This window comes from Enterococcus sp. DIV0167 (genome assembly GCF_050541555.1).
Taxonomy (GTDB): domain Bacteria; phylum Bacillota; class Bacilli; order Lactobacillales; family Enterococcaceae; genus Enterococcus; species Enterococcus faecalis.
In genome coordinates, this window is record NZ_CP172933.1 from 115,343 (window position 1) to 346,028 (window position 230,686).

Annotated in this window: 225 protein-coding genes, 26 tRNA genes, 3 rRNA genes, 1 riboswitch and 2 other annotated features (2 of these 257 cut by a window edge); of the genes, 200 read left to right on the top strand and 54 right to left on the bottom strand. The window is 39.2% G+C overall.

Annotation, left to right across the window (positions count from 1 at the left end; all coding sequences use genetic code 11):
- The 3 genes from IGM09_RS00495 to IGM09_RS00505 all read left to right on the top strand — a co-directional run.
- Positions 1–642, top strand: partial view of an NADP-dependent oxidoreductase gene (locus IGM09_RS00495; RefSeq protein ID WP_033625242.1) — the 3' portion only. 375 nt of this gene lie to the left of the window's left edge; the window shows 642 of its 1,017 coding nt (coding positions 376–1,017); its start codon lies off the left edge, out of view; the stop codon is at positions 640–642.
- A 210-nt stretch (positions 643–852) separates the two neighbouring features.
- Positions 853–3,360, top strand: coding sequence for an EndoS/ChiA family endoglycosidase (locus IGM09_RS00500; protein WP_033625244.1), 2,508 nt, complete (start codon positions 853–855; stop codon positions 3,358–3,360).
- A 428-nt stretch (positions 3,361–3,788) separates the two neighbouring features.
- The gene (locus IGM09_RS00505) at positions 3,789–5,057 is read left to right on the top strand and encodes a RidA family protein (RefSeq protein WP_033625245.1); all 1,269 of its coding nucleotides are present in this window, start codon (positions 3,789–3,791) and stop codon (positions 5,055–5,057) included.
- A gap of 49 nt (positions 5,058–5,106) precedes the next feature.
- On the opposite strand, the gene IGM09_RS00510 is transcribed toward IGM09_RS00505, so the two are convergent.
- Both IGM09_RS00510 and IGM09_RS00515 read right to left on the bottom strand, forming a co-directional pair.
- Entirely contained in the window at positions 5,107–5,550 is a 444-nt protein-coding gene (locus IGM09_RS00510; RefSeq protein WP_033625247.1) for a MepB family protein, read from the bottom strand.
- On the bottom strand, positions 5,547–6,959 hold the full coding sequence (locus IGM09_RS00515) for a PLP-dependent aminotransferase family protein (RefSeq protein WP_033625249.1): 1,413 nt from the start codon (positions 6,957–6,959) through the stop codon (positions 5,547–5,549). Before IGM09_RS00515 ends, IGM09_RS00510 begins: the two co-directional genes overlap by 4 nt.
- A gap of 97 nt (positions 6,960–7,056) precedes the next feature.
- On the opposite strand from IGM09_RS00515, the gene IGM09_RS00520 reads away from it, so the two are divergent.
- On the top strand, positions 7,057–8,022 hold the full coding sequence (locus tag IGM09_RS00520) for an ornithine cyclodeaminase family protein (protein WP_033625251.1): 966 nt from the start codon (positions 7,057–7,059) through the stop codon (positions 8,020–8,022).
- A gap of 1 nt (position 8,023) precedes the next feature.
- Complete coding sequence (locus IGM09_RS00525) at positions 8,024–8,812, top strand: PhzF family phenazine biosynthesis protein (RefSeq protein ID WP_033625252.1); 789 nt, start codon at positions 8,024–8,026, stop codon at positions 8,810–8,812.
- A 47-nt stretch (positions 8,813–8,859) separates the two neighbouring features.
- Here IGM09_RS00525 and IGM09_RS00530 read toward each other — a convergent pair whose 3' ends face one another.
- The 6 genes from IGM09_RS00530 to coaA form a co-directional block, all read right to left on the bottom strand.
- A complete protein-coding gene (locus IGM09_RS00530) occupies positions 8,860–9,405 on the bottom strand; it encodes an ATP:cob(I)alamin adenosyltransferase (protein ID WP_002383833.1) in 546 nt (181 codons plus the stop codon).
- Positions 9,406–9,571: 166 nt separating this feature from the next.
- Entirely contained in the window at positions 9,572–9,949 is a 378-nt protein-coding gene (locus IGM09_RS00535) for a hypothetical protein (RefSeq protein ID WP_002379241.1), read from the bottom strand.
- Between the two features lie 9 nt (positions 9,950–9,958).
- A complete protein-coding gene (locus tag IGM09_RS00540; RefSeq protein WP_033625255.1) occupies positions 9,959–11,827 on the bottom strand; it encodes a C39 family peptidase in 1,869 nt (622 codons plus the stop codon).
- A 102-nt stretch (positions 11,828–11,929) separates the two neighbouring features.
- Complete coding sequence (locus IGM09_RS00545) at positions 11,930–12,259, bottom strand: hypothetical protein (protein ID WP_025192637.1); 330 nt, start codon at positions 12,257–12,259, stop codon at positions 11,930–11,932.
- Positions 12,260–12,397: 138 nt separating this feature from the next.
- Positions 12,398–13,960, bottom strand: a complete 1,563-nt coding sequence (guaA, locus tag IGM09_RS00550; protein ID WP_002356158.1) for a glutamine-hydrolyzing GMP synthase — start codon at positions 13,958–13,960, stop codon at positions 12,398–12,400.
- Between the two features lie 311 nt (positions 13,961–14,271).
- The gene (gene coaA / locus IGM09_RS00555) at positions 14,272–15,195 is read right to left on the bottom strand and encodes a type I pantothenate kinase (RefSeq protein ID WP_002356160.1); all 924 of its coding nucleotides are present in this window, start codon (positions 15,193–15,195) and stop codon (positions 14,272–14,274) included.
- Positions 15,196–15,349: 154 nt separating this feature from the next.
- Between coaA and IGM09_RS00560 the strand changes: the two genes are divergently transcribed.
- Positions 15,350–15,937 carry an SGNH/GDSL hydrolase family protein gene (locus IGM09_RS00560; RefSeq protein WP_002356161.1) on the top strand — a complete coding sequence of 196 codons (588 nt, stop codon included), beginning with the start codon at positions 15,350–15,352 and terminating at the stop codon, positions 15,935–15,937.
- Positions 15,938–15,951: 14 nt separating this feature from the next.
- A complete protein-coding gene (locus IGM09_RS00565; RefSeq protein ID WP_002356162.1) occupies positions 15,952–16,560 on the top strand; it encodes a class I SAM-dependent methyltransferase in 609 nt (202 codons plus the stop codon).
- 32 nt (positions 16,561–16,592) lie between these two features.
- Here the strand turns inward: IGM09_RS00565 and add are convergent, their stop codons facing one another.
- Entirely contained in the window at positions 16,593–17,624 is a 1,032-nt protein-coding gene (add, locus tag IGM09_RS00570; protein ID WP_002361528.1) for an adenosine deaminase, read from the bottom strand.
- Positions 17,625–17,765: 141 nt separating this feature from the next.
- On the opposite strand from add, the gene IGM09_RS00575 reads away from it, so the two are divergent.
- From IGM09_RS00575 to deoD, 13 genes are all read left to right on the top strand, one after another.
- Positions 17,766–18,773 (top strand): substrate-binding domain-containing protein, encoded by a 1,008-nt coding sequence (locus IGM09_RS00575; protein WP_002356164.1) that lies wholly within the window; start codon positions 17,766–17,768, stop codon positions 18,771–18,773.
- 140 nt (positions 18,774–18,913) lie between these two features.
- A complete protein-coding gene (locus IGM09_RS00580; protein WP_002356165.1) occupies positions 18,914–20,215 on the top strand; it encodes a pyrimidine-nucleoside phosphorylase in 1,302 nt (433 codons plus the stop codon).
- Positions 20,216–20,242: 27 nt separating this feature from the next.
- Positions 20,243–20,905, top strand: coding sequence for a deoxyribose-phosphate aldolase (deoC, locus tag IGM09_RS00585; protein ID WP_002356166.1), 663 nt, complete (start codon positions 20,243–20,245; stop codon positions 20,903–20,905).
- Complete coding sequence (locus IGM09_RS00590) at positions 20,874–21,338, top strand: cytidine deaminase (RefSeq protein WP_002387503.1); 465 nt, start codon at positions 20,874–20,876, stop codon at positions 21,336–21,338. Before deoC ends, IGM09_RS00590 begins: the two co-directional genes overlap by 32 nt.
- 95 nt (positions 21,339–21,433) lie before the next feature.
- Positions 21,434–22,507, top strand: a complete 1,074-nt coding sequence (locus tag IGM09_RS00595) for a BMP family lipoprotein (RefSeq protein WP_033625258.1) — start codon at positions 21,434–21,436, stop codon at positions 22,505–22,507.
- Positions 22,508–22,560: 53 nt separating this feature from the next.
- A complete protein-coding gene (locus tag IGM09_RS00600; RefSeq protein ID WP_002356169.1) occupies positions 22,561–23,646 on the top strand; it encodes a BMP family lipoprotein in 1,086 nt (361 codons plus the stop codon).
- A gap of 205 nt (positions 23,647–23,851) precedes the next feature.
- Positions 23,852–25,420, top strand: coding sequence for an ABC transporter ATP-binding protein (locus IGM09_RS00605; protein WP_002381361.1), 1,569 nt, complete (start codon positions 23,852–23,854; stop codon positions 25,418–25,420).
- Positions 25,413–26,546 carry an ABC transporter permease gene (locus tag IGM09_RS00610; protein ID WP_002356171.1) on the top strand — a complete coding sequence of 378 codons (1,134 nt, stop codon included), beginning with the start codon at positions 25,413–25,415 and terminating at the stop codon, positions 26,544–26,546. Before IGM09_RS00605 ends, IGM09_RS00610 begins: the two co-directional genes overlap by 8 nt.
- A complete protein-coding gene (locus IGM09_RS00615) occupies positions 26,546–27,499 on the top strand; it encodes an ABC transporter permease (protein ID WP_002356172.1) in 954 nt (317 codons plus the stop codon). Before IGM09_RS00610 ends, IGM09_RS00615 begins: the two co-directional genes overlap by 1 nt.
- A 275-nt stretch (positions 27,500–27,774) precedes the next feature.
- Complete coding sequence (locus IGM09_RS00620) at positions 27,775–28,368, top strand: TMEM175 family protein (protein ID WP_002367631.1); 594 nt, start codon at positions 27,775–27,777, stop codon at positions 28,366–28,368.
- A gap of 301 nt (positions 28,369–28,669) precedes the next feature.
- Positions 28,670–29,836 carry a phosphopentomutase gene (gene deoB / locus IGM09_RS00625; RefSeq protein ID WP_002373817.1) on the top strand — a complete coding sequence of 389 codons (1,167 nt, stop codon included), beginning with the start codon at positions 28,670–28,672 and terminating at the stop codon, positions 29,834–29,836.
- 16 nt (positions 29,837–29,852) lie between these two features.
- Positions 29,853–30,671 (top strand): purine-nucleoside phosphorylase, encoded by an 819-nt coding sequence (locus IGM09_RS00630; protein WP_002356180.1) that lies wholly within the window; start codon positions 29,853–29,855, stop codon positions 30,669–30,671.
- Positions 30,672–30,688: 17 nt separating this feature from the next.
- Positions 30,689–31,396 carry a purine-nucleoside phosphorylase gene (gene deoD / locus IGM09_RS00635; RefSeq protein ID WP_002359338.1) on the top strand — a complete coding sequence of 236 codons (708 nt, stop codon included), beginning with the start codon at positions 30,689–30,691 and terminating at the stop codon, positions 31,394–31,396.
- 37 nt (positions 31,397–31,433) lie between these two features.
- On the opposite strand, the gene IGM09_RS00640 is transcribed toward deoD, so the two are convergent.
- Positions 31,434–32,372 (bottom strand): iron-hydroxamate ABC transporter substrate-binding protein, encoded by a 939-nt coding sequence (locus tag IGM09_RS00640; RefSeq protein WP_002361532.1) that lies wholly within the window; start codon positions 32,370–32,372, stop codon positions 31,434–31,436.
- A gap of 230 nt (positions 32,373–32,602) precedes the next feature.
- On the opposite strand from IGM09_RS00640, the gene IGM09_RS00645 reads away from it, so the two are divergent.
- From IGM09_RS00645 to IGM09_RS00660, 4 genes are all read left to right on the top strand, one after another.
- Positions 32,603–33,409 (top strand): ABC transporter ATP-binding protein, encoded by an 807-nt coding sequence (locus IGM09_RS00645; protein ID WP_002356183.1) that lies wholly within the window; start codon positions 32,603–32,605, stop codon positions 33,407–33,409.
- Positions 33,406–34,416, top strand: coding sequence for a FecCD family ABC transporter permease (locus IGM09_RS00650; RefSeq protein ID WP_016618567.1), 1,011 nt, complete (start codon positions 33,406–33,408; stop codon positions 34,414–34,416). The genes IGM09_RS00645 and IGM09_RS00650 overlap by 4 nt, the downstream gene beginning before the upstream one ends.
- Positions 34,413–35,417, top strand: a complete 1,005-nt coding sequence (locus tag IGM09_RS00655; RefSeq protein WP_016618568.1) for a FecCD family ABC transporter permease — start codon at positions 34,413–34,415, stop codon at positions 35,415–35,417. The genes IGM09_RS00650 and IGM09_RS00655 overlap by 4 nt, the downstream gene beginning before the upstream one ends.
- Positions 35,418–35,530: 113 nt before the next feature.
- Entirely contained in the window at positions 35,531–36,733 is a 1,203-nt protein-coding gene (locus tag IGM09_RS00660) for an iron-containing alcohol dehydrogenase (RefSeq protein WP_002408242.1), read from the top strand.
- Between the two features lie 56 nt (positions 36,734–36,789).
- Here IGM09_RS00660 and gpmA read toward each other — a convergent pair whose 3' ends face one another.
- The 3 genes from gpmA to rpiA form a co-directional block, all read right to left on the bottom strand.
- A complete protein-coding gene (gpmA, locus tag IGM09_RS00665) occupies positions 36,790–37,476 on the bottom strand; it encodes a 2,3-diphosphoglycerate-dependent phosphoglycerate mutase (protein WP_002359343.1) in 687 nt (228 codons plus the stop codon).
- Between the two features lie 174 nt (positions 37,477–37,650).
- Positions 37,651–38,226, bottom strand: a complete 576-nt coding sequence (locus tag IGM09_RS00670) for a recombinase family protein (RefSeq protein ID WP_002356188.1) — start codon at positions 38,224–38,226, stop codon at positions 37,651–37,653.
- A 41-nt stretch (positions 38,227–38,267) separates the two neighbouring features.
- A complete protein-coding gene (gene rpiA / locus IGM09_RS00675) occupies positions 38,268–38,948 on the bottom strand; it encodes a ribose-5-phosphate isomerase RpiA (protein ID WP_002363468.1) in 681 nt (226 codons plus the stop codon).
- Positions 38,949–39,292: 344 nt separating this feature from the next.
- Between rpiA and rpsL the strand changes: the two genes are divergently transcribed.
- The 42 genes from rpsL (at position 39,293) to truA (ending at position 66,882) form a co-directional block, all read left to right on the top strand.
- Positions 39,293–39,706, top strand: a complete 414-nt coding sequence (gene rpsL / locus IGM09_RS00680) for a 30S ribosomal protein S12 (RefSeq protein ID WP_002356190.1) — start codon at positions 39,293–39,295, stop codon at positions 39,704–39,706.
- Positions 39,707–39,761: 55 nt separating this feature from the next.
- On the top strand, positions 39,762–40,232 hold the full coding sequence (rpsG, locus tag IGM09_RS00685; protein ID WP_002356191.1) for a 30S ribosomal protein S7: 471 nt from the start codon (positions 39,762–39,764) through the stop codon (positions 40,230–40,232).
- Between the two features lie 83 nt (positions 40,233–40,315).
- A complete protein-coding gene (fusA, locus tag IGM09_RS00690) occupies positions 40,316–42,397 on the top strand; it encodes an elongation factor G (RefSeq protein ID WP_002356192.1) in 2,082 nt (693 codons plus the stop codon).
- A 150-nt stretch (positions 42,398–42,547) separates the two neighbouring features.
- Positions 42,548–43,735: an elongation factor Tu gene (gene tuf / locus IGM09_RS00695; protein ID WP_002356194.1), complete on the top strand. Its 1,188-nt coding sequence runs from the start codon at positions 42,548–42,550 to the stop codon at positions 43,733–43,735.
- Between the two features lie 180 nt (positions 43,736–43,915).
- A complete protein-coding gene (gene thiD, locus IGM09_RS00700) occupies positions 43,916–44,740 on the top strand; it encodes a bifunctional hydroxymethylpyrimidine kinase/phosphomethylpyrimidine kinase (RefSeq protein ID WP_033625264.1) in 825 nt (274 codons plus the stop codon).
- Between the two features lie 271 nt (positions 44,741–45,011).
- Positions 45,012–46,178 carry an SAM-dependent methyltransferase gene (locus IGM09_RS00705; RefSeq protein WP_033625265.1) on the top strand — a complete coding sequence of 389 codons (1,167 nt, stop codon included), beginning with the start codon at positions 45,012–45,014 and terminating at the stop codon, positions 46,176–46,178.
- Between the two features lie 348 nt (positions 46,179–46,526).
- Entirely contained in the window at positions 46,527–46,835 is a 309-nt protein-coding gene (gene rpsJ / locus IGM09_RS00710; protein ID WP_002389727.1) for a 30S ribosomal protein S10, read from the top strand.
- A 21-nt stretch (positions 46,836–46,856) separates the two neighbouring features.
- Positions 46,857–47,486 (top strand): 50S ribosomal protein L3, encoded by a 630-nt coding sequence (gene rplC, locus IGM09_RS00715; RefSeq protein WP_002356199.1) that lies wholly within the window; start codon positions 46,857–46,859, stop codon positions 47,484–47,486.
- Positions 47,487–47,511: 25 nt separating this feature from the next.
- A complete protein-coding gene (rplD, locus tag IGM09_RS00720; RefSeq protein ID WP_002356200.1) occupies positions 47,512–48,135 on the top strand; it encodes a 50S ribosomal protein L4 in 624 nt (207 codons plus the stop codon).
- Positions 48,135–48,425 carry a 50S ribosomal protein L23 gene (locus IGM09_RS00725; protein ID WP_002356203.1) on the top strand — a complete coding sequence of 97 codons (291 nt, stop codon included), beginning with the start codon at positions 48,135–48,137 and terminating at the stop codon, positions 48,423–48,425. The genes rplD and IGM09_RS00725 overlap by 1 nt, the downstream gene beginning before the upstream one ends.
- A gap of 39 nt (positions 48,426–48,464) precedes the next feature.
- A complete protein-coding gene (gene rplB, locus IGM09_RS00730) occupies positions 48,465–49,295 on the top strand; it encodes a 50S ribosomal protein L2 (RefSeq protein ID WP_002356204.1) in 831 nt (276 codons plus the stop codon).
- 42 nt (positions 49,296–49,337) lie between these two features.
- Complete coding sequence (gene rpsS, locus IGM09_RS00735; RefSeq protein WP_002356205.1) at positions 49,338–49,616, top strand: 30S ribosomal protein S19; 279 nt, start codon at positions 49,338–49,340, stop codon at positions 49,614–49,616.
- 21 nt (positions 49,617–49,637) lie between these two features.
- Positions 49,638–49,985: a 50S ribosomal protein L22 gene (rplV, locus tag IGM09_RS00740; RefSeq protein WP_002356206.1), complete on the top strand. Its 348-nt coding sequence runs from the start codon at positions 49,638–49,640 to the stop codon at positions 49,983–49,985.
- Between the two features lie 66 nt (positions 49,986–50,051).
- Positions 50,052–50,708, top strand: coding sequence for a 30S ribosomal protein S3 (gene rpsC, locus IGM09_RS00745; RefSeq protein WP_002356207.1), 657 nt, complete (start codon positions 50,052–50,054; stop codon positions 50,706–50,708).
- Positions 50,709–50,710: 2 nt separating this feature from the next.
- Positions 50,711–51,145: a 50S ribosomal protein L16 gene (rplP, locus tag IGM09_RS00750; RefSeq protein ID WP_002356208.1), complete on the top strand. Its 435-nt coding sequence runs from the start codon at positions 50,711–50,713 to the stop codon at positions 51,143–51,145.
- Positions 51,135–51,323 (top strand): 50S ribosomal protein L29, encoded by a 189-nt coding sequence (rpmC, locus tag IGM09_RS00755; protein WP_002383858.1) that lies wholly within the window; start codon positions 51,135–51,137, stop codon positions 51,321–51,323. The genes rplP and rpmC overlap by 11 nt, the downstream gene beginning before the upstream one ends.
- Before the next feature lie 23 nt (positions 51,324–51,346).
- The gene (gene rpsQ / locus IGM09_RS00760; protein WP_002359348.1) at positions 51,347–51,613 is read left to right on the top strand and encodes a 30S ribosomal protein S17; all 267 of its coding nucleotides are present in this window, start codon (positions 51,347–51,349) and stop codon (positions 51,611–51,613) included.
- A 57-nt stretch (positions 51,614–51,670) separates the two neighbouring features.
- Positions 51,671–52,039 carry a 50S ribosomal protein L14 gene (rplN, locus tag IGM09_RS00765; protein ID WP_002356211.1) on the top strand — a complete coding sequence of 123 codons (369 nt, stop codon included), beginning with the start codon at positions 51,671–51,673 and terminating at the stop codon, positions 52,037–52,039.
- 35 nt (positions 52,040–52,074) lie between these two features.
- Positions 52,075–52,386 (top strand): 50S ribosomal protein L24, encoded by a 312-nt coding sequence (rplX, locus tag IGM09_RS00770; RefSeq protein ID WP_002356212.1) that lies wholly within the window; start codon positions 52,075–52,077, stop codon positions 52,384–52,386.
- A gap of 25 nt (positions 52,387–52,411) precedes the next feature.
- Positions 52,412–52,951 carry a 50S ribosomal protein L5 gene (rplE, locus tag IGM09_RS00775; RefSeq protein WP_002356213.1) on the top strand — a complete coding sequence of 180 codons (540 nt, stop codon included), beginning with the start codon at positions 52,412–52,414 and terminating at the stop codon, positions 52,949–52,951.
- An 18-nt stretch (positions 52,952–52,969) separates the two neighbouring features.
- Positions 52,970–53,155 carry a type Z 30S ribosomal protein S14 gene (locus IGM09_RS00780; protein WP_002356214.1) on the top strand — a complete coding sequence of 62 codons (186 nt, stop codon included), beginning with the start codon at positions 52,970–52,972 and terminating at the stop codon, positions 53,153–53,155.
- A gap of 35 nt (positions 53,156–53,190) precedes the next feature.
- Positions 53,191–53,589, top strand: coding sequence for a 30S ribosomal protein S8 (gene rpsH / locus IGM09_RS00785; protein ID WP_002356215.1), 399 nt, complete (start codon positions 53,191–53,193; stop codon positions 53,587–53,589).
- A gap of 31 nt (positions 53,590–53,620) precedes the next feature.
- Entirely contained in the window at positions 53,621–54,157 is a 537-nt protein-coding gene (gene rplF / locus IGM09_RS00790; RefSeq protein WP_002356217.1) for a 50S ribosomal protein L6, read from the top strand.
- 160 nt (positions 54,158–54,317) lie between these two features.
- Entirely contained in the window at positions 54,318–54,674 is a 357-nt protein-coding gene (gene rplR / locus IGM09_RS00795; RefSeq protein WP_002356218.1) for a 50S ribosomal protein L18, read from the top strand.
- A 20-nt stretch (positions 54,675–54,694) separates the two neighbouring features.
- Entirely contained in the window at positions 54,695–55,195 is a 501-nt protein-coding gene (rpsE, locus tag IGM09_RS00800; RefSeq protein ID WP_002356219.1) for a 30S ribosomal protein S5, read from the top strand.
- A 14-nt stretch (positions 55,196–55,209) separates the two neighbouring features.
- A complete protein-coding gene (gene rpmD / locus IGM09_RS00805; RefSeq protein ID WP_002356220.1) occupies positions 55,210–55,389 on the top strand; it encodes a 50S ribosomal protein L30 in 180 nt (59 codons plus the stop codon).
- Between the two features lie 47 nt (positions 55,390–55,436).
- The gene (gene rplO, locus IGM09_RS00810) at positions 55,437–55,877 is read left to right on the top strand and encodes a 50S ribosomal protein L15 (protein WP_002356221.1); all 441 of its coding nucleotides are present in this window, start codon (positions 55,437–55,439) and stop codon (positions 55,875–55,877) included.
- Positions 55,878–57,176, top strand: coding sequence for a preprotein translocase subunit SecY (secY, locus tag IGM09_RS00815; RefSeq protein ID WP_002359350.1), 1,299 nt, complete (start codon positions 55,878–55,880; stop codon positions 57,174–57,176).
- Positions 57,177–57,262: 86 nt separating this feature from the next.
- Complete coding sequence (locus tag IGM09_RS00820) at positions 57,263–57,913, top strand: adenylate kinase (protein ID WP_002356223.1); 651 nt, start codon at positions 57,263–57,265, stop codon at positions 57,911–57,913.
- Between the two features lie 210 nt (positions 57,914–58,123).
- Entirely contained in the window at positions 58,124–58,342 is a 219-nt protein-coding gene (gene infA / locus IGM09_RS00825) for a translation initiation factor IF-1 (RefSeq protein ID WP_002356224.1), read from the top strand.
- A 32-nt stretch (positions 58,343–58,374) separates the two neighbouring features.
- Entirely contained in the window at positions 58,375–58,491 is a 117-nt protein-coding gene (rpmJ, locus tag IGM09_RS00830; protein WP_002288710.1) for a 50S ribosomal protein L36, read from the top strand.
- A gap of 19 nt (positions 58,492–58,510) precedes the next feature.
- Positions 58,511–58,876: a 30S ribosomal protein S13 gene (gene rpsM, locus IGM09_RS00835; RefSeq protein WP_002356225.1), complete on the top strand. Its 366-nt coding sequence runs from the start codon at positions 58,511–58,513 to the stop codon at positions 58,874–58,876.
- Between the two features lie 27 nt (positions 58,877–58,903).
- Positions 58,904–59,293: a 30S ribosomal protein S11 gene (gene rpsK, locus IGM09_RS00840; protein WP_002356226.1), complete on the top strand. Its 390-nt coding sequence runs from the start codon at positions 58,904–58,906 to the stop codon at positions 59,291–59,293.
- Between the two features lie 80 nt (positions 59,294–59,373).
- Positions 59,374–60,312, top strand: coding sequence for a DNA-directed RNA polymerase subunit alpha (locus tag IGM09_RS00845; RefSeq protein WP_002356227.1), 939 nt, complete (start codon positions 59,374–59,376; stop codon positions 60,310–60,312).
- 73 nt (positions 60,313–60,385) lie between these two features.
- Positions 60,386–60,769: a 50S ribosomal protein L17 gene (rplQ, locus tag IGM09_RS00850; protein WP_002356228.1), complete on the top strand. Its 384-nt coding sequence runs from the start codon at positions 60,386–60,388 to the stop codon at positions 60,767–60,769.
- A gap of 45 nt (positions 60,770–60,814) precedes the next feature.
- Positions 60,815–61,027: a hypothetical protein gene (locus IGM09_RS00855; RefSeq protein WP_002411018.1), complete on the top strand. Its 213-nt coding sequence runs from the start codon at positions 60,815–60,817 to the stop codon at positions 61,025–61,027.
- 16 nt (positions 61,028–61,043) lie between these two features.
- A complete protein-coding gene (locus tag IGM09_RS00860; protein ID WP_002363456.1) occupies positions 61,044–62,243 on the top strand; it encodes a membrane protein in 1,200 nt (399 codons plus the stop codon).
- Between the two features lie 15 nt (positions 62,244–62,258).
- Entirely contained in the window at positions 62,259–63,434 is a 1,176-nt protein-coding gene (locus IGM09_RS00865; RefSeq protein ID WP_016616710.1) for a M20 family metallopeptidase, read from the top strand.
- A gap of 201 nt (positions 63,435–63,635) precedes the next feature.
- Entirely contained in the window at positions 63,636–64,475 is an 840-nt protein-coding gene (locus IGM09_RS00870) for an energy-coupling factor ABC transporter ATP-binding protein (protein WP_002359354.1), read from the top strand.
- Positions 64,451–65,320 (top strand): energy-coupling factor ABC transporter ATP-binding protein, encoded by an 870-nt coding sequence (locus tag IGM09_RS00875; protein WP_002381364.1) that lies wholly within the window; start codon positions 64,451–64,453, stop codon positions 65,318–65,320. Before IGM09_RS00870 ends, IGM09_RS00875 begins: the two co-directional genes overlap by 25 nt.
- On the top strand, positions 65,317–66,114 hold the full coding sequence (locus tag IGM09_RS00880; RefSeq protein WP_002373841.1) for an energy-coupling factor transporter transmembrane component T family protein: 798 nt from the start codon (positions 65,317–65,319) through the stop codon (positions 66,112–66,114). Before IGM09_RS00875 ends, IGM09_RS00880 begins: the two co-directional genes overlap by 4 nt.
- Positions 66,115–66,132: 18 nt before the next feature.
- Positions 66,133–66,882: a tRNA pseudouridine(38-40) synthase TruA gene (gene truA / locus IGM09_RS00885; RefSeq protein ID WP_002376397.1), complete on the top strand. Its 750-nt coding sequence runs from the start codon at positions 66,133–66,135 to the stop codon at positions 66,880–66,882.
- 50 nt (positions 66,883–66,932) lie between these two features.
- Here the strand turns inward: truA and IGM09_RS00890 are convergent, their stop codons facing one another.
- The 3 genes from IGM09_RS00890 to IGM09_RS00900 form a co-directional block, all read right to left on the bottom strand.
- Entirely contained in the window at positions 66,933–67,244 is a 312-nt protein-coding gene (locus IGM09_RS00890) for a heavy metal-binding domain-containing protein (RefSeq protein WP_002381365.1), read from the bottom strand.
- A 132-nt stretch (positions 67,245–67,376) separates the two neighbouring features.
- Complete coding sequence (gene brnQ, locus IGM09_RS00895; RefSeq protein ID WP_002373848.1) at positions 67,377–68,732, bottom strand: branched-chain amino acid transport system II carrier protein; 1,356 nt, start codon at positions 68,730–68,732, stop codon at positions 67,377–67,379.
- A gap of 90 nt (positions 68,733–68,822) precedes the next feature.
- Positions 68,823–69,314: a GNAT family N-acetyltransferase gene (locus IGM09_RS00900; protein ID WP_010713617.1), complete on the bottom strand. Its 492-nt coding sequence runs from the start codon at positions 69,312–69,314 to the stop codon at positions 68,823–68,825.
- Positions 69,315–69,486: 172 nt separating this feature from the next.
- Between IGM09_RS00900 and IGM09_RS00905 the strand changes: the two genes are divergently transcribed.
- Positions 69,487–70,071, top strand: coding sequence for a TIGR00730 family Rossman fold protein (locus tag IGM09_RS00905; protein WP_002383869.1), 585 nt, complete (start codon positions 69,487–69,489; stop codon positions 70,069–70,071).
- A 44-nt stretch (positions 70,072–70,115) separates the two neighbouring features.
- Here the strand turns inward: IGM09_RS00905 and IGM09_RS00910 are convergent, their stop codons facing one another.
- The 3 genes from IGM09_RS00910 to IGM09_RS00920 all read right to left on the bottom strand — a co-directional run bounded on the left by IGM09_RS00910 (position 70,116) and on the right by IGM09_RS00920 (position 73,306).
- Positions 70,116–70,856 (bottom strand): amino acid ABC transporter ATP-binding protein, encoded by a 741-nt coding sequence (locus tag IGM09_RS00910; RefSeq protein ID WP_002356242.1) that lies wholly within the window; start codon positions 70,854–70,856, stop codon positions 70,116–70,118.
- Positions 70,857–70,867: 11 nt separating this feature from the next.
- Entirely contained in the window at positions 70,868–72,451 is a 1,584-nt protein-coding gene (locus tag IGM09_RS00915; protein ID WP_002381368.1) for an ABC transporter substrate-binding protein/permease, read from the bottom strand.
- Positions 72,452–72,645: 194 nt separating this feature from the next.
- A riboswitch (Lysine riboswitch) is annotated at positions 72,646–72,820 on the bottom strand.
- Between the two features lie 189 nt (positions 72,821–73,009).
- On the bottom strand, positions 73,010–73,306 hold the full coding sequence (locus IGM09_RS00920; protein ID WP_002356244.1) for a hypothetical protein: 297 nt from the start codon (positions 73,304–73,306) through the stop codon (positions 73,010–73,012).
- Positions 73,307–73,478: 172 nt separating this feature from the next.
- Between IGM09_RS00920 and IGM09_RS00925 the strand changes: the two genes are divergently transcribed.
- The 5 genes from IGM09_RS00925 to IGM09_RS00945 all read left to right on the top strand — a co-directional run bounded on the left by IGM09_RS00925 (position 73,479) and on the right by IGM09_RS00945 (position 79,072).
- Positions 73,479–74,192: an NAD-dependent protein deacylase gene (locus IGM09_RS00925; protein ID WP_002408256.1), complete on the top strand. Its 714-nt coding sequence runs from the start codon at positions 73,479–73,481 to the stop codon at positions 74,190–74,192.
- Between the two features lie 4 nt (positions 74,193–74,196).
- Positions 74,197–75,042, top strand: coding sequence for a chorismate mutase (locus IGM09_RS00930; protein ID WP_002363448.1), 846 nt, complete (start codon positions 74,197–74,199; stop codon positions 75,040–75,042).
- A gap of 10 nt (positions 75,043–75,052) precedes the next feature.
- Positions 75,053–75,565 carry a transcription repressor NadR gene (locus IGM09_RS00935; protein WP_002356248.1) on the top strand — a complete coding sequence of 171 codons (513 nt, stop codon included), beginning with the start codon at positions 75,053–75,055 and terminating at the stop codon, positions 75,563–75,565.
- Between the two features lie 228 nt (positions 75,566–75,793).
- On the top strand, positions 75,794–77,305 hold the full coding sequence (locus IGM09_RS00940) for a glucosaminidase domain-containing protein (RefSeq protein ID WP_016616712.1): 1,512 nt from the start codon (positions 75,794–75,796) through the stop codon (positions 77,303–77,305).
- A gap of 276 nt (positions 77,306–77,581) precedes the next feature.
- Positions 77,582–79,072, top strand: coding sequence for an aldehyde dehydrogenase family protein (locus IGM09_RS00945; protein WP_002361555.1), 1,491 nt, complete (start codon positions 77,582–77,584; stop codon positions 79,070–79,072).
- Between the two features lie 226 nt (positions 79,073–79,298).
- On the opposite strand, the gene IGM09_RS00950 is transcribed toward IGM09_RS00945, so the two are convergent.
- Entirely contained in the window at positions 79,299–80,282 is a 984-nt protein-coding gene (locus tag IGM09_RS00950; protein WP_002356251.1) for an L-lactate dehydrogenase, read from the bottom strand.
- A 335-nt stretch (positions 80,283–80,617) separates the two neighbouring features.
- Between IGM09_RS00950 and pth the strand changes: the two genes are divergently transcribed.
- The 47 genes from pth to IGM09_RS01185 all read left to right on the top strand — a co-directional run bounded on the left by pth (position 80,618) and on the right by IGM09_RS01185 (position 112,576).
- Positions 80,618–81,184, top strand: coding sequence for an aminoacyl-tRNA hydrolase (pth, locus tag IGM09_RS00955; protein ID WP_002361556.1), 567 nt, complete (start codon positions 80,618–80,620; stop codon positions 81,182–81,184).
- A gap of 19 nt (positions 81,185–81,203) precedes the next feature.
- Positions 81,204–84,743 carry a transcription-repair coupling factor gene (gene mfd / locus IGM09_RS00960; protein ID WP_033625268.1) on the top strand — a complete coding sequence of 1,180 codons (3,540 nt, stop codon included), beginning with the start codon at positions 81,204–81,206 and terminating at the stop codon, positions 84,741–84,743.
- A gap of 15 nt (positions 84,744–84,758) precedes the next feature.
- On the top strand, positions 84,759–86,348 hold the full coding sequence (locus IGM09_RS00965; RefSeq protein WP_033625270.1) for a putative polysaccharide biosynthesis protein: 1,590 nt from the start codon (positions 84,759–84,761) through the stop codon (positions 86,346–86,348).
- Between the two features lie 14 nt (positions 86,349–86,362).
- Positions 86,363–86,626: an RNA-binding S4 domain-containing protein gene (locus IGM09_RS00970; RefSeq protein WP_002356255.1), complete on the top strand. Its 264-nt coding sequence runs from the start codon at positions 86,363–86,365 to the stop codon at positions 86,624–86,626.
- A gap of 254 nt (positions 86,627–86,880) precedes the next feature.
- Positions 86,881–87,360 carry an FtsB family cell division protein gene (locus IGM09_RS00975; protein WP_002356257.1) on the top strand — a complete coding sequence of 160 codons (480 nt, stop codon included), beginning with the start codon at positions 86,881–86,883 and terminating at the stop codon, positions 87,358–87,360.
- 44 nt (positions 87,361–87,404) lie between these two features.
- The gene (locus tag IGM09_RS00980) at positions 87,405–87,884 is read left to right on the top strand and encodes a S1 domain-containing RNA-binding protein (protein ID WP_002356258.1); all 480 of its coding nucleotides are present in this window, start codon (positions 87,405–87,407) and stop codon (positions 87,882–87,884) included.
- An 85-nt stretch (positions 87,885–87,969) separates the two neighbouring features.
- Entirely contained in the window at positions 87,970–89,358 is a 1,389-nt protein-coding gene (gene tilS, locus IGM09_RS00985; protein WP_010775512.1) for a tRNA lysidine(34) synthetase TilS, read from the top strand.
- An 18-nt stretch (positions 89,359–89,376) separates the two neighbouring features.
- On the top strand, positions 89,377–89,922 hold the full coding sequence (gene hpt, locus IGM09_RS00990) for a hypoxanthine phosphoribosyltransferase (RefSeq protein ID WP_002356260.1): 546 nt from the start codon (positions 89,377–89,379) through the stop codon (positions 89,920–89,922).
- Positions 89,923–90,015: 93 nt separating this feature from the next.
- Positions 90,016–92,172, top strand: a complete 2,157-nt coding sequence (gene ftsH, locus IGM09_RS00995) for an ATP-dependent zinc metalloprotease FtsH (RefSeq protein ID WP_002363441.1) — start codon at positions 90,016–90,018, stop codon at positions 92,170–92,172.
- Between the two features lie 161 nt (positions 92,173–92,333).
- Positions 92,334–93,230 carry an Hsp33 family molecular chaperone HslO gene (hslO, locus tag IGM09_RS01000; protein ID WP_002359370.1) on the top strand — a complete coding sequence of 299 codons (897 nt, stop codon included), beginning with the start codon at positions 92,334–92,336 and terminating at the stop codon, positions 93,228–93,230.
- Between the two features lie 11 nt (positions 93,231–93,241).
- On the top strand, positions 93,242–94,240 hold the full coding sequence (dusB, locus tag IGM09_RS01005; RefSeq protein ID WP_010707989.1) for a tRNA dihydrouridine synthase DusB: 999 nt from the start codon (positions 93,242–93,244) through the stop codon (positions 94,238–94,240).
- A 93-nt stretch (positions 94,241–94,333) separates the two neighbouring features.
- The gene (gene lysS, locus IGM09_RS01010; RefSeq protein ID WP_002359372.1) at positions 94,334–95,830 is read left to right on the top strand and encodes a lysine--tRNA ligase; all 1,497 of its coding nucleotides are present in this window, start codon (positions 94,334–94,336) and stop codon (positions 95,828–95,830) included.
- A gap of 642 nt (positions 95,831–96,472) precedes the next feature.
- Positions 96,473–98,033: ribosomal RNA gene (locus tag IGM09_RS01015) — 16S ribosomal RNA — on the top strand.
- Between the two features lie 79 nt (positions 98,034–98,112).
- A tRNA-Ala gene (locus IGM09_RS01020) sits at positions 98,113–98,185 on the top strand.
- A gap of 176 nt (positions 98,186–98,361) precedes the next feature.
- Positions 98,362–101,274, top strand: a 23S ribosomal RNA gene (locus IGM09_RS01025).
- Positions 101,275–101,370: 96 nt separating this feature from the next.
- Positions 101,371–101,486, top strand: a 5S ribosomal RNA gene (rrf, locus tag IGM09_RS01030).
- The 16S, 23S and 5S rRNA genes sit together here with 26 tRNA genes alongside, the layout of an rRNA operon.
- Before the next feature lie 14 nt (positions 101,487–101,500).
- Positions 101,501–101,573, top strand: a tRNA-Val gene (locus IGM09_RS01035).
- 6 nt (positions 101,574–101,579) lie between these two features.
- Positions 101,580–101,652, top strand: a tRNA-Lys gene (locus tag IGM09_RS01040).
- A 16-nt stretch (positions 101,653–101,668) separates the two neighbouring features.
- A tRNA-Leu gene (locus IGM09_RS01045) sits at positions 101,669–101,750 on the top strand.
- A gap of 6 nt (positions 101,751–101,756) precedes the next feature.
- Positions 101,757–101,832: transfer RNA gene (locus IGM09_RS01050), tRNA-Thr, on the top strand.
- A 4-nt stretch (positions 101,833–101,836) separates the two neighbouring features.
- Positions 101,837–101,908, top strand: a tRNA-Gly gene (locus IGM09_RS01055).
- 15 nt (positions 101,909–101,923) lie between these two features.
- Positions 101,924–102,009, top strand: a tRNA-Leu gene (locus IGM09_RS01060).
- A gap of 14 nt (positions 102,010–102,023) precedes the next feature.
- Positions 102,024–102,097 (top strand) — tRNA-Arg (locus IGM09_RS01065).
- Positions 102,098–102,108: 11 nt separating this feature from the next.
- Positions 102,109–102,182: transfer RNA gene (locus IGM09_RS01070), tRNA-Pro, on the top strand.
- A gap of 13 nt (positions 102,183–102,195) precedes the next feature.
- Positions 102,196–102,268, top strand: a tRNA-Ala gene (locus tag IGM09_RS01075).
- A 22-nt stretch (positions 102,269–102,290) separates the two neighbouring features.
- Positions 102,291–102,364 (top strand) — tRNA-Met (locus IGM09_RS01080).
- 20 nt (positions 102,365–102,384) lie between these two features.
- Positions 102,385–102,458 (top strand) — tRNA-Ile (locus tag IGM09_RS01085).
- Positions 102,459–102,491: 33 nt separating this feature from the next.
- Positions 102,492–102,581 (top strand) — tRNA-Ser (locus tag IGM09_RS01090).
- Positions 102,582–102,614: 33 nt separating this feature from the next.
- Positions 102,615–102,688: transfer RNA gene (locus IGM09_RS01095), tRNA-Met, on the top strand.
- 38 nt (positions 102,689–102,726) lie between these two features.
- A tRNA-Asp gene (locus tag IGM09_RS01100) sits at positions 102,727–102,803 on the top strand.
- A 1-nt stretch (position 102,804) separates the two neighbouring features.
- Positions 102,805–102,875, top strand: a tRNA-Gly gene (locus tag IGM09_RS01105).
- A 9-nt stretch (positions 102,876–102,884) separates the two neighbouring features.
- Positions 102,885–102,958 (top strand) — tRNA-Ile (locus IGM09_RS01110).
- A gap of 14 nt (positions 102,959–102,972) precedes the next feature.
- A tRNA-Glu gene (locus IGM09_RS01115) sits at positions 102,973–103,044 on the top strand.
- A gap of 12 nt (positions 103,045–103,056) precedes the next feature.
- A tRNA-Ser gene (locus IGM09_RS01120) sits at positions 103,057–103,146 on the top strand.
- Positions 103,147–103,179: 33 nt separating this feature from the next.
- Positions 103,180–103,253: transfer RNA gene (locus IGM09_RS01125), tRNA-Met, on the top strand.
- Positions 103,254–103,301: 48 nt separating this feature from the next.
- Positions 103,302–103,375 (top strand) — tRNA-Asp (locus IGM09_RS01130).
- A 5-nt stretch (positions 103,376–103,380) separates the two neighbouring features.
- Positions 103,381–103,453: transfer RNA gene (locus tag IGM09_RS01135), tRNA-Phe, on the top strand.
- A gap of 14 nt (positions 103,454–103,467) precedes the next feature.
- Positions 103,468–103,538: transfer RNA gene (locus IGM09_RS01140), tRNA-Gly, on the top strand.
- 13 nt (positions 103,539–103,551) lie between these two features.
- Positions 103,552–103,625, top strand: a tRNA-Ile gene (locus IGM09_RS01145).
- A 10-nt stretch (positions 103,626–103,635) separates the two neighbouring features.
- A tRNA-Ser gene (locus IGM09_RS01150) sits at positions 103,636–103,723 on the top strand.
- Between the two features lie 15 nt (positions 103,724–103,738).
- Positions 103,739–103,810: transfer RNA gene (locus IGM09_RS01155), tRNA-Glu, on the top strand.
- A gap of 242 nt (positions 103,811–104,052) precedes the next feature.
- Positions 104,053–104,895, top strand: coding sequence for a BglG family transcription antiterminator LicT (gene licT, locus IGM09_RS01160; protein ID WP_002355181.1), 843 nt, complete (start codon positions 104,053–104,055; stop codon positions 104,893–104,895).
- Positions 104,896–104,968: 73 nt separating this feature from the next.
- A complete protein-coding gene (locus IGM09_RS01165; protein ID WP_002358327.1) occupies positions 104,969–106,867 on the top strand; it encodes a beta-glucoside-specific PTS transporter subunit IIABC in 1,899 nt (632 codons plus the stop codon).
- 23 nt (positions 106,868–106,890) lie between these two features.
- The gene (locus IGM09_RS01170) at positions 106,891–108,321 is read left to right on the top strand and encodes a 6-phospho-beta-glucosidase (RefSeq protein WP_033624791.1); all 1,431 of its coding nucleotides are present in this window, start codon (positions 106,891–106,893) and stop codon (positions 108,319–108,321) included.
- Between the two features lie 122 nt (positions 108,322–108,443).
- The gene (locus IGM09_RS01175; protein WP_033624792.1) at positions 108,444–109,910 is read left to right on the top strand and encodes a glycoside hydrolase family 1 protein; all 1,467 of its coding nucleotides are present in this window, start codon (positions 108,444–108,446) and stop codon (positions 109,908–109,910) included.
- A 20-nt stretch (positions 109,911–109,930) separates the two neighbouring features.
- Positions 109,931–110,749, top strand: coding sequence for a histidine phosphatase family protein (locus IGM09_RS01180; RefSeq protein ID WP_002355185.1), 819 nt, complete (start codon positions 109,931–109,933; stop codon positions 110,747–110,749).
- Positions 110,750–111,832: 1,083 nt separating this feature from the next.
- Positions 111,833–112,576, top strand: a complete 744-nt coding sequence (locus IGM09_RS01185) for an alpha/beta hydrolase (protein WP_010707896.1) — start codon at positions 111,833–111,835, stop codon at positions 112,574–112,576.
- A gap of 17 nt (positions 112,577–112,593) precedes the next feature.
- Here the strand turns inward: IGM09_RS01185 and IGM09_RS01190 are convergent, their stop codons facing one another.
- Positions 112,594–113,160 (bottom strand): bifunctional transcriptional activator/DNA repair enzyme AdaA, encoded by a 567-nt coding sequence (locus IGM09_RS01190; RefSeq protein ID WP_010707895.1) that lies wholly within the window; start codon positions 113,158–113,160, stop codon positions 112,594–112,596.
- A gap of 141 nt (positions 113,161–113,301) precedes the next feature.
- Here IGM09_RS01190 and IGM09_RS01195 point away from each other — a divergent pair, with 141 nt between their 5' ends.
- The 5 genes from IGM09_RS01195 to IGM09_RS01215 all read left to right on the top strand — a co-directional run bounded on the left by IGM09_RS01195 (position 113,302) and on the right by IGM09_RS01215 (position 116,526).
- Positions 113,302–113,793 (top strand): methylated-DNA--[protein]-cysteine S-methyltransferase, encoded by a 492-nt coding sequence (locus tag IGM09_RS01195; RefSeq protein WP_002366052.1) that lies wholly within the window; start codon positions 113,302–113,304, stop codon positions 113,791–113,793.
- Between the two features lie 12 nt (positions 113,794–113,805).
- A complete protein-coding gene (locus IGM09_RS01200; RefSeq protein WP_002408650.1) occupies positions 113,806–114,318 on the top strand; it encodes a DNA-3-methyladenine glycosylase I in 513 nt (170 codons plus the stop codon).
- Positions 114,319–114,330: 12 nt separating this feature from the next.
- Positions 114,331–115,005 (top strand): HD domain-containing protein, encoded by a 675-nt coding sequence (locus IGM09_RS01205; protein ID WP_010713610.1) that lies wholly within the window; start codon positions 114,331–114,333, stop codon positions 115,003–115,005.
- Between the two features lie 142 nt (positions 115,006–115,147).
- Positions 115,148–116,083, top strand: a complete 936-nt coding sequence (locus IGM09_RS01210; protein WP_002355191.1) for a cation diffusion facilitator family transporter — start codon at positions 115,148–115,150, stop codon at positions 116,081–116,083.
- Positions 116,084–116,112: 29 nt separating this feature from the next.
- Entirely contained in the window at positions 116,113–116,526 is a 414-nt protein-coding gene (locus IGM09_RS01215) for a DUF4809 family protein (protein ID WP_002377895.1), read from the top strand.
- A 98-nt stretch (positions 116,527–116,624) separates the two neighbouring features.
- Here the strand turns inward: IGM09_RS01215 and fabI are convergent, their stop codons facing one another.
- Entirely contained in the window at positions 116,625–117,377 is a 753-nt protein-coding gene (gene fabI, locus IGM09_RS01220) for an enoyl-ACP reductase FabI (RefSeq protein ID WP_002358338.1), read from the bottom strand.
- 297 nt (positions 117,378–117,674) lie between these two features.
- Here fabI and fabF point away from each other — a divergent pair, with 297 nt between their 5' ends.
- The 4 genes from fabF (at position 117,675) to IGM09_RS01240 (ending at position 121,042) form a co-directional block, all read left to right on the top strand.
- A complete protein-coding gene (gene fabF, locus IGM09_RS01225) occupies positions 117,675–118,913 on the top strand; it encodes a beta-ketoacyl-ACP synthase II (protein WP_002358339.1) in 1,239 nt (412 codons plus the stop codon).
- Between the two features lies 1 nt (position 118,914).
- Entirely contained in the window at positions 118,915–119,349 is a 435-nt protein-coding gene (gene fabZ / locus IGM09_RS01230; RefSeq protein ID WP_002355197.1) for a 3-hydroxyacyl-ACP dehydratase FabZ, read from the top strand.
- 102 nt (positions 119,350–119,451) lie between these two features.
- On the top strand, positions 119,452–119,985 hold the full coding sequence (locus IGM09_RS01235; protein WP_050588838.1) for a DUF6287 domain-containing protein: 534 nt from the start codon (positions 119,452–119,454) through the stop codon (positions 119,983–119,985).
- 88 nt (positions 119,986–120,073) lie between these two features.
- Positions 120,074–121,042 carry a dihydroorotate oxidase gene (locus IGM09_RS01240; protein ID WP_002386045.1) on the top strand — a complete coding sequence of 323 codons (969 nt, stop codon included), beginning with the start codon at positions 120,074–120,076 and terminating at the stop codon, positions 121,040–121,042.
- Positions 121,043–121,080: 38 nt separating this feature from the next.
- Here the strand turns inward: IGM09_RS01240 and IGM09_RS01245 are convergent, their stop codons facing one another.
- Positions 121,081–121,728 carry a FusB/FusC family EF-G-binding protein gene (locus IGM09_RS01245; RefSeq protein ID WP_113826096.1) on the bottom strand — a complete coding sequence of 216 codons (648 nt, stop codon included), beginning with the start codon at positions 121,726–121,728 and terminating at the stop codon, positions 121,081–121,083.
- A 354-nt stretch (positions 121,729–122,082) separates the two neighbouring features.
- Here IGM09_RS01245 and efp point away from each other — a divergent pair, with 354 nt between their 5' ends.
- The 4 genes from efp (at position 122,083) to IGM09_RS01265 (ending at position 125,106) form a co-directional block, all read left to right on the top strand.
- Complete coding sequence (gene efp, locus IGM09_RS01250) at positions 122,083–122,643, top strand: elongation factor P (protein WP_002355202.1); 561 nt, start codon at positions 122,083–122,085, stop codon at positions 122,641–122,643.
- 168 nt (positions 122,644–122,811) lie between these two features.
- Positions 122,812–122,949, top strand: a complete 138-nt coding sequence (locus IGM09_RS01255; RefSeq protein ID WP_002355203.1) for a hypothetical protein — start codon at positions 122,812–122,814, stop codon at positions 122,947–122,949.
- Positions 122,950–123,038: 89 nt separating this feature from the next.
- Positions 123,039–123,956 carry a PLP-dependent cysteine synthase family protein gene (locus IGM09_RS01260; protein WP_002361143.1) on the top strand — a complete coding sequence of 306 codons (918 nt, stop codon included), beginning with the start codon at positions 123,039–123,041 and terminating at the stop codon, positions 123,954–123,956.
- A gap of 13 nt (positions 123,957–123,969) precedes the next feature.
- Complete coding sequence (locus IGM09_RS01265; protein ID WP_010823393.1) at positions 123,970–125,106, top strand: cystathionine gamma-synthase; 1,137 nt, start codon at positions 123,970–123,972, stop codon at positions 125,104–125,106.
- Between the two features lie 36 nt (positions 125,107–125,142).
- Here IGM09_RS01265 and genA read toward each other — a convergent pair whose 3' ends face one another.
- From genA to genR, 3 genes are all read right to left on the bottom strand, one after another.
- On the bottom strand, positions 125,143–126,573 hold the full coding sequence (gene genA / locus IGM09_RS01270) for a 6-phospho-beta-glucosidase GenA (RefSeq protein ID WP_002355206.1): 1,431 nt from the start codon (positions 126,571–126,573) through the stop codon (positions 125,143–125,145).
- A 26-nt stretch (positions 126,574–126,599) separates the two neighbouring features.
- Positions 126,600–127,934: a PTS sugar transporter subunit IIC gene (gene genB / locus IGM09_RS01275; RefSeq protein ID WP_002355207.1), complete on the bottom strand. Its 1,335-nt coding sequence runs from the start codon at positions 127,932–127,934 to the stop codon at positions 126,600–126,602.
- A gap of 173 nt (positions 127,935–128,107) precedes the next feature.
- Entirely contained in the window at positions 128,108–128,869 is a 762-nt protein-coding gene (genR, locus tag IGM09_RS01280) for a transcriptional regulator GenR (protein WP_002362941.1), read from the bottom strand.
- A gap of 198 nt (positions 128,870–129,067) precedes the next feature.
- Between genR and IGM09_RS01285 the strand changes: the two genes are divergently transcribed.
- The 6 genes from IGM09_RS01285 (at position 129,068) to IGM09_RS01310 (ending at position 135,640) form a co-directional block, all read left to right on the top strand.
- Positions 129,068–129,658, top strand: coding sequence for a dihydrofolate reductase family protein (locus IGM09_RS01285; protein ID WP_016615451.1), 591 nt, complete (start codon positions 129,068–129,070; stop codon positions 129,656–129,658).
- 131 nt (positions 129,659–129,789) lie between these two features.
- Positions 129,790–131,157, top strand: coding sequence for a TrkH family potassium uptake protein (locus tag IGM09_RS01290; protein ID WP_010713602.1), 1,368 nt, complete (start codon positions 129,790–129,792; stop codon positions 131,155–131,157).
- 20 nt (positions 131,158–131,177) lie between these two features.
- A complete protein-coding gene (locus IGM09_RS01295; protein WP_002355211.1) occupies positions 131,178–132,341 on the top strand; it encodes a cation:proton antiporter in 1,164 nt (387 codons plus the stop codon).
- A 128-nt stretch (positions 132,342–132,469) separates the two neighbouring features.
- Entirely contained in the window at positions 132,470–132,910 is a 441-nt protein-coding gene (locus tag IGM09_RS01300) for a CopY/TcrY family copper transport repressor (RefSeq protein WP_002358353.1), read from the top strand.
- 15 nt (positions 132,911–132,925) lie between these two features.
- Positions 132,926–135,412, top strand: a complete 2,487-nt coding sequence (locus IGM09_RS01305; protein WP_016617025.1) for a heavy metal translocating P-type ATPase — start codon at positions 132,926–132,928, stop codon at positions 135,410–135,412.
- A 21-nt stretch (positions 135,413–135,433) separates the two neighbouring features.
- Complete coding sequence (locus tag IGM09_RS01310) at positions 135,434–135,640, top strand: heavy-metal-associated domain-containing protein (RefSeq protein ID WP_010775519.1); 207 nt, start codon at positions 135,434–135,436, stop codon at positions 135,638–135,640.
- A gap of 44 nt (positions 135,641–135,684) precedes the next feature.
- On the opposite strand, the gene IGM09_RS01315 is transcribed toward IGM09_RS01310, so the two are convergent.
- Together IGM09_RS01315 and IGM09_RS01320 are read right to left on the bottom strand one after the other, a co-directional pair.
- Positions 135,685–137,055 carry a DUF5808 domain-containing protein gene (locus IGM09_RS01315; protein WP_016617026.1) on the bottom strand — a complete coding sequence of 457 codons (1,371 nt, stop codon included), beginning with the start codon at positions 137,053–137,055 and terminating at the stop codon, positions 135,685–135,687.
- Positions 137,055–137,444, bottom strand: coding sequence for a GntR family transcriptional regulator (locus IGM09_RS01320; RefSeq protein ID WP_002358356.1), 390 nt, complete (start codon positions 137,442–137,444; stop codon positions 137,055–137,057). Before IGM09_RS01320 ends, IGM09_RS01315 begins: the two co-directional genes overlap by 1 nt.
- Positions 137,445–137,593: 149 nt before the next feature.
- Between IGM09_RS01320 and IGM09_RS01325 the strand changes: the two genes are divergently transcribed.
- Positions 137,594–138,922 (top strand): aminopeptidase C, encoded by a 1,329-nt coding sequence (locus tag IGM09_RS01325; protein ID WP_002358357.1) that lies wholly within the window; start codon positions 137,594–137,596, stop codon positions 138,920–138,922.
- 42 nt (positions 138,923–138,964) lie between these two features.
- Here IGM09_RS01325 and IGM09_RS01330 read toward each other — a convergent pair whose 3' ends face one another.
- Positions 138,965–139,585, bottom strand: coding sequence for a flavin reductase family protein (locus IGM09_RS01330; RefSeq protein ID WP_002395578.1), 621 nt, complete (start codon positions 139,583–139,585; stop codon positions 138,965–138,967).
- Between the two features lie 21 nt (positions 139,586–139,606).
- A complete protein-coding gene (locus IGM09_RS01335) occupies positions 139,607–140,581 on the bottom strand; it encodes a ring-cleaving dioxygenase (protein ID WP_002355221.1) in 975 nt (324 codons plus the stop codon).
- 265 nt (positions 140,582–140,846) lie between these two features.
- Here IGM09_RS01335 and IGM09_RS01340 point away from each other — a divergent pair, with 265 nt between their 5' ends.
- Positions 140,847–141,203 (top strand): DMT family transporter, encoded by a 357-nt coding sequence (locus IGM09_RS01340; RefSeq protein WP_002386054.1) that lies wholly within the window; start codon positions 140,847–140,849, stop codon positions 141,201–141,203.
- Positions 141,200–141,511 carry a DMT family transporter gene (locus IGM09_RS01345; RefSeq protein WP_002355223.1) on the top strand — a complete coding sequence of 104 codons (312 nt, stop codon included), beginning with the start codon at positions 141,200–141,202 and terminating at the stop codon, positions 141,509–141,511. Before IGM09_RS01340 ends, IGM09_RS01345 begins: the two co-directional genes overlap by 4 nt.
- Positions 141,512–141,606: 95 nt before the next feature.
- Here IGM09_RS01345 and IGM09_RS01350 read toward each other — a convergent pair whose 3' ends face one another.
- Together IGM09_RS01350 and IGM09_RS01355 are read right to left on the bottom strand one after the other, a co-directional pair.
- Complete coding sequence (locus tag IGM09_RS01350; protein ID WP_002364979.1) at positions 141,607–142,653, bottom strand: chitinase; 1,047 nt, start codon at positions 142,651–142,653, stop codon at positions 141,607–141,609.
- Between the two features lie 42 nt (positions 142,654–142,695).
- Positions 142,696–143,280, bottom strand: a complete 585-nt coding sequence (locus IGM09_RS01355; RefSeq protein WP_002355225.1) for a lytic polysaccharide monooxygenase — start codon at positions 143,278–143,280, stop codon at positions 142,696–142,698.
- A 274-nt stretch (positions 143,281–143,554) separates the two neighbouring features.
- Between IGM09_RS01355 and IGM09_RS01360 the strand changes: the two genes are divergently transcribed.
- From IGM09_RS01360 to IGM09_RS01370, 3 genes are read left to right on the top strand one after another with little or no spacing between them, the layout of a single operon-like run.
- Entirely contained in the window at positions 143,555–144,289 is a 735-nt protein-coding gene (locus IGM09_RS01360) for an acyl-ACP thioesterase domain-containing protein (RefSeq protein WP_033624793.1), read from the top strand.
- A 49-nt stretch (positions 144,290–144,338) separates the two neighbouring features.
- Entirely contained in the window at positions 144,339–145,172 is an 834-nt protein-coding gene (locus tag IGM09_RS01365) for a DUF72 domain-containing protein (protein ID WP_002358361.1), read from the top strand.
- A gap of 16 nt (positions 145,173–145,188) precedes the next feature.
- A complete protein-coding gene (locus tag IGM09_RS01370) occupies positions 145,189–145,725 on the top strand; it encodes a haloacid dehalogenase (RefSeq protein WP_002358362.1) in 537 nt (178 codons plus the stop codon).
- Between the two features lie 22 nt (positions 145,726–145,747).
- Here the strand turns inward: IGM09_RS01370 and IGM09_RS01375 are convergent, their stop codons facing one another.
- Positions 145,748–147,100: an aspartate kinase gene (locus IGM09_RS01375; protein WP_002385384.1), complete on the bottom strand. Its 1,353-nt coding sequence runs from the start codon at positions 147,098–147,100 to the stop codon at positions 145,748–145,750.
- A 186-nt stretch (positions 147,101–147,286) separates the two neighbouring features.
- Between IGM09_RS01375 and IGM09_RS01380 the strand changes: the two genes are divergently transcribed.
- From IGM09_RS01380 to IGM09_RS01390, 3 genes are all read left to right on the top strand, one after another.
- Entirely contained in the window at positions 147,287–147,973 is a 687-nt protein-coding gene (locus IGM09_RS01380; protein WP_016617027.1) for an HAD family hydrolase, read from the top strand.
- 185 nt (positions 147,974–148,158) lie between these two features.
- On the top strand, positions 148,159–149,895 hold the full coding sequence (ezrA, locus tag IGM09_RS01385; protein WP_002355233.1) for a septation ring formation regulator EzrA: 1,737 nt from the start codon (positions 148,159–148,161) through the stop codon (positions 149,893–149,895).
- A gap of 125 nt (positions 149,896–150,020) precedes the next feature.
- Positions 150,021–151,166 (top strand): cysteine desulfurase family protein, encoded by a 1,146-nt coding sequence (locus IGM09_RS01390; RefSeq protein ID WP_016617028.1) that lies wholly within the window; start codon positions 150,021–150,023, stop codon positions 151,164–151,166.
- A 51-nt stretch (positions 151,167–151,217) separates the two neighbouring features.
- On the opposite strand, the gene IGM09_RS01395 is transcribed toward IGM09_RS01390, so the two are convergent.
- Complete coding sequence (locus IGM09_RS01395) at positions 151,218–151,910, bottom strand: response regulator transcription factor (RefSeq protein WP_002355236.1); 693 nt, start codon at positions 151,908–151,910, stop codon at positions 151,218–151,220.
- Complete coding sequence (locus IGM09_RS01400) at positions 151,907–153,250, bottom strand: sensor histidine kinase (RefSeq protein WP_002385380.1); 1,344 nt, start codon at positions 153,248–153,250, stop codon at positions 151,907–151,909. The genes IGM09_RS01395 and IGM09_RS01400 overlap by 4 nt, the downstream gene beginning before the upstream one ends.
- 324 nt (positions 153,251–153,574) lie before the next feature.
- Here IGM09_RS01400 and IGM09_RS01405 point away from each other — a divergent pair, with 324 nt between their 5' ends.
- The 5 genes from IGM09_RS01405 to IGM09_RS01425 all read left to right on the top strand — a co-directional run bounded on the left by IGM09_RS01405 (position 153,575) and on the right by IGM09_RS01425 (position 159,208).
- Complete coding sequence (locus tag IGM09_RS01405) at positions 153,575–154,552, top strand: DUF4822 domain-containing protein (protein ID WP_002373189.1); 978 nt, start codon at positions 153,575–153,577, stop codon at positions 154,550–154,552.
- A 184-nt stretch (positions 154,553–154,736) separates the two neighbouring features.
- Positions 154,737–155,702 (top strand): DUF4822 domain-containing protein, encoded by a 966-nt coding sequence (locus tag IGM09_RS01410; protein WP_010707875.1) that lies wholly within the window; start codon positions 154,737–154,739, stop codon positions 155,700–155,702.
- Between the two features lie 219 nt (positions 155,703–155,921).
- On the top strand, positions 155,922–156,968 hold the full coding sequence (locus IGM09_RS01415; RefSeq protein ID WP_016617030.1) for a DUF4822 domain-containing protein: 1,047 nt from the start codon (positions 155,922–155,924) through the stop codon (positions 156,966–156,968).
- A 173-nt stretch (positions 156,969–157,141) separates the two neighbouring features.
- Positions 157,142–157,945, top strand: a complete 804-nt coding sequence (locus IGM09_RS01420; protein WP_002373191.1) for an ankyrin repeat domain-containing protein — start codon at positions 157,142–157,144, stop codon at positions 157,943–157,945.
- 51 nt (positions 157,946–157,996) lie between these two features.
- Positions 157,997–159,208 (top strand): amidohydrolase family protein, encoded by a 1,212-nt coding sequence (locus IGM09_RS01425; RefSeq protein WP_002392486.1) that lies wholly within the window; start codon positions 157,997–157,999, stop codon positions 159,206–159,208.
- Positions 159,209–159,317: 109 nt separating this feature from the next.
- Here the strand turns inward: IGM09_RS01425 and IGM09_RS01430 are convergent, their stop codons facing one another.
- The 4 genes from IGM09_RS01430 to IGM09_RS01445 all read right to left on the bottom strand — a co-directional run bounded on the left by IGM09_RS01430 (position 159,318) and on the right by IGM09_RS01445 (position 162,453).
- A complete protein-coding gene (locus IGM09_RS01430) occupies positions 159,318–159,737 on the bottom strand; it encodes a type II toxin-antitoxin system death-on-curing family toxin (RefSeq protein ID WP_010775526.1) in 420 nt (139 codons plus the stop codon).
- On the bottom strand, positions 159,734–159,973 hold the full coding sequence (locus IGM09_RS01435) for an AbrB/MazE/SpoVT family DNA-binding domain-containing protein (RefSeq protein WP_002358371.1): 240 nt from the start codon (positions 159,971–159,973) through the stop codon (positions 159,734–159,736). The genes IGM09_RS01430 and IGM09_RS01435 overlap by 4 nt, the downstream gene beginning before the upstream one ends.
- A 100-nt stretch (positions 159,974–160,073) precedes the next feature.
- A complete protein-coding gene (locus IGM09_RS01440; protein WP_010707872.1) occupies positions 160,074–160,886 on the bottom strand; it encodes an alpha/beta hydrolase in 813 nt (270 codons plus the stop codon).
- The gene (locus IGM09_RS01445) at positions 160,861–162,453 is read right to left on the bottom strand and encodes a PucR family transcriptional regulator (protein WP_002355248.1); all 1,593 of its coding nucleotides are present in this window, start codon (positions 162,451–162,453) and stop codon (positions 160,861–160,863) included. Before IGM09_RS01445 ends, IGM09_RS01440 begins: the two co-directional genes overlap by 26 nt.
- 122 nt (positions 162,454–162,575) lie before the next feature.
- Here IGM09_RS01445 and fdrA point away from each other — a divergent pair, with 122 nt between their 5' ends.
- The 9 genes from fdrA to IGM09_RS01490 all read left to right on the top strand — a co-directional run bounded on the left by fdrA (position 162,576) and on the right by IGM09_RS01490 (position 176,538).
- Complete coding sequence (fdrA, locus tag IGM09_RS01450; protein WP_002355249.1) at positions 162,576–165,587, top strand: DUF1116 domain-containing protein; 3,012 nt, start codon at positions 162,576–162,578, stop codon at positions 165,585–165,587.
- Positions 165,580–166,413, top strand: coding sequence for a DUF2877 domain-containing protein (locus tag IGM09_RS01455; protein ID WP_002355250.1), 834 nt, complete (start codon positions 165,580–165,582; stop codon positions 166,411–166,413). Before fdrA ends, IGM09_RS01455 begins: the two co-directional genes overlap by 8 nt.
- Positions 166,414–166,422: 9 nt before the next feature.
- Complete coding sequence (locus tag IGM09_RS01460) at positions 166,423–167,676, top strand: MFS transporter (RefSeq protein ID WP_002355251.1); 1,254 nt, start codon at positions 166,423–166,425, stop codon at positions 167,674–167,676.
- A gap of 134 nt (positions 167,677–167,810) precedes the next feature.
- Entirely contained in the window at positions 167,811–168,749 is a 939-nt protein-coding gene (gene arcC, locus IGM09_RS01465; protein WP_002355252.1) for a carbamate kinase, read from the top strand.
- A gap of 6 nt (positions 168,750–168,755) precedes the next feature.
- Positions 168,756–169,976 carry a dicarboxylate/amino acid:cation symporter gene (locus IGM09_RS01470; protein ID WP_002361159.1) on the top strand — a complete coding sequence of 407 codons (1,221 nt, stop codon included), beginning with the start codon at positions 168,756–168,758 and terminating at the stop codon, positions 169,974–169,976.
- Between the two features lie 89 nt (positions 169,977–170,065).
- A complete protein-coding gene (allD, locus tag IGM09_RS01475; protein ID WP_002413499.1) occupies positions 170,066–171,127 on the top strand; it encodes an ureidoglycolate dehydrogenase in 1,062 nt (353 codons plus the stop codon).
- Entirely contained in the window at positions 171,127–172,548 is a 1,422-nt protein-coding gene (locus IGM09_RS01480; protein ID WP_002383665.1) for a hypothetical protein, read from the top strand. Before allD ends, IGM09_RS01480 begins: the two co-directional genes overlap by 1 nt.
- Before the next feature lie 24 nt (positions 172,549–172,572).
- Entirely contained in the window at positions 172,573–173,796 is a 1,224-nt protein-coding gene (locus IGM09_RS01485; RefSeq protein ID WP_002389547.1) for an amidohydrolase family protein, read from the top strand.
- 447 nt (positions 173,797–174,243) lie between these two features.
- Positions 174,244–176,538, top strand: a complete 2,295-nt coding sequence (locus tag IGM09_RS01490) for a WxL domain-containing protein (RefSeq protein ID WP_016618116.1) — start codon at positions 174,244–174,246, stop codon at positions 176,536–176,538.
- 91 nt (positions 176,539–176,629) lie between these two features.
- On the opposite strand, the gene IGM09_RS01495 is transcribed toward IGM09_RS01490, so the two are convergent.
- Complete coding sequence (locus tag IGM09_RS01495; RefSeq protein ID WP_002367870.1) at positions 176,630–176,809, bottom strand: hypothetical protein; 180 nt, start codon at positions 176,807–176,809, stop codon at positions 176,630–176,632.
- 185 nt (positions 176,810–176,994) lie between these two features.
- On the opposite strand from IGM09_RS01495, the gene IGM09_RS01500 reads away from it, so the two are divergent.
- A complete protein-coding gene (locus tag IGM09_RS01500; RefSeq protein ID WP_016618117.1) occupies positions 176,995–178,368 on the top strand; it encodes a PcsB-like coiled-coil domain-containing protein in 1,374 nt (457 codons plus the stop codon).
- Between the two features lie 117 nt (positions 178,369–178,485).
- Positions 178,486–178,715: a binding site (T-box leader), on the top strand.
- Between the two features lie 60 nt (positions 178,716–178,775).
- The gene (locus IGM09_RS01505; RefSeq protein ID WP_033624794.1) at positions 178,776–179,903 is read left to right on the top strand and encodes a 5-methyltetrahydropteroyltriglutamate--homocysteine S-methyltransferase; all 1,128 of its coding nucleotides are present in this window, start codon (positions 178,776–178,778) and stop codon (positions 179,901–179,903) included.
- Positions 179,904–180,089: 186 nt separating this feature from the next.
- Here the strand turns inward: IGM09_RS01505 and IGM09_RS01510 are convergent, their stop codons facing one another.
- Complete coding sequence (locus IGM09_RS01510) at positions 180,090–181,274, bottom strand: AI-2E family transporter (RefSeq protein WP_002355262.1); 1,185 nt, start codon at positions 181,272–181,274, stop codon at positions 180,090–180,092.
- A gap of 15 nt (positions 181,275–181,289) precedes the next feature.
- Positions 181,290–181,805 carry an HdeD family acid-resistance protein gene (locus IGM09_RS01515; protein WP_002381189.1) on the bottom strand — a complete coding sequence of 172 codons (516 nt, stop codon included), beginning with the start codon at positions 181,803–181,805 and terminating at the stop codon, positions 181,290–181,292.
- Positions 181,806–181,997: 192 nt separating this feature from the next.
- On the opposite strand from IGM09_RS01515, the gene IGM09_RS01520 reads away from it, so the two are divergent.
- From IGM09_RS01520 to IGM09_RS01545, 6 genes are all read left to right on the top strand, one after another.
- A complete protein-coding gene (locus IGM09_RS01520) occupies positions 181,998–182,684 on the top strand; it encodes a DUF969 domain-containing protein (protein ID WP_002355265.1) in 687 nt (228 codons plus the stop codon).
- Entirely contained in the window at positions 182,681–183,625 is a 945-nt protein-coding gene (locus IGM09_RS01525) for a DUF979 domain-containing protein (RefSeq protein ID WP_002355267.1), read from the top strand. Before IGM09_RS01520 ends, IGM09_RS01525 begins: the two co-directional genes overlap by 4 nt.
- A 15-nt stretch (positions 183,626–183,640) precedes the next feature.
- Entirely contained in the window at positions 183,641–184,282 is a 642-nt protein-coding gene (gene pcp / locus IGM09_RS01530) for a pyroglutamyl-peptidase I (RefSeq protein WP_033624795.1), read from the top strand.
- 136 nt (positions 184,283–184,418) lie between these two features.
- Positions 184,419–184,594, top strand: a binding site (T-box leader).
- An 89-nt stretch (positions 184,595–184,683) separates the two neighbouring features.
- A complete protein-coding gene (gene nhaC, locus IGM09_RS01535; protein ID WP_002383673.1) occupies positions 184,684–186,129 on the top strand; it encodes a Na+/H+ antiporter NhaC in 1,446 nt (481 codons plus the stop codon).
- Between the two features lie 151 nt (positions 186,130–186,280).
- A complete protein-coding gene (locus IGM09_RS01540) occupies positions 186,281–186,715 on the top strand; it encodes a MarR family winged helix-turn-helix transcriptional regulator (protein WP_002362972.1) in 435 nt (144 codons plus the stop codon).
- 4 nt (positions 186,716–186,719) lie between these two features.
- Positions 186,720–187,355, top strand: coding sequence for a nitroreductase family protein (locus tag IGM09_RS01545; RefSeq protein ID WP_002358386.1), 636 nt, complete (start codon positions 186,720–186,722; stop codon positions 187,353–187,355).
- A 42-nt stretch (positions 187,356–187,397) separates the two neighbouring features.
- Here IGM09_RS01545 and IGM09_RS01550 read toward each other — a convergent pair whose 3' ends face one another.
- Positions 187,398–188,231 (bottom strand): Cof-type HAD-IIB family hydrolase, encoded by an 834-nt coding sequence (locus IGM09_RS01550; protein ID WP_002370203.1) that lies wholly within the window; start codon positions 188,229–188,231, stop codon positions 187,398–187,400.
- Between the two features lie 183 nt (positions 188,232–188,414).
- On the opposite strand from IGM09_RS01550, the gene IGM09_RS01555 reads away from it, so the two are divergent.
- From IGM09_RS01555 to IGM09_RS01565, 3 genes are read left to right on the top strand one after another with little or no spacing between them, the layout of a single operon-like run.
- Complete coding sequence (locus IGM09_RS01555; RefSeq protein WP_033624796.1) at positions 188,415–190,157, top strand: PTS transporter subunit EIIC; 1,743 nt, start codon at positions 188,415–188,417, stop codon at positions 190,155–190,157.
- Positions 190,148–192,181: a BglG family transcription antiterminator gene (locus IGM09_RS01560; RefSeq protein WP_002355275.1), complete on the top strand. Its 2,034-nt coding sequence runs from the start codon at positions 190,148–190,150 to the stop codon at positions 192,179–192,181. The genes IGM09_RS01555 and IGM09_RS01560 overlap by 10 nt, the downstream gene beginning before the upstream one ends.
- Before the next feature lie 10 nt (positions 192,182–192,191).
- On the top strand, positions 192,192–192,626 hold the full coding sequence (locus tag IGM09_RS01565) for a PTS sugar transporter subunit IIA (protein ID WP_002355276.1): 435 nt from the start codon (positions 192,192–192,194) through the stop codon (positions 192,624–192,626).
- Between the two features lie 256 nt (positions 192,627–192,882).
- Here the strand turns inward: IGM09_RS01565 and IGM09_RS01570 are convergent, their stop codons facing one another.
- Complete coding sequence (locus tag IGM09_RS01570; RefSeq protein WP_015543884.1) at positions 192,883–192,978, bottom strand: type I toxin-antitoxin system Fst family toxin; 96 nt, start codon at positions 192,976–192,978, stop codon at positions 192,883–192,885.
- A gap of 245 nt (positions 192,979–193,223) precedes the next feature.
- On the opposite strand from IGM09_RS01570, the gene IGM09_RS01575 reads away from it, so the two are divergent.
- Genes IGM09_RS01575 through IGM09_RS01585 form a run of 3 tightly spaced genes read left to right on the top strand, consistent with a single transcriptional unit; the run spans position 193,224 to position 196,617 of the window.
- Positions 193,224–194,996 (top strand): PTS mannitol-specific transporter subunit IIBC, encoded by a 1,773-nt coding sequence (locus tag IGM09_RS01575; RefSeq protein ID WP_002405272.1) that lies wholly within the window; start codon positions 193,224–193,226, stop codon positions 194,994–194,996.
- 14 nt (positions 194,997–195,010) lie between these two features.
- Complete coding sequence (locus IGM09_RS01580; protein ID WP_002355279.1) at positions 195,011–195,448, top strand: PTS sugar transporter subunit IIA; 438 nt, start codon at positions 195,011–195,013, stop codon at positions 195,446–195,448.
- A 14-nt stretch (positions 195,449–195,462) separates the two neighbouring features.
- Complete coding sequence (locus IGM09_RS01585; RefSeq protein WP_002355280.1) at positions 195,463–196,617, top strand: mannitol-1-phosphate 5-dehydrogenase; 1,155 nt, start codon at positions 195,463–195,465, stop codon at positions 196,615–196,617.
- Between the two features lie 66 nt (positions 196,618–196,683).
- Here the strand turns inward: IGM09_RS01585 and IGM09_RS01590 are convergent, their stop codons facing one another.
- Positions 196,684–197,799 carry an NAD(P)/FAD-dependent oxidoreductase gene (locus IGM09_RS01590; RefSeq protein WP_010713581.1) on the bottom strand — a complete coding sequence of 372 codons (1,116 nt, stop codon included), beginning with the start codon at positions 197,797–197,799 and terminating at the stop codon, positions 196,684–196,686.
- Positions 197,800–197,877: 78 nt separating this feature from the next.
- Positions 197,878–198,516, bottom strand: a complete 639-nt coding sequence (locus tag IGM09_RS01595; protein WP_033624797.1) for an NAD(P)H-binding protein — start codon at positions 198,514–198,516, stop codon at positions 197,878–197,880.
- A gap of 320 nt (positions 198,517–198,836) precedes the next feature.
- Between IGM09_RS01595 and IGM09_RS01600 the strand changes: the two genes are divergently transcribed.
- The 5 genes from IGM09_RS01600 to IGM09_RS01620 all read left to right on the top strand — a co-directional run bounded on the left by IGM09_RS01600 (position 198,837) and on the right by IGM09_RS01620 (position 203,356).
- Positions 198,837–200,015 (top strand): efflux RND transporter periplasmic adaptor subunit, encoded by a 1,179-nt coding sequence (locus tag IGM09_RS01600; RefSeq protein ID WP_002366099.1) that lies wholly within the window; start codon positions 198,837–198,839, stop codon positions 200,013–200,015.
- Positions 200,016–200,024: 9 nt separating this feature from the next.
- On the top strand, positions 200,025–200,735 hold the full coding sequence (locus IGM09_RS01605) for an ABC transporter ATP-binding protein (protein ID WP_002383683.1): 711 nt from the start codon (positions 200,025–200,027) through the stop codon (positions 200,733–200,735).
- Positions 200,732–201,961: an ABC transporter permease gene (locus tag IGM09_RS01610; RefSeq protein WP_002355288.1), complete on the top strand. Its 1,230-nt coding sequence runs from the start codon at positions 200,732–200,734 to the stop codon at positions 201,959–201,961. Before IGM09_RS01605 ends, IGM09_RS01610 begins: the two co-directional genes overlap by 4 nt.
- A gap of 133 nt (positions 201,962–202,094) precedes the next feature.
- Entirely contained in the window at positions 202,095–202,250 is a 156-nt protein-coding gene (locus tag IGM09_RS01615) for a hypothetical protein (protein WP_229208079.1), read from the top strand.
- 26 nt (positions 202,251–202,276) lie between these two features.
- Positions 202,277–203,356, top strand: coding sequence for a hypothetical protein (locus IGM09_RS01620; RefSeq protein WP_229208080.1), 1,080 nt, complete (start codon positions 202,277–202,279; stop codon positions 203,354–203,356).
- Between the two features lie 54 nt (positions 203,357–203,410).
- Here the strand turns inward: IGM09_RS01620 and IGM09_RS01625 are convergent, their stop codons facing one another.
- Both IGM09_RS01625 and IGM09_RS01630 read right to left on the bottom strand, forming a co-directional pair.
- A complete protein-coding gene (locus IGM09_RS01625; protein WP_002361178.1) occupies positions 203,411–204,115 on the bottom strand; it encodes a DUF4811 domain-containing protein in 705 nt (234 codons plus the stop codon).
- Positions 204,115–205,632 carry an MDR family MFS transporter gene (locus tag IGM09_RS01630; protein ID WP_002389910.1) on the bottom strand — a complete coding sequence of 506 codons (1,518 nt, stop codon included), beginning with the start codon at positions 205,630–205,632 and terminating at the stop codon, positions 204,115–204,117. Before IGM09_RS01630 ends, IGM09_RS01625 begins: the two co-directional genes overlap by 1 nt.
- Before the next feature lie 100 nt (positions 205,633–205,732).
- Between IGM09_RS01630 and IGM09_RS01635 the strand changes: the two genes are divergently transcribed.
- From IGM09_RS01635 to IGM09_RS01660, 6 genes are all read left to right on the top strand, one after another.
- Positions 205,733–206,200 (top strand): MerR family transcriptional regulator, encoded by a 468-nt coding sequence (locus IGM09_RS01635; protein WP_002383688.1) that lies wholly within the window; start codon positions 205,733–205,735, stop codon positions 206,198–206,200.
- 130 nt (positions 206,201–206,330) lie between these two features.
- Complete coding sequence (locus IGM09_RS01640; RefSeq protein WP_033624800.1) at positions 206,331–207,083, top strand: IclR family transcriptional regulator; 753 nt, start codon at positions 206,331–206,333, stop codon at positions 207,081–207,083.
- Between the two features lie 160 nt (positions 207,084–207,243).
- Entirely contained in the window at positions 207,244–207,891 is a 648-nt protein-coding gene (locus IGM09_RS01645) for a bifunctional 4-hydroxy-2-oxoglutarate aldolase/2-dehydro-3-deoxy-phosphogluconate aldolase (RefSeq protein ID WP_002397542.1), read from the top strand.
- Between the two features lie 4 nt (positions 207,892–207,895).
- Positions 207,896–208,903, top strand: a complete 1,008-nt coding sequence (locus tag IGM09_RS01650; protein WP_002389690.1) for a sugar kinase — start codon at positions 207,896–207,898, stop codon at positions 208,901–208,903.
- Between the two features lie 12 nt (positions 208,904–208,915).
- Positions 208,916–209,755, top strand: coding sequence for a 5-dehydro-4-deoxy-D-glucuronate isomerase (gene kduI / locus IGM09_RS01655; RefSeq protein WP_033624801.1), 840 nt, complete (start codon positions 208,916–208,918; stop codon positions 209,753–209,755).
- Between the two features lie 21 nt (positions 209,756–209,776).
- On the top strand, positions 209,777–210,565 hold the full coding sequence (locus IGM09_RS01660; RefSeq protein ID WP_010707858.1) for a gluconate 5-dehydrogenase: 789 nt from the start codon (positions 209,777–209,779) through the stop codon (positions 210,563–210,565).
- A 59-nt stretch (positions 210,566–210,624) separates the two neighbouring features.
- On the opposite strand, the gene IGM09_RS01665 is transcribed toward IGM09_RS01660, so the two are convergent.
- Together IGM09_RS01665 and IGM09_RS01670 are read right to left on the bottom strand one after the other, a co-directional pair.
- Positions 210,625–210,825, bottom strand: coding sequence for a hypothetical protein (locus tag IGM09_RS01665; protein ID WP_002355314.1), 201 nt, complete (start codon positions 210,823–210,825; stop codon positions 210,625–210,627).
- A 106-nt stretch (positions 210,826–210,931) separates the two neighbouring features.
- The gene (locus tag IGM09_RS01670) at positions 210,932–212,413 is read right to left on the bottom strand and encodes a peptide MFS transporter (RefSeq protein ID WP_002355315.1); all 1,482 of its coding nucleotides are present in this window, start codon (positions 212,411–212,413) and stop codon (positions 210,932–210,934) included.
- 818 nt (positions 212,414–213,231) lie between these two features.
- Between IGM09_RS01670 and IGM09_RS01675 the strand changes: the two genes are divergently transcribed.
- Positions 213,232–213,831: a LysM peptidoglycan-binding domain-containing protein gene (locus tag IGM09_RS01675; RefSeq protein WP_002355317.1), complete on the top strand. Its 600-nt coding sequence runs from the start codon at positions 213,232–213,234 to the stop codon at positions 213,829–213,831.
- A gap of 69 nt (positions 213,832–213,900) precedes the next feature.
- Here IGM09_RS01675 and IGM09_RS01680 read toward each other — a convergent pair whose 3' ends face one another.
- The gene (locus IGM09_RS01680; protein ID WP_014524728.1) at positions 213,901–214,281 is read right to left on the bottom strand and encodes a PaaI family thioesterase; all 381 of its coding nucleotides are present in this window, start codon (positions 214,279–214,281) and stop codon (positions 213,901–213,903) included.
- 110 nt (positions 214,282–214,391) lie between these two features.
- On the opposite strand from IGM09_RS01680, the gene menB reads away from it, so the two are divergent.
- Genes menB through menC form a run of 6 tightly spaced genes read left to right on the top strand, consistent with a single transcriptional unit; the run spans position 214,392 to position 221,736 of the window.
- Positions 214,392–215,261 carry a 1,4-dihydroxy-2-naphthoyl-CoA synthase gene (gene menB, locus IGM09_RS01685; RefSeq protein ID WP_002383695.1) on the top strand — a complete coding sequence of 290 codons (870 nt, stop codon included), beginning with the start codon at positions 214,392–214,394 and terminating at the stop codon, positions 215,259–215,261.
- A 4-nt stretch (positions 215,262–215,265) separates the two neighbouring features.
- Positions 215,266–216,723, top strand: a complete 1,458-nt coding sequence (locus IGM09_RS01690; RefSeq protein ID WP_025192074.1) for an o-succinylbenzoate--CoA ligase — start codon at positions 215,266–215,268, stop codon at positions 216,721–216,723.
- Entirely contained in the window at positions 216,720–218,087 is a 1,368-nt protein-coding gene (locus tag IGM09_RS01695) for an isochorismate synthase (protein ID WP_033624803.1), read from the top strand. Before IGM09_RS01690 ends, IGM09_RS01695 begins: the two co-directional genes overlap by 4 nt.
- The gene (gene menD, locus IGM09_RS01700) at positions 218,087–219,820 is read left to right on the top strand and encodes a 2-succinyl-5-enolpyruvyl-6-hydroxy-3-cyclohexene-1-carboxylic-acid synthase (RefSeq protein ID WP_010818677.1); all 1,734 of its coding nucleotides are present in this window, start codon (positions 218,087–218,089) and stop codon (positions 219,818–219,820) included. Before IGM09_RS01695 ends, menD begins: the two co-directional genes overlap by 1 nt.
- Positions 219,808–220,632, top strand: a complete 825-nt coding sequence (menH, locus tag IGM09_RS01705) for a 2-succinyl-6-hydroxy-2,4-cyclohexadiene-1-carboxylate synthase (RefSeq protein ID WP_010707853.1) — start codon at positions 219,808–219,810, stop codon at positions 220,630–220,632. The genes menD and menH overlap by 13 nt, the downstream gene beginning before the upstream one ends.
- Positions 220,633–221,736 (top strand): o-succinylbenzoate synthase, encoded by a 1,104-nt coding sequence (gene menC, locus IGM09_RS01710; protein WP_016618130.1) that lies wholly within the window; start codon positions 220,633–220,635, stop codon positions 221,734–221,736.
- 56 nt (positions 221,737–221,792) lie between these two features.
- Here menC and IGM09_RS01715 read toward each other — a convergent pair whose 3' ends face one another.
- Complete coding sequence (locus IGM09_RS01715; RefSeq protein WP_033624804.1) at positions 221,793–222,491, bottom strand: glucosamine-6-phosphate deaminase; 699 nt, start codon at positions 222,489–222,491, stop codon at positions 221,793–221,795.
- 251 nt (positions 222,492–222,742) lie between these two features.
- Entirely contained in the window at positions 222,743–224,269 is a 1,527-nt protein-coding gene (locus IGM09_RS01720) for an AMP-binding protein (protein ID WP_002366111.1), read from the bottom strand.
- A gap of 220 nt (positions 224,270–224,489) precedes the next feature.
- On the opposite strand from IGM09_RS01720, the gene IGM09_RS01725 reads away from it, so the two are divergent.
- Complete coding sequence (locus tag IGM09_RS01725; RefSeq protein ID WP_002355332.1) at positions 224,490–224,891, top strand: organic hydroperoxide resistance protein; 402 nt, start codon at positions 224,490–224,492, stop codon at positions 224,889–224,891.
- A gap of 43 nt (positions 224,892–224,934) precedes the next feature.
- On the opposite strand, the gene IGM09_RS01730 is transcribed toward IGM09_RS01725, so the two are convergent.
- Positions 224,935–225,705: a sulfite exporter TauE/SafE family protein gene (locus IGM09_RS01730; RefSeq protein WP_189656411.1), complete on the bottom strand. Its 771-nt coding sequence runs from the start codon at positions 225,703–225,705 to the stop codon at positions 224,935–224,937.
- Positions 225,706–225,874: 169 nt separating this feature from the next.
- Between IGM09_RS01730 and IGM09_RS01735 the strand changes: the two genes are divergently transcribed.
- The 6 genes in view from IGM09_RS01735 to IGM09_RS01760 are tightly spaced (at most 30 nt apart) and all read left to right on the top strand, a layout consistent with a single transcriptional unit that may run on beyond the window.
- Positions 225,875–226,678 carry a PTS mannose/fructose/sorbose/N-acetylgalactosamine transporter subunit IIC gene (locus tag IGM09_RS01735; RefSeq protein WP_002358431.1) on the top strand — a complete coding sequence of 268 codons (804 nt, stop codon included), beginning with the start codon at positions 225,875–225,877 and terminating at the stop codon, positions 226,676–226,678.
- Positions 226,671–227,489, top strand: a complete 819-nt coding sequence (locus tag IGM09_RS01740; RefSeq protein ID WP_002355336.1) for a PTS system mannose/fructose/sorbose family transporter subunit IID — start codon at positions 226,671–226,673, stop codon at positions 227,487–227,489. The genes IGM09_RS01735 and IGM09_RS01740 overlap by 8 nt, the downstream gene beginning before the upstream one ends.
- A gap of 30 nt (positions 227,490–227,519) precedes the next feature.
- Entirely contained in the window at positions 227,520–227,996 is a 477-nt protein-coding gene (locus IGM09_RS01745) for a PTS system mannose/fructose/N-acetylgalactosamine-transporter subunit IIB (RefSeq protein ID WP_002355337.1), read from the top strand.
- A 16-nt stretch (positions 227,997–228,012) separates the two neighbouring features.
- Complete coding sequence (locus IGM09_RS01750; protein WP_002355339.1) at positions 228,013–228,864, top strand: MurR/RpiR family transcriptional regulator; 852 nt, start codon at positions 228,013–228,015, stop codon at positions 228,862–228,864.
- Positions 228,865–228,878: 14 nt separating this feature from the next.
- Positions 228,879–229,769 carry an N-acetylmuramic acid 6-phosphate etherase gene (gene murQ, locus IGM09_RS01755; protein ID WP_002355340.1) on the top strand — a complete coding sequence of 297 codons (891 nt, stop codon included), beginning with the start codon at positions 228,879–228,881 and terminating at the stop codon, positions 229,767–229,769.
- Positions 229,770–229,781: 12 nt separating this feature from the next.
- Positions 229,782–230,686, top strand: partial view of a serine hydrolase domain-containing protein gene (locus tag IGM09_RS01760; protein WP_010821382.1) — the 5' portion only. The gene runs 85 nt beyond the window's last position; only the first 905 of its 990 coding nucleotides appear in the window; the start codon lies at positions 229,782–229,784; its stop codon lies beyond the right edge, outside the window.

The following is a 230,686-nucleotide window of genomic DNA, read 5'->3' on the forward strand; positions in this document are numbered from 1 at the left end:
CCGTTAGTCGGTTTGACAAGTTATCAAGCGCTACATGATATTATGAATGTACAGCCAGGCCAGAAAGTCCTGATTCAAGCAGGTTCAGGAGGGATTGGGACCATTGCGATTCAATTAGCAAAACTAGCGGACTCTTACGTTGCCACCACCACGAGTAGTAAAAATAAAGAATGGGTTCAAGCGTTGGGAGCAGATGAAGTGATTGACTATCAGACACAAAATTTTGAAGAAGTTTTATCCGACTACGATTATGTGTTTGATACAATGGGGGGGACAATCTTAGAAAAAGCTTTCTCAGTGGTTAAACCTCAGGGAAAAGTCGTTACATTGTCAGGCATTCCCAACGAACGTTTTGCTAAAGAGTATGGCTTGCCGCTTTGGAAACAATGGGCCTTTAAAATAGCTACCCGCAAGATTCATCGATTGGAGCAAGCCACAGATGTTAGTTATCATTTTTTGTTTATGCGTCCAGATGGCGAGCAATTAGCCTTACTCACTAAGTTCATTGAACAGGGAAAATTACAGCCGATAATTGACCGAGTCGTTCCTTTTAGCCAAATTCAAGAAGCGGTGGATTATTCACTGACAGGACGAGCACAAGGGAAAATTGTTGTGAAAATCGCCGATGTTGATCACGACTAAGTAAAGGAGACATGCAAGAAAAATAGGCCTGTTTTTCTTGCATGTCTCAAAATTTACATTTAAACGCCGTCTAACAAAAGTGATTTTAGGCGGGAAAAGATTTTTATAGAAAATCCTCATTTTTCCAGTTTCTATTTTGCAAATTCGTTATTTTTTGTTATTCTATTGATGGTTGTGTATGCGCTTTCTTTTTTAGGTGGATACACAAAAATGAACGGAGTGCAGAAAGGAATGGTGTTCAAAGTGGGGAACAATTTATCGACAAGAAAAGGAGAAAACAGAGAAACAATTGTTAGTTGGCTGGGTCTTTCGTTATTGGTTGGCTTGGCGTTTATCTTATTTAGTCTGTTTCATCAACCAATGATCAGCCAAGCCAATGAGCCGACCCAAGAGAAACATTTTATGGTTTATTATCGGGCTTGGCGTGACAAAACGATGCAAGGAGTTAATACAACATTGCCAGATGAAAATTGGCTAACGATGCACGATATTCCTTATGGTATTGACATTGTGAATGTCTTTAGTTATGTGCCAAAAGGACAAGAAGCACTTGCACAGCCATTTTATGATACGTTAAAAAATGAGTATGCGCCAGCATTACATGCACGAGGTGTTCGTTTAGTTCGTGGGATTGATTACAGCGAGCTATTAAAAGTTCCTTATGCAGGAACAACGCCTACAGAAGCAGAATTTGATGCTTATGCGAAAGAGCTGTTAACCAAATTTGTCGATGATTTAGGAATTGATGGGTTAGATATTGACATGGAAACTCGTCCAAGTGAAAAAGATATTGTTCTATCTAATGGTGTCATTCGTGCATTATCAAAATACATTGGACCGAAGTCGGGAACGGATCGTCCATTTTTGTATGATACCAATGCAGAATATTTACCACCTTTACAAGATGTCAGTGACTGTTTCGATTTTCTCGCGTATCAACAGTATGGTAGCGATGACCAACGCACGCAACGAGCATTAAATAATTTAAGTCCGGTTCTCAATGGGGAACGATTTGTTCCAGGATTAACTTTCCCAGAAGAGCAAGATCGCAACCGCTGGTATGACACAAAAGAGCCGTATATGGAAAGTAACATGTATAAAGTAGCTCGTTATTCTTATGAAAATAATTTAGGGGGCATGTTCCTCTATGCCTTAGATCGCGATGGTCGCACCTATAATGAAGACGATTTAAATCAGATAAAACCTTCTAATTTACTTTGGACAAAAACGGCCATTGCAGAGAGTAAAGGCGTTTCTCTTGCAGAGATGCAAGCGGCTGCGCAACACTATTTAAAACGAATTAGCTACGCCAACACAGACCTTGAAGCACAAAATAAAGCCGCAGAAGCAGTGACACAAGCAACGACGCTTTATGATGTGAATAAAGCTATTTTAGGTGGCGATTATGGCCAAGGGATTTCAAATACCTATGATGCTGAATTAGAAAAAGGCCTGTTAGCCATTGACTTAACCACTTTATATCGTGCGTTGGATCAAGCAGTTACAGCCATTGAAAAGGCAGAAAGCTATACACCAGAAACGATTCAAGCACTACAAACAACAAAAGAGACAGTCGCAACAGAACTTGCGGGAAAAACGTATACAGCCGCGCAAGTGACTACTTGGCAAACGGAGGTCCAAACAGCTTTGGATAATTTAAAAGAGAAACAAACACAACCTTTAAAAAGTGTCTTTTCCATTGATGCGGGAAGAAAATATTTTTCCGTGGAGCAACTGGAAGAATTAGTGGCCAAAGCCAGTCAAAATGGGTACACAGATGTCCAATTAATTTTAGGAAATGATGGCTTACGGTTTATTTTGGATGATATGTCGGTCAATGTGAATGGTAAAAAATACAACCACAACCGGGTTTCAAAAGCAATCCAACGAGGCAACAACGCATATTACAATGATCCTAATGGCAACGCGTTAACGCAAAAAGAAATGGATCGGTTGTTGGCTTTTGCGAAAGCGCGCAACATCAACATCATTCCCGTGATTAACAGTCCAGGACATATGGATGCGTTGTTAGTGGCCATGGAAAAACTAGCGATTAAAAATCCCGCTTTTGATGGCTCAAAACGAACAGTAGATTTAGGGAACCAAAAGGCAGTGAATTTCACAAAGGCGATTATCAGTAAGTACGTGGCTTATTTTTCCGCGCATAGTGAAATTTTCAATTTTGGTGGCGATGAGTATGCAAATGATGTCGACACAGGCGGTTGGGCGAAACTGCAATCTTCTGGGCGCTACAAGGATTTTGTCGCTTATGCGAATGATTTAGCTAAAATAATTAAAGATGCGGGCATGCAGCCAATGAGCTTCAATGATGGCATTTATTACAACAGCGACGATTCTTTCGGTACATTTGACCCAGAGATTATTATTTCTTATTGGACAGCCGGTTGGAGCGGATATGACGTAGCCAAACCTGAGTACTTTGTTCAAAAAGGACACAAAATTTTTAATACCAATGATGCGTGGTATTGGGTCGCTGGCAATGTTGATTCTGGCATTTATCAATATGATGATGCTTTAGCAAATATGTCGAAAAAAGCATTTACAGATGTGCCAGCAGGTAGCCCAAATCTTCCAATTATTGGAAGTATTCAATGTGTTTGGTATGATGACCCTAGTCGTGACTATGATTTTGAACGAATTTATACGCTAATGGATACGTTCTCGGAAAATTATCGTGAGTATATGGTGGTTAAATAAAACTAGTTATAGCTAACGAGTTATCTATAAAGACTGATCCTGGGACAAAAATCACTTTGGATTTTTGTCCCAGGATCAAAACCTGATAAACGGCGGGAACAGAACCAACTCCTTCGGAAATAAGCCGAAATTCTCCAAAAATTAAAGAGCAATTTTCGGAAATTTCTTCTTATTTCTCGGAGCTAAACGGTTCTTTCCCGACCTCAGCCTTCTTTAACGGAAGAAGATTTGTTTGAGGGCCAACAATCAATTTAGGAATGCCTTATTGAAATGTTCCTGTTCTTATTGTAGACTGAAAGAAGTGGTGGTGGAAAGCTATCACCATTAATAGAAAAGCAGGAAAATAAAAAGGATCTTGTTGGAAGTTTAATGCTTGGAAATGTAAGCGGAATCATTTTTGTTGAAATGCTAAAAAAGGGAGTAGAGTTATGAGTAATGAAAATATCGTCTTAGCAAGAAATACAGAGCGTGCACCAAAGCATCCTCTCGCAGCCCAAACAGTCGCATTTTCCCACTATAATCATTTGTCGGCACAGTTACCTATTGAGCCAATCTCTGGACAATTGGTAGAAGGTGGCATTCGGGCCCAAGCGACACAATGTTTGAAAAATATCCAAGCGGTTGTTGAAAGTATCAACCATGCGATGAGTGACATTATCAGAATGACCATTTTTGTCAAAGATATGCGGGATGCTGCCGCAGTTGAGGAGGTCTATGCGGCCTTCTTTACCCATTATTATCCAGCTAAAACAGTGGTCGCCGTCGCAGATTTGCCGTTAGGCGCTTCTGTTCAAATGGAGGCACTTGTTTCAAATGGGGAAGGAACTATCCCTAATGCACCTCAAGCTGGGGATTTAATTAAATTAACAAATCAGACTGTTCAGGCACCAATTGATGCTCTAGCCAGTCAAACGGTCGCGTTTTCTCACTATAACAATCTGTCTGCACAATTGCCTATAGATCCTCAAACGGGCAGAGTTGTGGCTGGCTGTGTTAAAACGCAAACAAAACAATGTTTGAAAAACATAAAAGCCATTTTAACCAGTATTGATGTGCCTTTTGATGATATTGTGAAGGTCAATATTTATTTAAAAGATTTATCTAAGCTAGAAGCTGTCAATCAAGTATATGCTGCTTTTTTCCCGGATTCAGGAATTGCGCGTACGGTCAATTATATGCCAGCACGAACAATGATTGCTGTTGCTGATTTACCAATGGGGGCGGCGGTGCAAGTAGAAGCAGTGGTTTCTCATGGAGATGGTACGCCACCACAAGCGATTGAAGATCGATATGGATTAATTATTGAAGCAAATAATACAGATCACGCACCGAAGTGTCCATTTTCGACACAAACTGTTGCTTTTTCTCATTACAATCATCTATCAGCTCAGCTACCATTGGATCCTAAAACAAATGCGTTAGTCGCTGGCGGAATCAAGGAACAAACGACGCAATGCTTAGAAAACATCAAAGCGATTATTGAAAGTGTGGATCACAGCTTAGCTGATCTGGTGAAAGTGAATATTTTTGTGAAAGAGATTGAAGAGCTGGCGGCAGTAGATGACGTCTACCAAACGTACTTCCCTGAAGGCACGCCTGCCAGAAGAGTGATTGGTGTGACGGATTTACCAAAAGGTGCCCAGATTCAAATCGAAGCGATTGCTGGGAACGCAGAAGGTACGCCACCAATTGGCTAAACAGTAAAATAAACAAACGTCAGCTGGCTTCTGAAGCCAGCTGACGTTTTTAGTATTTAGATAAATCAGTAAAGTAAGTTAATTGCCATTTTTGTGTTTTTTTCGCGGTTTGATTAAGGTTTTGGCACCAAGAAGGATAAAAACGGGCCGCCATTTTGCCTTTTTGTTGATTCGTTTTGAGAATTTTTTGTTGGATTAAACATTCTTTCGGCAGAAGAAAGAGACCTTGCTTTTCTTGATCAGCAATGACAATTGCTAACATTTCAGGGGCTTCCGTAGCATCAAAGGCTTCGTTCTGATTTTGTTGATTTTTTTCCCAGAAGGCTGCAAAATAGCCTTCTTTTTTCGGCGTTTTTTTGGCTAAGCGACTGCGGATAAGTTGTTGCGATTCATTAACTTGACATAAAAAGCCTTCATATTCGGCATTTTGTTTTTCTTCGGAAAGCAGGGTGATCGCGCCCACTGCTTTTTTAAGTATTGGCAATGAATTCATAGGGAATGTCCTTTCTTTTCGTTTAACGTCGGTAAGAATTCTTGGATAATGGTTAATCCTTTCGCCAATACCTCAAGCTGATTGGAGGCCAAGGAAATTCGTAAAAAAGCATCTGGCTGATTTTGCACAGTAAAGCGGCTCGAGTGAAAAAGACGTACCCCATTTTGGAGAAATTCTTGTTCAATTTGCGGCGCCGTTTTTTCGGTAGAAAGGGGAATAGTTCGGTAGTACGGCAAAGTATTGCTAGGTCTAGCTAACCCAAAAATGGTATCAAATAAGTCATTGGCTTGTTTTGTTAAAGCCAATTTTTCTATCACTAATTCTTCTGCAACTGGTGAGCGTAAGACTTGGGTGACAATTTCAGCATCAAAGCCAGAAGTTTTAACGTTAATGTTAAAAATCGCACGCTCTATTTCTTGGCGAAGAAGCGGAGGGAAAACAAGGTACGCAATGCGTAAGCCTGTGCAGACAAACTTTGTCATCCCCGCTAAGTAAATCGTTTGTTGAGGTAAGAGTTCTTGAAACGTTGGTAAAACTGTTTGCTGCGCATAAGTTGTTAAAAAAGAATGAATGTCATCTTCAATTACCCATAAGTGTTCTTGCTGAATGATTTCAGCTAAAGTCATTCGGCGGGCGCTAGACATTTGGAAACCAATCGGGTTATTACATGCGGGCATTAAGAAAATACCGTGTATTTTTTTCTTTTTGCATTCTTGCAGTAAATGCTCTGGGTCCATCCCCTCGGAATCATAGCCAATCGGGACGATTTCTAAATGATAAAGCTGGGCGAGTTCAATAAAATTTGAATACGTGTATCGATCTACGGCAATCCGCTGACCTGGAGAAAAAGCGGCGGCTAACGTCACGGCCAGCCCATTCTGGACACCAGATACAATGGCAACCTCTTCGGCATTGGTTCGAACGCCTTGTGTCTGAAGCCATTCGGCAGCGGTTGCTCGTTGAAAGTGCGTACCTAAAGGATCGCGATAATTTAGCAAACTGTTAAGGGCCGCATTTTTACTAACGGATTCAATAAAAGGTAAAATCCGCTGATTACACATATCAAAGGAACTAACCAGCCCTAAATCAATTAGATGGTCCGCTACTTGGTTGGTAGAGATTGTAATTGAGTGAAACGCGTTGGGAGAAACGAAAGTGCCGCTACCGATGTTGGTATAAAGTAAGCCTTTTTCCATAGCGTGTTTATAGGCTTGACCAATCGTCGTGAAATTCAGATCCAAGTAATCAGCTAATTCTCTTTGCGAAGGCAATTTCACATTTTTTTGAAGTGCACCAGATAAGATATCCGCTTCTAATTGTTGAACCAATGATTGGTAATAAGGTCTTGTTAAACGTTCTTTAACAGGGCGCCATGACAACGCATAGTTCTCATAGGAATTAATCGGCATGAGGGGAATTTCCTTTCTATAAAATTGTATTCCATACAATTATAGCATTGAGTGTATTGTTTGTCTGGTTTATGATAGCGCAAAGGGAGGAATTCAGATGGACATTATTTCTTATGAGAGGGTCATTCAACAATTGTCGTTTTCCGAAGCAATTCAAGTGATGAAATGTTGCTTTGCAGAGTTGCAAAAAGGAAAAATTTCGCAAAGTGAGCGCCATGTAGAGGTTTTACCAGATGGGGAAAATCAGAATCTTTTTGCATTAATGCCTGCTTACTTAGGAAAAAATCGCTTTTTTGGGGCAAAAATCATTACAGCTTTTCCAGAAAATCCACAAAAAAATTTGGCCTCACATCTTGGTCAAATTTTATTGTTTGATAGTTCTACTGGAAGACCAGTTGCGATGATGGACGCCAATGCGATTACGTGGCTTCGCACAGCAGCTGTTTCTGCTTTGGCAACCGATTATTTAGCAGCTCCAGAGGCAAAAAGTATCGCTTTGATTGGTGCAGGTCAACAAGCTTCGTCTCATCTCGCAGCGCTACAAAGCGTTCGGGCGATTGAAAAGGTTTTTATATATGACCGAACAGCAGAACGCGCACGAAAATTAATCGCTAAGCAACAGCACAATTACCCCGCATGTACCTTTATTGGTTGTTCTTCTGTCCAAGAAGCCGTCCAGGAAGCGGAAATTATCTGTACACTAACTTCCAGTCAGGACGCATTTTTAGAAGAAAAAGACGTTTTGCCGAATGCCCATATCAATGCAATTGGTACATTCACGCCGACTTCCAGAGAATTAACAAGCGACCTTGTTAAAAACAGTCAAGTGTTTGTAGATGAGTATGCGGCTGCATTAAAAGAAAGCGGGGATCTTTTAATTCCGATTTCAGAAGGTGCCTTTTCAGCTGAAAAAATTGTAGGTTCTCTCGGCGAATTAGTGACTGGCAAAGTTAAACTAAAGGCGGAGCAGAAAGGCCGCACGATTTTTGATGCAGTTGGCTTAGCAGTTGAGGATTTGTGTTGCGCGGAATACATTTATCAAAAAATACAAGGAGAGAATTAAAATGAGTTATCCCTATTATATTGTCGATGCTTTTGCGGAGGAAGTTTTTAAAGGCAATCCCGCAGCTGTTTATGTTTTGGAAAAGTGGTTGCCAGAAGCGGTGATGCAAAACATTGCGATTGAAAATAATTTGTCAGAGACTGCTTTTACGGTCAAGGAGGGACAAAGTTACGCCCTGCGCTGGTTTACGCCGGAACGAGAAATCGATCTCTGTGGACATGCTACATTAGCGACGGCTTTTGTGTTATTTAACTATTATTCCGTTGCGGAAGAAACGCTTCATTTTACTAGTCAAAGTGGACCGCTCGCAGTGACCAAAAAAGAGGAATACTATTATCTAGATTTTCCTTATATCCTACCGGAAAGGATTCCAATTTTGCCAGAGTATGAAGTCGCTTTAGGCGCGAAAATTTATGAAGCTTATTTGGGTCGCGATTTATTTTTTGTCTTAAAAGACGAAGAGACAGTGGCAAAAATCACACCAGATTTTTCTGCATTAAAAGCATTGGATTTAGGAGTAGGAGTCATTGTAACGGCACCAGGAGACTCGGTGGATTTTGTTTCGCGGACTTTTTTCCCGAAACTAAGAATTAACGAAGATCCAGTTTGTGGTTCTGCGCACGCCAATTTAATTCCTTATTGGGGAAAACGGCTCAATCAAACGACCCTTTCGGCCTATCAAGTGTCCCCAAGAGGCGGCTTTTTAACTTGTGAAGTGAAAGAAGATCGAGTCATTATTGGTGGTACTGCTAAACTATTTGCAAAAGGGGAAGCGTACTTACCTGTATAAAAGTACACCGACCGCTAGAAATTCGTCGTTAGCGGTCGGTGTACTTTTTAAATAGAATAGTTGCGAGAAACAAAGGGAACTTCTTCACCATTTTCGAGCTGATTTAGGTACAAAGCTAACATGAAAAAGTAACCTGAGAGTAAGTTGACTACATCATACAGCTGCGGATCAATTTTTTTACCACCATAGTCCATGCGATAAAGCAAACGAACAATATCTTTGGCTTTGGCTCTTAAAATGTGTGCATAAGAGGAACAGATTGTGCCCATCGGTAAAACAAAAGGACGATTTTCTTCGTATGTCAGTTCATTCATAGTATTGACACGTTCCAAAAGCCAGGCTATTTCTTCCTCTGTGACTGTTAATTTTGTTCGGGTCGTTGGATTGACATGGTAGATTAACTCGCAAATTTTAGCTAGTTCTTCTGTTAGTGCAGGCTGTTCAGGGACGTCTAATTGTTGCACATATCCTCGTAGAAGACCTGTCATCGAGGCCAATTCATCAGTCATTAATTCAAAATCACATCGTAAATCTTCTGGTTTAGAAGATAGATACGGGTACGCTTCATACGGACTGCGGTACATTTTTTCCATTCAATTTCCCTACTTTCTAAAAATAAAAAGCGCTCAAAAAGAATGCACGAAAGCCAATCTTTTTGAGCGCCATTGCTCGACTGTTCACAGTACACCATTGTACTTGCTAAGGTAATCATAGCCAAGAGTGAAGGGAGAGTCAAGGGGGAATCAATATGAGATAACTCTATTGATTTATTTTTTGCTTAATATAATCAATGACATCTTTCTTTTGTTCTTTAGCCTCTGATATATATTCCTTTAGTTCTTTATCCGTAATTGTTGAACTGTTAATTCCTTGTTCATACAATTGTCGTCTAGTTTTTGAAACATCATCTGTTGGATTCAATTCTCTATTCTTTAAATTCTCGGTTGTTTCAATTGTTATAGATGATGTAGAAGTTGGTGTTGTGTCCGGATTACTACTATCTTTTTTAGAAGACTGGGTAGTTTGCTGTTTAGTTGATACTTCAGTAGATGAAGCGTCGCTATTTTTTCCCCCAGTATTATTACTACATGCCGTTAAAAATAAGGCTAACAATAGTACAATAAGTTTTTTTTTCATTATATCCTCCTATAAAATAACGAAACATGGTCGGCCTTCTGTCCAATCAATTGGATCATTTGACGGAGTATTCCAAAGTGCTTGTGTTGACACCCAACCTGAGTAAAACTGGCGGCCGTATGGATCATAGGTTAAAGTGTAACCATTTTTGTACTCATGAACAACAATAGCATGTCCAATCCCAACATTTTGATATAAAATAACAGGATATCCTTCAGAAAGATAGGCGTTCAATGTAGCTACATCATTAATAACTTTGATCGAACGGCCATATGATTGAGCTGTTATCACTAAATCAGTTGCAGAAGCGCCAAAGTATCTTTGATTTAACCCGCCATAAGATGCCATTCTTGTTGCAACACTGACAGGATTTACATTATAACCGTAAGAGCCTCTTAAAATCATAGATAAACTTGTTGGAACACATCCTGCTGCGCCAATGGTATAGTTTCCGATATAAGTATTAATCCATTGTGGGTCACGTTGAGAATAATAATAAGGTTTTTTCTTTAATCTTTCTGCACGTAATCTGTTTGCTATCTCTGCTGGTGTGCGAGCTTCATCGCCAACTAAAAAAGCTTTTCCAGATCCTTTAGGAGTCGCTTCACCCTTTCTAACTATTTTGATTTGAATAGCTTCCAATCGTTTAGATGCAGATTGACTCCCAGATGGTGCACCATTAGCTGCCCAATTCAACCAACCTTTATCTTGGATATGAACACGGTAATAGACATCATAATATCTGGAAACATCTCCAGATAGGTTTATTTTAATCGCTTCCAAACGTAATTTTTTCCCACTAGTACCAGATAACTCACCATTTTTTTTCTTTTCTTGCCAACCAATACTTTGAACATGTGTCGAATATTCTATATTTCCGGCTAAAGCAGCATCACTAAGATTGATTTTAATCGCTTCTAATCGTAGTTTTTTTCCACTAGTACCAGCGCTTTCACCATTTCTAACAAACCCTTGCCATCCGATTTCTTGCACGTGTGTTTGATAATTGACATTTGGTTTGATTTCATCTGGACGTTTTGCTTCATTTCCAATTAAAAAGGCTTTTCCATTTCCTTCAGGTGCCGCTTCGCCCTTCTTCACTAATTTAATTTGAATGGCTTCTAATCTTTTAGCGGCGCTTTGACTACCTGCGGACTCACTGTTTTTTGCCCAATTCAACCAACCTTTATCTTCTATATGCACACGATAATAAACATCATATGCGTTAGCTATTTCTCCAGTTAAGCGAATTTGAATCGCTTCGAGCCGCAAAGACTTTCCGCTTGTACCAGACAATTGATTATCTTTCACATATCCTTGCCACCCAATTTCTTGGACATGTGTTCTATATTCTACAGATCCAGCCAAATCTGAATTTGAAATATTCATTTTAATTCCTTCAAGACGTAAAGAGCGTCTGCTAGTCCCAGAAATTTCCCCGTTTTTGACAACCCCTTGCCATCCGATGTCTTGGATATGCGTCTGATAATTAATATCAGGAACTTTTTCTTCTGCTTTTGCCGGTGCTACAGGTATGTCCTCATTACTTTGTGATGTTTCCAAAGTAGTTTCAGTATCGTCGCTACTATTTTCTGTATCATTAACAGTTGTTACTTCTGATGTAGAAACTTCAGTGGTGGAATCGGAGGTTGAGGAAGTGGAAGTTGTTTCTGTTTCCTCTTGAGAATTTATGATGCTTGGATTCATTTCTTCAGTGACACCGCTACTCATTTGTTGCTCCGTTAGAGATGTTTCTGAAGCCACCGTTTCTTCAGTAGTTCCCTTAGAGCGTTCCAAAGCGTAAGCAGAAATAGGGGTAACGAGAAATCCCGACAATAAAACCGCTAACATAGAACTAGTTATAACACTTTTTTTCATTAATTTACTCCTTCATAGCTTATTTATTATTTATAGTATACGACAACGTCAAAGGCCAAACAAGAACGTCTTGTTTTTATAAGAACAATAGTGAAAAAGTGTCTATAAAATGACTGAAAAAATTACCAGAAGTAAACCAATCAATAAACTGACAAGACCAGAGATTTGACCTAATCGTTGTTGGATAGAAGAAGGCTGGTCGGTAACTGTGAGCAAACTTGAGAAAAAGTTCATTTTTTTCACGAGTATTAAATACGCAACAATAAGCAAAAGAATACCCGAAAAAAGGTACGAAAGGGGCTCAGAAATAAATTTTTGGGCACGAAGTAAAAAAATTCCTATGAAGAGGACAACAAAACCATACTTAAGAAAAGTTTCTTTTGACATGTTAAAATCGCTTCCTTTTAATTGATGAATTTTATTAATAGCCACTATTCTTATGATTAAATTATAGGACTTTGAGGGCGGTGGAGCAAAGGAAAAATGGAGAATGGTGGGAGGAAAGTGTGATAACACAAAAGAAAACCCGCTAGAAACACCTATTTTATAGGTTTTCTAGCGGGTTGATTGTTATTCCCACTCCACAGTTGCAGGTGGTTTTGAAGTAATATCGTACACGATACGGTTTACATGTGCAACTTCGTTCACGATGCGCACAGAGATTTTTTGTAAAACATCCCAAGGGATACGGGCAAAGTCAGCGGTCATGCCGTCGATAGAAGTCACAGCACGGATACCGACTGTGTAATCGTAGGTACGGCCATCGCCCATAACGCCTACTGAGCGGATGCCAGGTAAGACAGTAAAGTACTGCCAAATGTCACGATCTAAGCCAGCTGCTGCGATTTCTTCACGTAGGATAGCATCTGAATCACGAACGATTTGTAATTTATCTTCTGTAATTTCACCAAGCACACGAATACCTAATCCTGGTCCTGGGAATGGTTGGCGCCAAACGATTGCATCAGGCATGCCAAGTTCAGTTCCTAAGGCACGAACTTCGTCTTTGAATAATGTATTTAAAGGTTCAATTAATTCAAATTGCATGTCTTCAGGAAGACCACCAACGTTGTGATGTGATTTAATTGTTTGCGCAGTTTCTGTACCAGATTCGATGACGTCTGTGTAAAGAGTTCCTTGTGCTAGGAATGAAACGCCTTCTTCCCCAGCAAGTTTAGTTGCTTCGTCATCAAAAACATACACAAATTCGTTACCGATGATTTTACGTTTTTGTTCAGGGTCAGAAACGCCTGCTAATTTGCTTAAGAAGCGTTCTTTCGCATCTACTTTAATAATGTTTAAGCCAAATTTACCGCCTAAACTTTCCATTACTTGCTCTGCTTCACCTTTACGTAATAATCCATGGTCAACGAAGATACAAGTTAATTGGTCGCCAATGGCTTTTTGTAAAAGTACGCCGACAACACTTGAGTCAACGCCACCTGATAAACCAAGTAAGACTTTTTTATCGCCTACTTGTTCACGGATTTTAGCGACTTCCATATCGATGAAGTTTTCCATGCTCCAGTCACCAGTACAGCCACACACATCAAAAGCAAAGTGACGTAATAAGTCGTTACCATATTCTGAATGACGAACTTCTGGGTGAAATTGTACGCCGTAGAATTTGCGGTTGGCATCTTCGATAGAAGCGATTGGACAATCATTGCTTGTCCCAACTTTTTCGAATCCAGGAGCGATTTCTGTTACTAAATCACCGTGGCTCATCCAAACGGTTTGTTTCGCAGGTGTTCCTTGGAATAATGTCGCATCACCAAGGATTTCTAATTCTGCTTTTCCGTATTCACGGTTTGCGGCAGGTTCTACTTTTCCGCCTAAGTTATGAGTCATTAATTGCATACCGTAGCAGATGCCAAGAATGGGAATTCCTAACTCATAAATTTCTGGATCAATGCTAAAAGCATCTTTGTCATACACGCTGTTTGGTCCACCTGAGAAGATGATTCCTTTAGGCGCGATTTTGCGAATTTCTTCTGCCGTAGTTCGGTGGCTTAATAACTCAGAGAATACGCCAAATTCACGAATACGACGAGTAATCAATTGGTTAAACTGACTACCAAAGTCTAAAACAATAATTTTTTCGACAGATGTCAAATCGGCAACGTTAGTCACGTCTATTACCCCTTATCCATTTAAATTTATCTAAAGAAAAGGCGGTTAAAAAGTGGTCAGCACCAAGAGTTAAGAAAGGATTTTCAAAAATTGTTTTACGATTTTTAGAAAATTTTGGCTTAATTCCGCAGGGGCTACTTTTAAACAGCCGAGAATCAGGCGGTTAAAAAGTGGTTCACTTTTGTTCCGTACTCTTCTTTGTCTAGCTATACTTATTAAAACATTTTACTCCTTGAAAGTCATGCATTCTGCTGAAAATTTTCAAGGATATTTCTACAAAAGATACAGGATATTTCTTAGCTCGTCAACCCTTAATATTTACGTAGATAGATTTGGTCAATCAAATGATTTTCCGTTTTATGCAAAATAATGTCCGCACGTCCGCGCGTTGGCAAGATATATTCCTCCAAGTTCGGTAAGTTCACGGTTTTCCAAACATTCCGTGCCATGGCGAAAGCATCTTCTCGTTTGCCAATTGCATATTGGTAATAATAATTATTAGGATCTAAGAAAGCCGTATCTAATAAGGCCCCAAAACGTTCTAGATACCATTTTTCAATTAAGGCTGGATCGGCATCCACAAAAATAGAAAAATCAAAAAAATCACTCACATAAATTTGTTGATTGGCGGGTAACTGTAATGTGTTAATGCCTTCAACAATCAAAATATCTGGTTGTTGAATCAACTCATATTCGCCTTCGATAACATCGTAGACACTGTGAGAATAGACGGGTGCTTTAATTTCGTCTTTGCCGCTTTTGACTTCGTTTAAGAAATTAATTAGCTTCTCCATGTCATAACTTTCAGGAAACCCTTTTCGGTCCATAATTCCTTGTTCTTCTAACACTTTATTGGGATACAAAAATCCATCCGTTGTAATGAGTTGAACGTTTCTTCGTTTAAACGTTCGGGCCAGAATTCTTTGCAAAAGACGAGCTGTGGTGCTTTTACCAACGGCGACACTGCCGGCAATTCCAATGATGAATGGTGGTACAGAGACATATTCATGTAGGAACAATCCTTTGCTAAGTGTTAGCGATTCAAATTCTTTCATGTATAAATGAATAAGATGCGTTAAGGGTACATAAATTTCTTGTACATCTTTTAGTGAAATTTGGTCGTTCACACTTTTAATGTTATCCAATTCTGCTTCGGTTAACGGTGCTTTGCCGTCATGATAAAACCCATGCCATTCTTCTCTGGAAATTGGGTAGTAATTCATTTTATCGTCCATTGTTCCTCCACCAAACCCTGTTCAATCTTTGTACATTTTACCATAATTTCACAAGGGAAACACAGGATTTTACAAAAGAATTCCCTTCTTCGCCAATTTATGATGAAAATGGTATCATGAAAAGAGAAAACTGTTAGAAAAGAGGGGAAAAGCCATGAGAAAAATTGTATTATTTGGTGATAGCATTACTGCTGGTTATTTAGACGAAGCTGTCTCACCTGTTCTTGTTGACTTAGTAAAACGGGATATTGCTGCGATGGGTCTAGAAGAAGTGGCTGTCATTAATGCTGGAATGCCTGGCGATACAACAGAAGATGGTTTAAAACGATTAAATAAAGAAGTACTAATTGAGAAACCTGATGAGGTGGTGATTTTCTTTGGCGCCAATGATGCGTCACTGGATCGAAATATAACAGTAGCCACGTTTAGAGAAAACCTTGAAACAATGATTCACGAAATTGGTTCAGAAAAGGTGATTTTAATTACACCACCATATGCGGATAGTGGCAGACGTCCAGAACGTCCACAAACGCGTATCAAGGAATTGGTCAAGGTTGCACAAGAAGTCGGAGCGGCACATAACTTGCCAGTTATTGATTTGTATAAAGCGATGACTGTTTATCCTGGAACGGATGAATTTTTACAAGCGGATGGTTTGCATTTTTCACAAGTGGGCTATGAATTATTAGGTGCCTTGATTGTTCGAGAAATAAAAGGTAGACTAAAACCAAAACAAGCATAGATAGGAAGAACAAAATGGCGAATCATTATTATACAGAAAATCCAGAATTAGCACATGATTTAGAAAGCTGGTCTTTTCCATTACGTGGTCGGACCTTTCAGTTTACGACCGATAGCGGGGTCTTCTCAAGAGGAACAGTGGATTATGGTTCTCGTGTGTTGATTGATGCCTTTGAATGGGAAAATTTACCAGCAGGCCGTTTGTTAGATGTTGGTTGTGGCTATGGACCAATTGGGTTGTCCTTAGCAGCGGCGACTGGTCGACTGGTGGAAATGGTGGATGTCAACCAACGGGCGGTTGGGCTAGCTCAAATGAACGCCCAACGTAACCAAATTACTACTGTGGATATCCATTCTTCCAATGTGTATGAAACCTTAAACGAAACGACCTACGCGGCGATTGTTAGCAATCCGCCCATTCGTGCAGGCAAAAAAGTTGTCCATGGCATTTTAACAGGGGCTTTTCCGTTGTTGAAAGTTGGTGGCACACTAACGGTGGTTATTCAAAAGAAACAAGGTGCACCTAGTGCAGAAAAGAAAATGGCTGAAGTATTTGGCAATGTTGAAATTGTGACAAAAGACAAAGGCTATTATATTTTACGAAGTGTTAAAGAAGCAGAGTAAAAAAGAACCTCCACTTTAGTGGAGGTTCTTTTTTAGAATAGATATGCTTGATCAATTTTTTGGTTCAACAGTTTTTTTTCGTCTGGCGATAAAAAAGCACCTGCAAGCGCATTTTTAGTGAGTTGCTTCATTTCGTCATAACTTAATTGATACCAAGTGGCCAATTTCATGAATTCTTTCGTTAACGTAGTATCTGAAACAGTGCGATTATCGGTATTGATGCAGACGGCTAAGCCAGCCTCGATAAATTGTTGAAAAGGGTATTCAGCCAATGTTTTGACGGTGCCTGTTTGGAAGTTGCTAGTTGGACACATTTCTAAAAGAACCTTTTTTTCTTTTAAGAGCGCCAAGTATTCGGGTGTATCTTTCAAAGCAATACCGTGGCCAATCCGAGTAGCACCTAAAGTGACAGCATCAGCGACGTTTTTGCCACAGCCGCATTCCCCAGCGTGGAGTGTTAATGGAATTGACAATTGGTTGGCTAAAGCTAATACGTCTTCAAATGTGTATGGAGGGAAATCGACTTCATTGCCAGCTAAATCAAAGCCGCCAACGCCTGTCTCTCTGAAATCATGCGCTAAGTGAACGATTTTTTCTATGGCTTGTTGTTGGTCATGCCGCATGCCGCATAACAGTGCATTGCTTTTTACACCAAAATCTTCTTCGCCTTGTTTTAAGCCAGTTAAAACAGCAGTCACGATTTCAGGTAACCGTAAGCCTTTTTCTGTGTGTTGTGAAGGCGCAAAACGCACCTCTATGTATGCCACGCCATCTTCGGCAGCTTGGCTAATCACGTCATACGCCGCTGCTTGCAAAGCTTCAGCTGTTTGTAGACAGGTTAGCACGAAGTCGAACCGAGTTAAATAATCATTCAAATCGGTGCATTTTTCAGGGGCAACCACTAACTCTTTCAAGGCTTGTTCGTCTTGGGGTAATGGAATGTTTTGTTTTTCAGCAATGGTGCGTAAAGTGGTTGGTCGAATCGACCCATCTAAGTGACAGTGCAACTCGATTTTTGGTAATTGACGGACACGGGATTCTTCCATGAAAAAAATAGCCTCCATTTTCTTTTGTTTTTTAATCTTTTTAGTCTATTTCTTTTGTCTTTTTTTTGTTAAAATGTAAAAGATTCGATAAGTATTTTGAAGACTGTAACACGTCTACAAATGTCTGTCAATGCAAAAGGAGACGTTGGGAGGGGCGCGATGAAACTAACGATTAAAGAAATTGCTGATATGGCTGGTGTTTCTGTCACAACCGTCTCACAAATTCTGAATAATAAAGGGAGTCGTTTCAGTGAAAAAACCCGCAACAAGGTGTTGGCGGTAGTCGCTGAAAATCATTACAAACCAGATTACTTTGCTTCGAATGTAATCAACCGTCATTCCAAAACCATTGGTATGATTGTGCCAGATGTGACGGATTTCTTTTTCTCAAAAGTGATTGAAGGTGTGGAAACATATTTAAATTCGTTAGGCTACATGATTTTGTTATGCAATTCAAAGCATGATTCCGAGCAAGCGATGCAATATGTTAGCGAGTTGATTCATCGGTCGGTGGATGGCATTATTTTTGCCACGCCGAATGTTTTGCCAGAAAATCATATTTTAAAAGACCGACGAGAACATCCGATTCCTGTCATTCTTGTCGATCGTGGGATTAATCCACGAGATAGTGGACGACTAATCGTTAAAGAGTACGAAGGTGCTTACCAAGCGGTCCATCATTTAATTCAACAAGGGCATCAGCATATTGGTATGTTGCGTGAAAGTGCCGGCTATTATCGTTTAACGGAACGAGTGACGGCGTATCAGCATGCGTTACAGGACAACAATTTACCTTTTCGTCCGCATTATGTTTGTGCTGGGGAATTGAACTTGCATGGCGGCTATGCTGCGGCGAAAGAAGTTTTGAAAAATGAAGAAATCACAGCAATTTTTTGTGGCAATGATGAAATGGCGATGGGAGCTTATCAAGCCATTGAAGAAGCGGGCAAGAAAATTCCTGACGATATTTCGGTGGTTGGTTTTGATGGCTTGGAAATTTCCGAATATTTGGTGCCGAGTTTAACAACCGTCTATCAGCCGAGTTTTGATATTGGCTATTATGCAGCAAAATTTTTGGTGGAAGCTATTGCAGATCCAACAGGGAAAGTTCCGAATAAAGTTTTCGATGCGACGTTTATTGCTAGAAAAAGCACAAAACCGATTTAAAAAACAGCTTAGAAATAGAACGTTCGTGTTGTTTGCGTTTTCACAAGAAAAAAATAATAGTAAACTGGTTTACTAAATGGTTTAAAGCTGAACGATTTTGTTGTATAATACATTATCGGGAAATCGGAGGGAACGAATTCATGAGAATGGTAGACATTATTGAAAAGAAACGTGACGGGCATCAACTAACAAGCGAAGAAATTCAATTTATTATCAACGGATACACAGATGGTTCAATTCCAGATTATCAGGTAAGTGCCTTTTTAATGGCTGTTTTTTACCAAGATATGACAGACGAAGAAATTACACAAATGACGTTAGCAATGGTCCATTCAGGCGAAATTGTGGATCTTTCTTCTATAGAAGGAATCAAAGTCGACAAGCATTCTACAGGTGGCGTAGGCGACACTACGACGCTTATTTTAGCGCCATTAGTTGCTAGTGTCGGGGTCAATGTAGCAAAAATGTCTGGTCGTGGCTTAGGCTACACGGGCGGTACGTTGGATAAATTAGAAGCGATTCCTGGTTTTAAAGTTGAATTGACAGAAGAACGTTTTATTCAATTGGTGAACGATACAAAAGTGGCAGTGATTGGTCAGTCAGGTGATCTAGCACCAGCAGACAAAAAACTTTATGCGTTACGTGATGTGACCGCCACTGTTGACTCAATTCCATTAATTGCAAGTTCCATTATGAGTAAAAAAATTGCCGCAGGGGCAGATGCGATTGTCTTAGACGTGACTACTGGTGAAGGGGCCTTTATGAAAGACCTAGCAAGTGCTCGTCGATTAGCGGAAACAATGGTTCGCATTGGGAAACTGGCAAATCGCCAAACGATGGCAGTAATTTCAGACATGTCACAACCTTTAGGGGAGGCCATCGGAAATAGTTTAGAAATCGTTGAAGCAATCGAGACCTTGCAAGGAAATGGGCCAGAAGATTTAGTGGAGATGTGCTATGTCTTAGGAAGTCAGATGGTCGTTTTAGCTAAAAAAGCCGAGACGTTAGACGAAGCACGGGCTTTATTAGAAGAAGCTTTAACAAGCGGTCGAGCGCTCGCAAAATTTAAAGAAATGATTGAAAATCAAGGCGGCGACAGTTCCGTTGTTGACCAGCCAGAAAAATTATTAACCGCAACTTATCAATTTGATTTACCTGCCAAAGAAACAGGCGTGGTACAAAAAATCGTTGCCAATGAAATTGGCGTTGCCGCAATGTTGCTGGGCGCTGGTCGGGCTACGAAAGAAGATACGATTGATTTTGCAGTTGGCTTGAAACTTCACAAAAAAGTAGGGAGCCCAGTTGAAAAAGGCGAATCATTACTAACCATTTATGCCAATCGTGAAGACGTGACAGAAGTCGAACAATTGCTTTATAAAAACATTGAAATTGGACCAACCGGCGAAGAGCCTATTTTGATTCACGATATTATTACGGAATAAAACAAAAAGAAAAGAGGAATTCTCATCATGGAATTAAACCGCATGATTGACCACACTATTTTGAAACCAGAAGCGACAGAAGCCGCTGTCCAAAAAATTATTGACGAAGCTAAGGAGTACAACTTCTTCTCTGTATGTATCAATCCTTGTTGGGTCGCTTTTGCTAGCGAGCAATTAGCTGATACCGACGTCGCTGTGTGTACCGTTATTGGCTTTCCTTTGGGGGCGAATACACCAGAAGTTAAAGCATACGAAGCAGCTGATGCAATTAAAAATGGTGCGAATGAAGTGGATATGGTGATTAATATTGGTGCATTAAAATCACAACAATACGATTACGTACGTCAAGACATTCAAGGCGTAGTAGATGCAGCCAAAGGAAAAGCGTTAGTCAAAGTGATTATTGAAACAGCATTATTAACAGACGAAGAAAAAGTTAAAGCTTGTGAATTAGCCAAAGAAGCAGGTGCCGATTTCGTTAAAACATCTACTGGCTTCTCAACAGGCGGTGCTAAAGTAGCAGACATTCGTTTAATGCGTGAGACAGTTGGTCCTGACATGGGCGTTAAGGCTTCTGGTGGCGTGCATAATGCAGAAGAAGCGTTAGCAATGATTGAAGCGGGGGCAACACGCATCGGTGCAAGTACGGGTGTAGCAATTGTTTCTGGCGCAACTGGCGAAGGGTATTAATTCGTATTTCAAATTAAACGAAGGTGTGGCGAAAAAGATGACAGTAAAACAAGAATGGCTTGATTGTGCCGTAGAAGCATTGGCACACGCCTATGTACCGTATTCTAACTTTCCTGTGGGCGCTTGCTTAGTGACTGCAGACGGGAAAATGTATCAAGGAGTCAACATTGAAAATGCCTCCTTTGGTTTAACAAATTGTGCAGAAAGAACGGCGATTTTTAAAGCCATTTCAGAAGATGAACGGACCTTCCAACATTTAGTTGTAGCAGGTAATACAGAGGCACCCATTTCTCCATGTGGCGCTTGTCGTCAAGTAATGGCTGAATTCTTTGATCCACAAATGCCAGTCACGCTAGTTGGTAAAGATGGCGCGACTAAAACAATGACAGTTGAGGCATTATTGCCCTATTCATTTACAGATAAAGATTTTTAAAAAAAGGACATAAGGTTTCGTTGGGCTCAAAGTAGATTTCAATAGCATAAATGCGAATGAAATAATAGATAAAATAGTAGGGGGCTTTTCGGAAAGTGAAACAAGCAAAATTTTTAGGTCTAGGATTGGCGGCAGTTGCCTTAACCATTGGGTTAGCTGCATGTGGTGGCAATAGCAAAAAGAACGCCGACACAAAAGGTGATCCACAACATAGTGTCGTAATGGTCACAGATACAGCCGGCATTGATGACAAATCTTTTAACCAATCTGCGTGGGAAGGAATGCAAGAGTGGGGCAAAGAGCACAAACTTCCAGAAGGACCTCAAGGGTATGCGTATATTCAATCAAATGAAGCATCTGATTATACATCAAACATTGACCAAGCCATTTCAAGTCAATTTAAAACGATTTTTGGCATTGGCTATTTACTAAAAAATGCAGTAGTAGATGCAGCGGACGCCAACCCAGAAACGAATTTCGTTCTAATCGACGATACAGTTAATGGGAAAAACAACGTCGCTTCTGCAACATTTAGAGATAATGAATCTGCGTATTTAGCAGGTGTGGCAGCAGCTAACACTACGAAAACCAACAAAGTAGGATTTATCGGCGGGGTTGAAGGACCTGTTATTGGCCGTTTCCAAGCTGGTTTTGAAAAAGGTGTAGCAGATGCTGGCAAAAAATTAGGAAAAGATATTCAAATTACGTCTACTTATGCAGGGACATTTGCAGACGCTTCAAAAGGACGGGCCTTAGCTTCTTCTATGTATCAAGCAGGTGCCGACATTATTTATCACGCAGCGGCGACTACAGGACAAGGAATCTTCCAAGAAGCCAAAGCGCTAAATGAAACAGGTTCAAAAGATAAAGTTTGGGTGATTGGTGTTGACCGTGACCAAAACGAAGACGGTAAATATACAACCAAAGATGGCAAGGATGATAACTTAACGTTAGCTTCAACCATTAAAGGGGTAAATATTGCTGTGAAAAAAATCTCTGATCTTGCATTAGAAGATAAATTCCCTGGCGGCGAACATTTAACTTATGGATTGAAAGATGGCGGTGTTGATTTAACAACAGAAGCCCTAAGCGATCAAGCCAAAACGGCAGTTAAAGAAGCCAAAGAACAAATCATCTCTGGTGACGTAAAAGTCCCAGACCAACCTTAGAAACAACTTAGTTGTTTAAATACATTAAACTATTTTTAGGAGGCTTTACAGAAATGAAAAAAGCAAAATTATTCGGTTTTAGTTTGATTGCATTAGGTTTATCAGTTTCACTTGCAGCATGTGGTGGTGGCAAAGGCAAAACCGCTGAAAGCGGCGGTGGCAAAGGGGATGCAGCGCATAGTGCTGTAATCATTACAGATACAGGCGGCGTGGATGACAAGTCGTTCAACCAATCTTCTTGGGAAGGATTGCAAGCTTGGGGTAAAGAACATGATTTACCAGAAGGTTCAAAAGGGTATGCATATATTCAATCGAATGATGCAGCTGACTATACAACAAATATTGACCAAGCGGTATCAAGTAAATTCAACACAATCTTTGGTATTGGCTACTTGCTAAAAGATGCAATTTCTTCTGCAGCAGATGCCAACCCTGATACAAACTTTGTTTTAATCGATGATCAAATCGATGGCAAAAAGAATGTCGTTTCTGCAACATTTAGAGATAATGAAGCAGCTTACTTAGCCGGTGTTGCTGCTGCAAACGAAACAAAAACGAACAAAGTCGGTTTTGTTGGTGGTGAAGAAGGGGTCGTAATTGACCGTTTCCAAGCTGGTTTTGAAAAAGGTGTGGCTGATGCTGCGAAAGAATTAGGTAAAGAAATTACTGTTGATACAAAATATGCGGCTTCATTTGCTGATCCTGCCAAAGGGAAAGCTTTAGCTGCTGCAATGTACCAAAACGGCGTTGATATCATCTTCCATGCTTCTGGTGCGACTGGACAAGGGGTCTTCCAAGAAGCAAAAGACTTGAATGAATCAGGTTCTGGCGACAAAGTTTGGGTAATCGGTGTTGACCGTGATCAAGATGCTGATGGCAAGTACAAAACAAAAGACGGCAAAGAAGACAACTTCACGTTAACTTCAACACTTAAAGGTGTCGGCACAGCGGTTCAAGATATTGCCAACCGTGCGTTAGAAGACAAATTCCCTGGTGGCGAACATTTAGTTTATGGATTAAAAGATGGTGGCGTTGACTTAACAGACGGCTATTTAAACGACAAAACAAAAGAAGCTGTTAAAACAGCAAAAGATAAAGTAATCTCAGGTGACGTAAAAGTCCCAGAAAAACCAGAATAATTTAAGCTCCTAAATGAAAAAAGAAGGGCTCATTATTGTTCCTTCTAAAAATAAAGTGGTCCTTGGCAGCGACGGCTGCCAAGGGAACCCTTTATGATGTTTGGATTTTTAACTAAATAGTTGAGGTTCTTCAACTACTTAGTTAAGGGTCAAAATTACCCTCTAAAGTATTGCCAATATAATTTTGTTAGGAAGTGAATAGACCTTGTCTCAAGAAGAAAACGTAATTGAGATGCGTAAAATCACCAAAGAATTTGGGACGTTCAAAGCCAACGACCAAATTGATTTACAAGTAAAACCTGGTGAAATCCACGCACTGCTAGGTGAAAATGGTGCAGGCAAGTCGACCTTGATGAATATCTTATCAGGGCTATTGGAACCGACCTCAGGTGAGATTTATATGAATGGCGAAAAAGTCAACATTACAAGTCCTACTGCAGCCAATCGTTTAGGAATCGGAATGGTCCATCAGCATTTTATGTTAGTTGAAGCCTTTACTGTGACTGAAAATATTATCTTAGGTAGTGAACCTACCCATGGCGGTATTTTAGACCGGAAAAAAGCGAAAAAAGAGATTGAAGAAGTGTCTAAGCAATACGGGTTGGATGTAAATCCCAATGCCTATATTCGCGATATTTCTGTAGGTATGCAACAACGGGTTGAAATTTTAAAGACCTTATATCGTGGTGCGAACGTTTTAATTTTTGACGAACCAACCGCAGTATTAACGCCACAAGAAATTGATGAATTAATGATTATTTTGAAAGAACTAACCGATGAAGGCAAATCGATCATTTTAATTACACATAAGTTAGATGAAATTAAAAAAGTGGCAGACCGTTGTACGGTCATTCGCCGGGGGCAAAGTATTGGCACTGTCAATGTGAAAGATGTTTCTTCGCAACAGTTAGCCGATATGATGGTGGGCCGTTCTGTTTCTTTCAAAACAGAGAAAAAACCAGCGCAACCGAAAGAAACAATTTTATCAATTAAAGATTTAGTAGTGAAAGAAAGCCGCGGCTTAGATGCGGTGAAAAATCTTAGCTTAGATGTCCGAGCAGGGGAAGTTGTTGGAATTGCGGGGATTGATGGCAATGGACAAACAGAATTAATCCAAGCCTTGGCAGGATTAACAAAAGTCGAAAACGGGTCCATTCATTTGAATGAAAAAGAGATTACTAATCGCAAACCTCGTGAAATTACGGAAATGGGTGTCGCCCACGTTCCTGAAGACCGACATAAATATGGCTTGGTATTAGAGATGACATTGGCTGAAAATATTGGCCTACAAACGTATTACCAAAAACCATACAGTTCAACAGGTATTTTAAACTATCGAATGATTAACAAACACGCCCGTGAATTAATTGAAGAATATGATGTACGGACTCCTAATGAATTAGTACCAGCTCGGGCGCTTTCAGGTGGGAATCAGCAAAAAGCGATTATTGCCCGAGAAGTTGACCGCGATCCAGATTTGTTGATTGTTTCTCAACCAACACGCGGTTTAGATGTCGGAGCTATTGAATACATTCATCGTCGACTAATTGAACAAAGAGATAAAAATAAAGCTGTTTTATTAGTAAGTTTTGAATTAGACGAAATTTTGAACGTTTCTGATCGTATCGCTGTTATTCATGCGGGGGAAATTGTCGGAATTGTTGATCCGAAAGAAACGACAGAAAATGAATTGGGCTTGTTAATGGCTGGCTACTCATTGGAAGAAGCCCGTGCTGAGTTATCAAAAGTAGAGGCAGGTGAAACTGTTGAATAATCGTTCTGAAAAAATAAGAAATATTTTAGTCCCTGTGTTATCTGTTATTATGGGTTTCCTCTTAGGGGCAATTATTATGGTTATCTTTGGCTATGACCCAGTGGCTGGGTATCAAGCGATGTTTGAAACAGCTTTCCAAGGAAAGAAAAGTATTGGTGAGATTTTTGTCACCGCAGCACCGTTGATTTTTACCGCTTTAGGATTCTCGGTGGCTAATTCGGCTGGATTCTTTAATATCGGGCTTTCTGGACAAGCCTTATGTGGTTGGGTGGCTAGTATTTGGGTCGCTTTATCCATGCCTGATGCACCCCGGATGATTGCGTTGCCGGTGGCGATTATTGTTGGCGCGGTTGCAGGAGCTTTAGCAGCAGCCATTCCAGGTTTCTTGCGTGCCTATTTTGGGACGAGTGAAGTTATTGTTACAATTATGTTGAATTATATTTTATTGTACACAGGAAATCATATTGCTAATAATGTCATGAAACCAAGTATTATGGCGAACAAAGGGATCACCAAAATGATTGGTGCGAATGCATCATTACGCTCACCGTTTTTAACAAGTATCAGTGATGGCTCTCGTTTGAACATCGGCATTTTCTTGGCCTTCATTTTCCTTATTCTTGTGTGGTTCTTGATGAAAAAAACAACGCTTGGTTTTGAAATTCGGTCGGTGGGGTTAAACCCATTTGCTTCTGAATATGCTGGAATGAGCAGCAAGCGAACGATTATTTTATCCATGATGATTTCAGGAACGCTGGCTGGTTTAGGTGGTGCGGTCCAAGGATTGGGGACTTTCCAAAACTTCTTTATTCAAAACACATCGTTGAGCATTGGGTTCGATGGTATGGCCGTGTCTCTATTAGGAGCAGGTAGTTCAATCGGGATTTTACTTTCCGCATTACTGTTCGGGATGTTAAAACTTGGTGGACAAGGAATGCCGTTGATAGCTGGTGTACCAACCGAATTAGTTGATGTTGTTATTGCAGCGATTATTTTCTTTGTGGGAATTAGTTATTTAATTCGTTTCTTGTTAGCAAAAGCGTCTGGTAGTAAAAAAGAAGTAGCGATTGTAGAAACAATTGAAGCGGCGCCAGACAAAAACAATCAAGAGGGGGGAGACATCTAATGGATTTAGCAACAATTTCCTCAATCATCACGCAAACATTAGTGTATGCAACTCCGCTCATCTTGACAGCATTAGGCGGAACGTTCTCAGAACGAAGTGGTGTGGTTAACGTTGGTTTAGAAGGTATTATGGTAATGGGCGCTTTCAGTTCGGTCGTTTTTAACTTGACGTTTGCTGATACATTTGGCGCGGCGACACCATGGATTGCTTGTTTAGTAGGAGGCGTTGTCGGGATTGTCTTTTCTCTCTTACATGCCGTTGCAACTATTAACTTACGAGCAGATCATATTATCAGTGGTACTGTCATTAACTTGATGGCACCGGCGCTAGGGGTTTTCCTAGTAAAAGTTATTTATCAAAAAGGACAAACAGATATGATTACACAATCATTTGGTTATTTTTCTTTCCCAGGATTGTCAAAAATTCCAGTGATTGGTGAACTATTCTTTGCAAAAACCTCTTTGCCAGCTTTCGTAGCAATTTTGATTGCGATTTTAGCTTGGTTTGTCATTTATAAAACACGTTTTGGCTTACGGTTACGTTCTGTGGGAGAACATCCACAAGCGGCAGATACATTGGGAATTAATGTCTACTTAATGCGTTATTCTGGCGTCTTGCTATCCGGCTTCTTAGGCGGTATGGGCGGAGCTGTCTTTGCTCAAAGTATTGCGGGTCGTTTTGGGATTACCACAATTGCAGGACAAGGGTTTATTTCAATGGCCGCAATGATCTTTGGTAAATGGAATCCACTTGGGGCAATGGGCGCAGCCTTATTCTTTGGTTTTGCACAAAACTTAAGTATTGCTGGGGAAAACTTACCAATTATTTCAGAAATTCCAAAAGTTTATCTACAAGCAGCACCATACGTATTGACCATTTTAGTCCTAGTTGTGTTCTTCGGAAAATCATCGGGACCAAAAGCGAACGGGAAAAATTACGTCAAAACGAAATAAGAAAAGAAATAGGCCCTCCGTCAAAGCGACGGGGGGCCATTTCTTTTCTTAGGATAATCAGTTGAACACAAGCGACATTAGGTACTGCTTCACTGCAAAAAAGCGAGTTGATAAAGGTAACTTTTCTTTTTTCTTTTGGCTGTTTTTTACAATTCGAAGGAAGTGTCGAAATTTTGAAAAAAACCAACAAGTCTAGCAGCTTTTTTTTCAAAAATCGTTGGTTTTTCTGCTATACTTTTGTTTGTAGTAAGAATAGGAAAAGTGGAGGACGTTCAATGAATAAAACACGTGTAGAAGCATTTAGTGATGCAGTCATTGCCATCATCATGACCATCATGATTTTAGAAATTAAGACTCCTCAAGTGGGTGTTTTGGCAGGTTTGATAGAAAATATCCCATATTTTTTATCGTTTATTGTCAGTTTTATTTTTATCTGTATCGCTTGGTACAATCATCATTACATAATGTCCGTAACTCATTGGTTTTCTAAAAAAGCGTTTTGGGCAAATAATTTTTGGTTATTCTCCATGGCCTTCATTCCGGTAGCAACTGCTTGGGTGAGTGAATTTTGGTGGATGCGGGCACCTGTTTATTTTTATCTTGTTGTGTATACGGTTTGGGATTTTGCCTACTTCTTGCTAACAAGGATCATTTATGAAGACAATGTAGTGAAAGATCCACAAGGTGCAGCTAAGTTAAGAAAATCGAAATCTTATAGTAAGGCAACAAAAATCATTCATCTTTGTCTTTTCGCAATCGGATATATCGGCATTTATTTTTATCCGCCCATTGGCATTGGTGTGATTTTATCAGAAGCGGTTATCTGGTATTTAAATGTGCCAAAAGAGGGAGACCGCTTGGAGTGTTAAAAGTTTCGATTGTATAAAGAGTCGTGTTCTTTTTAAAGAGCAGGCTATTCGAAAAAAACAATAAAAAAGTTTCCTAATTACGGTGGGAGACTTTTTTTCTTTCAATTTTTAAGCCCTGCTAAAATCGAAGGAATCAGTGAAAATTTTAATGCTCTTTCAGGCAATAATAGCGGATTCATGGTATAATTGAAGAGCTGAGAATAAATAGATTATTCTGTTTGATTCTCGAGACTATTTAAAAGGCTAGCGTAAAATAATTGTCATTCTTGACGTATTTACGACCTTAGAGGAGGAAGCAAGTGTGTTTAAACGTGTTCATTTAATCGTACTAGATTCAGTCGGTATTGGTGAAGCACCAGATGCTGAAAAATTTGGAGATGTCGGCAGTGATACACTGGGTCATATTGCCAAAGAAGCGGGACTAACCATTCCTCATTTAGAAAAACTTGGATTGGGAACTATTGCTCCTTTAACAGGTGTCAAAGCAGTGGCAGACCACGATGGCTATGCCACCAAATTAGAAGAAATTTCTGTTGGAAAAGATACTATGACCGGTCACTGGGAAATTATGGGCTTGAACATCAAAAAACCTTTTCGAGTATTCCCAAACGGCTTTCCTGAAGAATTACTGAAACAAATTGAAGATTTTTCTGGGCGAAAAGTTGTTTGTAACAAACCATATAGCGGGACAGCAGTCATTGATGATTACGGCGAACATCAAATGAAAACAGGGGATTTAATCGTTTATACTTCAGCGGACCCTGTTTTACAAATTGCGGCGCATGAAGACATTATTCCATTAGAAGAATTGTATAAAATTTGTCAATATGTTCGTGACATTACGAAAGACGAACCTTATATGATTGGTCGGATTATCGCTCGCCCGTATGTTGGTGAACCAGGTAATTTCACTCGAACCAGTAACCGTCATGACTATGCTTTAGATCCTTTTGGCCATACTGTTTTAGATTCGTTGAAAGAAAACGGCAATGATGTGATCGCTGTTGGGAAAATTAACGACATCTTTAATGGACAAGGAATTACTGAAGCTATCCGCACGAAGAGCAATATGGATGGGGTGGATCAATTATTAACGGTCATGAAGAAAGATTTCACAGGTTTAAGTTTTACTAACTTAGTGGATTTCGATGCGCTGTATGGCCACCGTCGTGATGTGAAGGGCTATGCAAAAGCCATCGAAGATTTTGATGGTCGTTTGCCAGAGATTATGGCAGCTATGGCCGAAGATGATTTGCTTTTAATTACAGCAGATCACGGGAATGACCCAACTTTCCCAGGAACAGACCACACACGTGAATATGTGCCTTTATTGGCTTATAGTAAAAAAATGACAAAACAAGGCAGCTTGCCACAAGGATTTTATTCAGATATTTCAGCAACGATTGCTGAAAACTTTGAAGTTCCTGCAACGGAAAACGGTCAAAGCTTTTTAAATCAATTACAATAATTCGAGGAGGCAACACATGACAACGTTAACGAACCATTTAAACGAAACAACTGAGTTTTTGAAAGAAAAAGGGGTGCAACAAGCAGACTTCGGTCTAATCTTAGGTTCTGGGTTAGGTGAATTAGCTAATGAAATAACCGATGCGATTGCTATTCCTTTCTCTGAAATTCCCCATTTTTCTGTTTCAACAGTCGTTGGACATGCTGGACAATTAGTTTACGGAACGCTTTCTGGAAAAAAAGTTTTGGCGATGCAAGGACGTTTTCATTATTATGAAGGACATTCGATGCAAACGGTCACTTATCCCGTTCGTGTGATGGCTGCTTTAGGCATTCATTCAATGATTGTAACCAACGCAGCTGGTGGCGTAAATGAAACATATACACCGGGGAATTTGATGTTAATCAATGACCACATTAATTTTACAGGCGATAATCCGTTAATTGGTGAAAATGATGAAGAAATCGGGCCGCGTTTTCCAGATATGAGTCATGCTTACACGCAAGAATATCGGGAAGTGGCAAAAAAAGTGGCTGCGGAACAAAATATTGATTTAAAAGAAGGCGTGTATATGGGCTTTTCTGGCCCGACATATGAAACGCCTGCAGAAATTCGGATGTCACGGACGATGGGTGCAGATGCAGTTGGCATGTCAACTGTTTCGGAGGTCATTGTAGCTGTGCATAGTGGCATGAAAGTACTAGGCATCTCTTGTATTACGAATTTAGCAGCTGGTATGCAAAGTAGTTTAAATCATGCAGAAGTAGTTGAAACAACTGAACGCGTTAAAGGACAATTCAAAGAGTTAGTGAAAGCAACACTAGCAGCTTTATAAAAAAGGAGTAAACCAGAATGAGTGTGCATATCGAAGCAAAACCAGGTGAAATTGCCGATAAAATTTTACTACCAGGGGATCCCCTCCGAGCAAAATATATTGCGGAAACTTTTTTAGAGAATCCTGTCTGCTATAATCAAGTTCGTGGAATGTTAGGTTACACAGGAACGTATAAGGGACAGCGTGTTTCGGTCCAAGGAACAGGGATGGGGATGCCTTCAGCAGGTATTTATGCCCATGAGTTAATTAACTCTTACGATGTGAAGAAGTTAATTCGTGTTGGTACGTGTGGTTCTATTTCAGAAAAAGTCAACGTTCGTGAATTAGTTATCGCACAAGCAGCAGCGACGCCTTCTTCCGCGATTCGCAATGATTTTCCTAAATATGATTTTCCACAAATTGCGAGCTTCGACCTTTTACTCAAATCTTACGAAATTGCTAAAGCAAAAGGCTTTACTACCCATGTTGGTAACGTATTGTCAGATGATGTTTTTTACAAAGATAGCTTAGATGATGTCTTTCGTTTAGGTCGATACGGGGTATTAGCGATTGAAATGGAAGCGGCAATGTTATATTATTTAGCAGCAAAATTTGATGTAGAAGCATTGGCGATTATGACGGTGAGTGATAGCTTGGTGACAGGCGAAGAAACAACGGCAGAAGAACGCCAAACGACGTTTAATGAAATGATTGAAGTTGGTTTAGAAACGGCAATTGCTAATTAAAAAATGCTTGGATGATTATTTTCATCCAAGCATTTTTTTAATTTAAGAGCGCTTTTTTTACATCTTCAACAATTTGAGTATTCGCAATAGGTCCGTTGTATAACCAACTACTTTTTTTATCATAGGTATGAACTTGGTTATTTTTCACAGCAGGTAAGTTCTTCCAAATTGCTTCTTGGAAAAGAGGTGCTGATTCATCGCTGTTTACAAGGAAAATGTGGTCTGCGTCAAGCTCAGCTAATTTTTCTAAAGAAACTTGATTCCAATCCGCAGTAGCGTTTTTAGAAATTTCTTCCACTAATTTTGGAACTTGGAGGCCTAAGTCCTGATAGAGCACAGTTCCGCTTGAGCGATTATCGCTAACCATAAAGACTTGGTTGTTGGTTACCCATAAGACTGCCGCAGATTTGCCAGCATCTTTTTTGCCAAGGTCTTCTTGGACGCCTTTGGTTAAGGTATCATAATCTTCTAACACTTTTTTCGCTTGTTCTTTTTTATCTAAAACAGTAGCAATATCTTCCAATTGATCACGCCAGGTGACATTTTCGCCGTTTTTGACTACATAAGTTGGCGCAATTTTACTGTATTCTTTGTATTTACCGCCTTCAACTAGAGCAGATGAACTGATTAATAATAAGTCAGGTTCAAATTTTAGAACCGCTTCATATGGCAAGTCATAGGAAATAGTGGGGACATCTTTCAATTCTTTCGCTAAATAATCTTGAATGCTGCCTTGTCCAACTGTCCATTGTGCCACTGGTTTTTCTCCTAATGCAACTAGATAATCTTCTAAATAACTCGCAATAATCCGTTTGGGTTTCGCAGGGACGGTTACTTTATTGCCTAAGGTATCTGTTACTTCATGTGTTTTGTCAGCGTTGTTGGCTTCTTTATTCGTATTACCACAAGCTGCGAGTAAGAATGAACCAAGAAGAAGGGTTGTACCAATTAGGACCGTCTTTTTTAAAAGTTTCATTGTGTAACTCCTTTATTTTTAGTTGATAACGATTCTCATTATCAGTTAAAAACGACCGTTTGTCAATCATCGCTTGCTTTTTTGAGCAAATAAGTTGCATTTTTTAGATAATTCGTTTTTTTGATTGGAAGAAACATTGCTTTTTAAGGAAGGGTCTTTTATAATCAAGGAACAATGAGTGAGAACGATTCTCAATAAATGTAAAATAACGACAGAAAAATTAAAGAGGAATGGTTATGAATTATTTAGAGGCAGAGGACTTAACTACAGGATATGGTCGTCAAGTGATTAGTGAAGCGCTGAACTGTTCATTTGAAGCGGGAACTATTACAAGTATTATTGGACCAAATGGTTGTGGCAAATCGACCTTGTTAAAAACACTTGCGCGTATTTTGCCAGCCGAGAAAGGCAAGGTGTTCATTAAGAACCAAGAACTTCAACATTTTTCTTCAAAAGAAGTGGCGCAAGAATTAGCGATCTTATCACAAACGCCAGAAAATACAATCGATTTATCTGTTTTTGACCTCGTCTCTTTTGGGCGGTATCCATATCAATCGGGCTGGAAAAGTGTCACCACAGAAGATCAAGAGTACATACAATGGGCATTAGAATTAACAGGCTTAACTGAGTTAGCTAGAGAGTCTGTGGCAATTTTATCAGGTGGACAACGTCAACGGGTTTGGATTGCTATGGCGCTAGTGCAGGATACAGATATTTTAATTTTAGATGAACCGACCACCTATTTGGATCCAGCGCATCAGCTAGAAATTTTAAATGTGTTAAAACGAATTAATCAAGAACATCAGAAAACTATCGTGATGACGATTCATGATATTAATTTAGCTTCTCGTTTTTCTGATCGCGTGATTGCGATGAAAGAGGGAAAGATTATCAATGAGGGAACACCGCAAGAAGTGATTACTGTTACTGGTTTAGCAGATGTTTTCGCTATTCAAGCAGAAATTAGTTATCATAGTCAGACACAGCGGCCACTAGTGCTTTCTTATGAGTTGATGGAAATGGAGCTGGATGGATGAAAGGCATAAGCGGATTTTATAGACACCAATGGCAAGTGTTACTTGTCTGTCTTTTTTTGCTAATGGGGACAATGCTTCTGTCGCTGATGTTTGGTGCGACGTCGGTTTCGATTCAAACGATTATTGATTCATTTACGCACTTCGATGCGACCAATCAAGCGCATCAAGTCATCCAAACGGTTCGGTTGCCGCGGATTTTAGGGGCCGCTTTTGTGGGGGCGAGTTTAGCGGTGAGTGGGGCGTTAGCGCAAGGGATTACGCAAAACCCATTGGCAGATTCTGGCTTGCTGGGTATCAATGCTGGGGCTGGCTTGGGCTTAGCGCTTGTTTTTGCTTTCCTCCCTCAGGCAAGTTATTGGTGGCTTTTAGTTGTTTCTTTTCTTGGTGCTGGCGTGAGTGTGGCACTGATTTATTATCTTTCTAATCATTCAATTCGAGGAGCAAGCCCCATGCGTCTGACCTTGGTGGGAGCTGGTATTAGTGCCCTTTTTTTATCATTTAGTCAATTCTTAGCCATTCAGTTCAATTTGAGTCAAGAGTTAACGTTTTGGTTTCTTGGCGGTGTCAGCGTTATTTCTTGGGCACAATTAAAAATAGTCGTCCCTATCTTTCTGGGCGCATTTGCATTAGCAGTTCTGATTAGTCCGTCGGTGACTATTTTACGGTTTGGCGATGATGCAACAATTGGTTTGGGGCGAAATCCGCAGCGTATTCGGTTGTTTGCCAGTATAACGATTTTGCTTTTATCAGGATTGTCTGTGGCGCTGGTTGGCTCGGTCAGTTTTGTTGGTTTGGTGGTGCCTCATGTGATGCGAACAGTTTCTGGAGAAAATTACCGGAGCTTGATTCCGTTCTCGGCGTTAGGCGGTGCGCTCCTCGTTTTGGTGGCAGATTTAATCGCTCGAATGGTGAATCCGCCTTTTGAAACACCATTTGGGATTATCACGGCCTTAATTGGCATCCCATTCTTTCTTTATTTATTTCGTAAAGGAGGGCAACTAGGATGACACAGAAAAAAGTGTCCCGTTGGGTGGCTGTCTTAATAGTTGGGATTATCCTAACTGCTTGTATCAGTTTAACGCAAGGGGAATTATCTGTTTCCTTCATGGATTTAAAAGCCCTTCTTTTGGGACAGGGAAGTCAGGCCAAACAACTGTTAGTTTGGGATTTTCGGTTACCACGGATTGTGCTTGCGGTCCTAGCGGGCGCAGCTTTAGGCTTAAGCGGCGCTATTCTTCAAGGGATTACTCGGAATCCGTTAGCAGATACTGGGATTTTAGGCATTAATGCGGGTGCGGGTTTGGCAGTGATTTTGTTTATTAGTTTTGTTGAGACGACAAGTATCACAACGTTTGCACTTCCACTCGTGGCCTTAGTTGGCGGCTTGCTAGCGGCTGTTGGGATTTTGGTAATCGCGTATCATCATCGTTTAGGATTGACGCCAGTTCGAATGGTCTTAGCGGGTGTCATTTTGAGTACGGGTATTTCAGCACTCACCTTATTAATTACATCAAAAATTGACACTGAAAAGTACCGTTTTGTTACAATGTGGCAAGCAGGCAGTATCTGGGGCAGTAATTGGTTCTTTGTGGGCGCTTTGTTGCCTTGGCTAGTCATCGGGTTCTTTTTTGCGATGAAGCGTCATCGTCTGTTGGATATTTTACAATTGGGGGACGAAACAGCTATTTCTGTAGGTGTTGCTGTGAAAAAAGAACGAATCGTTTCGTTGCTGTTAGCGGTGATGTTGGCGGCATCAGCGATTTCCGTTACAGGGGGAATTAATTTTTTAGGTTTACTTGCGCCACATATTGCTCGCAAATGTGGTTTTACGCAACAAAAACAGGTATTGCCATTGGCGGCGTTGTTTGGGAGTTTACTTTTGTTGGTTAGTGATACGATTGGTCGGCTATTGCCTGGCAATGGAGAAATGCCTGCAGGGATTATTGTTGCGATCATCGGTGCGCCTTATTTTCTTTATTTGTTAATCAAAACAAGCGATTCGTTATAAAAAAGAATCAAAAGCTGGGTCAATTGGTCGTTGTGAAAGCAACTGTCATTTGCTCGGCTTTTTTATTGGCGGATTTTTGAAAAAATAGTATGATAAATGCGTAAGAGCATTGAATGGAGGATGAAAGAATGGAAAACTTTAATTTTTATGTACCAACAGACATCCGTTTTGGGAAAGATCGTTTAGACGAATTACCTGCTGTGTTAGATCAATTTGGCAAAAATGTCTTACTTGTTTATGGTGGCGGTAGTATCAAACGTAATGGCTTGTACCAACAAATTACTGATTTGGCCCAAAAAAACGGGCATACACTGATTGAGTTGAGCGGTGTCGAACCAAACCCGCGCATTGAAACCGTTAGAAAAGGAATTGAGTTGTGTAAAGAAAACCAAGTCGATGTTATTTTAGCAGTTGGCGGTGGTTCAACCATTGACTGTTCCAAAGCAATAGCTGCGGGCTTTTATTCGGAAGAAGATATCTGGACAGTCATTGCGGCCAGAAAAGGGTATACTGGTCCTGCTTTACCAATCGTGACCATCTTGACTTTAGCAGCAACAGGTAGTGAAATGAACGCAGGTGCTGTCATTTCTAACTTAGAAACCAATCAAAAATTAGGCTTTGGTGGTCCGAATATGATTCCAAAAGTTTCGTTCTTGGATCCAACGAATACTTTTACGGTTCCTCAAAATCAAACAGCAGCTGGCTCAGCGGATATTTTCAGTCATTTGATTGAAAACTATTTTAGTATTTCGACAGGCACGGACGTCCAAGATTTTGTGTCAGAAGGCTTAATGCGAACGGTTATCAAAAATTGTCCTATTGCTTTAGAAAATCCAGAAGATTATGATGCACGTGCTAATTTAATGTGGGCAAGTAGTTTAGCCTTAAATGGTTTAACAGGGCGCGGCAAACAAGGTGTTTGGTCTTGTCACCCAATGGAACATGAATTAAGTGCGTTTTATGACATTACGCATGGGATTGGCTTAGCAATTTTAACGCCTCGTTGGATGAATTACGTTTTGTCTGAACAAACCGTAGGCAAGTTTGCGCAATTTGCTCGAAATGTTTGGGGAATAGTCGAACAAGAAGAGGAAGTAGCAGCGAAAAAAGGTATTCAAGCATTATATGATTACTTTGTGGCTTGTGGCATTCCAATGACATTACCAGAAGTTGGCATCGAAGCAGATAAATTTGAAGAAATGGCACAACAAGCTGTGGCCCATAGTGCAATTGCCGAAAAGGCTTATGTACCATTGGATGCAGCGGATATAGTAGCGATTTATAAAGATTGTTTAACCGAAAGTCAATTTATTTAATCCATAAAAAAGCGGTTTGCCTTGGCAAACCGCTTTTGTTAATAAGAAACAAGTTCTTATAAGTAGTATTTTTCTTTCACAGTTAAATCATCGTTTAATTCATAAACTAATGGTTTACCTGTTGGGATTTCAAGATCCATAATATCTTCATCAGAAATGCCTTCGATGTGTTTAGCTAAAGCACGTAATGAATTACCATGAGCCGCTACTAAGACAGTTTTGTTGTCTTTTAAAGCTGGCGCAATTTCATCTTGCCAGAATGGTAATGCACGTTCCAAAGTAACTTTCAAGTTTTCGCCACCAGGAATATCGCGTTGGTCTAACATTGCATAACGACGGTCGTTTGCTGCAGAACCTTCATCTGTTGCTTCCATTAATGGAGGAAGAGTATCGTAAGAACGACGCCAGATGTGGACTTGTTCGTCTCCGTATTTTTCAGCAGTTTCTTTTTTGTTTAGTCCTTGTAATTTACCATAGTGACGTTCGTTTAAGCGCCAAGATTTGATTTGAGGTACCCATAATTGATCTGAGTATTCTAGTAAATAGTTACAAGTTTTGATGGCACGAGTTAAAACAGAAGTATAAGCAACGTCGAATTCGATGCCTGCTTCTTTAATTTTACGGCCGCCTTCTTTTGCTTCTTCAACACCTTCAGGTGCTAAATCTACGTCAGCCCATCCAGTAAATTGGTTTAAGGCATTCCATTCGCTAAGTCCATGACGAGAAAAAACTAATTTTGGCATGTATAAGCTCTCCTTTGAGTTTAGTTTTCTGAAAATAAGATTTCCACGTTTATTGTACACCGTTTTGCGCAAGATTTCCAATGGAAAATAGTAAAAAAAAGTGAAAGTTGCTGAAAAATTAGAGTGAAATCGAATCAAAAAAGAAGCCCCATCTGAAGGACTTCTTTTTTATTCTTAGGAATACAGCCGCTCGACATCTGTCTCAGGTAAATTGATGTATTTATAACAAGTGCCCACCGAAACGCCGCATTTATTAGAAATAAATTGGATTGTTTCTTTGTTTTCATAATATAATGCACGGATTTTGCGGACGGTGCGTCCATCAATTTTTGGACGTCCACCTACTTTTCCGTTTTCACGAGCTTTGTGGAGCCCGACGAGTGTTCGTTCTTTAATTAGTGCACATTCCATCGCAGATAAGCTCTCCATTAATTGGAAATAGGCTTCACCTGTTGGAAGGTGAGTATCAATTCCTTCTGAAATGCTGACAAAATCAACTTGTTTTTCCTTTAACATTTTCATAAAGTCTGTTAATTGGCGGGTTGTTTTACCTAAATGGTGCAATTTACAAACAATAAGTGTATCCCCAGCAGAAAGAAGTTTTTCGACTTCGTCTAAGACACTGATCTCCGCTTGAGGATCAAATGTCTCTTGGAAAATATCATCACAACCAAACGATTGAAGAGTGGTTAGTTGATTTTTTAAATCGTCTTCAATAATAGTTGTGCGTGCATAACCAATTCGTTTCATATATTATCCTTCCTATATAAATAATCTTTTTTCACACATTCTTAACGTGCGGGAACATGTAAGGTTTTCGGTCCATCTTCATAACCGACGATTACCATAGAAACCATATTTAAAAATAAGCCGTGTTCAACGACGCCAACCAAGTTGTCTAAATAAGAACCCAAAGCTTCTGGATCTGTAATTTTTTCTAAATGCAAATCGATGATATGGTGGCCTCCATCTGTTATTAATGTTTCGCCAGCAGCGTTTAAACGAAGTGTTGGGTGATAGCCTTTTTCTTCAAATAAATGCACTAGTTGGCGGCTGCCATAAGGAACAACCTCAACTGGAAGTGGGAAAGCCCCTAAATCGTCCACCATTTTTGATTTATCCACAATCCAAATACATTTCTTTGAATAAGTGGCCACAATTTTTTCAAAAAGTAAGGCAGCGCCACCGCCTTTGATTCCTTGAAAATCAGCGCTGATTTCATCGGCGCCATCAATCGTAAGATCTACATACGGAACCTCATCAATACTTTTTAAAGGAATGCCCAAGGCCAAGGCTTGTTTCTCTGTTTCTTTTGAAGTAGTAACCCCTACGATTGACAATCCTTCTTCTTTTACGCGACGACCAATTTCGTCTACCATAAATTTTGCTGTTGAGCCAGTACCCAAACCGACAATCATGCCGTCTTCTACATATTTTGCAGCTTCGATTCCTACCATTTGTTTCAGATTCATCGCTGTTTTCCGCCCCCTTCAATAGTCAAAGATATTGTACCGTTAATTAACTAAAAAAGATAGAAAGTTTTTGAAAAAGTCATAAAAATTTTTAAAGGAAAAGTGCGTTTAAATAGAAGGAAAAGCTTTTTTTCGAAAGGCGAAAGAAGAGGGTTGACAGCTGATACTTATCGTGGTATCCTAACAAAGGTGCTTTATCTACAGGTTCCTTATAGGGACGTGCTGACTGTCTATCAAAGCATATTTGATAAAGAGTGCAGAGATTGCATTATTTTTTATCGCGAAAAAAGAACCACCTGGATGTGTGGAACTAGAAGCGAAGTAAGGAAGGAGGAGAACAAGGAATGCCTACAATTAACCAATTAGTACGTAAACCTCGTAAATCTAAAGTAGAAAAATCTGATTCACCAGCCTTAAACAAAGGATATAACAGTTTTAAGAAAACTCAAACAAACGTTAACTCTCCGCAAAAACGTGGAGTTTGTACACGTGTGGGTACGATGACACCTAAAAAACCGAACTCAGCTTTACGTAAATATGCCCGTGTTCGTTTGTCAAACTTAATCGAAGTTACAGCTTATATCCCAGGTATCGGTCACAACTTACAAGAACACAGCGTGGTATTATTACGTGGTGGACGTGTAAAAGACTTACCAGGGGTACGTTACCATATCGTTCGTGGTGCGCTTGATACTGCCGGTGTTAACGACCGTAAACAAAGCCGCTCTAAATACGGTACAAAACGTCCTAAAGCTTAATTATAATAAGACAATAACAACTTGAAAAATCATATTTCGGAAGGAGGAGTTACGGATGCCTCGTAAAGGTCCTGTTGCAAAACGTGATGTTTTACCAGATCCAATTTATAACTCAAAATTAGTAACTCGCTTAATCAACCGTGTAATGGTTGACGGCAAACGCGGGATTGCTGCTAACATTATCTATAATTCATTTGATATCATCAAAGAATCTACAGGTAACGATCCATTGGAAGTTTTTGAACAAGCAATGAAAAACGTTATGCCTGTTCTTGAAGTTAAAGCACGTCGTGTTGGGGGTTCTAACTACCAAGTACCAGTTGAAGTTCGTCCAGAACGTCGTACAACTTTAGGTTTACGTTGGGTAGTTAACTACGCACGTCTACGTGGTGAACACACAATGGAAGAACGTCTAGCGAAAGAAATCATGGATGCTGCTAACAACACTGGCGCTTCTGTTAAAAAACGCGAAGACACACACAAAATGGCAGACGCAAACCGCGCATTTGCTCATTATCGTTGGTAAGATCCTCTCTGTCTGTCGCGTAAAGTGGCAGCAGAAAGTCAATTTACAATCGATTTAAATAAAGAGAGGAGTAAACATACAAAATGGCAAGAGAATTTTCACTTGAAAAAACTCGTAACATTGGTATCATGGCCCACGTTGATGCTGGTAAAACAACAACAACTGAGCGTATCTTGTACTACACTGGTAAAATCCATAAAATCGGTGAAACCCATGAAGGTGCTTCACAAATGGACTGGATGGAACAAGAACAAGAACGTGGTATCACGATTACATCCGCTGCGACAACTGCACAGTGGAAAGGCTACCGTGTAAATATCATCGATACTCCAGGACACGTGGACTTCACAATTGAAGTACAACGTTCTCTACGCGTATTAGATGGTGCGGTAACAGTTCTTGACTCTCAATCAGGTGTAGAACCTCAAACAGAAACTGTTTGGCGTCAAGCGACTGAATATAAAGTTCCTCGTATTGTATTCTGTAACAAAATGGATAAAATCGGTGCGGACTTCTTCTATTCAGTAGAATCATTACATGATCGTTTACAAGCAAACGCTCATCCAATTCAAATTCCAATCGGAGCTGAAGAAGACTTCACTGGAATCATTGACTTGATTAAAATGAAAGCTGAAATCTACACAAATGATTTGGGAACAGATATTCAAGAAACTGATATTCCTGAAGATTATTTAGAAAAAGCGCAAGAATGGCGCGAAAAATTAGTTGAAGCTGTTGCTGAAACTGACGAAGACTTAATGATGAAATATCTTGAAGGTGAAGAAATCACTGAAGAAGAATTAGTCGCTGGTATCCGTCAAGCAACAATCAACGTTGAGTTCTTCCCTGTATTAGCTGGTTCAGCATTCAAGAATAAAGGGGTTCAATTAATGTTGGACGCTGTTCTTGATTACTTACCATCTCCATTAGATATCGATGCTATCAAAGGGATCGATACTAAAACAGACGAAGAAACAACTCGTCCAGCTGATGACGAAGCACCTTTCGCTTCATTAGCATTTAAAGTTATGACTGACCCATTCGTAGGTCGTTTAACTTTCTTCCGTGTTTATTCTGGTGTCCTTGAAAGTGGTTCATACGTATTGAACGCTTCAAAAGGCAAAAAAGAACGTATCGGTCGTATCCTACAAATGCACGCCAACACTCGTCAAGAAATTGACAAAGTGTACTCTGGTGATATCGCTGCTGCTGTTGGTCTAAAAGACACAACAACTGGTGATACATTATGTGCATTAGATGCACCAGTTATTCTTGAATCTATTGAATTCCCTGATCCAGTTATCCAAGTCGCTGTTGAACCTAAATCAAAAGCTGACCAAGATAAAATGGGCGTGGCTCTACAAAAACTTGCTGAAGAAGATCCATCATTCCGCGTTGAAACAAACGTTGAAACTGGTGAAACAGTTATCTCTGGTATGGGTGAATTGCACTTAGACGTTTTAGTAGACCGTATGAAACGTGAATTCAAAGTTGAAGCTAACGTAGGTGCTCCTCAAGTATCTTACCGCGAAACATTCCGTGCTGCGACTAAAGCAGAAGGTAAATTCGTTCGTCAGTCTGGTGGTAAAGGACAATACGGTCACGTATGGGTTGAATTTACACCAAATGAAGAAGGTAAAGGCTTTGAGTTTGAAAACGCAATTGTCGGTGGTGTGGTTCCTCGTGAATACATCCCAGCAGTTGAAAAAGGGTTAGAAGACTCTATGAACAACGGTGTTCTTGCTGGTTATCCATTAGTTGATATCAAAGCAAAACTTTACGATGGTTCATACCACGATGTCGATTCAAATGAAACGGCCTTCCGTGTAGCTGCTTCTATGGCATTGAAAGCTGCGGCTAAAAATGCAAACCCAGTTATTTTAGAACCAATGATGAAAGTTACAATTACTGTTCCTGAAGATTACTTAGGTGATATCATGGGACACGTAACAAGTCGTCGTGGACGTGTTGAAGGTATGGAAGCACACGGTAACTCTCAAATCGTTAATGCGATGGTACCTTTAGCTGAAATGTTTGGTTATGCTACAACATTACGTTCAGCAACACAAGGACGCGGTACATTTATGATGGTATTTGACCACTATGAAGACGTACCTAAGTCTGTTCAAGAAGAAATCATCAAGAAAAACGGCGGCAACGCATAATTTTTCTTGAGAATAAAAGGTTTGTTTTTAGAACTATCCTTTTTTCAAGATTTCGTGTAAAATAGCTTATGATGATCAGACGATTTTTAGTAACGTCTATCACATATAAAACAAACAATAAAATTTATATTTTTAGGAGGAACATTCAAAATGGCAAAAGAAAAATTTGACCGTTCTAAATCCCATGTTAACATTGGTACTATCGGACACGTTGACCATGGTAAAACTACATTAACAGCTGCAATTGCTACTGTATTATCAAAACACGGTGGCGGGGAAGCACAAAGCTACGATTCTATCGATAACGCTCCAGAAGAAAAAGAACGTGGAATCACAATCAACACTTCTCATATCGAATATGAAACTGAAACTCGTCACTATGCACACGTTGACTGCCCAGGACACGCGGACTACGTTAAAAACATGATCACTGGTGCTGCTCAAATGGACGGAGCTATCTTAGTAGTTTCTGCTGCTGATGGTCCTATGCCTCAAACACGTGAACATATCTTATTATCACGTAACGTTGGTGTACCATACATCGTTGTATTCTTAAACAAAATGGATATGGTTGATGACGAAGAATTATTAGAATTAGTAGAAATGGAAGTTCGTGACTTATTATCAGAATACGATTTCCCAGGCGATGATGTTCCAGTTATCGCAGGTTCTGCTTTGAAAGCTTTAGAAGGCGACGAGTCTTATGAAGAAAAAATCTTAGAATTAATGGCTGCAGTTGATGAATATATCCCAACTCCAGAACGTGATACTGACAAACCATTCATGATGCCAGTCGAAGACGTATTCTCAATCACTGGACGTGGTACTGTTGCTACAGGCCGTGTTGAACGTGGTGAAGTTCGCGTTGGTGACGAAGTTGAAATCGTTGGTATTAAAGACGAAACATCTAAAACAACTGTTACAGGTGTTGAAATGTTCCGTAAATTATTAGACTACGCTGAAGCAGGCGACAACATCGGTGCTTTATTACGTGGTGTAGCACGTGAAGATATCGAACGTGGACAAGTATTAGCTAAACCAGCTACAATCACTCCACACACAAAATTCAAAGCTGAAGTATACGTATTATCAAAAGAAGAAGGCGGACGTCACACTCCATTCTTCACTAACTACCGTCCTCAATTCTACTTCCGTACAACAGACGTTACTGGTGTTGTAGAATTGCCAGAAGGTACTGAAATGGTAATGCCTGGTGATAACGTTGCTATGGACGTTGAATTAATTCACCCAATCGCTATCGAAGACGGAACTCGTTTCTCTATTCGTGAAGGCGGACGTACTGTAGGTTCAGGCGTTGTTACTGAAATCGTTAAATAATTAACTTTTTAACTATAGCTTTAACCAGCGTAAAAAACTGGGGTATTCGGACGTAAGACCAGAGAATTTATTCTCTGGTCTTTTTTTGTTTAGAAATTGGCTGGCTAAAAAATAAGCCAATTGGCTGTTTTAGCAGTCTTGTTTCTTCCGTATACTTGGAGAAAAAGGTTAGGTGATTTAATGGAAAAAGTATTGACGATTGCAGGCTCCGATTCAACTGGAGGGGCAGGGATTCAAGCAGATTTAAAAACATTTGAAGAGTATGGAGTTTTTGGGTTTTCAAGTTTAACCTCGATTGTGACGATGAATCCTACGACAGGTTGGTCACATGAAGTAACTGAATTGCCAGAAACGCTCTTAGAAAAACAATTGATTTCGGTTTTTGCAGGCGGTCCAGTCGCGGCTTTGAAAACAGGGATGATGGGTAATGAACAAAATATTAAAATGGCTAGTAAGTACATTAAACAAGAAAAAATTCAAAAAGTCGTGATTGACCCAGTCATTGCTTGTAAGGGAACGGCACAAATTCTGCAACCCAAAAGTGTGGAAGGCCTAAAAAACGATTTACTGCCATTAGCATTAGTTGCCACGCCTAATTTAATTGAAGCGGGCATCTTATCTGGTTTAGGCGAAATTTCTTCCGTGGCGGAGATGGAAGAAGCGGCAAAACGAATTGTACAAATGGGAGCCAAACATGTCGTGGTTAAAGGGGGACATCGCTTAGCTGGTGAAAAAGCACTGGACTTATTTTACGATGGTCACACCGCGCATCTTTTGGAAAATGAATTATATCCAACTGATTATAATCATGGTGCAGGTTGTACTTTTTCAGCGGCAATCACAGCTGGCTTGGCGAAAGGTTATTCGGTGTTAGAAGCAGTAACTTTAGCGAAAAAATTTGTAGCAGCGGCGATTAAACACGGTATTCAAGTTAATCCTTATGTGGGGCACGTATGGCATGGCGCATACACTCATGCGGAACAACGGATGTGTAAGAAAGCATAATATTTAGAACTAGAGGAGTCTGTCAAGGACTGGCTCTAGTTTTTTTGTGATAAAGAATAACAATAGTAGGTATTACGTTAAAAGAATGTTCAAATTTTTAAAAGAGGAGTAGAATAGAACTGTAATTGCAAAAAAAGAAGCGGAACATAGAAGGGGTGTTAACTTTTCTGTGCTTCAGTTTAGAACGGACTGTGGTGTTTGTTTTGACGAACTACCGGAAAGCGACTTCTTTTTGTTTTGGCTTCAAATGGTATTTAATGGAGGGAATGCAATGTTAGAAAAAGAAACGTACAGTCAACTGTTTAAATGGTCTTTTTCAAAAAAGACACAAGTCACATACTGGGATGGTACCGTCAAAGAGTATGGGCAAGGGTCGGGGGATCCGGTTTTTAAAATTGTATTCAATGAAAAAATTCCTGTGAAGGATTTACTGAATAACGCTTCGTTAACTTTAGGGGAAGCCTACATGGATCGCAAAATTGAAATCGAAGGCGATATCCAAGCATTGATTTATGATGTGTATAACCAAAAGGATAGCTTTTTACACAATGCTAAATTTATTAAATGGCTTCCTAAAGAAAGTCATTCAAAAAAACGTTCGCAAGAGGATATTCACAGCCATTACGATCTAGGAAATGATTTTTACAAAAAATGGCTTGACCAAACAATGACGTATTCATGTGCTTATTTTAAAACGCCTGAAGATACATTAGAACAAGCGCAAGTGAATAAAGTTCATCATATTTTAGATAAATTGTTTATCAAAGAGGGCGACACTTTACTGGATATTGGCTGCGGCTGGGGCACGTTAATTTTAACTGCGGTAAAAGAATATGGAGCCAAAGCAACTGGGATTACATTAAGTGAAGAGCAATTTCATCATATTCGCCATATTATAGAAAAAGAAGATCTACAAGATCGAATGACTGTCAAATTGATGGATTATCGTGATTTAAAAGGAGAGTCTTTTGATCATATTACGAGTGTTGGGATGTTTGAACATGTCGGTGCGGAAAATCTACATGAATATTTTGATGTCGTTCAGCGGAATTTAGCGCCTAAAGGTACGGCGTTGATTCATGGGATCAGTCGCCAACAAGGTGGGGCTAAAAATGCTTGGATTAATCGCTATATTTTCCCTGGTGGCTATATTCCTGGTGTCACTGAGCTAGTCGGCCATATGACAGAAAATGATTTGCAAGTGATTGACTTGGAAAGTTTGCGCAGAGATTATCAATTGACGTTGGAACATTGGACAAAAAACTTCCATAATATAGAAACAGAAATTGTTGACGAAAAAGGTGAGCGCTTCTATCGAATGTGGGACTTATATTTGCAAGCATGTGCAGCCTCATTCCAAGCAAGCAATATTGATGTTATTCAATATTTATTGGTTCATCCAGATAACAATGATATTCCAATGCGCCGGATTGGTTAATAGAATAAAAAAGAGAGAATTTGAGATTCTGGTAAAAAAGGAATCTCAAATTCTTTTTTTATAAAAATAGAATGAAAAGAATTGAAAAACAAAACAAATGCTTTTCAAAACAAGAAAAAATTCTTTCAAAAAAACGCAGAAAATCCTTGCTAACACTATCCTTTCATAGTATAATCAAAAAGGTGCTGTTTACAGGAGTGTAAAAAGCATTGGTAGATCAACGATTTGATTTGCCGGCTGTGAAGCGAGAGGTTGCGACACGCTCGGACGCTTTGCCATGAACGAGCATGCCGGATAAATTTTCGTGGAGCTATGTCTACTTTTAAAATAGGCGAAGGAGGGAACAAGATGGCAAAACAAAAAATTCGTATCCGTTTAAAAGCGTATGAACACCGTATTTTAGATCAATCAGCGGATAAAATTGTGGAAACAGCAAAAAGAACTGGAGCTGACGTATCAGGTCCGATTCCATTACCAACAGAACGCTCACTTTACACAGTTATTCGTGCGACTCATAAATACAAAGATTCTCGCGAACAATTCGAAATGCGTACTCACAAACGTCTAATTGACATTGTGAACCCAACACCAAAAACAGTTGACGCTCTAATGAAGCTTGACTTACCGTCTGGTGTTAATATTGAAATCAAACTATAAAATTAAGATGGAGGTGTACTCATGACCAAAGGAATCTTAGGGAAAAAAGTGGGAATGACACAAATCTTTACTGAGTCTGGTGAATTAATTCCAGTAACAGTAGTTGAAGCTACGCCAAACGTAGTTTTACAAGTAAAAACTGTTGAAACTGACGGATACGAAGCTATCCAAGTTGGTTACCAAGACAAACGTGAAGTTTTATCAAACAAACCTGCGAAAGGTCATGTTGCAAAAGCAAACACGGCTCCTAAGCGCTTCATTAAAGAATTCAAGAATGTTGAGCTAGGAGAATATGAAGTAGGTAAAGAAATCAAAGTAGATGTTTTCCAAGCAGGAGACGTTGTTGATGTTACAGGTACTACGAAAGGTAAAGGATTCCAAGGGGCAATCAAACGTCACGGCCAAAGCCGCGGACCTATGTCTCATGGTTCTCGTTATCACCGTCGTCCTGGGTCAATGGGTCCAGTAGCGCCTAACCGTGTATTTAAAAATAAACGACTAGCCGGCCGTATGGGTGGCGACCGCGTAACAATTCAAAACCTTGAAGTTGTTAAAGTGGACGTAGAAAGAAATGTTATCTTAATCAAAGGAAACATTCCTGGAGCGAAAAAATCTTTAATCACAATTAAATCAGCTGTGAAAGCTAAATAAGTGTAGGGAAAGGAGGAACTAAGGAATGCCGAATGTAGCATTATTCAAACAAGATGGAACTCAAAACGGTGAAATCACTTTAAATGAAGAAATCTTCGGAATCGAACCTAATGAAAGTGTTGTCTATGATGCAATCATCATGCAACGTGCTTCATTAAGACAAGGAACACACGCAGTTAAAAACCGTAGCGCTGTTCGTGGCGGTGGCCGCAAACCATGGCGTCAAAAAGGAACTGGTCGTGCTCGTCAAGGTTCAATCCGTTCACCACAATGGCGTGGAGGTGGCGTAGTCTTTGGACCAACACCGCGTTCATACAGCTACAAACTTCCTAAAAAAGTTCGTCGCTTAGCAATGAAATCTGTATTATCAGACAAAGTTGCTGAAAATAACTTGGTAGCAGTAGAAGGTTTAAGCTTCGATGCACCAAAAACAAAAGAATTCAAACAAGTTCTTGCTAACTTGTCTATCGATACTAAAGTATTAGTTGTTTTAGAAAATGGTAACGACTTTGCAGCTTTATCAGCTCGTAACTTACCAAACGTTTCTGTAGTAACTTCTGATAACGTTAGTGTGTTAGATGTTGTGTCAGCTAACAAAGTCTTGGCAACACAAACAGCTCTTACTCAAATTGAGGAGGTGCTTGCATAATGGAATTACTAGACGTAATCAAACGCCCAGTGATCACTGAAAAATCCATGTTAGCTATGGACGAAAAGAAATATACTTTCGAAGTGGACACTCGCGCAAACAAAACTTTAGTAAAACAAGCTGTTGAATCAGCATTCGATGTTAAAGTAGCAAACGTAAACATCTTAAACGTGCGTCCAAAATTCAAACGCATGGGTAAATATGCAGGTTATACAAAAAAACGTCGCAAAGCGATCGTTACATTAACTGAAGATTCAAAAGAAATTCAATTATTCGAAGCTGCTGAATAAGCAGTCCTGAACAATATCAACGTAGGAGGGAAATAAGACGTGGCGATTAAAAAGTACAAACCTACCACAAATGGCCGTCGTAACATGACAAGTTCTGATTTCGCTGAAATCACAACTTCAACACCAGAAAAATCATTGTTACAGCCATTAAAAAACAATGCCGGTCGTAACAACAACGGTCGCATTACGGTTCGTCACCAAGGTGGCGGTCACAAACGTCAATACCGTGTGATTGACTTCAAACGTAATAAAGATAACGTCGCAGCGGTTGTTAAAACGATCGAGTACGATCCAAACCGTTCTGCTAACATCGCGTTAGTCCATTACGAAGACGGGGTTAAGGCATACATCTTAGCACCAAAAGGATTAGAAGTAGGCATGCGCCTAGTATCTGGTCCAGAAGCAGATATTAAAGTAGGTAACGCATTACCATTGGAAAACATTCCAGTTGGTACAGTTATCCACAACATTGAAATGAAACCTGGTAAAGGTGGACAATTAATCCGTTCAGCTGGAACAAGCGCGCAAGTACTTGGTAAAGAAGGCAAATACGTATTAATCCGCTTAAACTCTGGCGAAGTTCGTATGATCTTAGCAACTTGCCGTGCAACAATCGGTTCAGTTGGTAACGAACAACACGAATTAATCAACATTGGTAAAGCTGGCCGCTCTCGTTGGATGCGTAAACGCCCAACTGTTCGTGGTAGCGTAATGAACCCTAACGATCACCCACACGGTGGTGGTGAAGGTAAAACACCAATTGGACGTAAAGCGCCAGTATCTCCATGGGGTCAACCAGCAATTGGATACAAAACACGTAATAAAAAAGCTAAATCAGACAAACTTATCGTTCGTCGTCGTACTAAATAATTTTTTTGACCATGTGTCGTACATTTTGAGAGGAGGTTCACCATGGGTCGTAGTTTAAAAAAAGGACCTTTCGTCGATGATCATTTGATGAAAAAGGTCGAAGCACAACAAGGTGCCGAAAAGAAAAAAGTAATTAAAACTTGGTCTCGCCGCTCTACAATTTTTCCATCATTCGTAGGTTTCACAATCGCTGTATATGATGGACGGAAACATGTCCCTGTTTACATTCAAGAAGACATGGTAGGACATAAATTAGGTGAATTTGCACCAACTAGAACTTATCGTGGCCACGTTGCTGACGATAAAAAAACTAAACGCTAATTTTGAGGGGAGGATATGCAAATGTCAGAACAAATTACATCAGCTAAAGCAACTGCAAAAACAGTTCGCACTTCACCTCGTAAAGCACGTTTAGTAATCGATCTTATCAGAGGGAAAAGCGTTGCGGATGCAATTTCAATCTTGAAATTCACACCGAACAAGTCTGCTGGAATCATTGAAAAAGTTTTAATGTCAGCAGTTGCTAACGCAGAAAACAACTTTGACTTAGACGTTGAAAGCTTAGTCGTATCTGAAGCATTTGTTAACGAAGGACCAACAATGAAACGTTTCCGTCCTCGTGCAAAAGGTTCAGCTTCACCAATCAACAAACGTACTAGTCACATCACAGTAGTTGTAACAGAGAAATAAGTCTCATGAAATAGGCTGTTTTCTTTATGAAAACAGAGCTTAAACATTTAAGAGGAGGGACAATCAGTGGGTCAAAAAGTACATCCAATTGGAATGCGTGTAGGCATCATCCGCGACTGGGATGCGAAATGGTATGCTGAAAAAGAGTATGCTGAATTCTTACACGAAGATTTAAGAATCCGTAAATTTATCGCAACAAAACTTGCTGATGCTGCTGTATCTACAATTGAAATCGAACGCGCTGCAAACCGTGTTAACATTTCAATTCACACAGCTAAACCAGGTATGGTTATCGGTAAAGGCGGATCTGAAGTCGAAAACCTAAGAAAAGAATTAAACAAATTAACTGGCAAACGAGTTCACATCAACATCGTTGAAATCAAAAAACCAGATTTAGATGCAAAATTAGTAGGCGAAGGAATTGCACGTCAATTAGAAAACCGTGTTGCTTTTCGTCGTGCTCAAAAACAAGCCATCCAACGCGCAATGCGTGCTGGCGCTAAAGGAATCAAAACTCAAGTATCAGGTCGTCTAAACGGTGCGGATATCGCTCGTTCAGAAGGATACTCTGAAGGAACTGTACCACTTCATACATTACGTGCGGACATTGATTACGCATGGGAAGAAGCGGACACTACTTACGGAAAACTAGGAGTTAAAGTGTGGATCTATCGTGGAGAAATTCTTCCAACGAAAAAAAACACTGAGAAAGGAGGGAAATAATCATGTTAGTACCTAAACGTGTAAAACACCGTCGTGAATTCCGCGGAAAAATGCGCGGTGAAGCTAAAGGCGGAAAAGAAGTAGCATTTGGTGAATGGGGTTTACAAGCAACTGAATCTCACTGGATTACTAACCGTCAAATCGAAGCAGCCCGTATTGCAATGACTCGTTACATGAAACGTGGCGGGAAAGTATGGATTAAAATTTTCCCTCACAAGTCTTACACAAGTAAAGCTATCGGCGTACGTATGGGTAAAGGTAAAGGGGCACCAGAAGGCTGGGTATCACCAGTTAAACGTGGTAAAATCATGTTTGAAATCGCAGGCGTTCCTGAAGAAGTAGCTCGTGAAGCTCTTCGTCTTGCATCTCACAAATTGCCGGTAAAAACTAAGATCGTAAAACGTGAGGAAATGGGTGGTGAATCGAATGAAGGTTAAAGAAATCAGAGAATTAACCACTGCCGAAATGCTAGATAAAGAAAAACAATTAAAAGAAGAATTGTTCAACTTAAGATTCCAATTAGCAACAGGTCAATTAGAAAACACTGCACGTATTAAAGAAGTACGTCAATCGATTGCACGCATCAAAACAGTATTGCGTGAACAAGCTAACTAATAGTGGAAGGAGGCCAAACGCGTATGACTGAAGAAAGAAATCAACGTAAAGTTTACCAAGGTCGCGTGGTATCAGACAAAATGGATAAAACAATCACAGTTGTCGTTGAAACAAAGAAAAACCACCCTATCTATGGCAAACGTATGAAATATTCTAAAAAATATAAAGCGCATGATGAAAACAACACAGCGAAAGTTGGAGACATCGTAAAAATCATGGAAACTCGTCCATTATCAGCTACAAAACGTTTCCGTTTACTAGAGGTAGTCGAAGAAGCAGTTATTATCTAATAAAACGAGAATTTCCTAATAGATTGAAGCACAAAATCTGAAAGGGGGATACACATCGTGATCCAACAAGAAAGTCGTTTAAGAGTCGCTGACAATTCTGGCGCACGTGAAATTTTAACGATCAAAGTCCTAGGCGGATCTGGTCGTAAAACTGCTAACATCGGTGACGTTATTGTTGCTACTGTCAAACAAGCAACGCCAGGTGGGGTTGTTAAAAAAGGTGAAGTAGTTAAAGCCGTTATCGTTCGTACAAAATCTGGCGCTCGTCGTGCTGACGGTTCTTACATCAAATTTGATGAAAATGCTGCGGTAATTATCCGTGACGATAAAAGCCCACGCGGAACACGTATCTTCGGACCAGTTGCACGTGAATTACGTGAAAACAACTTCATGAAGATCGTTTCTCTAGCACCAGAAGTATTATAATCTCGAGCCCACGTTAAAGGAGGTGCGAAACAGTAATGTTTGTTAAAAAAGGCGATAAAGTAAAAGTTATCACTGGTAAAGATAAAAACAAAGAAGGCGTTGTCTTAGCAGCGTTTCCTAAACAAGATAAAGTTATCGTTGAAGGTGTCAACGTCGTTAAAAAACACCAAAAACCAAACCAAGCAGCCCCACAAGGTGGAATCCTTGAAGTGGAAGCGCCAATTCATGTTTCTAATGTAATGGTGATTGATCCTTCAAACGGAGAAGCTACTAAAGTTGCGTTTAAAGAAGTCGACGGCAAAAAAGTCCGCGTTTCTAAAAAAACAGGTGAAGTTTTAGATAAATAAAAATTGCGGAAGGAGGGCTTACTGAATGAACCGCCTGAAAGAAAAATATATTAAAGAAGTAACACCATCATTGGTGGAAAAATTTAATTACAGCTCAGTTATGCAAACACCTAAAGTTGATAAAATCGTTATCAACATGGGTGTGGGTGATGCAGTATCAAATGCTAAAAACTTAGACAAAGCTGTTGAAGAATTAGCATTAATCACTGGTCAAAAACCACTTATCACAAAAGCTAAAAAATCTATCGCTGGATTCCGTTTACGTGAAGGAATGCCAATCGGTGCGAAAGTAACGCTACGCGGCGAAAGAATGTACGAATTTTTAGATAAATTAGTAACAGTTTCTTTACCTCGTGTACGTGACTTCCACGGTGTCAGCAAAAAAGCTTTCGATGGTCGTGGTAACTATACTTTAGGTATTAAAGAACAATTAATCTTCCCAGAAGTTGATTATGATTTAGTAGATAAAGTACGCGGTATGGACATCGTAATTGTTACAACAGCGAACACTGACGAAGAGTCTCGCGAATTGTTGGCACAATTAGGTATGCCATTCCAAAAATAATATAAGGAGGCGAACTACGTGGCTAAAAAATCAATGATTGCTAAAAACAAACGTCCTGCTAAACATTCAACACAAGCTTATACTCGTTGTGAACGTTGTGGACGTCCACATTCAGTTTATCGTAAATTTCATCTTTGCCGTATTTGCTTCCGCGAACTTGCCTATAAAGGTCAAATTCCCGGCGTGAAGAAAGCTAGCTGGTAAACAAGTAAACTCGCATAAAGGAGGTAAATAGTTCAATGGTCATGACAGATCCAATTGCAGATTTTCTAACTCGCATTCGTAATGCGAACATGGTTAAACATGAAACTTTAGAAGTACCTGCTTCAAAAATCAAACGTGATATCGCAGAAATCCTGAAACGTGAAGGATTTATCCGCGACGTAGAATACATCGAAGATGACAAACAAGGCGTAATCCGTGTTTTCCTAAAATATGGTAAAAACGAAGAACGTGTTATCACAAACTTAAAACGTATTTCTAAACCAGGTTTACGTGCATACGTAAAAGCTGACGAAGTACCAAAAGTATTAAACGGTCTAGGAATTGCAATCATCTCTACATCAGAGGGTGTAATTACTGACAAAGAAGCTAGAGCGAAAAATATCGGCGGCGAAGTAATCGCCTACGTATGGTAATTCTAAAAAATACACAAGGAGGTGTCTCTAAGTGAGCCGTATTGGTAATAAAGTTGTTGTTCTTCCTGCTGGTGTTGAAATCAAGCAAGACGGAAACAACATTACAGTTAAAGGACCTAAAGGTGAATTAACACGCGAATTTTCTTCTGATATCAAAATGAACATCGAAGGAAACGAAGTGACATTCACTCGTCCAAACGATTCAAAAGAAATGAAAACAATCCACGGAACAACTCGTGCAAACTTCAACAACATGGTTGTTGGTGTTTCTGAAGGTTTCCAAAAAGCACTTGAACTTATCGGGGTCGGATACCGTGCCCAAGTACAAGGCAACAAATTAACTTTAAACGTTGGTTATTCTCATCCTGTCGAAATGACAGCACCAGAAGGCGTAACATTTGAAGTACCTGCGAACACACAAGTTATCGTTAAAGGCATCAACAAAGAAGTTGTTGGTGAATTAGCTGCTAACATCCGTGGCGTTCGTCCTCCAGAACCTTATAAAGGCAAAGGGATTCGCTATGTTGGTGAATTTGTACGCCGTAAAGAAGGTAAAACTGGTAAATAATAACAGCTGTGTAGAAAACAGAAGTCAACAACAAGCAACTGTCATTTTATGGGATTTTTCCAATAAAATGCTTTTGTCTTGTCTGCCAGCTTCTCTTTTCCGTAATCTGCTGACTGCTTGAAATATTAGTAGTAAACATTAAATCAAAGAGGTGAAAATTGTGATTACAAAACCAGATAAAAACAAAACACGTCAAAAGAGACATCGTCGTGTACGTAACAAAATCTCTGGTACTGCTGAGTGCCCACGCTTGAACATTTTCCGTTCTAACAAAAACATCTACGCGCAAGTCATTGATGACGTAGCGGGTGTGACGCTAGCAAGTGCCTCTGCCTTGGATAAAGAAATTTCAGGTGGAACAAAAACAGAAACAGCTGCAGCTGTTGGTAAACTAGTTGCTGAACGTGCCGCTGAAAAAGGCATCAAAAAAGTAGTCTTCGACCGTGGTGGATACCTTTACCATGGCCGCGTGCAAGCTTTAGCTGAAGCTGCTCGTGAAAATGGACTAGAATTTTAGGAGAAGGAGGAACACCATTCATGGTTTATATTGATCCAAAACATTTGGAATTAGAAGACCGCGTTGTAGCGATCAACCGTGTAACAAAAGTTGTTAAAGGTGGACGTCGTTTACGTTTCGCAGCTTTAGTTGTTGTCGGTGACAAAAACGGACACGTTGGTTTCGGTACTGGTAAAGCACAAGAAGTACCTGAAGCTATCCGTAAAGCAATCGAAGACGCGAAGAAAAACTTAGTTGAAGTGCCTATGGTTGGTTCTACTATCCCGCACGAAGTAATTGGCGTATTCGGTGGCGGCCGTATCCTTATGAAACCTGCAGTAGAAGGTTCTGGGGTAGCTGCTGGTGGACCAGTTCGTGCCGTATTGGAATTAGCTGGTGTAGCAGATATTACATCTAAATCACTAGGTTCAAACACACCTATTAACGTTGTTCGCGCAACTGTTGAAGGTCTAAAACAATTAAAACGTGCCGAAGAAGTGGCAGCACTTCGCGGTAAATCTGTAGAAGAAATTATCGGTTAAGGAGGACAAAAATAATGGCTGAATTAAAAATTACTTTAAAACGCAGTGTTATCGGACGTCCTCAAAACCAACGTGCTACAGTTAAAGCGTTAGGTTTAGGTAAAGTGAATAGTACTGTTACAAAACCTGCCAATGAAGCAATCAAAGGTATGGTTAACACTATTTCACATTTAGTGGACGTAGAAGAAGTTTAAGATTTATAGATTTGTAATAGAAGATTGCTTAAGGAGGTGCCAAACCTATGAAACTTCATGAATTAAAACCTGCTGAGGGCTCACGCCAAGTACGTAACCGTGTTGGACGTGGTACTTCATCTGGTAATGGTAAAACAGCTGGCCGTGGACAAAAAGGGCAAAAAGCCCGTTCAGGCGGTGGTGTTCGTTTAGGATTTGAAGGGGGTCAAACTCCATTATTCCGTCGTTTACCAAAACGTGGGTTTACAAACATCAATCGTAAAGATTACGCTGTTGTGAACTTAGATACTTTAAACCGTTTTGAAGATGGAACAGAAGTAACTCCTGTTGTCCTAAAAGAAGCAGGAATCGTTAAAAACGAAAAAGCGGGAATCAAAGTTCTTGCAGATGGTGAGTTAACGAAAAAATTAACTGTGAAAGCAGCTAAATTCTCGAAATCAGCACAAGAAGCTATCGAAGCTGCTGGTGGTTCAATCGAGGTGATCTAATTGTTCAAGCTATTAAAGAACGCCTTTAAAGTCAAAGACATTAGATCAAAAATCTTATTTACAGTTTTAATCTTGTTTGTATTTCGCCTAGGTGCGCACATTACTGTGCCCGGGGTGAATGCAAAGGGATTGTCTGATTTAAGTAGCTTACCCTTTTTGAATATGTTGAATATGGTGAGTGGTAGTGCCATGCAAAACTTCTCTATCTTCTCGATGGGGGTTTCGCCATACATTACAGCCTCTATTATTATTCAACTATTGCAAATGGATATTGTACCTAGATTTGTAGAATGGTCAAAACAAGGGGAAGTTGGTCGTAAGAAATTAAATCAAGCAACAAGATATCTAACGATTGTCTTGGGTGTGGCTCAGTCAATGGGGATCACTGCTGGTTTTAATAGCTTAAGTCAAACTGGGATTGTCAACAATCCAACCTTAGGTACCTTTGTGATGATTGCAGTTATTTTAACTGCTGGGACGATGTTTGTGACTTGGATGGGTGAACAAATTACAGAAAAAGGAATCGGAAATGGTGTTTCAATGATTATCTTTGCCGGGATTATTTCTCGTTTGCCAGGAGCAGTCAAAGAAATCTATGAAGATTACTTCGTCAATATCGAGTCTTCTCGTATTTGGCAATCTGTTATTTTCATTGCAATCTTAGTTATTGCTATTTTGGTGATTGTTACAGTCGTAACGTTCTTCCAACAAGCAGAACGTAAGATTCCAATCCAATATACAAAACGTGTTTCTGGTGCACCAACAAGTAGTTATTTACCGTTAAAAGTAAATGCTGCTGGGGTTATTCCAGTTATCTTTGCCAGCTCGTTAATTGCAACACCAAATGCCATTTTACAAGCTTTCTCATCAAAATTCGCTGGTGAAAATTGGTATGACATTATGACAAAAATCTTCAGTTATAACACAGTTCCAGGGGCAATCATCTATACTGTCCTAATCGTTGCGTTTACGTTCTTCTATGCATTTGTTCAAGTAAACCCTGAGAAATTAGCGGAAAACTTACAAAAACAAGGAAGCTACATTCCAAGCGTGCGGCCAGGTAAAGGTACAGAAGAATATGTATCTGGCGTGTTAATGAGATTAAGTGTTGTCGGCTCAATTTTCCTAGGACTTGTTGCTTTACTTCCAATCATTGCGCAAATGGTTTGGAACTTACCTCAATCAATCGGTTTAGGTGGAACAAGTTTACTAATCGTTATCGGGGTTGCATTAGAAACAACGAAACAATTAGAAGGATTAATGATGAAACGTCAATATGTCGGCTTTATCAATAAGTAAGAATCGAGTGTTGAGGTTTTACCTCAGCACCATTCTCACATATGGCTAGCTTCATAAGCCGGTCTTTAAAATTAGGAGGAGAATATATGAACCTCATTTTAATGGGATTACCTGGAGCAGGTAAAGGCACCCAAGCAGAAAAAATCATTGATACGTATGGCATTCCACATATTTCTACTGGAGATATGTTCCGTGCAGCAATGAAAAATGAAACTGCCTTGGGCCTAGAAGCGAAATCTTATATCGATAAAGGTGAACTGGTTCCTGACGAAGTAACAAACGGAATTGTTAAAGAACGCCTTGCTGAACCAGACACAGACAAAGGATTCCTATTAGATGGTTTCCCACGTACACTGGATCAAGCAAAAGCATTAGATACAATGCTTAAAGAATTAAACAAAAAAATTGATGCTGTCATTGACATCCATGTAGAAGAAGATGTATTAATCGAGCGTTTAGCTGGACGATTCATCTGTCGCACATGTGGCGCAACGTATCATAAATTATTCAACCCGCCAAAAGTTGAAGGCACTTGTGATCGCTGCGGCGGACATGAATTCTACCAAAGAGAAGATGATAAGCCCGAAACGGTTAAAAATCGTTTGGCAGTCAACATTGAAAGTAGCGCACCAATCTTAGCTTTCTATAAAGAACAAGGCTTGATGCATACAATCGATGGCAATCGCGAAATCGATACTGTTTTTTCTGATGTGAAAAAAATCATTGACGAAAACTAATTTCCAATTGCCCGCAGTTTAACCCTGTTGTTGTATTCAGTTTCTCTTGCCAAAACATAACTAAATATGGTAGAATATATCAGTCCGACTTCTACAGTTTTGTGACATCAAAATGAATAACGAAGTTAGTTGAGAATTTCTAGGTGGGAGCTGGAGTTTCCGCCGTTTTATCGTGTGAAAACGCGAAACAAGTACAAGGAGGTACTGTGCGTGGCAAAAGAAGATATGATTGAAGTCGAAGGTACAGTCGTCGAAACTTTGCCGAATGCAATGTTTAAAGTCGAACTAGAAAATGGACACCAAGTTCTTGCTACTGTTTCAGGTAAAATCCGTATGCACTACATCCGTATCTTACCTGGTGACAAAGTAACAGTTGAATTATCACCGTATGATTTAACGCGTGGCCGTATTACTTATCGCTTTAAATAATTGTACTCCGTAAAACCACAGGAGGTATTATCATGAAAGTAAGACCATCAGTAAAACCAATGTGTGAACATTGTAAAGTAATTCGCCGTAAAGGACGTGTTATGGTTATTTGCCCAGCAAATCCAAAACATAAACAACGTCAAGGATAATTAGGAGGTGTAACGAATAATGGCTCGTATTGCAGGAGTAGACATCCCTCGTGACAAACGTGTAGTAGTTTCTCTTACTTACATTTATGGTATTGGTAACACTACAGCTAAAAAAGTTTTAGCAAACGTTGGCGTATCTGAAGATGTTCGTGTACGTGATTTAACAAACGAACAAACAGATGCGATTCGTGCGGAAATTGATAAGTTAAAAGTTGAAGGGGATCTTCGTCGTGAAGTGAACTTAAACATCAAACGCTTGATGGAAATCGGTTCATACCGTGGAATCCGTCACCGTCGTGGATTACCAACTCGTGGACAAAACACGAAAAATAATGCACGTACTCGTAAAGGCCCTACTAAAACAGTAGCAGGCAAGAAAAAATAATTCCTAAGTGAAGGAGGTTAGAACTTCATGGCAGCAAAAAAAGTTAGTCGTAAACGCCGTGTCAAAAAGAATATAGAATCAGGTGTAGCACATATCCATTCTACATTCAACAATACAATCGTAATGATTACTGATACACATGGTAATGCATTAGCATGGTCATCAGCAGGATCATTAGGCTTTAAAGGAAGCAAAAAATCAACTCCTTTTGCCGCTCAAATGGCTGCAGAAGCCGCAACTAAAGTGGCAATGGAACATGGACTTAAAACTGTAGACGTAACAGTTAAAGGACCTGGTTCTGGACGTGAAGCAGCAATTCGTTCATTACAAGCAACAGGTTTAGAAGTGACTGCAATTCGTGACGTGACTCCAGTTCCTCATAATGGATGCCGCCCTCCAAAACGCCGTCGTGTTTAATGAGCGCCACTCATTCTGAGTTTGAATTAGGAACGTCATTGAACAAGACACTTTTCGTTTTGAAAGGGGTATAGATAAGAATGATTGAATTTGAAAAACCAAGAATCGAAAAAATTGATGAAAATAGAGATTATGGTAAGTTCGTCGTTGAACCATTAGAACGCGGTTACGGAACTACTTTAGGTAACTCTCTACGTCGTATTTTATTGTCTTCTTTACCAGGAGCTGCAATTACGAATATTCAAATCGATGGTGTTTTACACGAATTCTCAACCATTCCAGGTGTACGAGAAGACGTAACACAAATTATTTTGAATATTAAAGGCTTAGCATTGAAATTATATGCTGAAGAAGAGAAAACCCTTGAGATCGATATTACAGGACCCGCTACCGTGACTGCCGGCGATATTATCGTGGACAGTGATGTTGAGATCCTAAATAAAGATTTAGTTATCTGTAGTGTTGCTGAAGGAGCTACTTTCCATGCTCGCTTAACAGTGAAACCTGGTCGTGGCTATGTTCAAGCAGACGAAAACAAAAAAGAAGATATGCCAATCGGTGTACTTCCAGTTGATTCCATCTACACACCCGTTCGTCGTGTTAACTACCAAGTAGAAAATACACGTGTTGGTCGTCGTGATGATTTTGACAAATTAACAATGGAAATATGGACAGATGGTTCAATCATTCCTCAAGAAGCACTAAGTTTAGCTGCGAAAATCATGACTGAGCATTTAGATATCTTTGTAAACCTTACTGACGAAGCGAAAAACGCTGAAATCATGGTGGAAAAAGAAGAAACTCAAAAAGAGAAAATGCTAGAAATGACGATTGAAGAACTTGATTTATCAGTTCGTTCATATAACTGTTTAAAACGTGCAGGCATTAATACTGTACAAGAACTTACAAACAAATCTGAACCAGAAATGATCAAAGTACGTAATTTAGGTCGTAAATCTCTTGAAGAAGTAAAACTTAAATTGCATGATCTAGGATTAGGATTACGTAAGGACGATTAAGACTTTTACGAAGTTTCCAGTCCTGCTTAACAGCAGTGGCTCGTGAGAACAGAAACGAAGGAGGGAACCCAACGTGAGTTACCGTAAATTAGGACGCACATCAAGCCAACGTAAAGCTATGCTACGTGATATTACAACTGATTTAATCATCAACGAACGCATCGTAACTACTGAAGCTCGTGCGAAAGAAGTACGTTCAACTGTAGAAAAAATGATTACTTTAGGTAAACGTGGAGATCTTCATGCACGTCGTCAAGCAGCTACTTTCGTTCGTAATGAAGTTGCTAGTGTTCGTGAAGAAGATGAGTCTATCGTTGTTGAATCAGCTTTACAAAAGCTATTTAACGATTTAGGACCTCGTTTCGCGGAACGCCAAGGTGGTTACACTCGTATCTTGAAGACAGAACCAAGACGCGGCGATGCAGCACCAATGGTAGTTATCGAATTTGTTAAATAATTAATAAACCGATCACTTTATAGATGTTTCTTTTAGAGTGTTATGATGTTGGAGGCGACTCCGAGTCTAGCTCTGCTTTCCCTGCTAAAGATGGCTTTAGCAGGGGAGCACTCATCATATAAAGGTGATTTTTTTTTGCTTTGGGAAAACGCTGTTTTCTCAAAGCTTTTTTGTTTCTTAAAAGCATTGCAGAAGCTTTTCCGGTTTGTTATACTGGTTATTAATTGGAATTTTCAGATAATTAAACATCTGAGTTAGTAGAAGGGGGAATTATATGTCGCAAATGTTTGCTTTTTCGTTGCTGATGGTTATTTTATACATTGGTGATGTAGTTTCTATCAAAACAAAAGCTTGGATTCCATCCGTTTTTGTTTGTGGTGTTTTATTTATTCTTGGTTATTGGACTATTTTTCCACAAAATATTGTGGAAGTGGCAGGGATTCCTACAGTGGTTGCCACTTTATTAATGTATCTGTTGATTACTAATATGGGCACTCTGCTCTCTATTAAAGAATTGGTTAATCAATGGAAAACGATTGTGATTGCTTTGTCAGGTATTCTGGGCATTATTGCCTTGTTATTAGCTGTAGGGACTTTTGTTTTTGACTTAAAAACAGTTTTAGTTGCAATCCCGCCGTTAGTAGGAGGTTTAGTTTCTTCATTAGTAATGTCAGAAGCGGCTCAATCAGCTGGTTTAGCCTCACTTTCGGTTTTGGCAATTTTAATTTATGTCATTCAAGGGTTTGCTGGTTATCCCTTAACTTCAATTGTTCTAAAAAAAGAAGGAAAGCGGAAGCTTCAAGAATATCGAGCAGGGACATGGCAGCCGGTTCATGAACAAGAGGGGCAAGAAACAGGAGCAGAACCAGATGTGCCTAAACTATTTGAAAAAGTACCCAAACGATATCATACAGATTATTCACGAATTTTACGTTTAGCCTTAGTTGCCACACTCGCTTATTATGTTTCTGTGTGGACGGCACCGTTTGTGACGATTAGTCCTTTTGTGCTGTGTTTATGTTTTGGCGTGATTGCAACGTCTTTAGGCTTTTTAGAAAAGCAACCATTACAGAAAGCAAATAGCTTTGGTTTTGCGATTTTAGGGTTAATGCTTTTTGTCTTTGATGGCTTAAAACAAGCCACACCTGAAATGTTGATGGATTTATTTTTACCAATGATTGGGATTATTGTGATTGGTGTTATCGGGATGTACATCTTTTCAGCAATTGTTGGTCGTGTATTAGGTGTGAGTAAAGAGATGGCATTCGCTGTTTCGTTGACAGCTTTATATGGCTTTCCAGCCGATTATATTATTACGAATGAAGTGATTCAATCATTGACAGAAGATGAACAAGAACAGGCAGCTTTAACGAGCCATTTAATGCCACCGATGTTAGTGGCAGGTTTCGTAACAGTCACTATTGTTTCGGTTATTTTAGCGGGTATTTTTTCAAGTATTTTATTAAGTTTGTAGAAACGGGGCGTAAGTATGAAAAAAATCAAAGCACTAGTCAAGCAGCATGCACAAGAAATGATTGCTTTTCGACGGGATTTACACCAACATCCAGAATTACAATTTGAAGAATTTCGAACGACAGAAAAAGTCGCGGCAGTTCTTGATCAATTAGGAATTACTTATCGCAAAACAGAACCGACGGGTTTAATTGCTGAAATTGTGGGCGGCAAACCAGGCCGAGTGGTTGCGCTGCGGGCGGATATGGATGCCTTACCTGTACAGGAATTAAATGAAGATTTAGCTTATAAATCTTTAGAAGCTGGCAAGATGCATGCATGTGGGCATGATTCCCATACCGCGATGTTAGTAACAGCGGCTAAAGTATTAAAAGAAATCCAAGAAGAACTTCAGGGAACAGTAAGGTTAATTTTTCAACCATCTGAAGAAAATGCGCAAGGTGCTAAAGCAATGGTTGCGCAAGGCGCAATGACCGGTGTTGATGATGTATTTGGCTTACATATCTGGTCACAAATGCCTGTAGGAACCGCTTCGTGTCGAGTGGGCTCAAGTTTCGCATCCGCAGATATTTTTTCTGTTGATTTTAAAGGCCGTGGTGGCCATGGTGCCATGCCAAACGCTTGTATTGATGCGGCAGTCATAGCTTCTTCTTTCGTGATGAATCTGCAAACGATTGTTTCTCGGGAGACAGATCCTTTAGATCCAGTAGTTGTCACGATTGGACGGATGGATGTGGGGACCCGTTTTAATGTGATTGCTGAGAATGCACGTTTAGAAGGAACGGTTCGTTGCTTTAGTGTAGCAACGCGTAATCGAGTAGAACAGGCGCTGCAACGCTATGCGGAACAAACAGCCGCTATTTACGGTGGGACGGCTTCGTTAGATTATCAATATGGAACGTTGCCGGTGATTAATGATGAGCAGGATGCCTTGTTTGCTCAAACACTAATTAAGGAAAATTTTGGTGAAGCGGCCTTAAGACAAGAAGAGCCGACAACCGGTGGTGAAGACTTCAGTTATTATACTGAACATGCTTCTGGTTGTTTTGCCTTAGTGGGAAGTGGTAATCCAGAGAAAGATACGGAATGGGCACATCACCATGGTCGTTTTAATATTGATGAAGATGCGATGGCAATGGGTGCTGAGTTATATGTCCAATATGCGTTTGAATATTTGAAAACACATTTTTAAAAGAAAATCAGTAACTTCTTGTTTTATGAGAACAAGAAGTTATTTTTATGAAAAATAGACCTGTCAAGACAGATAAGAGCTCCCATAATGACCGTTCTTTTGGTATAATAAAAAATAGTGTGAAGAATCAGAACAGATGATTGAAAAAACGCTACTTTTTTGGTAGTGTTAGAAAGAATAAATAGATTGAGGGAGTACGCGATGCAACCAATCATTGAACTAAATAATATCCAATTTAATTATCAACCAGAAGATGCTTCTCCCGCTTTAAAAGATGTGTCTTTTTCCATTCAACAAGGCGAATGGGTCGCTATTATTGGCCATAATGGTTCTGGTAAATCAACGTTAGCCAAAACGATCAATGGTCTGTTACTGCCAGCTGCTGGGACTATCAAAGTTGGCGGCAAAGAATTAAATGAAGCAAACGTCTGGGATATCCGGCGTATGGTAGGAATGGTCTTTCAGAATCCAGATAACCAATTTGTCGGTTCAACAGTCGAAGACGATGTGGCTTTTGGTTTAGAAAATCAAGGTATTCCGCGTGATGAAATGGTCGAACGTGTCCACGATGCCTTAGAACGGGTTCGTATGTTAGATTTTGCCAAGCGAGAACCTGCTCGGCTATCTGGCGGCCAAAAACAACGAGTAGCTATCGCTGGTGTGGTTGCTTTGCGACCAGATATTATTATTTTAGACGAAGCGACAAGTATGTTAGATCCAGAAGGTCGTGCAGAAGTAATTGCTACCATTCAAAAGATTAAAGAAGAAAGCAATTTAACAGTTATTTCTATTACCCACGATATTGATGAAGCGGCTAATGCGAATCGTATTTTAGTGATGCGCCAAGGACAATTGACAAACGAAGGAACACCAGAAAAGATTTTTTCTGCAGGAGAAGCGCTTGTTGAAATGGGCTTGGATTTACCGTTTCCTGAAAAATTAAAAGTAGCTTTGAAAGAGCGTGGCGTTGTTGTGCCAACGAATTATTTAACAGAAGAAGGGATGGTGGATTGGTTATGGACATCCGTTTTAAACAAGTAGATTTTACTTACCAACCCAATACTCCTTTTGAGCAACGGGCATTATTCGATATTAATTTAACGATTCAAGACGGCTCTTATACGGCGATTGTCGGACATACTGGCAGTGGCAAATCAACGCTATTGCAACATTTAAATGCTTTGGTGAAACCAACTAAAGGCCAAGTGACAATTGGAGAGCGTGTAATTACGCCAGAAACTGATAATAAGAATTTAAAACCAATTCGTAAAAAAGTTGGGATCGTTTTTCAATTTCCAGAAGCACAATTGTTTGAAGAAACAGTGGAGCGAGACATCGCTTTCGGACCGAAAAACTTTGGTGTTTCAGACGAAGAAGCGAAAAAATTAGCTAAGAAAATGCTTGATTTAGTCGGCTTAGATGAAAAATACTTACAACATTCTCCGTTTGAGTTATCAGGTGGTCAAATGCGCCGTGTCGCAATTGCTGGTGTGCTAGCGATGGAACCAGAAGTCTTAGTATTAGATGAACCGACTGCTGGTTTGGATCCTAAGGGTCGTAAAGAAATGATGGAGATGTTTAGCCGTCTGCATAAGGAACATAATATGACCATCGTTTTAGTAACACATTTGATGGATGACGTGGCTAATTACGCAGATCATGTGATTGTTTTAGAAAAAGGACAAATCGTCCGAGCGGGAGCACCACAAGAAGTGTTTCAAGAGACACAATGGCTGAAAGAAAAACAATTAGGCGTGCCAACTGCAGCCGAATTTGCTGAAAAATTAGTGGCAAAAGGCTTTTCTTTTGAGCAATTACCATTAACGGCCGATCAATTAGCCGATCAGCTTCTGAAAAAAATGCAGGAAGCAGGTGAGGCAAAATGATGAATAAATTGATTTTTGGGCGTTATATTCCAGGCGATTCTTTTATCCATCGTTTAGATCCGCGTGCAAAATTATTAGCTAGTTTTTATTTTATTGGAATTATCTTTTTAGCAAATAATTGGCAGAGTTATGTTTTAATAGCAGCCTTTACTGCTTTTGCTATTTCATTATCAAAAATCAGCGCCCGCTTCTTTATCCGCGGTGTTCGGCCATTATTATGGCTAATTCTGTTTACTGTGGCTCTTCAAACCTTGTTTACACAAGGGGGGGAAGTGTACTTTCAGTGGGGAATTATTTCCATTACCCAGTTTGGTGTGACGAATGGGCTATTTATTTTCTGTCGTTTTGTTTTAATTATTTTCATGTCAACGTTATTAACTTTAACGACGGCACCATTAGAGTTATCAGATGCGATTGAATATTTGTTACGCCCACTTCGTGTGGTGAAATTTCCAGTTCATGAAGTTTCATTGATGTTATCAATTGCCTTACGTTTTGTCCCAACATTAATGGATGAAACGGAAAAGATTATGAATGCCCAACGTGCCCGTGGTGTTGATTTTGGTGAAGGAAACTTACTTCAAAAAATGAAAGCTATTGTTCCACTTTTGATTCCGCTTTTCGTAAGTAGTTTTAATCGTGCGGAAGACTTAGCGACTGCCATGGAAGCAAGAGGTTATCAAGGCGGTGAAGGACGGACGAAATACCGCATTCTTCATTGGCACCTACGAGATACAATAGTAATGTTTGGCTTTGTCTTGTTAACCATTGGCTTATTTGTATTAAGAACTTAGAAAAGGTGAAGAAAAATTATGCCCCGCTATAAAGCAATCATTGCCTATGATGGCACTCATTTTCATGGCTTTCAAAAGCAGCCTAATGAGCGTACCGTTCAAGAAGAAATAGAAAAAACGTTAGCACGCATGAATAACGGACGCTCCGTGACGGTTTTTGGTTCAGGACGAACAGATGCAGGTGTTCATGCAATGGGCCAAGTGATTCACTTTGATTATCCGCAGGAACGTCCGTTGGAAAAAATGCGCTTTGCGTTAGACACACAAACACCCGAAGACATTGCTGTGCGCAGCGTGGAACGTGTTTCAGAAGACTTTCATGCACGTTATCACGTGATCGAAAAAACCTATCAATTTAAAGTGGACATTGGCAAACCACGAAGTCCATTTCGACGTTTTTATGCCAGTTATTTTCCGTATCCCATTGATCTCGAAAAAATCCAACAAGCTTTGCCTGATTTATTAGGTACCCATGATTTTACCTCTTTCTGTGCCTCAGGAAGTTCGGTAGAAGATAAAGTCCGAACTATTCATGAAGCCAGTGTTCATGTCAATGAAACGGGGGATGAATTAACATTCACTTTTCGGGGCGATGGTTTCTTGTACAAAATGATTCGGATTTTAGTTGGTACGCTATTGAAAATCGGCAATGGGCGGCTGGAACCAACCGCGATTCCAGCAATTATCGCAGCCAAAGATCGAAATTTAGCAGGTCCGACTGCTCATCCAGAAGGATTGTATTTAGCAGAAGTGAAATATGAAAAATAAAAAGACGTAGACCTTACAAGAAAAGGTCTACGTCTTTTTAGTTGCAAAATTTAGATGTATTTAACAGCTGTTCCGTAAGCCACGACAGATTGCATGTCTGTGCCAATTGTGCCAGAATCAAAACGCATCATCACAACGGCATCTGCACCTAATTTAGAGGCTTCTGCTTTTAAACGTTCGATTGCTTGGTCGCGTGCTTCTCGTTGCATATCAGTGTAACCTTTGATTTCACCGCCAACTACGCTTTTTAGTCCAGCACCTAAATCTTTAAACATATTTTTAGAACGTGTGGTTAACCCGAAAACTTCTCCAATAATTTCATATTCTTGACCGCTAATTCTCTCGGTTGTTGTAACTAACATGGGCAATTTCCTCCAGTACTTGTTGGTAACTTCAATTTACCATAGTCAAGAGTTTGGTACAACGAATATACATAAAAACGACACTAGAAAAGATGCGCTTCCGCATTTTTTCTAGTGTCGTTTTGGTAAGAATTAATCAAGAATAGGATCTTTTTTAGAAATCATGACCCAAACCCAACTAATTAGAAAAGCAACCGTTGCTGGAACGACCCAGCCCATGCCAATAGTGAACAATGGTAAGTATTGGCCGGCTTTTTCTAAAAGCGTTGTTACAAACGCCGTATCTTTGATAAAGGCAGGCGCGCTATTTAATGCATCTAAAACAGCAGCAATCAATGTGATATAGGTCGTTGCTTGATAGACTTCCCGTCGATGTTTGAAAATAGGACTGATGATTACCAAAAGCATTAAAGTAATCGCCAATGGATAAAGGAACATCAAGACTGGAACGGCAAATTGAATGATGTTGGTTAAGCCGACATTTGCAAAAATAGCTGGTAAAATAACAACAATTGCCAAGAATTTTTGATAGGAAACTTTCGGAAACATTTCTTCAAAAGTCTCAGAAAAGGCTGTGCTTAAGCCGATACCGGTTTTTAAACAAGCAAGAACTACGATAAAAGCCAGTAAAATACTCCCTGGTAGGCCTAAATAGTAATTGGCAATTTGGGCTAAGGCAATCCCGCCGTTTTCACTGATTGGAAAAGCCCCGATACTCATTGTTCCCATATAAGCAAGTAAGGTATAGATAACCCCCATCAATACAACACTGAAAGCACCTGATTTAATCATTCCTTTAGCGATATCTCCTGGTTTTTCGACGCCCATATTTCGTAAAGTGGAAACGACAACAATCCCAAAAGCTAATGAAGCTAAAGCATCCAACGTATTATAACCTTCTGTAAATCCTTTAAAAAAAGGACTTGAAATATAATTTTCACCAACAGCGGCACTGGCCACATGACCTAATGGTTTTACAAAGGCTAAAACAATCAAAATTCCTAGCAATGCTAAAAATAACGGATTTAAAAATTTACCCACATAATCTAAGATTTTACTTGGCTTTCTAGAGAAGAGCCAAACAGCTAAGAAAAATAATGCGGAAAAACCAGCAAGAACCAGCCATTGCAAGTCTTTAGGAACAAATGGTGCAAGACCAATCTCAAAAGAAGTAGTTGCTAACCTTGGTAAAGCAAAGAAAGGACCAATCGTTAAATATAATAGTAAGGTAAAAATAAGAGCATAACGACGATTAATCCGAGAAGCTAAGTCAAAAACACCTGAACTTTTAGAAACACCCATAGCAATGACACCAAGAAAAGGTAAGCCAATTCCAGTGGCTAAGAAGCCCAAGTTTGCTAAAAAGACGGAAGCCCCCGCTTCTTGTCCCATATGTACAGGGAAAATTAAATTTCCAGCACCGAAAAACAAACCGAATAACATTGAACCAACGTATAGATAATCACGCCAAACTAACTTTTTTTGCATAGATTCACACTCCTTAATATTGTCTTATTATTTAAAATAACAGAAGAAGAAACAGAGAGCAACCAGTTTTTATAGAAAACATTGGTTTTCTTATTTTTCTATGAAATAAGCATACTGATAATCATCACAATAGTGTCCATTTATATAAAATTCTTCTTTAAAATGTGCTTCCTGCACAAAACCATGTTTTTCATAGAATCGAATGGCTTCTTGATTGGTAGCCATTACTCGCAAACTCAGCTTATGAATCCCGCTTATCTGGGCCATATCTTTGACATACGACAACAAAGTACCACCAATCCCTTGGCCTTGGAAATCTGGCGAAACGCCAATACTTAGTAGCCATTGCTTTTGATGAGCTGCTAACGAAGTGGGCGGATGGACTTCAATAAATCCAGCGAGTTGTTGTTCGCTGATGGCAACAAAAATCGTTTCATCTTTCATTTTTTCTTGATATGCCGCAAGCGAGAGTGGTTGTATCTCGGCAGGGGTATTCTTTTTTGTCCAAATGATTTGGTCCAAGGCATGTAATGCGGGCCAATCTACTTCGGCAACTAAGCGAATAGTGAGTGAGGTAGACAAGATAATAGGGCTCCTTTTTCTGAAATTTTAAAATATAAAAAGACTATAGCATTTATTGTCTGAAAATTCAAATACTTTTAAAACGAAAAAAAAGTGGCTGCACCTTTTCGAGAAAATCAAAATATGCTACCATAGCTACCAGAGGATAGATGGTAAAAAAGAATCTATCTAAATGGAGGGTATGTTTGTGAAAAAAATGGCAGTATATTGTGGCGCCAGTCTGGGAAATGAGCCAATCTATCAGCAAGCTGCAGTAGCGTTAGCCGCTTGGATGAAAGAAAATCACTATGATCTAGTTTATGGCGGTGGCAATGTTGGTCTAATGGGTACGGTGGCTGACACGCTTTTAGCAGAAGGTGGAGAGGTAATTGGTGTCATGCCCACTTTTTTAATGGAGCGGGAGATTGCACATAATGGCATTACAAAGATGCATACAGTCAGTGATATGCATGCGCGTAAGAAAAAAATGATTGAATTGGCAGATGTGTATTTAGCTTTACCCGGTGGTCCCGGCACACTCGAAGAAATTAGCGAGGTGATCTCTTGGGGCCGAGTCGGTGAACATATGAATCCGTGTATTTTATACAATGTGAATGGTTACTATGACTTATTAGCTGCCTTTTTTGATAAAATGGTAGAAACTAGTTTCTTAACAGAAGCGGATCGAGCTAAAATTTTCATTTCAGATTCCTTAGAAGAAATTGGTGCATTTATTGATTCCTATGAACCGCCAATGATTCGTCAATACAAAAAATAACAAAAGAGGCAGTCACTCTAACCAGAATGACTGCCTCTTTTTTACTAGTTTTTCGTTAAAATCCGATGTAAGAACTCTTTTGTCCGAGCTTCTTTTGGATGGACAAAAATATCTTCAGCGGTCCCTTCTTCGGCAATGACACCTTTATCCATGAAAATAACACGATCGGATACGTCCCGCGCAAATTCCATTTCATGTGTTACAATCACCATTGTTAGCCCTGTATGGGCAAGATTTTTCATCGTTTTTAGCACTTCGCCAACCATTTCAGGATCCAATGCAGAAGTTGGTTCATCGAAAAGTAAAACATCTGGATCCATTGATAATGCTCGAGCAATGGCTACCCGTTGCTTTTGTCCACCAGATAATTGAGCAGGTTTGGCATCAATAAAACGAGCCATGCCAACTTTTTCTAAATTTTCTAAGGCAATTTTTTTGGCTTCTTCTTTGTTTCTTTTTAGGACAGTCATCTGACCAGAAGTACAGTTTTCTAAGACATTCATGTTATTAAATAAATTGAATGATTGGAAAACCATGCCTAAATGGGTCCGATATTTGGGCAAACTATAACCACGTTCTAAAACATTTTTACCATTATAGATGATTTTGCCATCTGTTGGTTTTTCTAACAAATTAATACAACGTAGTAACGTTGATTTACCAGAACCAGAAGAACCGATAATGGTGACAACTTCTCCTTTGTTGACGTTCATATTGATATCTTTTAATACTTCGTTTTCGCCAAAGCTTTTTCGTAAATGTTCAATTTCAATAATTGCACTCATCTGTTTGCCTCCTAGCTTTCTTTTCCTTCTTCAGTTAATTCTTCTACTTTAACGTAAGCAGAAGGGCCATCCATTTTACGTTCCACAACACGTAAGATTCGTGTGATCACAAAAGTCATTACCAAGTACATGATGCCGACAATTGTAAAGGTTTGGAAGAACTGGAAGTTTGCGCCAGAAGCAGCATTCCCTTGGAAGAATAAATCTGCAACACCGATAACACTTAACACGGCCGTATCTTTGATATTAATGACAAATTCATTCCCTGTTGCAGGTAAAATATTACGTAATACTTGGGGAATAACGACTTTACGCATTGTTTGTCCATGGGTCATCCCGATCGCTTGTGCTGCCTCGAATTGTCCTTTATCTACTGCGAAAATACCTCCGCGAACAATTTCAGACATATAGGCACCAGTATTCACAGAAACGATAAATAATGCGGCCACTGTTCGGTCTAAAGAGATGCCAAAAGCTAGAGCTAAACCATAGAAAATAACCATTGCTTGAACCATCATTGGTGTACCACGGAAAACTTCAATATAAATAGAAAGAATTAAATTTCCTAATTTTTGGAAGAAACGAGCGACTGGGTTTTCAGAATCTGGAATTGTACGGAAGACACCAATTAGTAAACCAAGGGTTGTTCCGACAACTGTCCCAATTAACGCGATAAATAGCGTTAAACCAGCACCACGTAAAAACATGTCGCCATATTGATTCCAAATATTTTTGAAATCGTTAATAAGTCCTGTTTTTTGTTCATCACTATCTGTTGCTGCAGGTTGATCCTTGATTGCTTGGTCCATAATTTTTGTCCGTTCATCTTGAGAAATACCTGCTAAAATTTTGTTTACTTTTTCAATGTCAGGATCGCCTTTACGCATGCCGACTGCTACTTGTGAGTCTTCAGCGCTAGCATCAAAGCCATTTTCTTTTGGAAATTCTAACATTTTTAATTCTTTATTGACACTAGTTGCTGTTATGCCTTCAGGGCGTTCACTAACATACCCATCAATCATGCCAGAAGCAAGTGCTGTTCGCATAGCTGAAAAGTTATCCATTGCTTGCTGTTTATTGACATTTGGAATTTGATCAATTAATCCGTAGTGGAATGTATTTAGTTGAGCTGTAATTTTAGCATCAGCTAAATCTTTCAAGCTTTTTGCATTAGCGTATTTGCCATCTTTTTTTACAATTACGACAAATTGTGATTCATAATAAGGGTTTGTAAAAGCAATTTCTTTTTTTCGTTCAGCGGTTGGGCTCATTCCGGCGATAATGGCATCAATTTTTCCAGATTGTAAGGCGGGCGCCAAGCCGTCCCATTTGGTTTGGACGATTACTAATTTACGACCTAAACCATCGGCAATTTTTTTAGAAATTTGAACATCATAGCCGCCTGCATAAGAGTTGCCTTGAATAGGCACTGCGCCATGTGCGTCATTTTTCTGTGACCAGTTAAAAGGGGCGTAGCCAGCTTCCATGCCGACACGAAATTCACCATTTTCCTCCGCCGAAGCGTTGGTTGTCATGCCAAGTAACGAAAATAGCGTGACAAGTAGTAGACTGAATGAAAAAACTTTTTTGTTCATCTTTTTCTCTCCTTTAAATTTCTTGTCTGATTGATCGTTTTGTCTTTTTTCAATCAACAAGCTTTGATAATCAGCTGAGCAAAAGCGATTCTGTCTTTTTAAAGGAGAATACTTCTGTCACAACCTATTTTTGAATACAAAAAAACAACCAAACAGATGTAAGGTTGCTAGGTAATGTCGAAAAAAATTCCTCAACGAAACATAGCACAACTTAGCATCACTACTAAGACAGTCCGCAAGCTCTTAACTTACGTCCCAACACACAACAGAAGAGGCTCCGTTATGCATTTCGGCGATTGATCCTAAACTTGCTTCCCAGTGTCCTCTCACTCCACAAGCGTAATAAAAACCGCGACCTCTACCTCTTTTTTGAGGCACTATTCAGTTATTAAATTCAGTTATTAATTTTAGGATAAATCCAGAAGAAAGTCAATATGTTCCAGCAAAGGAATTTATCAAGAGGACACAAACACCATGAAATTAGCGTAACATTTTCCCTACGAAATAGAAACTAATACGAAAAAAGCAACCATTCCTAAAGGAACAGTTGCTTTTTACTTAAGCTTTGACAGCTTTTGGTTCACGACCTAAAATAGCTTGAAGAACAGTCAATACACCTAAAGAAGCTAAAATTGTATAAATTAGACTTGAGTAAGTTAAGATACCGAAATCCCAAGTTTTGTAAACTAATAAAACAATTGCTAAGGCGATAATAGCGATAACGTTGAAGAACGCAAAAGCCCAAAGATTTCCGTTTTCTTTACGAGAAAGATAAAAAACAGAGAACCAAATGCTTAAAACGCCCCAAGCGATGCAGGCAATAATTGCAGCCCAATAAATAATAAATGCGACCATTGTTGTTTCACCTCACTTTTACTCATGCATATTTTACCACGAGTTGAGAAATTTGTCACAAACTCTTTCAAGATAAATCAATATATAGGTAAGAAGTTTTCAAAAAGTGGAAAAACTTTTGGTGCTAATGTTAAAATACGTTATAATATAGAAGATTAGGAGCTGAATCGATATGCAAGATATCACGCAAGCCGAGGCAATTCATTGGTTGGCAACCCAACAAAAAATCACATTTTTAACAGGTGCGGGTATCTCGACAGCCTCAGGTGTGCCAGATTATCGTTCCTTAAAAGGTGTCTATCAAGGAATCCAGCAACCGGAATACTTATTGAGCCGGACTTGCTTAAAAACAGAGCCAGAAAAGTTTTATCAATTCGTTAAAACGCTCTATCATCCAGACGCACAACCTAATATCATTCACCAGAAAATGGCACAATTAGAGCAAATGAAACGGGGAAAAATTGTTTCACAAAATATTGATGGGCTTCATCGAAAAGCAGGTAGCCAAGAAGTGGTGGACTTTCACGGTAATTTATATGAATGTTATTGCCAAACTTGTGGTACAACGGTTCCTTGGCAAGACTATTTACTTAGTGATCGGCACGCAGACTGTCATGGACAAATCCGTCCAGCTATTACTTTGTATGAAGAAGGATTATCCGAAGAGGCAATCGAAAAAGCCATTCAGGCCGTTGCTTCTGCCGACTTAATCGTGATTGTCGGCACGAGTTTTCAAGTGCATCCATTTTGCGATTTGATTCATTATAAACAACCAACGGCAGCTATCTTAGCCATTAATCAAACGCCGCTATTTTTACAACAACCTTATTATTTTTTAGAAGCGAAAGCCGAAACGATATTTGCAGAATTAACGATAAAGGAGTAACGGAATGGAAGAATTTAAATCAGAAAAAGAAAAAATGATCGCAGGTGCACTATATTTTGCCTCAGATCCTGAATTAGTGGCTGATCGCAAAAAAGCCCGTGAACAAATGGCGTTAATTAACCAACAACCAGACACTTATATTCGTCGTCAATTAATAGAAGAAACATTTGGAAAAGTGGGTGTCGGGACGTACATCGAACCGATGATTCAATTTGATTATGGCTACAACATTTCTGTGGGAAAAAATTTCTATGCCAATTTTAATAACGTTTTTTTAGATGTTTGTCCAATTGAAATTGGCGATAACTGTATGTTTGGCCCCAATGTGCAACTTTATACAGCCGAGCATCCATTACAAGCGGCTAAGCGTAATAGCGGAATGGAATCAGGGAAACGAATTATCATTGGCAACAATGTTTGGATTGGCGGTGGAGCGATTGTCCTTCCTGGCGTAACATTAGGCGATAATGTAGTGGTGGCAGCAGGTGCTGTTGTGACCAAATCGTTCCCAGAAAACTGTGTGATCGCAGGTAATCCAGCACGGATAATTAAAGAATTGACTGAAGATGACGCTCCAACAACTTCTTTAGAACAACAACGAGCAAAGATTAACCAAATCGATAAGGAACTGGTCCGTTTATTAGAACAGCGGATGGACGTCGTCGCAGAGATTGCTGCAGTGAAAAAGAAAGCAGGTCATGCGGTTTTTGATTCTGAAAGAGAACAACAAGTATTAGAAACTATTCTGAATCATGTTGAAAATGCCGAGTATGAAGAAACATTATCTGAGACTTTCCAGGGAATTATGGACGCCTCTAAACGTTTCCAAGAAAAACATTTAGGAGAGTGAGGCGAAGGTCGTGGATGGAGAAATCAGAAGAAGAGAGATTGTTAAAAGATTAAGAGAGACCGAAAAGCCAATTAGTGCCACTCGTTTTGCAAAAGCTTTTGATGTCAGCAGACAAATTATTGTAGGAGATGTCGCTCTATTACGGGCGACAGGGGTCGAAATTGTCGCAACAGCTCGAGGGTATATGTTGGAACAACCTTTAGAAGGAATTGAACGGAAAATTGCTTGTCAACATACACCTGAACAAACGAGAGAAGAATTGTCAGTCATTGTTGCCAAAGGTGGAGAAGTGGTAGATGTGAGTATTGCACATCCGCTTTATGGGGAATTAATTGGCAGTTTGCGCATTCAATCAGAGAAAGATATTGATAAATTTATGGACAAGTATCAAAAAGAGCATGCTACATTACTATCAGTTTTAACAGGAGGCGTCCATCTGCATACTATTCGCTGTGCAGACGAAGAAACTTTCCAAGAAATCAAAGAGGCACTTCGAAAAAAAAGTATTTTGTTTGAAGGATAACGAGAAAAAGAGAGGACATTGATGTTTGTTCAAGCCCTTTCTTTTTTTTCTTAGAAAATTACCAAAAAAAGATAGAAGAATTTGTGAATTTTCTTCTATTTTTTTAACTTTTTGCTAGAAATTTTTTATGAAACAGTATACTATTAAAAAAGGAGCCATTTAAACAATAACTATGTCAATTATATATGTTGGTACATAAAAATAAATGGAGAAAAATAAAAAAGGAGAATGAGTATGAAAAAACAATTTGCCCTGTTCTCTACCTTATTACTTTTAGGTTCATCAATGCCAGTAGGTGCATTTGCAGAAGGTAATAACTTGGTAGCTGAAAATAGTTCTGTTGCAGAAACAACCGCAGAAGCAACAACTGCTGAAGCCACTGAAACGACAGCGACTAGTGAAACAACAGAAGCGACAGAAGAATCAACAACTGAAACAGAAAGTTCAACCGAATCAAGTGAATCTGCAACCACGGAGTCCACGGAAACGTCAGGAACCGAAACGACAGATTCCACAACGGATTCAACATCCACAAGTACGACAGAATCGACTACTGACTCCACCTCAACGAGTGCAACAGAGTCAACCACAGATTCTACGTCAACAAGTACAACTGAATCAAGTACCACGCCGACGACTACACCAAGTTCTTCTAAAGAACAGCCAAAACCTGGCACGAGTACTTCTGAATCAAAACAGCCGGCGAAACCAGTGACACCAACAGCGCCAGCTGAAAAGCCAGTAGAACAACCAGCAGCGTCAACACCGCAGCCCGAAATAGTCCCACCGGTTACAAATGAAACGGTTGGGTTAGTGGAAGACGATGAGACGTTTACGGTCAGCAAAACGAAGAAGACAGAAGAGTTTATTCAAGAAATCGGTGAATCTGCTCGGAAAGTGGCCAAGGACAAAAACTTATATGCTAGTGTGATGATTGCTCAAGCAATTTTAGAAAGTGGCAGCGGCAATAGTAAATTAAGCCAGAAACCAAACTACAATTTGTTTGGTATTAAAGGCGATTACAAAGGTCAATCTGTTTCTTTTATTACCTATGAAGACAATGGTTTCGGTAACCTATACACAGTAGAAGCAAAATTCCGTCAATATCCAACGTATAAAGAATCAATGGAAGATTATGCGAAATTATTGAAAAATGGTTTAGATTCCAATAAAGATTTCTATCATGGTGTCTGGAAAACGGAAGCCAAATCATACAAAGAAGCGACACGTTTCCTAACAGGAAAATACGCAACGGACAAAGATTACCATAAGAAATTAAATGCGTTAATTAAAACATACGATTTAACTTATTATGATAAAGAAAAAGCAACCGTTGAACCAATGGAATCAAATTTCCCAGCCTATAATGGCAAAAACTATGACACCTTTAATAGTTATGCTTGGGGCAACTGTACACAATATGTCTACAACCGTATTACGCAATTAGGTAAACGTGTGGACTTAACAATGGGGAATGGTCAAGATTGGGGCGAAACAGGTCGTGCACGCGGGTACAAAGTAAGTCGTACACCAAAAGCAGGCGCAGCGGTTTCCTTCCCAGCTGGCGTTTTAGGCGCAGACAATACTTATGGTCATGTCGCGTTTGTGGAAAAAGTCTTTAAAGATGGTAGCATCTTAATTTCTGAAATGAACGTGAAGGGATTAAACGTTGTTTCGACACGTACAATCTCAGCCGATCAAACACATTTAATGAACTATATCGTTCCAAAAGATAAATAAAAAAATCAGCTCTTTGTCAATAAGAACGAATGAGTTGGAAAAATCAAAGCTAGCACTGAAGAAGCAATTTTAATTCTTCAGTGCTAGCTTTTTTTGTGGCAAAAGTTCTCTCCAATAAAGTTTAATACATTCAGTTATTGCCAGGAGACTTCAGGTCGGGATGAGTTAGCAACAGTCGCTGAGAGCTATATTTTTTTTAGGTAGAATCATTTACTTTTAGGTGAAAGATGTCTTATAATTGTAAGCGGATACAAAAATAAAAAAAGAGGTGGGTAAATGAGTAAAAAAGAAATAAATCAAGTAGTTGCCAGTAGCTATCAATTGTATATTAATGGAGAGTGGACAACAGGTAGTGGTAACAAAATGATTGCTAGTTACAATCCTAGTAATGGCGAAAAATTAGCAGAATTTGTTGATGCCACAAATGCAGATGTGGATCGAGCTGTAGAAGCAGCTCAAGAAGCGTTTCAGACATGGAAAGATGTTGACGTTGTAACAAGAAGCAATCTTTTGTTGAAAATTGCTGATTTGATTGAAGAAAATCAAGAACATTTGGCTATGGTGGAGACTTTAGATAATGGAAAACCGCTTCGGGAAACGCAATCAATTGATGTCCCTGCCAGTGCAGACCATTTTCGGTATTTTGCTAGTGTGATTCGTGGAGAAGAAGGGTCTGTCAAAGAATTTGATAAGGATACGTTATCCATTGTTGTGAAAGAACCCATTGGTGTTGTGGGTCAAATTATTCCGTGGAATTTCCCCTTATTAATGGGCGCTTGGAAATTAGCGCCAGCGTTGGCAGCAGGTAATACGGTTGTGATTCATCCATCCTCGAGCACATCATTAAGTCTGTTGGAATTGTTTAAAATTTTTGATCAAGTCTTGCCGAAAGGAGTAGTGAATTTAATCACCGGTCGTGGTTCTGATTCAGGAAATTATATGTTGGCACATCCAGGGTTTGATAAGCTAGCTTTTACAGGTTCAACAGAGGTGGGGTACACTGTCGCTAAAGCGGCGGCCGACCGCCTAATTCCAGCCACTTTAGAACTTGGCGGAAAATCAGCCAACATTATTTTTGAAGATGCCAATTGGGAACGAGCATTAGAAGGTGTGCAGTTAGGAATTTTATTCAACCAAGGGCAAGTTTGTTGTGCTGGGTCTCGTGTGTTCGTTCAGTCAGGTATTTATGATCAATTTGTAGAAGCTTTAAAGGAAAAATTTGAACAAGTGAACGTTGGTTTCCCGTGGGAAAAAGATGTTGAAATGGGCGCTCAGATCAATGAGCATCAATTGGAAGAAATTTTAAAATATGTCGAAATTGGTGTGAAGGAAGGAGCTACACTGATTACTGGTGGGCAACGTTTAACAGAAAATGGGCTAGACAAGGGGGCATTTTTAGCACCTACGTTATTAGCGAACGGCACGAATACAATGTGCGTGGCCCAAGAAGAAATCTTTGGTCCTGTTGCAACAGTGATTAAATTTGAAACGGAAGAAGAAGTCATTCGTTTAGCTAATGATTCTGAATATGGTCTAGGTGGTGCCGTCTTTTCTCAAGATATCAATGTGGCATTACGGGTTGCTCGTGGTGTACGGACAGGTCGGATGTGGGTCAACACATACAATCAATTGCCTGCGGGCGCGCCATTTGGCGGTTATAAAAAATCAGGAATTGGTCGAGAAACGCATAAATCAATGCTAGATGCTTATACGCAAATGAAAAATATTTACATTGTGACAAAAGAAGAAGCAGATGGACTGTATTAAGTAGTGTAGTGAATTTTAGATAACAAACTTATTTTTGGTTATTGTTATTTTTCGAGCTAAACAAAACAATAATTTTTTTAAAAAGTTGAGTGATGAGTAAAGTAAAACAGATTAAAAGTAAAGCCTGGTGCAAAAATCACTTTGGATTTTTGTACCAGGCTTTAAAGCGGAGTAACAATAGTGGTCACTCTTGGTTATTTTCAATTTTCGACTATTATAGAAGGAGTTATTTTGCTTCTTCTGCTTCAAATTTAGCAAAAGCTGTTTCAATAACTTCTTTTAATGCAGAAGCAGAAGCTTCCATTTTTTCTTGTTCAGCATCTGTTAATGGAATTTCAATGACTTGTTTAACTCCTTGGCGGTTGATGATCGCTGGTGCACCGATATAAATATCGTTTTGACCATATTCACCTTCTAAATAAACAGATAATGGTAACACAGAGTTTTCATCGTTTAGGATAGCTTTAGTGATACGCGCTAGTGCCACCGCGATTCCATAGAAAGTAGCTCCTTTTTTCTCGATGATTGTGTAAGCAGCGTCGCGTACGTTGAAGAATAAATTAACCATTGCTTCTTCATCGACGTCAGGATTATTTTTCACCCATTCGTAAATTTGTAAGCCAGCGACATTTGCATGTGACCAAACTGGGAATTCTGTATCTCCGTGTTCACCTAAGATGTAGGCATGGACATTTCGTGCATCAACGTCAACTAATTCGGCAATTGCTTGACGGAAACGAGCAGAATCTAGTGAAGTTCCTGAACCGATTACTCGTTCTTTCGGGAAGCCAGAGAATTTCCAAGTTGAATAAGTCAAAATATCAACTGGGTTTGCGGCAACTAAGAAGATACCGTTGAAACCAGAATCAACAATTGTTGTAACGATTTCTTTATTAATTTTCAAGTTTTTATGAACTAAGTCTAAACGAGTTTCGCCTGGTTTTTGAGGCGCACCAGCTGTTAAGACAACTAAGTCTGCATCATGGCAATCGTCATAAGTAGCAGCATAGATTTTTTTAGGAGAAGTAAATGCTAATGCGTGAGATAAGTCCAACGCGTCTCCTTCAGTTTTTGGTACATTAATATCAATAATCCCAACTTCTTGAGCAATATTCTGAGTTACTAAAGCAAAGGCATAGCTAGAACCTACGGCACCGTCCCCGACTAAAATTACTTTTTGGTGATCTTTATTCCCTGCGGCTGCAGTCATGTGTACCATTCCTTCCTCTACATTCTTTTTCGTGAGCAACGAGTTTTTATTTCCTGTTGCTAAAGTGATAGTAACATGGTTTGTAAAAAATGTCACGAACTTTGATTGTAAAAATGATACAGTTTTCAGACCTGTTTCAAAATGGTAGCTCTTACATGTGCGTAATTTCACTATCTTATGCATATTTAAATTTCTAAAAAATTTTTTTACATCTTTCTTAATCTTCAAAGACTGCGAGTTTTTTTATTTCTATGGTATAATGAATAAAACTGGGTAGCGCATACGCTTCCCAGCCATTTTGTGTTGGCAAGCTTATAATCCAAGGAGAATGAAAGATGAAAGTAATCGTAGGACTGGGAAATCCCGGTAGTAAATACAAAGAAACAAAACACAACATTGGCTTTATTACGCTAGATGAAATTGCGTATCGGCAAAATGTTTCGTTTAATAATAGTAATTTTGAAGCAGATATTGCAGAGTTTTTTATAGGGACTGAGAAAGTATTGTTAGTGAAACCATTAACATTTATGAATGAATCAGGTCGCTCTGTTGGTCCGTTGTTGACCTACTTTGGGGTAGATGAGGAAGACTTGATTGTTATTTATGATGACTTAGACTTAGAGGTCGGTAAAATTCGTTTACGGCAAAAAGGTAGTGCTGGCGGCCACAATGGGATAAAAAGTCTGATTGCCCATTTAGGCACAAATGTCTTTCCTAGAATTAAAATTGGCATTGGTCGGCCCTCAAAAAATGATACAGTTATCCACCATGTACTAAGTACTTTTCCCAAAGAAACACACGAAGAGATGTTACTTGCTGTAAAAAAAGCAGCCGATGCCGCTTTATATGCATGCGAAGGACATACGTTTGTTGAAACAATGAATCAATTTAATGGAAAATAGCAGAAAGGAGGGCCCTTGTTTGAATATTATCGAACGAATTAGCCAAACAGAAATTGCTAAATCATGGCGCAGTCAACTAATGACAACAGGAACGCGCCAACTAATTACTGGGTTATCAGGCTCTGCTAAAACATTACTGATGGCAGGCGCTTTACAAAAGACGCATCAAAAAATTGTTATTGCGGTCCCAAACCTATACTATGCCAATCAATTAGTAGATGATTTTTTAAATATTTTACCTTCAGAACAAGTTCATCTATTTCCAGTAGATGAAGTGTTATCCGCCGAAATGGCCTTTTCTTCACCAGAAGCGCGCGCAGATCGAGTGAGTGCGTTAAATTTCCTGATGACAGCGAATGCAGGAATCGTGGTCGTGCCAGTAGCTGGACTACGAAAATATTTGCCAACGAAAGAAACGTGGCAAAATGCGCAACTTCATTGGGAAATCGGGACAGAAGTAGAACCTGAAATCCTCGCGCAACGCTTAGTGTTAATGGGCTATGAACGCCAATCGATGGTCGGAAAGCCCGGCGAATTTAGTATTCGCGGAAGCATTGTTGATGTCTATCCGCTAAATGCCGAATACCCTGTTCGGGTGGAACTGTTTGATGTTGAAATTGACTCAATCCGTTATTTTGAAGCAGATACCCAACGTTCATTAGAAAATCTTGAAGAAGTAACGATTTCACCAATGACTGATTTAGTATTCTCAAAGGCAGATATGAATCATGGCATGACGAGGTTACAAGATGCTCTAGAAAAACGTTTAGCGACAGCTAAAGATCAAACGGAGACCGATTTTTTAGAAGAATATTTTGGTCAGTTGCTGTCTTCTTGGGAACAAGGGATTCCTACAGAAAATGCTCACTATTATACAGATTTTCTGTACCAACAAAAAACTACGCTGTTAGATTATTTACCAGAAAATAGTTTGCTTTTTGTGGATGATTATTCTCGTATGATGGAAACGGAGCGAGAAATCGCTAGAGAGGAAGCGGAATGGCAAACCCTGAAAATTGAAGAAATGCGCGTGTTTTCTGAACAAACTTTCGGCGTAGACTTTCATGATCAATTGCGAAAAACTGCACGAAATACGACCTTCTTTTCACTTTTTCAAAAAGGAATGGGGAATCTTCGTTTCCAAGAAGTCCATAATTTCCAATATCGTTCAATGCAACAATTCTTCGGTCAAATGCCGTTGCTAAAAGCGGAAGTGGACCGTTGGCAAAAGCAAAACCAAACGGTCGTTGTTTTTGTTCCTACGAAAGAACGGATTCAAAAAGTCGAAGAGCTATTTCAGGACTTTGACATACCTAGCGTAGTAAGCAATTGGGATCAGTTGTTAGGTGGGCATGTCCAAATTGTCCAAGGGGCATTACAAACAGGGTTTGAATTACCTAAAAACAAGCTCGTGGCGATTACGGAAAAAGAAATTTTTCATACAACGACCAAAAAACGGGCACGTCGTCAAACAATCTCTAATGCGGAACGTTTGAAAAGTTATAGCGACTTAAAAACGGGCGATTATGTCGTTCATGCGAATCACGGGATTGGTAAATATATTGGTATGGAAACCTTAGAAGTTGATGGGGTCCATCAAGATTACATGACTATCTTGTACCAAAATGATGACAAGTTATTTATTCCAGTAACACAATTGAACTTGATTCAAAAGTTCGTTGCTTCCGAGTCTAAAACGCCGAAAATTAACAAGCTAGGCGGCAGTGAATGGACGAAAACTAAACGAAAAGTTGCTTCGAAAATTGAAGATATCGCGGATGATTTAATCTTACTTTATGCGACAAGAGAATCGGAAAAAGGCTATGCTTTTCCGCCAGATGATGCGTATCAAAAAGAATTTGAAGAGGCTTTTCCGTATTCTGAAACAGATGATCAATTACGTAGTGCTGCCGAAATTAAACACGACATGGAAAAATCTCGACCAATGGATCGTTTGTTAGTTGGCGATGTAGGGTTTGGTAAAACAGAAGTGGCTTTACGAGCGGCTTTCAAAGCTGTTAGCAACAATAAACAGGTTGCCTTTTTAGTGCCAACAACTATTTTAGCGCAACAACATTACGAAACGATTCAAGAGCGGTTTGAGGGCTTTCCTGTAGAAATTGGTTTATTAAGTCGTTTCCGCACGAAAAAACAGCAAAATGAAACAATTGAAAAAATTAAACATGGCCAAGTAGATATTGTGATTGGTACTCATCGTTTATTGTCGCAAGATATTAATTTTAGTGATTTAGGCTTGTTGATTATTGATGAGGAACAACGGTTTGGAGTGAAACATAAAGAACGACTAAAACAATTGCGTTCACAAGTGGATGTCTTGACGTTAACAGCAACGCCAATCCCAAGGACCCTTCATATGTCGATGTTAGGTGTCCGTGATTTATCTGTCATCGAAACCCCACCAGAGAATCGTTATCCGATCCAAACGTATGTCATGGAAAATAATCCTGGGGCGATTCGGGAAGCGATTGAGCGAGAAATGGCTCGAGATGGTCAAGTCTTTTATTTATACAATCGAGTAGATACGATTGAACGAAAAGTTGAAGAGTTACAAGCGCTAGTTCCAGATGCAAGAATTGCGTATGCACATGGTCAAATGACAGAAGTACAACTGGAGAATACTTTGTTTGATTTTATTGAAGGACAATATGATATATTAGTCACTACAACAATTATTGAAACAGGAGTAGATATTCCTAATGCTAATACCTTGTTTGTAGAAAATGCGGACTACATGGGCTTATCTACGTTGTATCAATTACGTGGTCGTGTGGGGCGTAGCAATCGAGTGGCCTATGCTTATTTTATGTACGAACAGCAAAAAATCCTAAACGAAGTTAGTGAGAAACGTTTAGAAGCAATTAAAGACTTTACGGAATTAGGTTCTGGGTTCAAAATTGCGATGCGTGACCTTTCCATTCGAGGGGCTGGAAACCTTCTTGGTGCCCAACAACATGGCTTCATTGATTCGGTTGGGTTTGATATGTACTCACAGATGTTATCTGAGGCAGTTGCTCGTAAACAAGGAAAAAATATCCAAGACCAAAAAACGTCTGTTGAAATTGATTTGGGCATTGATGCTTATATTCCAGGAACGTACATTACAGACGAACGACAAAAAATTGAAATTTATAAACGGATTCGTCAATTAGAAAATATGGATATGTACGAAGAATTAGAAGCGGACTTGTTAGACCGCTTTGGAGAGTATCCTGACGAAGTGGCGCATTTATTAACCACTGGCCGTATCAAAATGGATGGCGACCGTGCCTTGTTAGAAAGTATTCGTAAACGCGACCAAAAAGTCAAGTTTGTGTTAAGTAAAATTGGCACAAAAACATACTCTGTGGAGCAGTTGTTTGAAGCGTTATCGGCAACCAGCTTAAAAGCGGATCTAGCAGTTGAGAAAGAACAAATGACTATTTCCTTGAAGTTGCCGAAAGATTGTAAAGAAGCTGTTTGGATTCAAGAAATTGCTACTTTTACAACCGCATTGCGACAAGAAAAATACAAACATTCGCAAGAAACGGATTCCCTTTAAAAGGAGGCCTAGAAGATGGCACAAAAAGAAATGCAGCGAATGATGCAAGGTGCCGTTGTGTTAACCATTGCTTCCTTCATTGCAAAAGTGTTGAGTGCGTTTTATCGCGTTCCTTTTCAGAACTTTGTAGGGGATGAAGGATTTTACGTGTATCAGCAAGTTTATCCAATCTATGGGATTGCGATGACATTAGCATTGTCAGGCTTACCGCAATTTATTTCCAAAATTGTTGCTGAACAATCAGATATTCGGAGTCAAAAACAAGTGTTGCGCCAACTATATCCCTATGTGTTATGGTTAGCGATTGCTTGTTGGGCCTTCTTTTTCTTTGGTAGTCAAGAAATTGCTATTAGTATGGGGGATGCTGCACTCCAACCATTAATGGAAGTTGTTTCCTTTACCTTTTTACTCGTTCCAATTCTTTCCTTCTATCGTGGAAATTTTCAAGGTCATTTGTTGATGGTGCCTAGTGGTATTTCACAGGTGATGGAACAGTTTGTGCGTGTTGGGGTTATTCTAGTAGCTGCGTTGTCCTATCATTACTTTGGTGGCTCCATTTACCAAACGGGGACGGTGGCCATGAGTGGTGCGTTGGCTGGCGGTATCTTAGCAGTACTTGTCTTATGGTACTACAATCGAAAAATTCTTAGTGGAAGTACGGAATACTTGCATCAATGGAAGATTATGCCTCAAACCACAGGACTATTTAAACGTTTAATGATTGAGGGTGGTTTGGTCTCTTTATATAGTGCTTTTCTGATTCTATTTCAATTAATTGATTCCTTTAAAGTAAAAAATGCTCTCATGCTTTTCGGGCTCTCTGATTTAGCTGCGAAAGTGGACAAAGGGGTCTATGATAGAGGACAACCACTAGTTCAATTAGGATTGGTAATTGCTTTAGCTTTAAGCTCGACCTTTTTACCAGGTTTGACAAAATATTTTATGAAAAAAGACCGTCAACAATTTTTACAAGTTGCAAAAATCTTTTTGCGTCTTACCACAACCTTGGCATCGGCGGCTTCGATTGGTCTGATGATGTTATTGCCGTACATGAACTTTACGCTTTTTAAAGATTATAAAGGCAACGATGTTTTAGGGGTGTATGTTTTATCCATCGCTTTTATGGCCATTATTCAGGCCTACCAAAGTATTGAACAAAGTCGCAATCGTTTTAAAGGTCCTTTAGTGGCAGCTGGTGTGGGCTTATTAGTGAAGTTACTGACAACGGGCTTTTTCACCATTCGTTGGGGAACATTAGGTGCTAGTTGGTCTACCATCCTTGGGTTACTAGCGACGTTATTCGTTTTAGTCCGACAATCGGATGCAGCGATTAATTGTTTTGTTCGAGAACGAAGTTTTTTGAAAAAACTGTTGCTTAGTTTAGCAATCATGATGCTGTCATTACTGGTCTATCAAGGAATTATCTCCATCTTGTTCCAAGGTGTGCATCACCGAAGTCAAGCGTTTTTCGTTACAGTTTTAGGTGTTGCAGTGGGTGGTACAGTTTTTATTAGCACCATCATTAAGTTAGAATTATTTACGATACGTGAATGGTTAAGTTTACCGTATGGCGCAAAAATTTTACGGATGAGACAAAAAAAATAAAAGAGGTGAATGTGATGCGGTTAGATAAATTTTTAAAAGTTTCTCGCATTATTAAAAGAAGAACAGTTGCCAAAGAAGTCGCTGATAAAGGCCGGATTCAAATCAACGGAGTCTTAGCCAAATCTTCTAGTACTGTGAAGATTGGTGACCTTGTCAAAATTCAATTTGGGAACAGAATTTTAGAAGTAGAAGTCCTGCAACTAAATGACTCTACGAAAAAAGAAGATGCCACAAAAATGTATGAAATAAAATCAGAAACACGTGTCTCTGAAGAATAAACAGGTGAGGATGGAGCGCTTGGCAAGTTCATTGAAAAGATGAATATTCCAAGCGCTTCATCCTTTCAGCGTTTTAATGAAACAGACGCGCCGCTTTTGAAAAAAATTAATAAATCAACCGCTGTTATTTCAAAAGCAAAGAATATTTTAGAAAAAAGCTTGATTTTCTTTAACTTCTCTGAAATTAACATTAGACAAGGTTCTTAGATGTTGGTATAATAAAACGGACAATCCAAAGCGAGTGGAGCGAGACGATGGGAAAGAATGAAAAAAACTCGAAGAAAGTTGCGGCATTGGAAAATGACTACACGAAAGAACAGTATGTCGAATTCCAAAAACAACAGAAACAATTGATTTTTAGACGCAGACGCTTGGCAGCGATTTTTCTCGTGGCCTTCATTATTTTTGCCTTTTCTGGCATCCAATTGATGAAAGATTATCATCGCTTAGGTGCTTTCAAACAAGAACGAGCAGATGCAATTGCTGAATCCGTAGCAGTTGATAAGAAGGTCAAGGATCTAAAAAAAGACGTTGCTTTGTTAAAAGATGATGATTATGTGGCAAAATTAGCACGTAGCCGTTTCCTTCTCTCAAAAGAAGGCGAACAGATTTATCCCACACCAGAACAAATGAAAAAAACACAGACTTCTGGAGCGGAAGAAAGCAAGAGCAGTTCAGAAAAAAATAGTCAATCACAGTCTTCAACTGAAACAACTAAGTCTTCAGCTGAATAAACTGCAATTATAATTAGGGAAAAAATAGGAGGAACAATTTTTTTATGTCAATCGAAGTAGGAGCTAAATTGCCAGGAAAAGTGTCAGGGATTACTAACTTTGGTGCATTTATTGATTTAGGAGAAGGAAAAACTGGGTTAGTACACATCAGTGAAGTGTCTAATGGATTCGTTAAAGATATTCATGATGTATTAACAGTAGGTGACGAAGTAACAGTGAAAGTAACCTCAGTTGGTGACGACGGCAAAATTGGCTTATCGATCCGTAAAGCGCAAGAGCCAGCAGAAGGGCAACAACCAAAACGTGAATTTCAACGTCGTGAAAACAATTATGAGAATCGTGACCGTAATCCACGCGCAGGGGGCAAAAAGCCTTTCAATAAACCACAAGCAAATAACAATAACAATAAACAAGATTTTGACTCATTGATGAGCTCTTTCTTGAAAGATAGTGATGACCGTTTATCTTCATTAAAACGTAATACTGAAGGCAAACGTGGCGGACGTGGCGGACGTCGCGGCTAAGCACAAACAAATAGGGGGACTGGGGATAACGAATGGGTTATTTCTCGGTTCCTCTTTTATTCTAAGGAAGAAAGAAGGGCGAACAATGTTTTGGCAGTTTTATAAACGAGGAAAAGAACAAGGATTTTGGCAACCGCATCAAACAATCGTGGTCGCCGTTTCTGGTGGTGTAGACTCCATGGCCCTTTTGACGTTAATGGAACAGGTGGCAGAAAAAGAACAATTACAATTGGTTGTTGCACATGTCAATCATCAATTGCGAGAAGCGTCGGCACAGGAAGCGCAATATCTCGCTACCTATTGTCAGCAGCGAGAGCTAACGTATTATGAAACACGTTGGGAAGACCCTGAAAAACAACGGAATTTAGAAGCAAAAGCGCGCACATTTCGTTATGAATTTTTTAAAGAAGTCATGGAAATTGAAGGTGCGGCGGTCTTAATGACGGCACATCATCTAGACGATCAAGCGGAAACGATTTTAATGAAGCTGATTCGAGGAACTAATTTTTCCCATTCCGCAGGCATTAAAGAGAGACGTCCTTTTGCGACAGGGGAATTGATTCGTCCGTTACTCATTTATCCAAAAGAAGAATTGTATCAATTTGCACAGCGCCAAGCATTCGTTTATTTTGAGGACGAAACGAACCAAACCAATGAATATTTGAGAAATCGGCTCCGTAATCAGGTTTTGCCGCTATTAAAGCAGGAAAATCCGCAATTCTTAGATCAGATTGCTTCTTTTAGTAATGAACAACGTTTTGCCCAAGAATTTATTCAAGAACAAATTGAGCCTCAATTATCTGAAGCCGTAGAACCAACCAAACAAGGCTGGCGCATTCCTTTGAAGAGATTATTAAAAGAAACGCCTGCGTACCAGCACTTCTTTTTAACCGCGTTTTTCCAAAAAACATTAGTGCCATTAGGGGTTTCGTTAAACCAACGCCAGATGACACAAGTTTTAAAAGTTTTGAATGATGAACGCCAACCGCAAGGCTCGGTTATGTTAGAACAGCAATGGCAACTAGCTAAAAGTTACGATTGGCTGTACTTAGAACAAAAACAGGTTGCACTGCGAGAAGAAGTTACACATTTATTAGTACCTGGCGCGGGGATTTATTTATCGGAAACCGAGTGGCTAGGATTAATTGCGACAGACAAACCGTTTCCTCTTCCTGAAGAGATTAATCAGTGGACGGGTCAGTTGTTAGCGATCCCGTTGACCACAGCCACACCTTTGACCGTTCGTCATCGCCAAAGTGGTGATCGGATTACATTAAAACCAGGGTTTACGAAAAAATTAAGCAGAGTTTTTATTGATCAAAAAGTGCCAAATGAAGCGAGAGAGAGTGCTTGGGTCATTACGGATGAGCAAGAGGAAATCATTTGGGTACCAAAATTTGCAAATTCCTATTTGAGTATTCCTTTAGAAACTGATAAAATACACTACAGACTCCTTTTTAAGACAAAGGAGTAATGCTGAAAGGAGCGCACTATGATAGAAAAAGATATTGAGAAAGTCCTAATCTCCAAAGAAGAAATTCTTGCGAAGTCTGCAGAGCTTGGCAAGCAACTGACAGAAGAATATCAAGGGAAAAATCCTTTAGTGGTCGGTATTTTAAAAGGTGCAGTACCATTTATGGCTGATTTGACTCGTGAAATCAATACTTATTTAGAATTGGACTTTATGGATGTATCTAGCTACGGCAACGCGACAGTTTCTTCAGGCGAAGTAAAAATTGTCAAAGACTTGGACACAAATGTCGAAGGTAGACATATTTTAATCGTAGAAGATATCATCGATAGTGGTCGTACATTAGCGTATTTAGTAGATTTGTTTAGATACCGTAAAGCTGCATCTGTGAAAATTGTTACCTTATTAGATAAACCAGAAGGCCGTGTAGTAGACATTAAAGCTGACTACGTAGGGTTTGATGTGCCCAATGAGTTTGTGGTCGGTTACGGATTAGACTATGCAGAAACGTACCGCAACTTGCCTTATATTGGCGTTTTAAAACCTGAAGTTTACGAATCAAATTAATATCTATCAAGGAATTAATTGTGTTACAATGTAAAGGTCAGGATTGATAAAAGAATAACATGAATTGTAATGATGAGCATAAGGAGGACAGGCATGAACAAAAAGAATAATGGCATGAAAAATGGTTTATACTACGTCTTAGTAGTACTTGCCATGGTCATGGTTGTCTATTTCATTTTTGGAAATAACAACCAACAATCGCCAGACATCGATTACTCAACCTTCCAACAACAATTGGAAGACGGAAAAGTCAAAGACATGACCATTCAACCAACCAATGGGGTTTACCGGATTGAAGGTCAGTATAAAGAAAAACAAGAAGTGAAAGACACAGGTGGTCTGTCATTGTGGGGCTCAACGCAAGCGTCGTCAAAAGGCTTCACAACAACCGTTTTACCTAGTGATACAACCTTAGCTGGCATTCAAGATGCGGCACAAAATAACAAGGTGAAGCTAGTTGTCAAAGAACAATCAACAAGTGGAGCTTGGTTGTCACTGTTGTTTAGTTTCTTACCATTAGTGATTATTTTCTTCTTCTTCTACATGATGATGAGCCAACAAGGCGGTGGCGGTGGCGGCGGTGGCCGTGTGATGAACTTCGGTAAATCAAAAGCCAAAGAAGCCGATAAAAAAGCTAACCGTGTCCGCTTCTCAGATGTAGCTGGTGCGGAAGAAGAAAAACAAGAATTAGTTGAAGTAGTGGAGTTCTTAAAAGATCCACGTCGTTTCGCTGAATTAGGCGCACGGATTCCTGCGGGCGTACTATTAGAAGGACCTCCAGGGACTGGTAAAACGTTACTTGCTAAAGCCGTAGCAGGTGAAGCAGGTGTGCCATTTTACTCAATCTCAGGTTCAGATTTCGTTGAAATGTTTGTCGGGGTCGGTGCTAGCCGTGTCCGGGATTTATTTGAAACAGCGAAGAAAAACGCACCTGCGATTATCTTTATCGATGAAATCGATGCAGTTGGTCGTCAACGTGGTGCTGGTATGGGTGGCGGACACGACGAACGTGAACAAACCCTTAACCAATTATTAGTTGAGATGGATGGTTTTGATGGCAATGAAGGAGTTATCGTAATTGCTGCAACGAACCGTTCAGACGTGTTAGACCCAGCGTTGTTACGTCCAGGTCGTTTTGACCGCCAAATCTTGGTAGGACGTCCAGATGTCAAAGGTCGTGAAGCGATTTTACGTGTTCATGCGAAAAACAAACCGTTAGCTGATGACGTTGATTTGAAAGTTGTTGCACAACAAACACCAGGTTTTGCTGGTGCTGATTTAGAAAATGTCTTAAACGAAGCAGCCTTAGTTGCCGCTCGTCGTAACAAGAAAAAAATTGATGCTTCTGATGTGGATGAAGCCGAAGACCGCGTAATTGCTGGTCCAGCTAAAAAAGATCGCGTGATTAATAAAAAAGAACGCGAAATGGTGGCTTACCATGAAGCGGGACACACAATCGTTGGTTTAGTCTTAAGCCGTGCCCGTGTTGTCCATAAAGTAACAATTATCCCTCGTGGTCGCGCAGGCGGTTATATGATTGCTTTACCAAAAGAAGATCAATTCTTAATGACTAAAGAAGATATGTTTGAACAAATCGTTGGCTTACTTGGTGGACGTACAGCAGAAGAAATTATCTTTGGCGTTCAATCAACAGGGGCTTCAAATGACTTTGAACAAGCAACAGGGATTGCCCGTAGCATGGTAACTGAATATGGAATGAGTGACAAATTAGGACCTGTTCAATATGAAGGAAACCATCAAGTCTTTGTCGGTCGTGATTATGGTCAAACAAAAGCTTACTCAGAACAAGTGGCGTTTGAAATCGATCAGGAAGTTCGTCGTATCTTAATGGATGCTCATACGAAAGCGCATGAAATTATCGAAGCGCACCGTGAACAACATAAACTAATCGCTGAAAAACTATTAGAATATGAAACATTAGATGCAAAAGCAATCAAATCATTATTTGAAACAGGTAAAATGCCTGAAGGTGCTGACAGCGACTACCCTAGTGAAAAAGAAGCGCAAACATTCGAAGAAGCAAAACGTGCTTTAGAAGAAAAAGAAGCGCAAAAACAAGTTGAAGAAAAACAAGACTTTGAAGAAGCGAAAAAAGAATTACATGATGAAGCAGAAGAAGTCAAAGTAGAAAGCGAACAAACAGAAAAAGAAGTCCAATCTGAAGAGAAAAAAGATTCAGATTCCAATTCTGAATATGATCGCAATAACTACGAAGATCGTTATAAATAACCAATTAGTAGAAGGTGCAGTATTTGTCGAGTTGACGAATACTGCACCTTCTATAATATTAAGATATTCTATAGAAGGAAGATTATTTGGTTGAAAAAACACCTGATTCCTAGTATTATCTGACTAATGGACAAAAAAGCACCAAGAGAAGAGGAAAAAGAATGGAAGATTATTTAGTAAAAGCCCTTTGTTATAAAGGTTCAATTCGAGCATATGCCATCAGTGCCACTGAAACTGTTAGCGAAGCGCAAAGAAGACATGATACATGGAGTTCTTCTACCGCAGCGTTAGGGCGCACATTGATTGGAGCCCTTTTACTAGGAGCGACTTTAAAAGGTGACGATAAATTAACTGTAAAAGTACAAGGGAATGGCCCAGCTGGCGCTATTATTGTCGATAGTAATGGCCGTGGAGAAACAAAAGGCTACATTAAAAATCCACATGTCAGCTTAAAGTTGAATGCAACAGGTAAAATTGATGTACGTGGCGCTGTCGGTAACGAAGGAATTTTCACAGTCATTAAAGATTTAGGATTAAAAGAAACCTTTTCTGGACAAACACCTATTGTTTCTGGTGAAATCGGTGAAGACTTTACATATTTTATGGCGGTCTCTGAACAAGTTCCCTCAGCTATCGGTTTAGGTGTATTGGTGGACACGGATGAATCGGTGAAAGCAGCCGGTGGTTTTATGATTCAAGTAATGCCAGGTGCCGATGAAAGTACCATTGATTTTATTGAACAGCGTCTAGCGGAAGTGCCACCAATTTCACAATTACTAGAAAATGGAGAAACACCTGAACAAGTCTTGTATCGCTTATTGGGAGAAGACGAAGTAGAAATTTTAGAAAAAATGCCTGTACAATTTAAATGTGACTGTTCTAAAGAAAAATTTGCGACCGCTTTGATTGCTGTTGGGATCGATGAATTAAATGCGATGATTGATGAAGATCATGGAGCAGAAGCAGTTTGTCAATTCTGTAACAATAAATATCACTATAGTGAAGAAGAATTAATTGAACTTCGCGATGAAGCGATTCGCAATACGAAACAAAAGTAGGAGGAAAGACTATGTGGAAAATTGGAGACGTTGAAATCCCCAACCGTGTTGTCGTAGCTCCGATGGCGGGTATTAGTAACGCCGCTTTTCGTGTGACTGTAAAAGAATTTGGCGCAGGATTAGTCGTTTGTGAAATGATTAGTGACAAAGGAATTAAATTAAGGAACAAAAAAACCTTAGAAATGCTATATATTGATGAGCGAGAATATCCTTTAAGTGTACAAATTTTTGGTGGAGATAAAGAAACATTAGTGGAAGCTGCTAAGTTTGTTGAAGAAAATACGCAAGCGGCGATTATTGATATTAACATGGGTTGCCCTGTCAATAAAATAATTAAAGCTGAAGCTGGTGCGAAATGGTTGCTGGATCCGAATAAAGTGCATGAGATGGTTCACGCAGTCTCTTCGGCAGTTTCTTTGCCTGTCACTGTAAAAATGCGAACAGGCTGGGATGAAGATCATCTATATGCTGTAGACAACGCTTTGGCTGCCGAACAAGCAGGTGCTTCGGCAATTGCTATGCATGGTCGGACACGTGTCCAAATGTACGAAGGGACAGCCAACTGGGACGTTTTAAAGGAAGTGAAAAAGCATTTAACCATTCCTTTTATGGGAAATGGCGATGTCAAAACGCCTGAAGATGCTAAACGCATGTTAGAATATGTTGGAGCGGATGGTGTGATGATTGGTCGAGCTGCTTTGGGCAATCCTTGGATGATTCAACGGACGAAAGAATACTTGGAAACGGGCGAATTGATGCCTGAGCCTTCACCAGCTGAAAAAATCAATATTGCAAAAGTTCATTTACAACGATTAGTGGATTTAAAAGGTGAAAAAATTGCGGTCCGTGAGTTTCGCCAACATGCTTCTTACTATCTAAAAGGAATCTCGCGAGCGGCCAAAGTAAAAGTTGCGATTAACCAAGTTGAAACACAACAAGCAGTTGTCGATTTACTTGATGCCTTTGTAGAGAAGATTTCCAAAGTTGTTGTAACTACTATAGAAGAATAAAAAATTCAAGCCGAAAGTAAAATTCGGCTTGCTTTTTTTCGAATTACTGTGGCATTATTAGGATAGGTTAAAATCAAGAATGGAGGAACAACAGTGGCAGAAGAACAACAAGCGCATTTAGAGGATTTAAATGATCAAATGCTCGTGCGCCGCGAAAAAATGGAAGCTTTACGTGAAGAAGGGATTGATCCTTTCGGTAAACGTTTCGATCGCACTCATAATTCAGCAGAACTTCATGAACAATATGATAATCATACAAAAGAAGAACTTAGTGAAATGAATACAGAAGTCAGCGTTGCTGGACGTATGATGACAAAACGTGGTAAAGGAAAAGCTGGTTTCGCCCATTTGCAAGACCGTGAAGGCCAAATTCAAATTTATGTTCGGAAGGACCAAGTTGGAGACGAAGCCTATGAACTATTTAAACATGCTGACTTAGGCGACTTCTTTGGTGTGACAGGTCAAGTAATGAAAACCAATACGGGGGAAGTTACTGTTAAAGCTCAAACAATTACGTTATTAACTAAAGCTTTGCGTCCATTGCCAGATAAATACCATGGATTAACGAATGTGGAACAACGTTATCGTCAACGCTATTTGGATTTAATCAGTAACAAAGAAAGCTTTGATCGTTTCATGAAACGCAGTCAAATTATTAGCGAAATCCGTCGTTATCTAGATGGCAATGGCTATGTCGAAGTAGAAACGCCTGTCTTGCATAACGAAGCAGGAGGAGCTGCTGCTCGTCCGTTTATCACACACCATAATGCATTAGATATGGACTTATACTTACGCATTGCCCTAGAGTTACATTTAAAACGTTTAATTGTCGGTGGCATGGAAAAAGTCTATGAAATTGGTCGTGTCTTCCGTAATGAAGGGATCGATACCACTCATAACCCAGAATTTACAATGCTAGAAGCTTATACTGCTTATACTGATTATCAAGATGTGATGGATTTAACAGAGGGAATTATTCGTAATGCTGCGGAAAAAGTCTTAGGAACTACTGATATCACGTACGATGGTCAAGCGGTTGATTTAGGCAGTCCTTTCAAACGTCTACACATGGTAGATGCGGTCAAAGAACAAACGGGCGTAGATTTTTGGCAAGAGATGACGATAGAAGAAGCCCGTGCGTTGGCTAAAGAACATAATGTTGAAATTACAGATGCCATGACAGTCGGTCATATCATTAATGAATTTTTCGAAACATTTGTAGAAGATACATTGCAACAACCAACATTTATTTATGGTCACCCAGTCGCTGTTTCACCATTAGCGAAGAAAAATCCAGAAGATGGTCGTTTCACTGACCGCTTTGAACTATTTATTATCGGAAAAGAGTTTGCTAATGCATTTACAGAATTAAATGATCCAATTGACCAACGTGAACGTTTTGAAGAACAAGAAAAAGAACGGGAACAAGGAAATGATGAAGCACACGGAGTAGATGAAGATTTCATCGAAGCCTTAGAATATGGCTTGCCACCAACCGGAGGATTAGGTATTGGGATTGATCGACTAGTTATGTTATTAACCGATGCTCAATCAATTCGTGATGTATTATTATTCCCAACAATGAGATAAAAAAAGATGCCTTAAGGGCATCTTTTTTTTGTATTCGCAAAAAATTAAATAAAAAACAATTGAAACCAATTCTTTTTTTCTAAAAAAATCGAAGATGAGTAATAAAAAGAATGGGTAATCTGATAAAAAAACGAACTTTATCTAATCGAATAAGAAAGAACAATCGGTATTGAAAAAAAGTTTAAAAAAAGTGAAAATAATGATTGACCAATGCTTGAAATCTTGGTATATTATTACATGTCGCAAGGCGAGTCACACAGCTGAGCGATTCAGAAATCAATAATTAAATAACAATTCTTGGTTTCAAATCTCTCGAAAAAAGTTTGAAAAAACAACAAAAAAGTTGTTGACAAATAACAAACGAGATGATAAGATATAGAAGTTGTCACAACAGACGACAACAACCGAGCAAAACAACTTAAAAAAACTTTTTTAAAAAAAGTTCTTGACATTCAAACGAAAGTTTGTTATGATATAAAAGTTGCTGCGAGGTAACGTAGACCTTTGAAAACTGAACAAAGAATAGACGAACCAAATGTGTAGGGCGTCTTGATTCAATTCAAGACAACAAACATTTTTAACAAGCAAGCAATATGCTAGCAAACAAATTGAGCTTAACAATCGCAAGATTGTTCTAACTTTTATTATGAGAGTTTGATCCTGGCTCAGGACGAACGCTGGCGGCGTGCCTAATACATGCAAGTCGAACGCTTCTTTCCTCCCGAGTGCTTGCACTCAATTGGAAAGAGGAGTGGCGGACGGGTGAGTAACACGTGGGTAACCTACCCATCAGAGGGGGATAACACTTGGAAACAGGTGCTAATACCGCATAACAGTTTATGCCGCATGGCATAAGAGTGAAAGGCGCTTTCGGGTGTCGCTGATGGATGGACCCGCGGTGCATTAGCTAGTTGGTGAGGTAACGGCTCACCAAGGCCACGATGCATAGCCGACCTGAGAGGGTGATCGGCCACACTGGGACTGAGACACGGCCCAGACTCCTACGGGAGGCAGCAGTAGGGAATCTTCGGCAATGGACGAAAGTCTGACCGAGCAACGCCGCGTGAGTGAAGAAGGTTTTCGGATCGTAAAACTCTGTTGTTAGAGAAGAACAAGGACGTTAGTAACTGAACGTCCCCTGACGGTATCTAACCAGAAAGCCACGGCTAACTACGTGCCAGCAGCCGCGGTAATACGTAGGTGGCAAGCGTTGTCCGGATTTATTGGGCGTAAAGCGAGCGCAGGCGGTTTCTTAAGTCTGATGTGAAAGCCCCCGGCTCAACCGGGGAGGGTCATTGGAAACTGGGAGACTTGAGTGCAGAAGAGGAGAGTGGAATTCCATGTGTAGCGGTGAAATGCGTAGATATATGGAGGAACACCAGTGGCGAAGGCGGCTCTCTGGTCTGTAACTGACGCTGAGGCTCGAAAGCGTGGGGAGCAAACAGGATTAGATACCCTGGTAGTCCACGCCGTAAACGATGAGTGCTAAGTGTTGGAGGGTTTCCGCCCTTCAGTGCTGCAGCAAACGCATTAAGCACTCCGCCTGGGGAGTACGACCGCAAGGTTGAAACTCAAAGGAATTGACGGGGGCCCGCACAAGCGGTGGAGCATGTGGTTTAATTCGAAGCAACGCGAAGAACCTTACCAGGTCTTGACATCCTTTGACCACTCTAGAGATAGAGCTTTCCCTTCGGGGACAAAGTGACAGGTGGTGCATGGTTGTCGTCAGCTCGTGTCGTGAGATGTTGGGTTAAGTCCCGCAACGAGCGCAACCCTTATTGTTAGTTGCCATCATTTAGTTGGGCACTCTAGCGAGACTGCCGGTGACAAACCGGAGGAAGGTGGGGATGACGTCAAATCATCATGCCCCTTATGACCTGGGCTACACACGTGCTACAATGGGAAGTACAACGAGTCGCTAGACCGCGAGGTCATGCAAATCTCTTAAAGCTTCTCTCAGTTCGGATTGCAGGCTGCAACTCGCCTGCATGAAGCCGGAATCGCTAGTAATCGCGGATCAGCACGCCGCGGTGAATACGTTCCCGGGCCTTGTACACACCGCCCGTCACACCACGAGAGTTTGTAACACCCGAAGTCGGTGAGGTAACCTTTTTGGAGCCAGCCGCCTAAGGTGGGATAGATGATTGGGGTGAAGTCGTAACAAGGTAGCCGTATCGGAAGGTGCGGCTGGATCACCTCCTTTCTAAGGAATATTACGGAAATACACATTTCGTCTTTACTTTGTTCAGTTTTGAGAGGTCTACTCTCAATCAAATAAATTCGGGGCCTTAGCTCAGCTGGGAGAGCGCCTGCTTTGCACGCAGGAGGTCAGCGGTTCGATCCCGCTAGGCTCCATTGATAGCTTTTGCTATCAGATTCGTTCATTGAAAACTGGATATTGAAGTAAAAAGAATCAAAACAAACCGAGAACACCGCGTTGAATGAGTTTTTTAATAAGTTCAATTGCTTATTTATTGATTAACCTTCTATCGCTAGAAGAAGTGATCAAGACCCAACCGTAAGGTTGATAAGGTTAAGTGAATAAGGGCGCACGGTGGATGCCTTGGCACTAGGAGCCGATGAAGGACGGGACTAACACCGATATGCTTTGGGGAGCTGTAAGTAAGCTATGATCCAGAGATTTCCGAATGGGGGAACCCAATATCTTTTATAGGATATTACTTTTCAGTGAATACATAGCTGATTAGAGGTAGACGCAGAGAACTGAAACATCTTAGTACCTGCAGGAAGAGAAAGAAAATTCGATTCCCTGAGTAGCGGCGAGCGAAACGGGAAGAGCCCAAACCAACAAGCTTGCTTGTTGGGGTTGTAGGACTCCAATATGGTAGTCTGTTAGTATAGTTGAAGGATTTGGAAAATTCCGCTAAAGAGGGTGAAAGCCCCGTAGACGAAATGCTAATAACACCTAGGAGGATCCTGAGTACGGCGGAACACGAGAAATTCCGTCGGAATCCGCGGGGACCATCCCGCAAGGCTAAATACTCCCTAGTGACCGATAGTGAACCAGTACCGTGAGGGAAAGGTGAAAAGCACCCCGGAAGGGGAGTGAAATAGATCCTGAAACCGTGTGCCTACAACAAGTCAAAGCTCGTTAATGAGTGATGGCGTGCCTTTTGTAGAATGAACCGGCGAGTTACGATTGCATGCGAGGTTAAGTCGAAGAGACGGAGCCGCAGCGAAAGCGAGTCTGAATAGGGCGAATGAGTATGTAGTCGTAGACCCGAAACCATGTGATCTACCCATGTCCAGGTTGAAGGTGCGGTAAAACGCACTGGAGGACCGAACCCACGTACGTTGAAAAGTGCGGGGATGAGGTGTGGGTAGCGGAGAAATTCCAAACGAACTTGGAGATAGCTGGTTCTCTCCGAAATAGCTTTAGGGCTAGCCTCGGAATTGAGAATGATGGAGGTAGAGCACTGTTTGGACTAGGGGCCCATCTCGGGTTACCGAATTCAGATAAACTCCGAATGCCATTCATTTATATCCGGGAGTCAGACTGCGAGTGATAAGATCCGTAGTCGAAAGGGAAACAGCCCAGACCACCAGCTAAGGTCCCAAAATATATGTTAAGTGGAAAAGGATGTGGGGTTGCACAGACAACTAGGATGTTGGCTTAGAAGCAGCCACCATTTAAAGAGTGCGTAATAGCTCACTAGTCGAGTGACCCTGCGCCGAAAATGTACCGGGGCTAAACATATTACCGAAGCTGTGGACTACACCATTAGGTGTAGTGGTAGGAGAGCGTTCTAAGGGCGTTGAAGGTCGATCGTGAGGACGGCTGGAGCGCTTAGAAGTGAGAATGCCGGTATGAGTAGCGAAAGACAGGTGAGAATCCTGTCCACCGTATGACTAAGGTTTCCTGGGGAAGGCTCGTCCGCCCAGGGTTAGTCGGGACCTAAGCCGAGGCCGATAGGCGTAGGCGATGGACAACAGGTTGATATTCCTGTACCAGTTGTTTTTGTTTGAGCAATGGAGGGACGCAGTAGGCTAAGGAATGCATGCGATTGGAAGTGCATGTCCAAGCAATGAGTCTTGAGTAGAGTTAAATGCTTTACTCTTTAAGGACAAGTTGTGACGGGGAGCGAAATAATAGTAGCGAAGTTCCTGATGTCACACTGCCAAGAAAAGCTTCTAGTGAGAAAACAACTGCCCGTACCGTAAACCGACACAGGTAGTCGAGGAGAGTATCCTAAGGTGAGCGAGCGAACTCTCGTTAAGGAACTCGGCAAAATGACCCCGTAACTTCGGGAGAAGGGGTGCTGACGACCGTCAGCCGCAGTGAATAGGCCCAAGCGACTGTTTATCAAAAACACAGGTCTCTGCAAAATCGTAAGATGAAGTATAGGGGCTGACGCCTGCCCGGTGCTGGAAGGTTAAGAGGATGGGTTAGCTTCGGCGAAGCTCAGAATTGAAGCCCCAGTAAACGGCGGCCGTAACTATAACGGTCCTAAGGTAGCGAAATTCCTTGTCGGGTAAGTTCCGACCCGCACGAAAGGCGTAACGATTTGGGCACTGTCTCAACGAGAGACTCGGTGAAATTTTAGTACCTGTGAAGATGCAGGTTACCCGCGACAGGACGGAAAGACCCCATGGAGCTTTACTGTAGTTTGATATTGAGTGTTTGTACCACATGTACAGGATAGGTAGGAGCCGATGAGACCGGAACGCTAGTTTCGGAGGAGGCGCTGGTGGGATACTACCCTTGTGTTATGAACCCTCTAACCCGCACCACTAATCGTGGTGGGAGACAGTGTCAGATGGGCAGTTTGACTGGGGCGGTCGCCTCCTAAAAGGTAACGGAGGCGCCCAAAGGTTCCCTCAGAATGGTTGGAAATCATTCGAAGAGTGTAAAGGCAGAAGGGAGCTTGACTGCGAGACCTACAAGTCGAGCAGGGACGAAAGTCGGGCTTAGTGATCCGGTGGTTCCGCATGGAAGGGCCATCGCTCAACGGATAAAAGCTACCCTGGGGATAACAGGCTTATCTCCCCCAAGAGTCCACATCGACGGGGAGGTTTGGCACCTCGATGTCGGCTCGTCGCATCCTGGGGCTGTAGTCGGTCCCAAGGGTTGGGCTGTTCGCCCATTAAAGCGGCACGCGAGCTGGGTTCAGAACGTCGTGAGACAGTTCGGTCCCTATCCGTCGCGGGCGTTGGAAATTTGAGAGGAGCTGTCCTTAGTACGAGAGGACCGGGATGGACTTACCGCTGGTGTACCAGTTGTTCTGCCAAGGGCATTGCTGGGTAGCTATGTAGGGAAGGGATAAACGCTGAAAGCATCTAAGTGTGAAGCCCACCTCAAGATGAGATTTCCCATTTCTTTAAGAAAGTAAGACCCCTGAGAGATGATCAGGTAGATAGGTTGGAAGTGGAAGGCTAGTGATAGTTGGAGCGGACCAATACTAATCGGTCGAGGACTTAACCAAAGAATGGATAAGTAAAAGCAACTTGGTTATTTTGATTCAAACTTCAATCCAGTTTTGAGTGAATGAAGATTCAACTCAATAAGAAACAACACCCAGTGTGGTGGCGATAGCGAGAAGGATACACCTGTTCCCATGCCGAACACAGAAGTTAAGCTTCTTAGCGCCGATTGTAGTGAAGGGTTTCCCTTTGTGAGAGTAGGACGTCGCCACGCGAATTGTTGTTTTTGGAGGTTTAGCTCAGCTGGGAGAGCACCTGCCTTACAAGCAGGGGGTCAGCGGTTCGATCCCGTTAACCTCCATTTTTTGAGCCGTTAGCTCAGTTGGTAGAGCATCTGACTTTTAATCAGAGGGTCACAGGTTCGAGCCCTGTACGGCTCATATTCATATTTCATTTGCGGGTGTGGCGGAATTGGCAGACGCACTAGATTTAGGATCTAGCGCCGCAAGGCGTGGGGGTTCAAGTCCCTTCACCCGCATATTTAGCCGGCTTAGCTCAGTTGGTAGAGCATCTGATTTGTAATCAGAGGGTCGAGGGTTCAAGTCCTTTAGCCGGCACCATTTTGCGGAAATAGCTCAGTGGTAGAGCACCACCTTGCCAAGGTGGGGGTCGCGGGTTCGAACCCCGTTTTCCGCTTAGCCAATTCATTACGCCGGGGTGGCGGAACTGGCAGACGCACAGGACTTAAAATCCTGCGGTGAGTGATCACCGTACCGGTTCGATTCCGGTCCTCGGCATTGTTTTATATTTAGCACCCATAGCTCAACTGGATAGAGTGTTTGACTACGAATCAAAAGGTTAGGGGTTCGACTCCCTTTGGGTGCATTAGTTATATACGGGAAGTAGCTCAGCTTGGTAGAGCACTTGGTTTGGGACCAAGGGGTCGCAGGTTCGAATCCTGTCTTCCCGATAATAATTTTCATGGGGCCTTAGCTCAGCTGGGAGAGCGCCTGCTTTGCACGCAGGAGGTCAGCGGTTCGATCCCGCTAGGCTCCATTCTTATTTAATATAAGAGTTTCGCGGTGTAGCTCAGCTGGCTAGAGCGTCCGGTTCATACCCGGGAGGTCGGGGGTTCGATCCCCTCCGCCGCGATTATACATTTGGAAGAGCCTGGACCTTTAGCTCAGTTGGTTAGAGCAGACGGCTCATAACCGTCCGGTCGTAGGTTCGAGTCCTACAAGGTCCATTGTGACGTTGTTTATAGTTTTATTTTTATCATGGAGGATTACCCAAGTCCGGCTGAAGGGAACGGTCTTGAAAACCGTCAGGCGGGTAAAACCGTGCAAGGGTTCGAATCCCTTATCCTCCTTTCTTAGGAATTAAATTTCCTTAGTCTAATTATCGCGGGGTGGAGCAGTCAGGTAGCTCGTCGGGCTCATAACCCGAAGGTCGTAGGTTCAAATCCTGCCCCCGCAATTGCTTTTGATTTCAAAAGCACATAAAAAGAAAAGTATGGTTTGGTAGTTCAGCTGGTTAGAATGCCTGCCTGTCACGCAGGAGGTCGCGGGTTCGAGTCCCGTCCAGACCGCCATGCGGGTGTAGTTTAGTGGTAAAACCACAGCCTTCCAAGCTGTTGTCGCGAGTTCGATTCTCGTCACCCGCTTTTCTTTTTGGGCCTATAGCTCAGCTGGTTAGAGCGCACGCCTGATAAGCGTGAGGTCGATGGTTCGAGTCCATTTAGGCCCATAATTTTATAAAATGGCCCGTTGGTCAAGCGGTTAAGACACCGCCCTTTCACGGCGGTAACACGGGTTCGAGTCCCGTACGGGTCATAGTTTTGTTACGGAGGATTACCCAAGTCCGGCTGAAGGGAACGGTCTTGAAAACCGTCAGGCGGGTAAAACCGTGCAAGGGTTCGAATCCCTTATCCTCCTTTCTTAGGAATTAAGTTTCCTTAGTCTAATTATCGCGGGGTGGAGCAGTCAGGTAGCTCGTCGGGCTCATAACCCGAAGGTCGTAGGTTCAAATCCTGCCCCCGCAATTGCTTTTATTTTTTAAAGCATACATTTGCATAAAGCAAAAACGAATTGGTTTGGTAGTTCAGCTGGTTAGAATGCCTGCCTGTCACGCAGGAGGTCGCGGGTTCGAGTCCCGTCCAGACCGTTTTTGGCTCGGTAGCTCAGTTGGTAGAGCAATGGATTGAAGCTCCATGTGTCGGCAGTTCGATTCTGTCCCGCGCCATCCAAGAAAAATTTGCGGGTGTAGTTTAGTGGTAAAACCACAGCCTTCCAAGCTGTTGTCGCGAGTTCGATTCTCGTCACCCGCTTTTTTCTTATTTGGGGCCTATAGCTCAGCTGGTTAGAGCGCACGCCTGATAAGCGTGAGGTCGATGGTTCGAGTCCATTTAGGCCCATTTATTTCTTGGGGAAGTACTCAAGTGGCTGAAGAGGCGCCCCTGCTAAGGGTGTAGGTCGGGAAACCGGCGCGAGGGTTCAAATCCCTCCTTCTCCGTTTTTTCTTTTTAATGGCCCGTTGGTCAAGCGGTTAAGACACCGCCCTTTCACGGCGGTAACACGGGTTCGAGTCCCGTACGGGTCATAGTGAAGCATACAAACATTGTTTGTATGCTTTTTTTATTTTTATTACAAAAAAATGTCGTTGAAAGCGTTGACATTTGTTGTAAATATGTTATTCTTTGGATGTAGGGATAAGTAAATAGATGGATAGTGATTGTTTAAAGACAAGCTAAACCTAATTTTTTCATGAAGCGACAGATGTGTCGTTCTTTTTGAAGAAATTGGGTTTTTCTTTTTTCAACGAAACACAAAGGAGGTGGGGCATTGATTATTCACAAAATTTTGAACAATAATGTGGTTATTACATTAGATGATGATAAACGAGAGCAAATTGTTATGGGCAAAGGAATTGCTTTTAAGAAACGCATTGGTGATTGGGTTCCTGATGAAAGCATCGATCAAGTTTTTTATTTAGCCAATCAAGAAACATCACTTAAGTTTCAAGAATTGTTAGGAAATATTCCTTTAGAGATGATGAAACTCTCGGATGACATTATTGTTTATGCAAAATCAACGTTGAAAAAGAGTTTGAATGATACCATTTATATTTCTCTGACGGATCATTTGTACACAGCTTTAGAAAGAAAAAAACAAGGAATTGCAATTAAGAATTTATTATTATGGGATATTAAACGTTTTTTTCCTGAAGAGTACGAAGTAGGAGTAAATGCTTTAAAAATGGTACAAAAGCGCGTAGGAATGGAATTGTCAACGGATGAGGCAGGTTTTATCGCATTGCACTTGGTGAATGCGGAGATGGAGGAAGAAGTCGGTAATATTTACGAATTGACAAAGTTGATGCAAGAGATTACAAATATCGTCAAATACTATTTTAAGGTAAGTTTTGATGAAGACTCTGTCTACTTTTATCGATTTAGCACACATTTAAAATTTTTCTGTTATCGCTTATTACACCAACGTGAAGTTGTCGAAAATGATGATGAAGAACTGTATGCGGTAATTAAAAAGAAATATCTCAACGCCTATCGTTGCGTGGAAAAGATCAGCTTGTATTTAAATGAGAACTATGACTATCAAGTTTCAAATGAAGAACGCTTGTACCTAACGATTCACATTGCACGAATTGTACAAACAACGGAACAATAAACGCACCACTTTGGATAGTGACATTCAGTTGGCTAAACCTTCAAATGAAAATAAATTTTTGGAGGAAAAAAAGATGGGAAAATATCATGAACTAGCAGAAAAAATTGTAAAAAATGTCGGTGGGCAAGAGAATATTAATAGTTTGACACATTGTATCACACGTCTTCGCTTCAAATTAAAAGATGAGAGTCAAGCGAATGATGATGTCTTAAAAAATATGGACGGTGTGGTAACTGTTATGAAAAGCGGCGGACAATACCAAGTCGTTATTGGGAACCATGTTCCAGCCGTTTACGAAGAAGTAGTTAGTATTGCAGGCTTGTCAGGAGAACGTGAAGAAGAAGCTTCCAGTGGGAATTTATTTGATCGCTTAATAGATATTTTAAGTGGTTGTTTCCAACCCTTTTTAGGGGCGTTAGCAGCGGCTGGGATGGTCAAAGGGTTAAATGCCTTATTGGTTTTCTTAAAGCTCTATACGGCTACGTCAGGGACTTATACCATGTTAAATGGGATTGGCGATGCAATTTTCTACTTTATGCCAGTTATTTTAGGTTATACAGCAGCTAAAAAATTCCGGTTGCATCCAATGGTAGGGATCGTGATTGGCGCAGCTTTATGTTACCCAACGATTCAAGGAAGTGCATTACAAACGGCCTTTGAAACAACAGCGGGTGCGGGAGCCGCAGCACCGTATAATTTATTCGGTTTACCTGCCTATAATACCTTTATGGGGATCCCTTGGGTCGGTGCGAACTATACAAGTAGTGTCGTACCAATCATCTTCATTATTGCTTTTGCGGCACAAGTTCAAAAAGTGTTTAAACGGATTATTCCAGAAGTTGTTCAAACGTTCTTAGTACCGTTTTTCGTCTTGTTGATTGCCTTACCAATTGGTTTCTTAGTAATTGGGCCAATCGTTAGCATGCTAACAGATTTATTAAGCGCTGGCTTTACAGCATTAATGAGTTTCTCACCAGCTTTGTATGGTTTGATTCTTGGCTTCTTCTGGCAAGTCTTAGTTATTTTTGGTTTACATTGGAGCGTTGTGCCATTAGCCATTATGCAAGTGACACAAGAAGGTTCAAGCCAAGTATTAACGGGATCATTTGCAGCTAGTTTTGCGCAAACAGCGGTTGTTTTAGCGATGTTCTTCAAATTGAAAGATAAAAAGTTAAAAGCTTTGTGTCCGCCAGCAATTATCTCTGGTATTTTTGGTGTAACAGAGCCAGCAATTTATGGAATCACTTTACCAAAAAAATGGCCATTTATTTATTCAATGATTGGTGGCGCTGTCGGTGGTTTATATTTGATGATCAACAATGTGACAGCTTATACAATGGGTGGTTTAGGAATTTTCGGTGTGCTAAACTTTATCAATGGTGATGATGCAAGTGGGATGATCCAGTCCTTTATTGCAATTGCCATTGCAGCGGTCGTTGGTTTTGGTCTAACATTCTTCTTCTGGAAAGACAATACAGTTGAGGAAGAAGAAGTGATTATTGATAAAACAACGATTAAAAAAGAAAATATTACAAGTCCAGTCAAAGGACGAGTGTTATCTTTAAAAAATGCAGAGGATCCTGCTTTTGCAAATGGAGCATTAGGAAATGGGGTCGTGATTGAACCAACGGAAGGCAAAGTGGTTGCACCCTTTGATGGAACGATTGTCACACTATTCCCAACAAAACATGCATTAGGTTTGATTTCAGATAACGGCACAGAATTATTGATTCATATTGGGATTGATACAGTTCAATTAGAAGGCGAAGGCTTTGAAGCTTTTGTAAAACAAGGTGACCGCGTGAAAAAAGGTCAAACATTAGTAACCTTTGATTTAGAAGGAATTAAAAAAGCTGGGTTTAGTACACAAATTCCAATCGTTGTGACGAATACAGCGGATTATTTAGATATTTTGGAAGTCGGCAGTAATGAAGTTTCAACAAGTGATGATTTGCTGACCGCTTTAATATAAAAAGATGTGGAGGAAGAGAATTTATGGCATTTAGAAAAGACTTTTTATGGGGTGGCGCAACAGCAGCCAATCAATGTGAAGGTGGCTATAACGAAGGCGGACGCGGTTTGGCAAACGTCGATTTAGCGCCAACGGGTCCAGATCGTTTTCCAGTAATCACTGGTGAAAAGAAAATGTTTAACTTTGATGAAGAACATTTCTATCCTGCACAAGAGGCAATTGATATGTATCATCGCTATAAAGAAGATATCGCCTTATTTGGTGAAATGGGTTTTAAAACATACCGTTTATCCATTGCTTGGAGTCGAATTTTTCCAATGGGAGATGAAACAGAGCCGAATGAAGAAGGCTTGAAGTTCTATGAAGACTTATTCAAAGAATGTCATAAATATGGGATTGAGCCACTAGTAACGATTACACACTTTGACTGCCCAATGCACTTAGTGGAAGAATATGGCGCTTGGCGTAGTCGTAAGTTAGTAGGTTTCTATGAAAATCTTTGCCGTGTAATTTTCAACCGATATAAAGGATTAGTCAAATATTGGTTAACATTTAACGAAATTAATATGATTTTACATGCACCATTTATGGGAGCAGGTCTATACTTTCAAGAAGGCGAAAACAAAGAACAAGTGAAATACCAAGCGGCCCATCATGAACTACTAGCAAGTGCAATTGCGACAAAAATTGCTCATGAGGTAGATCCTGAAAACCAAGTAGGTTGTATGTTAGCGGCTGGTTCCAACTACGCTTATACTTGTAAACCAGAAGATGTTTTCGCTGCTCGACAAGCAGATCGTGAAAATTATTTCTTTATTGATGTCCAATCACGTGGGGAATACCCTGCGTATGCTTTAAAAGAAATGGCCCGTAAAGGTATTCAAATTGAAATGGAAGAAGGCGACGAAGAACTTTTAAAAGAACATACGGTGGACTTCATTTCGTTCTCTTATTATTCTTCTCGTGTCACATCAACAGATCCAGAAATTAATGAACAAACAGCTGGTAACATCTTTGCCTCTGTGAAAAATCCTTATCTAAAAGCCAGTGAATGGGGTTGGCAAATTGATCCACTTGGTTTGAGAATTACGATGAATGACTTATATGATCGTTATCAAAAACCACTATTCATTGTTGAAAATGGCTTAGGAGCGGTAGACACACCAGACGAAAATGGTGATGTAGTCGATGATTATCGTATCGATTATTTGGCGGCGCATATTCAAGCGATGAAAGATGCCGTTGAACAAGATGGTGTCGACTTGTTAGGCTATACGACTTGGGGCTGTATTGATTTAGTATCAGCTGGAACAGGTGAAATGAAAAAACGCTATGGCTTTATCTATGTGGATCGCGATAACGAAGGAAATGGTACGTTAAAACGAAGCAAGAAGAAATCGTTTGATTGGTACAAAAAAGTAATCGCAACAAATGGTGAAGATTTAAGTAATTAATAAAATTAGCAACTATTAAAGGGCGTTTGACGTTGGTAGAAAAAACAAGGACTCTTCTGCCAGCGTCAATTCCCTTGATGGTTTCTTTGTGATGCCTAAAAACAGAGGGAAAGAGGGGTTTTATGGGATTTCCAGAAAATTTTTTATGGGGCGGTGCAACAGCTGCTAACCAATATGAAGGTGGCTACCTTTCAGGAGGCAAAGGTCTGAGTACATTAGATGCAATTACTGGTGGTAGTCAAACAGAACCGCGACGGATTACGTATTTAACTAAAGAGGGCCAAAAAGCTTCGTGTACGCGCGATCAAGCATTACCCGAAGGAGCGATTGGCTATATCGATGAAGAATTATACTATCCTAGTCATGTAGCGACGGACTTTTACCATCATTACGAAGAAGATATCGCCTTATTTGCAGAAATGGGTTTCAAATGTTTTCGGCTGTCTATCGCCTGGAGCCGGATTTGCCCAAATGGAACAAAAGAGATTAATGAAGAAGGCTTAGCCTTTTATGATAAAGTTTTTGATACTTTGCTGCGCCATGGAATTGAGCCCGTTGTGACGATTAACCATTTTGATATTCCGATGTATTTGGCCGATGAATATGATGGTTGGAAAAATCGTGAAGTGATTGATTTCTTTGTTTTCTTTTGCGAAACCATTTTTACGCGTTATCAGGATAAAGTGAAGTATTGGATGACTTTTAATGAAATTAATTTTTTAAGAAGTTGGACGCAAATTGGGATTCACAATAATGATAAACAAAGTAAATATCAAGCAGCGCATCATCTATTTGTAGCAAGTGCGAAAGCAGTTGAATTAGGACATTCCATCAATCCAGATTTCCAAATTGGTATGATGGTGGCTTATATTCCAAGTTATCCTTTGTCCTGCAAACCTGAGGACGTGATGGCAGCTGTTCAATTTAACCGAGAGCAAGAATTTTATATGGATGTCCAGGCTAAGGGCTATTATCCAGCGCATAAGCTCAAAGAATTTGAGCGTGAAGGAATGACAATTCAAATGGAGTCAGAGGATTTAGCGATTATTCAAAAAGGAACAGTTGATTATATCGGGTTTAGTTATTATATGTCGACCGTTTCGACTGCTTATCCCGAAGAAGTAAAATATGTCGGAGGCAACCAAATGCCTGCGGTTAAAAATCCTTATTTGCAAGAATCTGAATGGGGCTGGGCTGTCGATCCTTTAGGGTTAAGAATTTCATTGTGTCAGTTGTCAGATCGTTACAATATGCCATTGTTTGTGGTTGAAAACGGGTTTGGCGCGGTAGACACATTGCAAGAGGATGGCTCGATTGTCGACGATTACCGCATTGATTATTTTAAACAACATATTGACGCCATGAGAACCGCAATAGAAGAAGACGGGGTTAACTTAATTGGTTATACGCCATGGGGTTGTATTGACTTAGTTTCAGCAGGGACTGGCGAAATGAAAAAACGTTACGGCTTTATCTATGTAGACATGGATGACGAAGGTCAGGGAACCTTGAAACGAACTAAGAAAAAATCATTTAATTGGTACAAACAAGTTATCGCTAGTAATGGTGAAAACTTAACAACTGAGTAGAAAATGAGGGGAAATAAAAAATGAAAAAACGATTGACGATTGTGGGGATGCTTTTTCTGGCCATTTTAGTAATGGTTGGTTGTGGTAAAAATCAGCAAGCAACGACAAAAGAAAAAGAGACAAAACCTGAAGAACTAACTCTTTACATTGTGCGCCATGGAAAAACCATGTTAAATACGACGGACCGCGTACAAGGATGGTCAGATGCGGTCTTAACACCAGAAGGTGAAAAAGTTGTGACCGCAACTGGGATTGGCCTGAAAGATGTTGCCTTTCAAAATGCATATAGTAGTGATAGTGGCCGCGCCTTGCAAACTGCTCAACTTATTTTAGATCAAAATAAAGCAGGCAAAGACCTTGAAGTCGTGCGTGACCCAGATTTACGTGAATTTAATTTTGGTAGCTATGAAGGGGATTTAAACAAGACAATGTGGCAGGATATTGCTGATGATCAAGGTGTTTCCTTAGAAGAATTTATGAAAAACATGACCCCTGAATCCTTTGCCAACAGTGTAGCTAAACTGGATCAACAGCGCGAGGAAAGCAAGAATAACTGGCCTGCAGAAGACTATGCTACAATTACCAAACGTTTGAAAAAAGGCTTAGATAAAATTGTTGCCACAGAATCAGCCAATTCTGGGAATGGCAATGTTTTAGTGGTCTCTCATGGCTTGAGTATTTCAGCGTTGTTAGCAACTTTATTTGATGATTTTAAAGTCCCAGAAGGCGGTTTGAAGAATGCTAGTGTTACAACGATTCATTACAAAAATGGCGAGTATACTTTGGATAAAGTCAATGATGTCAGCTACTTAGAAGCAGGCGAAAAAGAATCAAAATAATCTAAGGCATCGAGAAACGGTCTAGTTAGGAGTTGGTGGAGCAAGAAAAGGGTTGCTTCACCAACTCCTATTGTTTTTTATTAAAAGTGAAGGCTTACCTCATCACATTTTTAAATAGAAGTGGTTCGAGCTCAAAAATGATTTATCGCATAACTATGCTGACTAGATTTTGGACCGTTTTTTTTACTAACTGAATAAAAGCATGTTCTGATGGGGTATTTTTACATTTATATTAAGTGAAAATTAGAAATTATTTTTTTAATTAGTGAATCAACTATTAAATAAATAGCATGAAAACATTGTGACATGTATCTGTTAAAAACCAGTCCTTTTTATGACTATTGTTGTTTTAGTTAATGAAATAGGTTGTTATTTATTATCTAAATTGTATAAGGCTGTTACTATGCTTGCTTATATTAGTAATGTGTCCCTATAAAATAGAATAATAGCTATGTCTATTTAAAATAGTGTATGCTACTATTTTTTACAACAGACAAATTTATGAAAGTAAGACTGTTTGTTGAAAAATAATTTATATATTAATGAAAAAGTTTAAGAAAGTGTATTGATGGTTTCAAGTGAAGCGATATAATTAATTTCATTAGAGAGAAGTGGTAGAATGGCGAGAAAGCAATGGTTTATTGTTAAGTCAATGTTACTATCATTCCTTATTTTGGGAGTCCTTTCCTTCATTTTCAAAGAATATATTTTTGAAAATGTTGGTTTATTGAGGGCTTCGTTAGCTCTGATAGTATTTTTCATTGGCGAGTATATCTATTTAGACTATACTTTATCAAATAACAGGGCTTTATTGATCTGTTCGGTGTTGATATTTCTGCTTTCAGCTTCATTGTTATTTTAATAAGGGAAGTGTAGGAAAAATAAATGATGATTTGAGACGGTTATTATCAGCTACTTAGAAGCAGGCGAAAAAGAGACAAAATAATCCCTGGCGTCGAGAAACAGTCTATTTAGGAGTTGGTGGAGCAAGAAAAGGGTTGCTCCACCAACTCCTATTGTTGTGTTCTTTTTTTATTAAAGGTAGAATCAGAAAGAAGAATTTTTTCATTGGGAGGAAATGAGATGAAAAATAGAACAAAATCACGCTGGAAAAAAATTGTCCTAGGACTTGGGCTTTTTTTAGTAATCTTAGTCATCGGCCTGACTATTTTTATTAAAAATAGTACGTATCAAGCGACCGATTCGGCCTTAAAAATAAGTCAAAGTGCCACGCAAGAAAAAAACTATGATTATTACACAAACGGGCAAAAAAATGATACAGCACTGATTTTTTATCCAGGTGCATTGGTTGCGCCCGCTAGTTATAGTGAATGGGCGCAAGAAGTTGCTACGAAAGGTTATGATGTCTATATTGTTCATTTTCCTTTGAATTTAGCGGTTCTTGCACCAAATGCTGCAGAACAAATTATAAAGGATCATCCACAACAAAACTTCGTTTTGGCTGGGCATTCTCTGGGTGGTGTGATGGCTAGTCGTTTTGTAGCGGAAAATGAGCAACGAATCAAAGGCATGATTTATTTAGCCAGCTATCCTGACGAAAAAGGTGCACTAAACAAGCAAAATCTGCCGGTTCTGTCAATAACAGCCACAAACGATGGTGTTTTAAATTGGACTAGCTATCAAAAAGCCAAACAGTTTTTGCCAAAAGATACGCAGTATGTATCTATCGAAGGTGGGAATCATGCAGGGTTTGGTAATTACGGTGTCCAAAAAGGAGACAACAAAGCGACAATTTCTAATGAGCAACAGCAAACAGAAATCAGTCAATTGATTGTAGCGTGGCTACAATCACGCCCCAATAAATAATCCGATGAGCCGAAATGTTATTTTTTCGGCTCATTTTTACTGCGATAAACAGAGGGGGTTACGCCTGTTTCTTTTTTAAAAGTGGTGGCAAAATATGCTGCGGTTTGGAAGCCAACTTTTTTCGCGATTTGTTGAATCGTAAGGGGTGAATGGAGAAGCAATTCTTGGGCTTGCCTAATTCGGACACTTGTTAAATAAGCTGACGGGGTTTGTTTTGTCTGTTCCTTAAAGGTTCGCTGCAAATGAAAGGGACTACCGTGGCAGGCTTGCGCTAAATAGTCTAAACTTAATGGTTCCGCTGAATGCCGATCAATAAATTGCTTAATTTGAGCAACCCATTCCTCGTTAGGAACGACTTGCCCGGTTGGTTGACATCTTTTACATGGACGAAAACCAAGTGTTAAAGCTTCCTGAGCCGTTTTGAAGATCAGAACGTGGTTCTTGTTGGGCACACGGGAAGGGCACGAAGGACGACAAAAAATTTTCGTTGTGGTCACACCATAAAAAAAATCACCATCAAATTGCGTATTATTATTTTGAATGGCTTCCCAACGTTTCTGAGTAAGTCGATACGTTGTTTTCATTGTAAACACACCTCCCGTTTTCTTCTTCATTGTAAAAGAATCCCTAATAAAAACAAGTAAAAAGTGATAGGAGCGCAAGATTTTGAAAGCCAAAAGAATTATAATGAAGATAAGAAAAACACGAGAAAGAAGTGTAGAAATATGGTAAAAAAGATTTATTATGCGCAACAAGAATGGCAGAACGATCACTATTATCTTGGTGTGACAGACGCTGGACTAGCTTTTGTAGGTTCAGCCAATCAATCGATAGAAGAGCTGAAAAACTGGTACCCTCAAGCACAATTAGAAGCTTCTGAAAAGAAAACTGCGCCTTATAAAGAAGCATTAATAAGTTATCTTAACCAACATTCGACAACGTTTGCTTGCCCCATAGACATCGAAGGAACGCCCTTTCAAAAAGAAGTTTGGCAGGCGTTGCAAGAAATACCTTATGGTGAGACAATGACCTATCAAGAAATTTCAGAAAAAATTGGGCGTCCACGTGCGGTTCGAGCAGTTGGCACAGCGATTGGGAAAAATCCTTTATTAATGGTCATTCCTTGCCATCGAGTCATCGGCAGCAAGGGACAATTAACCGGTTACCGTGGTGGTTTAGCAATGAAACAAGCATTATTAACATTTGAACAGTCTTAAAAGGAGGCGGCGATGAACAACTATCAATGGTATACAGAACAATGGGGAAAACCTACAAGAGAGGATGATTTGCTGTTTTTATTGTTGACGGTGGGTGTTTTTCAAGTTGGTTTAAGTTGGAAAGCAGCAGCAGGGAAAAAAGTAGCATTCATGAAAAATTTTTGCCAAATGAAGCCGGAAAAAGTTGCCGCGCTGTTGCCTGACGAAGTCGATCAAATAGTAGCTGATCCAGATATGATTCGCAATCGGCGCAAAATTGAAGCAACCATTAAAAATGCGCAAGCAATTTTAAAAGTACAAGAAGAATTTGGCAGTTTTGCCAATTATCTATGGCAATTTGTAAAAAACGTCCCCGTTTTATCTATTTATGAAGAAGCATACCAAGTCCCACGCACACAGCTTTTGTCAGATAACGTAGCAAAAGACTTAAAAAAAAGAGGATTTTCTTTTGTAGGTCCGATTGTCACCAATATGTTTCTGAAAGCTAGCGGGATTATCCAAGTGGAAATTTTAAATCCAGAATAAAGGAGTGTTAGGATGTTTGAAAATGAATCTCTTAGTTTTGAAGAACAAACAATTATTCAAGCAGCAGAGCGTTATGTTCAACAAGAATTAGCCAACGAAGCAAGTGGCCATGACTGGTGGCATATTTATCGAGTGACACAATTAGCAAAAACAATTGCAGAGAAAGAACAAGCAAATTTATTTTTATGTATATTAACAGCATTGTTACATGATATTGGCGATGAAAAATTTAACGAAAGTGAAGAGGCTGGCTTGCTAAAGGTGCAACAATGGTTGGAAGCAAATAACGTATCAACAGGGCAAACGAATCACATCCTTTCCATTATTGCTAATATGTCCTTTAAAGGAGGAAATACTGGGAAAACAGTCACTACATTAGAAGGAAAAGTGGTCCAGGATGCGGATCGACTAGATGCCATCGGCGCAATTGGAATTGCACGGGTGATGGCTTATTCGGGAAATAAAGGCCGTTTAATTCACGATCCTCACAAACAACCTCGTGAACAGTTAACCCAAGAAGAATACCGGAATGGGGAAGATACTGCTATTATGCATTTTTATGAGAAACTTTTAAAGTTAAAGGAACAAATGAATACAAATTATGGTCGCTTATTGGCGGAAAAGCGTCATCAATTTATGGAACTTTATCTGGAGGAATTTTATCAAGAGTGGGATGGACACCGATAAATGAGGGTCAACTAAAACAGTCAGTACATTTCTTTTTGAATTTTAAGAGAACTCTTTTTTACAAATACCTCAGAAGTGGTAAAATGATGGATGAATAAACGGGTGGTTTATCTTAGTTTTACGTTACATATAGGAGGTAATTATGGAGACAAAAAAATCGAGTGGCATGTTTGCAGTTATTGCCGCACTGATTGCGAATATTTTAGTAGCGATTAGTAAATTTGTTGGTTTTGCTTTAAGTGGTAGTACCGCTATGATGAATGAAAGTATCCACAGTGTCGTGGACTGTAGTAATCAGGTGTTATTACTTTTTGGGAATAAGCGCGCTTCTCGTGGACAAAGTGCGTTACATCAATTTGGAGAAGGCCGTGCAAAATACTTTTTTAGTACAATTGTTGCAACGATGCTCTTTTTTGGTGGGGGCGCGTTAGGCGTAATGGAGGCTATTCAGAAGTTACTGCATCCCTCTCATGAAGTAGAAAATGTGGCTATTGTCATTGGTATTTTAATTTTTGGTTTGCTTGTGGAAGGTAGCTCTTTGCGTGTAGCGATGAAAGAAATCAAAGAATTGAATACAGAGAAGTTATCGCTCTTAAAATTTTTGCGAGAAAGTCGTCACAGTGAAATTTTAATTATTTTTACGGAAGACTTTTGTGCGGTTATTGGTTTGTGTTTAGCTTTGGTGGGAACCCTTTTAACAATGGTAACTGGGATTGCTGCATTTGATGCTATCAGTGGTTTACTGATTGGTTTACTATTAATGTGTGCAGCCATTTTCTTAGCGAAAGAATTTTATAGTTTGATTATTGGCGAAAGTGTGACCGCTACAGATTTAGCAAAAATTAAAACCGCATTTGATCGGGCGGATGTTGAAAAACTAATTGATGTAAAGACCGTTCATTTAGGCCCAACTGAAATTTTAGTAGCGGCAAAAATTGATGTGGTAGAACCAATGGAAGAAGATGCACCTGATGTTGTGAATGCGATTGAACGAGACATTCGCAGTAAAATGCCTGATAAAAAAATCTATATCTATATTGAAGTTGACGATTATGATGTGAATTACGTTCGTAAATAACAAATGAAAGAATAACTTTAAAAAACAATATGGGGGAAGAAACGATGCAAGAGGCAATTATAACAAGTACAGTAGATTTAACCAGTGGTGGTTGCAACGCCTGTGGTTTAGTGGAAGATACCGTCTACACATTAGCAATGAATGGAGTGGACATTCCGTTAGATGGCTTGACTGTTGCTCATCTAGTTTCTGCTGTTGTTGCCAGAAATGGATTTAAACAGGAGCTACAAATGGATATGCTAGATGACGAATATATCCTTTATCGAAAAGAAGACACAGCAGTAACCTTTAAAGAAACGTACAATCATTTAAGCTACGATAACGGTTCTGAAAAAATCCAATCTAAAAATAAACTGGAAGATTTACCAAAACTTTTTGAACAAGTCAATCAAATCCTAACAACTGTTTTTGGAATTGGAACTGTCAATTTTATTATAGAATAAAGTACAAAATAGAACAGAAATTGGACAATCAATGAGTGAAAGAGATTGTCCAATCTCTGTTTTTTAATGTATAAATAGAAAATAAAGACAAAAAATGATTAAGTTAAGTGAACGCCTTTATCGACATAAATGATGTCACCGACCACACCACTAGCTAGTTCACTGACTAAAAAGGCACAAGTGTTTCCGACTTCTTCAATGGTTACGCCTGTTTTATCTGGTGTCCGCTCATTAGAAATACTAATCAATTGATCGTAGTCTTTTACACCAGTCACAGCCAATGTTTTAATCGCTCCTGCGGAGATTCCGTTGACACGAATTTTATCTGCAGCTAATTCAAAAGCTAAATATTTCACGGCAGTTTCTAAAGATGCTTTAGCAATCCCCATCATATTGTAGTTAGGAATCGCACGTTCGGAACCTAAATACGTCAATGTGACAATTCCTGAACCAGGATTTAACAAAGGTTTCGCATAATGAGTGACTGCTAAAAGAGAGTAGCTACTAATATCTTGTGCTAATAGGAAACCATCACGAGTGATGTCACTAACGTTTCCAGACAATTCTTCTTTTTTGGCAAAAGCAATCGCATGGACTAGTCCATCGATCGTGCCCACTTCATTTTTAATTGTTTCAAAGGCTGCTTGAATGGACGCATCAGAAGCAACATCGCACTCCACCAACAAATCATTTTCATCTGCTAATTTAACCACTTGCTTTTTCATGCGTTCGTTTTGATACGTATAAATAACATTGGCCCCTTGATCTTTTAATGCTTTTGCACAGCCCCAAGCAATACTTTTTTTGTTGGCAACACCCATTACGACGACATTCTTATTTTGTAAAAACATATAAAATCTCCTTTAATAAAAAATTTTTGTTGATAGAATAGGCTTTTCTTCATCAAAATGTAAAAGTTACATTTATTGAGTTGACGAATAAAATTTCAACTGGTATTATCTGTGTGAGAATGATAACAAAATCTTCTCAATTTTCTAATCTTGAAAAAAACAGACATTTTTCCTGATGTCTGAATTATTAACCAAAATACTTTGAAAGTCAAACTATTTTTCTTATTTTTTAAGAAAAAGTGCTGGAAACCGCATGAAATAATAGTTTGATAATCAAAATAAACTCGGAGGTACAGTATGAAAAGAGTGGTCATAACCGGCATGGGAGCCGTAACACCATTAGGCAATACCGTAAAAGAATTTTGGCATAATCTAGTGGATGGCAAGCTAGGAATTGGCAAAATTACTAAATTTGATTCTGAAGATACTGGGGTAGCTTTGGCTGGCGAAGTGAAAGAGTTTGACCCAAGTGCTGTTTTAGAACGCAAAGAGCAAAAAAGAATGGACTTATTTTCTCAATATGGCTTGGTGGCTGCTTTAGAAGCGTGGGAAATGAGTGGTTTAACAGAAGCAACGATTGACCCGACTCGTTTAGGTGTGATTGTCGGTAGTGGAATCGGCGGGATGACTACCTTACAAGACCAAGTACGGGTAATGGATAAAAAAGGCGCAAAACGCGTAACACCATTTTTCGTGCCTATGGTAATTGCTAATATGGCAGCGGGAAATATTTCGATTCGTTTAGGTGCAAAAGGACCTTCTCAAACTATCGTGACTGCTTGTGCTTCTGCGACGAATGCGATTGGTGAAGCTTTTCGCACGATTAAATATGGTTTAGCGGACATGATGGTAACTGGGGGGACAGAAGCCACAGTATGTGAAATTGGGATTGCAGGCTTTGCAGCATTGAATGCTTTAAATACAACAGAAGATGCGACTCGGGCTTCGATTCCTTTTGATAAAGAACGAAAAGGTTTTGTGATGGGTGAAGGCGCAGGAATGCTGGTTTTAGAAGAACTCGAGCATGCACAGAAACGTGGCGCAACTATCTACGGCGAAATTGTTGGTTATGGCAGCAACTGTGATGCTAGCCACATGACCGCTCCTTTAAAAGACGGTAGTGGCGCGGCTGCTGCGATGGAAATGGCGATTGCGGAAGCAGGGATTACGCCGGAACAAATTGGGTATATCAATGCTCATGGTACGTCAACCCCAGCGAATGATGCTGCGGAAACAACGGCCATCAAGCGTGTCTTTGGTGAGCGAGCATCGCAAATTCCAATTTCAAGTACAAAGAGTATGACTGGACATTTATTGGGCGCGGCTGGCGGTATCGAAGCGATCGCTTGTGTGCAAACATTGCAAGAAGGAAAAGCTCATCCGACAGTAGGCTACCAAGTAGCTGATCCAGATTGTGATTTAGATTATGTCACAGAAGGTGCACGTGACATTACAGCGGACTATACAATTAGTAATTCGTTTGGCTTTGGAGGCCATAATGGTGTAATTTGCTTGAAGAAATGGGAGGAAAACTAGTATGAAAAAAGTAATGACTGCAACAGAAATTATGGAAATGATTCCTAATCGCTATCCGATTTGTTATATTGATTATGTGGATGAAATTATTCCAAATGAAAAGATTATTGCAACAAAAAATGTGACAATTAACGAAGAGTTTTTCCAAGGACATTTCCCTGGAAATCCAACAATGCCAGGCGTTTTGATTATTGAAGCATTGGCACAAGTAGGTTCGATTTTAATCTTAAAAATGGATCAATTTGAAGGTGAAACAGCCTATATTGGCGGTATCAACAAAGCCAAATTCCGTCAAAAAGTGGTCCCTGGTGATGTCTTGAAATTACATTTTGAAATCGTCAAATTACGTGACTTTGTCGGCATCGGCAAAGCGACTGCTTACGTGGAAGATAAAAAGGTCTGCGAATGTGAATTGACGTTTATTGTGGGACGATAAAAAGATAATTAGAAAGAGCAAGCGGTGAAGGCTTGCTCTTTTTTTGTTCTGGTATGATAAAATAAATTTATGGTAGAAAAAAATTCAAGACGGAGGCGTAAGATGAAAAAGAAGTTATTTTTTAATGGAATACTTATCATTTTTTTAACAGGTTGTGCACCGAAAGTAGAAGATGCGGGAATAACTCATACACAGATAACATCAACTATTTCTAGTGTATCTAGTAATATAAATAGTACAGGATCAAGTGATAACTTAACTGACAATGGGCAAGATATTTCTTCAGATGAAGTGAATTCAGCAAATGAAGACTTAAATATCGAAGCAATCAACAATGGTGATTTTACAACTTTGGCGGGGATTTGGCAAAATGGAAATGGTCAAGTATTAGTGATTAACCAAGATGGCACGACAGAAGATGGTCAAATAATTACAGGTGTTCCTCAATCTGATGTAACTAGCAAGATCCCCTATGCAAATATTAGAAGTGGACAGACTGGAGCGGCACTTGGACTTTATAAAATTGGATTTAGCAATCCTGATGGTGATCAGTCAGATACCACTAAACCACGGATATTGATAGCTCAAAATGCTGGAAATTACTCTGCCGAATTCTATTATTATCGTCAGCAATAGTGTATAAATAACACTAACACAAAAAAACATGCTGAAAGTCAAAGAACATGCTATAATCATAAAAAGCTTACGTGAAGGTGGTAAGCTTATGAGTAAAACAATTTACAGGAGGGTTTTTCTTTTGGATATTTCAGTAGAGTTTTCGGGACATAAATTGGCGAATGTGTTAATGAACGCATCAGGCATTCATTGTATGACAATTAAGGAAATGGATGAGTTAGCGGCTTCTCAAGCAGGTGCTTTTGTCGCTAAGACGGCAACACCTAATCCTCGTCAGGGCAATGAGGAACCACGGTATTTTGATACACCATTAGGAAGTATTAACTCAATGGGCTTGCCTAATTTAGGGATTGATTATTATTTAGATTATCAGATTGCACGTCAAAAGGAATTTCCTGAGGAGTTACGCTTTTTATCTGTATCTGGTATGAATTATGAGGAAAATATCGCTATTTTAAAAAAAGTGCAAGAAAGTGAATACACAGGAGTGACAGAATTTAATTTGTCTTGTCCCAATTTGCCTGGTAAACCGCAAATTGCTTATGATTTTGAATTAACAGAAAAGCTTTTAACAGAAGTTTTCCAATTTTTTACTAAACCATTAGGTGTAAAATTACCCCCATTTTTTGATATTGCACATTTTGACGCAATGGCTGAAATTTTAAATAAATTCCCTTTAGTATACGTGAATAGTATTAATAGCATCGGTAATGGTTTATATATTGACAGTGACAAGGAAGAAGTGGTCATTAAACCAAAAGGAGGCTTCGGTGGACTGGGCGGCGAATATGTCAAACCAACAGCGTTAGCCAATGTTCGTGCGTTTGCGCAACGTTTGAAACCAGAAATCAAAATTATTGGAACGGGCGGTATTACATGTGGAAAAGATGTTTTTGAGCATCTTTTATGTGGTGCGACATTAGTACAAGTCGGCACACAATTGCATCAAGAAGGTCCACAAGTTTTTGAGCGTCTAGCCAAAGAATTACAAGAAATCATGGCAGCAAAAGGTTATGAAAGTATTGAAGAATTTCGTGGGAAATTGAAAGAGATGTAACAAAAAAACCGTCAAGAAATTTTCTTGACGGTTTTTTGTTATTTCACAGCCTTAACATTTTCCATAAAGGCTTCCAAATATTCAGGTTGTGTTAATTGTTGGTTACAGGTGTCGCTATCATGGCAAATGTAATTGCCTTTTTTCGTGTAGGTTCCGTCGCCACCTGATTTGGTGGTAGCTAGGAACATAGACACATTCGTGATTGTTTGACAGATGGAGCAAACACCTTTAACAATGGTGGGTGAAAGGGTGCCGTGGACGCCGATTAATTTATTTTCTCGATAAGCTAAGATAAATTTTTTCTGAGTCCCAGCGTCGTTCCAACCGACATAGGTATTGTTCCGTAAATCCATGTTTTCCCACTCAGGAATCTTTAACTTTTTCACTTTGCGAAAGACTTTCGTGACTTGTGGTGTTGAAGGTTCTTTAAAGGGCAACACGGTTTCTTTTAATTCATCTAAATATTTTTCAGCACGTGCGCGTGTTAAACGACGATCCATCACTTTGTCCAACAAAATCGTAACAGCAGGGTGTTCTTCTGGAAATAACCCATTGATTTTTTCGGCACATAGGGCCTGGACAGTTTTGACAGTCGTAGCATCGTTAACAGACGTATAGGTATTTAGTAACACAGCGACTTGTTCTTTAATTATGTTAAATTGGTAAGGTTGAATAGTTGAGTTCATGATTTTAAATTCCTTTCAAATAGACCGAGTACATACGCTGAAAGGCAATTTGTCTCACCAACGTATGTTTAGTGACAGACAACCTCATGTGTTTTTGATAAAGATAGCGTTTGACGTATCATATCATCACCCCCTTTAATGATTGATTTTTTCTATGTAAAAAGTGAAAATAATTGATGAAAGCTTGGTAATTCTAACGCAATTCAAGAAAAAAGGCAAGTTAAACTCGTTTTATTTCCCAATTCAATGTCTGGGGAGTGATAAACTTCTAAAAAAGATACGTGATTTCCTAGATTAATCCTAGGTTATTTGCTACAATAATGAAGAATTAACCAGAGAAAAGGAGAAATTACAATGATTGCAGCAAGCGATTTAAAAGCCGGTATGACTTTTGAGCAAGACGGCAAATTAATTAAAGTAATGGAAGCTAGCCACCACAAACCAGGTAAAGGTAACACGGTTATGCGTATGAAATTAAAAGATGTTCGTACGGGTTCAACAACAGATACAACAATGCGCCCAGATGAAAAAGTGAAAAAAGCGCACATCGATACAAAACCGGTTCAATATTTATACAGCCAAGATGATATGGCTATTTTCATGGATTTAGAAACATATGAACAATATGAAGTACCAACTGCTTTAATTGAAGAAGAATTAAAATATTTATTAGAAAATATGGAAGTAAAAATTCAATTTTATGGTGAAGAAGTCATTGGTTTAACTTTACCAACAACGGTAATCTTACGTGTTGCTGAAACGCAACCTTCAATCAAAGGCGCAACAGTAACTGGTTCTGGTAAACCTGCTACAATGGAAACAGGATTAGTTGTTAACGTTCCAGATTTTGTTGAAGCAGACGAATTATTAGAAATCAATACTGCGGAAGGTACGTATTTAAAACGTGCTAAATAAGTAGCAGAAAAACAGAAGGCTAGCCTTCTGTTTTTTTTGGTCTATTAATTCTTTTGCCTATAAGAAAACCATTGGTGTGATAGGAAATAGCAATCGTTAGAATCGTTGACACTAGAAAATGGGAAATGGTATAGTTTGGTCAACACATGACGAAGGAGGAAATCAACCATGACGAAAAAACAAGCTAGCCCTTTTTTAGAAACGGAAAGCTGTTGTTGTATGGTGCAAAATAGTGCAGCATACTCTTTTGTGATGGGGAAAACCTCCGTTATTTCTGAAAAATTGCCTAACACGATTCCTCTCTGAATCTAGACAACCAGAAATAAACAAAAAAGGTGCTGATGCGATCAGCACCTTTTTGTTTTATGTACATGTATTAGAAGGAGGAATTCGCTATGATTGTTCAGTCAATTTTAGACACAATCGGAGCAACACCATTATTTGAATTTACAAGTGAACAATATCCTATGCCAGAAGGCACTAAAATTTATGCGAAGCTAGAATATTTGAATCCAGGTGGCAGTGTCAAAGATCGGCTTGGTGTGCATCTTCTCAAAGAAGCAATGAAAACGGGAAAGATAAATCAAGCCACAACAATTATTGAACCGACAGCGGGGAATACAGGGATTGGCCTGGCATTAGCAGCCAGTCAACTGGGCCTCAAGACAATCTTTGTTGTGCCAGAAAAATTTAGTCAGGAAAAACAACAGCTGATGCAAGCGTTAGGTGCTAAAATTGTCCCTTCGCCAACAGAGCAAGGGATTGTCGGAGCGATAACTAGTGCCCAAGACTTAGCCAAGGAAATTCCTAATAGTTACGTGCCGTTACAATTTGAAAATCCGGATAATCCTGCTGCTTACTACGAAGGATTAGGACCTGAAATTGTTCAAGACCTAGGCGGGAAGATTACTAGCTTTGTCGCAGGTTTAGGCAGTGGTGGAACGTTTGCAGGTGTTGGCAGATATCTCAAAGAACAAAATAGTAAGACGCAACTATGGGGCGTGGAGCCAGAAGGTTCGATTTTAAATGGCGGACCTGCACACGGACATGAAATCGAAGGTATTGGCGTGGAGTTCGTGCCGCCTTTTCTTAAACAGATTCCTGTGGACGGCTTTTATACCATTTCAGACGAGGATGGTTTTTTCTGGGTCAAACAATTAGCCAAGAAAAGCGCTTTGCTGGTGGGAAGCTCCAGCGGCGCAGCGTTTGCGGCGGCATTAAGAGAGGCGCGCCGCTTACCAGCAGGCAGCACAATTGTAACTATTTTTCCTGACGGTAGTGACCGTTATTTATCAAAAAATATTTATTCTTAGGAGGAAAACTTTTATGAAATTCAATACCAAATTAATTCATGGCGGCATTAGCAAAGACGCAACAACAGGTGCAGTGAGTGTTCCTATTTATCAAACGTCAACCTTTGAACAAAATGGCGTGGGCCAGCCAAAAGAATATGAATATTCTCGTTCAGGTAATCCCACACGTCACGCGTTAGAAACCTTAATCGCTGAGTTAGAAGGTGGGAGCCATGGCTTTGCGTTTAGCTCAGGCTTAGCTGGTATCCATGCAATCATTTCTATGTTTGGACCCGAAGATCATATTTTATTAGGTGATGATGTCTATGGGGGGAGTTTCCGTTTATTGGATAAAGTATTTGTAGCAAATGGGTTAAGCTACACGATTGTAAACGCCAGCGACTTATCAACAATTGAAGCCGCAATTCAGCCAAATACAAAAGCCTTGTTTTTGGAAACACCAAGTAATCCACTGTTAAAAATTACAGATATTGAAGCGGCGGCTAAGCTTGCTAAAAAACATCAGTTGTTAACCATTGTCGATAATACGTTTGCGACGCCTTATTTTCAACGGCCGTTAGCGTTAGGTGCTGATATTGTGGTTCACAGCGGGACAAAATATTTAGGGGGCCATAGTGATGTAGTTTCTGGTTTAGTCGTAACGAATCATCCAGAAAGCGCAGAAAAGATTGCCTTTTTACAAAATGCGATTGGCGCTGTTTTAGGACCACATGATAGTTGGTTGGTCCAACGTAGTTTAAAAACATTAGGCGTCCGGATGGCAGCGCATGCCCAAAATGCTCAAAAAATCGCAGAATTTTTAGAAGCGCATCCAGCTGTAGCAACGGTGTATTATCCAGGACTAGCGAGTCATCCTGGTCACGAAATTGCGCAAAAACAGATGTCGGGGTTTAGTGGTATGATTTCTTTTGAATTAGCCAAGGATGAGCAAGTCGTTCCTTTCGTAGAAACGTTGGAAATTTTTACTTTAGCGGAAAGTTTAGGTGGCGTAGAAAGTTTAATTGAAGTACCTGCCATTATGACTCACGCATCTATTCCCAAAGAAAATCGTGAAGCTGTGGGAATTAAAGATGGACTCATTCGTTTATCTGTAGGAATTGAAGCAGTCGAAGATTTATTGGCTGATTTAGAAAAGGGATTACAAGCATAAACAAAAGGCCCTCGTCTTTAGACGAAGGCCTTTTGTTTATAATTCTTCTCCATTCGTAGCAATCACTTGTTGATACCAAGCAAACGATTTTTTCTTTCGCCGTTCCAACGTTCCGTGACCATCGTTGTCCTTATCTACATAAATGAAGCCATACCGTTTCTTCATTTCGCCTGTACTAGCGCTCACTAAATCGATGAATCCCCAAGGTGTATAGCCCATCAAATCAATGCCGTCATACGCAACGGCTTCTTTCATCATCTCAATATGTTCACGTAAATAAGCGATTCGGTAAGTGTCGTTAATCGTTCCGTCTGGTTCTAGCTCATCAATAGCACCAAAGCCATTTTCGACAATAAAAAGTGGTAATTCATACCGATCATTGAACCAATTCATTGCATAGCGTAAGCCCATAGGATCGATTTGCCAACCCCAATCAGATGTTGCTACATAAGGATTTCGCACCAAGTCTTTTGCTTCATTGTAGTCAAAAGTAGGGGCCTTTTCTGCACCTTTCACAGCAAACGACATGTAATAGCTAAAGCCAATATAATCAACACAGCCATTAGCCAAATCAGTTAAATCTTCTTCTGTGACATCTAATGAAATGTTTTTTCGTTTCAAATAGCATTGAATTGCACTTGGATAATGACCGCGGACATGAACATCGGTAAACCAATAACGTTTTTGCATTGCGCTAACACTCATCATCATATCCTCAGGATTACAAGAATAAGGATAAATAGGCACCATCGCAATCATACAGCCAATTTGGAAGTCGGGATTGATAGCGTGGCCAATTTTCACTGCACGTGCGCTAGCGACTAGTTCATAATGAGCAGCCTGATACATAATTGCTTCGCGGTCTTCTCCTTCCTGGTAAGCAATACCAGAGTTAGTAAAAGGTGCAAAATCTTCTTCATAATTGGCTTGGTTGTTAATTTCATTAAAGGTCATCCAATATTTGACTTTTTTCTGGTAACGAGTGAAACAGACTTCAGCAAATTTGACAAAAAAATCAATGACCTGGCGATTGCGAAAGCCGCCATATTTTGTGACTAAATGATAAGGCATTTCAAAGTGAGACAGTGTCACGACTGGCTCAATGCCATTTTTCAAACACTCGTCAAAAAGTGCATCATAAAAACGAAGGCCTTCTTCATTGGGCGTTTCTTCATCTCCGTTAGGAAAAATTCGTGTCCAAGCAATAGAGGTTCGGAAACAATTTAAACCAAGTTCTTTGAATAGTTGAATATCTTCTTGATAGCGATGGTAAAAATCAATCGCTTCATGGTTAGGATAGTGTTCATCTGGTAAAACGCCTGCGGTAATTTTACGAGGGACGCCATGTGCACCGGCAGTCATTACATCCGCCACGCTCACCCCTTTACCGCCTTGGTCCCAGCCTCCTTCTAATTGATGAGCAGCGACAGCGCCGCCCCAAAGAAAATCATTTTTCAAAATTGACATATCGTTTCAGTCCTTTGTTCAAATTTTTATACGTTTTGTGCTTCGACTTTTTCAAGGGTTTCTTCAGTAATTGGTTGATTGGTTTCTTCTGCGTAATTAAGTGCATCCATTTTTTTAGCAAACGGTAAATAGATAAAGAAACTCATCGTCAGTACTACTACTTGAAGCAACGCTGCTTGCCAACCACCAACTAAAAGTCCAGAAATGATTGGAGGAGTAGTCCAGGGAACTTGTACCGCAGTAAAGAGAGGAACCAGTCCTGTGTACAAGGCAAAATATGTCACAACAGAAGAAACAATCGGTGTGATAATGAACGGCACAGCCATGATTGGGTTCATCACGATAGGTGTAGCAAAGACAATTGGCTCGTTAATATTGAAAACAGCTGGCCCAATTGAAAGCCGACCTAATTGCTTAAACTGAGCTGATTTGGCAAAGAAAACCATGAACACGACTAACCCGATTGTCATGCCCGCACCAGTGACCGTTAAAAATTGATCTAAAAATTGTTGTGTAACAATATGGCCACCATTAGCCAGTGTTAAGTCTTTTCCTGATTTCAAAATTTCGGTATTTTCTAAAGAGTTTGCTTGTAAAATAGGGCCCATGATACCGCCAACGATTGTTGACCCGTGAACACCGAAAAACCAAAAGAGCGGAATGACAAAACCTAATAGTAATGCGCCACCTAGTGAATCTGTGACTCCTTGAAGTGGTGATTGTAGCACTTCGTAAATAAAGTCAAAGAATGTCGTATTGAAGACTTTATCTAGAAGAATGAAAATTAGCATTGCACCAGTTACAATGACGCTGGCAGGAATTAACGCAGTAAAGGAATTGGCCACATTTTCTGGTACAGCTTCTGGTAATTTGATACGAATATCATGACGTAAAAACCAACTATATACAACGCCGACTAACAAACCAACAATAATAGCTGTAATCATCCCTTTGCCAGCTGTCCAATCTTTGTTGATGACATTGCCAACTACTGCGCCAGAAACCGCATCTTTGACTTCAGATGACATAAACAAAATGAAAACCACCATGGCAATCATGCCCGCTGGGAGTCCTTCAAATCCCTCGCTTTTTACATACGAGTAGGCAATACCGATGACCGCAAATAACGACATAATCGCAAAAGATGCACCATATGCTTGATTGAAATAAACAGCCAGACCGCTTGCGTTAACCCATTCAGAAATAGCTGTAACTGGGAAATTCGCTAATAGAAGAAACACTGAACCAACAATGGTAAAAGGCATCGTGTAAAGCATCCCGTTCCGTAAGGCAGTAATTGCTTTGGTATTGACGAATTTTAGTACTGGAGGTAATAATTTCTCGTTAATCCATTCGTTCATAAAAATCTCTCCTTTGAAGAATAATATAAATGCAAATGTATCCGTTTACATATTTACTATATAAGGTTATTTGAAGAAAAAATAGACTTTTGCTTGAATGAGAAACATGTACCAAGAAAAAAAACAAAAAAGCTCATGCTGTTTTAGACAGCATGAGCTTTTGTGAAAAGCAACTAGGAAGGTGTTTCATCTAGTTCCTTTAAAAGTTGACTTGCTTGATGAGCTAGGAGTTCAATTAAAGCAATGACAGGGATTTGAGTGGTTGTATTGACTGACTTATCTGCAAATGGAGAACGTTCGTCGGGCATATAATAGGAGATGTTGTAGTCAGCCAAGCGGGCAATAGTTGAATGTTGATTGTTGGTAATGCTTAGCACTTTGGCACCAGCTGTTTTAAAATCGGTCATTTGTTTAATCATTTCATTGGTTTCCCCAGATACAGACAGAATCAAGGCTAATGTATTTTCAAATCCGCGCTTGGGGATAGGCGTAAAGGGATCAGCAATACTGTAAGAATTGATATTTAAGTTGGCAAAATAACGACTGCCATAACTACCTAAAATTCCGCTAGTACCAATGCCAGTAAAGGCAACGTGACGTGCTTGAACAATCATTTGGATTGCTGGACGAAGCATTTCGTAATAGGTTTCTTGGTTTAATTTTTTCAAAAAAGCATCGACGTGAACCGTGGCATCATAAAAATTTTCAAACGTTTGTGTTTGTTTGGCTTCTTCTTTCACTGCATATTTTAATTCGGAAAAACCAGCATAGCCCATTTTGTTACAAAATCGTAGAATCGTTGAGGTGGAGACATGACAGGAAGTAGCCAGTTGGCGAATGGTCTGTTGAGGGATTTGGTGCAGGTGTTCCAATACATAATGGTAAACGAGCATTTCTAATTCATTCAAGGTCTGAACCTTCTCTAAATCAAACAAAGTAATCCTCCTTTATATAAAAACTGAATATGTTATTTTTTTGTGTAAATCAAATAAACCAATTCTTATTTTTCTTGAAAAAAATGTAAAATAACTCAATAAAAAGTTTCTTATTTCCTATTTTACAAAAAGTAGCCCAATTATCCTAGTTTTTCTCTTTTTTCTTTTAAAAATAACAATGCGCACCCCTAGAGTTTTTTGAGAAAACAAGCTAAAATAGATAAGAAGAGAAAAGGGGGCGTTGATGTGGCACGGGAAGTAATTTTATTTATTGCAGCGAGTATTGATGGTTTCATTGCGGATAAAGCGGGCGGTGTTGCTTGGTTAGAAGAGAATATTCGTGGCGATGAAGAAGATCGTAGTTACGATGAAATGTATAAAAAAATAGACACTGTGGTAATGGGGCGGACTACTTATGATCAAGTTACACAAGAATTGTCCCCAGATGTGTATTTTTATGAAGACAAGCATTCTTATATCATTACCTCTCATCCAGAACCATCAACTGCTTCAAGAACTTTTACCAAGGAAGATCCAGTCACATTAATTCGTCGTCTCAAAGAAGAAGACGGCGCGGGAATTTGGATTGTTGGAGGCCCAAAAGTGGTTCAACCGCTTTTGGCAGCTGATTTAATTGATACCTTCATTTTGACGACAATACCACTGTTTCTGGGTGAGGGCATTGCTCTATACGAGACAATGGCTCAATCAATTCCAGTTCGTTTAAAACAGGTTTATCAAAAAAATGAGTTGGTTTATTCGATTTATCAACGTGAAAACAAAAATTAAAAAATAATTATTCGGTTGGGCAAGTTGTTTTCAAGGTTTTGAGTTTCTCATAGGGCGAGAGGAACAAAGCAACAGTTGTCTAGCCGTTTGTGTTGTTTTTGATTGACAAAGAAATGGTAGAGGAGAAAAAAATGAAACATCAGATCAAAAAAAGGTTGTATATTTCACCTGTTCAAACAATTGTCTTAGGCTTTTTTTTATTAATTGTTGTAGGCACAATCTTATTAATGATGCCTTTTTCTGCACAAGCTGGACAAAAAACGCAATGGATTGATGCTTTTTTCGTGGCAACTTCCGCCGTCTGTGTTACAGGGCTTTCGCCTTTGAATACGGCGGAGCATTGGAGTCCTATCGGGCAAGTTATTATTATGATTTTGATTGAATTAGGCGGCTTAGGCTTTTTAACCGTTGCCACGATTTTCTTTAGTTTGCTGCGGAAAAAAGCGTCACTAAGTGTACGGATGTTGTATCAAGAAGCGTTAAATGTTAGTGAAGTTTCCGGAGTTTTTCGTTTAATGAAATATATTATGAAGTTTGCGGCCATTATTCAATTACTTGGAGCCTTCTTGTTGTCCTTTCAATTTGTGCCAACATTTGGGTGGAAAAAAGGGTTGTTTTTTAGTCTCTTCCATGCCGTTTCGGCATTTTGTAATGCTGGCTTTGATTTGCTAGGGGATAGTATGGTTCCTTATCAAAATTCGCCTTATCTTTTACTAGTCATTAGCTTTTTAATTATAGCTGGTGGTTTAGGATTTATTGTGTGGCGCGATATTTTTGCAATGATTAAAGGCTATAAAAATAAAATTAAGCACCGTGTTAGTATTCATACACGCCTTGCTTTAACGGTGACCGCCACCTTTTTAGTCTTAGGGACCGTTATTTTTTACATTTCAGAATATCGCCATTTTCCAGCTGACATGTCTTTTTGGCAGCGTCTTGTCAACAGTTGGTTCTTGTCGGTTACACCAAGAACGGCTGGCTTTTATTCAGTTGATTATTTGAAAATGAGTAATCCAGGCCTGATTGTCACGATTTTGTGGATGTTTATTGGTGGCACTTCAGGATCAACCGCTGGCGGCTTGAAAACCACTACGTTTGGTGTGTTATTTTTACAATTTCGTGCAATTTTTAAAGGGAAACAGCGAGTGGAATTCCATGAACGCACAATTCCTGAGCGAGTAGTGCTCCAAGCGTTTACTTTGTTCTTCTTGGCAACTTTTTTATGTGTAACTGCTTCGGTTATTCTCTCGTTTACAGAAACATTACCTTTAAAAAACGGGATTGAGTATATTGTTTTTGAAGTGATTTCTGCATTTGGAACGGTCGGTTTAACAATGGGGTTAACACCAGATTTAACTGTTTTTGGTAAACTGGTGATTATTTTTCTAATGTTCATCGGTCGTGTGGGTGTGTACACGGTGTTATTGTCATTAATTAAGAAAGGCTTGGAAAGTCAGTCGAAAGTTCAATATCCAAAAGAATCAGTGATGATTGGTTAATAGAGAAAGAGGGAAATAGAATGGAATTTTTAGGTATTTTATGTTTGATTTTAATTACAACGACTTTAGCAGGTGTTGCTTGTAAAAGAGTAGGAATTCCTGCGGTAATTGGGCAATTGCTAGTAGGGATTGTGTTAGGTCCAGCGATGTTAAATATTGTGCATCAAGATGTGTTTGTGCATGACTTTTCAGAAATTGGTGTCATTATGCTGATGTTTATTGCTGGAATGGAATGTGAATTGGAATTATTGAAAAAATATGCGAAACCTAGTGTCATGGTCGCTATTTTGGGCATCGTTTTACCGGTTGGTTTTACTATGTTGATTGGTCAGCTGTTTGCTTTTTCTTGGAAAGAAGCTTTTTTCCTTGGGTTAGTTTTAGCAGCAACGTCGGTCAGCATTTCAGTAGAAGTATTAAGAGAGTTGAATGTTTTAAGTAGTAAAGAAGGTGCAACGATTCTTGGGGCTTCCGTCGTTGACGATATCGTGGTCGTGATTATTTTAAGTGTCGCTGTCGGCATGATTGGTGCAAGTACAGGCGGCAATACAGAAGTCAGCTTTATTGTTAAGTTAATTGAACAAGGCTTATTCTTTATTGGGATTTTCTTTTTGGTCCGCTTTATTGCTCCCTATTTACTACGTTTAAGTCAAAAAATGAACATTGGGTCGTCTGTTATTATCATGTCATTGATTATCTGTTTGGGCATGGCTTATTTGGCTGATTTAGTTGGTTTAAGTTCTGTCGTAGGTGCCTTTTTTGCAGGGATTGCTGTGGGACAAACGGATGCAAAAACAGAAATTGATTTCAATATTGAAGCTATTGGCTATGCCGTGTTTATTCCCGTCTTCTTTGCCAGCATTGGCTTATCAGTGACATTTAACACGTTAGGAAAAGATTTACCTTTTATTTTGGTAATGACGATTATGGCGATTTTAACGAAATTACTGGGCGGCGCCTGGGGAGCGAAAATGGTTGGTTTCTCCAATACAAGTTCTTTAATGGTCGGTGCTGGGATGGTTTCGCGTGGGGAAATGGCATTAATCATTGCGCAAATTGGCTACCAATCTAAATTACTTTCAGAAGCGTATTATACGAGCATGATTGTGGTAATTATCTTAACGACCTTAGTTGCACCGTTCTTATTGAAATACTTTGTTAAAAAACAAGAATCTGCGTTGCAATAAAAAAAGATGAGCAGAAGTTGTTGACAAAAAAATAAAATAGCTATATGATGAGTTCAAGATAAACGACTACGTTTGTAGTCAAAAACCTTGAACTCTTTTTTTATTGATGAAGGAGGAATTTAACGAGTATGGCAAAAGATAAATTAGCGACAATTACAGATGCAGAGTGGGAAGTCATGCGGGTTATTTGGACCCAAGGCAAGACCACGAGTCGTGAAGTGCATACACTTTTAAATGAGAAGAAAGAATGGAAATCAACGACCGTCAAGACGTTACTAAGTCGTTTAACAGATAAAGGGTTAGTTGGAACGGAGAAAGCAGGCAATAAATATATTTATTATCCGCTAGTAGAAGAACGTCGGAGCGTTGAAACGGTGGCAGACGAACTTTTAGCTAAGGTGTGCAGCCGTAAAGTTGGTTCCGTGGTAGAAACAATTTTAACAGAGAGTCAGTTGAGTTATGACGATTTGGATCGATTAGAGGAACTCTTGAAAGAGAAGCGCAAGACGGCGGTTGAATCCGTCCCTTGTAACTGTATTCCTGGTCAATGCCAATGTCATTTAATTTAAAAAGGAGTGAAAAAAATGGAAAGTAAAACGTTTGATATTGAAGGGATGAGCTGTGCTTCCTGTGCCCAAACGATTGAAAAGGCTACGGCGAAGTTACCTGGGATGGCAAAGGCAAGTGTCAATTTAGCTACGGAAAAATTAAGTGTCACGTATGATCAGACGGAAGTCACAGAAGAAGAAATTAAGGAAGCTGTGTCAGATGCTGGCTACAAGGCGATTAGCCCAGCCCAGCAACGAACGTTTGCGATTGAAGGAATGAGTTGTGCTTCCTGTGCCCAAACGATTGAAAAAGCTGTGAACCAATTATCTGGTGTTCAACAAGCGATTGTTAATTTAGCCACGGAAAAACTGGTGGTTAGTTATGACGACCATCAAGTAACGAGTGCTAAAATTATCAAAGCAGTTACGGATGCAGGTTATCAAGCGACAGAAGAAGTCGCTGCAGGTGCAACAGCGGACCAAGATCGTGAAAAGAAACAAAAACATATTGCTGAGATGTGGCAACGTTTTTGGATCTCAGCGGTGTTTACAGTACCCCTTCTTTATATTGCGATGGGACATATGGTAGGCTTACCATTGTCGGATTTTTTGAATCCAATGACACATGCGACGACCTTTGCAATGGTTCAATTGATTTTGACGTTACCCGTCCTATATGTCGGCAGAGAATTTTTCACAGTCGGTTTTAAAGCATTATTTAAAGGACATCCGAATATGTTTTCTTTAGTAGCTTTAGGAACCAGTGCTGCTTTTGTGTATAGTTTATATGGCACAGTCATGATATTTTTAGGAGACACAAGTTTTACAATGGCTCTTTATTATGAATCAGCGGGTGTTATTTTAACTTTAATTACATTAGGAAAATATTTCGAAGCTGTTTCAAAAGGGAAAACCTCAGATGCGATAAAAAAATTAATGGGTTTAGCACCGAAAACTGCCCATATTTTACGTGATGGCGCAGAAATTGAAGTGCCAGTTGATGCTGTTCAGTTGGATGACATTGTGATTGTTCGCCCAGGAGATAAAATCCCTGTTGATGGAGTGATTGTTTCAGGCAGTAGTTCTGTGGATGAAGCCATGTTAACGGGCGAAAGTTTGCCTGTTGAAAAGAAAGTCGGTGATGCAGTAATTGGTGCTAGCATCAATAAAAATGGCAGCTTTCAATTCAAGGCAACAAAAGTGGGAAAAGAGACGGCCCTTGCCCAAATCATTCAATTAGTGGAAGATGCGCAAGGCTCAAAAGCACCGATTGCACAATTAGCTGATAAAATTTCGGGTGTTTTTGTCCCAATCGTTATTGGTTTGGCTGTTCTTTCTGGCTTGGCTTGGTTCTTTTTAGGACAAGAGTCATGGATTTTCGCTTTGACAATTACCATTTCTGTGTTAGTGATTGCTTGTCCTTGTGCGCTCGGCTTGGCAACGCCGACTGCGATTATGGTGGGGACAGGTAAGGGCGCTGAAAATGGCGTTTTAATTAAAAGTGGGGATGCTTTAGAAACCACTCACAAAATTCAAACAATCGTGTTTGATAAAACAGGAACTATTACAGAAGGCAAACCGGTGGTTACAGATATTTTAGTTGCTGATTCAGCACTTTCAGAAGCTGAGTTACTAACATTAGCAGCTTCTGCAGAACAAGGATCAGAACATCCTCTAGGTGAAGCAATTGTGGGAGCGGCTAAAGAACGTCAATTGCCATTAGTAGAAGGAAGCGATTTTTCAGCGATTCCAGGTCACGGCATCCGTGTGACAATCAACGAACGAGTCCTACTTTTGGGCAATATAAAATTAATGAAAGAAGAAGCCATCGAGCTATCAACGTTTGTTCAACAAGCGGATCGTTTGGCAGAAGAAGGGAAAACCCCAATGTTTGTGGCAAAAGATGGTTCGTTTGCGGGTATCATTGCGGTAGCAGATACTGTGAAGGATAGCAGTCAAACAGCCATTGCACGTTTGCATAAAATGGGGATCGAAGCCGTGATGATTACGGGAGACAACAAGCGTACTGCCGAGGCGATTGCAAAACAAGTAGGTATCGATCGTGTCTTAAGTGAAGTTTTACCAGAAGATAAAGCGTTAGAAGTGAAAAAACTACAAGCAGAAGGCAAAAAAGTAGCGATGGTGGGTGACGGTATTAATGATGCACCAGCACTTGCCCAAGCAGATGTGGGGATTGCTATTGGTTCAGGCACAGATGTTGCAATGGAATCGGCCGACATTGTGCTAATGCGTAGTGATTTAATGGATGTGCCTACAGCAGTTGAATTAAGTAAAGCGACCATCAAAAACATCAAAGAAAATCTTTTCTGGGCATTTGCCTATAATACATTAGGTATTCCAGTGGCTATGGGTGTGTTACACTTATTTGGTGGACCTTTGTTAAGTCCGATGATTGCAGCAGCAGCTATGAGTTTTAGTTCAGTCTCTGTCTTACTAAACGCCTTACGCTTAAAAGGATTTAAACCTTCGACGGTGAAAAGAACTAGTGGAAGTCAAAAATAAAATTGAAAAGGATGAAGTGAAATGGAAAAAACAGTAAAAATTGATGGGATGAAATGTGATGGCTGTGTTCAAGCGGTCACTGAAAAATTTAGTGGAATTGACGGCGTAACGAATGTTGAGGTTCACTTGGCAGATCAAACAGCCGTTGTGACAGCAGATCGTGAAGTAAGCCAGGATGAACTGAATACCACGTTGGCAGATACAAAATTCAAGGTTGTCAGCGAATAACAAAAAAACAGGGCCTACCATCATGAGTAGGCCCTGTTTTTTTGTTATGGAAGTTTTGCTTTGATTTCCTGATAAATCTTAGTCGTTTCTTGACCCTCACGCGCAGTATAATAATAAACTTTCTTCCGCGTTTCTATTTTCAGAATCGGATGACTTTTTGTATAAATTAGTAAATAAGCAGGTTTTCCAGCGACTTTAAATTCTCCTGTTAAGTAACTATCTGTCGCAGCACCCATTGTGCGGATGCGTTCTTGAGGTAAGTCATCAATCAAAGAAACAGCAGTGATTTGGTTAAAAGGAATTGACCTTGTTTTTGCTAATGGGGCAGATAACTCAATTTGTTTCTTTTCAATAGTTGCTTGAAAGGCATGACTAGAAAAATCATTTATAAACATCGGCACTGTGGCAAAGAACAGCACCGCAATCGTTAAAATGCCAGTAGCGGCTAGAATAATTTTCCCAGCAGGCCGTCCTAGGTTAATAGATAAATTCATACCAATGCGATCAGGAACCATGATTTTGGGGTCCTTGGGATTGATATAAATCCCATACCGCCAATATTGATCATCATCCCCATAGCGATAATCGCCAGCCTGTAAAACGAATTGATCTTGTTTTTTGCGCATTGAAAATAGGTAGTAGAAGAGAAAGCCTACATAAACAAACAAAAGAATAAAGTAACAAAATGTAAGAGCCATCGCAACCGTATAATCAATGACAATTGTGAAAGTTGGTAAAATGGTTAGCGGTGCAAAAACTAAGGCGGATAAAACCATTAAAACAGACCAATGATGCCGAAATAAATCATTGATTTGCTGATTAATTTTTGAGTCACTAGTTAGCGGTTTGACAGGTAAGCGCGCAATAAAATAATAGCCGCCAATGAACAAACTTAACATCAAAACAGTAATTAAGAAAAGAATCCAGGAACCAATCGCCGTTTGCAAGGAATAAAAGCCCCCAGCAAAAGTAAGAATAATTGCAGGTAAAAACCACCAAAATGAAATAAGTTTCTGGTTTTTATTTAAAACTAATTGCGTATCGATTAAGAGAGGACGCTTAGGTAGCAACCAGCCGTTTTGCATTTTTAAAGCGGCCATTTTGCGAATATAAACGATTTGCAGATAGTAGCCACTGCCAATAAAACTAAATAAAAGTAACAGAAAAAGGAACAATAAAATCGAATCATAAGGAATAAATAACAAAGGCAAACTAAGAACACTAAAAACGGCTGCTAGTTGAACCAAGCGTTTTTTATAACGTTTTCGGATTGCTTGAACGCTGGGATCTTGTAGTTTATCTTCTGGTAAAGTGTTTTCCAAAATAATATTTTTGTGAGGATTTGCATAAATCCCCATAGTAAATGCCATAAAAAAAGCGACAGAAACTAGGATGAAATAAAAGAATACCGCCATTATAATGCACGCCCTTTCGAATCAAAATTTTGATAAATTTTCTGAATAAGTGCTTGGATTTCTGCTTCGGATTGCTGATGTAAAAAACTTTCAGCCAACAGAAGTTCTAAACGCTCATGCAATTGCTGTTGCCAAACAGCGGTAGCAGGTAACTTTGCGGCAATTTTGGTGCCGTTACGACGGTCAGTCACAATATAACCTGATTGCTTTAACTTATTATAAGCTTTTGAAACAGTCATCATATTGACCCCGATTTCGTCCGCCAATTGTCGGATAGAAGGCAAACTTTCATTAGGAACCAGTTCACCTTTGGCAATGCCTACAATGATTTGATCAATGAGTTGCTGATAGATGGGCTGTTCGCTTTGTTCATCTATTTCTAAAAGCATCGAATCACTCCTGTCTTATTTGTGCTATCTGTATTATATATACTAATACAAAAAGAGTTGGAAAGCAAGGAATTTAGAGTAAATGGTTGTTTCTGTTTAAAGAGAAGCATATAATGAAGAAGAACGTAAAATGAAAGGACGATGAAAATATGACAGCAATTGAACCAAAATTAACAGAGAAATTCCATCAAGATTTCTTGAACAATAATAAACAAAATGCCTTACAACGTAGTGTAGTAAAAAATGGTATCAGCGCTTCAGGTGAATCTGTACAAGGAGCCGTGAATAACGTACCCGTCTTTTCAGTCGACTTAGCTACTGGAAAAGTGGCCAATCAAAAACAAAGCGGTCGCTGCTGGATGTTTGCGGCATTAAATACATTTAGACATAGAATGTTAAATGCGTTTCAATTAAAAGATTTTGAATTATCACAAAACTATACATTTTTCTGGGATAAATATGAAAAATCAAACTATTTCTATGAAAATATTATTGCAACAGCCGATCAACCGTTGACTAGTCGTAAAGTGGCCTTTTTATTAGCTACACCACAACAAGATGGTGGGCAATGGGATATGATCGTTTCAATTTTTGATAAATATGGCGTAGTGCCTAAAACGGCAATGCCTGAAAGCAGCAACAGCTCCAATTCACGTGATTTAAACAACTATTTAAATAAAAAATTACGCAAAGATGCAACAATTTTACGTAGTTTAATTGAAAAAGGCGCTTCTGCTGAAGAAGTCCAAAAAAACAAAGAAGCAATGTTACAAGAAATTTATAATTTCTTAGCAATCTCTTTAGGAACACCGCCAGAAACCTTTGATTTTGAATACCGTGACGAAGAAAAAAATTATCATTTGGATCAAAATCTAACACCGCAAACATTCTTTGAAAAATACGTTGGCGTTAATTTACATGATTATGTAAGTATTATTAATGCTCCTACAGAAGATAAACCCTTCAACAAAACATACACTGTTGAAATGTTAGGGAATGTTGTCGGCGGCAAAGAAGTTAAATATTTAAATGTAGAAATGGCTGCTTTCAAAAAATTAGCTGCTGCACAATTGGAACAAGGCGAATCTGTTTGGTTTGGTTGTGATGTCGGACAATCTTCAACACGTGACACAGGAATTATGGCATTAGATGTTTACGATATGAACGATCTTTTTGATATTGATTTTACGATGACTAAAGCAGAACGTTTAGACTTTGGTGAAAGCTTAATGACACACGCCATGGTTTTAACAGGTGTTGATATCGTTGATGGTCAAACAACAAAATGGAAAGTGGAAAATAGCTGGGGCGAAAAAGTCGGTGAAAATGGCTTCTTCGTTATGAGCGATGCGTGGATGGACGAATACACTTATCAAATCGTTGTGCACAAAGATTTATTAACTGATGAACAGAAAAAAGCTTGGGAACAAGCGCCAACTGTTTTGGCACCTTGGGATCCAATGGGAGCATTAGCATAAAACAGAAAAAGAAGGCCCCGCCGTCATGGCGGGGCCTTCTTTTTACGTTGGGCGGCGAACTTCACGGATTTCGCCCAATGTTGTATAATCATTGCCTGCTAAACGAGCAATCGGTTGGAGTTTTTCAGGTAAAATGTACTGATGTTCTTCATCGAAAACGGCTGAATCAAAATAGAAATCGGTAATTTCTACAATGAATAAATCCGTAATAATTTGACCTTCATGGTTAGCAATAGGTACATATTGATGCAAGCGAGCTTCCATCCGAATCGGCGCGGCTTTGATTGCTGGAACAGCAACAGTCTGGCTGGCAATGGTTTCAATACCGAATGTGTCAATTTCACTGATCTCTGCTGCTAAAGGTGCCGAAGTCTGATTCATTTGAGTAAGAACGTCTTCGTTAACGAAATGGATGACAAGTTCTTTAGTAGCCAAGATGTTTCGTGCCGTATCTTTAGGCTCTTTGTCTGGTCGTAAAATGGACAACGTTGCTAAAGGAATTTCAGCTGCCGCCGCATTAAAGAAACTAAAGGGAGCAGCGTTGACGACACCTGTAGCTGTATCTTGTGTTGTAACCCAAGCGATTGGCCGAGGAATAATACTTCCTGATAAAAATTTATACGCTGTTTTTGCAGATAACTCGTTACTATTGTAATGAATCATAGGAGCCTCCTAGAAAAAATACTAATTTCTTTGAACATTCGCATCTGAAGTATCGAAAGGACGCACAAATTCTTCAATCCCTGCCCGTTTTGGTTCTAAAAATGGCGGTAATGATAATTTTTCACCAGCGTGTTCATAGGTTTCATCCTCTAAAAATCCAGGACCATCGGTTGCCAGTTCAAATAAAACATGTGTTGCTGCCAAGAAATATTCAGATTTAAAGTAAAAACGTTCCACAAAGCCAGAATTAGGAAATTCCAAACGATTAATTTTTTCAATCCAGAAACGTAGTGCTTCCTCATCGGCAACGCGCAAGGCTAAGTGATGGACATTGCCGTAGCCTTCTTGGGCCGCTGGCAAATCTTCTCGATGCTCTACGATAATGCTGGCACCATTCCCACCTTCGCCAACTTCAAATAAATGGAAACTACCTTCAGCATCAATCAATTTGAACCCTAAAACTTCAGTTAAAACTAGTTGCAGATGTTCGTAATTTTCGACAGTTACAAAGGCTGGACCTAAGCCGATTAAAGCATGTTCACTAGGAACGTTAGATTTTTTCCAAGGCGTGCCAGCTGCAACACCTTGGTTCTTTTCATCAGAAATAAGTTGGTAACGTTGATTGTCAAAATCTTCAAATTCTAAATACTTTTTGCCAAAACGTTCTTGAATTTCTCCATGATCAATTGCATATTCATTAAAGCGTGATACCCAGTAATCCAAAGCAGCATCATCTTTTACACGGAAGGAAGTACGAGAAATTGTATTGGTTCCTTTGGTTCCTTTAGGTAAGCCTGGAAAGTCAAAGAAAGTCATATCTGTTCCGGGAGAGCCGGCATCATCAGCAAAAAATAAATGATATGTTTCAATATCGTCTTGGTTGACAGTCTTCTTAATTAAACGTAGACCTAAAATATCGGTGAAAAAGTGATAAATTTTTTCAGCACTTGAAGTCATGGCAGTGACGTGGTGTAAACCTAAAATTTGTGTATTCATAATAAAAATCCTCCTAAAAGAAAAATAATTTTTTGATTAATTAACTTACTAAAAGTAAGTTTAAATGATTAGTCCTAAAAATGCAAAAGAAATGTCTCGAATTCGAACTATTATTTTTTAGTTGATTTTTTAAAAAAATAAGAATATAATAGCCTGAGATATTTTAATACATAAACTTTCGTAAACATCGCCGGATGCTTGCGACTAAAGTGTTAATGAACAGTTCTTAGGCCATAGCTGAACTGTTTGTTGGCACTTTTTTTGTTTGGAAGGGAAGGAAAACAAGATGAGTAAAGCTTGGTTAAAAGTTATTTTTGGCGCTTTTTGTGAAGTGATTTGGGTCATTGGCATGAAGCATAGTACAACATGGTGGGAGATTTTAGGGACAGTAATCGCAATCTTTATCAGTTTTTATGCGCTGATTAAAGCAGGAGAGGAATTGCCAGTGGGCACAGCCTATGCTGTATTTGTCGGCTTAGGTAGTGCTGGAACTATTGTAACAGATCATTTTTTATTCCACACACCATTGGGCATAGGAAAAGTTCTTTTTCTGTTGCTGTTATTAATAGGTGTGATTGGCTTAAAAATGGTAACTGGAAATAAAGAGGAGGAAACAAGATGAGTTGGTTATACTTAGTTATTGCAGGCTGTTTTGAAATCTTTGGCGTAGGTTCAATTAAATTATTTACAACAAAAAAAGACTTACGTTCATTGTTAATTTTAATTCTAGCGTTTAGTGGTAGTTTCTTATTTTTATATTTAGGGATGAGACAATTACCGATGGGCGTTTCTTATGCAGTTTGGACAGGAATTGGTACAGCAGGAGGCGCTATTTTAGGAATGCTCTTAGGTGAATCAAAAGACCTACGACGGATATTTTTTATTTTTTTAATCATTGTTTCTGTGATTGGTTTAAAATTAATTGGTTAGAAAGCAAGAGAACATTGTTTGGATTATTGAAAGACAGGTGAGTAAAATTTAAAAAGAGACAGAACCAAATGCGGTGTTCTGTCTCAAAATAGCTTTTATTTTACGAGGTTACTATAACGTGTCGCAAATTCATTGTTGTAGGACTTGCCGTTGACATCTTGACCAACGTCCCAATTTGCAGACCAAGTCATTAAGCCACGGATAGGATTACCGTCTTTTGCTAACTGATCAAAAGTTTTGGCTACAGGGGTAGCCTCAACGACATAGCCGCTACCAGCAGCATCCCGATTTGCTGGTAAACCAAGGACTAATTTATCGTTTGGTATCTGTAGATAGCCGCGCGTGCCATGGATTAATGAATCAGACATATAATAGAGGAACTCGTATTTTAGAGCATCGTTGCTTTGAGCAACCCAAGTCATAATTTCATCAACCCAGACACCGTCGCCGCCTTGGTTATATAATTGTGGGGCAATGTAATCATAATAACCATTTAGGGAAGTAATGTATGTTTCATAAGCGGCACCAGGTTTTAAATAAGGGAATTCTGGCGCCATCGTAATGATGAAATTTTTTCCTTGTGCTCGATAATGGTCTTTGACTATTTTCAATGCAGCAGGAATGACGGTTTGGTTGTCGCCAGCAGTAATCGCCAATTGCTCTAAGTCGATGTCTAAACCATCAAAGCCGTATGTTTCCACTTGACGAATGATTTCATTCGCAAAGGCTTGTTCATCGCCTTTGACTAATTGAATATGTGCATCTGCTCCACCAAGTGCCAATAAAACTGCGCGACCTTGACTATTTAATTGTGCGACTTCTTGTCGGAAGGCAGTGTCCGTTTGGTTATAAGGCTTGAACGTAGGAATCCGTGTCGTGCCATCGCTTTTCATGAAGGAAACCGGGACGACATTGTAGGCTTGATTTACTTCTGAAAGGTTTAGTGATGCTGATGTTCCTTGTTTGTAACCATCGCGTCCTTTTGAGGCCCAGTTATGCCAATATCCAACCAACACTTTTTTGCCAGAGATATCTACCATCGTATCCGCAGCATCTGCAGAAGCTTGAGTAGGCGTTAACCACAAGCCAACTGCAACGGTTGAAAGAAGGAGAAAAGCAGGAATTATTTTTTTTAGCTTCATTTTTTGAGAACTCCTTTAATTTAGTTTAAGATGTGAGTATTTTTACTGAATGTTCACATCAATCGCTTGGTAAAAGGCGTTCACCGTATCACCAATGCCCCAGACAGCGTAAATGACATGATAACCTTTGCGGTCTGTCGGAATATTAATTGTTTGTTTAACAACTTTATTAGGAACTTCTTGTTTGCCGTCGATTGAAGCAATTTTGTCGAAGTTTTTAATGTCTAATGGTTGATTGGGATTCCAGCCATTTTTAGTAATATAGTAATCCCAAGAAGCAGTTCTATGTTGGGCAGTTAAGTTCCAAGTGATGTCAAGGGGACCTGTTGTAATGTTTGTTTTGTGCCAACGAGTAGCTGTTTGTTCATCCAAAGGTTCAAAACCTGAGACACCTGCACTGGCTAATTTACCAGTAATAAACGTATTTTTGGGCGCTTCGATACTTTGAGGTTCCCATTGTGCACGACCAACATTTGTATTTAAGTTACCACCAGCAGAACTACCAAAGAAAGCACGACTTCCAGGACTTGCTACGTAACCATGAGCCTCCGAAACAGTAGGGGCCAATGCAGCGCCACCTAAAACAAAACTAAAAGCCAGGACGATTGTTAATAAACTCTTTTTCACGAAAAAAACCTCCTAAAAAATTATTTTGTATGCGCTTACAGATAGGAATATAACATAATAATCTTTCGGATACAAATAATAAGAAATGTTATTTTTAAAAATAAAACAATATTTTTTAAGTAATATTAAGAATGTTTTTAAATAATATAAATAATAGTGTTTTTCAAAGTTTTGTTAATTTTTCATTCGGAATCGCAATTGAAGAAATCACGTGGTATACTTTTAAGAAGAAACAATGACACGAAAGTAGCCATTGGAAAAAGGAGATTATTTCGTGGGAAAAAAACATACATCCTCTTATGAAGTTGCCTACTATGACGGCGATTTTACTGGTGCAATGAAGATACCGGCTTTGTTAGCGGTTGTCATTAAAGTATCAGAAGAACAAACAGAATTACTAGGAAGAGATGCAGCTTATGTCGCCCAATTTGGCCTAGGCTGGGTCATCACCAACTATGAAATAGAGATTCACCGCTTACCAAAAGTTGGTGAAAAAGTAGCAATTACAACGCAAGCTATGAGTTATAACAAATATTTTTGTTATCGTAACTTTTGGGTTCACGATGAAGAAGGCAATGAATGTGTCTTTGTGAAATCAACCTTTGTCTTAATGGATCAAAAAAATCGGAAAATCAGTAGTGTGTTACCAGAAATTATTGCACCTTTTGATTCTAAAAAAATCACTAAAATTTATCGCCATGAAAAAATTGAAAAAGTCACAGAGGGGAACTTTTTACCTTATCGTGTGCGTTTTTTTGATATTGATGGCAATCAACATGTTAATAATGCGATTTACTTTAATTGGTTATTGGATGTGTTAGGGTATGACTTTTTAACAACGCATCAACCGAAAAAAATTCTTGTGAAATTTGACAAAGAAGTAGAATATGGCCAAGAAGTCGAAAGTCATTACGAAATTGTCGAACAAGAAAATCAGTTGAAAACACGCCATGAGATTCGGATTGATGGTCAAACCTATTGTGAAGCGAATATCGATTGGACAAATTAAGTTAAGATGACGATTTAGAAAATAAAAAGTTGCGCAGAGGAGGAAGGACATGATTCGCTTAGGATTAACATCTTTTAGTGAACACGACTATTTAACTGGAAAAAAACGGGCCACGCTTTATGAATATGCCAGTCATTTACCGCTAGTTGAAATGGACACGGCGTATTACGGGATTCCTCCCAAAGAACGAGTAGCTGAATGGGTCAAAGCAGTTCCCGAAAACTTTCGCTTTGTCATGAAAGTTTATAGTGGAATCAGTTGTCAAGGTGAGTGGCAGACCTATTATGCAAGTGAAGAAGAAATGATCACCGCTTTTTTAGAAAGTATGGCCCCATTAATTGAAAGTAAAAAATTATTTGCCTTTCTGGTACAATTTTCAGGAACATTTGGTTGTACGAAAGAAAATGTCGCTTACTTGCAAAAAATTCGTCACTGGTTTAAAGACCTACCCATCGCCATTGAATTACGAAATAATTCATGGTATCAACCAAACTTTGTAAAACAAATGTTGCAATTTATGAAAGAAAATCAATTTTCACTTGTGATTGTAGATGAACCGCAGATTCCTACGAATCCAGTGCCCTTTTATCCGTATGTAACGAATCCTAATCTCGTGCTCTTCCGGTTTCACGGACGTAATGCGGCTGGCTGGTTAGCCAATGATGCAGAGTGGCGAAAAAAAAGAACCCTTTATCATTATAATACGCAGGAAATCGCTGATTTAAGCGAAGCTGTTTTAAAAATGTCGCAAGAAGCTAAAGAAGTGGGCGTAATTTTTAATAATAATTCTGGCGGCGATGCCGCAGAAAACGCTCTACAGATGCAAAAAGTCTTGAATTTGAGTTACGATGATTTGAATCCAAAACAATTAGATTTATTTTGAGAAAGAAGGTAGCTGAATGTCTGAAAAGCAATCCCCTTATGAAATGGCTTGTGCCTTCCACGAGGTTTTTAATCCACAACAACCAGAGCAACCAACTGCTTTTTCGCCAGAGCTAGCCAGTCGACGAGCAGAGTTTAAAGTCGAAGAACTTGTGGAATTTTTATATAGTGCTGCTAATAATGACCAAGTGCTTTTTCAACAATTGGTCGACGGATTAAAAAAATCTGTCGATAAAGCAGAGCAGAAAGTCTTGGCGAAAGGCAAACCAGTATCTGATCCTTTAGTGGAGGAAGTGGATGCACTAGTTGATTTATTGTATTTTACTTATGGTTCGTTTTGCTTAATGGGCGTCAATCCAACAAAAATTATTGAAATCGTTCATCAAGCCAATATGGGAAAATTATTTCCAGATGGGCAGCCACATTATGATCCAGAAACAAATAAAGTATTAAAACCTGAAAATTGGGAACAAGATTTTGCGCCAGAAGCTAAAATTAAAGCGGAAATTCAACGCCAATTGAAAATTACTGAAACCAATGAAAAAGACGAATGAGAAAACTCATTCGTCTTTTTCATTAATCATGGAAGAACGTCCGATATAAGGCTTTGATGGCTTTTTCCTCTTGTTCTTTTTTAATACCAAACATAATACTTACTTCCGAAGATCCTTGGTTAATCATTTCTAAGTTGATTTTTTCTTTGGCTAACGCCATTGTACTTTCAGCAGTAACCCCAATTCGTTGGCGCATGCCTTCGCCGACAATCATAATCATGGAAAGGTGATGCGTGATGCGTAACTCATCAGGCGCTAAAACTTCTTGGAGTTGGGCCATCAGTCGATTTTCAATTTCAGTTGTTAACTGGTCTTCTCGTAAAACAATCGTGATGTCATCAATTCCTGAGGGCATATGCTCATAGCTCAAGGCTAATTTTTCTAGTACTTCTAAAAGCCGTCGCCCAAAACCTAACTCTCTATTCATTAAATACTTACTAATGTAAATACTTGCGAACCCTTGATCACTAGCGATTCCTACAACAGGAGCATGCTTCACTTTGCGAGAGGTGGTAATTAGGGTGCCAGGATGATGTGGGTTGTTGGTATTTTTGATAACGACTGGAATATTTGCGCGATAGGCAGGCATTAAGGCTTCGTCGTGGAGGACGGCAAATCCTGCATAAGCTAACTCCCGCATTTCTCTGTAGGTCAATTCTTGAATCGTTTGAGGCTGTTCAATAATTCCAGGATGGGCGACATAAATTCCGTCCACATCGGTAAAGTTTTCATACAAATCTGCTTGAACACCTGCGGCAACAATGGACCCTGTGATATCGGAACCGCCACGAGAAAAAGTACAAATTTCGCCGGCTTCTGTATAACCAAAGAAACCTGGAATAACCAAGATTTGTTGAGTCTCACGATAGGCACTAATTTTCTCTAAAGCTTTTGGTAAAATGCGGGCATTGCCTGGCTCAGGTGTCACTAGGAGACCTAATTCTTTTGGACTAATGTAGCGAGCATCTAAGCCATTCTGATTGAAAAAACTGGCAACAACTTTTGCATTATTGTCCTCGCCGCTAGCTAAAAAATAGTCAAATAAAAAAGCATTGTTTTCTTTTGGTAAAGTGGCTAATTGGCGAATCGAAATAGCAATATCAGCTAAAACTGCTTTATCCAAGTGTAATTCATCAAAAAGATCTTCATAACGACGAATGATGGCAGAGATTGTCGATTCAATTTCCTCATTATTTAAGTAGCGCTGATAGTATTGAATCAATAAATCAGTCACTTTAATATCTTGCGGGGTTCGCTTTCCAGGAGCGGATACAACGACAAACGTTCGGCGCGGCTCTTCCTTGACGATTTGTAAGACTTTCTGTAACTGTGGTGCTGATGCTAGCGAGCTACCGCCGAATTTAACTACGTTCACGTTTATCACTCCTGTTTTTAATTATTTTCTCATTTGTAGATTAGTAAAAGGATACCGAAAAACATTTAGAAAAGCAACCACTTATTTTCAGAAAGTTAGGAAATCATGAAAATATTTGTTCTTCATTTTTCCTTAAAATTTTGTTAAACTGTAAAGATATGAGTCGTAACGAAGGAGTTAAATAGTATGACAGAATCCAAAACTGCCATTATTTTTGATATGGACGGTGTCCTAGTAGAAAGCGAAGCTTATTATTATGAGCGACGTAAAGCATTTTTAGCGGAATTTGATTTGACCATTGAGGGCCTAACCTTGCCAGAATTAGTCGGTGCGGATATGCGTTCATTATGGCAAAAGATTGAACAAGTCAACAAAAAAGAGCTAGATATTGCTTTTTTAAATGAACAATACATAGCCTATAAAAAAGCGCATCCGATAGATTATTTAGCTGTGCTTGATGAAAATGCGAAACGTGTTTTACAATTTTTAAAAAGACAAGGCTATAAAATCGGATTAGCTTCTTCTTCCACAAAAGACGCAATTGAAGAGGTTTTGACAGTGGGGCAATTAAGTAGTTATTTTGATGCGGTCGTGAGTGGGGAAGATTTCGAAGAAAGTAAACCGGCGCCGGATATTTATCTGCACACGTTACAAGAATTAGCTGTTGCGCCACAGGAATGTATAGCCATTGAAGATTCAGAAAAAGGCATTGCCTCTGCCAAAGAAGCTGGGCTAGAAGTTTGGGCGATGCGCGATGAACACTTTGGGATGGATCAAAGTCAAGCGGATGCCTTCTTAACACAACTAAGTGATATTTGTAAAAAAATTAGTGAAAATCGGATCGATGAAAGCAGTGAATCAACCCCTTCGTAAGAAGATCGCGGGTTTTCTTAAAAAAGTTTGTTATAACTAGTGAATGAATATACAGTTTGTGCTATAATTTTCTATAGGTATTTCTGCAAGAATGCCCTTTTTCAAGGGTCAGGAACAATAGATAACCGTGTGAAGAGAACAAACAACCTTTCTTTTATTATAGAAAAATTATCGGAGGAGCCAAAATGAAGAATAATTGGATTATCATTTTAGTACTAGTAATCGTTATTATTGCTGCGGTGCTATACTTAATTGGTTATTTTATGCGCAAAAAAAATCAAGAACAATTAGATGAATTAGAAGTTCGTAAAGAAGCCCTGTTTGACTTGCCAGTCTTTGAAGAAATCGATGACATTAAAAAAATGCATCTAGTTGGACAGAGTCAAAATAGTTTCCGTGAATGGAATCAACGCTGGGTAGAACTATCGACGCGTTCTTTCGCCGAACTAGAGAGTCAAATTTATGAAGTCGAAAATCAAAATGAAATTTTCCGTTTCATGAAAGCGAAGAAAGCAGTCGTGGAAGCGAATGAAACGATGACCGAAATGGAAGCCGAAGTGGAAGTCATTCGTAATGGCTTGAAAGAATTACGTGAAAGTGAAGAGCGCAATTCATTGGAAGTTCAAAAAGCTTTGGATGTCTATGAAGAATTAAGTAAATCACTAAAAGATGATAAAGCTAGCTTTGGTCCAGCTTACTCCGAAATCCAAAAACAATTAAGAAACGTCGAAATTGAATTCACACAATTTGTCACACTAAATACATCGGGGGACCCAATCGAGGCTCGAGAAGTCCTAGAAGATGCAGAACGTCATACGTATGAATTGGAAGACTTAATGAAACGGATTCCACCAATGTATGAAGAATTAAATGAAACTTTCCCAGATCAATTAAAAGAAATCGAAGAAGGCTACAACCAATTATTAGCTGACGATTATGTGTTCCCTGAACAAAACTTTGCTGAAGAAATTCAACATGCGAAAAAACGTGTCGAGAATTCAATGGCTGATTTAGAGAAAACAGAGATTGCCGCAGTAGAGGTTGCGAACCGTGACACAGCAACGGCGATTGATGCATTATATGAAGTGATGGAACGTGAGATTGAAGCGAAGAAATATGTCGTGACCAATCAAAAAATTATTGACGATTATATTTCTCATTCCTTAAAAAATAACCGTCAATTAATGATTGAATTGGACCATGTATCACAAAGCTACACCTTAAATAACAACGAGCTAGGACGTAGTCGTGGTTTTCAAACGGAAATTGAAGAAATTATTCGCCGTCAAAAAGACTTGGAACCTCGAATGAAAGAACATACCGTTCCTTACTCTGAAATTCAAGCGTTCTATAAAGAATGCTATAAGATTTTAGATGATATTGAAAATCAACAATTAGAAATTGATGCTTCATTGAAAGAACTAAGAAAAGGCGAAAAAGTCGCCCAAGAAAAAGTTGACGAATACGAATTCCGTTTACGGAGTATCAAACGGTATGTTGAAAAGCAACGATTGCCAGGTTTGTCTGCTGATTACTTAGAATTTTTCTATGTGGCAACGGATCGAATTGAAGATTTAAGCCGAGCCTTAAATAAAATGCGCATTAACATGGATGAAATCAATCGTTTGTGTGACTTATGCGAAGATGATTTAGAGTTATTAGATAAGAAAACAAAAGATTTAGTCAATGCAGCAGCTCTGACAGAACAAATGATGCAATATGCAAACCGCTATCGTCATACTCACGAGAACATCCGAGCGGCTTTAGATAAAAGCATGTATTTATTCTCGACAGAATTCCGTTATCAAGATGCATTAGATGAAATTGGAACGGCATTGGAAGCTGTTGAGCCAGGGGCGTTCAAACGAATCGAAGATTTTTATTTTAAAAATATCAATAACCCTAATTTAACAGCAATTTAATTAAACAATCACTAAACAGAGGTTTGTCGACAGACAAGCCTCTGTTTTTATGGCGTGGGGGTGACTTGAAGTGATACTTTAGAAAGTATATAATGGGAAAGAATTTTAAAAAAGAAGGGTGACAAATGATTTATTTTGATAATAGTGCAACTACACCGATTTACCCCCAGGCTTTAGATACATATGTAAAAACCAGTCAGCGGATTATTGGCAATCCGTCTAGTCTGCATGACTTAGGCAACCAAGCCAATCGGCTCTTACAACAAGCACGGAAGCAGATTGCGGAGCTAATCAATGTTTCAGCAAATGAAATCTATTTTACAAGTGGCGGAACTGAAGGAGATAACTGGGTTTTAAAAGGAACGGCAATCGAAAAACGAGAATTTGGTAATCATATTATTATTTCTGCAGTGGAACATCCAGCAGTTACAGAAACAGCGGAACAATTAGTCGAACTAGGTTTTGAACTTTCTTATGCGCCAGTGGATAAAGAAGGTCGTGTGAAAGTCGAGGAATTACAGAAATTAATTAGAAAAGAAACGATTTTGGTTTCTGTTATGGCAGTCAACAATGAAGTGGGAACGATTCAACCAATTAAAGAAATCAGCGAGGTTTTAGCGGAGTTTCCTAAAATTCATTTTCATGTAGACGCGGTTCAAGCAATTGGGAAAGTTAATTACTCAGAGTGGTTAACGGATCGGGTGGATTTTGCAACGTTTTCTGCACATAAATTTCATGGACCACGAGGCATTGGTTTTATGTATTGGAAACAAGGAAAACGTTTAGCGCCGCTTTTAACAGGAGGCGGGCAAGAAAACAACCAACGCAGTGGGACAGAAAACGTACCAGCAATTGTGGCAATGGCCAAAGCGTTACGTTTGCATTTAGAGAACGGACAACAACGGCCGCAACATGTGGCGACATTACGGAGTTATTTATTAAAGGCGCTAGAAGAATTTCAAAATGTGACTGTTTTTTCACAAGATAATGAACATTTTGCGCCACACATTTTATGTTTTGCTTTGAAAGGGATTCGTGGCGAAGTGCTGGTCCATGCATTGGAAGAAAAACAGATTTATATTTCGACTACGAGTGCTTGTTCTAGCCGAAAAAAAATGGCTAGCAGCACCTTGTATGCCATGCATGTGCCAGGGGAATTAGCGACTTCCGCTGTGCGCATTAGTTTAGATGAAAGCAATACAATGGCAGAAATTGAACAATTTATGATTGTTTTCAACCAACTTTATCAAAAATTTTCTCGTGTAAATTAATAAAAAATAAGTCGGAGCCTAGAAATAGGCTCCGACTTATTTTTGCTCTCTTTATCGATTGAAGCGGTAGCCACTTCCCCAGAGTGTTTCAATTGGAGAGTCAGAAAGATTGGCTTTTTTTAATTTTTCCCGAATCCGTTTAATGTGAACAACGACAGTCGAAACCTCAGTATCTAAGGCATCAAACCCCCAGACACTTTCAAAAAGTTCTTCTTTATTCCACACACGGTTAGGATGTTCCATCAAGAAAACCAACAATTTGTATTCTTTGCTTGTAAAAATAACTTCATTTTCTAAAACAAACACTTTGTGGGCGGCAGTGTCGACAGCGATTTCATTGATTTTTAGTAATTGTGGTGGTTGTTCTGCTTTGCTTAACAATTGATAACGGTTCATATGGGCTTTTGCTCGAGCGACTAATTCATTGGGACTAAACGGCTTGATTATATAATCATCCGCACCTAAGCCAAGCCCACGAATTTTATCAATATCTTCTTTTTTAGCCGAAACAATCATGATCGGCGTTTGCTTTTTTTTCCGAATTGCACGACAGATTTCAAAACCATCCATAGTTGGCAGCATCACATCTAAAATAATTAAATCAAAGGGCTCATTTAAAGCTGCTTCCAATCCTTTTTTTCCATCATGTTCAATTGTGACAGTCATATCGTTAATTTCTAAATAATCTTTTTGCAAATCAGCAATGCTTGGATCATCTTCAATAATTAATACATGTGGTTTCATTTTTCATCCTCCAACAACGGCAGCGTAATTATCACGTTGGTACCGTCTCCTTTTTTACTTGTGACAGTGATTGTTCCCTGATGATAGTCAATAATTTGTTTGACAATACTTAATCCCAAGCCGCTTCCTTTAACTGTTGGGGTTCGAGATTTGTCTACACGATAGAAGCGTTCGAATAAATAAGGTAATTCTTTTTTATCGATACCAATGCCGTTATCTGTAATGGTTAAAACTAAGTCTGTTTGATTATGCGTTAAAGAAATCGTAAAGGCTAGTTGTTCTTTAGTGGGATCCGCAAATTTAATGCTATTTTGAATTAGATTGGTAATCACGCGATTCATCTGCGTGGGATCCATTTGAACGTATAAAGCTTCGGTGGGAAGTACAGAAGTAATCACGAGTTCTTGTTCCAAACGGTATTCTTCAAGAATATGTGCAATAAAACGAGTGAAATTGGTCTTTTCCATTGTAAAGACAGCACGGTCTAGGTCTAATTTAGAATACAAAAATAATTCTTCAATTAAATCATTGAGGCCTAAACTTTTTTCATGAATGACCGTTAAATAGCGCTGTTTTTTTTCTTCAGTATTGGCAACGCCATCCATCAAACCTTCAACGTAACCAATAATAGAAGTAATTGGTGTTTTTAAGTCATGAGAAATATTTGCAATTAATTCTTTCCGATTAGCTTCATATTTTTCGCGTTCCGCATTGGCTTCTTCTAAATCTTGCCACATTTGTTCAAAACTAAGTTGGAGCTGTTTGACTTCTGTTGAGACGGTTTGGTGGCTAGTTGGTGTAAATGGATTTTCTTTTTGGGCATCCTTACCCAATGTTTTAGTCGCTTTTTCTAATGCTTCTAATGGCTCGATAGTGGTTTTGGTTAAGCGCTTATTAATGAGCCAAGCTGCCGCAATTGCTACAAGGATAATTAACAAAATCATCCAGATAATCCAGCGTGTGAAGAATTCAAAAAGGCTGCTTTCGCGTTTCAAGACAATAAAGCTCCCGTTAGAACCATCTAAATAATGAAAATCGGATTTGACATAATGATATAGACGCCCTGCATTATCCAGTGTGCCAGTTGGCATAATATTATTCATTTCGTAGTTTGGAATATGTACAGACAAAGATTTTTCTACTAAATTATCCGAATAATAAGGAAACCGTGCATTCTTTCGAATAATCACACTTAATCCTTTTGCCTCAATTGTTTGAATCGTTTCCTTTAATTCTTTACTTAAAGGCGTATCTAGTAATTTCGGTGACTTTTTTAACAATTGATCTAAGGCTAAATAACTTTCTTCTTCGTTAGCGGTCAATGGTCGTTGCTTATTCATCATTCGGTAAGCTTGGGGCAAACTGGGGACAGTTCCTAATGTGATGTAAGAAGCTAAGGATAAAACAGCTAAAACAGAGGCTAAAGTAATAATGATGGCACTAATATAAGAAATAAAAAAGCGGCGTTTAATGGTCAAAAGCGTCCCTCCTAGTGGTTTTAATCTATTTCTTACTTATAGTGTATTACAAGTAAACAAAAAAAAGCTAGTATTGTTATTAACTTTTTTTCATTTGTTTATAATTTGTTCATTTTTCGGCAAGTAGGAGTTTATAAGGCTTTGCTATTCTAGGTATATCAAAAAGAAAAAAGGGGATTACCAACTATGAAAAAGAAAAAAGTTTTTAGTACGATTACCTTATTAACCTTTAGTACGTTGTTGATCGCAGGCTGTGCTGGCGGAGCCAACTCTGCAACAGATAAATCAAGTGCAGCTAGCTCAAGCACTGCAGTCTCTAGTTCAGCAGAAGCAGCTAAAGAGCAATCAAAAGGACAAGAATTAACAGAAATTTTATCCAGTACTGATTGGCAAGGCACAAAAGTTTACGACAAAAATAATAATGATTTAACAGCAGAAAATGCTAATTTTATTGGTTTAGCAAAATATGATGGTGAAACAGGTTTTTATGAATTTTTCGACAAAGAAACAGGTGAAACCCGTGGCGATGAAGGCACATTCTTTGTGACAGATGATGGCGAAAAGCGTATCTTAATTTCGGATACACAAAACTATCAAGCAGTGGTTGATTTAACGGAAGTAACGAAAGATAAATTTACCTATAAGCGAATGGGGAAAGATAAAGATGGGAAAGATGTAGAAGTCTTTGTAGAGCATGTCCCTTATTCTGATAAAAAGTTAACCTTTACGAACGGTCGTAAAGATTTAGAAACAGAAACTGGCAAAATTGTTACCAATGAACCTGGGGATGACATTTTAGGGGCCACATTATGGAATGGCACGAAAGTTTTAGATGAAGACGGTAACGATGTTACTGAAGCAAATAAAATGTTTATTAGTTTAGCGAAATTTGATAATAAAACAAGTAAATATGAATTCTTTGATTTAGAAACGGGTAAAACACGTGGAGATTTTGGTTACTTCCAAGTAATTGATAATAACAAAATCCGTGCTCACGTTTCAATTGGTGACAATAAATATGGAGCTGCATTAGAATTAACAGAATTAAATGATAAACGTTTTACGTATACACGAATGGGTAAAGACAATAACGGCAAAGAAATTAAAGTTTTTGTGGAACATGAACCGTATGAAGGCGACTTTACGCCAGACTTCACGTTCTAATTAGTCAATCACGAGTGGATGAAGCGGTCAAAGGGAAGTAAAGGATTCTTTTGACCGCTTCATTTTTAACAAAAAAATAGTTTATAGTTGTTTTTAATCGTTTATAAATTGTTCATTTTTCTGACAGTGGTAGTTTAGAATCGTTTGTTAAGATTGGTTTATCAAAGAAAAGGAGCGATGCTTTATGAAAAAGAAAGTATTAAGTTCGATTACTTTAGTAACATTAAGTACGTTACTTATAGCAGGTTATGCAAGTCCAGCATTTGCAGGTCATGCAGCCAATCCAAATAGTGCTACAGCAAATTTAGGCAAACATCAAAACAATGGCCAAACAAAAGGCGATAAGGCGACTAAGATTTTATCTGGCACGGACTGGCAAGGAACCCGTGTTTATGATGCTGCTGGTAATGATTTAACGGCAGAAAATGCTAATTTTATTGGGTTAGCAAAATATGATGGTGAAACCGGGTTTTACGAGTTTTTCGACAAAAACACTGGGGAAACCCGTGGTGACGAAGGAACATTTTTTGTGACAGGTGATGGCACAAAACGAATTTTAATTTCGCGGACACAAAATTATCAAGCCGTAGTGGATTTAACCGAAGTGAGTAAAGACAAATTTACTTACAAGCGTTTAGGGAAAGATAAACTGGGGAATGATGTTGAAGTTTACGTGGAACACATCCCTTATCATGGGAAAAAATTAGCTTTTACAAATGGACGTGAAGCATTAACCAATCAAACTGGCAAAATTGTGACAAATAAATCAGGGGATAAAATTTTAGGAACAACCTTGTGGAATGGCACAAAAGTCGTAGATAAAAACGGTAATGATGTGACAGCGGCCAATCAAAATTTCATTAGTTTAGCGAAATTTGATCCAAACACAAGTAAATATGAATTTTTCAATTTACAAACGGGTGAAACCCGCGGCGACTTTGGGTACTTCCAAGTGGTGGACAGTAACAAGATTCGGGCCCATGTATCTATTGGTACGAATCGTTACGGTGCGGCGCTAGAATTAACGGAACTAAACAATGATCGATTTACGTATACTCGAATGGGTAAAGATAACGCTGGTAATGATATTCAAGTGTTCGTGGAACATGAACCTTACCAAGGCACATATCATCCAGCCTTTACTTTCTAAAAGTCTCTTGTCTTCTCTCTCATTTAACAAAAGAACGTCCCCCAACGTTCTTTTGTTTTCTTCTCTTCTATAAATAAATTGTTATTAGTTACAATTAAATATTATTATTAAGATAATTATAATAATTATTATTTAATAATTTGTTCATATTATGGACAGGTGGAGTTAATAACTACTTGCTATCCTTAAATTATCAAGAGGGAAAGGGAGTAGTAGCTTATGAAGAAAAAAATCGTTGGTACAATTACATTGTTGGCTTTAAGTACGTTATTAGTTGGTGGAGCAGGAGGGGCTTTGACGGCAGAAGCATACGTTCCTCAAAGCGTAGACAATCCCAATAATTTAGGGAATTTACCTGAGTATTTACGCTCGGTTGGTATTCGGCAAGATGAAATGTTATCGGAAAAAGATTGGGCAGGTCAACGTGTCTATGATAAAAATGGGACCGATTTAACCGCTGAAAATCAGGATTTATTACATGCAATTAAGTTTGATGCAACCACTAGTTTTTATGAGTTTTTTGACAAAGAAACTGGGAAATCCACAGGTGATGAAGGGACCTTCTTTATGACCGCTGGCTTATCTGATAAGAGCTACTTAGTAATTATTTCTGAAACAAAGAATTATCAAGGTGTTTACCGGTCAAGAATGTTGTACCAAGATACTTTTACGTATACACAAACAGGGAAAGACAAAGCAGGAAATGATGTGGAAGTTTTTGTAGAAAATAAAGCAACCTCTGGTCCTGTCTATGGATATCCGCAACCTTTCCCAAATAATCGTCCGAGAACACTGGAATTTACGAATGGCCGACGTGCGATGACAGAGCAAACAGGGGCAATCGATATTAATCGACCTGGTGATGAGATTCTTGGAAAAACATCTTGGTTGTATGGTACGCCTGAGCGCTTATGGAATGGCACGAAAGTAGTGGATAAAGATGGCAATGATGTAACATCGGCTAATCAAAACTTCATTAGCTTAGCGAAATTTGACCAAGACAGCAGCAAATATGAATTTTTCAATTTACAAACGGGTGAAACCCGTGGCGACTATGGCTACTTTAAAGTAGGAAATCAAAATAAATTCCGTGCCCATGTGTCCATTGGAACCAATCGCTATGGCGCTGTCTTAGAATTAACAGAATTGAATGATAATCGTTTTACGTACACACGAATGGGTAAAGATAACGAAGGAAACGATATCCAAGTCTATGTGGAACATGAACCATACCAAGGAACTTTTGATCCTGAATTTACCTTTTAAGAACAAAACATACGAATGGAAACCAAAAAAAGTTTCGACTTCTTTTGGTTTCTCTCTTTTTAAAATAGAAAAACAGAGAAAGCGTTTTAATCGACAAATAAAAAAAGATTCGTTAGATTAGAACCACTGGAGAAAAATCTCATATTTCTCTCGAGGAAAGGAAGTTGAGCACAATGAACAAAAAAATTTTAATGGGGCTATTAAGTGTCGTGACCATTCCATTACTTGCTGCGTGTCAAGGAGGAGAAACACCTTCCGCAGCGTCAAAAAATAGTCAAACGGTGACTACTCAAAGTAGTGCAAAAACTGAAAGCACCAGTACAACCCGTTCGGTGGCTCAAACAACATCAAAAGAGGAAGTGAAAGAACCGATGAAGACCTATGAAGTGGGTGCGCTTTTAGAAGCAGCCAATCAACGAGATACGAAGAAGGTCAAGGAAATTTTACAAGATACTACTTATCAAGTGGATGAAGTCGACACAGAAGGCAACACACCGCTCAATATCGCTGTGCACAATAATGACATTGAGATTGCAAAAGCGTTGATTGATCGGGGTGCCGATATTAATCTGCAAAACAGCATTAGTGATAGTCCCTATCTTTATGCGGGAGCGCAAGGACGTACGGAGATTTTAGCGTATATGTTAAAAAATGCGACCCCAGATTTAAATAAGCATAACCGTTACGGTGGCAATGCGTTAATTCCGGCAGCTGAAAAAGGACATATTGACAATGTGAAGCTCTTGTTAGAAGATGGACGAGAAGACATAGATTTCCAAAATGACTTTGGCTATACAGCGTTGATTGAGGCAGTGGGGTTACGTGAAGGGAACCAACTATACCAAGATATTGTAAAATTGTTAATGGAAAATGGTGCGGATCAATCCATTAAAGACAATTCTGGTCGAACAGCAATGGACTATGCCAATCAAAAAGGTTATACGGAAATTAGTAAAATTTTAGCACAGTACAACTAAGTATTGTGTCCTTTCGGGAAGGAATAAATACAGGTAGGAGTGAAGGAAAGCATGAATTATTGGTTAAAAAATGTTCGAATTGAAACAGGGTATCAAAAAGAAGGTGACTGGTTATCTGGGACAGTAACCAAAGAAGTGGCAATTGAAGTAACAGATGGAGTATTTACGAAAATCATCCCCAATGAAGAATTGGTAGAAGAACCTGGGTTGACAATTATTGATGGGCACCATCAATTGATTTTACCAGGTTTGATTGAAAAACATTGTCACTTTGATAAAAGTAAACTAGGCGTTCCGTGGTATCCGGTGACGCCAGCGAAGTCAATTGTGGAACGTGTCGAAGCAGAAATCCCTTATTTAGATAGTTTAGAACTTTCTTTAACAGAACGCGCCAACCATTTAATTGACTTAGAATTACCACATGGCGCGACAGCCTTCAGAACACATGTCGACGTGGAACCGATGACAGACTTACGTTATTTTGATGAAGTCCAAGCATTGGCCCAAACGAAACCATTTGCGGTAGAAATTGTCGTCTTTCCACAGCACGGCTTACTACGTTCAGATTCCGTTGAATTAGTTGATCAAGCATTGGCAAAAGGTGCCGATTTTATTGGTGGCGTGGATCCTTATTCACTAGATGGTGATTACAAAAAATCATTGGCTGAAACATTCCGCTTAGCAGATAAACATGGTGTCGGTGTGGATATTCATTTACATGACCGTCACGAAGCTGGGACAACAACGATTAAAGAAATTATCCGTTTAACGAAAGAATATGGCCTACAAGACAAAGTATTTATCAGCCATGCCTTCGGGTTAAATGATTTCATTGGTGAAGAACGTGATGAAGTTTATGATGCTTTAGCAGCAGAAAAAATTCATATTAATTCCAGCGTGCCAATCACACCTAACACGATTCCGCCAATTATGGAATTGTTACGTCATGGAGTCAATGTCCATCTTGGTTGTGACAATATCTACGATTGCTGGTCTCCTTATGGTGATGGCTCATTACAAGAAAAATTGGCTCGTTTAGGTGAACTTTTTAATGTGAAAGATCAAGATGCTTTAACCCAATTATTGGGCTTAGTGACAGATGGTGTCACAACTTTAGACGAACAAGGGCAAGCAAATTGGCCGCAAGTTGGTGCTGAAGCAACTTACTTACTCACTGAAGCAGAATGTGCGGCGGCTTTTGTCGCTCGTCAGACACCGGTGGAAATCAGTGTGGTAAAAGGAACCACACTTTATCAAAAATAACAAAAAGAAGCGAGATTTCTCGCTTCTTTTTTTGTTATTAAATTTATTTGGATTAGACGCTTAATTTTACAATTGAAAACGACATCCATCTTATATTTCATTGATGAAATTAGTGAGAAGAAGTATGATTTAATTTAGCTCTGATTACTTTTGATACATCGTTTTTCAACTGATCGAAATCTGATCTATAAGTAGCAATAAAAACCAATAAATCAACGCCTTCTTGCGTATCTAATTGGAAATCATAACCGTTTAATTGTAAAAATAAGTCGGTTGCCATTACAGCTGTCCGTTTAATTGCATTGTAAAAACAATGCTTTGTTGCAATGTTAATCATTAAAATAGCTGCTTTTTCTTCAATTGTTGGGTACAGGTCAACGTCAAAGACGAATTGTGCTGGTTGGTTGCTAGCCATTTCTAATGCATTACGATCTTTGATGCCAATTTGTTCTGCGGGAGAATACGTTTGGATCAAGAAAGTATTCATTTGAAATAGATCATCCGCTGATAAATAATAAATACTTTTCATTTAGTAACCAATTCTTTGTACAGCTCATTATGTTTTTGTTTTGAGTTCTCCATCATTTGTTGTAATTTTTTTTGATGTTCTGACATATTTTTTTTAACAATAATATCTTTTAATTTTTCTTCGTCTACATAAACGGTGTCTGTCGCAGTCGCACCAATGCTTTCTAGAAACTCTTTTGACAATGTCATAACAACAGAATTCCCAACTTTTCTAAGTTTTCTTTCTTTGATTTCCACCAGTAACCCACCTTTCGTATATATTGTATATACAGTATATCATGGATCATAAAAAAGTTTCTATCACAAGTCTAATACTTTAATAAAATTTCTTGATTGCTTATCGTTCCTTCAGCCAGCTATCCAATTGCTCAAATAAAGTGATGACCGAAGGATCTTTGGTTTGTTTTAAAAAATCATGTTCTAAATAGTAAACCGCTTTAAAGGTACTCTCAGGAATGGTCCGTCCGATTTTTTTGCTATAGCGGAACGGCACTTCTTCGTCTGAGCTGCTAGCTGTACTGAAACAAGGGGGAAAAGTTTTTAATGTTTCGTCTGACAGTGCGTAAGCAGACCAGTCCCCATTTTCTGGTAATCCGTAAAAGTGCGGCAATAGCCCTTGCTGAATACTGTAATGATACAGCAGATAGCGAGAAAGAAAAGGATCATCCCAAACAGGCTTTGTTTGGTCAATGGTAGCTATTTCTTTAGCGGAAATGGCTTGCTTTAATAATTTTCGTGGCTCTTTAATAAATTCTAAATCTGTATAGCCGTAAAAATTGACTAAAAATTGTGGCGTCAAATTTAGTGTTTGTAATTGTTTGGTTAACTGTAACATTAAATAACCGCCAGCGGAACGCCCGCACAAACCAAAGGGCTGGTTTTGAATAATCTCTTCGTTTAGCAATTGGAAGGTTTCTGTTAGCGTCCCTAAGATGTGATCGATTTTTGTATTTGGAGCCAACAAATAGTCCAGTGCTAAAACGGTATAGCCATTGCTTGTAAACAGCTCCTTCAGTTCTTCTGGTAAATCACTTTTGGTTCCATAAATCATCCCGCCACCGTGTAAATAGACGACATAGTTCGTTGGTTCAGTCGTAGTGGGGTAGATAGTAACTGTTGCGCCATTAGCGAGTGTTTGATTGTTTTTCAAGTGCACGTCTCCTCATCTTTATAATGTATGTGGCAATTTCATAATTTAACAATTGCAAGGGATTGGCTAAGTCAATATCAAGAAGTTGTTCCACTTTGTTTAAACGATAACGAATCGTTTTTGAATGAAGGAACATCGCTTCAGAGGTCTGTTTATAGTTGCGATTATTTTGGAAAAAACTGTACAAGGTTTCAAACAAATCGTAGTTATTTTCGGCTAATTGATAAAGTGCGCGAGGAATTAATTCGTCTAAATTTTCCAATTGGTCTTCGCGGATAAAATTTTTAAATACCCCAATATCGGCTAAGGTGACAATTGGTCCGTTATAAAAAGTTTCATTAAAGCGCAGAATGTCCAGACATTCAATCAGTAGCTCTTTAATCCCTTCTCGTGATTTTAAACTGCTGACGGCAACGGTAAGCGTGTCGTTTTCTTCTAAAAGTTCAGCTAATAAACGACTTAATTGCAGCTTTGTAATTTTTCCATCACTTTCATTGAAGTTAAAAAGGACCGCCGAATAATTTAGCTGATCAAAGAAGATGGATTTCACACGCAGGGTACGAAGTAAGGCAATAATTCGTTCTTTCATGAGTTGTGTATTGGTGTCTTTGGTAGAAAAAGCAATCGCTTGGTAAGAATCTAGTTCTTGCATTTGCACTTCACGAAGCAAACTGTTTAGCTCGTCAGGATTTTGCGGTGTATTTTGTAAAATAGCATCCGCTAAGTTGTTCAAACGAGTATACCGTTCTTTTTTTAACAAATTTTCGGTATTGAATTTTTCTTGCAAGACATCAATCGCATTTTCGATAATCACTAAATCCGTTTCTTTAACCTTTTCATCTTGTAAATAAACCAGAAGTAAACAATTAGTGGAATAACTATTGAAAATAGAAACTTCTAGTGCCAACTGTTTTTTGGGGTTGGCATGAGAATAAAGTGTTAAAAGAGAGTAATCATTTTTAGTGAACTCACTGTTTTTTAGTTTTTCTCTTGAGAGCACAATCGCATCATGGGGTAAGTCGCCATCGCTAATTTCCAGATGTTTATCCAACATTTTTAAAGCGAAGGGTAATTTAATGATGTCATAAAATTCTTGCATAATCGTCTCAACCGTTGGGTAGTGGCGCTCTAATTTGGTGAAACGTTGGCGTACATCGTAATACGTACGTAAGACATGCGACTGATAATTCAACAAAGGCTCGTAAATCGTAAACAGAATTTTTTCATAGCTAATGTCTTGTGTGATTTTAATTAAAGGAATTTCATAATTGAAACATAATTCGATAAACCACTCTGGAATCATTTTAATGAATCGATCTGTTTTCAAAATTAAGCCGCTGATGCCAATTCGGCGCATCTTTACGAAAAAATTTTCCAACTCTTTTTCTGGTAAATCATGCAATGCGTAGAAAGAAGTCAAAATTAACTGATTCTTTCTACTCCAGTTCTCGATATCAATCGCTTCTAAGACCATTGCCGAGTCAACTTCATTGTCTAAACCAATCTCTTTCGTCAAAATTTTACCTTTTTTTAAGTCACCTATCGATAATAACTCTCTTAATTTCATCGTTTTCTCCTTTTTTCCTCTTATGGATAAAAATTATACCATTTTTTTAGAATTATGTCCGATGAAAACACTTTCTCGTTTCGATACAATAGCATTGTAAGGAATAGATAGGAGGATGAACAATGTTACACACAGTAATTTTGAAAAACAATTACCAAGACTCCATCAACTTAATGTTATTGACCAATAAAATCAATGCATTAGATGGTGTAACCATGAGTCAAATCATGATGGGAACAGATGCCAACAAAGACATCCTTAACAACACGAACTTGTTAACGGATGAGGCCAATAGTGCATCTGCAAACGACATGATGATTGTGGTTGACAGTGAAAAAGAAAACATCATGGAAGAAGTTATGCCAGCGATTGATGAATTCTTAGATGATTTATCAGCAAAGGGAACTAGTGAAGAAGCACAAGCAGCAACTTCTTGGTCAGAAGCGTTTGATCTTTTACCAGAGGCGAATGTAGCGCTATTCAGTATTCCTGGTGAATATGGTGCGCCAGAAATGGAACGTGCCTTAAAAAATGATTTACACGTGTTCTCTTTCACGGATAATGTGTCAATTGAAGATGAAGTACGTTTGAAAAAATTAGCGCATGAAAAAGGCTTACTAATGATGGGGCCTGACTGTGGAACTGGTATTATCTCAAGTATTCCAATCGCCTTTACAAATGTTGTTTCTCCAGGAAACATTGGCGTTGTTGGTGCTTCAGGAACAGGGATTCAAGAAGTTACAACGATTATTGACCGCTTAGGTGGCGGAGTTGTTCACGCCATTGGTACTGGTGGTCGTGACCTAAGCGACAAAGTAGGCGCTATCACAGTGAAAGATGCTATTGTGGCCTTAGAAAATCACGAACCAACCGATGTGATTACAGTCATCTCTAAACCACCTGCAAAAGAAGTTCGTGATGAAGTGGTTGAATTATTACAAAGCATTTCAAAACCAGTCGTTGCGATTTTCTTAGGAGAAAAACCAACAAGTCACGAAGGCAAAGTTTATCTAGCTCATACATTAGAAGAAACAGCTAAAATTGCTGTTGATTTAGCAAATGATGTGGCCGTGAAGAAAAATTACTTTGAAGCATTAGCAAAACCAGCTGTACCAACATTACCAGAAGATAAAGTTGTAAAAGGCTTATATTCAGGTGGTACATTAGCTTCTGAAGCAGGTATGTTAATTTCTGAAGCTTTAGACCTTGGCGGTTTAGTGAAAGCAGAAGGTTATGTCTTGAAATCTCATGGTTATGAAGTCATTGACTTAGGCGATGATATGTATACACAAGGTCGTCCACACCCAATGATTGACCCAGATGTTCGTATCGAAAAAATTCGTGAATATGCACAAGATGAAAAAACTGGGATTATCTTATTCGATGTGGTGTTAGGCTACGGTGCTCATGAAGACATGGTTGGTGCATTATTACCAGCAATTGAAGAAGCGCGTGCCACAGCCAAAGAAGCCGGACGTGATCTTTACTTTGTTGCAACTGTTTGTGGGACGACGAAAGATCCGCAAAATTACCAATCGTCGGTTGATCGTTTGAAAGAAGGCGGCGTTTTAGTTGCAGAAAGCAATGCTAAAGCTGTTCAATTAGCCTTATTACTAAAAGGAATCGAAATTTCAGAAGACGATAAAGAAGTGGTTGCTTACAACGGACCAACTGTCGATGTACCAAAACCAGGCGAAAAAGTAATGGAACTATTAACAACCAAACCAAGAATCATTAACGTTGGGTTGCAAAGCTTTACAGAATCAATCGTTGATTACGGTGGCGAAACTGTTCAATTTAACTGGCGTCCGCGTGCCAACGGCAATAAAAAAATGATTAAAATTTTGGATGCTTTGGAAGATTACAGTGAACAAATCGAAGCTGAAAATCACAAAGTAACAGACAAAATTAAAAATGCACAACCATTCTTAGTAGATGTGGTACCTGCAAAATCAGTGATTCCAGAATTAAATGATGATGCACAAAAAACATTACTTCATGCTGGACCACCAATCCAATGGTCTGAAATGACTGGACCAATGAAAGGTGCTTGTATCGGTGCTGCATTATTCGAACGTTGGGCAGACAATGAAGAAGATGCTTTGAAGATTTTTGAAGCTGGCGAAGTACGTTTCATTCCTTGTCACCATGTAAAAGCAGTAGGACCAATGGGCGGTATTACTTCTGGTAATATGCCAGTCTTTGTTGTAGAAAATCGCTTAGAAGGTAACGAAGCATACTGTATCTTGAATGAAGGTATCGGTAAAGTATTGCGTTTTGGTGCTTATTCACAAGAAGTAGTTGATCGTTTAGATTGGATTAAAGATGTTTTAGGACCAACTATTGCGAAAGCCTTGAAACTTTCTGAAGAAGGCTTGAACTTAAACGTATTGATTGCGCGCTCTATTACAATGGGTGACGAGTTCCACCAAAGAAATATTGCCGCATCTTTGAACTTCTTAAAAGAATTGTCTCCATTAATTATCAAAACAGATATTCCAGAAGATCAAAAATACGAAGTAATCAAATTCTTAGCTGACACAGATCAATTCTTCTTAAATGTCATGATGGCAACTGGAAAAGCAATTGTTGATGGTGCCCGTAAAGATACCAACGGAACGATTGTCACAACGATGACTCGTAACGGCGTGAACTTTGGGGTCCGGATTGCAGAAACAGGCGATCAATGGCATACCGCACCAGTAAATACACCAAAAGGTCTTTACTTCACTGGTTTCAGCGAAGAAGACGGAAATCCTGATGTCGGGGATAGTGCAATTACTGAAACAGTAGGCGTTGGAGCAATGGCTATGGTAGCTGCACCTGGCGTAACACGGTTTGTTGGTGCAGGTGGCTTTGAAGATGCGTTAGCAACCTCAAATGAAATGGCAAAAATCTGTGAAGGACACAACCCAACATTCTCAATTCCAACTTGGGATTTCCAAGGAACTTGTTTAGGAATTGATATCCGTAAAGTGGTGGAATTAGGAATTACACCAATCATCAATACAGGGATTGCACATAAAAATGCCGGTGTTGGTCAAATTGGTGCAGGGACAGTTAGAGCACCTCTAGGCTGTTTTGAAAAAGCCCTAGAAGCGTATGCTGAGAAACTAGGCATTACGGTTGAATAACCAACTAGTCATTAGTGACTACATTTTTCCTATCCACCAATATGGCAAGATGGGAACCATTCACAGTGTTTTTGAACGTTCATTTAATCTGAAAGTCCAGGATCAATTAATCAATGTTGCAAACTTCCATAATTATTTATCAAGCTTTGGTATGTTTTTGCCAGATCAATTGTTTCAAGAAATCTTTCCGTATGTACAACAAGGTAATAAAGTCAAAATCACAGAAAATCAGTTGACCTTTTACAGTACAGTCGGCGTGAAAACGATCCAACTCACACCTGCCGAGGTCGTTTCTTTAAACATTACTCATTTCAAGTTAGAAAAAGACCAATTACGCTTGTTGCGAGACCGCTTATTAGCGAGAAACTTAGAACGTAGAATTGGCCTGCCTTTAGACGAACGAGCAAAGCATATTTTCAAAAAAATGAGCCAAAAACAAAAAGTTTGGACACTATCGGAATGGCAAGAAGTAACGAATTATCTGATTGGTCGGGGCAAAGGGTTAACCCCGAGTGGTGATGACATTTTAGTGGCGTATCAAACAATTCTGTTCATACTTGCTGATGAAAGAGCTGCGGCGTTAGCCGCTACTCTTTCGGCAGCAAATTTATCCACAACAGATGTTAGTAAAGGCTATATTGCAAGCTCGGCTAAAGGATATGTAAATTCATTGTTGTATCAGTTACTCTTGGATTTGGAGAACCATCGGGATAATAGAGTTGACGAAAATATTGACAGAATTATACAAATCGGACATTCCTCTGGTAAAGATATGTCATTTGGAATGTTACTAGCTTTACAATCTGTAGAGTTAGATGAGAAGTGAGGAGAAGACATGGAGAATAGTAAAAAAAATCAAGCAGTGCAAGTGAGCAATAGTTACTGGATTAAAGTCGTAGCCATTTTCTTCGTAGGCTGGATTTTAATGTACGCAACACGAACTATTTTTAATCCAGTGATGGGGGTCATTGGAGAACAATTTGGTCTAAGTAACACACAACTTGGTTTAGCCAATAGTATCTTCTTTCTAACCTATGCTGTTGCACAGATTCCTTTTGGGATGATTGGCGATAAAATTGGGCGGAAATTAGTCATTGCTGTTGGGTTTATCGTTCTTGCTATTTCTACTTATTTTAGTGGATTAGCGACAACCTTTGTTATGTTTTTAGTCATTCGTGCAATTGCTGGTATTGGACAAGGAGCTTACTATGGCCCGCAATATGCGCTATCGACAGAAGCGATTCCAGCAAGTAAACGGACCATCGGTAATGCCATCATCAATAGTGGGATGGCCTTCGGTACATCAGGTGGGTACCTACTTTCAAGTAAGTTGGTTTTAGAAAATGGTGAACATTGGAGCAAACCATTCTTTATCATGGCGATTCCAACGTTTATCGTAGGAATTCTTTTCTATACAATTTTGAAAGAAAAAGTGATTCGTCCTGGCGAAGAAGCCGCACGAGCAGCTGCTGAAGAAGGACCGCAAGAAAAGATCTCATTAAAAGAAATTTTCTCAAATCGTAATTTATTAGCCGCATTTATTTTATGTTTCACAAGTATTTATGCAAACTTTGTTATTATTACTTGGTTGCCACAATTTTTAATTGCTGAACGTGGCTTTACAGGAGCGAGCGTTGGTTTCATTTCATCACTTGTACCATGGGCCTCTATTCCAGGCGCCTTAATCTTTGCTCGTTTGAATGATAAAACAGGTGCGACGAAAAAATTAGTCTTTACATTAGTACCTTTAGCAATCCTATCTGTCTTTGCGATTGCTTTTGTAACAAATCGGACATTGTTAATTTCTGTTTTAATTCTTTATGGGTTAACAGGGAAATTAGCGTTAGATCCAATTATGGTGACTTTTGTTACCAAACATGCACCAAAAGCGGCCTTAGGAACAACGTTAAGTGCCTATAATTTTATCGGGATGTCAGGGTCAATCCTAGCACCGTATGTCACAGGATATTTAGCAGATACAGCAGGCTCAATGCAAGTTGGCTTCTATCTTTCTTGTGTACTATTAGTTATTGGTTTACTAGCTTTTGCTTTCTTAGCTAAAGATGAAAGTAAACCGAAATTAGGTTAATTATCCCTTCGATAATGACTGAAACAATCAAAATGAGCAAGACAAAATCTTTCATTTCGTAAACAAATTATTTCTTATCCGTCGATACTGAAAAGATTTTGTCTTTGCTTTACTAAAAAGGAGCGAATCAATCAATGAGTTTAAACGTAATTGCCCTAGGTGGGAATGCTATTTTAGATACGGATCCAACAGATGAAGGCCAAAAAGCCGTCGTTAATCACGCGGCCAAATATATTGCAGAATTTGTTGCCAAAGGGGAACAAGTCATTGTCTGTCACGGAAACGGACCACAAGTAGGGAATTTGCTTTTACAACAAAAAGCAGGCGAAAGTGAAAAAAATCCAGCGTTGAAATTGGATACTTGTGTTGCGATGACACAAGGAAGCATCGGTTACTGGTTACAAAATGCTTTAACTAATGAGTTTGAAAAACGTAACATTGCTAAACCAGTTATCTCTGTAGTTACGCAAGTACGTGTGGACAAAGAAGATCCTTCGTTTAAAAAACCATCCAAACCAATTGGTCCATTCTATACAAAAGAAGAAGCTGACGCGGAAGCAGCCAAAGATGGCTCTACGTATGTGGAAGATGCTGGCCGTGGCTACCGAAAAGTTGTTCCATCACCAATGCCTAAAGAAATTGTTGAAAAAGAGGCGGTTCGTGCTTTAGTAGAGGCGGACGTTTTAACTATCTGTTCTGGTGGCGGGGGCATTCCGGTCGTAGCAGAAGACGGACAATACGTAGGTGTGGAAGCGGTTAACGACAAAGATTTCTCTGCACGTGTTTTAGCTGAAAACGTTGATGCAGACCGTTTGATTATTTTGACAGGCGTTGATAACATCTACATTAATTACAATCAACCAGATCAAAAAGCATTAGAACAAATCAGTGTAGCCGAAGCAGAAGAATACATTAAAGAAGGTCACTTTGCTGCTGGTAGTATGCTACCAAAAATCGAAGCTGCCTTAGACTTCGTAAAAGGTGATGACAAACGGAAAGCAATCATTACTTCTATCGAAAACTTAGAAAACATCGATAAAGAAGCAGGAACTGTGATCAGTCAAAAGGGGTAGTTTACCATGAAAAAACCGTCCATGATCACCCAAATTGCAATTGCTGTTGTCGTAGGAATCCTCGTAGGACTCTTGATTCCTGCTAGCGGCAATTACTTGAAAATAGTTGGAGATGTCTTTTTGCGACTGATGCAAATGGCTATTCCTATCTTGATCTTAGGACAAATTGTCCAAGCAGTTGGCAGTATTAATCCAAAAGAATTAACGAGCCTTGGGGGTAGAACAATCGCTGTTTTCGGGATTTCCTCCTTAGCTGCCGCTTTATGGGGCGTCCTAATGGCAGTCATTTTTAATCCAGGATACGGTGTTAAAATGACTGGCTTCCAAGATGCTTCTATTAAAGCGCAAGAAATCTCAATCACTGATACGATTTTAAATTTCGTTCCGAAAAATATTTTTGATTCACTGACTCAAGGATCGATTATTCAAATTATTGTCTTTGCATTATTTTTTGGTTTAGCACTGAATAAATACTTACAAAGCCATCCAGAGACACAACTCTTCCAAATAATTGTGGACTTTAATGAAGTTATCATTACAGTCATTCGATACGTCATGTATCTAGCACCTCTGGGGATTTTTGCTTTAATTGCTTCAACAATTAGTCACTTAGGCCTTCAAATTATTTTACCGTTAGTGAAGTATCTATTGGTCTATGGATTAGGAACTATTTTATTTTTGGGCATCTGGATTTTGGTTATCACATTGTACTGTAAAGTAAGTCCACTACGTTTAATTACAAACATGAAAAATATGTCTGTGATGGCCTTGGCGACAACTTCTTCAGCAATTACTTTACCAGTAGCTTTGGAAGAAACAGAAACAAAATTAGGTTTAAGTAAGCGAATTACTAACTTAGTGTTGCCGTTAGGTATGTCGTTAAACAGTAACGGTTCAGCGATGCATATGGCTTTTACTGTAATGACTATCGCTCAGATGTATCAGCTAGAGTTTGATATTACGAAAATGATTTACTTAGCAATTACAGCAACGTTTGTCTCACTAGCAAACGCAGTTGTTCCCGGTGCGGGCTTAGTCTCACTGGCAGTGATTGTTCCGCAAATGGGTTTACCCATTGAGAGTATTGCAATTTTTGCAGGCGTCGAATGGTTTGTTGGCATGTTACGAACAATTTTAAATGTCAATTCAGATGTTTACTCTGCTATTCTAGTTGCAAAATCAGTGGATGAAATTGACTATACTGTCTTTAACAGTAGCAATAAGTAGTGAAAAAAGGGGAGGAAATGCAAGGACGAAGAAGAAAATCACTTGTTTTCTTTCCCTTTTTTAAGATTAATGATAAAGGAGCAAGCGCAATGGAAGAAATGGTTGTCGTTACACCGGAGAAATTAGAAAAGCTGATGAAACAAAAATTAGAAGCTGCTGGTTTACATTCTGAACATGCCGAAGAAGTTGCTCGACATTTAACTTTTGCAGATGCTAGCGGTATTCATTCACATGGTGCGGTTCGTATGGATTATTATGCGGAACGGATTGCAAAAGGCGGGATCACGATTGATCCCGAATTATCATTTGAAAAAACTGGACCGTCCACTGCCATTTTTCATGGCGATAATGGCGTGGGTCAATTTGTTTGTAACGAAGCATTAGCTGCTGCAGTTGACCTAGCCAAAGAATCAGGGTTAGCATATGTTGGCGTTTCTCAAACGAGTCATAGCGGGACGTTATCGTATTATGTTAAAAAAGCAGCGGAACAAGGCATGGTTGCTCTTTCGATGTGTCAATCTGATCCAATGGTGGTACCGTTTGGTGGTACAAGCAATTATTTTGGAACAAATCCAATCGCTTTTGCAGCACCTAGAGCAGGTCATGAACCAGTCGTGTTTGATATGGCTACGACAGTACAGGCTTGGGGGAAAATTTTAGATGCACGTTCAAGAGATGTTGAAATTCCCGACACATGGGCAGTAGACGAAAAAGGCCAGCCAACGACTGATCCTTATGAAGTACGAGGTTTATTGCCGATTTCAGGACCAAAAGGATATGGACTAATGATGATGGTCGATGTCTTAGCTGGTTCGTTGTTAGGCTTACCTTTTGGCAAACATGTCAGCTCCATGTATGCGGATTTAACGGAGAAACGGAATCTGGGTCAGATGTTTTTAGTCATTGATCCAAGCCGCTTTACAGATTCTGAACGATTTAAAGAAAATATTAATCAAATGGTGGAAGAACTTCATAGTGTGCCTACAGCAGAAGGGTTTCAACAAGTTTACTATCCAGGAGAAATTGGTCAGCTAAACTATCAAAAAGCCATGTCAGAAGGCATTGAAATTCCACAAAGTATTTATGATTATTTAGTTAGTGAGATTGTACATTACGATAAATATGGCGGGCAAGGTGCCTTTGCCAAATAATGAGGAGCGCAGAGAGTATTCGCTGCTGCGTTGCTCTCGCCTTCTTTCTATTGGAGGAAAGTAAAATGAAAAAATCGTCAAAAGTAGCACTTATTTTTGCATTCTTAGTTAGTATTTTTGTGCCAGTTGCGGCCTTTGCTGATGAGATTGGGGATGTAGTTGCCCCGACAGGAATCATGGCATTAGTTGTGATTATTCCATTGATTGTTGTTTTGGTTCTATTGTTTATGAAAGTCGATATGATTATCGCTGGTTTAATTGGTGGCGTCTTAGCGATGCTGATTGGTGGCATTGGACTAGAAGAAGCGAATAAACAGATGTTGGAAGCTATCCCAATGATGTTAGGAATTACCGTTCCCATCATTAATTCAGCTGTTGCGATGGCGGTCTTTAAAGCAGGTAGTTATTCAGCTGCATTAACTTTAGCCAAACGAGGCACAAAAGGAAAAGTCGAGTATGTTTCAGCTTTTATTGTTATCTTATTAGCCGCAGCCACATATATGTCAGGAATTGGTGGCGGAAGTGCGATGGTTATTGCGCCATTGGCCTTTGCTGCAGTTGGCGTTGTTCCTGAATTAATTGCAGCAATGTCTTTAGCTGCTGCGGTATCATTTACAACATCACCCGCTTCATTAGAATCAAGTATTGTTTCAAAATTAGGCGATATCAGTGTCGGTTCATATGTTTCAACCATGCGACCTTACTGGTTATTCTTCGTAGCATTAGCGATTGTGTTAGCCTTTTGGGGAACGAAACATAGAAATGTTGGCTTTAAAGAGTCGGCAGATGATGAATTTGATAAAAAGAGCAATGGTGAATTATTTAAAATTACCTTGCCAGCCATTTTCTTATTGTTTGCTGTAATTTTTGGACCAATTGTGAATGATTTAATTGGTTTTGCCTTCTTTACGCCACTTGTATACATGATTTTAACATTAGTTTTAATTTTCTTATGTACAGATTTCTCAATGAACAAATCTGTCGAAGCGATGGTAGATGGGTCTACATATATTTTGACTCGTTTATTCCAAGTAGGGATTTTCTTAGCCTTTATTAATGTTATTGCACAAACAGGAACGTTTGCTGTCATCGCAGGTGTTGCTGAAAATGCACCAGCCTTTATTGTCGTGCCAGTTGCCATTTTAACAGGGATTTTAATTGGGATTCCAGCTGGGGCCTACGTAGGTTCTGTTTTAACTTTAGTGCTACCAGTTGCTGTATCGTTAAACTTCCCGCCGTTAGCATTAGGTTTTGTAGCAATGGGTGTTGGTTTAGGTAGTCAAATGAGTTTCGTTAATATTACTATGCAAGCTTTATCTTCAGGCTTCCAAATTCCAATTTTGGATGTTGTTAAAGGAAACGTGAAATGGTTAAGTATTGCCTCTGTACTATTATTAGTTATCGGTTTAATCTTTGGATAAAAAACAATTTAGGGAGTGGAAAACATGGATTTATTAATTAAACAAGTTCGTCTTCAAGACGGTGAAGCATTACAAGATGTAGCTATTAAAGAAGGAAAAATCATTGAAATCGCCCCAGTTATTACTGGTGATGCCAAAGAAGTCATCGAAGCAGATGGTCGTGTTTTAATCCCAGGTTTTGTAGAAAGCCATTTACATTTGGACAAGGCATTAATCGCTGATCGTAAACCAAATAAATCAGGTACGTTGAAAGAAGCGATTGAAGTAACCGCAGAATTAAAACCAACATTTACCGAAGAAGACATTTACGACCGTGCCAAACGTGCTTTAGAAATGTTAATCGTTCATGGGACCACGGCGTTAAGAACGCATGCAGAATTTGACCCAGCGCAAGGTTTTACTGGCTTCAAAACAATTATGCGTTTGAAAGAAGAATACAAAGAGTTAATTGACATGCAAGTAGTTGCATTTCCGCAAGAAGGAATTTTTAAAGCCCCTGGAACAGAACAAATGATGTATGAAGCAATGGATATGGGCGCAGACGTTGTCGGCGGTATTCCTTATAATGATGCACCAGCGAAAGAACATATTGATTTAGTGTTTGAAATTGCTAAAAAATATGATAAAGATGTAGATTTACACCAAGATTTTGCCGATGAAGCTGATGATATGAGTATTGAATATTTATGTGAGAAAACCATCGCTGAAGGCTACCAAGGCCGTGTTTCAGTGGGCCACTTAACGGCATTGCATGCCTTACCTGAAGCAGAATTGGCGCCTATTATTGCAAAAATGGCGGAAGCGAATATTAGCGTAATGGCTTTACCAGCAACGGATTTACATTTAGGGGCTCGTGGTGATCAGTACAATGTTCGACGTGCGGTTACGCCAATCCGTAAATTACGCGATGGTGGCGTGAATGTCTGTATTGCTACAAATAATATTCGCAATGCTTTTACACCATATGGCACAGGGGATATTGTTCAAACAGCGATGTTAGCCATTCCTGTTGGACACCTAGGTGGAGCGGATGACTTAAAAACAGTGCTACCAATGGTAACAACAAGTCCTGCTCGTGCGATGGGACTAGAAGGATACGGTGTCGCAGTTGGGAATAAAGCAGATTTAGTCTTATTAGACACAAAAGTGGTTGAACATGCGATTATTGATATTCCAGAACGGTTATATGTTATTAAAAACGGCCGTGTTACAGTCAAGACAGACAAAAAAGTCGAAATCATTCGTTAAGAAAAAAAACAAAAAGCTCAAAATGTTAGTTGTCAAAACTAACATTTTGAGCTTTTTTTGATAAAGGTAAAGCTAGGAAGGTGAAAATATGATTAATTTATCCTGTTTTAGCTATGATTCTCTATTGAAAAGTTTATTTTTAGTTTATTTTTGGTCGATTTTCCTTGATATATATAGAATCTTCAGGAAATGCTCCTGTCTGTTTAAAATTCGGAATTTCAGAAATTATTCTTTTTTGCTAAACTAGTTATAACTGGTTAGTAAAAAGAAGTATTGGACGAATAGCGCTGAAACAAGTGAATGATCCAAAGTATAAAGAAAAATGAAACCGATACCACAAGACAAGACTGTTGCTGAAAATGGTAAGTGATCATTCTGCTAAGTTTAGTGTCTTAATGTTTAGTTAACTAAGAATTGTTGGATTGTTCTTTAGAAAGAAGGGACAATATGAAGCGAAGTAAATGGAAAGAATTGATAGTAACGGGCATCTGCCATATATTAGTATTCCCCATACTAATACAGACAACTGTTTTTGCAGAAACATTACCAAGTACAAAACAAGTAAGAGAAGGAACCAATCATTCATTAACAGCAGAAAAAGCCGAAAGTGAACAACCACAGACAAAGGATAAACTACATGATGAAGAACCACTAGCATTGCCAAAAAGTGAGTTAATCGATAATGAGGCTAATGTTACAAGTCAAACGATTAGAGAAAGAATTGAGACGCCTAACCTAACTTATCGTTATGGATTTATTAATGAAGAGGGGCAGCCAGTAAACGCCAATGAGATCCTTCTACAGTATCATAGTTGGCAAGGCAATTCCCCAAATGGCATAAATGTGTGGGAAGGTGAAAGTCAACCAGCGACAGCATCTACAGTGGCTAATTTAAAAGAAGTGGTAATTCCAAGTGAGAAAGTAGCCGTCTATTCCGACATGTCAACGGTGCTTGCAGCGAGTAATCAAACATTTTTTTTACCAAGATATTATACTTCTTTAAGCTTATACAATAAGAAAGGGGAAATTGATCCCAATTATCCGCTGCCAACTATTTCCGACGCATCAGGAAACCAATATCCAACAACAATTTCGCAATTTGAATTGGAAAAAATATCTGCACAACAATATAGTCAGAAAACAGGAGTAACATTTAACATTAGCGAGAGTCAAAAACTAATCGTTCCTGTGTACAACCAAGTGAAGGTTGATTCATCGAATCAATCTGGGCTATTGAATTACTTTAAATTTTCAGGGCCGGTTTATTATCATGTTACCAATCGCAAAGTGACAGAACATTTTGTGGATACTCAAGGGAAACCAATCCCTCCGCCACCGGGGTTTAGACAAGGAAAGCAAACGCTTATTGAACGTGACCCTTACACCTTTAAACAGAACGGCCTTTTGCCAAGTAGCTATGAAATCGACTCAAAAACATATCAATTTCAAGGATGGTATAAAGGGAAAACGAGACCTGAAAATTTAGAAAAAAGCGTAACGCCCAGTTATGATATTACCTATGACGACAATGATGATTTAACTGTTGTCTATAAGGAGGTACCTCAAAAAAATTATACATTTGAGGATGTCAATGGTGTTGAAATTGCACCACCATCTGATTTTATTCAGGATCACCAACGACCAATAACTACGGATGGCTTTCGCTATTTAGCTGGAAAAAAACTGCCACAACAATACAGCGTTAACGGTAAAACTTATTTATATCAAGGTTGGTATCAAAATAAAACAAAACAAGAGAACTTAGAAAAAACAAAACGCCCAATAAACTCCCCTGTTTTTAATGAAATGAACGCTATTACAGCAGTGTATAAGGAAATAACTGCAAAAGCTGAAATGCAAATAGAAGGACTAGTCAAAGTCATGCCAAGTGGTTATATACAAATTTGGCAGATTATGCTTACAAATGTGGGAGAAGTACCGTTAAAAAAAATAAACTTAAAGCCAGCAATTGGTTGGTCACCAGGTCTAGCTCGGCCAATCCAAGTCACGATTCGTGTTGGATCTGAACCAAACAAAATTGTTCCTATTACTGATGAAAATTGGCGAGTGGGCATTGCTTTAAATACGGAAGTGCCTATTGGTCAGACAGCAACTATTATGATGACAACAATTGCTACAGGTGAACCAGATCAAGTGTTACAAGCGGCTGTTGAAATGAATGGAAATTTTTCTGCTGTTCACGCAGCTGATACTGTCAGAATCCAACCTAAAAATCAAGAAATTGTGGCACCAGATGAGGAAGGTTTTATCAGCACACCAACTTTTGATTTTGGTAAAGTCGCCATTTCTAGCAACACGCAGCAACATGGTTTAAAGCAGGCAGCAGATTATTATGAAAATGGTCAGGAAAATCCATATTTACGTTTGAAAAAATCACAACCCAATTGGGCACTAACTGCAGAACTATCCCCCTTTGAAGGAAGAGTGGATCAACTATCATCAATGACAAAGTTATTGTTAGGAACAACCAATGTTTCAGGTTTTATTCAGTACAATCAACCAACGGAAACTAAAGTTGCTCTTGGCAAAACAACCGCTATTCAATTAGTTGCCAACGGTGTAGCTAGCCATATTGTTGCCAATGGTCAGTTTGACGAAAGTGATGTTTATCAATTTGATTTTTCTTTTGATCAAATCAAATTAGAAATTCCAGCAAATCAAGGTAGAAAAGATCAAACTTATCAAGCAATGGTGACTTGGAATTTAGTGACAGGCCCATAAGTCCATAAAAAATAAGTTGAATAGTTTGATCAAAAACATTGCATAGAAATAATAAAAGGCGGCTCAACGAAGCGGCCTTTTTCTTGGTTCATTACCAAAATATAACGAATTTTGTAACAAAAACGTTTGCTAAAAAGAAGGAAAAATGATTAATTTTACGAAAAAAAGCATATATCGACAAAAAAGAAGCAAAATTTGAATAAAAAAAGAAAAAATATGAAAAAAAATCGAAGAATTGTTTAACAATTGAAAACACGTGAAAACCAGTCATGACAAGGCATAAAAGCCTTACAAAAGGTAAGTTTACCTATTATGGAGAAAGAACGAGTGATCTGAAATGTTTTTGTAACATTTCTATTGCTTAATTGAAATATGGGTGTGGTAGAATGTTTTTGTCGTAAGAAAAGATTAAGATATTTTAAATAAACTTTAGAAATTAATTCGGAGGAATGACAAGTGAAGAAACGTCTATTTGCATCAGTATTACTATGTTCATTAACGCTATCAGCAATTGCTACCCCAAGCATCGCTTTGGCGGACAATGTTGATAAAAAAATTGAAGAAAAAAATCAAGAAATTTCATCATTAAAAGCAAAACAAGGGGATTTAGCTTCACAAGTATCTTCTTTAGAAGCAGAAGTATCTTCAGTATTTGATGAAAGCATGGCTTTACGTGAACAAAAGCAAACACTAAAAGCAAAATCAGAACAATTACAACAAGAAATTACAAACTTGAATCAACGTATTGAAAAACGTAACGAAGCAATCAAAAATCAAGCACGTGATGTTCAAGTTAATGGACAAAGCACAACAATGCTAGATGCAGTTTTAGATGCGGACTCAGTTGCAGATGCAATCAGCCGTGTTCAAGCTGTTTCAACAATCGTAAGTGCCAACAACGACTTAATGCAACAACAAAAAGAAGATAAACAAGCCGTTGTTGATAAAAAAGCTGAAAACGAGAAAAAAATGAAACAACTTGAAGCAACAGAAGCTGAATTAGAAACAAAACGTCAAGATTTACTTTCTAAACAATCTGAATTAAACGTAATGAAAGCTTCATTAGCATTAGAACAATCATCTGCTGAAAGTTCTAAAGCTGGCTTAGAAAAACAAAAAGCAGCTGCTGAAGCAGAGCAAGCACGTTTAGCTGCTGAACAAAAAGCTGCAGCTGAAAAAGCCAAACAAGCTGCTGCAAAACCAGCTAAAGCTGAAGTGAAAGCAGAAGCACCAGTTGCCTCTTCATCAACAACAGAAGCACAAGCACCAGCAAGCTCAAGCTCAGCAACTGAATCAAGCACGCAACAAACAACTGAAACAACTACACCAAGTACAGATAATAGTGCAACAGAAAATACTGGCTCTTCTTCATCAGAACAACCAGTACAACCTACAACACCAAGTGATAATGGAAATAATGGTGGCCAAACTGGTGGTGGAACAGTTACACCAACACCTACACCAGAACCAGAGAAACCAACACCACCAACACCAACACCTTCTGCTGATCCAACAATCAATGCATTGAACGTTCTACGTCAATCATTAGGTTTACGTCCAGTAGTGTGGGATGCAGGCTTAGCAGCTTCTGCAACTGCTCGTGCAGCACAAGTTGAAGCAGGTGGTATTCCAAATGATCACTGGTCTCGTGGAGATGAAGTTATCGCAATTATGTGGGCGCCAGGTAACTCAGTAATCATGGCGTGGTACAATGAAACAAACATGGTAACAGCTTCAGGTAGCGGTCACCGTGATTGGGAAATTAACCCAGGTATTACACGTGTCGGTTTTGGTTACTCAGGTAGCACAATCGTAGGACACTCAGCCTAATCAGCAATGATAAAAATAGACGTAAGCAGCTTCTGAAAAGAAGCTGCTTTTTTCATTACTATTTCATCCATCTCCGTTGACAAATTTGCTAAACGTGGTATTCTAATTGTAATCTAATAATTTCCGTTGAATAGGAAAGTAAATGCAAGACAGCTGGTAGAGAGACTTTGGTTGGTGAAAAAAGTTAGATGTCTGTATCGAAAAATGGCCTAGGAGGAATTTTTGTCGAAACGTAGGCAAAAACGTAATGTCTTTCGTTAACAAGACCGCTGATTATGATTGTCAGTTGAAGGGAAAGAGTCATCTTTCCGAAAAAAGGTGGTACCGCGATAATAATCGCCCTTTTACTAGTTACGGCTAGTAAAAGGGCGTTTTTTTATAAATAAAAATAGGAAAGAGTGAGGCAAATGAGTAGTCAGATTCCTTTTACAGTTGATCATGTGGGAAGTTTTTTACGTCCAGAAACAATTAAGAAAGCACGGAAAAAGGTCCAAGCAGGTGCGTTATCTCAAGCAGAGCTACGTCTTATTGAAGATGAAGAAATCAAAGCATTAGTAGCAAAACAAAAAGCTGGCGGCTTACGGGGAATCACAGATGGTGAATTTCGTCGCGGTTTTTGGCATATTGATTTCTTAGAAGGATTAAATGGTGTGACAGGCTATATCCCAGAAACGGGGTATAACCAAACCTTTCATGGAAAAGCAGCTCCGGCCTATAATATCCGCGTAGTGGATCAAATATCTTTTCCTGCACAACATCCATTTTTAGAGGACTTTTCATTTTTAAAAGAGGTGGTGGAAGTTGGTGATGGCACGGTAGCCAAAGCAACGATCCCTAGTCCGACCATGATTTTACGTCAAGAAATTTTATCCAACGACGGCACCTCGCGCATTCAAACAATTTATCCAGAGATTGGTGCTTTTTATAAGGATTTAGCACAAACATATAAAGACGCAATTGCGGCCTTTTACGAGAGAGGTTGCCGTTATTTGCAATTTGATGATACAAATTGGGCGTTTCTAGCGGATCAGACAAAACAAGAAGAATTACGAGCAAAAGGAATACAGCCAGAAGAAATTGCACAAGTGTGTACCACGATTATTAATGAAGCCTTAGCTGGCAAGCCAGAAGATTTAACTGTAACCACACACATTTGCCGTGGGAACCATGCTTCGTCTTGGTTATTTTCAGGTGGTTATGAACCGATAGCAAAAGAATTATTTGCTACGAATTATGATGGTTTCTTCTTGGAATATGACTCAGATCGTGCAGGGGACTTTTCACCATTAAGACATTGGCAAAATAATGGCAGCAAAGTCGTTTTAGGTTTAGTTACTTCTAAGTTTCCTGAATTAGAAGAGACTGAACAAGTGAAAGCACGAATTGAAGAAGCCCAACAGTTTGTTCCTTTAGAAAACTTAAGTATTAGTCCGCAATGTGGTTTTGCTTCGACGGAAGAAGGAAATCGTTTGACGGAGGAAGAACAATGGCGCAAAGTTCAATTACTTCAAGAAATTGCTAGAGAAGTATGGTAAAAAAGAGGTCGGGACAGAAGTGTTTAACTCCGAGAAATAAGAAGGAATTTCCGAAAATTGTTCTATAATTTTTGGAGAATTTCGGCTTATTTCCGAAGGAGTTGCTTCTGTTCCCGCCGTTTATCAGTTTTTGAGCGTGGAACAAAAATCCAAAGTGATTTTTGTCCCACGCTCTTTTTCATTGTATTATTTTAAATATTGATCTTTAGTAAAATTCGTGTGTTCATACTCGCCGTTGTCACCATAAAAGCGGTTATAGCGTTGTTTGAATTTGCGGAATAAATAAATGACTGTCACTTTAACTAGGCAATACATTGGAATCCCAAAAATAACGCCCATTAAACCAAACAGTTCACCCATAACTAACAAGACAAGTAAAATAGTAATAGGATGGACTTTTAATTTATCGCCCATCACACGAGGAATAACAAAATCACCATGAATCAATTGGATGGCAAACCAGACGATAACAAATTTAACTACCATAAATGTGGAATCCTGAAAGGCAATAATCAATCCAGGAATAAAGGCAATAAATGGCCCGATATAAGGAATAATACATAAAATACCCGCAGCTAAAGCTAAAATGCTACCAAATTGTAAACCAATTAATAGAAAAGCTGGCCAATACATAATCCCTAAAACCAACGAAGCAATGACTTGACCTTTTAGATAATCGCCAATTTGAATGTTGGCAATTTGGCTATATTCGTCAAAATCAGGACGAAAAGCTGGGGGAATGATGCCTTTTACAAAGCGATAAAACTTTTCTTTGTCTTTTAAAAGGAAAAAGGCGATGATAGGTCCTGTAAACAAGGTTAGGAAAGTAGAAGAGACTGCAGAAAAGACGCTTCCCAGACCTTGTGCGCCTGTTTGTAGGTAATCCCCTGCAAAGTCTTTAAAGGAGTTTGCAAGTTTGCCCCAGAGCTGATTAATCGACTCATTAGCGGATTCTAAATCTTTTGCAAAAGGTGTTTTAGCCATAAATTCTTGTACTGTTTGGAGCGTGCTTTTCCAAAAACTTGGGAATTGTTTGATTAATTCTTCCGTTTGGTCTTGGATAATTGGGAAAAGTTGCAGTCCAGCTAACACTAGTAATGCAATAATTAAGACATAGAGAATCGCAATCGCCCAAACACGGGGAATTTTTTTCTCAAGGCGTTTCACCATTGGATTAAGCAAATAAAATAGAATAATACCAAAAAGTACCGGGCCTAAGACGGCACTAAAAATAACAAAAATTGGTTTAAAGATAAATGAAACAGTGTTGAATAAAAAGATAGTTACAGCAATTAGACAAAGGATAGTTAATGTGTAAAGTAAATTTTTCCCACCTAAAAAGCGGATCCACTTGGTACTTTCTTTATCCATAAGTTGCTCCTTTCGTTAAGCTTTATTTCTAAAATGACCAATAATTTCAATGACACCCATGAAAATCAGGATAAATCCAAAGACTTGCATCAAAACTAAGAGACTTTTGAAGGGATTAAAAACTAAAACGGCTCCAGCGATTAAAACCAGAATACTGTAGATAAGCGCGCCTGTTTGACGAGTATTTAAAGCAAAAGTCAATTGAACGAGGCCGTTTATAACAATGCTAATCCCTAATAAAAACGGCAGAATCGAAACAATCACTGGTGCAAAAAATAAAAAGGCTACTGCTAAGACGACAAAGATTAAACCTGTTACGAAACCAAGCCCCCAGCTGCCCGTTTGTTTTTTTATTTTGTAGTCATCATAAATATTGATTAACCCTAAAAGCATCAAATAACCAGCAATTAAATAACCGACGAACTGGAAGAAAGCACCGGGATTAAAGACAATGGCACTTCCGATAACGATAAAGACGGCGTCGCGCAATAGGGTATGGCGCCGAAAATTTTCTCTAAAAGTTTGGAACATAAAAATCCTCCTCAATGTTATTGTTTCTTTTATTCTAGCGGAAAAAAGAAAAAAGTGCGAGTGGTAGCTCTAAAAAGTGTTGGAAACTGTATCTTTAGAAAAAATAACATTAAAAATTAAAAAAGTCTTACAAATGAGCGAAAATTGGCATATAATGGAAAGTGAAATTTTATTTTAAGAAGGAGAGATTTGATGGATTTATTACCTTTATTAGGCGTATTGATCGTCATTGTCGGCTTCGCATTGAAATTTGATGCTATCTTGATTGTGATGGTTGCTTTAATAGTGACGGCTTTTACTGGCGGGCTTGGTTTGACATCAATGCTAGAAACACTAGGAACAACCTTTGTGAATAATCGAGGCATGGCTATCTTTATTATTATTATGTTAGCAACAGGAACGTTAGAAAGAAATGGCTTGAAAGAGTCAGCGGCTACGTTGATTAAACGATTCAAAAAGGTATCTGCTGGTGTGATTATTGACATTTATGGTGTCTTTCGGATTATCTTCGCCGCTTTTAACGTAAGTTTCGGTGGGGTAGCAGGTTTTGTGCGCCCGATTATTTTGCCAATGGCGTTAGGAACAATTGAATCAAAAAATTTACCAATGGTGCCAGAGTATGAAGAAGAACTAAAAGGGATGGCTTCAGCCATGGAAAATATCTGTTGGTTCTTTGGTCAAGTTCTGTTTGTTGGTGGGGCTGGGGCATTACTTGTTCAATCAACATTAAAAGATTTAGGCTATGAAGTGACATTAGGTAAACTGGCTTTAGTGGAAGTACCAGTCGCCTTAGTTGCCTTAATTTCGGCAAGTATTTACTTTACTTTGAAAGAAAAAAGATTACGTAAAAAATATTATGGACAGGAGGGACTGAAATGAGTTTTTTCACAGATCCAAGTATTGATTTGAGTGCAAAGTTATTGGAAGTCCTTTATATTTTTATGGGGATTATCTTGTTATATACAAGTTTTCGTAGTTTTCGTGATAAAACCAATCAACATGCGTATGGGACTAGTTTATTCTGGGGAATCTTAGGGATCTTAATCGGTTTTGGTCGGTTTATTCCACCAGTTGCCTGTGGCGTACTTATTTTTGTGATGACAATTCCGGCAATTCTTCAAAAAGTGACAAAAGGAGAAAGTCGCTTACCTTCGAAAGAATACATGGAAAAAATGTCTCAAAAATTAGGAATGAAGATTTTTATTCCCGCACTAAGTATCGGGGTTTTTGCAATTCTTTTTGCCACATTGACTACTTTAGGAGCTTTAGTCGGTGTCGGTGTTGGTGTCTTTGTAGCGATTTTCATCATGATGTTCTTTTCTAAAAATAATACGCCGAAAGTATTTTTTGATGATGCGGCGGAAATGTTAGAAACAGTCGGTCCTCTTAGTACGTTGCCAATGCTATTAGCTTGTTTAGGTGCTGTTTTTACTAGCGCTGGTGTTGGTGAGATTATTTCAAAAGGAGTTAGTGCCGTAGTACCAGCAGGAAATGTCAATGTAGGGATTATTATTTATGCTGTGGGAATGGTTATTTTTACGGCTATCATGGGCAATGCCTTTGCAGCAATAACCGTGATGACAGTCGGAATTGGTGTGCCGTTTGTCTTTTCTTTAGGTGCAGATCCCGCATTAGTTGGGATGGTTGCCTTAACATGTGGTTTTTGTGGTACACTGTTAACACCGATGGCTGCGAACTTTAATATCGTACCTGTAGCCATGTTGGAAATGAAAGATAAGTACGGCGTCATTAAAAATCAATTGCCGATTGCACTTTTCATGTTAATTTTCCAAATTGTTTATATGATTCTATTCAAATAAGAAAGGATGATCGAAATGAAAGTTGTCGTTACTGGCTTTGATCCATTTGGAGGAGAAGCAATCAATCCTGCCTTTGAAGCAGTCAAAAAATTACCTGCTGAAATTGCAGGAGCTGAAATTATTAAAGTTGAGGTGCCAACTGTTTTTGGCACTAGTGGTGAAAAAGTTGCTGAAGCAATTGAAACCCATCAACCAGATATGGTGATTTGTGTTGGACAAGCAGGCGGCCGCCAAACAGTCACTGTTGAAAAAGTGGCGATTAATTTAGCGGAAGCGCGTATCCCGGATAATGCAGGACAACAACCAAGCGATGTGCCGTTGGTTGAAGATGGAGCAACAGCCTATTTTACAAATTTACCGATTAAAGCGATGGTAAAAAATTGTCATGACCATCAATTACCTGCAGCGATTTCTTATACAGCAGGAACCTTTGTATGTAATGATATTATGTATCACTTACTACACTTAATTAACACTAAATATCCAACTATTCGTGGCGGATTTATTCATGTTCCGTTCCTACCAGAACAAACAATTGATAAACCAACATTTGCTTCTATGTCATTAGAAGCAATCACAGATTCTTTGTTCTATATGATTGAAGCAGCGGCAAAAACGCAAGAAGATATTCAACTACAAGGTGGCACAACCCACTAATTAACAGGCGCTTTCGTGAGAACGGAGGCGCTTTTCTATTTTTACAAAAAGAAAAAGTAATTTTTGTTGGCGTGTGAAAAAATTTTTTATGCTATTTTCGTTGACAAGTCGGTTTCTTCTTGGTATATTGAGATTCATAAATTATTAGCCCAGTAGGAAATAGATGTTTTGTTCAGAAAGTCGATGGTTGCTGCGAATCGATCAAGTCTATTTGTGAATTACACTAATAAGTAGTAACAATTACATAATACATAAGCGAGAAGCAAGTAAGCTTCTAATTAAGGTGGTACCGCGGAGAGATTCGTCCTTATTTTTTAAGGATGAATCTCTCTTTTTATGTAGCTTTAGGAGGCGTTTTCAATGAGTTGTGGAGGGGTTATTCGTTATCATAAGATCCTTTAATGTCAGAGTATTCAGAAAAAAGATTAGAGGAGAGTAACGAAATGAAAGAAAAACAGAAAAAGAAGACCGTGAGTGTTCGAGAAGCAAGTATCGTATTATTAATTATTGTGGCAGCTATTGCAACAGGAGTAATTGGCTTAAAGATATCGCCAAATATTACTATTTTGTTTGTGATTGCATTGATTTTAGGCTACGCAATGTTTCGTAAAGTACCATTTGATCAAATGCATAAAGGGATTGTTGATGGCTTGAAGCCAGGAATTATTCCAATTTTTATTTTCATTTTAGTGGGGGCATTGATTGCCGTTTGGATTCAAGCAGGAATTATTCCAACGATCATGGTTTTTGGTTTTAAAATGATTAGTGTTAAATGGTTTGTGCCGTCAGTTTTTATTGTCTGTGCGATTGTCGGCAGTGCAGTAGGTAGTGCTTTTACAGTGATGTCAACAATTGGAATTGCCTTTTTCGGTATTGGCAGTACCTTAGGGTTAAATCCTGCTTTAGTTGTGGGGGCGATTGTTTCTGGCTCAGTTTTTGGTGATAAAATGTCACCTTTATCAGAATCAACAAACTTAGCCGCAGCGATTGTTGAAGCGGATTTGTTTAAACATATAAAAAACTTGATGTGGTCGACTGTACCAGCATTTATCGTCTCTTTAATCTTGTTTATGATTTTAGGGCAAACGTACGCGAATACTAGTCTGACAGAAGTAGTCCAAGTTATTCAAGTATTGGAAGACCACTTTACCATTTCAATTTGGTCATTGTTACCATTAGCCTTAATGTTAATCTGTGCCTGGCGCAAAATTCCAGCGATTATCACGATTTTGTTGAACATTATTGTGGCAGTAATTATGATTATTATTCAAAATCCGAAAGTATCGTTGCAGGCATTAGGAAACACGTTGGAAAATGGGTTTGTTTCTCAAACGGGGAACGCACAAATTGATCAATTATTAAGTCGTGGCGGGATTATGAGTATGATGCCGACTGTGGCACTTATTATTCTAACGTTGTCTCTAGGTGGCTTATTAATGGAATTAGGATTGATTTCTGCGGTCATGGAAGTTGTTTCGCAGAAAATGAGCAGTACACCGAAATTGATTTTATCAACGTTATTAACAGGAATTGGCGTAAATATTTTTATTGGTGAACAATTCCTATCGGTTATTTTACCAGGGAATGCCTTTAAAGAAGTTTACAAAAAAGAAGGCTTGGATCCGACTGTTTTAGGCAGAACCTTGGAGGATGGCGGGACGGTTATTAACTACCTCATTCCTTGGGGGATTGCAGGTAGCTTCGTAGCGGGGACCTTTGGCGTACCAACGTTGACTTACTTACCATTTGTTTTCTTTAGCTTATTATCGCCTGTCTTCTCAATGGTCAGTGCGTTTACTGGTTTAGGGATTAAGCGGTTATCAGCAGAACCTGTTACCGAAAAATAGATTGATTAAAATAGAACAGTTGATGGGGAATACTGTAGTTTCTCCCTGTCAATTGTTCTATTTTTCTTGTAAAAAAGGTTGCATTTTTAGAAAGAAACAGTTATAGTTGACTAGTCAATTGTTGACGAGTCATCTTTTTAAGGAGGAAACTATGTCGTTATCATTACGGGAAGTCAGCCAATTATTATGTCAGTTAAAGGTATTAGATCAAAAAATTACCAAAGTTTTTGAAGAGCAAGTTGGCTTGAGTTTGACTCGTTATGAGTTGCTGATGATTTTAAAAGAACGTCAGCCGTGTCTTCAAACGGAGATTCAAGAACACTTAAAAATCGATAGTGGTGCGGTCACTCGCCATTTGAAAATTTTAGAAGAGAAACAGTATGTGACACGACAGCGAAATCCAGAAAATAATCGGGAAGTGCTAGTGCATTTAACAGAAAAAGCACAACAAGAACTACAGCAATGTACAGCCAAGCAACAAACGGTAACAGAAATTATTCCCAGTACATTTACAAAGGACGACTGTCGCCAATTAAAAGAACTTTTGACAAAACTAGATCAAAGCATTACAACGAAAGAGGTATGATAGAATGACAACATATACAACGAATGATTTTTCAGAGATTGTTTTTGGCCGCAAATCGGTTCGGGTGTACGATGAAACCCATAAAATTTCTCATGAAGAAATGTTAACAATGATTCAAGAAGCGACCACTGCCCCTTCTTCTGTTAACATGCAACCATGGCGTTTTGTCGTAGTGGAAAGTGAAGCAGGCAAAGAAAAATTAAAACCCTTAATTCGCTTTAATACGCGTCAAAATGAAACATCTTCTGCAATGCTCTTAATTTTTGGTGATCTAAACTGCCATGAGCGAGGAGAGGAAATTTACAATCAAGCCTATGCTAGTGGTAAAATGCCTAAAGAAGTGCGGGACCAACAATTAGCAGCCATTATTCCCCATTATGAAAGTTTAAGCAGAGAACAAATGAATGACATCGTAAAAATTGATGCGAGTTTAGCAGCTATGCAATTTATGTTAGTGGCCCGAGCTCACGGATATGAAACAAATCCAATCGGTGGTTTTGAAGCGGAAAAATTAGCCGAAACATTTGGTTTAGATCAAGAGCGCTATGTCCCAGTAATGATTTTATCTGTGGGTAAGGGCATGGAAACTGGTTATGAATCTGTTCGTTTAGCACCAGAAAAAATCACGACATTTGAATAGGCAATAAAAAATGACGGCGTACGCTTGCATTAACCAACTTTCTTAAAGAAAGTTGGTTAATGCAACAGCGATGCCGTCATTGTCGTTGGATAAAGTGACTTCCGTTGCGATGCTTTTAAGCTCGTCAACGGCGTTTTCCATAGCAATCCCCGTGCCGGCCCATTCCAACATTGTATAATCGTTGTGACCATCACCAAAAGCAATTACTTCTTCAGCAGTTATGCCTAACTGTAGGGTTAGTTTTTCTAAAGAACGCGCTTTATCAATATTTTTAGCGGTAAATTCAAAATAGAAAGGAGCGGAAAAAGCAGCGGTGACGGTTTCTTTGAAAGGCGCGTAGATGGCCTCATGATATTTTTGTAAATAGGCGGGTTCACCAGCAATTAAAATTTTGTTCAAAGGAAAGTTTAGTCTGGCGGCTAAATCACGCCACTCACATAATTGAAAGTTGCCACCCCGTGATTCATATTCAATAATATTAAAATCACCAGTCTCTAAATGTAAGGTGTTATGAAAAACATCATTGACATACATAAATGTTTCATCATTAATCATTGGAATTACGTCAAATTGTTTCAAATGCTCTAAAATTTGTTGACTCAATGACTTTGAAATTGTCTGGTTAAATAGTTGTTGCTGACTGCCATGATGGGTGACACAAGCGCCGTTATAGGAAAGTAGGTGTCCATTATAATGAGCCATCTCCAATTCATCTGCTAAGGGCCGCATACCGTTAGTCGGGCGGCCAGAAGCCAAAATCAGTGATAGGCCTTGCTTTTGTGCAGCTACTAATGCTTGTCGCGTTTTTGGTGAAATCTTTTTTTCTGAAGTTAACAAGGTACCATCAATATCCATTACAATTGCTTTGATTGCCATAATTGGCCTCCAATCCGAAGAATTTCTTTCTTTTAGTATAAAAGTTTTTTCTATTAATGTAAACGGATTCTCTTGTGAGGTGTATAAAAGAATTATTTTACAAAAATCTATACTATTTTTTTGTGAAATTTCATATAATAGAAGTATTCTAATTATCTACATAGAGAGCGAGGGACAAGGAATATGAAGGAAAAAGAAATGCATTCGCTCTTTTTTAAACATAAGTTTGTGAAAGTAACTCCCTATTTACGTCGTTTTGGTCATCGTTTGAGTGGGATGATTATGCCAAATTTGAGTATTTTTATTGCGTGGAGCTTATTGTCTTTGGTGGCTGGCTATACGACAGGGAATCTACGGCTAGCTCTTTCTGAAGTCGAAACGATAATGATTCGAGTTGTTTTACCGATTTTAATTGGTTTTACAGGCGGAAAAATGTTCGAGGAACAACGTGGCGGCGTCGTTGCTGCTATTGCGACAGTGGGCGTGATTGTTTCCACAGATGTTCCACAGTTGTTTGGTGCTATGTTTATTGGCCCTTTAGCAGGATATACTTTCGCCAAAATTGAACAAATTCTCTTACCGAAAGTTAAAGAAGGCTATGAGATGCTGACTAAAAACTTTTTAGCAGGAATTGTGGGAGGACTGCTGTGCTGTTTTGGTATTCTGGTTGTAGCTCCGGCTGTTGAAAGCGCTAGTTTTTGGCTGTATCAATTTTCTTCTTGGTTAATTGAAGCCAATCTTTTACCATTGGTTCACGTTTTCTTAGAGCCCTTAAAAGTGTTATTTTTTAATAATGCGATTAACCATGGCTTATTAACGCCTCTAGGTTTAGAAGGTGCTAGTCAAACAGGTCAGTCCATTTTATTTCTATTGGAAACAAACCCTGGACCAGGCGTGGGCGTTTTGGTTGCTTTTCTGCTGTTTGGGCCTTTAGGACAACGAAAAACAGCAGGAGGTGCCACCATGATTCAACTGATTGGGGGCATTCATGAAATTTATTTTCCGTTTGTTTTGATGGACCCGCGCTTATTTTTAGCAGTAATTGCTGGAGGAATGAGTGGTACGCTTGTTTTTCAAATATTTAATGTGGGGCTAAGTGCTCCAGCTTCGCCAGGTTCATTGGTTGCGATTTTAGCCAATGCCCCGACTGATGCGAGGCTGGCGGTTTTTAGCGGAATTTTTGTTAGCTTTCTGTGCTCTTTTGCAATAGCAAGCTTGTTATTAAAACGTCAACGAGGAATTGAACCAGTTTCAATGATAAAGATGAAGGAGGAAGACCAAGTGGAAACAGTCACACCTAACTATCAGCAAATTTTATTTGTTTGTGATGCAGGAATGGGCTCAAGTGCCATGGGGGCTAGTTTGCTAAGCCGACAATTAAAAGCTGTGAACTTGGAGATGCCTGTGACTTACCAGTCCGTTCATCAGATGAAGTGGCAGCCTAAGACATTAGTGGTCATTCAAGCAGAATTGAAACAGTTAGCACAAAAGTACGTCCCAGAAAAGGATATGGTGAGTGTTCAAAATTTTTTAGAAATTAAATCCTATTACCCGCAAGTTTTAGCCAAACTGACTGCTTCTTCTCAAGAGCAATCTTCACTTGGTTCAGAGTCTACTGAAACGAACCCGACAAAACAAAGACAGAAGCTTGTTTTTTTATATGCCGAGAATGTTCGAGGATCGCAAACAATGGGAATGGAATTATTGCGGCAACAAGCGGCGAAACAAGGAGTCGCGATTGAAGTATCTAAAGAGCCACTGGAAACAGTCTTTTTTACCAAGGAGACAACCTACGTAGTGACTCGTGAACTGGCGCAAGCCTATCATTTAGATCTAACGCAACAAAATTTATACGTAGTTACTAGTTTTTTGAATAAGAAAGAGTATCAAGAATGGCTGGAAGGAGGAGCTGATAGATGTTTTTAACGACAAGAGAAACTGTTCTATTAACGGAATTAGTGAATAGTCCCACCCCCGTTTCAGTAAACCGCATGATGAATTTGTTAAAGGTTAGCCGCCGGACGGTATATCGTGAATTAGAAAATTTAGAAACCTCGCTAGCATCGATGGGCGCGACGTTGGAAAAAGTAGCTCGTGGGCGCTTTTCGATTCAAGCAGATGAAGCAGCGATGACGGAAATTCAGGCTGCTATTTTAGGAGAAGAGACACAGGAACTTTCTACTTTGGCGCGGCAACATGCGATTTTATTGACATTACTTCAAACAAAAGAGCCAGTCTCTATGCATTATTTTCTGGAAACGTATTGTATTAGTAATACGACTTTTTATGCCGATATTAAACAATTAGAAACACGGATTGCTCGGATTCCGTTGACGATTTCTCGGAATCAAGGCTATGAAGTGACTGGTTCTGAAAAATATCGCCGTCTTCTAATGGCGAATATTCTAAGTATGGAAATTAATGAGTACCAATTTTTTCATTTTACCGAATTAACAACAAACGACCATTTTTTCTTTCAGTTTATTCATGCAGAACATTTAGCATTTGCACAAAAAATTGTTCAGCCAGAAGTAGAAACTTTATTTCCAGCATTAAGTGATCGCAAATTACAACATTTGATTTTAATGTTAACAATTGCGATGGATCGAGTCACTGCAGGTTTTTATTTAGCTGATGAGACCTATACTGGGCAGATGAATAAGGCTTTTCTAAATTGTTCTAAACGACTTTTTTCAAAAGTCGCTGCTGAAACGAAACAACTATACGCTGTCAGTGAGATTGTTTTTTTTGCTAGCTTATTAAGTGATTTTTCTAATTCTTTTGATGAAGATTTTTTTGATGAACATTTTGACACTCAGCTAGCTTATGCAGTGAAACAACTGATTGAAGCAGTAAGTCAAGAAACGGAAGTTAATTTTTTCGAAGATACCAATTTGTATAAAATGTTGTTGACGCATTTATCAGGTGTTTTTTCTCGGGCGGTTTTACAAGAAGAAGATTTAACGAATCCCATTTTAGAACGGATCATGAATCAATATCAAGAAATAGCTGCGGCTTTACGCCAAGCGTTGCCGCAAATTTTTCCGCAAAAGAATTTATCGGAAGAGGAAATTGCCTACATGGTACTTCATTTTGCCAATTCTTTAGAACGGAGTCCCAAAATTATGGAAGTTGATATTGCTGGTTTTTCTCCTAGCGGTTTGGCTTCGACAAGTATGCTGGAAATGCGATTACGGCGCTACTTTCCTTTTATCAACCAGATTCATTTTTTTCGGATTGCGGATTTAGGTAAGGTGAATGTTGAGGAAAACTATGACTTAGTGATTTCCACTTCGTTATTACCAGGATACAATGGTAAATATAAATTGATCTCACCGTTACTTTTAGACGATGAAATCCGCCAATTGAAAGAAGAGTTTAAGCGGATTAGTCACGAAAAACGCTCGCTTAGGAAAGCGCCTGTGAAAAAAATAGGTGGCGAAGAAAGCTACGAAACAGTGGTCGCTTTCATGGAAGAAATTAGTAAACTATTAGAAACATTTTTCATAGCAGATTTAAATAATCAAGCGGATTTAGCAGAAACCGTTCAACAAGCTCTCGCGCAACTTTCCGCAGATTTAATCACCGATAGTGCAATCGTCTGTCAGCAATTGATGAAACGTTACGAGCAAGCGCCTATTGGGATTCCTCAGACGGAAATGGCCTTATTCCATACCTCAAGTACAGCAGTGACACAGCCTGTTTTTTGTATTTTTAATCTGGCCCAGCCACTTATGATTGAAGGGATGGATAAAAAGCCGATGCAGTTACAACGTATGTTACTCATGCTAGCGCCGATGCCGATTGATGAAACAATCGGGAAAATTTTAGGAAAAATCAGTGGTGCGATTATTATGAATGATTTAAATACAGAAATTTTTCATTCAGGAAATGAAGCCATTGTTTATCAGTTGCTTTCGTCATTATTAATTGAAGAAATGAAAGGCTAGGTGTTGAGAGATGTTTGAAATTACAGCGGAGCAAATAATGTTGAATCAATCGTATGCTAGTTGGGAGGAAGCACTTGCAGCTTCTGGTGAATTACTGCTAAAAAATCAGTTGGTCACGCCTGACTATGTCAAAGCAATGTATCAACGTCAACAAAAAGTCAGTGTGTATATCGGTAACTTCGTGGCATTACCTCATGCGGAAGGACAAGATGAACAAGTTTTAAAAGAAGGGATTTGCTTTATTCAAGTGCCTGATGGGGTCAACTTTGGTACGGAAGCAGATCGAAAAATAGCTACTTTGTTATTTGTCGTTGCTCTAAAAAGTCAACGGCAATTAAGCATGCTTCAAGAATTAGCTTTTTTCTGTTCAGATCTCGAAAACATTCAGCGGCTCAGTGATTGTCAAACAATAGATGAAGCACAAAAAATTCTGGCTCAAGCCTAAAGTTACGTCTGAAAAAAATCAATTCATTCTGAAATGTTCAATAATTATTGAAATAATTTTATATTAAAAAAATAAAATATTTTAATTTAAGAGGTTAAACAAAAAAGATAAGAAGATTCCTTGACAAAAAATAGGACCTATGATAAATTCAAGGTAACTTGTGACAAAGTCGTGCATGGATGCACTAAAAAGACACCCTATTGTGGTAGGGTGTCTTTTTTTGCTGTTTAGACAGCAGCGGTTGGAAGCAACTTGTTTATTCCTCGTTCTGTTTTTCCAACCAAATGGTTACAAGTTTCAGGACAATCCCGACAAAAATCGGCACAAGAATTTTTGTGACAATCTCGTACATGTGATGCACCTCCTTTCGAGGCAAGTCGCCAATTTGAGTATAGCATAAAAAGTTGTTCATTTATTATTGAAATTATTAGAAATGGAATAAGCACGTGTTTTCTGGTTTTCGTAACTAGAGAACACGTGCTTTTTTCTTTCAACTTTTGGCACAATGGTTTGTGCCAAAGTACGACTTTTTTCAGCTTTGGAAAGCGGATACAATTTAGTCAACAAGAAAAGTTACTTGAGAGAAGGGGAATAAAAATGGAACAAGTACCAGAAAAAAATAAAGTATCAATTAAAGCAAAAGTCCAAAGACTTGGCAGTACCTTATCTAGCATGGTGATGCCCAATATCGGGGCGTTGATTGCGTGGGGCGTTTTGACAGCGCTATTTATCCCAGATGGATATCTGCCAAATAAAGCCTTTGCCACGATGGTTGGTCCAATGTTGACCTATTTAATTCCATTATTAATTGGCTACACTGGTGGGAAAGTAATTGCAGGTGATCGCGGTGCCGTAGTTGGAGCAATTGCGACAATGGGCGTGATTGTGGGAACCGATATTCCGATGATGCTAGGTGCCATGATTATGGGTCCACTTGGTGGCTTTACAATTAAGAAATTTGATCAGTATTTCCAACATCGGATTAAAGCTGGTTTTGAAATGTTAGTAAACAATTTTTCAGCTGGATTAATTGGTTTTGCGTTAGCTTTACTTGGTTTTTCAGCGATTGGCCCAATTGTCGATGCGCTGACTGCTGCAATGGCACGTGGTGTGGAAATCATTTTAAATGCTCATTTGATTCCATTAACGAGTATTTTTATTGAACCGGCAAAAGTGCTCTTTTTAAACAATGCGATTAATCATGGCATTTTAACACCCTTAGGGACAGAACAAGTCTTATCGGCTGGTAAATCAATTCTTTTCCTATTAGAAGCAAACCCTGGTCCTGGGTTAGGTGTCTTATTAGCATTTATGTTTTTTGGAAAAGGTGCGGCAAAATCTTCTGCGCCGGGAGCAATAATTATTCATTTCCTTGGTGGTATCCACGAAATTTACTTCCCATATGTAATGATGAAACCGTTATTATTCTTATCGGTTATTGCAGGTGGTGCGACAGGTAGTTTGGTTTTCCAAACGTTAGATGCTGGTTTACGTGCGCCCGCTTCACCAGGCTCCATTATAGCTATTTTAGCGATGACACCAATGGGTTCTTACTTACCAGTTATTTTAGGTGTTTTGGCAGCAACTGCTGTTTCCTTTGCAGTATCCGCAGTCATTTTAAAAGCAGATGCGAAAGAAGAAAGTGATGAATTTGCCCAAAAAGTGAAAGAAACCCAAGCTGCTAAAGCAGCATCAAAAGGATTAACTGTCACAAATGGTAGTGCTTCATTGTCAGGAATTCAACAAATTATTTTTGCTTGTGATGCTGGGATGGGCTCTAGTGCAATGGGGGCGTCTATCTTACGGAAAAAGGTCCAAGAGGCTGGTTTAGTACAAACTGTGACGAATCGGGCCATTAATAATTTGACCGATGAGGGAAATACATTGATTGTCACACAAGCGGAATTGCAAGAGCGGGCCAAACAGAAAGCACCTAATGCAACCTTTGTAGCAGTTGAAAACTTCTTGAACTCACCACGTTATGATGAAATTGTGGCTGAACTATCAGGTACCAAAGAAAAAAACGACGCACAACCAACAGCCTCCAAAGCAACACCTGCTTCTGAAATTGAGGGAGATTTAGCAAATGTCAATGAGATTCTTTTGGTTCACGATGACCGTGTCGGGTCAGCAACGATGGGAATGAAAGTCTTAGAAGAAATTTTAGATAAAGAGAAAATTTCAATGCCGATTCGAAAAATTAATATTAATGAATTAACTCAACAAACACAGGCTTTAATTGTCACTAAAGCTGAACTAACGGAACAAGCCCGTAAAAAAGCACCGAAAGCGACACACTTATCAGTAAAAAGTATGGTTAATCCCCAAAAATATGAAACAGTGGTTTCGCTCTTAAAAGAAAGTGCCTAGAGAGGAAGAAAACAATGGAAAATCTTACGAATATTTCAATTGAATTAAATCAACAGTTTAATACAAAAGAAGAAGCTATTCGCTTTTGCGGCGAAAAACTAGTCGAGGCAGGCTGTGTTGAGCCCGCTTATATCGAAGCAATGATTGAAAGAGACCAATTGCTATCTGTTTATATGGGGAATTTTATTGCCATTCCTCATGGAACAGAAGAAGCCAAAAAATTAGTGAAAAAATCAGGAATCTGTGTAGTGCAAGTCCCAGAGGGTGTTAATTTTGGCACCGAAGAAGATGAAAAAATTGCTACCGTATTATTTGGGATTGCCGGAGTCGGTGAAGAACATTTGCAATTAGTCCAACAAATTGCACTTTATTGTAGTGATATGGATAACGTGGTGCAACTTGCCGACGCATTAAGTAAAGAAGAAATAACAGAAAATTTAGCCATTGCTTAAAGGAGAGAATAAGAATGAACGCAGTACATTTTGGAGCAGGAAATATTGGACGCGGCTTTATCGGCGAAATTTTAGCTAAAAACGGGTTTCATATTACGTTTGTGGATGTTAATGAAACCATCATTCAAGCGTTAAAAGAACGTAAAAGTTATACAATTGAATTGGCCGATGCCTCACATCAACAAATTAACGTTGAAAATGTGACCGGGTTAAATAACATGACAGAACCAGAAAAAGTAGTAGAAGCAATTGCGGAAGCCGATTTAGTCACGACGGCGATTGGTCCCAATATTTTACCAAGAATTGCTGAATTAATTGCCCAAGGAATTGATGCACGTGCCGAAGCAAATTGCCAAAAGCCGCTGGATATTATCGCTTGTGAAAATATGATTGGTGGTTCAACCTTTTTAGCAGAAGAAGTGGCCAAATATTTGAAAAACCCAGCTTATGCTGAACAATGGATTGGTTTTCCTGATGCGGCGGTTGATCGGATTGTTCCATTACAAAAACATGAAGATCCACTTTTTGTTCAAGTTGAGCCTTTTTGTGAATGGGTCATTGATGATACCAACCGAAAAGCCAAAGAGATTCAGTTAGAAGGCGTTCATTACGTTGCTGATTTAGAGCCGTATATTGAACGAAAATTATTTAGTGTAAACACTGGCCATGCTACAGTTGCCTATACAGGGGCGTTGTTAGGCTATCAAACCATTGACGAAGCGATGCAGGACGCCTTAGTGGTAGCACAACTCAAATCAGTTTTGCAGGAAACCGGTAAACTTTTAGTGGCTAAATGGAATTTTGATGAACAAGAACATGCAGCCTATATTGAAAAAATTATTCAACGTTTCCAAAATAAATATATTTCAGATGCTATTACACGTGTAGCACGGACACCAATCAGAAAATTAGGTGCGCAAGAACGGTTTATTCGACCAATCCGTGAATTACAGGAACGCAATCTAGTGTCGCCGCATTTATTAGCAATGATTGGTATTGTCTTTAATTATCATGATCCAGAAGATGAACAAAGCCGTCAATTACAGGAAATGCTTGACCAAGAAAGCGTTGATACAGTGATCGCTGAAGTAACGGGCATTGAAGATCCAGAAACGGTTAAAAATATTAAACAAAACGTAGAACGCTATGCGCGACCACAAGTAGCATAATAACAAAATCCTTCTACCAAGATACTTCACATTTCTTAATTAAAGAAAAAAACAACCGCTCACTGATTAAAGTGAGGGGTTGTTTTTTACATATTGACTAAGTGGTTTTTGATAAAGCTCTCCTTTGAAGGCACCTGTATTGAAGTATTCAGCTAATTGGTAACCAATGAATGGGCCAGTAGTGAGTCCTGATGAACCAAGTCCGCTAGCAACCACAAGGTGGGGCAGCTCTGGCAAAGGACCAAAAAACGGAGCGAAATCAGATGTATAAGCACGTGTACCAACGCGGTAATGCATGGGTTGCTTAAAAAGCTGATCTGCTTCTTTTAGAAATGGCGCAGTCCCAGAAGTTAGTTGTTGAAAAGCGCTAACAGTCTCTTCTAAATCCCAGGCTTGTTCATTTTCGTGGGTGGCACCTAATAAAATTTTTCCTTGATTAAAAGGAATTAAATCGGCTTCGCCATCTAACATAGCGACAGGCCATTGCTGACTATTTGTAAAAGGGGTCTCGAAAACTAACAATTGTCCTTTTTGGGGATGAATGTCCACAGATAAATTTAAAGTAGCGAGTAATTCCTTTAAATGAGGACCAGGTGTTAAAGCGAGAAAATCAACGCTCTTTTTTTCTGAATTTGTGACAATTTCCCACCCTTGATTCAGTTGTCGAAAGTGCGCCCGTTGTGAACAAAAAGTGACCCCTTTGGCTTCGGCGCGTTTCTGAAGATGGTTTAGATAAGCTGGTCCATCTAGGCGACCGCCGCCAGAAATAAAAAGTGAGGGAGTTTCCTTAAGTAGCGGTAAGAACTTCGCTGTTTGAACCGCTGACAACATCGTGATTTCTCCAATTTCAGGTGCAGTTTGCTTACGCTCTTCTGCCAAATGGGCTAAGTCTGCCAAAGCAGCTGCCGGACGCAAAATGACTGTCCCTGATTGACGATAAATATCCTCCGTCAGCTGAAAATCTTTGACTAGCTTTGGAAATAGGGCAGCGCCCTCTCGCGCTAATTGGTACCATTTCTTATTTCGACGTTTGGATAGCCAAGGGGAAATAATCCCAGCGCTCGCTTTAGTCGCTTGGCCGATCCCTTCATCATAAACGGTAATGTCAAATTTTTGTGGATCTAAATAATTAGCTAACGTCATTCCGATAATGCCGCCGCCAATAATGGCAATTTTTTTCATGCTTCTTCTCTCCTTCGAACAGTTGTATTGTAACACAAAAAAACCGCCTCTAGACAGAGACGATTGAGAGATAACTTGTTAGCGGGTCCTTCTGTGTGTGTAAATAGAATTGCCGCCTTCTAAAACGTGAACAATTTCTTGTGCCATTTCTGCCACAGGCACAGGATCATAGCCAATAAATAAGTTCTTTAAAAAGGGGATTTTCTTAAAAAAATAAATACATTTACTAAAAAGTATGGTGCCGGTACGTTCTTGACCTACAAGTAAACTAGGATAAAAAATTACTGCTTCGGCGACTTCTTGGTGGATTAGTTCCTCCGCTGCCAATTTGGCATCCATATATTTTCTCAAAGGGAAAGGAACAGTATTGGCTGAAATAAATAAAAACTTAGCTGGCTTTTTTTGTTGTGCTAAAAAAGAGCTGATTTTTTTCACTGGCGTCAGAATTAGCCGTTGATAGGTTTTCTTTTTTCGTGGATTTTCAAATAAAATACCTACTGTATCAATGACCCAGTCAGCACGCTGGACTTGTTCTTGCCAATTCGTGTCACGAGTAACATCGGAGCATATCCACTGCACTTGGTGGCTCCAAGATGCGGAGAGCGTGGCAGGCTTTCCATGACGTGAAACACTGATGACTTGATGTTGGCGTTGGACTAAAATTTTCGCGATTTGTTGACCTAAAAAACCGCTACCGCCAAAAATAATAATTTTCATGGCAAGCCCTCACTTTCAATTGTTTCTTCTAGTGTACCTTAAATAAAAAAAGAAGCAAAAAATCTCGATTGCGAATAGTTTAGTTATAAATAACATAAAAATAACCTTTTTTGATTGTTGAAACACATAGACCCAACAATGGTTGTTTATTGTCGTGAAATAAATAAAAAAATGAACAAAAATGAAATAAATCAGACTAAAGGCCTAGAGAAATGCCCTTGTTTCTTGAATTCAAGCATGGTTAAATAGGTATAAGTGAACGACCGAGCAATTTAGTTTGTTGGGGAAAATAGACAGAATGAGGAGATGAAACGAAGAAAATGAAGAAGAAAACGATAATTATATTGGGGGCAGTTGCGGTAATTGCGGTTGGGGGCATCGTAACTGTGAATGCGTTAAATAAAAATGCACAACAAGTAGCTGTCAAGCAAGCGCCTAAAGATGACTGGGGAATTGACTATTTTGATGTTCCTGACTTGCAACAAATTTATATTAACGGTGTCATCCAACCGGAACAAATGGAAGCCTTTGCGCGTGATCAAAAAATAACAAAGGATCCAGAGATTAAGGTGAAAAACGGCGATGTCGTAGATGCAGGCACAGAACTATTTACTTACGAAGATGAGGCGGTCACAAAAGAAATTGAGGCACAACAAAATAGCTTAGCCAAATTAGAAACGAAGCGGGCGAATATCTATAATAAGTGGAATCGGGCCATTGATAAATTTAATAAAACTAAAGAAGAAGACCGCACGATGTCTGGGGATGATTTAAATGAACAATATCAAACAGAAGTCGATGCAGTAGATGAAGAGATTACCTTCACCAATGAAACCTTAGCGGATTTAGGAGCGAAGCAATATATTTCCACAAAGGCTAATTTCAAAGGTCGCGTATCAATTCCAGAAGTAAAAGATGCCAATTCACCGATTTTACGGTTAACTTCAGAAGATCTTTATTTAGCTGGGAAAGTGAATGAAAAGGACTTGACTAAAATTAGTGTTGGGCAAAAAGCTAAACTAACTTCTGTTTCCAATAATGTGGTTGTGGATGGCTCAATTTCTTACATCGATGATAATCCTCCTGAAGGCAACAGCGATGCCGCGAGTGGCAATCCAGAGGGCGGCACAACGATGTCTAGTTATAGCGTCAAAATTGCGTTGGCCAATTTAGACAAAGTCAAAAATGGCTATCATATGCAAGCAACCATTGATTTAGGCGATTTAGGGGCGATTGAGTTACCGAAAAAAGCGATTCAAAAAGAGGGTGAACAGGCCTACGTTTTAGTGAATGATTTTGGAACCATCATTCGTCGTGATGTCCAAGTCGGGCAAGAAAATGGCGACAAAATGGCGATTGAATCTGGCTTAGAATCAGCCGACCGAGTGGTTATTTCTTCAAAAAAACCAGTAAAAGTCGGTGATATTGTTGAATCAGATGCAGCGATTGCTTCTGATGAATCAGCAACCAACGAATCACTGACAGATGCGTCGAAATAGGAGGGCTTGATGGTGGAAGCAAACAATACAAATCAACCCCTCATTGAATTGCGGGACATTAACAAGTTCTATCCAGTAGGTAAGGAAAAACTACATGTTTTAAAAGAATTGAACTTGACCATCCATCAAGGAGAGTTCATTTTAATCATGGGGAAGTCCGGCAGCGGTAAGACAACGCTGATGAACATTATTGGTTTCTTGGATCGCTTAACAGACGGAAGTTATCATTTCTCAGGAACAGATGTTTCAAAATTGTCTGAAAATAAAAAATCAGCCTTTCGCAATGAATATCTAGGGTTTATTTTTCAACAATTTTTCTTGATTAATTCCTTAAATGTTAGTCAAAATGTTCAATTGCCCTGTGTTTATGAAGGGAAAAAAAGCCGCGCTGAGAAAAAAGCGATTGCTGAAAAATACCTAAAAATTGTCGGTTTGGAAACAAAAGCCAAATCAAAAGTTACTGAACTTTCTGGAGGACAGCAACAAAGAGTAGCCATTGCTCGTTCCTTGGTGAATGATCCATTATTGATTATGGCTGATGAACCGACTGGGGCATTGGATAGTGAAACGGGTACAGAAATTATGGAATTATTGAAAGAATTGAATGAACAGGGCAAAACAATTGTCATGGTGACACATGATGAAGATATGAAAAAATATGCCTCACGAGTGATTCATATGAAAGATGGTCGCTTTTTGGAAGAAGAGGTGATTAGATGATTGCTAATTTATTTGTTAGTACTTTTTTAAGCTTAAAGGCACATAAGTTGCGGGTATTTTTAACGATGGTCGGGATTATTATTGGGATTACATCAGTCGTAACGATTTCTGCGCTAGGTGAAGGGATGAAGCGTCAAGTTGTGAAGGCATCCAGTGCAGTGAACGCGGATGTTTTGAAGATTCATTATACAATGTCAGATGGTAGCAGTGACAATTTTATGTCCTATGAAGAGCCAGATTATACGTTTAGCCGAGTGGACTTGAAAAAATTACAAGACATTCAAGGAATTGAAAGTATTTATCCTCAATATGGTGAATCAATGATGGGGGGCGGAGACAATTTGTTTGTACCAATGGATTATTTTGGGGCGCAGGCGAATTTATCCATTACGTCGACTAAAGGGCAGAATGATATTTTATATGGTCGTGATTTTCAACCGAGCGATGCAAATACAGATGCGATTGTCTTAAATCATGATATCTTTGAAGCGCAAATTCGGCTTGATGATCCTAGCCAACTCATTGGAAAAGCTGTTTCAATTGGTGGTTATATGTACAAGGTGATTGGTATTTTAGCACCAAAAGATTTAGATAGTTTGGGCATGAACGATGATTGGGCAACTGCTATGAGTAGTTTTGTTTCTCGAGAATCATATAATAAATTAGCGAAAACAAAAGCAATTAGCGGCATCAATATTAAAGTTCGTGAGGGAGCGGACCGTGAAGCAATTTTAGGACAGGCAATCACTATTTTAAGTGAAAATCATCCTGAAGTGAAAGGAACGTTTAAAGAAAACGACCAAGACCAACAACTCCAACAACAAATGGAAGAAATGGTCACGGGTATGACAATGTTTCTGATGGCAATTACTGCAATCTCCCTATTAGTCGGGGGAATTGGCGTCATGAATATCATGTATGTGTCTGTCACGGAACGGAAACGAGAAATCGGGATTCGTCGGGCCATTGGTGCTAAACCACGAGTCATTTTATTCCAATTTTTAATGGAAGCAGCGTTTATCACATTGATTGGTGGTTTGATTGGTGTCGGCTGCGGCTACTTATTGGCAACTGTGGTCGGTGGGTATATTTCGATTACGCCAATTATTACGCCGTCCATCTTTGCTATTTCAACATTGGTTTCGGTCTTCACAGGTATCTTTTTCGGGATTATTCCAGCAATTGGTGCCTCGAGGATGGATCCGATTAAAGCGATTTATAATTAAAAAGATATATTTTGGTTTTTTTCTAAACAGTTCAAATAATCTGAAATGAGATTGTTTGTTAAAAGATTGAATGATATGCTTTTGTTGTGCATGGTCACAATGGGAGCATATTGTTTTAATAGGAGGAGAGAAAATGAAAAAAACGGTTAGACTGTTGTTGGTTGGTTATGTAGAATGGACTGTAGAAGAAAGGTATCAAAACTGTCTAGGGAATAATATAGTGAGTATAAGACAATTGTTTAAAAAAGTTCAGGCGCCAATTACATATAGAAATACAACGAAAATATGAAAAAAATAGTAGCAGGATTTCTTAGTTTGATTAGTATTGGAATAATGTTATTTGTTGTAAAAGACAAATTGATAGAAGAAAAAAAGCAATCTTTTGTTGTGCAAGAAGAAACAGATTTTTATGTATTATCAACCCAAGCGATTTATTCATTCATGTTTTCTGAAAATGACATCAAAAAACATAAGCAAAGTCGTGTGGATCTACCAGAGATTGTCCCAACAGGGTTTTCAAAAGGAAGATTACAATCCCATTATTTACTATTTTCAACAGGTGATCTTTTGAGCAGCACTAAGGATGAATTTATAGTGAGTGTTGATTTTTTAAAAGGAGAACTTTTGAAAAGAAAGACAGAAAAATATCCTTATACTGGTACTGGTTATAGCTCCAACTATTTTTATACTGTTCAAGCAGAGCGTTTATATTCTTTCGATACTGAAGGGAATCCAGTTAGTTCATACGTGTTTAATGAATCTACAACACCAGTTACGCAATTTTCAGGAACACAAAATAAGCTATATGTCGTCGCTAGTCAGGAAGCCAAAGAAAAACAACTTTATGAGAATACGTTGTTCATTTTTAAAGAAGGGAAAAATTTGACATTAACAGACGAAATATTTTTAGATACAAACCCAGAGTATGTTTATGGTTTTACTTCTTCTGTGATTGTAAATAATCAAATTTACTTGCCGGTAACGGCTCATAGAAACCGAGTAAGTTATGAAGATGTGCCAGATAATCGAATTATGCAAATGGGTTTAGATGCTAAAAATCAACGTTTTATTCAATTGACAGAGAATTTTCCTAACCTAATTTACAAAAGTAGAACGTCCGAATATTTGATTATTGATCACGAGCCAAATGCATTAGGGAAAGTGGGGCTGTCAATTGTTAATCTTGCCACGGAAGAAAGTTATTTTTTAAATATTAATGGACAGTTAAAGACGGAAGAATTAGAAGAATCTATGATTTATAGTGTAAATACAACGAAAGATAATCAGTTGTTGGTTTTAGCTGGTCAGACGCTGCTCAGATATGATTTGGTGACAGGAAATTTGCTTTCGGAAACAAAAGTTCTTGAAAAAGAAGAACAAGGTATTTATATTTAGATTAATCATTAAAAAAGAAGGACCGCCTGATAAGTTTCTCAGGCAGTCCTTTTTTTATTTCATGTCACTAAGAATTTTCTGAATCAATTCTTGTTGAAACTCTTTGGTATATTGTTCGGTGAGTTTCGCTTGTTCTTCTTGGGACATTGATGGATTCGCCATCATAGCAGCCATCATTTTTTTGCCAACTGTTTCAGTCCCTTCTTTTTTGATATCAGCGGCATGTTGTTCCATATATTCGCCTAATTTTTTGGCTTGATCAGCACTTAAAACTAGCCAGTCACTAGCAACGTTGAAGGTGTTTTCTTGTTTTGCAAATTGGTTATCGTTGTCAGCAAGGCCAAATAGTGTTTTGGCCCAAGACTCTTGATAAGACCATTTCGTTGTTTTTTGGACTAATGTGGCTTTTTGAGCATCTTTTTGAACTGTGTTTGTGACATTTTCCGTTCCTGTTTTTTGTAGTTTCTTTTTATCTGGTGTGTTATATAAATAAACTTTTTCGGAACCATCGCCCAACGGCTGGTACAATAACATGTTGGGGCCATCTTTGCTTGAACTACTGCTTTTTAGTTCAAACGTTTTGTCCTGAGTAACTTCGGTCATACCAAAATGATCTTTATCGTTTAAAACGATAAGACTTAACGAAGCTAAGAACCCTAAACCAAAAATAACCATACAGAATTTATGCCAGACTTTTCGGCCAAATACATTCGTATAGGCAAAGCCTAACACGCAAAGGATTAAAAGGAAAATAATCATTATTTCATTGCACCTACTTCCTTAACAGGCATCGCTTCTTTTTTATTTAAGAAGAAAGTAATCGCCAAGCCGAGAACGCCAAAGATTGTTGCCACGAAGAAGGCTGCGTGATAACCGTTTAATGTTGCGTTTGTTGCTTGGTCGCGATAAGCGAGTGGGGCTGTTTTTAATAAGTCTGATGCAGGTAAGCCGTCTTTGGTAACATTTGTTAAAACACTAATCAAAACAGCTGTTCCAATTGAGCTGGCTACTTGTCGGAAGGTGTTGTTTACAGCAGTTCCGTGACTTAATAAATTCATTGGTAAAGCATTCATGCCAGAAGTTGTCACAGGCATCATGACCATCGAAATACCAAACATCCGAATCGCATATAGGACAATGATATAAATAATAGGTGTTGCTTTTGTTAAGAAAGCAAACGGTAACGTTGCAGCTGTTAAAATAAACATCCCGGTAATCGCAAGACGACGGGCACCAATTTTATCAAAAATGCGACCAGTTACTGGCATCATAAGTCCCATGACTAACGCTCCTGGTAAAAGCATTAACCCTGAATGGAAGGCAGATTCACCACGAATATTTTGGATATACAAAGGTAAAACCATTTCGGCACCAATCATTGCCATGTTGGTTACGCCAGATAAAATGGCTGCAACAGTAAAGACTTTTGATTTAAAAACGCGTAGTTCTAAGAAAGGTTGTTCTAAATGCAATTGTCGATATGTAAAAAGACATAAAACAATCGCACCAACAATTAAGAATCCATAGACTTGCGGGCTACCCCAACCTTTATCACCAACGCTTGAGAAACCGTAAAGTAAGCTACCAAAGCCAAGAGTAGAAAGAATGACCGATAAGACATCGATACTTGGATTAGATAATTGGATGACATTTTTCATTAAAAATGAAGCTAAAATTAGGACTAAAACGACAATTGGAATGACCATCCCAAAAAGGTCACGCCATGTATAAGAATCAATAATCCAACCAGATAATGTTGGACCTAAAGCGGGTGCTAATCCGATAACAATTCCCGTTGTGCCCATGGCAGCGCCACGTTTTTCAGGCGGGAAAATTGAAAGCATAATTGTTTGTAAAAGAGGCATAGATACGCCGACCCCTGCGGCTTGAACAAGACGTCCAGTCAATAACATGCCGAAGTCTTGAGCTACAAAACAGATGATGGTTCCGATTAAGAACGTTGACATCGCTGTTATGTATAATTTTTTTGAACTAAATTTGTTAATCAACCAAGCACTGATGGGAATCATAATGCCGTTCACAAGTAGGAATCCAGTGGTTAGCCACTGTACACTTGAAGCTGAAATATCAAATTCTTTCATTAATGTAGGTAAGGCCGTCGTTAAAAGTGTTTGGTTTAAAATCGTACAAAATGTTCCGATTAGTAAAACGCCGACTAGTAACGACCGATTATAAGGTTTTCCGTGAATATCCACAGGTTGTTGTGAAGTCACATATATCGCTCCTTTTTCTGTAAGTTTCAAATTAAATTGCATTAACTACTTTACAACTAATTAGAATCTTTGTCAACTTACTTGACAAAGGTGTAAAAAAAACTACAATTAAGGAAAGGATAAGGGAAAGGAAGTTAAACTAATGTGGTCAAAAATGATTCAGCGTTTGTTAAATGAAGAAAATTTGTTGATAGGAATTAGTGAACTAAGTGAAATTGCTGAAGTTTCGCCACGTCAACTTCGTTATTGGGAAGAAAAAGGGTATATTTCTTCCATTGCGAAAGACGCAAACGGTCCACGGAAATATCGGTTACATACAGTCGTCAAAGTGCATTGGATCAAGCGTTTTTTAGATGAAGGATATACATTACAAAGTGCGGTGGAAAAAGCAGAAGAGCAGCATCGTAATGTGGGGATGACGAAAAAAATCTTTAGTCAAATGTTTCATGGTATCTCAGAAGTTTGTCCCAATTACGTAGCGATTGATTTGGGCGATTTCGATGAAGAACAAAAATTATATGTTGTATTTAATGAAACCACAGAAGTCAGTGAGTATCTTTTAATTCCTAAGGATGCAGATGTTTCTGATGAGTTAAAGAAAAGAAAATAAGAATGAAATAGGACTGGGAGAAAGACCTGAAGTGAAAGTAAAACGTTACTGAATGAATCTTCGAGTTCTTTTTTTCTTGCAATTTCTTTATTTTTCTATATAATTTCTTATATGGAAAAGGAGGGTTTCGATGAAAGAAACAAAACCTTACGGAACAGTCTTGTTAAAAGCGGCTAAAATCATGGACTGTCTAAGTTTACAACCCGATCAAACCTTACAGGAAATTGCAAAGAATACCGAAATGACGGCATCAACGGCAATCAAAATTTTAGAAACCTTAACATTAATTGGCTATGTTCAAAAAGACACGAACAAGACGTACCGCTTAGGAACAAAATTGATTCGCTATGCGAATCAAAGTGTGGAGCAAATCGATTTAGCTGAAATTGCGGTACCTTATTTAGAAAACCTTCAAAATACGGTCGATGAAACCATTCATTTAGGGATTTTAAATAATAATGAAATTCTGTATATCAATAAATTAGAACCGAAAAATCAAACGATTCGCATGTCCTCGAAAGTGGGAATTACTCGACCTTTGTATAATTCGGCCATGGGTAAAGCCGTTTTAGCAGAATTTTCGGAAGAACAAGTGCAACAATATTTAGACACGCAGACATTAATTCCCTATACCGAAAATACGATTACCAATCCCTTGCGTTTGAAAAAAGAATTAAAACAAGTGCAACAAACGGGGGTTGCTTACGATGATGAAGAAATTGAACAAGATATTTTCTGTAGCGGAGTATCTTTAATGAAAGATGGCGAAATTGCGGGTGCTTTTAGTGTAAGCATGCCGAAATATCGTTTGACAGAGGAAAATAAAACGACGATTAATCAAGCCCTTTTAGCAACAAAATCAGCGATTGAAGCGAAATTATAGTAGAAAAAGAAAGACAAACAAAAGTCGATTGGGATTTTTGTTTGTCTTTCTTTTTTTATTTTTGTAAAAACGTTTGCATTTTCTTTTTTTATCTGTATAATGAAGTTGTGAATTTCTTTATAATAAATATATATTTCTAAATAAGAAATGAGGGAGTCTGTTGAAGCGAGTATCAATTTTACAAAAATTAGAAAATGCTGGCGTGATTGCTGTGGTTCGCGGAAAGACAAAAGAGGAAGCGCTAAAAGCTAGTCAAGCCATTGTAGCAGGCGGTATGCGGGGGATTGAGTTAACCTTTACTGTTCCTCAAGCAACAGAAGTGATTCAGGAATTAGTTGCGTTATACAAAGAGAATCCTGACGTAGTCATTGGTGCGGGGACAGTTTTGGATGCTACGACTGCTCGTTTAGCTATTGTAGCAGGGGCTGAATATATTGTGAGTCCAAGCTTCGATGAAGAAACCGCTAAAATTTGCAATTTATATCAAGTTCCCTATTTGCCAGGCTGTATGACCATCACAGAAATGAAAGAAGCACTGAAAAGCGGAGCAGATATTATTAAACTATTTCCGGGAAGTGTTTATGGACCGAGTGTTATTTCGGCATTTAAAGCGCCATTGCCTCAGTTAAATATTATGCCAACGGGTGGTGTCAGTTTGGAAAATATGGCCGAGTGGTTCGCTGCAGGTGTGACGGCCGTCGGTGTTGGTGGCAATCTGTTAGCGCCAGCAGCAACTGGGGATTTTGAAAAAGTTCGTGAGGTTGCCCAAGCCTATATGGAAAAATTCCAAGCAATCAAAGGGGTGTAGGCACATGGGGAAAGTCGTAACATTGGGAGAAATCATGTTGCGTTTGTCAACGCCTGTCGGAATACGCGTAGCACAAACAGAAAATTTCGCTGTACATTACGGCGGTGGGGAAGCGAATGTAGCGATTTCGTTAGCGAACTATGGCCACCAAGTGACTTTTGCTAGTAAAGTGCCCGATAATTCATTAGGAGAAGCCGCCAAAAAGCATTTAAGTCGTTATGGGGTTTCAACGGAATTTGTACGAACTGGCGGAACACGCCTAGGAACATATTACTTGGAAACTGGTACAGGAGAACGAGCAGCCAGTGTTGTCTATGATCGCGCCTATTCAAGCTTTGCTCAAATCGAAGAAATGGAATGGGACTTACATGAGCTGTTTTCAGGAGTAGAGATCTTTCATATTTCAGGAATTACAGCGGCGTTATCAAAAACGTGGCAAAGTATGACGGTTGCGCTAGTTAAAGCAGCGAAGCAAGCAGGGTGCCAAGTAAGTTTTGACATTAATTATCGAGGGAAACTTTGGTCCCAGAAAGAAGCGAGCGTGGCATTGAAGGCCATTCTTCCATTTGTTGATATTTGTTCAGCTGGGGTATTAGATGCTCGTTATTTACTGGAGATTCCAGAACCAGAGGAAGAACTTGAAGACGCATTAACGTGGTACTACCGAAAAATGCAAGAACGTTATCCCAACATTCAAGTATTTTATTCAACCAAACGTCAAGTTCATTCAGCGACAGATAATGAATTAATCGGAACGCTATGGTACAAAGGTGCGTATTATACGTCCAAATGTCATCGATTACAACCGATTGTTGACCGTGTCGGTGCCGGTGATGCGTTTGCTGGTGGGGTTTTACATGGCATATTAGCTGCCTATGATCCACAAACCTGCATTGATTTTGCGACAGCGGCTAGTGCGTTAAAACATACTGTCCATGGTGATTGTAATCAATTTAGTCAAAAAGAAGTCCTTGCTTTTTTGGCAACGGGCTCAGGAAAAATAAATAGATAGGAGATTTTAGTTATGCAAAATATGGAAACACGTTATACACATAGTCCGGCGGATATCCGTCACTATTCAACAGAACAATTGAGAGATGAATTTTTAGTAGAGAAAGTTTTTATTCTAGGTGCAATCAGCTTAACCTACACACATAATGATCGGATGATTTTTGGTGGTGTGACACCGACCACAGAAGAATTAGAAATTATTTTGGACAAAGAATTAGGGGTTGACTATTTCTTAGAACGCCGTGAACTAGGGGTTATTAATATTGGGGGACCAGGCTTTATTGAAATTGATGGCGCCAAAGAAACAATGAAAAAACAAGATGGCTATTATATTGGGAAAGAAACAAAACATGTTCGTTTTTCTTCAGAAAACCCTGATGATCCAGCGAAATTTTACATTAGTTGTGTGCCAGCACATCATAAATATCCCAACGTAAAAATTAGTATTGATGAAATTACCCCAATGGAAACGGGTGATCCATTAACATTGAACCAACGTAAAATTTACCAATACATTCATCCGAACGTTTGTGAAAGTTGCCAGTTACAAATGGGCTACACCATTTTAGAACCAGGTAGCGCTTGGAATACAATGCCTTGTCATACACATGAACGTCGTATGGAAGCGTATGTTTATTTTGATATGGAAGAAGATACGCGGATTTTCCACATGATGGGTAAACCAGACGAAACGAAACATTTAGTAATGAGTAATGAACAAGCAGCCATTTCACCAAGCTGGTCAATTCATTCTGGGGTTGGTACAAGTAATTATTCCTTTATTTGGGCCATGTGCGGAGAAAATATTACGTACACAGATATGGATATGGTTGCAATGGATCAATTAAAATAAACTAAAGAAAGAGGAGAAAACATGGAATTTAAAATGAATGATTTTCAATTAGATGGAAAAGTAGCGTTAATTACAGGTGCTGTTTATGGGATTGGCTTTGAGATTGCGAAATCCTTAGCTGAAGCAGGAGCAACAATTGTTTTTAATAACTTATCTCCTGAATCAGTTGAACAAGGCTTGGAAAATTATCGGGCCGCAGGGATTGAAGCACGTGGTTATGTGTGTGATGTCACTGATGAAGAGCAAGTTCAAGCGATGGTTGCTCAGATTAAAAAAGAAGTCGGCTCTATTGATATTTTAGTCAATAATGCGGGAATTATTAAACGAATTCCAATGGTGGAGATGTCAGCAGAAGAGTTCCGTCAAGTGATTGATGTTGACTTGAATGCGCCATTTATTATGGCAAAAGCGGTTATTCCAGATATGATTGAAAAGGGTCATGGCAAAATTATCAATATCTGTTCAATGATGAGTGAACTGGGTCGTGAAACAGTTAGTGCGTACGCGGCAGCAAAAGGCGGACTAAAAATGTTAACGAAAAATATTGCTTCTGAATATGGACAATATAATATTCAATGTAATGGGATTGGACCTGGCTACATTGAAACGCCACAGACGGCGCCATTAAGAGAACCAGGGCATCCATTTAACGAATTCATCTTGGGTCGAACACCTGCTAATCGTTGGGGCACACCAGCAGACTTAGCTGGCCCAGCAGTTTTCTTAGCATCTAACGCTTCTGACTTTGTTAATGGACATATCTTATATGTCGATGGTGGAATTTTAGCTTATATTGGAAAACAACCATAATAAATAAGTAAAGGAGCGAGATTAGCAATCTCGCTCCTTTACTTATGGCTAGCCTTCTACTAAAAACTCACATAAAAGAAAGAAGCAATCGCCACAGCAAATGAAATAATAGCAAACACTAAGCTACTCCATAGTCCTAACAGAATAAATGGTGAGGTTCTTTTGCCGCCCTCTTTCTTTAAGTAGGAAAATGTCCGTCCAGTAACAATGAATTGCCAGATACTAATCAATAAAAAAATACCGCCAATTAAGTAACGCATGTCCTCGTCCTCCTTCTATTTAGTATACCACTTGATGAAAACGTTATCAAAACGCTGTATAAAAAAGTTGCCTTTCAAAAAAGAGAAAGGCAACTTTTTTGACGGTTTAACGGACGTCACCCATTAAGTTTTGGATTGGTTTTTTCACAATGAATAAGAGAATCCCAGCAACGACAGCTACAAGTCCGACAATCCCAAAATATGCTGACTCTGTTCCAGGTGTATAGAAACGAGCAATTTGAGCATTAATGGCTTGTGAAGCGGCATCTGCTAATAACCAAATAGCAACGGTTTGAGCTTCGAAAGCTTTCGGTGCTAATTTTGTAGTAATCGATAAGCCAACGGGAGATAAACACATTTCTCCGACAATCATAATGAAGAAACTGAAGAATAACCAAAGTGGACTCACTCGTCCTTCGGTACCATAAAGTAGACCTGGCAACATTAATAAGACGAAGGAAAGACCAGCAAAGACTAGCCCTAGTGAAAACTTCACAACTGTTGATGGTTGACGTTTACCTAGTTTTGTCCATAATGTAACAAAAATAGGGGTCAAAATAACTACGAATACAGGATTTAATGATTGGAACCAGCTAGCGGCAATCGGGAAGCCAAACAAACTCGTTTGCGTCCGTTCATTTGCAAATAGAGCAAGAATAGACGAACCTTGTTCTTCCAATGACCAGAAAACAATTGCTGCTAAGAATAATGGCAAGTAAGCCAGAACTTTTGGTTTTTCTTCAGCAGTGACATCTTTAGACGTTAACATTTTGCTGAAATAATAAACTGGTAACAGGATTCCTAACACGCTGATGGTATTAATAAAGAAATCAATTGTTAAATGTCCTGTGACATAGGCGCCACCAAAAATAAGTAAAGCAACGACAATTGCCAACATAAATGCTTTAGCAAATTTCTTTTGCTCTTCTTTAGACATTGGATTAGTTGGGGCCTGACCAATTCCAGCCAGAGATTTACGTCCTTGGAAATAATATTGTAGTAGCCCGAAGAACATTCCTACTGCGGCAACGGAAAAGCCTAAATGATAATTATATTCTTGTCCTAAAGTTCCGACAACAAGGGGAGCGATTAAGGCTCCGATATTAATCCCCATGTAAAAAATGGAGAAGCCTGCATCTCTACGTAAGTCAGTTTTTGAATAAAGATGGCCAACCATCCCTGAAACGTTTGGTTTTAACATCCCAGTCCCAAATACAATTAACATAATAGAAACGAATAAGGCGGGGACACCAAATGGGGTAGCGAGAACAATATGTCCAGCAATGATTAACAAACCACCAATAAAAACAGTTTTCCTTGAACCTAAGACACGGTCAGAGACCCAACCGCCAATGATACTGGACATGAAAACCATTGATCCATAAATGGACATGATGGCTAAGGCAGTTGCTTTGGGGAGACCTAAACCGCCATTGGCTACGGTATCGTAAATGTAATACATTAGAATAGCACGCATGCCGTAGTAACTGAAACGTTCCCACATTTCTGTGAAGAACAGTGTTGCTAGTCCTTTCGGTTGTCCCAGAAAGGATTTGTCTAATTTCTCAAGTTGTTCTTTGTCACTCATAGATAAAACTCCAATTCTTATAATATTCAGAATATTTGATAATAAAATGACTTAAATGTAGATTCATATATTTTATTACTCATAGATTGGAAAATAGAAAGAGAAAAAACTGATTACGTTTTTAAATAACAAGCGTTCGAGTGATTATTTGTTTTTTATTCGTGAATTACAATAAAAATGAATATTTATTCTGCTTTATTTTCAATACTTTGTTTTCATAGTTGCTTTAGCTGTTCCTTTTTTGAATAAGATTAAAATGAATAAATAACAAGCAAAATATAAGATTTTTTTGTTTAACTCTTTTTGTTTCAATAGGAAGTGCTTAGTGTTTTTTCAGAATCGAAAAATGAATACGACAAAAAATTTATCTATATAATAGAAGGAAAAATAAAAATAGTGAATGATAAAAAAAATTCAAAGAAAACACCTGTTCTTTTTAGGCGTGAGTTTTTGAAAAAAACATTCTCATGTCTAGTATATTTAACATTTTGTTACTTTTTGACTGAAACGAATGTAAAAAAAACGACATTTAAGGGCTAATCAAGGGTTAGAAAACGGTTTCTCAAAAATAAAATCCTGTTTTTTTAACTTTTTTTCGCAAAATATAAACAGGATAATATCAAGCTTCCAACAGCTTTTTATTACAAAATGTAACAAAACCGACATTCTAGTAATAAATTGTCACGAGATATTCACCTACGGCCGGCCATTCGATGATAAAGTATGTGAAGTCGTTTCGATAAAGCGAAGCAGACGTGGTTGTTGCCGAGTGCTAAGAGCAACAATCAAATATTTTTAATTACAAAGGAGAAACATACATGAAATCAATCAAAACGATTTTACTTGGAACAACTTTGGCCGCAGGTTTAGGATTATTCTTAGGAACAGACGCAAACGCAGAAAGCTTATATACAGTTAAAGCAGGAGATACTTTATCAACAATTTCTCATCAATTTGCAGGAGACAATAGCTTAATTCAAAAAATTGCTTCTGATAACAAATTGCCAAACCTTGATTTAATTTTTGAAGGAGAACAATTAGTTATTCGTTCAGAAAAAGAAGTTGCTAATACTCCAGCACCAGCTGTAGAAGTTGCACCAGTGCAACAAGTAGTTGAACAACCTGTTGCACAACCAGTACAACAAGAAGTACAACAACCTGTTGCTCAAGAAGTAGCGCAACCAGCAGCACCTGCCGCAAGCAGTGATGCAAAAGAGTGGATCGCACAACGTGAATCTAGTGGTTCTTACGATGCAACAAACGGTCAGTATATCGGTCGTTACCAATTATCTGCCTCTTATTTAAATGGTGACTATTCACCTGCCAACCAAGAACGCGTGGCAGATCAGTACGTAGCAGGTCGCTATGGTTCATGGGATGCAGCTAAATCATTCTGGTTAGCAAATGGTTGGTACTAAAATTAAATAAACGAAGTAATCTAATTACTTATTAAAAACCATAAACAAAAAAACAGTAACCTGTAAAGATTACTGTTTTTTTTGTCGATTTGTTAAGGTACAACGCCCAACGCTCGTCAATTGGTGGTCTGCGTTATAAATTTTTGCTTCCCAAACTTGAAGGGTCTTTCCCGAGTGATTGGGCGTCGCAATCACGGTAAGGCTACCATCATGGACACTGCGAAGATGATTTACTTGTAAGTCTATGCCGACAGCAAAAGTGTTTTCAGGAACGTTTTCGTTCGCACCTAAACTACAGGCAGTTTCAATTAAGACGCCGTTTAAGCCCCCGTGGACAAGGCCATAGGGTTGTTTATGCACGTCTTTTACCGCTAAAGTAAGCTGACATTTCTCAGCAGAAACGTGTTGAATCGTGATACCTAAATACTCTAAAAGATGAATAGTAATCAGTCCTTTCTAATAAAAGAGAGAATAAAAGGTTTTTTATTTATTATACAGGAATGAAGAAAATTTGAAATAGCCATGTTTTTTCTTAAAATTCAAGCGACTTTTTCTCTAAAGTGCCGATTCTTGTGTATAATAGAAAAGATGAGATTAATGAAGGAGGTTTCCTAATGAGAAACTGGACAACAATTAAAGAATATGATGAAATTTTATTTGAGCAAGAAGGCAAAGTAGCAAAAATTACTATCAACCGCCCGCATGTTCACAACGCATTCACACCAAAAACAGTCATGGAAATGATTGATGCATTCAACATTAGTCGTGATAAAGAAGATGTCGGGGTTATTATTTTAACAGGCGCAGGTGACCAAGCATTCTGTTCTGGTGGCGATCAAAAAGTTCGAGGTAATGGTGGTTACGTTGGCGAAGACAACATTCCACGTTTAAATGTGTTAGATTTACAACGGTTAATCCGTGTCATTCCCAAACCAGTCATCGCAATGGTGAAAGGCTGGTCCATTGGCGGCGGCAATGTTTTACAATTAGTTTGTGATTTAACAATTGCGGCGGAAAATGCTAAGTTTGGGCAAACAGGACCAAATGTCGGTAGCTTTGATGGTGGATACGGCTCAGGTTACTTAGCGCGTGTTATCGGCCATAAAAAAGCGAAAGAAGTTTGGTTTATGTGTAAACAATATTCTGCCCAAGAAGCTTTAGATATGGGCTGGATTAATACCGTTGTTCCATTGGATCAAGTAGAAGATGTGACAATGGAGTGGGCAGAAGAAATGTTAACCAAAAGCCCGATTGCTTTACGGATGATTAAAGCCTCTTTAAATGCCGATACAGATGGCTTGGCTGGTGTGCAACAATTAGCTGGTGATGCGACACTTCTTTACTATACAATGGCTGAAGCACAAGAAGGCCGAGATGCATTTAAAGAAAAACGGACACCAGATTTCGATCAATTCCCTAAATTCCCATAAACCAATGACTTGGTTAAATAAACAAGTACAAAAACGTCCCGATCATCCTGCTTTTTATTTTCAGGATGAATCTTGGACGTTTTTAGAAGTGCAACAAGAAGTCAGCCATTGGGTAGCCACATATCAACAGGTGCTTGCACCAGAAGAAAAACGTGTGGCTTTATTCAGTAAGAACAGCAAAGAGTTGTATTTTTCAATTCTAGCCTTATGGGAATTGGGGAAAGAGTTATTATTTTTAAATACGCATTTGACACTTGCTGAACTGACTTTTCAGTTAAAAGATGCGCAAGTTAAAACGATTATTGGTGCGCCTGAAACGCAGGCTTTGTTAGAGGAGATTTCTTTTGTCGACGTTCAGCCAATGGTTAAAAAACAGCATAGTCTTTCACGTCAGGAGTTTCAACAGCCAAGTGACTTAGAGTCGGTGGCTTCTATTATGTATACATCTGGAACTACAGGACAACCTAAAGGGGTCTTGCAACGGTTTAAAAATCATTTGGCCAGTGCTAGAGGCACCCAAGAAAATATGGGGATTACTGCTGAAGATTGTTGGTTGTGTGCAGTCCCATTATTTCACATTAGCGGATTGTCGATTGTTGTTCGACAACTCGTCTTAGGTTGTAGTATTCGCCTTTACGATAAATTTGATGAACAGCAAGTGACACAAGATTTACAAGAAGGCCGTGGAACCGTCATTTCAGTGGTTGCGACAATGTTACAACAATTATTGTCTGTCTATCCTGAGGCTGGCTACAGCGCCAGCTTTAAAGGAATGCTATTGGGCGGCGGACCGATTGCACCGGATAAATTAGCGCAGTGTGAGGAAAAAGGGATTCCAGTCATTCAATCTTACGGGATGACGGAAACGTGTTCGCAAGTTGTTGCCTTGAAATTTGAAGATGCGGCGCTGAAAATCGGCTCTGCTGGGCAACCGTTAAAAGATATGCAGATCAAAATTGTTGATGAACTAGGACAAGAACAGCCAGAAAAGCAAGTCGGGGAAATTTTACTTAAGGGACCAAACGTTGTTTCAGGTTACCTTAACCATCGTCAATCTGAAAAATGGACAGCAGATGGTTGGTTTAAAACAGGCGACATGGGCTATTTAGATGCACAAGGTTACCTGTATTTGGTTAGTCGTTTAAGTGAACTCATTATCTCTGGTGGTGAAAATATTTACCCCACTGAGGTTGAACAGGTGTTACAGGCGATAACAGGAATTAAAGCAGCGGCAGTTGTAGGAGAACCAGATGCGCAATGGGGAGCCGTCCCAGTTGCATATGTGATTAGTGACCAAGAAATCACCTTAGCGCAAATTCAAGACCAGTGTTCACGAAAACTGGCAAAATATAAACGACCGAAACGCATTTATTTTTGTCATTCTTTCCCGCAAACAGCAAGTGGAAAGATTGCCAAACATCGTTTCATGACAGAAGAAAGAGAGGCGTTTTTAATCAGATGAAATTGCCTGATGAATTACGACAAGCCTATCAGAAGAATGCCCGTCAGTTCAGTTGGGTTTTTCCATTAGAAACAGAACAAACAGCCTTGGCAATTTTTGCCGCTGGTGAAAAGGCATACCAAGGAGAACGTTTTTTTTGGCAAACGCCGAAAAAAGATTTTGCTTTGGTTGGCTTCGGATATGAAACTATCTTAAAAGGCGCAGAAACAGAAACGCAGCAATTGAACAACTTTTTAAAAAAAGAGGCGGCAACTCGTTTTCAAAATATGTCTATTTCTGGTACGGGGGCTCTTCTGTTTGGCGGTTTGCCTTTTGATACAGAACAAACGCCTACTGAGGCCTGGGGAGAGTTAGGGGAAGGTTGGTTTTATCTACCAAGTATTCTATTTACTTTTTCAGGTTCACGTATTTATGGAACGCTGAACTTTTCAGGTTCTAGTGAACAAGAAGTCGAGGAACGTTGGTCGACTTTGGTGGCTCAGTTTGATCGCTTGTTAGCTACCTGTGAGGAGTTGCCAGCTGTAGCGGAAACAAAGATTGACAAGGAAGAAGTTGCCGTGACTGAATGGCTACAAGCTGTCAACGAAACTGTAGCAGTCTTAAGAGAAGATGGCCCTTTAAAAAAAGTGGTTTTGGCTCGACAACTTGCTGTGAGCAGTCCTGAAAAAATTCGAAGTAACCAAGTGCTCGTTAATTTAATGGCACAACAACAAAATACGTATTTGTTTGCTTTGGAAGCCAACGACACAAGTTTCATTGGTGCAACACCAGAACGACTTCTGTTGGGTACTAAAGAAGCGTTTGCGACCGCTTGTATTGCAGGAACCATTAAAACGGGTCAAACACCAGAAGAAACGAAAGCTTTAGGAGCACAACTTTTGCAAGACCGCAAAAATACCGGAGAACACCAAATTGTGGTGGAACGTTTAGCGAAAGAGTTGGCGAAGATGACGACTTCTGAAAACAGTATTCAAGCACCCATTATTTTGGAAAATCGAGATGTACAACATCTTTATGTGCCAATCTCGGGTCAACGTAAGCCGGGAATTTCGTTTTTGGAAAGTGTGATGCAGCTACACCCAACGCCAGCTTTAGGCGGTGAGCCCAAAGAGTTGGCAGTCGAATGGATTCGACAATATGAGCCAGGGAGTCGTGGGCTATATGGTGCGCCAATCGGTTGGATTTCAGGGAATGATGATAGTGGCGAGTTCGCTGTGGCCTTGCGTTCAGGTGTCTTTGCTGGTCAGCAAGGCGTTCTTTATGCAGGTTGTGGTATTGTTGCGGATTCCCAAGCAGAGCTAGAAAGAGAAGAAACGAAAATAAAATTTCAACCGATGTTACGAGGAATTGGAGGGCAGGTTTAATGAATCATCAAGAAACAATGACCGATTATTTAACGGCCTTTATTGAAGGCTTAAAAAATAGTGGGATTGAACAAGCAGTCATTAGTCCAGGATCCCGTTCCACACCACTGGCTTTATTACTTCATCGGGAAACCGCAATCCAAACTTTTGTCGATGTCGATGAACGTTCCGCTGCTTTTTTTGCTTTAGGATTAAGTAAAGCGAGCCAAAAACCAGTGGTCTTACTTTGTACCTCTGGAACAGCAGCTGCAAACTATTATCCAGCAATTTGCGAAGCCAATATTAGCCATGTGCCTTTAGTCGTTTTAACAACGGATCGGCCACATGAGTTACGTCAAGTTGGTGCTCCTCAAGCCATGGACCAATTACAAATGTATCAAAATCACGTGAAATTATTTGTTGAAATGGCTTTGCCAGAAGCAACAGAAGAGATGTTGAATTACGCCTATTGGCAAGGCGCTAAAGGAGCAGCATTCGCGCAACAAACGCCTGCTGCACCTGTTCATTTGAATTTTCCTTTGCGGGAACCATTATTACCTGACTTAGAGAGAAAAACAAAGAGTTCTCAACAAACGGCTTTATTCGCTGGTCAATCAATCCTTTCTACAGAACAAGTGCAACAGTTAGCGGATCAATGGTACCAGAAAAGCGGCGTCTTGGTTGTCGGTGGCAGTCATACAGAGGAAGAAGCGACGTTATTTATTCAATTAGCCGAAGCTTTGCAATGGCCTTTACTAGCGGATCCTTTAGCAAACATTGTGACACATGGGCAAAATAGTGAAGTTGTTATTGCACACAGTGATCTGTTTCTAAATGTGGCGACCTTGCCACAAGAACCAGAAGTGGTAGTGCGTTTTGGTTCGCTGCCAATTTCTAAAAACATCATGTTATGGTTGAAACGCTTAGCAACGACAGAGACTACTTTTTATTTTGTGGACGAAAATGGGCAATGGCAAGAGCAATTGAAAAAATCACAAACCGTTATTCAGGCAAAGGAAACCACGTTTGTAGAACAACTGTTAACGGTTGTCAAACCAACAGAAGCGACTTGGTTAGCACAATGGCTCCTGCTGGAAAAAACGGTCTCTGAAGTTCTTCTAGAAACGCTGAACGCGACAGAATTAAATGAAACAACAGCCAGCTTAGCTGTTCACCAAACGATGAAAGAGAACGGTCAGTTATTTGTATCTAATAGTATGGCTATCCGCTACTTAGATCGATTTATGGATAGTCGCCCTTATCGGATGTTTGGAAATCGCGGCATCAACGGGATTGATGGGATTGTTTCAACTGCTTTAGGAATGAGTGCCGTAGCACCGACACAGCAAAACGTTCTACTGATTGGTGATTTAGCGCTATATCATGATATGAATGGTTTATTTTTGGCTAAACGTTATCAGTTGCCGTTAACAATTGTTTTATTAAATAACAATGGTGGCGGGATTTTCTCTTTTCTATCTCAACGAACTTTACGTGAGGACGATTTCGAGCCTTTATTTGGAACACCGCTTGATTTAGATTTTTCGTTAGTTGCTGAACTTTACGGTGCTTCGTATCAAGAAGTCAAAACAATCGCGGAGTTCAAGCAAATTTTACAAACAGCGGCTGAAGAACCACAATTTCAAGTGATCGAAGTCAAAGGAAATCGTCAAGAGAATGTTCATTTGTACGAATCAATTTTAGCTGAAATTGGTAGACGAGTAGAAAGACAGGGGATTTCATGGAACGGTTAATTCGGGGGATGCAGTACCATTATCAATGGTTAACACCTTTTGATGCAAAGCGAACGACTCTAGTCTGTTTACACGGTTTCACAGGAACGTTAGCCACGTTTGCAGCCGTTTTTCCCAGTCAAACACCTTATAACGTTTTAGGAATTGACTTACCTGGGCATGGCGCGACTGCTAGTTTGGTAGCACCAGAGCGTTATACCATGAAACAGGTTTGCCATGATCTTGCTGAACTAACCGAATCGCTAAATTTGCCTTGCTTTTGTTTATTAGGCTATTCAATGGGCGCTCGAACAGCTTTAGGTTTTGCATTACATTATCCACAAAAGGTACAGCATCTTTTATTGGAAAGTGGATCACCAGGTTTGGCCACCGCCGCAGAACGTCAGGCTCGTATCTGTCAAGATCATCGTTTGGCGGAACGTCTCTTAGAGGAACCGCTTGTGGATTTTATTGATTTCTGGCAAGAATTACCGTTATTTCAAACGCAAAAAGCCTTGCCTGTGGCACAGCAAATGGCCATTCGTCAGGAACGTTTGAGCCAATCGGCCTTTGGGTTGGCTAGTAGTTTGTGGTATATGGGTACAGGAGCGCAAGAGAGTTACTGGGAACGTCTAGCAGAATTGCAGCCGATTCCTACCGATTTATTGGTAGGCGGCGAAGATCAAAAATTTATTGGGATTGCGAAAAAAATGCAGGCACGTCAACCGTTGTTGAGGCTGACAATTTTTCCTGAAGCAGGACATTGTATCCATTTGGAACAACCAACGATTTTTTATGAAAAGGTGACAGCGTTATTGGAAGGAGCCATCTGAATGAACATTCAATCAATTGAAACCTATCAGGTTCGTTTGCCTTTAAAAACGCCGTTTGTCACGAGCTATGGTCGCCTGGAAGAAAAAGCGTTTGATCTATTTGTAATAACGGATGAGCAAGGAAATCAAGGGTTTGGCGAATTAGTGGCTTTTGAGCAACCTGATTATGTGCAAGAAACGTTGGTAACCGAACGCTTCATCATCCAACAGCATTTAATTCCGTTACTTTTAACAGAAGCGCTTGAACAGCCGCAAGAGGTTTCAACAATTTTTGAAGAAGTTAAAGGGCATTGGATGGGAAAAGCTGCGTTAGAAACTGCCATCTGGGATTTATATGCCAAACGGCAACAGAAGAGTTTAACTGAATTTTTTGGACCAACGCGGAGGAAAATTCCTGTAGGGATTAGTTTAGGGATTCAAGAAGACTTACCTCAATTGCTTAAACAAGTTCAGTTAGCTGTAGAAAAAGGGTATCAACGAGTGAAGCTGAAAATTCGTCCCGGTTATGATGTGGAACCCGTTGCTTTGATTCGTCAGCATTTTCCTAACTTGCCTTTAATGGTCGATGCCAATTCAGCGTATACATTGGCTGATTTGTCTCAATTGCAACGTTTAGATCACTATCAATTAGCAATGATTGAACAGCCTTTTGCTGCAGATGATTTTTTAGATCACGCACAATTACAAAGAGAACTGAAGACAAGAATTTGTTTGGATGAAAATATTCGTAGTCTCAAAGACTGCCAAGTGGCGTTAGCATTGGGCAGTTGCCGTAGTATCAATTTGAAGATTCCTCGTGTAGGTGGGATTCACGAGGCGTTGAAGATTGCCACATTTTGCCAAGAAAATGATTTATTGGTTTGGTTAGGTGGTATGTTTGAGTCTGGTGTTGGTCGCGCATTGAATTTGCAATTTGCGTCACAGCCTACCTTTTCCTTTCCAGGTGATATTTCAGCAACGGAACGCTATTTTTATGAAGATATCATCACGGAACCTTTTATTTTAGAGCAAGGGACAATGACCGTGCCTCAGGGACTTGGTATTGGTGTTACACTTTCCCAGACGAATTTGCTAAAATACAGTCAGTATCAAAAAATCATGTAATGATAACAAAATTGCGCCTATGACTATGCAGAGAAGCATAATCTAGGCGCAATTTTTTATTTTTCTAATTGACTCGCTGCGGCTTCATCCAAGAGAACCGTTAAATTTGGATGGAGTTGAAGAATAGAAGCAGGATACGTTTCTGTGACAGGTCCTTGGAGCACTTGTTTGACCATCTGAGCTTTTTGTTCACCATTTACAATTAGGACAAGATGCTTAACTTTCATGATGCTGGCTGGCCCCATCGTAACAAAGGTCATGCCTGGCTGCATCATTTCAGGAACAAACCAAGGCTCTGAACCAGTGACGGTCACTTGATAGGTTTCATTTTTAAAATGAGTGGTAGTGGGCATGTTCCCGCAAAAATGACCATCTGCTCCTAAGCCAATTAACATCAAATCTAAGCCGCCTGCGTCAGCAATCCGTTGATCTTGTTGTTGAAAGTTTTCAACAGTTAATGGATGGATGTTTTGCTCGGATATTTCCGCAGGTGTCAAATACAGCGTCCGCAAATCTGTCAGAGTAATGCCTTCCTTTTGATGAGGAACGGGGATTTCATCAAAGTTATAATAATGAACATTATCAAATTCAGATGAATTTTTCACAATCGAGGCTAATTTTTGGTAAACAAGTGTTGGCGTTTTGCCAGCGGTAATTGATAAATTCACTCGTTTATCTTTGCTCATCGTGCTTAGAAGTAACATTTTTGCCCATTCGCTCATCGTGTCGAAATCTTGTTTAATTAAAATTTTCATACTTGCTCACTCCATTCTTTGAATAAGCTAAGTATAATTTGTGGGAACCATCCCATGTCAAGCTCTTCACAAAAAGGATTTAATTAACGGTAGACAAAAGAAAGAGGAGCAGCCGTCAAAACGACGACTGCCCCTCTTTTTAAAGCTTAAGATAACCTACAACGAGTTAACTTTTTAGCTTTCTGCTCCACTTGCTCCAACGCTGGTCTAAACGTTCTTTTGACCAACACTGTTTAACAAAGAATTTTATTTTATTGTTCTTTCAACCATTTTTCTAGTTGTAAACGTTGCACTTTCATAGTAGCTGTGTGAGGGATTTCATCAAAAGCCATAATGATAGGTTCGTTTAAATGTGGTAAATCGGCTACTTGTGTCCACCAAGCGTCCCAATCCATTTCTTCCCCAGGGACAACCGCTAAAATTGGCTGAGGTTCATTTTCTTTGCCACGGACAATAATCACTTCTTCTAAGAAATCTAATGCATCCAATAAATGATCTTCAATAGCTAAATTACTGTCGATGTTTTCAATTAGATCTACTTGGCGATCTTTCAAGAATAAGTGGCCGCGTTCATCTAACATTCCGTAATCGCCGCTGTCCCACCATTCGCCGTAGACATTTTCTGCAAAGCGGGCATCTTCTTTGTAATATGTTAAGGCCCGTCCTTTTGATAAGAATTGGATATGGCCGTCCGTCATCGCAGGTAAAACTTGTCCTTTTTCATCAGTAATTCGAGCTTGTGTTAAATCCTCTAAACCAACACCCATGTCACGAGCATCTGAATCTTTTAGGGAGTCTAAAGTATGCGCTCGTAAGATCATTGGCCCGCATTCACTTTGTCCATAAACTTGTAGGAAAATTGGTTCATTGGCAGCAGATGCTTTTAAGAAAGCCACCATTGTAGCGTTGTTAATTGCATCAAAAGTAGAATGATAATAATGGACACTAGCGAAAGCTTCAGGTTTTTCTTTGGCCAAACGAACCCATTGAACGAAGTTATTGGGGTGTGTTTCTACAGCGATTGGTTGATAGGTGCTGAACATTTCAGCGACTTTTTCGCTCGAAGCATTTGCTAAAGGCATCATAGGGAAGCCCATGGCCATTAAAGAAGACACGCCAATGTTAAAACGAGAATGAACTGGCGAAATATGAAAGCCAACTAATTTCTTTTCAGCAATTTTTGTAAAAATGGTTTTTTGCCATTTTGTACGCCAACCCATAGAGTGATTGGAATGACAGATAAGTTTAGGAATACCTGTTGTTCCAGAGGTGTGGGTCATGTAGGCAATTTCGTCTTTAGTCAGTTCGTCTTGAGGAACTTCCGTGGCATCAGCTTCTAAAAGAGAAGCAACCGAAAGTTTTTTATTGGCAGAGCTATTACGAACAGCTTGAACTTTTTCAGCAGTCACATCATCAAATAAAATATAAGGATCTTCTAAACGATCAACGAATACTTCAATTGTTTCAAAAGGTAAATGGTATGAAACCATTACAGGAACGGCTGCTAGATATGAGGCCGCAACAGCTAGTAAATACGTGTCGAATTTAGGACTTTTATAAATAATAATTTTGTCGCCTTTTTTTACACCTAAAGCGGCTAATTGATATGCCCGTTTCAAAATTTCTTGATGGCTTTCACCATAAGTTGTTTCTAAGCCAAGTGCAGGAAAAGCAGGCAAAGATTCATCAAAAATAATTGGAACAGTTGGTGTTTTTTCTGCGGCTTCTTGATAGTTTGTGTAGAGGTTTAATGGTTGATAATCAAGTAAGTGTGTCAAGGGAAAGTCTCCTTTGTAAAATAGTTTGTGTACAAATGTACAAGTTCACTTTATCCTATCATAGAATGGGTTCTTTTTCTACGTCAAAAATACAACGTTAAATGTTATTTTTTATTATTCACAAGCACAACGTTTGCTGTATCTGACAAAGTTTCCTACAATAATTATGTAAGTAACAAGTTCTCAGAAGTGTAAAACTTTACAAAGGAGAGGAATTTACATGAAAAAAATCTATGAAACAACTATCATTAATACGGGTGGACGTGCAGGAGAAGTTCACTCACCGGATAAATCATTTTCTTATGCGGTTGCTTCGCCAGGTGTCAAGAAAGAAAATACAACAAATCCAGAACAATTATTCGCAGCGGCTTACAGTGCTTGCTTTAACGGTGCATTAGAATTAGTGATGGATCAAGAAAAAGTCGAAGGTAAAAGTACAGTAACTGCACGTGTATCCTTATTCCAAGGAGAAGATGGGTTTAGCGTTGGTGCTGAATTAGAAGTTCACATTGATGGAGTAGATCAAGCTAAAGCAGAAGAACTTGTTAAAAAAGCCCACGAAATTTGCCCATATTCTAAAGCAACAAGAAATAATATAGATGTTAAATTAACAGTGATTTAATTAAAAAAGAAGCGCTTTGTCTATACGACAAAGCGCTTCTTTTTTAGATAACAGTCCACAAATTATACATATTTAACAAAATAACTAAAAAAACAACTAAACTATAAATTTGGGCGACCCGTTGTTGAGATAATTTTTTACTGAAAAGACCGCCGACATAACCACCGAATAAAGCGGCAGGAATAATAGCCCAAAGCATTGTTAAATCAAAAACCGCAAACCCTGTGGTCAAGCCGATATTGCCAAGTTTGGCGAGTTGGGAGAAAAAAATAGTAATGATGGAATAGACAGTTGCTGATTTGATATCCATTCCAAAAAAGAGAATAAGGCAAGCTACATTAATGGGACCGCCACCGATGCCTAAAAAGGTTGATAGAATCCCTAAGCCTAATCCGACAATCAGAAAAATGCTCAATCCGTTGAGGTGTAAGTGCCAGTTGGAAAATTGATTGTAGAGAAGAACCAAAACCAAGGTCACCAACATGATGATATATTGGATTAGTTGTACTTTTTCTTCATTTGGCGCTAGTGCAATCGCCTGATTAAGAAGTAAATCACCTAACATACCGCCGACTAAGGAACCAAACGAAATACTCGCGGCTTTTTTCCATTCAATTTGGACACCATTTTGATACTGTTTATAAGTCGAAGAAATGGACATGACAAAAACAGCGACACTTGAATAGAACGCAATACTATTTAACGAATGGAACCCAAGAAAATCCAAAACAGGCTTAATAATGACGCCTCCACCCATCCCAGAGAGCGCCCCAACTGTATTGGATAGAAAAATAGTTATGAAATAAATCAGCAAAACCCGCACATAATCACTCCTAAACCGTTTTCTTTTAGTATAGCATAAAAATTATATAAGAAATGTAATTTCATTTGAAAATATTTTTAAAAAGAACTTGAAATGACATTTCTTTAATGGTATTCTACAAATACAAAAAAGAAAACGCATTCAAGGAGGATGAGAAAGCATGACAGTATCGATTGGTATTATTTTGATTTTATGTCTTTACACAGTTGTTGGTGTACTTGACCAAATTTCTATTCAGATTGGTCCATATACACCATTGTTTGCTGCAACGTTTACTGGCCTAGTCTTAGGAGATGTTCAAACAGGTTTGATGATTGGGGCAACGCTTCAATTGATGACATTAGGCGTAGCGACTTATGGAGGAGCAACAGTCCCAGACTTTCTTTCGGGGGCCATTATGGGAACGGCTTATGCAATCATTTCAGGGAAAGGGGCAGAGTATGGTATCGGAGTTGCGGTTCCGATTGGGTTATTATTAACACAACTAGATATTTTAGGCAGAATGGCTAATACGTTTTTCCAACACAAAGCAGATCGCTATGCGGAAGAAGGAAATTATAAAGGGGTCGAGCGCTGCAATGTTTTAGGAATTTTTCCTTGGACGATTTCTCGTGTCATCCCAGTTTTTATTGGCCTAGCTTTTGGTGAACAAGTTGTAAACGCTATCAATAATTGGATTCCTATTTGGGTGATGAATGGGTTAAAAGCAGCAGGTGCTATTTTACCAGCGATGGGGATTGCTATTTTAATGCGTTACTTACCAATTAAAACATACTGGCCTTATTTTATTATTGGGTTCGTGTTACTTGCTTATGGGGCCCAATTCTTCTCAGTTTTAGGTGTCGCACTGGTTGGCTTGGCTTTAGCAGCGATTTATGTGATGAATCATAACAAAGGCGGCGCAGCTACAACAAGTGGCACGGTTATTTACGAAGATGATGAGGAGGTTGAGATTGATGACTAACAAATTAACAAAAAAGGATATTAATAAAGTTTACGTCCGTAATCTTTTTGGCTATCAGTGGGGCTGGAACTATGAAAAAATGCAAGGACTTGGTTACGCTTGGGTGATGATGCCTGCATTAAAGCGACTATACAGTGAAGATCCAGTAGCTATGAAGAAAGCCTTGAAGACACATCTTGGCTTTATGAATACAACGCCAGCCATGTCGCACTTAATTGTCGGAGCTGATATGGCTTTGGAAGAAGAAGTCGGCATTGAAGATGAAACGGCCATTACTGGCTTGAAAACAGGTCTAATGGGTCCGTTTGCTGGTGTTGGTGATACCATTTTTATCGCGATTTATCGTGCGATTGTTTTTTCGATTGCAGCTTACATGGCGCAAGGGGGCCAGGTTGTTGGGTTACTGATCCCGTTAATTGCCGGAGCAGTGGTCCTATGGGTTCGCTATAAATTCACTTGGATTGGTTACCATCAAGGGAAAAAAATTGCGACAGAATTTGCGGATAAAATGAAATTGTTTACGCAAGGTGCAGCTATTTTAGGGTTAACGGTGGTCGGCGGTTTGATTCCTTCGGTAATTACTTACAAATTAGATTTAACTTATAAAATGGGAGATGTAACATTATCTGTTCAAGAAATGTTGGATAAAATTTTACCCGCATTAATTCCTTTAGGGATTGTTCTTTTATCCTATTGGTTACTAGGGAAAAAGAAAATGAATTCAACACGGCTAATCTTTGTTTTAATTTTAATTGGCATGGTTTTAGGTAATTTACAACCAATGTTGGCTTGGGTTGGCGGTTTATTTTAAAAAAATAGTATATAATAGGAGAGATTTATTATGACAATTGTACATGCAAGAGTAGATGAGCGTTTAATTCACGGACAAGTTGCAACCGTTTGGACGAATACGGTTGGCGCACAAAGAATCATGGTAGTAAATGATGCCGCTGTCAAAGATCAATTACAAATTGGTGCCTTAAAAATGGCTAAGCCTGCAGGAGTTAAATTATCCATTTTATCGAAACGTAAAGCGATTGAAAAAATTTTAGCAGGCAATTATGATGAAGAGAAAGTCTTTTTAATTACGAAAGACATTGCAGACATGGCGGCTTTAATTGATGGCGGTGTTCCGTTACAGAGCTTCAATGTCGGCAATATTTCTCAAAAAGAAGGCAGTCGAGCAATTAAAAAATCTGTTGCATTAACCGATGAAGATATTCAAACCGTTCGTCGTTTAACAGATAATGGGGTGACTATTACCGCACAGATGATCCCTTCTGAACCAAACGAAGCAATTTTAACTTTCATAAAATAGAAATGGAGATGAGAAGATGGAGCCAATCCGTTCAATCAGACAAAAATATAAGGACTTTTCCAAAGTAAATAAGAGAATCGCAGACTATATACTGAAGGATCCGACCCGTCTTCTCTCATTAACAGCAAACGAAATTGCTAGCAATAGCGAAACTTCTCCAGCATCAGTTACCCGTTTTTCTAAACAATTAGGGTTTGACAGCTGGGAAGAGTTAAAACTATCCATTGCAGCGGTACAAGCTGCCAGTAACGGTAAAAAAGATATTGATCCAATTGTAGCGGCGGATGATTCGGTGGATACTATTTGTATGAAAGTAGAATCTTTATTAAATGCTACGATTGAGGATTTATTTTATACAGTGGATAAACAAGCCTTGGAACGAGCAATCGCGCATGTTAAAAAAGCGGAAAAAATTCATTTGGTTGGAATTGGTGCCTCTTCTTTAACGACTTATAATCTTTATCACAAGTTTAACCGCGCTGGTCGCCAAGCAATTTTTAATTATGATAGTCACATGATGTTGGAGTTTTTAAATTATGCAACGGCACAAGACATTTTGATCACGGTCTCCTATAGTGGTTTGACAAAAGAAGCCTTAATTGCCTGTGAAATTGCCAAAAATAGAGGTGCAACGGTTATTTTTATTACCAGTAACGATGGAGAAAACGTGCGATCATTGAGCGATGAAGTTCTTTTAGTACCAAATAATGAGCACCTCATTCGAGTTGGGGCTATTTCATCGATTGCTTCGTCAATGGCAATTGGCGATGTTCTGTATTTAGGTTCAATTCAAGATGATTTAGACACAGAAATTGAACGCAATATGATTGAAACGAGTCAACTTGTCAGCCGTCTAAAAGAGAAGTAGGGGTGTGCAAGCAAATGAACTTAGAAGGATTAACGACAGAAGCCAGAAATGAAGCGACTAAAAAGATTGACCAAGTGTCAACATTAGAGATGGTGACTTTAATAAATCAAGAAGACCAAAAGGTAGCACAAGCAATTGAAAAGGTGCTTCCGCAGATTGCTGCAGCAATTGATGCAGCGGCAGAACGATTTAAAAAAGGGGGCCGTTTAATCTATTGTGGTGCAGGAACGTCTGGACGTTTAGGTGCTTTGGATGCGATTGAATTAACGCCCACATATAGTGTGTCGCCAGAACGCGCATTTGGTATTTTAGCTGGTGGTGAAAAAGCAATGTATCAAGCAATTGAAGGCGCTGAAGACTCGAAAGAATTAGCTATCGAAGATTTAACGCAACATCAATTGACCGCCCGAGATGTTGTAATTGCGATTGCTGCTAGTGGTCGGACACCATATGCCGTTTCCGCAATTGAATACGGAAAAAAAGTGGGCGCTCTAACCATTTCAGTTACCTGTAATAATCAAAGTCCGATGAATCAATTGGCGGAAATTGGGATTGCGCCAATTGTAGGACCGGAAGTCATTACAGGGTCAACTAGAATGAAAGCGGGTTCAGCACAGAAAATGGTGTTAAATATGTTTTCAACAGGGATTATGGTTAAAGTAGGGAATATCTATCAAAATTTGATGGTCAACGTACAACCAACGAACGAAAAATTAATTCAACGTGCCACGAATATCATTAAAGAAGCAGCAGAAATCGAGGAATCGCAAGCCAAAGAATACTTGGAGGCAGCACAGCTAGAAGTGGCACCAGCCATTGTAATGGCGAAAGCCCACGTTGATTTTCAAAAAGCCAAACAACTATTAGCAGAACATGACGGACGGATTTCAGAAGTTTTAGCATAGAAGTGGTGAACAATGAATCAAATCGCAATTCAAGAAACAATTCAGAGACTGATTAATCAGCAAGTCGTTCCGGGTGTCGCTTGGGGAACGATTACAGAAGGTAGCTTATCAGAACAGTATACGGGCTTTTTAGGTAATACTGGTCCATTTGCAAGACAAAAGGTTTCATCAGCTAGCCTGTATGATTTAGCGTCCTTAACGAAAGTTATTGGGACAACAAATCGAATGTTACAATTAATCGATACAAATCAGCTTGCTTTTTCAACCACTGTGGGGGAAATCCTGCCTGATTATCAAGGACTATCTTGTTCGATTGGGGAGCTTCTACTGCATCAGAGCGGACTGCCAGCTGATGTTGTCGATAAGAAAAATGTCACAAAAAAAAGCTTGCAAGAAATCATTTTAACGCATTCGTTATCTGAACGAGGGAAAACCACTTATTCTGATTTAGGGTATTACTTATTGGGAGAAATTATTCAAGTATTGGATCGCTGCTCATTAGAAGAGAGCTTTCAAACATACGTATTTCAACCAATGAACCTACAGCATACAAGTTTTACGGTCAGCGATTTTGCCCAGGCAGTGCCCACAGAGATTACAAAACAACGCGGCGTTATTCAGGGAGTGGTCCACGATTCGAAAGCCTATCAACTAAAAGCGCCAATTGGCAGTGCAGGTTTATTTGCAACTTTACCAGATTTACTCACTTTTGTTCAGTGTTTTATGAACAATCGCTACCCGTCTGGCAAACCATTATTTTCTGAAAAAATGTTCACTGCTCTCTGGTCTATGAATCAAGGGGGACGTACATTTGGTTGGGAAGTGAAAAAGACGCAAGCAGGGGCAGACTATTTGTATCATACTGGCTTTACTGGAACGGCGATTGGTATGAAAAAAGAGACCAAAGAAGCCCTAAT

What these genes read in the sequence shown, in the direction of transcription:
- rplD (WP_002356200.1), top strand. Translation starts at nt 47,512, where the DNA reads ATGCCGAATGTAGCATTATTCAAACAAGATGGAACTCAAAACGGTGAA.
- IGM09_RS01495 (WP_002367870.1), bottom strand. Translation starts at nt 176,809, where the DNA reads ATGACTGGTTTTCACGTGTTTTCAATTGTTAAACAATTCTTCGATTTT.
- IGM09_RS01550 (WP_002370203.1), bottom strand. Translation starts at nt 188,231, where the DNA reads ATGGCAATCAAAGCAATTGTAATGGATATTGATGGTACCTTGTTAACT.
- IGM09_RS01200 (WP_002408650.1), top strand. Translation starts at nt 113,806, where the DNA reads ATGAACAACTATCAATGGTATACAGAACAATGGGGAAAACCTACAAGA.
- IGM09_RS00880 (WP_002373841.1), top strand. Translation starts at nt 65,317, where the DNA reads ATGATGAATAAATTGATTTTTGGGCGTTATATTCCAGGCGATTCTTTT.
- rpsG (WP_002356191.1), top strand. Translation starts at nt 39,762, where the DNA reads ATGCCTCGTAAAGGTCCTGTTGCAAAACGTGATGTTTTACCAGATCCA.
- rplE (WP_002356213.1), top strand. Translation starts at nt 52,412, where the DNA reads ATGAACCGCCTGAAAGAAAAATATATTAAAGAAGTAACACCATCATTG.
- IGM09_RS00515 (WP_033625249.1), bottom strand. Translation starts at nt 6,959, where the DNA reads ATGCCGATTAATTCCTATGAGAACTATGCGTTGTCATGGCGCCCTGTT.
- IGM09_RS00530 (WP_002383833.1), bottom strand. Translation starts at nt 9,405, where the DNA reads ATGGAAAAAATGTACCGCAGTCCGTATGAAGCGTACCCGTATCTATCT.
- IGM09_RS01415 (WP_016617030.1), top strand. Translation starts at nt 155,922, where the DNA reads ATGAAGAAAAAAATCGTTGGTACAATTACATTGTTGGCTTTAAGTACG.
- IGM09_RS01325 (WP_002358357.1), top strand. Translation starts at nt 137,594, where the DNA reads ATGACAGCAATTGAACCAAAATTAACAGAGAAATTCCATCAAGATTTC.
- IGM09_RS01350 (WP_002364979.1), bottom strand. Translation starts at nt 142,653, where the DNA reads ATGAAGCTAAAAAAAATAATTCCTGCTTTTCTCCTTCTTTCAACCGTT.
- IGM09_RS01555 (WP_033624796.1), top strand. Translation starts at nt 188,415, where the DNA reads ATGAAGGAAAAAGAAATGCATTCGCTCTTTTTTAAACATAAGTTTGTG.
- IGM09_RS01310 (WP_010775519.1), top strand. Translation starts at nt 135,434, where the DNA reads ATGGAAAAAACAGTAAAAATTGATGGGATGAAATGTGATGGCTGTGTT.
- fusA (WP_002356192.1), top strand. Translation starts at nt 40,316, where the DNA reads ATGGCAAGAGAATTTTCACTTGAAAAAACTCGTAACATTGGTATCATG.
- rpmJ (WP_002288710.1), top strand. Translation starts at nt 58,375, where the DNA reads ATGAAAGTAAGACCATCAGTAAAACCAATGTGTGAACATTGTAAAGTA.
- IGM09_RS00525 (WP_033625252.1), top strand. Translation starts at nt 8,024, where the DNA reads ATGAGTTATCCCTATTATATTGTCGATGCTTTTGCGGAGGAAGTTTTT.
- IGM09_RS01445 (WP_002355248.1), bottom strand. Translation starts at nt 162,453, where the DNA reads ATGAAATTAAGAGAGTTATTATCGATAGGTGACTTAAAAAAAGGTAAA.
- IGM09_RS00565 (WP_002356162.1), top strand. Translation starts at nt 15,952, where the DNA reads ATGGCGAATCATTATTATACAGAAAATCCAGAATTAGCACATGATTTA.
- IGM09_RS01750 (WP_002355339.1), top strand. Translation starts at nt 228,013, where the DNA reads ATGGAGCCAATCCGTTCAATCAGACAAAAATATAAGGACTTTTCCAAA.
- IGM09_RS00980 (WP_002356258.1), top strand. Translation starts at nt 87,405, where the DNA reads ATGTCAATCGAAGTAGGAGCTAAATTGCCAGGAAAAGTGTCAGGGATT.
- IGM09_RS01600 (WP_002366099.1), top strand. Translation starts at nt 198,837, where the DNA reads ATGAAGAAGAAAACGATAATTATATTGGGGGCAGTTGCGGTAATTGCG.
- IGM09_RS01605 (WP_002383683.1), top strand. Translation starts at nt 200,025, where the DNA reads ATGGTGGAAGCAAACAATACAAATCAACCCCTCATTGAATTGCGGGAC.
- IGM09_RS00510 (WP_033625247.1), bottom strand. Translation starts at nt 5,550, where the DNA reads ATGAATTCATTGCCAATACTTAAAAAAGCAGTGGGCGCGATCACCCTG.
- IGM09_RS01245 (WP_113826096.1), bottom strand. Translation starts at nt 121,728, where the DNA reads ATGAACTCAACTATTCAACCTTACCAATTTAACATAATTAAAGAACAA.
- IGM09_RS00725 (WP_002356203.1), top strand. Translation starts at nt 48,135, where the DNA reads ATGGAATTACTAGACGTAATCAAACGCCCAGTGATCACTGAAAAATCC.
- IGM09_RS00905 (WP_002383869.1), top strand. Translation starts at nt 69,487, where the DNA reads ATGGAGGGTATGTTTGTGAAAAAAATGGCAGTATATTGTGGCGCCAGT.
- IGM09_RS00520 (WP_033625251.1), top strand. Translation starts at nt 7,057, where the DNA reads ATGGACATTATTTCTTATGAGAGGGTCATTCAACAATTGTCGTTTTCC.
- IGM09_RS00965 (WP_033625270.1), top strand. Translation starts at nt 84,759, where the DNA reads ATGGCACAAAAAGAAATGCAGCGAATGATGCAAGGTGCCGTTGTGTTA.
- IGM09_RS01370 (WP_002358362.1), top strand. Translation starts at nt 145,189, where the DNA reads ATGTCTGAAAAGCAATCCCCTTATGAAATGGCTTGTGCCTTCCACGAG.
- pcp (WP_033624795.1), top strand. Translation starts at nt 183,641, where the DNA reads ATGAAAGTTGTCGTTACTGGCTTTGATCCATTTGGAGGAGAAGCAATC.
- IGM09_RS00925 (WP_002408256.1), top strand. Translation starts at nt 73,479, where the DNA reads ATGCAAGATATCACGCAAGCCGAGGCAATTCATTGGTTGGCAACCCAA.
- IGM09_RS00920 (WP_002356244.1), bottom strand. Translation starts at nt 73,306, where the DNA reads ATGGTCGCATTTATTATTTATTGGGCTGCAATTATTGCCTGCATCGCT.
- fabI (WP_002358338.1), bottom strand. Translation starts at nt 117,377, where the DNA reads ATGTTTTTACAAAATAAGAATGTCGTCGTAATGGGTGTTGCCAACAAA.
- IGM09_RS00615 (WP_002356172.1), top strand. Translation starts at nt 26,546, where the DNA reads ATGGATTTAGCAACAATTTCCTCAATCATCACGCAAACATTAGTGTAT.
- IGM09_RS01335 (WP_002355221.1), bottom strand. Translation starts at nt 140,581, where the DNA reads ATGAATACACAAATTTTAGGTTTACACCACGTCACTGCCATGACTTCA.
- menC (WP_016618130.1), top strand. Translation starts at nt 220,633, where the DNA reads ATGAACATTCAATCAATTGAAACCTATCAGGTTCGTTTGCCTTTAAAA.
- IGM09_RS01670 (WP_002355315.1), bottom strand. Translation starts at nt 212,413, where the DNA reads ATGAGTGACAAAGAACAACTTGAGAAATTAGACAAATCCTTTCTGGGA.
- IGM09_RS01660 (WP_010707858.1), top strand. Translation starts at nt 209,777, where the DNA reads ATGGAATTTAAAATGAATGATTTTCAATTAGATGGAAAAGTAGCGTTA.
- rplV (WP_002356206.1), top strand. Translation starts at nt 49,638, where the DNA reads ATGTCAGAACAAATTACATCAGCTAAAGCAACTGCAAAAACAGTTCGC.
- IGM09_RS01460 (WP_002355251.1), top strand. Translation starts at nt 166,423, where the DNA reads ATGGAGAATAGTAAAAAAAATCAAGCAGTGCAAGTGAGCAATAGTTAC.
- IGM09_RS01330 (WP_002395578.1), bottom strand. Translation starts at nt 139,585, where the DNA reads ATGATTCATTACAATAGTAACGAGTTATCTGCAAAAACAGCGTATAAA.
- IGM09_RS00600 (WP_002356169.1), top strand. Translation starts at nt 22,561, where the DNA reads ATGAAAAAAGCAAAATTATTCGGTTTTAGTTTGATTGCATTAGGTTTA.
- IGM09_RS01490 (WP_016618116.1), top strand. Translation starts at nt 174,244, where the DNA reads ATGAAGCGAAGTAAATGGAAAGAATTGATAGTAACGGGCATCTGCCAT.
- gpmA (WP_002359343.1), bottom strand. Translation starts at nt 37,476, where the DNA reads ATGCCAAAATTAGTTTTTTCTCGTCATGGACTTAGCGAATGGAATGCC.
- IGM09_RS01540 (WP_002362972.1), top strand. Translation starts at nt 186,281, where the DNA reads ATGTCGTTATCATTACGGGAAGTCAGCCAATTATTATGTCAGTTAAAG.
- IGM09_RS00975 (WP_002356257.1), top strand. Translation starts at nt 86,881, where the DNA reads ATGGGAAAGAATGAAAAAAACTCGAAGAAAGTTGCGGCATTGGAAAAT.
- IGM09_RS01510 (WP_002355262.1), bottom strand. Translation starts at nt 181,274, where the DNA reads ATGGATAAAGAAAGTACCAAGTGGATCCGCTTTTTAGGTGGGAAAAAT.
- IGM09_RS01485 (WP_002389547.1), top strand. Translation starts at nt 172,573, where the DNA reads ATGGATTTATTAATTAAACAAGTTCGTCTTCAAGACGGTGAAGCATTA.
- deoD (WP_002359338.1), top strand. Translation starts at nt 30,689, where the DNA reads ATGAGTGTGCATATCGAAGCAAAACCAGGTGAAATTGCCGATAAAATT.
- IGM09_RS01665 (WP_002355314.1), bottom strand. Translation starts at nt 210,825, where the DNA reads ATGCGTTACTTAATTGGCGGTATTTTTTTATTGATTAGTATCTGGCAA.
- IGM09_RS01570 (WP_015543884.1), bottom strand. Translation starts at nt 192,978, where the DNA reads ATGTACGAGATTGTCACAAAAATTCTTGTGCCGATTTTTGTCGGGATT.
- IGM09_RS01640 (WP_033624800.1), top strand. Translation starts at nt 206,331, where the DNA reads ATGAAAGAAACAAAACCTTACGGAACAGTCTTGTTAAAAGCGGCTAAA.
- ezrA (WP_002355233.1), top strand. Translation starts at nt 148,159, where the DNA reads ATGAAGAATAATTGGATTATCATTTTAGTACTAGTAATCGTTATTATT.
- IGM09_RS00640 (WP_002361532.1), bottom strand. Translation starts at nt 32,372, where the DNA reads ATGAAACTTTTAAAAAAGACGGTCCTAATTGGTACAACCCTTCTTCTT.
- IGM09_RS01725 (WP_002355332.1), top strand. Translation starts at nt 224,490, where the DNA reads ATGAAAAAAATCTATGAAACAACTATCATTAATACGGGTGGACGTGCA.
- rplO (WP_002356221.1), top strand. Translation starts at nt 55,437, where the DNA reads ATGAAACTTCATGAATTAAAACCTGCTGAGGGCTCACGCCAAGTACGT.
- IGM09_RS01565 (WP_002355276.1), top strand. Translation starts at nt 192,192, where the DNA reads ATGTTTGAAATTACAGCGGAGCAAATAATGTTGAATCAATCGTATGCT.
- arcC (WP_002355252.1), top strand. Translation starts at nt 167,811, where the DNA reads ATGAGTTTAAACGTAATTGCCCTAGGTGGGAATGCTATTTTAGATACG.
- IGM09_RS00505 (WP_033625245.1), top strand. Translation starts at nt 3,789, where the DNA reads ATGAGTAATGAAAATATCGTCTTAGCAAGAAATACAGAGCGTGCACCA.
- IGM09_RS01740 (WP_002355336.1), top strand. Translation starts at nt 226,671, where the DNA reads ATGACTAACAAATTAACAAAAAAGGATATTAATAAAGTTTACGTCCGT.
- IGM09_RS01345 (WP_002355223.1), top strand. Translation starts at nt 141,200, where the DNA reads ATGAGTTGGTTATACTTAGTTATTGCAGGCTGTTTTGAAATCTTTGGC.
- rpiA (WP_002363468.1), bottom strand. Translation starts at nt 38,948, where the DNA reads ATGAATCTGAAACAAATGGTAGGAATCGAAGCTGCAAAATATGTAGAA.
- thiD (WP_033625264.1), top strand. Translation starts at nt 43,916, where the DNA reads ATGGAAAAAGTATTGACGATTGCAGGCTCCGATTCAACTGGAGGGGCA.
- IGM09_RS01390 (WP_016617028.1), top strand. Translation starts at nt 150,021, where the DNA reads ATGATTTATTTTGATAATAGTGCAACTACACCGATTTACCCCCAGGCT.
- hpt (WP_002356260.1), top strand. Translation starts at nt 89,377, where the DNA reads ATGATAGAAAAAGATATTGAGAAAGTCCTAATCTCCAAAGAAGAAATT.
- nhaC (WP_002383673.1), top strand. Translation starts at nt 184,684, where the DNA reads ATGTCAGAGTATTCAGAAAAAAGATTAGAGGAGAGTAACGAAATGAAA.
- tilS (WP_010775512.1), top strand. Translation starts at nt 87,970, where the DNA reads ATGTTTTGGCAGTTTTATAAACGAGGAAAAGAACAAGGATTTTGGCAA.
- IGM09_RS01650 (WP_002389690.1), top strand. Translation starts at nt 207,896, where the DNA reads ATGGGGAAAGTCGTAACATTGGGAGAAATCATGTTGCGTTTGTCAACG.
- IGM09_RS01180 (WP_002355185.1), top strand. Translation starts at nt 109,931, where the DNA reads ATGAAAAAACGATTGACGATTGTGGGGATGCTTTTTCTGGCCATTTTA.
- IGM09_RS01595 (WP_033624797.1), bottom strand. Translation starts at nt 198,516, where the DNA reads ATGAAAATTATTATTTTTGGCGGTAGCGGTTTTTTAGGTCAACAAATC.
- IGM09_RS01205 (WP_010713610.1), top strand. Translation starts at nt 114,331, where the DNA reads ATGTTTGAAAATGAATCTCTTAGTTTTGAAGAACAAACAATTATTCAA.
- IGM09_RS00500 (WP_033625244.1), top strand. Translation starts at nt 853, where the DNA reads ATGAACGGAGTGCAGAAAGGAATGGTGTTCAAAGTGGGGAACAATTTA.
- coaA (WP_002356160.1), bottom strand. Translation starts at nt 15,195, where the DNA reads ATGGACGATAAAATGAATTACTACCCAATTTCCAGAGAAGAATGGCAT.
- IGM09_RS00705 (WP_033625265.1), top strand. Translation starts at nt 45,012, where the DNA reads ATGTTAGAAAAAGAAACGTACAGTCAACTGTTTAAATGGTCTTTTTCA.
- IGM09_RS01185 (WP_010707896.1), top strand. Translation starts at nt 111,833, where the DNA reads ATGAAAAATAGAACAAAATCACGCTGGAAAAAAATTGTCCTAGGACTT.
- IGM09_RS01305 (WP_016617025.1), top strand. Translation starts at nt 132,926, where the DNA reads ATGGAAAGTAAAACGTTTGATATTGAAGGGATGAGCTGTGCTTCCTGT.
- IGM09_RS00620 (WP_002367631.1), top strand. Translation starts at nt 27,775, where the DNA reads ATGAATAAAACACGTGTAGAAGCATTTAGTGATGCAGTCATTGCCATC.
- IGM09_RS01735 (WP_002358431.1), top strand. Translation starts at nt 225,875, where the DNA reads ATGACAGTATCGATTGGTATTATTTTGATTTTATGTCTTTACACAGTT.
- deoC (WP_002356166.1), top strand. Translation starts at nt 20,243, where the DNA reads ATGGAATTAAACCGCATGATTGACCACACTATTTTGAAACCAGAAGCG.
- IGM09_RS01610 (WP_002355288.1), top strand. Translation starts at nt 200,732, where the DNA reads ATGATTGCTAATTTATTTGTTAGTACTTTTTTAAGCTTAAAGGCACAT.
- IGM09_RS01300 (WP_002358353.1), top strand. Translation starts at nt 132,470, where the DNA reads ATGGCAAAAGATAAATTAGCGACAATTACAGATGCAGAGTGGGAAGTC.
- IGM09_RS01210 (WP_002355191.1), top strand. Translation starts at nt 115,148, where the DNA reads ATGGAGACAAAAAAATCGAGTGGCATGTTTGCAGTTATTGCCGCACTG.
- IGM09_RS01425 (WP_002392486.1), top strand. Translation starts at nt 157,997, where the DNA reads ATGAATTATTGGTTAAAAAATGTTCGAATTGAAACAGGGTATCAAAAA.
- IGM09_RS01260 (WP_002361143.1), top strand. Translation starts at nt 123,039, where the DNA reads ATGATTGTTCAGTCAATTTTAGACACAATCGGAGCAACACCATTATTT.
- IGM09_RS01235 (WP_050588838.1), top strand. Translation starts at nt 119,452, where the DNA reads ATGAAAAAGAAGTTATTTTTTAATGGAATACTTATCATTTTTTTAACA.
- fabZ (WP_002355197.1), top strand. Translation starts at nt 118,915, where the DNA reads ATGAAAAAAGTAATGACTGCAACAGAAATTATGGAAATGATTCCTAAT.
- IGM09_RS01255 (WP_002355203.1), top strand. Translation starts at nt 122,812, where the DNA reads ATGACGAAAAAACAAGCTAGCCCTTTTTTAGAAACGGAAAGCTGTTGT.
- IGM09_RS01635 (WP_002383688.1), top strand. Translation starts at nt 205,733, where the DNA reads ATGTGGTCAAAAATGATTCAGCGTTTGTTAAATGAAGAAAATTTGTTG.
- IGM09_RS00945 (WP_002361555.1), top strand. Translation starts at nt 77,582, where the DNA reads ATGAGTAAAAAAGAAATAAATCAAGTAGTTGCCAGTAGCTATCAATTG.
- IGM09_RS01745 (WP_002355337.1), top strand. Translation starts at nt 227,520, where the DNA reads ATGACAATTGTACATGCAAGAGTAGATGAGCGTTTAATTCACGGACAA.
- fabF (WP_002358339.1), top strand. Translation starts at nt 117,675, where the DNA reads ATGAAAAGAGTGGTCATAACCGGCATGGGAGCCGTAACACCATTAGGC.
- tuf (WP_002356194.1), top strand. Translation starts at nt 42,548, where the DNA reads ATGGCAAAAGAAAAATTTGACCGTTCTAAATCCCATGTTAACATTGGT.
- IGM09_RS00630 (WP_002356180.1), top strand. Translation starts at nt 29,853, where the DNA reads ATGACAACGTTAACGAACCATTTAAACGAAACAACTGAGTTTTTGAAA.
- IGM09_RS00540 (WP_033625255.1), bottom strand. Translation starts at nt 11,827, where the DNA reads ATGAAAAAAAGTGTTATAACTAGTTCTATGTTAGCGGTTTTATTGTCG.
- pth (WP_002361556.1), top strand. Translation starts at nt 80,618, where the DNA reads ATGAAAGTAATCGTAGGACTGGGAAATCCCGGTAGTAAATACAAAGAA.
- IGM09_RS01675 (WP_002355317.1), top strand. Translation starts at nt 213,232, where the DNA reads ATGAAATCAATCAAAACGATTTTACTTGGAACAACTTTGGCCGCAGGT.
- IGM09_RS01420 (WP_002373191.1), top strand. Translation starts at nt 157,142, where the DNA reads ATGAACAAAAAAATTTTAATGGGGCTATTAAGTGTCGTGACCATTCCA.
- IGM09_RS00855 (WP_002411018.1), top strand. Translation starts at nt 60,815, where the DNA reads ATGTTGGAGGCGACTCCGAGTCTAGCTCTGCTTTCCCTGCTAAAGATG.
- IGM09_RS00940 (WP_016616712.1), top strand. Translation starts at nt 75,794, where the DNA reads ATGAGTATGAAAAAACAATTTGCCCTGTTCTCTACCTTATTACTTTTA.
- IGM09_RS01195 (WP_002366052.1), top strand. Translation starts at nt 113,302, where the DNA reads ATGGTAAAAAAGATTTATTATGCGCAACAAGAATGGCAGAACGATCAC.
- IGM09_RS00560 (WP_002356161.1), top strand. Translation starts at nt 15,350, where the DNA reads ATGAGAAAAATTGTATTATTTGGTGATAGCATTACTGCTGGTTATTTA.
- kduI (WP_033624801.1), top strand. Translation starts at nt 208,916, where the DNA reads ATGCAAAATATGGAAACACGTTATACACATAGTCCGGCGGATATCCGT.
- rpsM (WP_002356225.1), top strand. Translation starts at nt 58,511, where the DNA reads ATGGCTCGTATTGCAGGAGTAGACATCCCTCGTGACAAACGTGTAGTA.
- IGM09_RS01545 (WP_002358386.1), top strand. Translation starts at nt 186,720, where the DNA reads ATGACAACATATACAACGAATGATTTTTCAGAGATTGTTTTTGGCCGC.
- IGM09_RS01590 (WP_010713581.1), bottom strand. Translation starts at nt 197,799, where the DNA reads ATGAAAAAAATTGCCATTATTGGCGGCGGCATTATCGGAATGACGTTA.
- IGM09_RS00575 (WP_002356164.1), top strand. Translation starts at nt 17,766, where the DNA reads ATGAAACTAACGATTAAAGAAATTGCTGATATGGCTGGTGTTTCTGTC.
- IGM09_RS01715 (WP_033624804.1), bottom strand. Translation starts at nt 222,491, where the DNA reads ATGAAAATTTTAATTAAACAAGATTTCGACACGATGAGCGAATGGGCA.
- IGM09_RS00645 (WP_002356183.1), top strand. Translation starts at nt 32,603, where the DNA reads ATGGTTATGAATTATTTAGAGGCAGAGGACTTAACTACAGGATATGGT.
- IGM09_RS00670 (WP_002356188.1), bottom strand. Translation starts at nt 38,226, where the DNA reads ATGAAACGAATTGGTTATGCACGCACAACTATTATTGAAGACGATTTA.
- IGM09_RS01400 (WP_002385380.1), bottom strand. Translation starts at nt 153,250, where the DNA reads ATGAATAAGCAACGACCATTGACCGCTAACGAAGAAGAAAGTTATTTA.
- rpsQ (WP_002359348.1), top strand. Translation starts at nt 51,347, where the DNA reads ATGACTGAAGAAAGAAATCAACGTAAAGTTTACCAAGGTCGCGTGGTA.
- rpsJ (WP_002389727.1), top strand. Translation starts at nt 46,527, where the DNA reads ATGGCAAAACAAAAAATTCGTATCCGTTTAAAAGCGTATGAACACCGT.
- IGM09_RS01295 (WP_002355211.1), top strand. Translation starts at nt 131,178, where the DNA reads ATGGAATTTTTAGGTATTTTATGTTTGATTTTAATTACAACGACTTTA.
- allD (WP_002413499.1), top strand. Translation starts at nt 170,066, where the DNA reads ATGGAAGAAATGGTTGTCGTTACACCGGAGAAATTAGAAAAGCTGATG.
- add (WP_002361528.1), bottom strand. Translation starts at nt 17,624, where the DNA reads ATGGAGGCTATTTTTTTCATGGAAGAATCCCGTGTCCGTCAATTACCA.
- IGM09_RS01430 (WP_010775526.1), bottom strand. Translation starts at nt 159,737, where the DNA reads ATGAAAAGTATTTATTATTTATCAGCGGATGATCTATTTCAAATGAAT.
- IGM09_RS01215 (WP_002377895.1), top strand. Translation starts at nt 116,113, where the DNA reads ATGGGGGAAGAAACGATGCAAGAGGCAATTATAACAAGTACAGTAGAT.
- IGM09_RS01315 (WP_016617026.1), bottom strand. Translation starts at nt 137,055, where the DNA reads ATGGCGGTATTCTTTTATTTCATCCTAGTTTCTGTCGCTTTTTTTATG.
- rpsL (WP_002356190.1), top strand. Translation starts at nt 39,293, where the DNA reads ATGCCTACAATTAACCAATTAGTACGTAAACCTCGTAAATCTAAAGTA.
- IGM09_RS00860 (WP_002363456.1), top strand. Translation starts at nt 61,044, where the DNA reads ATGTCGCAAATGTTTGCTTTTTCGTTGCTGATGGTTATTTTATACATT.
- IGM09_RS01380 (WP_016617027.1), top strand. Translation starts at nt 147,287, where the DNA reads ATGACAGAATCCAAAACTGCCATTATTTTTGATATGGACGGTGTCCTA.
- dusB (WP_010707989.1), top strand. Translation starts at nt 93,242, where the DNA reads ATGTGGAAAATTGGAGACGTTGAAATCCCCAACCGTGTTGTCGTAGCT.
- IGM09_RS00870 (WP_002359354.1), top strand. Translation starts at nt 63,636, where the DNA reads ATGCAACCAATCATTGAACTAAATAATATCCAATTTAATTATCAACCA.
- IGM09_RS00915 (WP_002381368.1), bottom strand. Translation starts at nt 72,451, where the DNA reads ATGAACAAAAAAGTTTTTTCATTCAGTCTACTACTTGTCACGCTATTT.
- ftsH (WP_002363441.1), top strand. Translation starts at nt 90,016, where the DNA reads ATGAACAAAAAGAATAATGGCATGAAAAATGGTTTATACTACGTCTTA.
- menH (WP_010707853.1), top strand. Translation starts at nt 219,808, where the DNA reads ATGGAACGGTTAATTCGGGGGATGCAGTACCATTATCAATGGTTAACA.
- IGM09_RS00660 (WP_002408242.1), top strand. Translation starts at nt 35,531, where the DNA reads ATGGAGGATGAAAGAATGGAAAACTTTAATTTTTATGTACCAACAGAC.
- IGM09_RS01410 (WP_010707875.1), top strand. Translation starts at nt 154,737, where the DNA reads ATGAAAAAGAAAGTATTAAGTTCGATTACTTTAGTAACATTAAGTACG.
- rpsS (WP_002356205.1), top strand. Translation starts at nt 49,338, where the DNA reads ATGGGTCGTAGTTTAAAAAAAGGACCTTTCGTCGATGATCATTTGATG.
- rpsE (WP_002356219.1), top strand. Translation starts at nt 54,695, where the DNA reads ATGGTTTATATTGATCCAAAACATTTGGAATTAGAAGACCGCGTTGTA.
- murQ (WP_002355340.1), top strand. Translation starts at nt 228,879, where the DNA reads ATGAACTTAGAAGGATTAACGACAGAAGCCAGAAATGAAGCGACTAAA.
- IGM09_RS01560 (WP_002355275.1), top strand. Translation starts at nt 190,148, where the DNA reads ATGTTTTTAACGACAAGAGAAACTGTTCTATTAACGGAATTAGTGAAT.
- rplC (WP_002356199.1), top strand. Translation starts at nt 46,857, where the DNA reads ATGACCAAAGGAATCTTAGGGAAAAAAGTGGGAATGACACAAATCTTT.
- IGM09_RS01525 (WP_002355267.1), top strand. Translation starts at nt 182,681, where the DNA reads ATGAGTTTTTTCACAGATCCAAGTATTGATTTGAGTGCAAAGTTATTG.
- truA (WP_002376397.1), top strand. Translation starts at nt 66,133, where the DNA reads ATGCCCCGCTATAAAGCAATCATTGCCTATGATGGCACTCATTTTCAT.
- IGM09_RS01690 (WP_025192074.1), top strand. Translation starts at nt 215,266, where the DNA reads ATGACTTGGTTAAATAAACAAGTACAAAAACGTCCCGATCATCCTGCT.
- IGM09_RS00535 (WP_002379241.1), bottom strand. Translation starts at nt 9,949, where the DNA reads ATGAAAAAAAAACTTATTGTACTATTGTTAGCCTTATTTTTAACGGCA.
- menD (WP_010818677.1), top strand. Translation starts at nt 218,087, where the DNA reads ATGAATCATCAAGAAACAATGACCGATTATTTAACGGCCTTTATTGAA.
- IGM09_RS01505 (WP_033624794.1), top strand. Translation starts at nt 178,776, where the DNA reads ATGAGTAGTCAGATTCCTTTTACAGTTGATCATGTGGGAAGTTTTTTA.
- IGM09_RS00950 (WP_002356251.1), bottom strand. Translation starts at nt 80,282, where the DNA reads ATGACTGCAGCCGCAGGGAATAAAGATCACCAAAAAGTAATTTTAGTC.
- rplP (WP_002356208.1), top strand. Translation starts at nt 50,711, where the DNA reads ATGTTAGTACCTAAACGTGTAAAACACCGTCGTGAATTCCGCGGAAAA.
- IGM09_RS01630 (WP_002389910.1), bottom strand. Translation starts at nt 205,632, where the DNA reads ATGCAATTTAATTTGAAACTTACAGAAAAAGGAGCGATATATGTGACT.
- IGM09_RS00580 (WP_002356165.1), top strand. Translation starts at nt 18,914, where the DNA reads ATGAGAATGGTAGACATTATTGAAAAGAAACGTGACGGGCATCAACTA.
- IGM09_RS01585 (WP_002355280.1), top strand. Translation starts at nt 195,463, where the DNA reads ATGAACGCAGTACATTTTGGAGCAGGAAATATTGGACGCGGCTTTATC.
- rplX (WP_002356212.1), top strand. Translation starts at nt 52,075, where the DNA reads ATGTTTGTTAAAAAAGGCGATAAAGTAAAAGTTATCACTGGTAAAGAT.
- IGM09_RS01170 (WP_033624791.1), top strand. Translation starts at nt 106,891, where the DNA reads ATGGCATTTAGAAAAGACTTTTTATGGGGTGGCGCAACAGCAGCCAAT.
- rpsK (WP_002356226.1), top strand. Translation starts at nt 58,904, where the DNA reads ATGGCAGCAAAAAAAGTTAGTCGTAAACGCCGTGTCAAAAAGAATATA.
- IGM09_RS00655 (WP_016618568.1), top strand. Translation starts at nt 34,413, where the DNA reads ATGACACAGAAAAAAGTGTCCCGTTGGGTGGCTGTCTTAATAGTTGGG.
- IGM09_RS00650 (WP_016618567.1), top strand. Translation starts at nt 33,406, where the DNA reads ATGAAAGGCATAAGCGGATTTTATAGACACCAATGGCAAGTGTTACTT.
- IGM09_RS01695 (WP_033624803.1), top strand. Translation starts at nt 216,720, where the DNA reads ATGAAATTGCCTGATGAATTACGACAAGCCTATCAGAAGAATGCCCGT.
- IGM09_RS00845 (WP_002356227.1), top strand. Translation starts at nt 59,374, where the DNA reads ATGATTGAATTTGAAAAACCAAGAATCGAAAAAATTGATGAAAATAGA.
- fdrA (WP_002355249.1), top strand. Translation starts at nt 162,576, where the DNA reads ATGTTACACACAGTAATTTTGAAAAACAATTACCAAGACTCCATCAAC.
- IGM09_RS01265 (WP_010823393.1), top strand. Translation starts at nt 123,970, where the DNA reads ATGAAATTCAATACCAAATTAATTCATGGCGGCATTAGCAAAGACGCA.
- IGM09_RS00970 (WP_002356255.1), top strand. Translation starts at nt 86,363, where the DNA reads ATGCGGTTAGATAAATTTTTAAAAGTTTCTCGCATTATTAAAAGAAGA.
- IGM09_RS01175 (WP_033624792.1), top strand. Translation starts at nt 108,444, where the DNA reads ATGGGATTTCCAGAAAATTTTTTATGGGGCGGTGCAACAGCTGCTAAC.
- IGM09_RS00930 (WP_002363448.1), top strand. Translation starts at nt 74,197, where the DNA reads ATGGAAGAATTTAAATCAGAAAAAGAAAAAATGATCGCAGGTGCACTA.
- IGM09_RS01190 (WP_010707895.1), bottom strand. Translation starts at nt 113,160, where the DNA reads ATGAAAACAACGTATCGACTTACTCAGAAACGTTGGGAAGCCATTCAA.
- IGM09_RS01480 (WP_002383665.1), top strand. Translation starts at nt 171,127, where the DNA reads ATGAGGAGCGCAGAGAGTATTCGCTGCTGCGTTGCTCTCGCCTTCTTT.
- genB (WP_002355207.1), bottom strand. Translation starts at nt 127,934, where the DNA reads ATGAACGAATGGATTAACGAGAAATTATTACCTCCAGTACTAAAATTC.
- IGM09_RS01365 (WP_002358361.1), top strand. Translation starts at nt 144,339, where the DNA reads ATGATTCGCTTAGGATTAACATCTTTTAGTGAACACGACTATTTAACT.
- hslO (WP_002359370.1), top strand. Translation starts at nt 92,334, where the DNA reads ATGGAAGATTATTTAGTAAAAGCCCTTTGTTATAAAGGTTCAATTCGA.
- rpmC (WP_002383858.1), top strand. Translation starts at nt 51,135, where the DNA reads ATGAAGGTTAAAGAAATCAGAGAATTAACCACTGCCGAAATGCTAGAT.
- IGM09_RS01165 (WP_002358327.1), top strand. Translation starts at nt 104,969, where the DNA reads ATGGGAAAATATCATGAACTAGCAGAAAAAATTGTAAAAAATGTCGGT.
- IGM09_RS00865 (WP_016616710.1), top strand. Translation starts at nt 62,259, where the DNA reads ATGAAAAAAATCAAAGCACTAGTCAAGCAGCATGCACAAGAAATGATT.
- IGM09_RS01520 (WP_002355265.1), top strand. Translation starts at nt 181,998, where the DNA reads ATGGATTTATTACCTTTATTAGGCGTATTGATCGTCATTGTCGGCTTC.
- rpsH (WP_002356215.1), top strand. Translation starts at nt 53,191, where the DNA reads ATGGTCATGACAGATCCAATTGCAGATTTTCTAACTCGCATTCGTAAT.
- IGM09_RS00875 (WP_002381364.1), top strand. Translation starts at nt 64,451, where the DNA reads ATGGACATCCGTTTTAAACAAGTAGATTTTACTTACCAACCCAATACT.
- IGM09_RS01515 (WP_002381189.1), bottom strand. Translation starts at nt 181,805, where the DNA reads ATGTTCCAAACTTTTAGAGAAAATTTTCGGCGCCATACCCTATTGCGC.
- IGM09_RS01470 (WP_002361159.1), top strand. Translation starts at nt 168,756, where the DNA reads ATGAAAAAACCGTCCATGATCACCCAAATTGCAATTGCTGTTGTCGTA.
- rpmD (WP_002356220.1), top strand. Translation starts at nt 55,210, where the DNA reads ATGGCTGAATTAAAAATTACTTTAAAACGCAGTGTTATCGGACGTCCT.
- efp (WP_002355202.1), top strand. Translation starts at nt 122,083, where the DNA reads ATGATTGCAGCAAGCGATTTAAAAGCCGGTATGACTTTTGAGCAAGAC.
- genA (WP_002355206.1), bottom strand. Translation starts at nt 126,573, where the DNA reads ATGTCAATTTTGAAAAATGATTTTCTTTGGGGCGGCGCTGTCGCTGCT.
- IGM09_RS00910 (WP_002356242.1), bottom strand. Translation starts at nt 70,856, where the DNA reads ATGAGTGCAATTATTGAAATTGAACATTTACGAAAAAGCTTTGGCGAA.
- IGM09_RS01320 (WP_002358356.1), bottom strand. Translation starts at nt 137,444, where the DNA reads ATGCTTTTAGAAATAGATGAACAAAGCGAACAGCCCATCTATCAGCAA.
- IGM09_RS01575 (WP_002405272.1), top strand. Translation starts at nt 193,224, where the DNA reads ATGGAACAAGTACCAGAAAAAAATAAAGTATCAATTAAAGCAAAAGTC.
- IGM09_RS00890 (WP_002381365.1), bottom strand. Translation starts at nt 67,244, where the DNA reads ATGTTAGTTACAACAACCGAGAGAATTAGCGGTCAAGAATATGAAATT.
- IGM09_RS01240 (WP_002386045.1), top strand. Translation starts at nt 120,074, where the DNA reads ATGAGTAAAACAATTTACAGGAGGGTTTTTCTTTTGGATATTTCAGTA.
- IGM09_RS01580 (WP_002355279.1), top strand. Translation starts at nt 195,011, where the DNA reads ATGGAAAATCTTACGAATATTTCAATTGAATTAAATCAACAGTTTAAT.
- IGM09_RS01615 (WP_229208079.1), top strand. Translation starts at nt 202,095, where the DNA reads ATGAAAAAAACGGTTAGACTGTTGTTGGTTGGTTATGTAGAATGGACT.
- IGM09_RS01290 (WP_010713602.1), top strand. Translation starts at nt 129,790, where the DNA reads ATGAAACATCAGATCAAAAAAAGGTTGTATATTTCACCTGTTCAAACA.
- IGM09_RS01405 (WP_002373189.1), top strand. Translation starts at nt 153,575, where the DNA reads ATGAAAAAGAAAAAAGTTTTTAGTACGATTACCTTATTAACCTTTAGT.
- IGM09_RS01395 (WP_002355236.1), bottom strand. Translation starts at nt 151,910, where the DNA reads ATGAAACCACATGTATTAATTATTGAAGATGATCCAAGCATTGCTGAT.
- brnQ (WP_002373848.1), bottom strand. Translation starts at nt 68,732, where the DNA reads ATGCAAAAAAAGTTAGTTTGGCGTGATTATCTATACGTTGGTTCAATG.
- IGM09_RS00820 (WP_002356223.1), top strand. Translation starts at nt 57,263, where the DNA reads ATGAACCTCATTTTAATGGGATTACCTGGAGCAGGTAAAGGCACCCAA.
- IGM09_RS01625 (WP_002361178.1), bottom strand. Translation starts at nt 204,115, where the DNA reads ATGATTATTTTCCTTTTAATCCTTTGCGTGTTAGGCTTTGCCTATACG.